Annotated in this window: 214 protein-coding genes, 4 tRNA genes, 2 other RNA genes and 1 pseudogene (1 of these 221 cut by a window edge); 162 read left to right on the forward strand and 59 right to left on the reverse strand. The window is 35.7% G+C overall.

Annotated elements, in window-relative coordinates; translation table 11 throughout:
- The 10 genes from dnaA to BMS_RS00050 all read left to right on the forward strand — a co-directional run.
- The coding region (gene dnaA, locus BMS_RS16510) for a chromosomal replication initiator protein DnaA (RefSeq protein WP_052590536.1) at positions 1–1,587 on the forward strand (1,587 nt) is incomplete at its 5' end.
- 650 nt (positions 1,588–2,237) lie between these two features.
- On the forward strand, positions 2,238–3,353 hold the full coding sequence (dnaN, locus tag BMS_RS00010; RefSeq protein WP_014242733.1) for a DNA polymerase III subunit beta: 1,116 nt from the start codon (positions 2,238–2,240) through the stop codon (positions 3,351–3,353).
- Positions 3,353–4,465, forward strand: coding sequence for a DNA replication/repair protein RecF (gene recF, locus BMS_RS00015; protein ID WP_014242734.1), 1,113 nt, complete (start codon positions 3,353–3,355; stop codon positions 4,463–4,465). The genes dnaN and recF overlap by 1 nt, the downstream gene beginning before the upstream one ends.
- 32 nt (positions 4,466–4,497) lie before the next feature.
- Complete coding sequence (gyrB, locus tag BMS_RS00020) at positions 4,498–6,951, forward strand: DNA topoisomerase (ATP-hydrolyzing) subunit B (RefSeq protein ID WP_014242735.1); 2,454 nt, start codon at positions 4,498–4,500, stop codon at positions 6,949–6,951.
- A gap of 9 nt (positions 6,952–6,960) precedes the next feature.
- Entirely contained in the window at positions 6,961–9,459 is a 2,499-nt protein-coding gene (gyrA, locus tag BMS_RS00025; RefSeq protein ID WP_014242736.1) for a DNA gyrase subunit A, read from the forward strand.
- On the forward strand, positions 9,437–10,237 hold the full coding sequence (locus BMS_RS00030; RefSeq protein ID WP_014242737.1) for a tetratricopeptide repeat protein: 801 nt from the start codon (positions 9,437–9,439) through the stop codon (positions 10,235–10,237). The genes gyrA and BMS_RS00030 overlap by 23 nt, the downstream gene beginning before the upstream one ends.
- Positions 10,237–10,440: a hypothetical protein gene (locus BMS_RS00035; protein ID WP_014242738.1), complete on the forward strand. Its 204-nt coding sequence runs from the start codon at positions 10,237–10,239 to the stop codon at positions 10,438–10,440. The genes BMS_RS00030 and BMS_RS00035 overlap by 1 nt, the downstream gene beginning before the upstream one ends.
- Positions 10,412–10,786, forward strand: coding sequence for a hypothetical protein (locus tag BMS_RS00040; RefSeq protein ID WP_014242739.1), 375 nt, complete (start codon positions 10,412–10,414; stop codon positions 10,784–10,786). Before BMS_RS00035 ends, BMS_RS00040 begins: the two co-directional genes overlap by 29 nt.
- A 2-nt stretch (positions 10,787–10,788) precedes the next feature.
- Positions 10,789–11,580, forward strand: a complete 792-nt coding sequence (atpB, locus tag BMS_RS00045) for a F0F1 ATP synthase subunit A (protein WP_014242740.1) — start codon at positions 10,789–10,791, stop codon at positions 11,578–11,580.
- A 61-nt stretch (positions 11,581–11,641) separates the two neighbouring features.
- Positions 11,642–11,941: an ATP synthase F0 subunit C gene (locus BMS_RS00050; protein ID WP_014242741.1), complete on the forward strand. Its 300-nt coding sequence runs from the start codon at positions 11,642–11,644 to the stop codon at positions 11,939–11,941.
- 58 nt (positions 11,942–11,999) lie between these two features.
- Here BMS_RS00050 and BMS_RS00055 read toward each other — a convergent pair whose 3' ends face one another.
- Both BMS_RS00055 and BMS_RS00060 read right to left on the reverse strand, forming a co-directional pair.
- A complete protein-coding gene (locus BMS_RS00055; protein WP_157868203.1) occupies positions 12,000–13,226 on the reverse strand; it encodes a twitch domain-containing radical SAM protein in 1,227 nt (408 codons plus the stop codon).
- Between the two features lie 81 nt (positions 13,227–13,307).
- Positions 13,308–13,676 carry a hypothetical protein gene (locus tag BMS_RS00060; RefSeq protein ID WP_014242743.1) on the reverse strand — a complete coding sequence of 123 codons (369 nt, stop codon included), beginning with the start codon at positions 13,674–13,676 and terminating at the stop codon, positions 13,308–13,310.
- 203 nt (positions 13,677–13,879) lie between these two features.
- Between BMS_RS00060 and ribD the strand changes: the two genes are divergently transcribed.
- From ribD to BMS_RS00085, 5 genes are read left to right on the forward strand one after another with little or no spacing between them, the layout of a single operon-like run.
- Entirely contained in the window at positions 13,880–15,016 is a 1,137-nt protein-coding gene (gene ribD, locus BMS_RS00065) for a bifunctional diaminohydroxyphosphoribosylaminopyrimidine deaminase/5-amino-6-(5-phosphoribosylamino)uracil reductase RibD (protein WP_014242744.1), read from the forward strand.
- Positions 15,001–15,657 (forward strand): riboflavin synthase, encoded by a 657-nt coding sequence (locus BMS_RS00070; RefSeq protein WP_014242745.1) that lies wholly within the window; start codon positions 15,001–15,003, stop codon positions 15,655–15,657. Before ribD ends, BMS_RS00070 begins: the two co-directional genes overlap by 16 nt.
- On the forward strand, positions 15,658–16,857 hold the full coding sequence (locus tag BMS_RS00075) for a bifunctional 3,4-dihydroxy-2-butanone-4-phosphate synthase/GTP cyclohydrolase II (protein WP_014242746.1): 1,200 nt from the start codon (positions 15,658–15,660) through the stop codon (positions 16,855–16,857). It begins immediately after the preceding gene.
- A gap of 8 nt (positions 16,858–16,865) precedes the next feature.
- On the forward strand, positions 16,866–17,333 hold the full coding sequence (ribH, locus tag BMS_RS00080; RefSeq protein WP_014242747.1) for a 6,7-dimethyl-8-ribityllumazine synthase: 468 nt from the start codon (positions 16,866–16,868) through the stop codon (positions 17,331–17,333).
- Positions 17,333–18,004 (forward strand): M24 family metallopeptidase, encoded by a 672-nt coding sequence (locus BMS_RS00085; RefSeq protein WP_014242748.1) that lies wholly within the window; start codon positions 17,333–17,335, stop codon positions 18,002–18,004. The genes ribH and BMS_RS00085 overlap by 1 nt, the downstream gene beginning before the upstream one ends.
- Here BMS_RS00085 and BMS_RS00090 read toward each other — a convergent pair.
- The 6 genes from BMS_RS00090 to mfd all read right to left on the reverse strand — a co-directional run bounded on the left by BMS_RS00090 (position 17,998) and on the right by mfd (position 27,851).
- Entirely contained in the window at positions 17,998–18,768 is a 771-nt protein-coding gene (locus BMS_RS00090) for a TrmH family RNA methyltransferase (protein ID WP_014242749.1), read from the reverse strand. The two genes, BMS_RS00085 and BMS_RS00090, sit on opposite strands and share 7 nt — an antisense overlap.
- Complete coding sequence (uvrA, locus tag BMS_RS00095; RefSeq protein ID WP_014242750.1) at positions 18,769–21,573, reverse strand: excinuclease ABC subunit UvrA; 2,805 nt, start codon at positions 21,571–21,573, stop codon at positions 18,769–18,771.
- Complete coding sequence (locus BMS_RS16515) at positions 21,560–22,492, reverse strand: PdxA family dehydrogenase (protein ID WP_014242751.1); 933 nt, start codon at positions 22,490–22,492, stop codon at positions 21,560–21,562. Before BMS_RS16515 ends, uvrA begins: the two co-directional genes overlap by 14 nt.
- On the reverse strand, positions 22,492–23,403 hold the full coding sequence (locus tag BMS_RS00105; RefSeq protein ID WP_014242752.1) for a SurA N-terminal domain-containing protein: 912 nt from the start codon (positions 23,401–23,403) through the stop codon (positions 22,492–22,494). Before BMS_RS00105 ends, BMS_RS16515 begins: the two co-directional genes overlap by 1 nt.
- A gap of 63 nt (positions 23,404–23,466) precedes the next feature.
- The gene (locus tag BMS_RS00110) at positions 23,467–24,282 is read right to left on the reverse strand and encodes a peptidylprolyl isomerase (RefSeq protein WP_014242753.1); all 816 of its coding nucleotides are present in this window, start codon (positions 24,280–24,282) and stop codon (positions 23,467–23,469) included.
- 71 nt (positions 24,283–24,353) lie between these two features.
- Complete coding sequence (gene mfd / locus BMS_RS00115; protein ID WP_014242754.1) at positions 24,354–27,851, reverse strand: transcription-repair coupling factor; 3,498 nt, start codon at positions 27,849–27,851, stop codon at positions 24,354–24,356.
- A 223-nt stretch (positions 27,852–28,074) separates the two neighbouring features.
- Here mfd and BMS_RS00120 point away from each other — a divergent pair, with 223 nt between their 5' ends.
- From BMS_RS00120 to BMS_RS00150, 7 genes are read left to right on the forward strand one after another with little or no spacing between them, the layout of a single operon-like run.
- Positions 28,075–28,500 (forward strand): NADH-quinone oxidoreductase subunit A, encoded by a 426-nt coding sequence (locus BMS_RS00120; protein ID WP_014242755.1) that lies wholly within the window; start codon positions 28,075–28,077, stop codon positions 28,498–28,500.
- Positions 28,501–29,664 carry an NADH-quinone oxidoreductase subunit NuoH gene (gene nuoH / locus BMS_RS00125; RefSeq protein WP_014242756.1) on the forward strand — a complete coding sequence of 388 codons (1,164 nt, stop codon included), beginning with the start codon at positions 28,501–28,503 and terminating at the stop codon, positions 29,662–29,664.
- A 20-nt stretch (positions 29,665–29,684) separates the two neighbouring features.
- Positions 29,685–30,209: an NADH-quinone oxidoreductase subunit J family protein gene (locus tag BMS_RS00130; RefSeq protein WP_014242757.1), complete on the forward strand. Its 525-nt coding sequence runs from the start codon at positions 29,685–29,687 to the stop codon at positions 30,207–30,209.
- Entirely contained in the window at positions 30,209–30,514 is a 306-nt protein-coding gene (gene nuoK / locus BMS_RS00135; RefSeq protein WP_014242758.1) for an NADH-quinone oxidoreductase subunit NuoK, read from the forward strand. The genes BMS_RS00130 and nuoK overlap by 1 nt, the downstream gene beginning before the upstream one ends.
- A gap of 17 nt (positions 30,515–30,531) precedes the next feature.
- Entirely contained in the window at positions 30,532–32,712 is a 2,181-nt protein-coding gene (nuoL, locus tag BMS_RS00140; RefSeq protein WP_014242759.1) for an NADH-quinone oxidoreductase subunit L, read from the forward strand.
- 31 nt (positions 32,713–32,743) lie between these two features.
- The gene (locus BMS_RS00145) at positions 32,744–34,285 is read left to right on the forward strand and encodes a complex I subunit 4 family protein (protein WP_197536761.1); all 1,542 of its coding nucleotides are present in this window, start codon (positions 32,744–32,746) and stop codon (positions 34,283–34,285) included.
- Between the two features lie 13 nt (positions 34,286–34,298).
- Positions 34,299–35,774 carry an NADH-quinone oxidoreductase subunit N gene (locus tag BMS_RS00150; RefSeq protein ID WP_014242761.1) on the forward strand — a complete coding sequence of 492 codons (1,476 nt, stop codon included), beginning with the start codon at positions 34,299–34,301 and terminating at the stop codon, positions 35,772–35,774.
- Here the strand turns inward: BMS_RS00150 and BMS_RS00155 are convergent.
- Positions 35,764–35,952: a hypothetical protein gene (locus BMS_RS00155; RefSeq protein ID WP_044557124.1), complete on the reverse strand. Its 189-nt coding sequence runs from the start codon at positions 35,950–35,952 to the stop codon at positions 35,764–35,766. The two genes, BMS_RS00150 and BMS_RS00155, sit on opposite strands and share 11 nt — an antisense overlap.
- A 146-nt stretch (positions 35,953–36,098) precedes the next feature.
- Between BMS_RS00155 and BMS_RS00160 the strand changes: the two genes are divergently transcribed.
- From BMS_RS00160 to BMS_RS00200, 9 genes are all read left to right on the forward strand, one after another.
- Positions 36,099–36,995, forward strand: coding sequence for a hypothetical protein (locus BMS_RS00160; RefSeq protein ID WP_014242763.1), 897 nt, complete (start codon positions 36,099–36,101; stop codon positions 36,993–36,995).
- A complete protein-coding gene (locus tag BMS_RS00165; RefSeq protein WP_014242764.1) occupies positions 36,992–37,459 on the forward strand; it encodes a hypothetical protein in 468 nt (155 codons plus the stop codon). The genes BMS_RS00160 and BMS_RS00165 overlap by 4 nt, the downstream gene beginning before the upstream one ends.
- Positions 37,459–37,740, forward strand: coding sequence for a hypothetical protein (locus BMS_RS00170; protein ID WP_014242765.1), 282 nt, complete (start codon positions 37,459–37,461; stop codon positions 37,738–37,740). Before BMS_RS00165 ends, BMS_RS00170 begins: the two co-directional genes overlap by 1 nt.
- Positions 37,741–39,258 carry a hypothetical protein gene (locus BMS_RS00175; RefSeq protein ID WP_014242766.1) on the forward strand — a complete coding sequence of 506 codons (1,518 nt, stop codon included), beginning with the start codon at positions 37,741–37,743 and terminating at the stop codon, positions 39,256–39,258.
- Positions 39,259–40,065: a hypothetical protein gene (locus BMS_RS00180; protein WP_044557126.1), complete on the forward strand. Its 807-nt coding sequence runs from the start codon at positions 39,259–39,261 to the stop codon at positions 40,063–40,065. It abuts the gene before it with no gap.
- A complete protein-coding gene (locus BMS_RS00185; RefSeq protein ID WP_014242768.1) occupies positions 40,059–41,063 on the forward strand; it encodes a hypothetical protein in 1,005 nt (334 codons plus the stop codon). Before BMS_RS00180 ends, BMS_RS00185 begins: the two co-directional genes overlap by 7 nt.
- 100 nt (positions 41,064–41,163) lie before the next feature.
- Positions 41,164–44,346 (forward strand): tetratricopeptide repeat protein, encoded by a 3,183-nt coding sequence (locus BMS_RS00190; protein ID WP_014242769.1) that lies wholly within the window; start codon positions 41,164–41,166, stop codon positions 44,344–44,346.
- Between the two features lie 105 nt (positions 44,347–44,451).
- A tRNA-Ser gene (locus BMS_RS00195) sits at positions 44,452–44,539 on the forward strand.
- A gap of 28 nt (positions 44,540–44,567) precedes the next feature.
- Positions 44,568–44,658 (forward strand) — tRNA-Ser (locus BMS_RS00200).
- Between the two features lie 78 nt (positions 44,659–44,736).
- Here BMS_RS00200 and BMS_RS00205 read toward each other — a convergent pair.
- Genes BMS_RS00205 through BMS_RS00215 form a run of 3 tightly spaced genes read right to left on the reverse strand, consistent with a single transcriptional unit; the run spans position 44,737 to position 46,164 of the window.
- The gene (locus BMS_RS00205; RefSeq protein WP_014242770.1) at positions 44,737–45,051 is read right to left on the reverse strand and encodes a hypothetical protein; all 315 of its coding nucleotides are present in this window, start codon (positions 45,049–45,051) and stop codon (positions 44,737–44,739) included.
- A complete protein-coding gene (locus BMS_RS16520; RefSeq protein ID WP_014242771.1) occupies positions 45,041–45,571 on the reverse strand; it encodes an RNA polymerase sigma factor in 531 nt (176 codons plus the stop codon). The genes BMS_RS00205 and BMS_RS16520 overlap by 11 nt, the downstream gene beginning before the upstream one ends.
- 17 nt (positions 45,572–45,588) lie before the next feature.
- Positions 45,589–46,164 (reverse strand): Spy/CpxP family protein refolding chaperone, encoded by a 576-nt coding sequence (locus tag BMS_RS00215; RefSeq protein WP_044557127.1) that lies wholly within the window; start codon positions 46,162–46,164, stop codon positions 45,589–45,591.
- 242 nt (positions 46,165–46,406) lie between these two features.
- On the opposite strand from BMS_RS00215, the gene BMS_RS00220 reads away from it, so the two are divergent.
- Positions 46,407–46,483 (forward strand) — tRNA-Arg (locus BMS_RS00220).
- Between the two features lie 9 nt (positions 46,484–46,492).
- Here BMS_RS00220 and asnB read toward each other — a convergent pair.
- The gene (asnB, locus tag BMS_RS00225) at positions 46,493–48,082 is read right to left on the reverse strand and encodes an asparagine synthase B (protein WP_014242773.1); all 1,590 of its coding nucleotides are present in this window, start codon (positions 48,080–48,082) and stop codon (positions 46,493–46,495) included.
- 139 nt (positions 48,083–48,221) lie between these two features.
- Here asnB and BMS_RS00230 point away from each other — a divergent pair, with 139 nt between their 5' ends.
- A complete protein-coding gene (locus BMS_RS00230; protein ID WP_014242774.1) occupies positions 48,222–48,680 on the forward strand; it encodes an Lrp/AsnC ligand binding domain-containing protein in 459 nt (152 codons plus the stop codon).
- Between the two features lie 4 nt (positions 48,681–48,684).
- Here the strand turns inward: BMS_RS00230 and BMS_RS00235 are convergent, their stop codons facing one another.
- A complete protein-coding gene (locus tag BMS_RS00235; RefSeq protein ID WP_014242775.1) occupies positions 48,685–49,119 on the reverse strand; it encodes a response regulator in 435 nt (144 codons plus the stop codon).
- 103 nt (positions 49,120–49,222) lie between these two features.
- Here BMS_RS00235 and BMS_RS00240 point away from each other — a divergent pair, with 103 nt between their 5' ends.
- The 4 genes from BMS_RS00240 (at position 49,223) to BMS_RS00255 (ending at position 51,521) form a co-directional block, all read left to right on the forward strand.
- Positions 49,223–49,960 carry a hypothetical protein gene (locus tag BMS_RS00240; RefSeq protein WP_014242776.1) on the forward strand — a complete coding sequence of 246 codons (738 nt, stop codon included), beginning with the start codon at positions 49,223–49,225 and terminating at the stop codon, positions 49,958–49,960.
- Positions 49,953–50,429: a nucleoside deaminase gene (locus tag BMS_RS00245; RefSeq protein WP_014242777.1), complete on the forward strand. Its 477-nt coding sequence runs from the start codon at positions 49,953–49,955 to the stop codon at positions 50,427–50,429. The genes BMS_RS00240 and BMS_RS00245 overlap by 8 nt, the downstream gene beginning before the upstream one ends.
- Before the next feature lie 75 nt (positions 50,430–50,504).
- A complete protein-coding gene (locus BMS_RS00250) occupies positions 50,505–51,392 on the forward strand; it encodes a hypothetical protein (protein ID WP_014242778.1) in 888 nt (295 codons plus the stop codon).
- A gap of 41 nt (positions 51,393–51,433) precedes the next feature.
- Positions 51,434–51,521, forward strand: a tRNA-Ser gene (locus tag BMS_RS00255).
- 124 nt (positions 51,522–51,645) lie between these two features.
- On the opposite strand, the gene BMS_RS00260 is transcribed toward BMS_RS00255, so the two are convergent.
- Together BMS_RS00260 and BMS_RS00265 are read right to left on the reverse strand one after the other, a co-directional pair.
- The gene (locus tag BMS_RS00260; protein ID WP_014242779.1) at positions 51,646–52,047 is read right to left on the reverse strand and encodes a GNAT family N-acetyltransferase; all 402 of its coding nucleotides are present in this window, start codon (positions 52,045–52,047) and stop codon (positions 51,646–51,648) included.
- A gap of 53 nt (positions 52,048–52,100) precedes the next feature.
- Positions 52,101–53,063, reverse strand: a complete 963-nt coding sequence (locus BMS_RS00265; RefSeq protein WP_044557128.1) for a hypothetical protein — start codon at positions 53,061–53,063, stop codon at positions 52,101–52,103.
- A gap of 218 nt (positions 53,064–53,281) precedes the next feature.
- Here BMS_RS00265 and ffs point away from each other — a divergent pair.
- From ffs to BMS_RS00290, 6 genes are all read left to right on the forward strand, one after another.
- Positions 53,282–53,380, forward strand: an RNA gene (gene ffs, locus BMS_RS17290) — signal recognition particle sRNA small type.
- A 93-nt stretch (positions 53,381–53,473) separates the two neighbouring features.
- On the forward strand, positions 53,474–55,342 hold the full coding sequence (gene dnaX, locus BMS_RS16525; RefSeq protein ID WP_014242781.1) for a DNA polymerase III subunit gamma/tau: 1,869 nt from the start codon (positions 53,474–53,476) through the stop codon (positions 55,340–55,342).
- Between the two features lie 9 nt (positions 55,343–55,351).
- Positions 55,352–55,666, forward strand: a complete 315-nt coding sequence (locus tag BMS_RS00275; protein ID WP_044557129.1) for a YbaB/EbfC family nucleoid-associated protein — start codon at positions 55,352–55,354, stop codon at positions 55,664–55,666.
- Between the two features lie 7 nt (positions 55,667–55,673).
- Positions 55,674–56,267 (forward strand): recombination mediator RecR, encoded by a 594-nt coding sequence (recR, locus tag BMS_RS00280; protein ID WP_014242782.1) that lies wholly within the window; start codon positions 55,674–55,676, stop codon positions 56,265–56,267.
- Positions 56,268–56,281: 14 nt separating this feature from the next.
- Positions 56,282–56,782, forward strand: coding sequence for a roadblock/LC7 domain-containing protein (locus tag BMS_RS00285; protein ID WP_044557130.1), 501 nt, complete (start codon positions 56,282–56,284; stop codon positions 56,780–56,782).
- Positions 56,783–56,795: 13 nt separating this feature from the next.
- Positions 56,796–57,386, forward strand: a complete 591-nt coding sequence (locus BMS_RS00290; RefSeq protein ID WP_014242784.1) for a GTP-binding protein — start codon at positions 56,796–56,798, stop codon at positions 57,384–57,386.
- A 1-nt stretch (position 57,387) separates the two neighbouring features.
- On the opposite strand, the gene BMS_RS00295 is transcribed toward BMS_RS00290, so the two are convergent.
- Positions 57,388–58,605 carry a lipase family protein gene (locus tag BMS_RS00295; protein WP_014242785.1) on the reverse strand — a complete coding sequence of 406 codons (1,218 nt, stop codon included), beginning with the start codon at positions 58,603–58,605 and terminating at the stop codon, positions 57,388–57,390.
- 92 nt (positions 58,606–58,697) lie between these two features.
- Between BMS_RS00295 and mtnP the strand changes: the two genes are divergently transcribed.
- From mtnP to ftsZ, 14 genes and pseudogenes are all read left to right on the forward strand, one after another.
- Positions 58,698–59,546: an S-methyl-5'-thioadenosine phosphorylase gene (gene mtnP / locus BMS_RS00300; RefSeq protein ID WP_014242786.1), complete on the forward strand. Its 849-nt coding sequence runs from the start codon at positions 58,698–58,700 to the stop codon at positions 59,544–59,546.
- Positions 59,546–60,523, forward strand: coding sequence for a 16S rRNA (cytosine(1402)-N(4))-methyltransferase RsmH (gene rsmH, locus BMS_RS00305; RefSeq protein WP_014242787.1), 978 nt, complete (start codon positions 59,546–59,548; stop codon positions 60,521–60,523). Before mtnP ends, rsmH begins: the two co-directional genes overlap by 1 nt.
- A gap of 62 nt (positions 60,524–60,585) precedes the next feature.
- Positions 60,586–60,924, forward strand: a complete 339-nt coding sequence (locus BMS_RS00310) for a hypothetical protein (protein WP_014242788.1) — start codon at positions 60,586–60,588, stop codon at positions 60,922–60,924.
- Positions 60,925–60,926: 2 nt separating this feature from the next.
- Entirely contained in the window at positions 60,927–62,846 is a 1,920-nt protein-coding gene (locus BMS_RS00315; protein WP_014242789.1) for a penicillin-binding transpeptidase domain-containing protein, read from the forward strand.
- Positions 62,839–64,224: a UDP-N-acetylmuramoyl-L-alanyl-D-glutamate--2,6-diaminopimelate ligase gene (locus tag BMS_RS00320; RefSeq protein ID WP_014242790.1), complete on the forward strand. Its 1,386-nt coding sequence runs from the start codon at positions 62,839–62,841 to the stop codon at positions 64,222–64,224. The genes BMS_RS00315 and BMS_RS00320 overlap by 8 nt, the downstream gene beginning before the upstream one ends.
- Positions 64,217–65,584: a UDP-N-acetylmuramoyl-tripeptide--D-alanyl-D-alanine ligase gene (locus tag BMS_RS00325; protein WP_014242791.1), complete on the forward strand. Its 1,368-nt coding sequence runs from the start codon at positions 64,217–64,219 to the stop codon at positions 65,582–65,584. The genes BMS_RS00320 and BMS_RS00325 overlap by 8 nt, the downstream gene beginning before the upstream one ends.
- A gap of 28 nt (positions 65,585–65,612) precedes the next feature.
- Positions 65,613–66,689 (forward strand): phospho-N-acetylmuramoyl-pentapeptide-transferase, encoded by a 1,077-nt coding sequence (gene mraY, locus BMS_RS00330; RefSeq protein ID WP_014242792.1) that lies wholly within the window; start codon positions 65,613–65,615, stop codon positions 66,687–66,689.
- 3 nt (positions 66,690–66,692) lie between these two features.
- A complete protein-coding gene (murD, locus tag BMS_RS00335; protein ID WP_014242793.1) occupies positions 66,693–68,075 on the forward strand; it encodes a UDP-N-acetylmuramoyl-L-alanine--D-glutamate ligase in 1,383 nt (460 codons plus the stop codon).
- Positions 68,076–68,150: 75 nt separating this feature from the next.
- Positions 68,151–69,335: a putative lipid II flippase FtsW gene (gene ftsW, locus BMS_RS00340; protein ID WP_014242794.1), complete on the forward strand. Its 1,185-nt coding sequence runs from the start codon at positions 68,151–68,153 to the stop codon at positions 69,333–69,335.
- A gap of 36 nt (positions 69,336–69,371) precedes the next feature.
- A complete protein-coding gene (gene murC, locus BMS_RS00345; protein WP_014242795.1) occupies positions 69,372–70,745 on the forward strand; it encodes a UDP-N-acetylmuramate--L-alanine ligase in 1,374 nt (457 codons plus the stop codon).
- Entirely contained in the window at positions 70,742–71,638 is an 897-nt protein-coding gene (murB, locus tag BMS_RS00350; protein WP_014242796.1) for a UDP-N-acetylmuramate dehydrogenase, read from the forward strand. Before murC ends, murB begins: the two co-directional genes overlap by 4 nt.
- Positions 71,639–71,646: 8 nt before the next feature.
- Positions 71,647–72,426: a cell division protein FtsQ/DivIB gene (locus BMS_RS00355; RefSeq protein WP_014242797.1), complete on the forward strand. Its 780-nt coding sequence runs from the start codon at positions 71,647–71,649 to the stop codon at positions 72,424–72,426.
- A gap of 78 nt (positions 72,427–72,504) precedes the next feature.
- Positions 72,505–73,743 carry a cell division protein FtsA gene (gene ftsA / locus BMS_RS00360; RefSeq protein WP_014242798.1) on the forward strand — a complete coding sequence of 413 codons (1,239 nt, stop codon included), beginning with the start codon at positions 72,505–72,507 and terminating at the stop codon, positions 73,741–73,743.
- Positions 73,744–73,756: 13 nt separating this feature from the next.
- Positions 73,757–74,764: pseudogene (gene ftsZ / locus BMS_RS00365) on the forward strand (cell division protein FtsZ); the annotation flags it as partial.
- 584 nt (positions 74,765–75,348) lie between these two features.
- Here the strand turns inward: ftsZ and BMS_RS00370 are convergent.
- From BMS_RS00370 to udk, 4 genes are read right to left on the reverse strand one after another with little or no spacing between them, the layout of a single operon-like run.
- The gene (locus BMS_RS00370; protein ID WP_014242800.1) at positions 75,349–75,747 is read right to left on the reverse strand and encodes a hypothetical protein; all 399 of its coding nucleotides are present in this window, start codon (positions 75,745–75,747) and stop codon (positions 75,349–75,351) included.
- Positions 75,737–76,330, reverse strand: a complete 594-nt coding sequence (locus BMS_RS00375; protein ID WP_014242801.1) for a hypothetical protein — start codon at positions 76,328–76,330, stop codon at positions 75,737–75,739. The genes BMS_RS00370 and BMS_RS00375 overlap by 11 nt, the downstream gene beginning before the upstream one ends.
- Positions 76,331–76,348: 18 nt before the next feature.
- The gene (locus tag BMS_RS00380) at positions 76,349–77,977 is read right to left on the reverse strand and encodes a ribonuclease J (protein ID WP_014242802.1); all 1,629 of its coding nucleotides are present in this window, start codon (positions 77,975–77,977) and stop codon (positions 76,349–76,351) included.
- Entirely contained in the window at positions 77,970–78,656 is a 687-nt protein-coding gene (gene udk, locus BMS_RS00385; RefSeq protein WP_014242803.1) for a uridine kinase, read from the reverse strand. The genes BMS_RS00380 and udk overlap by 8 nt, the downstream gene beginning before the upstream one ends.
- A gap of 109 nt (positions 78,657–78,765) precedes the next feature.
- Between udk and BMS_RS00390 the strand changes: the two genes are divergently transcribed.
- From BMS_RS00390 to BMS_RS00435, 10 genes are all read left to right on the forward strand, one after another.
- On the forward strand, positions 78,766–80,307 hold the full coding sequence (locus BMS_RS00390) for an ABC transporter substrate-binding protein (protein ID WP_014242804.1): 1,542 nt from the start codon (positions 78,766–78,768) through the stop codon (positions 80,305–80,307).
- Positions 80,300–81,277 (forward strand): 50S ribosomal protein L11 methyltransferase, encoded by a 978-nt coding sequence (locus tag BMS_RS16530; protein WP_014242805.1) that lies wholly within the window; start codon positions 80,300–80,302, stop codon positions 81,275–81,277. The genes BMS_RS00390 and BMS_RS16530 overlap by 8 nt, the downstream gene beginning before the upstream one ends.
- Positions 81,274–81,966 carry an RsmE family RNA methyltransferase gene (locus BMS_RS00400; RefSeq protein WP_014242806.1) on the forward strand — a complete coding sequence of 231 codons (693 nt, stop codon included), beginning with the start codon at positions 81,274–81,276 and terminating at the stop codon, positions 81,964–81,966. Before BMS_RS16530 ends, BMS_RS00400 begins: the two co-directional genes overlap by 4 nt.
- 67 nt (positions 81,967–82,033) lie before the next feature.
- Complete coding sequence (locus BMS_RS00405; RefSeq protein WP_014242807.1) at positions 82,034–82,786, forward strand: RDD family protein; 753 nt, start codon at positions 82,034–82,036, stop codon at positions 82,784–82,786.
- Positions 82,779–83,240: a D-glycero-beta-D-manno-heptose 1-phosphate adenylyltransferase gene (gene rfaE2 / locus BMS_RS00410; protein WP_014242808.1), complete on the forward strand. Its 462-nt coding sequence runs from the start codon at positions 82,779–82,781 to the stop codon at positions 83,238–83,240. The genes BMS_RS00405 and rfaE2 overlap by 8 nt, the downstream gene beginning before the upstream one ends.
- Positions 83,241–83,243: 3 nt before the next feature.
- Positions 83,244–83,600: a hypothetical protein gene (locus tag BMS_RS00415; protein ID WP_014242809.1), complete on the forward strand. Its 357-nt coding sequence runs from the start codon at positions 83,244–83,246 to the stop codon at positions 83,598–83,600.
- A 191-nt stretch (positions 83,601–83,791) separates the two neighbouring features.
- Complete coding sequence (locus BMS_RS00420) at positions 83,792–84,625, forward strand: flagellin N-terminal helical domain-containing protein (RefSeq protein WP_014242810.1); 834 nt, start codon at positions 83,792–83,794, stop codon at positions 84,623–84,625.
- Positions 84,626–84,907: 282 nt separating this feature from the next.
- Entirely contained in the window at positions 84,908–85,741 is an 834-nt protein-coding gene (locus BMS_RS00425) for a flagellin N-terminal helical domain-containing protein (protein ID WP_014242811.1), read from the forward strand.
- Between the two features lie 119 nt (positions 85,742–85,860).
- Positions 85,861–86,565, forward strand: a complete 705-nt coding sequence (locus BMS_RS00430; RefSeq protein WP_014242812.1) for a PilZ domain-containing protein — start codon at positions 85,861–85,863, stop codon at positions 86,563–86,565.
- Positions 86,565–87,329 carry a UDP-2,3-diacylglucosamine diphosphatase gene (locus BMS_RS00435; RefSeq protein ID WP_014242813.1) on the forward strand — a complete coding sequence of 255 codons (765 nt, stop codon included), beginning with the start codon at positions 86,565–86,567 and terminating at the stop codon, positions 87,327–87,329. The genes BMS_RS00430 and BMS_RS00435 overlap by 1 nt, the downstream gene beginning before the upstream one ends.
- Here BMS_RS00435 and BMS_RS00440 read toward each other — a convergent pair.
- From BMS_RS00440 to fliD, 12 genes are all read right to left on the reverse strand, one after another.
- Positions 87,324–88,934 carry a DNA repair protein RecN gene (locus tag BMS_RS00440; RefSeq protein ID WP_014242814.1) on the reverse strand — a complete coding sequence of 537 codons (1,611 nt, stop codon included), beginning with the start codon at positions 88,932–88,934 and terminating at the stop codon, positions 87,324–87,326. The genes BMS_RS00435 and BMS_RS00440 overlap by 6 nt on opposite strands.
- Positions 88,931–89,836 carry an NAD(+)/NADH kinase gene (locus BMS_RS00445; RefSeq protein ID WP_014242815.1) on the reverse strand — a complete coding sequence of 302 codons (906 nt, stop codon included), beginning with the start codon at positions 89,834–89,836 and terminating at the stop codon, positions 88,931–88,933. Before BMS_RS00445 ends, BMS_RS00440 begins: the two co-directional genes overlap by 4 nt.
- 2 nt (positions 89,837–89,838) lie before the next feature.
- On the reverse strand, positions 89,839–90,201 hold the full coding sequence (locus BMS_RS00450; RefSeq protein WP_014242816.1) for a response regulator: 363 nt from the start codon (positions 90,199–90,201) through the stop codon (positions 89,839–89,841).
- A 2-nt stretch (positions 90,202–90,203) separates the two neighbouring features.
- Positions 90,204–91,898 (reverse strand): sensor histidine kinase, encoded by a 1,695-nt coding sequence (locus BMS_RS00455; protein ID WP_014242817.1) that lies wholly within the window; start codon positions 91,896–91,898, stop codon positions 90,204–90,206.
- A complete protein-coding gene (locus tag BMS_RS00460) occupies positions 91,850–92,467 on the reverse strand; it encodes a hypothetical protein (protein WP_014242818.1) in 618 nt (205 codons plus the stop codon). Before BMS_RS00460 ends, BMS_RS00455 begins: the two co-directional genes overlap by 49 nt.
- 8 nt (positions 92,468–92,475) lie before the next feature.
- A complete protein-coding gene (locus BMS_RS00465; protein ID WP_014242819.1) occupies positions 92,476–94,179 on the reverse strand; it encodes a glycosyltransferase family 9 protein in 1,704 nt (567 codons plus the stop codon).
- Complete coding sequence (locus BMS_RS17545; protein ID WP_014242820.1) at positions 94,166–94,309, reverse strand: hypothetical protein; 144 nt, start codon at positions 94,307–94,309, stop codon at positions 94,166–94,168. The genes BMS_RS00465 and BMS_RS17545 overlap by 14 nt, the downstream gene beginning before the upstream one ends.
- Before the next feature lie 19 nt (positions 94,310–94,328).
- Complete coding sequence (locus BMS_RS00470) at positions 94,329–95,981, reverse strand: glycosyltransferase family 9 protein (RefSeq protein ID WP_014242821.1); 1,653 nt, start codon at positions 95,979–95,981, stop codon at positions 94,329–94,331.
- Between the two features lies 1 nt (position 95,982).
- Positions 95,983–96,657 carry a hypothetical protein gene (locus BMS_RS00475; RefSeq protein ID WP_014242822.1) on the reverse strand — a complete coding sequence of 225 codons (675 nt, stop codon included), beginning with the start codon at positions 96,655–96,657 and terminating at the stop codon, positions 95,983–95,985.
- A 234-nt stretch (positions 96,658–96,891) separates the two neighbouring features.
- Positions 96,892–97,299, reverse strand: a complete 408-nt coding sequence (locus BMS_RS00480; RefSeq protein WP_014242823.1) for a hypothetical protein — start codon at positions 97,297–97,299, stop codon at positions 96,892–96,894.
- Positions 97,299–97,703, reverse strand: coding sequence for a flagellar export chaperone FliS (gene fliS / locus BMS_RS00485; protein WP_014242824.1), 405 nt, complete (start codon positions 97,701–97,703; stop codon positions 97,299–97,301). The genes BMS_RS00480 and fliS overlap by 1 nt, the downstream gene beginning before the upstream one ends.
- A gap of 15 nt (positions 97,704–97,718) precedes the next feature.
- Positions 97,719–99,107, reverse strand: a complete 1,389-nt coding sequence (gene fliD / locus BMS_RS00490) for a flagellar filament capping protein FliD (protein WP_044557133.1) — start codon at positions 99,105–99,107, stop codon at positions 97,719–97,721.
- A gap of 440 nt (positions 99,108–99,547) precedes the next feature.
- On the opposite strand from fliD, the gene BMS_RS00495 reads away from it, so the two are divergent.
- The 7 genes from BMS_RS00495 to lepB all read left to right on the forward strand — a co-directional run bounded on the left by BMS_RS00495 (position 99,548) and on the right by lepB (position 106,059).
- The gene (locus BMS_RS00495; protein WP_157868204.1) at positions 99,548–100,900 is read left to right on the forward strand and encodes a hypothetical protein; all 1,353 of its coding nucleotides are present in this window, start codon (positions 99,548–99,550) and stop codon (positions 100,898–100,900) included.
- A gap of 60 nt (positions 100,901–100,960) precedes the next feature.
- A complete protein-coding gene (locus BMS_RS00500; protein WP_014242827.1) occupies positions 100,961–101,179 on the forward strand; it encodes a hypothetical protein in 219 nt (72 codons plus the stop codon).
- Between the two features lie 460 nt (positions 101,180–101,639).
- On the forward strand, positions 101,640–102,404 hold the full coding sequence (locus BMS_RS00505) for an inositol monophosphatase family protein (RefSeq protein ID WP_014242828.1): 765 nt from the start codon (positions 101,640–101,642) through the stop codon (positions 102,402–102,404).
- Between the two features lie 76 nt (positions 102,405–102,480).
- The gene (locus tag BMS_RS00510; protein ID WP_014242829.1) at positions 102,481–103,389 is read left to right on the forward strand and encodes a sigma 54-interacting transcriptional regulator; all 909 of its coding nucleotides are present in this window, start codon (positions 102,481–102,483) and stop codon (positions 103,387–103,389) included.
- Between the two features lie 22 nt (positions 103,390–103,411).
- The gene (locus BMS_RS00515) at positions 103,412–104,005 is read left to right on the forward strand and encodes an SAM-dependent methyltransferase (RefSeq protein ID WP_014242830.1); all 594 of its coding nucleotides are present in this window, start codon (positions 103,412–103,414) and stop codon (positions 104,003–104,005) included.
- Positions 104,006–104,014: 9 nt separating this feature from the next.
- A complete protein-coding gene (locus tag BMS_RS00520; protein WP_157765587.1) occupies positions 104,015–105,301 on the forward strand; it encodes a penicillin-binding transpeptidase domain-containing protein in 1,287 nt (428 codons plus the stop codon).
- Positions 105,301–106,059 carry a signal peptidase I gene (gene lepB / locus BMS_RS00525; RefSeq protein ID WP_014242832.1) on the forward strand — a complete coding sequence of 253 codons (759 nt, stop codon included), beginning with the start codon at positions 105,301–105,303 and terminating at the stop codon, positions 106,057–106,059. The genes BMS_RS00520 and lepB overlap by 1 nt, the downstream gene beginning before the upstream one ends.
- Here the strand turns inward: lepB and BMS_RS00530 are convergent.
- Complete coding sequence (locus BMS_RS00530; protein WP_014242833.1) at positions 106,048–108,414, reverse strand: endonuclease MutS2; 2,367 nt, start codon at positions 108,412–108,414, stop codon at positions 106,048–106,050. The genes lepB and BMS_RS00530 overlap by 12 nt on opposite strands.
- 55 nt (positions 108,415–108,469) lie before the next feature.
- Between BMS_RS00530 and BMS_RS00535 the strand changes: the two genes are divergently transcribed.
- The 16 genes from BMS_RS00535 (at position 108,470) to BMS_RS16535 (ending at position 129,448) form a co-directional block, all read left to right on the forward strand.
- Complete coding sequence (locus BMS_RS00535; RefSeq protein WP_014242834.1) at positions 108,470–109,765, forward strand: NFACT RNA binding domain-containing protein; 1,296 nt, start codon at positions 108,470–108,472, stop codon at positions 109,763–109,765.
- Positions 109,766–109,824: 59 nt separating this feature from the next.
- Positions 109,825–110,634: a hypothetical protein gene (locus BMS_RS00540; protein WP_014242835.1), complete on the forward strand. Its 810-nt coding sequence runs from the start codon at positions 109,825–109,827 to the stop codon at positions 110,632–110,634.
- On the forward strand, positions 110,635–114,747 hold the full coding sequence (locus BMS_RS00545) for a hypothetical protein (RefSeq protein ID WP_014242836.1): 4,113 nt from the start codon (positions 110,635–110,637) through the stop codon (positions 114,745–114,747).
- Between the two features lie 7 nt (positions 114,748–114,754).
- A complete protein-coding gene (locus BMS_RS00550; protein WP_014242837.1) occupies positions 114,755–115,927 on the forward strand; it encodes a class I SAM-dependent rRNA methyltransferase in 1,173 nt (390 codons plus the stop codon).
- Positions 115,928–115,935: 8 nt separating this feature from the next.
- Positions 115,936–116,883, forward strand: coding sequence for an AAA family ATPase (locus tag BMS_RS00555; RefSeq protein ID WP_014242838.1), 948 nt, complete (start codon positions 115,936–115,938; stop codon positions 116,881–116,883).
- Positions 116,883–117,725, forward strand: coding sequence for a DUF58 domain-containing protein (locus tag BMS_RS00560; RefSeq protein ID WP_014242839.1), 843 nt, complete (start codon positions 116,883–116,885; stop codon positions 117,723–117,725). The genes BMS_RS00555 and BMS_RS00560 overlap by 1 nt, the downstream gene beginning before the upstream one ends.
- A complete protein-coding gene (locus BMS_RS00565) occupies positions 117,722–118,489 on the forward strand; it encodes a hypothetical protein (protein WP_014242840.1) in 768 nt (255 codons plus the stop codon). Before BMS_RS00560 ends, BMS_RS00565 begins: the two co-directional genes overlap by 4 nt.
- Positions 118,486–119,475 carry a VWA domain-containing protein gene (locus tag BMS_RS00570; protein WP_014242841.1) on the forward strand — a complete coding sequence of 330 codons (990 nt, stop codon included), beginning with the start codon at positions 118,486–118,488 and terminating at the stop codon, positions 119,473–119,475. The genes BMS_RS00565 and BMS_RS00570 overlap by 4 nt, the downstream gene beginning before the upstream one ends.
- A complete protein-coding gene (locus BMS_RS00575) occupies positions 119,472–121,259 on the forward strand; it encodes a VWA domain-containing protein (protein WP_014242842.1) in 1,788 nt (595 codons plus the stop codon). Before BMS_RS00570 ends, BMS_RS00575 begins: the two co-directional genes overlap by 4 nt.
- Before the next feature lies 1 nt (position 121,260).
- Positions 121,261–122,910, forward strand: a complete 1,650-nt coding sequence (locus BMS_RS00580; RefSeq protein WP_157868205.1) for a BatD family protein — start codon at positions 121,261–121,263, stop codon at positions 122,908–122,910.
- The gene (locus BMS_RS00585; protein ID WP_014242844.1) at positions 122,910–123,833 is read left to right on the forward strand and encodes a bifunctional riboflavin kinase/FAD synthetase; all 924 of its coding nucleotides are present in this window, start codon (positions 122,910–122,912) and stop codon (positions 123,831–123,833) included. The genes BMS_RS00580 and BMS_RS00585 overlap by 1 nt, the downstream gene beginning before the upstream one ends.
- A complete protein-coding gene (locus BMS_RS00590) occupies positions 123,827–124,495 on the forward strand; it encodes a shikimate dehydrogenase family protein (protein ID WP_014242845.1) in 669 nt (222 codons plus the stop codon). The genes BMS_RS00585 and BMS_RS00590 overlap by 7 nt, the downstream gene beginning before the upstream one ends.
- 94 nt (positions 124,496–124,589) lie before the next feature.
- Positions 124,590–126,263, forward strand: a complete 1,674-nt coding sequence (gene pilB, locus BMS_RS00595; protein ID WP_014242846.1) for a type IV-A pilus assembly ATPase PilB — start codon at positions 124,590–124,592, stop codon at positions 126,261–126,263.
- 11 nt (positions 126,264–126,274) lie between these two features.
- Complete coding sequence (locus BMS_RS00600; protein ID WP_014242847.1) at positions 126,275–127,408, forward strand: type IV pilus twitching motility protein PilT; 1,134 nt, start codon at positions 126,275–126,277, stop codon at positions 127,406–127,408.
- Positions 127,408–128,628 (forward strand): type II secretion system F family protein, encoded by a 1,221-nt coding sequence (locus tag BMS_RS00605; protein ID WP_014242848.1) that lies wholly within the window; start codon positions 127,408–127,410, stop codon positions 128,626–128,628. The genes BMS_RS00600 and BMS_RS00605 overlap by 1 nt, the downstream gene beginning before the upstream one ends.
- 241 nt (positions 128,629–128,869) lie before the next feature.
- The gene (locus BMS_RS16535) at positions 128,870–129,448 is read left to right on the forward strand and encodes a type IV pilin protein (protein ID WP_014242849.1); all 579 of its coding nucleotides are present in this window, start codon (positions 128,870–128,872) and stop codon (positions 129,446–129,448) included.
- A gap of 25 nt (positions 129,449–129,473) precedes the next feature.
- Here the strand turns inward: BMS_RS16535 and BMS_RS00615 are convergent, their stop codons facing one another.
- A complete protein-coding gene (locus BMS_RS00615) occupies positions 129,474–130,283 on the reverse strand; it encodes a hypothetical protein (RefSeq protein WP_014242850.1) in 810 nt (269 codons plus the stop codon).
- A 26-nt stretch (positions 130,284–130,309) separates the two neighbouring features.
- Here BMS_RS00615 and BMS_RS00620 point away from each other — a divergent pair, with 26 nt between their 5' ends.
- The 23 genes from BMS_RS00620 to lon (BMS_RS00730) all read left to right on the forward strand — a co-directional run bounded on the left by BMS_RS00620 (position 130,310) and on the right by lon (BMS_RS00730) (position 159,559).
- Complete coding sequence (locus BMS_RS00620) at positions 130,310–131,212, forward strand: ABC transporter ATP-binding protein (RefSeq protein WP_014242851.1); 903 nt, start codon at positions 130,310–130,312, stop codon at positions 131,210–131,212.
- Positions 131,209–131,973, forward strand: a complete 765-nt coding sequence (locus BMS_RS00625; protein ID WP_014242852.1) for an ABC transporter permease — start codon at positions 131,209–131,211, stop codon at positions 131,971–131,973. Before BMS_RS00620 ends, BMS_RS00625 begins: the two co-directional genes overlap by 4 nt.
- Positions 131,973–132,740, forward strand: coding sequence for a prepilin peptidase (locus BMS_RS00630; protein ID WP_044557139.1), 768 nt, complete (start codon positions 131,973–131,975; stop codon positions 132,738–132,740). The genes BMS_RS00625 and BMS_RS00630 overlap by 1 nt, the downstream gene beginning before the upstream one ends.
- A gap of 83 nt (positions 132,741–132,823) precedes the next feature.
- Positions 132,824–133,927: a type IV pilus assembly protein PilM gene (gene pilM / locus BMS_RS00635; RefSeq protein WP_014242854.1), complete on the forward strand. Its 1,104-nt coding sequence runs from the start codon at positions 132,824–132,826 to the stop codon at positions 133,925–133,927.
- Between the two features lies 1 nt (position 133,928).
- The gene (locus BMS_RS00640; RefSeq protein ID WP_014242855.1) at positions 133,929–134,540 is read left to right on the forward strand and encodes a PilN domain-containing protein; all 612 of its coding nucleotides are present in this window, start codon (positions 133,929–133,931) and stop codon (positions 134,538–134,540) included.
- Between the two features lie 9 nt (positions 134,541–134,549).
- Positions 134,550–135,206, forward strand: coding sequence for a type IV pilus inner membrane component PilO (locus tag BMS_RS00645; RefSeq protein WP_014242856.1), 657 nt, complete (start codon positions 134,550–134,552; stop codon positions 135,204–135,206).
- A 1-nt stretch (position 135,207) separates the two neighbouring features.
- Positions 135,208–135,672 carry a hypothetical protein gene (locus BMS_RS00650; RefSeq protein WP_014242857.1) on the forward strand — a complete coding sequence of 155 codons (465 nt, stop codon included), beginning with the start codon at positions 135,208–135,210 and terminating at the stop codon, positions 135,670–135,672.
- Positions 135,673–135,761: 89 nt separating this feature from the next.
- Positions 135,762–137,591, forward strand: coding sequence for a type IV pilus secretin PilQ (locus BMS_RS00655; RefSeq protein ID WP_014242858.1), 1,830 nt, complete (start codon positions 135,762–135,764; stop codon positions 137,589–137,591).
- Positions 137,592–137,601: 10 nt separating this feature from the next.
- On the forward strand, positions 137,602–138,744 hold the full coding sequence (locus tag BMS_RS00660) for a tetratricopeptide repeat protein (RefSeq protein ID WP_014242859.1): 1,143 nt from the start codon (positions 137,602–137,604) through the stop codon (positions 138,742–138,744).
- Positions 138,745–138,835: 91 nt separating this feature from the next.
- The gene (locus BMS_RS00665) at positions 138,836–139,279 is read left to right on the forward strand and encodes a type II 3-dehydroquinate dehydratase (RefSeq protein WP_014242860.1); all 444 of its coding nucleotides are present in this window, start codon (positions 138,836–138,838) and stop codon (positions 139,277–139,279) included.
- Between the two features lie 11 nt (positions 139,280–139,290).
- Positions 139,291–139,869, forward strand: a complete 579-nt coding sequence (gene efp / locus BMS_RS00670; protein ID WP_014242861.1) for an elongation factor P — start codon at positions 139,291–139,293, stop codon at positions 139,867–139,869.
- Between the two features lie 8 nt (positions 139,870–139,877).
- Positions 139,878–140,318 (forward strand): acetyl-CoA carboxylase biotin carboxyl carrier protein, encoded by a 441-nt coding sequence (gene accB / locus BMS_RS00675; RefSeq protein WP_014242862.1) that lies wholly within the window; start codon positions 139,878–139,880, stop codon positions 140,316–140,318.
- Between the two features lie 13 nt (positions 140,319–140,331).
- Positions 140,332–141,675 (forward strand): acetyl-CoA carboxylase biotin carboxylase subunit, encoded by a 1,344-nt coding sequence (gene accC, locus BMS_RS00680; RefSeq protein WP_014242863.1) that lies wholly within the window; start codon positions 140,332–140,334, stop codon positions 141,673–141,675.
- A 58-nt stretch (positions 141,676–141,733) separates the two neighbouring features.
- Positions 141,734–143,308 carry a hypothetical protein gene (locus BMS_RS00685; RefSeq protein ID WP_014242864.1) on the forward strand — a complete coding sequence of 525 codons (1,575 nt, stop codon included), beginning with the start codon at positions 141,734–141,736 and terminating at the stop codon, positions 143,306–143,308.
- 49 nt (positions 143,309–143,357) lie between these two features.
- Complete coding sequence (locus BMS_RS00690; RefSeq protein ID WP_157868206.1) at positions 143,358–147,341, forward strand: translocation/assembly module TamB domain-containing protein; 3,984 nt, start codon at positions 143,358–143,360, stop codon at positions 147,339–147,341.
- Complete coding sequence (locus tag BMS_RS00695; protein ID WP_014242866.1) at positions 147,329–150,193, forward strand: POTRA domain-containing protein; 2,865 nt, start codon at positions 147,329–147,331, stop codon at positions 150,191–150,193. Before BMS_RS00690 ends, BMS_RS00695 begins: the two co-directional genes overlap by 13 nt.
- Before the next feature lie 163 nt (positions 150,194–150,356).
- A complete protein-coding gene (gene rplM, locus BMS_RS00700) occupies positions 150,357–150,797 on the forward strand; it encodes a 50S ribosomal protein L13 (RefSeq protein ID WP_014242867.1) in 441 nt (146 codons plus the stop codon).
- Between the two features lie 15 nt (positions 150,798–150,812).
- A complete protein-coding gene (gene rpsI, locus BMS_RS00705; RefSeq protein WP_014242868.1) occupies positions 150,813–151,217 on the forward strand; it encodes a 30S ribosomal protein S9 in 405 nt (134 codons plus the stop codon).
- 60 nt (positions 151,218–151,277) lie between these two features.
- Positions 151,278–153,875: an excinuclease ABC subunit UvrA gene (locus tag BMS_RS00710; RefSeq protein WP_014242869.1), complete on the forward strand. Its 2,598-nt coding sequence runs from the start codon at positions 151,278–151,280 to the stop codon at positions 153,873–153,875.
- 98 nt (positions 153,876–153,973) lie between these two features.
- Entirely contained in the window at positions 153,974–154,714 is a 741-nt protein-coding gene (locus tag BMS_RS00715; RefSeq protein ID WP_014242870.1) for a hypothetical protein, read from the forward strand.
- On the forward strand, positions 154,714–156,510 hold the full coding sequence (locus tag BMS_RS00720; protein ID WP_014242871.1) for a matrixin family metalloprotease: 1,797 nt from the start codon (positions 154,714–154,716) through the stop codon (positions 156,508–156,510). Before BMS_RS00715 ends, BMS_RS00720 begins: the two co-directional genes overlap by 1 nt.
- 75 nt (positions 156,511–156,585) lie before the next feature.
- Positions 156,586–157,059 (forward strand): hypothetical protein, encoded by a 474-nt coding sequence (locus BMS_RS00725; RefSeq protein WP_014242872.1) that lies wholly within the window; start codon positions 156,586–156,588, stop codon positions 157,057–157,059.
- Positions 157,060–157,072: 13 nt separating this feature from the next.
- Positions 157,073–159,559 (forward strand): endopeptidase La, encoded by a 2,487-nt coding sequence (lon, locus tag BMS_RS00730; RefSeq protein ID WP_014242873.1) that lies wholly within the window; start codon positions 157,073–157,075, stop codon positions 159,557–159,559.
- A gap of 51 nt (positions 159,560–159,610) precedes the next feature.
- On the opposite strand, the gene rpoZ is transcribed toward lon (BMS_RS00730), so the two are convergent.
- Together rpoZ and BMS_RS00740 are read right to left on the reverse strand one after the other, a co-directional pair.
- On the reverse strand, positions 159,611–159,823 hold the full coding sequence (gene rpoZ / locus BMS_RS00735; RefSeq protein WP_014242874.1) for a DNA-directed RNA polymerase subunit omega: 213 nt from the start codon (positions 159,821–159,823) through the stop codon (positions 159,611–159,613).
- 72 nt (positions 159,824–159,895) lie between these two features.
- Positions 159,896–161,716, reverse strand: coding sequence for an AMP-dependent synthetase/ligase (locus tag BMS_RS00740; protein WP_014242875.1), 1,821 nt, complete (start codon positions 161,714–161,716; stop codon positions 159,896–159,898).
- Between the two features lie 108 nt (positions 161,717–161,824).
- On the opposite strand from BMS_RS00740, the gene BMS_RS00745 reads away from it, so the two are divergent.
- Positions 161,825–162,076: a hypothetical protein gene (locus BMS_RS00745; RefSeq protein ID WP_014242876.1), complete on the forward strand. Its 252-nt coding sequence runs from the start codon at positions 161,825–161,827 to the stop codon at positions 162,074–162,076.
- A 32-nt stretch (positions 162,077–162,108) separates the two neighbouring features.
- Complete coding sequence (locus tag BMS_RS00750) at positions 162,109–162,357, forward strand: hypothetical protein (protein WP_014242877.1); 249 nt, start codon at positions 162,109–162,111, stop codon at positions 162,355–162,357.
- Here BMS_RS00750 and BMS_RS00755 read toward each other — a convergent pair.
- The 5 genes from BMS_RS00755 to BMS_RS00775 all read right to left on the reverse strand — a co-directional run bounded on the left by BMS_RS00755 (position 162,350) and on the right by BMS_RS00775 (position 167,123).
- Entirely contained in the window at positions 162,350–162,751 is a 402-nt protein-coding gene (locus BMS_RS00755; protein WP_044557140.1) for a FlgT C-terminal domain-containing protein, read from the reverse strand. The genes BMS_RS00750 and BMS_RS00755 overlap by 8 nt on opposite strands.
- Positions 162,752–162,917: 166 nt before the next feature.
- On the reverse strand, positions 162,918–164,642 hold the full coding sequence (locus BMS_RS00760; RefSeq protein ID WP_014242879.1) for an ABC transporter substrate-binding protein: 1,725 nt from the start codon (positions 164,640–164,642) through the stop codon (positions 162,918–162,920).
- Positions 164,643–164,712: 70 nt separating this feature from the next.
- Positions 164,713–165,207 carry a regulatory protein RecX gene (locus tag BMS_RS00765; protein ID WP_014242880.1) on the reverse strand — a complete coding sequence of 165 codons (495 nt, stop codon included), beginning with the start codon at positions 165,205–165,207 and terminating at the stop codon, positions 164,713–164,715.
- 58 nt (positions 165,208–165,265) lie between these two features.
- Entirely contained in the window at positions 165,266–166,390 is a 1,125-nt protein-coding gene (recA, locus tag BMS_RS00770) for a recombinase RecA (protein ID WP_014242881.1), read from the reverse strand.
- Positions 166,391–166,634: 244 nt separating this feature from the next.
- Positions 166,635–167,123 carry a phosphatidylglycerophosphatase A family protein gene (locus BMS_RS00775; RefSeq protein WP_014242882.1) on the reverse strand — a complete coding sequence of 163 codons (489 nt, stop codon included), beginning with the start codon at positions 167,121–167,123 and terminating at the stop codon, positions 166,635–166,637.
- Positions 167,124–167,166: 43 nt separating this feature from the next.
- On the opposite strand from BMS_RS00775, the gene BMS_RS00780 reads away from it, so the two are divergent.
- Positions 167,167–168,393, forward strand: coding sequence for a TIGR04552 family protein (locus BMS_RS00780; protein WP_014242883.1), 1,227 nt, complete (start codon positions 167,167–167,169; stop codon positions 168,391–168,393).
- On the opposite strand, the gene BMS_RS00785 is transcribed toward BMS_RS00780, so the two are convergent.
- Genes BMS_RS00785 through BMS_RS00810 form a run of 6 tightly spaced genes read right to left on the reverse strand, consistent with a single transcriptional unit; the run spans position 168,390 to position 173,107 of the window.
- Positions 168,390–169,274, reverse strand: a complete 885-nt coding sequence (locus BMS_RS00785; protein WP_014242884.1) for an alpha/beta fold hydrolase — start codon at positions 169,272–169,274, stop codon at positions 168,390–168,392. The two genes, BMS_RS00780 and BMS_RS00785, sit on opposite strands and share 4 nt — an antisense overlap.
- Positions 169,264–169,689, reverse strand: coding sequence for a hypothetical protein (locus BMS_RS00790; protein WP_014242885.1), 426 nt, complete (start codon positions 169,687–169,689; stop codon positions 169,264–169,266). Before BMS_RS00790 ends, BMS_RS00785 begins: the two co-directional genes overlap by 11 nt.
- 29 nt (positions 169,690–169,718) lie before the next feature.
- A complete protein-coding gene (locus BMS_RS00795) occupies positions 169,719–171,860 on the reverse strand; it encodes an ATP-dependent DNA helicase RecG (protein ID WP_014242886.1) in 2,142 nt (713 codons plus the stop codon).
- Positions 171,832–172,308, reverse strand: a complete 477-nt coding sequence (gene greA / locus BMS_RS00800; RefSeq protein WP_014242887.1) for a transcription elongation factor GreA — start codon at positions 172,306–172,308, stop codon at positions 171,832–171,834. Before greA ends, BMS_RS00795 begins: the two co-directional genes overlap by 29 nt.
- 11 nt (positions 172,309–172,319) lie before the next feature.
- Positions 172,320–172,619, reverse strand: a complete 300-nt coding sequence (locus BMS_RS00805) for a hypothetical protein (protein ID WP_052590544.1) — start codon at positions 172,617–172,619, stop codon at positions 172,320–172,322.
- Complete coding sequence (locus tag BMS_RS00810; RefSeq protein WP_044557141.1) at positions 172,619–173,107, reverse strand: hypothetical protein; 489 nt, start codon at positions 173,105–173,107, stop codon at positions 172,619–172,621. The genes BMS_RS00805 and BMS_RS00810 overlap by 1 nt, the downstream gene beginning before the upstream one ends.
- A gap of 139 nt (positions 173,108–173,246) precedes the next feature.
- On the opposite strand from BMS_RS00810, the gene BMS_RS00815 reads away from it, so the two are divergent.
- A complete protein-coding gene (locus tag BMS_RS00815) occupies positions 173,247–174,965 on the forward strand; it encodes an ABC1 kinase family protein (protein WP_014242889.1) in 1,719 nt (572 codons plus the stop codon).
- Here BMS_RS00815 and BMS_RS00820 read toward each other — a convergent pair whose 3' ends face one another.
- Positions 174,966–175,988 (reverse strand): GNAT family N-acetyltransferase, encoded by a 1,023-nt coding sequence (locus tag BMS_RS00820; RefSeq protein ID WP_014242890.1) that lies wholly within the window; start codon positions 175,986–175,988, stop codon positions 174,966–174,968.
- Positions 175,989–176,262: 274 nt separating this feature from the next.
- On the opposite strand from BMS_RS00820, the gene BMS_RS00825 reads away from it, so the two are divergent.
- The 3 genes from BMS_RS00825 to BMS_RS00835 all read left to right on the forward strand — a co-directional run bounded on the left by BMS_RS00825 (position 176,263) and on the right by BMS_RS00835 (position 179,296).
- Entirely contained in the window at positions 176,263–177,111 is an 849-nt protein-coding gene (locus BMS_RS00825; protein ID WP_014242891.1) for a flagellin N-terminal helical domain-containing protein, read from the forward strand.
- Positions 177,112–177,374: 263 nt separating this feature from the next.
- Complete coding sequence (locus BMS_RS00830; protein ID WP_014242892.1) at positions 177,375–178,208, forward strand: flagellin N-terminal helical domain-containing protein; 834 nt, start codon at positions 177,375–177,377, stop codon at positions 178,206–178,208.
- An 89-nt stretch (positions 178,209–178,297) separates the two neighbouring features.
- Positions 178,298–179,296, forward strand: a complete 999-nt coding sequence (locus tag BMS_RS00835) for an SDR family oxidoreductase (RefSeq protein WP_014242893.1) — start codon at positions 178,298–178,300, stop codon at positions 179,294–179,296.
- An 8-nt stretch (positions 179,297–179,304) separates the two neighbouring features.
- Here BMS_RS00835 and BMS_RS00840 read toward each other — a convergent pair whose 3' ends face one another.
- Positions 179,305–179,838, reverse strand: coding sequence for a hypothetical protein (locus tag BMS_RS00840; protein ID WP_014242894.1), 534 nt, complete (start codon positions 179,836–179,838; stop codon positions 179,305–179,307).
- A 61-nt stretch (positions 179,839–179,899) separates the two neighbouring features.
- Positions 179,900–180,098: non-coding RNA, 6S RNA (gene ssrS / locus BMS_RS17295), on the reverse strand.
- 229 nt (positions 180,099–180,327) lie between these two features.
- On the opposite strand from ssrS, the gene BMS_RS00845 reads away from it, so the two are divergent.
- From BMS_RS00845 to BMS_RS00915, 15 genes are all read left to right on the forward strand, one after another.
- A complete protein-coding gene (locus tag BMS_RS00845) occupies positions 180,328–180,513 on the forward strand; it encodes a Flp family type IVb pilin (protein WP_014242895.1) in 186 nt (61 codons plus the stop codon).
- Between the two features lie 116 nt (positions 180,514–180,629).
- Entirely contained in the window at positions 180,630–180,839 is a 210-nt protein-coding gene (locus tag BMS_RS00850) for a hypothetical protein (protein WP_014242896.1), read from the forward strand.
- Entirely contained in the window at positions 180,839–181,345 is a 507-nt protein-coding gene (locus BMS_RS00855) for an A24 family peptidase (protein WP_014242897.1), read from the forward strand. Before BMS_RS00850 ends, BMS_RS00855 begins: the two co-directional genes overlap by 1 nt.
- Positions 181,315–181,629 carry a Flp family type IVb pilin gene (locus BMS_RS00860; RefSeq protein ID WP_014242898.1) on the forward strand — a complete coding sequence of 105 codons (315 nt, stop codon included), beginning with the start codon at positions 181,315–181,317 and terminating at the stop codon, positions 181,627–181,629. The genes BMS_RS00855 and BMS_RS00860 overlap by 31 nt, the downstream gene beginning before the upstream one ends.
- Before the next feature lie 38 nt (positions 181,630–181,667).
- Positions 181,668–182,141 (forward strand): hypothetical protein, encoded by a 474-nt coding sequence (locus tag BMS_RS00865; RefSeq protein WP_014242899.1) that lies wholly within the window; start codon positions 181,668–181,670, stop codon positions 182,139–182,141.
- Positions 182,131–182,664, forward strand: coding sequence for a hypothetical protein (locus tag BMS_RS00870; protein ID WP_014242900.1), 534 nt, complete (start codon positions 182,131–182,133; stop codon positions 182,662–182,664). The genes BMS_RS00865 and BMS_RS00870 overlap by 11 nt, the downstream gene beginning before the upstream one ends.
- Before the next feature lie 90 nt (positions 182,665–182,754).
- The gene (gene cpaB / locus BMS_RS00875; RefSeq protein ID WP_014242901.1) at positions 182,755–183,570 is read left to right on the forward strand and encodes a Flp pilus assembly protein CpaB; all 816 of its coding nucleotides are present in this window, start codon (positions 182,755–182,757) and stop codon (positions 183,568–183,570) included.
- Positions 183,570–185,051, forward strand: coding sequence for a pilus assembly-related protein (locus tag BMS_RS00880; RefSeq protein ID WP_014242902.1), 1,482 nt, complete (start codon positions 183,570–183,572; stop codon positions 185,049–185,051). The genes cpaB and BMS_RS00880 overlap by 1 nt, the downstream gene beginning before the upstream one ends.
- A complete protein-coding gene (locus BMS_RS16540; RefSeq protein ID WP_014242903.1) occupies positions 185,051–187,285 on the forward strand; it encodes an ATPase, T2SS/T4P/T4SS family in 2,235 nt (744 codons plus the stop codon). Before BMS_RS00880 ends, BMS_RS16540 begins: the two co-directional genes overlap by 1 nt.
- The gene (locus tag BMS_RS16545) at positions 187,285–188,175 is read left to right on the forward strand and encodes a type II secretion system F family protein (RefSeq protein ID WP_014242904.1); all 891 of its coding nucleotides are present in this window, start codon (positions 187,285–187,287) and stop codon (positions 188,173–188,175) included. Before BMS_RS16540 ends, BMS_RS16545 begins: the two co-directional genes overlap by 1 nt.
- Positions 188,176–188,263: 88 nt before the next feature.
- The gene (locus tag BMS_RS00895) at positions 188,264–189,892 is read left to right on the forward strand and encodes a DUF6531 domain-containing protein (protein ID WP_014242905.1); all 1,629 of its coding nucleotides are present in this window, start codon (positions 188,264–188,266) and stop codon (positions 189,890–189,892) included.
- Positions 189,893–190,003: 111 nt separating this feature from the next.
- A complete protein-coding gene (locus BMS_RS00900; protein ID WP_014242906.1) occupies positions 190,004–190,207 on the forward strand; it encodes a hypothetical protein in 204 nt (67 codons plus the stop codon).
- A gap of 180 nt (positions 190,208–190,387) precedes the next feature.
- Positions 190,388–190,591 carry a hypothetical protein gene (locus BMS_RS00905; protein WP_014242907.1) on the forward strand — a complete coding sequence of 68 codons (204 nt, stop codon included), beginning with the start codon at positions 190,388–190,390 and terminating at the stop codon, positions 190,589–190,591.
- Between the two features lie 101 nt (positions 190,592–190,692).
- Positions 190,693–192,072 (forward strand): aldehyde dehydrogenase family protein, encoded by a 1,380-nt coding sequence (locus BMS_RS00910; RefSeq protein ID WP_044557142.1) that lies wholly within the window; start codon positions 190,693–190,695, stop codon positions 192,070–192,072.
- A gap of 160 nt (positions 192,073–192,232) precedes the next feature.
- Positions 192,233–192,421 carry a hypothetical protein gene (locus BMS_RS00915; RefSeq protein ID WP_014242909.1) on the forward strand — a complete coding sequence of 63 codons (189 nt, stop codon included), beginning with the start codon at positions 192,233–192,235 and terminating at the stop codon, positions 192,419–192,421.
- 34 nt (positions 192,422–192,455) lie between these two features.
- Here BMS_RS00915 and BMS_RS00920 read toward each other — a convergent pair whose 3' ends face one another.
- Positions 192,456–192,812, reverse strand: a complete 357-nt coding sequence (locus BMS_RS00920) for a hypothetical protein (RefSeq protein WP_014242910.1) — start codon at positions 192,810–192,812, stop codon at positions 192,456–192,458.
- Position 192,813: 1 nt separating this feature from the next.
- Positions 192,814–193,209: a response regulator gene (locus BMS_RS00925; RefSeq protein ID WP_014242911.1), complete on the reverse strand. Its 396-nt coding sequence runs from the start codon at positions 193,207–193,209 to the stop codon at positions 192,814–192,816.
- Positions 193,210–193,489: 280 nt separating this feature from the next.
- Between BMS_RS00925 and BMS_RS00930 the strand changes: the two genes are divergently transcribed.
- A complete protein-coding gene (locus BMS_RS00930; RefSeq protein ID WP_014242912.1) occupies positions 193,490–194,797 on the forward strand; it encodes an ArnT family glycosyltransferase in 1,308 nt (435 codons plus the stop codon).
- Between the two features lie 28 nt (positions 194,798–194,825).
- On the opposite strand, the gene lon (BMS_RS00935) is transcribed toward BMS_RS00930, so the two are convergent.
- Entirely contained in the window at positions 194,826–197,243 is a 2,418-nt protein-coding gene (gene lon / locus BMS_RS00935; RefSeq protein ID WP_014242913.1) for an endopeptidase La, read from the reverse strand.
- A 238-nt stretch (positions 197,244–197,481) separates the two neighbouring features.
- Here lon (BMS_RS00935) and glmU point away from each other — a divergent pair, with 238 nt between their 5' ends.
- The 7 genes from glmU to BMS_RS00970 all read left to right on the forward strand — a co-directional run bounded on the left by glmU (position 197,482) and on the right by BMS_RS00970 (position 207,880).
- Entirely contained in the window at positions 197,482–198,882 is a 1,401-nt protein-coding gene (gene glmU / locus BMS_RS00940; RefSeq protein ID WP_014242914.1) for a bifunctional UDP-N-acetylglucosamine diphosphorylase/glucosamine-1-phosphate N-acetyltransferase GlmU, read from the forward strand.
- A 137-nt stretch (positions 198,883–199,019) separates the two neighbouring features.
- The gene (gene glmS, locus BMS_RS00945) at positions 199,020–200,843 is read left to right on the forward strand and encodes a glutamine--fructose-6-phosphate transaminase (isomerizing) (RefSeq protein WP_044557143.1); all 1,824 of its coding nucleotides are present in this window, start codon (positions 199,020–199,022) and stop codon (positions 200,841–200,843) included.
- A gap of 1 nt (position 200,844) precedes the next feature.
- The gene (locus tag BMS_RS00950) at positions 200,845–203,094 is read left to right on the forward strand and encodes an ATP-dependent helicase (protein WP_052590546.1); all 2,250 of its coding nucleotides are present in this window, start codon (positions 200,845–200,847) and stop codon (positions 203,092–203,094) included.
- 98 nt (positions 203,095–203,192) lie between these two features.
- A complete protein-coding gene (locus BMS_RS00955; RefSeq protein WP_014242917.1) occupies positions 203,193–205,460 on the forward strand; it encodes an AsmA family protein in 2,268 nt (755 codons plus the stop codon).
- On the forward strand, positions 205,457–206,512 hold the full coding sequence (mtnA, locus tag BMS_RS00960) for an S-methyl-5-thioribose-1-phosphate isomerase (protein ID WP_014242918.1): 1,056 nt from the start codon (positions 205,457–205,459) through the stop codon (positions 206,510–206,512). The genes BMS_RS00955 and mtnA overlap by 4 nt, the downstream gene beginning before the upstream one ends.
- Positions 206,509–207,417, forward strand: a complete 909-nt coding sequence (locus BMS_RS00965; RefSeq protein ID WP_014242919.1) for a Ppx/GppA phosphatase family protein — start codon at positions 206,509–206,511, stop codon at positions 207,415–207,417. The genes mtnA and BMS_RS00965 overlap by 4 nt, the downstream gene beginning before the upstream one ends.
- A complete protein-coding gene (locus BMS_RS00970; protein WP_044557145.1) occupies positions 207,401–207,880 on the forward strand; it encodes a Crp/Fnr family transcriptional regulator in 480 nt (159 codons plus the stop codon). The genes BMS_RS00965 and BMS_RS00970 overlap by 17 nt, the downstream gene beginning before the upstream one ends.
- An 18-nt stretch (positions 207,881–207,898) precedes the next feature.
- Here BMS_RS00970 and BMS_RS00975 read toward each other — a convergent pair whose 3' ends face one another.
- A complete protein-coding gene (locus tag BMS_RS00975) occupies positions 207,899–208,330 on the reverse strand; it encodes a FliG C-terminal domain-containing protein (RefSeq protein ID WP_014242921.1) in 432 nt (143 codons plus the stop codon).
- A gap of 14 nt (positions 208,331–208,344) precedes the next feature.
- Positions 208,345–208,770, reverse strand: coding sequence for a hypothetical protein (locus BMS_RS00980; RefSeq protein WP_014242922.1), 426 nt, complete (start codon positions 208,768–208,770; stop codon positions 208,345–208,347).
- 91 nt (positions 208,771–208,861) lie between these two features.
- Here BMS_RS00980 and BMS_RS00985 point away from each other — a divergent pair, with 91 nt between their 5' ends.
- The 3 genes from BMS_RS00985 to BMS_RS00995 are packed head-to-tail and all read left to right on the forward strand — an operon-like array spanning position 208,862 to position 211,526.
- Complete coding sequence (locus BMS_RS00985) at positions 208,862–210,052, forward strand: thiolase family protein (protein WP_014242923.1); 1,191 nt, start codon at positions 208,862–208,864, stop codon at positions 210,050–210,052.
- On the forward strand, positions 210,052–211,353 hold the full coding sequence (locus tag BMS_RS00990; RefSeq protein WP_014242924.1) for a hypothetical protein: 1,302 nt from the start codon (positions 210,052–210,054) through the stop codon (positions 211,351–211,353). Before BMS_RS00985 ends, BMS_RS00990 begins: the two co-directional genes overlap by 1 nt.
- Complete coding sequence (locus BMS_RS00995) at positions 211,350–211,526, forward strand: hypothetical protein (RefSeq protein WP_157765593.1); 177 nt, start codon at positions 211,350–211,352, stop codon at positions 211,524–211,526. The genes BMS_RS00990 and BMS_RS00995 overlap by 4 nt, the downstream gene beginning before the upstream one ends.
- Positions 211,527–211,528: 2 nt before the next feature.
- Here BMS_RS00995 and BMS_RS01000 read toward each other — a convergent pair whose 3' ends face one another.
- Positions 211,529–212,074 (reverse strand): hypothetical protein, encoded by a 546-nt coding sequence (locus tag BMS_RS01000; RefSeq protein WP_014242926.1) that lies wholly within the window; start codon positions 212,072–212,074, stop codon positions 211,529–211,531.
- Between the two features lie 119 nt (positions 212,075–212,193).
- Between BMS_RS01000 and BMS_RS01005 the strand changes: the two genes are divergently transcribed.
- The 9 genes from BMS_RS01005 (at position 212,194) to BMS_RS01045 (ending at position 220,985) form a co-directional block, all read left to right on the forward strand.
- The gene (locus BMS_RS01005; protein ID WP_044557146.1) at positions 212,194–213,066 is read left to right on the forward strand and encodes a HEAT repeat domain-containing protein; all 873 of its coding nucleotides are present in this window, start codon (positions 212,194–212,196) and stop codon (positions 213,064–213,066) included.
- Positions 213,067–213,193: 127 nt separating this feature from the next.
- Positions 213,194–213,685, forward strand: coding sequence for a QcrA and Rieske domain-containing protein (locus BMS_RS01010; protein ID WP_157868207.1), 492 nt, complete (start codon positions 213,194–213,196; stop codon positions 213,683–213,685).
- Positions 213,686–213,726: 41 nt separating this feature from the next.
- A complete protein-coding gene (locus BMS_RS01015; RefSeq protein WP_014242929.1) occupies positions 213,727–214,509 on the forward strand; it encodes a cytochrome b N-terminal domain-containing protein in 783 nt (260 codons plus the stop codon).
- Positions 214,510–214,538: 29 nt separating this feature from the next.
- Positions 214,539–215,615, forward strand: a complete 1,077-nt coding sequence (locus BMS_RS01020; RefSeq protein WP_014242930.1) for a cytochrome b family protein — start codon at positions 214,539–214,541, stop codon at positions 215,613–215,615.
- 30 nt (positions 215,616–215,645) lie between these two features.
- The gene (locus tag BMS_RS01025) at positions 215,646–218,486 is read left to right on the forward strand and encodes a c-type cytochrome (protein ID WP_014242931.1); all 2,841 of its coding nucleotides are present in this window, start codon (positions 215,646–215,648) and stop codon (positions 218,484–218,486) included.
- 55 nt (positions 218,487–218,541) lie between these two features.
- Positions 218,542–219,177 carry a cytochrome c oxidase subunit 3 gene (locus tag BMS_RS01030; protein WP_014242932.1) on the forward strand — a complete coding sequence of 212 codons (636 nt, stop codon included), beginning with the start codon at positions 218,542–218,544 and terminating at the stop codon, positions 219,175–219,177.
- Position 219,178: 1 nt separating this feature from the next.
- Entirely contained in the window at positions 219,179–219,409 is a 231-nt protein-coding gene (locus BMS_RS01035; protein WP_044557148.1) for a hypothetical protein, read from the forward strand.
- A complete protein-coding gene (locus BMS_RS01040) occupies positions 219,390–219,926 on the forward strand; it encodes a DUF420 domain-containing protein (protein ID WP_014242934.1) in 537 nt (178 codons plus the stop codon). Before BMS_RS01035 ends, BMS_RS01040 begins: the two co-directional genes overlap by 20 nt.
- A 54-nt stretch (positions 219,927–219,980) precedes the next feature.
- A complete protein-coding gene (locus tag BMS_RS01045; protein WP_014242935.1) occupies positions 219,981–220,985 on the forward strand; it encodes a hypothetical protein in 1,005 nt (334 codons plus the stop codon).
- Here the strand turns inward: BMS_RS01045 and BMS_RS01050 are convergent.
- A complete protein-coding gene (locus BMS_RS01050; RefSeq protein ID WP_014242936.1) occupies positions 220,980–222,140 on the reverse strand; it encodes an aminotransferase class V-fold PLP-dependent enzyme in 1,161 nt (386 codons plus the stop codon). The genes BMS_RS01045 and BMS_RS01050 overlap by 6 nt on opposite strands.
- Positions 222,133–223,233 (reverse strand): tryptophan 2,3-dioxygenase family protein, encoded by a 1,101-nt coding sequence (locus BMS_RS01055; protein ID WP_014242937.1) that lies wholly within the window; start codon positions 223,231–223,233, stop codon positions 222,133–222,135. The genes BMS_RS01050 and BMS_RS01055 overlap by 8 nt, the downstream gene beginning before the upstream one ends.
- A 148-nt stretch (positions 223,234–223,381) precedes the next feature.
- On the opposite strand from BMS_RS01055, the gene BMS_RS01060 reads away from it, so the two are divergent.
- The 7 genes from BMS_RS01060 to BMS_RS01090 all read left to right on the forward strand — a co-directional run.
- Positions 223,382–224,350, forward strand: a complete 969-nt coding sequence (locus BMS_RS01060; RefSeq protein WP_014242938.1) for a COX15/CtaA family protein — start codon at positions 223,382–223,384, stop codon at positions 224,348–224,350.
- A gap of 27 nt (positions 224,351–224,377) precedes the next feature.
- Entirely contained in the window at positions 224,378–226,201 is a 1,824-nt protein-coding gene (gene cyoE / locus BMS_RS17465) for a heme o synthase (RefSeq protein ID WP_014242939.1), read from the forward strand.
- A 110-nt stretch (positions 226,202–226,311) separates the two neighbouring features.
- Positions 226,312–227,106, forward strand: a complete 795-nt coding sequence (locus tag BMS_RS01070) for a cytochrome c oxidase subunit II (RefSeq protein WP_014242940.1) — start codon at positions 226,312–226,314, stop codon at positions 227,104–227,106.
- Between the two features lie 36 nt (positions 227,107–227,142).
- Entirely contained in the window at positions 227,143–228,870 is a 1,728-nt protein-coding gene (locus BMS_RS01075; RefSeq protein ID WP_014242941.1) for a cytochrome c oxidase subunit I, read from the forward strand.
- Between the two features lie 4 nt (positions 228,871–228,874).
- Positions 228,875–229,468, forward strand: coding sequence for a cytochrome c oxidase subunit 3 (locus BMS_RS01080; protein ID WP_014242942.1), 594 nt, complete (start codon positions 228,875–228,877; stop codon positions 229,466–229,468).
- Between the two features lie 9 nt (positions 229,469–229,477).
- Positions 229,478–230,374, forward strand: a complete 897-nt coding sequence (locus BMS_RS01085) for a c-type cytochrome (protein ID WP_014242943.1) — start codon at positions 229,478–229,480, stop codon at positions 230,372–230,374.
- A 4-nt stretch (positions 230,375–230,378) separates the two neighbouring features.
- On the forward strand, positions 230,379–230,686 hold the start of the coding sequence (locus BMS_RS01090; protein ID WP_014242944.1) for an SCO family protein. Its footprint extends 376 nt past the window's final position; the window shows 308 of its 684 coding nt (coding positions 1–308); it begins with the start codon at positions 230,379–230,381; its stop codon lies off the right edge, out of view.

The following is a 230,686-nucleotide window of genomic DNA, read 5'->3' on the forward strand; positions in this document are numbered from 1 at the left end:
ATGAGCCAAGAGTTCCCATTTGAGCATTTTCTTAAGTCTAGCAATACACAAAACTCCGCCGATGTTTTCAATGAAAACAAAAGCTTAAAAGAGCTTAAATTCCTAAAAGAAGATATTAAAGAAGAATATACACAAGATCCTATTAATGAAATTTTCTCAGCAGAAGAGTTTCAAACAATCGAATCTACTTTCTTAAGTACACTTGAGAGCAAGATAAGTCCTCAAAAATACAACGCGTATTTCACAGGAGTCTTCAAACTCACAAATATTACAATGGACTCAATTGTCTTTAACGTTAGCAATCAACTAATAAAGACAATGATTGAGAAACATTGCTTAAATGAAGTTAAAGCAACTATCAGAGAAGTTCTTGGAAAAGAATATGAGGTTATCATTAATATTGTTAACCAAAACACTGAAGAAGCTCCAGCTCCAAGCGAGGCAATACTTAACGAAAAGCCTAAATCAGCTGGGGAAGCTACATTTACACTAGATCTTTCTCCAACAACTAATGACAAACTTTCAAAAGTTGAAAGCCAGTACATTCAGCATATGAGTGATCCTGGAATGAATATTGATCCAACAAAGACATTTGATAACTTCATTGTTGGTCCATCAAATAATCTTGCCCATGCTACAGCAGTGGCCATCTCTAGAACTCCTGGAGACCAAGGTAAGTACCCTTCTCTTTATATACATTCAAACTCAGGGCTAGGTAAAACACACCTCCTCTATGCTGTTGCCAATGGGATCAAAGAGAATTTTCCTCAGTACGTTGTTTACTTAACAACAGCTAGAGATTTCATGAAAGAGTATATCGAGTCTGTTAAATCTAAGACTGTTGATGCTTTTCAAGAGAAGTTCACAAAGAAAATTGATGTTCTAATGATTGATGATATTCATGAGTTAAAAGGAAAGAAAGGAACACAGGACGAACTCTTTCACGTTTTCAACGGTCTTTATACTAATGGAAAACAGCTTATCTTCACATCTGATAAGTCACCTGAAGAGATCGATGGTATTGAAGAGAGAATCAAAACTAGACTTCAGTGGGGTCTTGTTATCGATATTCAAAAGCCAGACTTTGAAACAAGAATTGCAATCTTAAAAAGAAAGGCCTACGAATTAGACCTATACCTACAAGATGATATCCTAACACTCATTGCAAACTCTATTAAAACCAATATTAGAGAGCTTGAAGGATCACTTGTTAAGCTCTGTGCCTACGCTGACGTAATGAACGTTGAAGTGGACACAGAAATGGTTAAAGACATTCTTGGACTTAGCAGTAGTGATGTAGAAAGAAAAATTACATTAGATATTGTGGCCAAAGCAACTTCACAACATTTTAAAATTCCTGTTCCAGATCTTAAGTCTAAAGCAAGAACAAAAGATATTGTGAATGCTAGATTTGTAGCAATGTACTTATCAAGAAAGATAGTAAACGCTACACAAGAAGAAATTGGCCGGTTCTATGGGGGCAGAGACCACAGCTCTGTAGTACATGCTGAGAGAACCATCAAAGAAAAAATGAATAACGATATCGCACTCTCAAGAGATATTGTTACAATCGAAAACACTCTTTAATTAATACAAAGAAATTTTAAAAAAGTTAGGCTCAATTTATTGGGCCTTTTTTTTACTTATTAACTTATTCACATGTGAGTAGTCATTTATTCACGTTGAAATATGAGTAAATGACTATTCAAAAAAAAGTTATCAACGGCCCAGTTATGGATAACTCATCAATCTATTCATAACTCACGGCCCAATTAAAGAATTCACAATTTACTCACAGAGGGTGTGAACAAATAAATATAATAAAAACAGTATCTTAATTAAGTTTTTAAGACTTACTCACAAGTGAATAAATTGTGAGTAAAAAGAGGGAAAAATAGAGAATTAACAAAGAGCAAAATTCATAATGCAAAATGTTGTGAATAAGGCCGTGGATTAAATGGTAGGAAACTTTAAAATTATGAATAAAAAAATAATATACGAAACAGCTAAGATCTATACACAAAGTTTTCCATAGTTGCTCATAAGTTAGAATTCGTTGAAATACCGATGAATATTGATTAAATTGAAGTTATAAACTTATCCACAGCGTATATATAATATATATTAATTAAATATAAATATATAAATAGAAGAGATAAAAAAAGAAATTAAAAAGTACGTTGATTTAGTAATCTGATAAGGATAAATATTTCTAGTCAAAAATATAGGGAAAGAAAATGAAAATAAGACTTCACACAGAAGATTTAAAATCAGCTCTTAATAAAGTTCTATCAGTTGTAGATAAAAGAAATTCAAGACCGATACTAACTTACACGTTAATTGAAACAGCAAATGATCAATTAAATATTTCAGCAACAGACTTAGAAGTTTCTTCGAAAGTAGTTATCAAAGCACAAGTGGATAACCCAGGTAAGTTTTGTGTAAATGCAAAGAATATATTTGATATTTTAAAAGAACTACCAGGTACTGAAATTGAACTTTCTCTAGACGATCAATCAAATACTTTAAAATTAAATTGTGGAGATATTCACTACTCACTTTTAATTTACAAAGCAGATGACTTTCCTCACCTAGTTTTCAACCAAGATGTTAATAAGTTCAAATTATCTAGTGAGCAATTAGCAAATATAATTAATAAAACTTCTTATGCAGTTTTAAATGATGAAACAAGATTATACTTAAATGGAATTTATCTCCAAGAGATTGATTCAAAGCTTAGAGCTGTTGCTACTGATGGACATAGACTTTCACTATTAGAAACAGATCTCTCAGAGAATAATAACGAAACATTAATTAATGGGATTATTATTCCAAGAAAAGGTATCTTCGAAATAAAGAAAATTTCAGAAACTTATCCAGATAGTGAAATTGAATTATCTGTTGACGATACTTTCCTCTACGTTAATGCGAAGAACGAATACTTTCTTTCTGTTAGATTAATTGCTAGAGAATATCCAAAGTATCAAGCTGTAATTCCTAATAAAACAACTTACACGATGACGACTGATAGAAATTCTTTCTTTGATGCAATTAGAAGAATTAAAATTATGTCGAATGAAAAATCGAATGGTGTTCGTTTAAAGCTCTCTGATCAGACAATGACTTTAACAGCTAACCATCCATCTCTAGGTGATGCGATGGAAACAATGCCTGTAGATTATAACGGGAAAGAAATGGAAATTGGATTTAATGCAAAGTACTTAATTGATACTTTACATTCATTCGACGAGGGAGAAATTTCTCTTGAGTTAAATAATGAACTTAGTCCAATAATCATCAAATCAAATTCACTTCCTAATTATTTAGGAATTATTATGCCTCTTAAGCTTTAATGCAAAGTTTTAAAATTTCTAAGCTGCAAGTTACAAACTTTAGAAACTTGCAGCCAGACATTATAGAATTCAATAGTGGTATCAATTGTATTCTTGGTGAAAACGGAAATGGTAAAACAAATATCTTAGAAGCTCTCCATGTACTGAGCACAAGAAAATCTTTTCGTAAAAATACAGCTTTTCCACAATTTCTAGGGATAGACTGTGAACAACCAGAAATTATATTTTCATCAGTCTTCTTGGATGAACATTCAAATAAAATGAGTCTCTCAGCAAAAATGGATGCGAAGACTACTCATTGGTTTGTAGATGGACAACCAATGAAAAGAAAATTGGATATAAAATTAGTTTTTATAAATCCTTTTGATTCCTATGCATTCCATAATACTTCTAGTTTTAGAAGACAGTGGATGGATCAGCATATTTCTCAGATTGATTCAAACTATAAGAAATGCCTCTCAAGGTATAACTCTTCGCTTCGCTTTAGAAATTCTCTATTGAGCAAGAAACCAGCGAAGTATTTAGAACAAATCCGTGCAATTGATTTAGAGTTGGCCAGATATAGCTGTATCTTAACAAATACGAGACTTAAATTTTTGAGTGAGATAGAGAGCTTCTGTACACAAACTTTTAAAGAAATTTTCAGCGAAGAACATTTATTGAAAATCACACTTGATTCAAGAGTTATTGGAGCGAGTGAAGATGACATCTATCAAATGCTTCAAGAGCGTCTTCCAAAAGACGAAATTGTAGGTCATACAACATACTGCGTTCACAAAGATGACTATGTGCTTCTTTTTGACGGTTTAAATTCTTTTGAATATTGCTCTTTAGGTCAGCAAAAAATGAGCTATTTGAGCCTCTTATTTGCCTATATCGAGCTGTTTAGGTATAACTTTAACTCCTTCCCTATGGTCTTAATTGACGACGTCTCTGGTGAGCTAGATAAGAACCGGTGGCAGAAATTAATTAATTACTTAGAAAGGAGCTCGTTCCAAGTTTTAATAACAACAGCGAACGAAAAATTTAAAGAAGAATTAGAGACTATTCACGGTGCTAATAAAATTTATGTCCAAGCAGGTTCTATCACGAACATGCCTAATTCAAGATGAATTAGATTTTAAATGGATTTATAGGAGTATCTTTGGAAACTGAAAACACATCAATTTCTAAGGTCGGCGAAAAGTATGATGCTGACCAAATTAAAGTTCTAGAAGGTCTAGAGGCCGTTAGAAAAAGACCAGGTATGTATATTGGTGATACGGCCGTAAGAGGTTTACACCACTGTGTATATGAAATCGTAGATAACGCTGTCGATGAAGCATTAGCTGGTTACTGTACAGAGATTAAAATTATTATTCACGTAGATAACTCAGTGACTGTTGTTGATAACGGTCGTGGTATTCCTACAGATATGCACCCTACTGAAGGATGTTCAGCAGCTGAGCTGGTTTATACAAAACTTCACGCAGGTGGAAAATTCAATGAAGATGGTGGTGCTTATAAAGTATCAGGTGGTCTTCATGGTGTTGGTGCTGCAGTTGTTAATGCCCTTTCTAAATGGGTAAAAATGGAAATTAAAAAGCATGGAAAACTTCATGCTGTAAAATTTGAACGTGGAGAAGCTGTTGCACCTCTAGCTGTTATCGGAGATCTAGAAGATCCAAAAATTACTGGAACAGCTGTAACGTTTAAACCTGATAATGAAATCTTTGAAGTTCACGAATTTAATTACGATACATTAGCAAATAGATTTAGAGAGATGGCCTTTTTAAATAAAGGTTTAAATATTTCTTTAAAAGATGAGCGTTCTGACAAGAAAGATGTTTTCTGTTACGAAGGTGGTATTGCTGAATTCGTAACTTATTTAAACAGAGCTAAGACTGCTGTTCATAAGAAAGTGATCGCTTTCTCTCAAGCAAGAGAAGACTATGAAGTTGAAGTGGCCATGCAGTGGACTGATTCATACTCTGAAGTACTATCAGGTTATGCGAACGCTATTTGTACACCAGGTGGTGGTACGCATATCTCAGGATTTAAAACTGCTATTACAAGAGTTTTAAATGCCTATGCCAAAGACAATAATCTACTAAAAGGATTAAAATCAAATCTTACTGGTGATGATATGAGAGAAGGTTTAACGGCCATTATCTCAATTAAATTGCCAGAGCTTCAATTTGAAGGTCAAACAAAAGATAAGCTTGGTAACTCTGAGGTTGAAGGAATTGTAAACTCTCTTGTTGGAGAGCAATTAAAGCAATACCTAGAAGAAAATCCAAGTTTGGCAAAAACAATTATCAAGAAATCAGTCGATGCTGCTGCGGCTAGAGAAGCTGCGAGAAAAGCTCGTGAATTAACGAGAAGAAAATCAGCTCTCGTTGTATCAGGACTTCCTGGAAAAATGGCTGATTGCCAAGAAAAAGATCCTGCTCGTTCAGAAATTTATATTGTGGAAGGGGACTCGGCCGGTGGTTCTGCCAAACAAGGTCGAGACAGAAAGACACAAGCGGTTCTTCCACTTAAAGGGAAAATCTTAAACGTTGAAAAAGCGCGCTATGATAAAATGCTTGCTAACAACGAAATTAAAATGATTGTTCAAGCAATGGGAACAGGTGTTGGAAAAGAGCAATTTGATATTAAGAAATTAAGATATCACAAGATTGTTATTATGACCGATGCCGACGTCGACGGTTCTCACATTAGAACACTTATCCTTACCCTACTCTACAGACAATTTCCTGAGCTTGTAGAAAATGGATATGTCTATATCGCCCAACCACCACTCTTTAAATATAAGAAAGGTAAGGCCGAAAGATATTTAAAGGATGAGAAAGAGTTAGAAGCATTTTTAACTACAAACTCTCTACAAGATACAGTTATCAAAGCTGACGGAAAAGATTTATCAACAGATGAAGCTAGAGTTCTTGTGAATAAGTATAGAAATTATACGAGAACTGTTGAAAGTTATGACATTCACTTTGATTCGTTACTTCTAAGACAAATCATTGAGAGATCACATATCACAGCTGATATTCTAAAAGATAAAGTAGCACTTCAAGCTGAGTTAGATAAGTTAACAGCTTATTTTAAAGAGCAAGAAGTAAACACGCTAAAGACGTATACATTCTCAATCACAGAAGATCTTGCACATCAGTCGAACCAAATTAACATTAATGTTCGTACTACTGGTAGAACTAAGAAGTTTAAACTTAATACTTACTTCTTAGAATCTCCTGATTATGCAGATCTCTTAAATGGATATGATGGAATGAAGTCATATGTTAATGCAAAGTTCTCTATTGATAGAGAGAAAGCAGGTGTTAAAGAGTTTGATTCACTAAATGAGTTTGCAGAACATATTATTGTTGATGGTAAACAAGGTGCTTATATCCAACGTTATAAGGGACTGGGAGAAATGAACCCAGAGCAGCTTTGGGAAACAACAATGAATCCAGATAATAGAACTCTTTTACAAGTTCGCATTGAAGATACAATTGAAGCGGATCAAGTTTTCTCTGTTCTAATGGGAGATAACGTAGAGCCAAGAAGACAATTTGTTGAAGAAAATGCATTGAACGTAAGAAACTTAGACGTATAAGGAATTAGTATGTCAGATGAAAATAATACTCCAGAAAATGGTGAAATAAATCACGGAAATATTGCACCAATAGCAATTCAAGAAGAGATGAAGAATTGTTATCTCGATTACGCTATGTCAGTAATTATTGGCCGTGCACTTCCTGATGTTAGAGATGGATTGAAGCCTGTTCATAGAAGAGCACTTTATGCCATGTACTCTTTAAATAATTATCACAATAAACCATTTCTAAAATCTGCCCGTGTTGTTGGTGATGTTATCGGTAAGTATCACCCACATGGTGACTCTGCTGTTTACAACACTCTTGTTCGTATGGCACAGGACTTCTCAATGAGATATGTCCTGGTTGATGGTCAAGGGAACTTCGGTTCAATTGATGGTGATGCAGCTGCAGCCATGAGGTATACAGAGATTAGAATGAAGAAGCTCTCTGAAGAGATGCTAAGAGATTTAGATAAAGACACAGTTGATTGGCAACCGAACTATGATGACTCTTTAAAAGAGCCAAAAGTTCTTCCTACTAAAGTACCTAACCTACTTGTGAATGGGTCTTCAGGTATTGCTGTTGGTATGGCCACAAATATTCCTCCACATAACTTAACAGAAATTATGTCGGCGCTTACTGAGTTAATCGACAATAGAGACATGACTGTTAATGAACTAATGAAGCATATTCCTGGTCCAGACTTCCCTACTGCAGGTTCTATTCATGGAACAGAAGGAATTAAGTCTGCTTACCATACAGGTAGAGGAATTATTCAAATTAGAGCTAAGGTTGATATCGAAGTTTACGGTAAGCAAGAAAGAGAAAGAATTGTTATTACTGAACTTCCATACCAAGTTAATAAAGCAAAATTAATAGAGAAAATTGCTGACTTAGTTAATAACAAAGACATCGAAGGTATTTCAGATATTAGAGATGAATCTTCAAGAGAAGGTATTAGAGTTGTTATTGATTTAAAGAAAGGTGAAATAGCATCTGTAATTGTAAATAGATTGTATAAGGCAACTCAATTACAAGTTTCATTTGGTATTATATTCTTATCAATTTCTAATGGAAGTCCAAAGGTAATGAACCTCAAGGAAATGCTTGAGTGCTTTATTGACCACAGAAGAGAAGTTGTTATTAGAAGAACTGTTTTCGAATTAAAGAAAGCAAAAGAAAGAGCACATATTTTAGAAGGTCTAAAAGTTGCTGTTGAGAATATTGATGAAGTTGTAGAGATCGTTAAGAAGTCAGAAGGTCCTGCAGATGCTAAGGCAAAACTTATTTCAAGATTCTCTTTAAGTGAAATCCAATCTCAAGCAATTCTTGATATGAGACTTCAGAGACTTACTGGTCTTGAAAGAGATAAAATTATTGCTGACTACGAAGCGATAATGAAAGAGATTGCTCGCTTAGAAGAAATTCTAGGATCAGAAGATCTTATTAGAGGAATTATCAAAACGGAATTCCAAGAGATTAATGAAAACTATGGTGACGAAAGAAGAACAGCTATTGTAGCTAAGGCCGATGAAATTCAAATCGAAGACTTAGTTAAGAATGAAGATGTACTCGTTACGATAACTCATAAGGGTTATATTAAGAGAATGACTATGGATACTTATCGCACTCAGAAAAGAGGTGGTAAAGGTGTTAAAGGTGCTTCAAATGCTGATGAGGATTTCTTTACAGATATTTTCACGGCGAATACGCACTCAACAATTCTCTTCTTTACGAATAGAGGATCTGTATTCTCTAAGAAAGTTTACAATATTCCTGAAGGGACAAGAACTGCCAAAGGTAGAAATATTGCTAACCTTATTCCAGTTCCTCCAGGGGATAAAATTAAAGAGATCATGTGTATTCCACCAGAAGATGAAAGAGAAGGTAAATACCTCATGTTCGCTACTGAGAAGGGTCTCGTAAAGAAATCGGCACTAACTGATTATAATAATATTAAGCAGTCTGGTCTAAGAGCTATTAAAGTTCAAGATGGAGACTCTGTATGTAGTGTTAGAGTTAGTGATGGAACTAAAGACGTACTTCTTTGTTCTACATCAGGTAAGATTATTAGATTTGATGAAAGCGATGCACGTCCAATGGGAAGAGTTTCTCAAGGTGTAAAAGGTATCAATATTGATGATGATGAAAGAATCATTGGTATGGAATTAATTGATGATAGTGTTGAGATCTTATCAATTACAGAAAATGGATATGGTAAGAGAACGGCAGCTAGTCAATATCGTAAGCAAACTCGTGGTGGTAAAGGTATTCTTGCCATGAGACTTACAGATAAGAACGGTGAAATTAAGCAGATTAAGCCAGTATCTGATAAAGATGACTTGATGGTTATTACCGATAAAGGTCAAGTTGTAAGAACTAAGATATCTGGTATCTCACTAATGGGTCGTGCGACTCAAGGTGTACGTATCATTAAGCTAAAAGAGGGAGAATCAGTTGTCTCAGTTGAGAAAATTGTTGATCCTGATGATGATGGTATCGATGATTCAACTTCAGAAGAATAAAATTTTGGCGCTGGTTTTTATCAGCGCCTTTTTTATTTCATGTGATTTTACACCTAGGCTTCATAAGAAAATTCTTGGTGCTCAAGAGTATATTCGTCTGCAGCAATATAGAAAGGCCATCTCACAATATGAATTAATCTTAAAAGATAATCCTCCTAACGATATTAAAGTGAAAATCTTTTATCAATTGGGAGAGCTTTACTCAATCAATTTGGGTGAAAATAAAAAAGCGATTAAGTACTATAGAGAAATTAAAAAAGTTACTGACTCCCCTCTTTGGCTAGTTAAATCAGAGGAGAGAATTGGTGATATTTCATTTAATTTTACGAAAGATTATATTCAAAGTGAAAAAAGCTATAAGCTTCTAGTAGACTTTACTCCCAGATTAGAAAGATTTGATTTCTATCAATTTAGATTGGCGCAAAATTATTTAAAGGCAAACGAGTATCATAAAGCCTATATTGAATTCTTGAAAATACAGTCGTCAACAAATCATAAATTCTATGTTCAATCGTTTTATCAAATTGGGCTTCTCAATTTTCAAAAAAAGAATTGGAAAGAAGCTGTAGATTCATGGAAGGAATATCTAAAAAGGGAAACAAATAAAGAAAATCTTGTTCAGACAAAATTTCTAATGGCCAACGCTTATGAAACAATGGAAGAGCTTAAGAAGGCCTATAACCTCTATTATTCAATTCTTGGTGAGTACCCTAATACTGAAGTTTTACAAAATAGATTAAATTCTATTTTTCACAGAAGAGTTTCTAGGAAGAGATAGTGTTAGATAAGAAGTGGTTACAGGTCACAGGATTAGCATTAAGTTTTCCATCAACAATATTAGTTGCTGCCTATGTGATGAAGCTATTAGTAGAGAAAGAAATCCTTAGCAAAACTACAGGCGTGTTGATTTTTCTGGCCATCATCTTCAATACAATATACTTGATGGTCTACTATGCTTTTAAAAACAAGAATAAATCATAAGAAATTCTTTTTGATTTCGTTGCCAACTACGGCTGCTTTCCTCCTCTTTGCAAGAGGCTGGAATGATATTATCGGAATTTTAGTAGTTTATGTTGCGACTGTGTTGCATCTCGCCATGTTAGCAGAAGCAGTTTTTGAACTCGTTAAGAGCCAAGTTACAGACGGTCATATTCAAAATGTGAAAGATAAAATAATGTATTTATTTGCAGGAAAATTAACGATTCTCATTTTAAGCCTACTAATTAGTCGACAGATTATGGGAAATAGGATAATTATACCTGTGATAAATTACGTAATTCAGATATTTATATTAACTTTTAGTATCAGAACTAAAGGTCGAGAGTAAACATGAGAAATATTTTAGCGCTATTAACACTACTTACTTCTTCAAATGCACTTGCTGCAGGTGGATTTACTTGGATCGGAGCTGCTCAGCAGGCTCTTCATGTAGATTTTCCAGGTCACGTTGTGACTTTTATTTTAATTGGGCTTCTACTTGCTGTTGCAGGTGTAATCTACAGAATGAAGTTATCTTCAATTTCAAATCCAGTTATCCCTGACAAAGGTTTTACTTTTAGAAACCTTGTTGAGGCCTATGGAAAGTTCATCTATGCACAATGTAATGCTGTATTAGGTGAAAAAGATGCTCCAGTTTATTTTAAGTTTGTTGCAACGACATTTATTTTAATCTTTGCTTCAAACCTTATTGGTCTTATTCCAGGTTTCCTACCACCAACTGAATACTTATCAACTACTCTTGCATTAGGTTGTTTTTCATTTATTTACTTCAATGCAAAAGGTTGTAAGGAACTAGGAACAATTAATTACTTAAAGCACTTTGCTGGTCCACTTTGGTATATGGCAATTTTAATTTTTCCAATTGAAATTCTTTCTACTTGTATCCGTCCAGTATCATTAGCACTACGTCTTAATGGTAACATGATGGGTGACCACAAAGTTTTAACTACATTCTTAAACCTTGAAGTTATGGGATTTAATATTGCATGGGTATTTGGTGCAATTCCATTCTATCTCTTAGGTTTACTAGTATGCTTTATTCAAGCTTACGTATTTACAATGTTATCAATGGTTTATATTAGTTTAGCGACTGCTCACCACGATCATGCTGAGCACCACTAAGAGAATATAGGCTTATAATTTTATCCTCGGTAGAGAGATGCCGAGTTTTTTGGAGTTAAAAATGAGAAATATCGTTTTAGGTTTCGCAGTAGTAGTACCTCTTTTATTCACTTGGAAAGCATTTGGTGCAGAAGGTGGAATGGACACTCAATCTGTTAAGTACTTAGCTTACTTCTTCGCAATGGCAATTGCTGCTTTTGGTGGTACAGCTGCTCAGTCTAACGCTGCTTCTGTAGCTCTTGAAGGGATCGCAAGAAACCCATCTGCTGCTGACAAGATTCAAACACCAATGATTCTTGCTCTAGCTCTTATGGAATCACTTGTTATCTTTACACTAATCTCAGTTTTCCTAGTAGGATAATTAAGATTATTAAGAACAAGATCTTAATGGGCCGCTCTTTGAGTGGCCTTTTTTTATTTTAGAATATTAATTCTGGAAAAACTTCTCTCCAATTACTTCCCCTAAGTTGATCAATCTTGTCACAGTGTTCACGGAAGGCCCTTAAGTTGTCTTGACCTTCATGTGATGTTTCCAAAAACTGTAGGAGCTCTTTGAATTGCTTAGATAATTGTATAGCTGAAGCCATGTCGTAGTTTTGAAATAACTCTTTAGTAAATTGAATTATATTTTCTCTAATCTCTCGCTTAGATTCATTTGGTAGAGTTTGAATATTGAAATACTCTGGTCCCTCTAAAATATTAAATATGATTTCATGACCTTGAATGTATTCCTTATCAAGCCAGTACTTTATAGATTCTATCAATGTGAAGACATTGAAAATAGAGATGGTTGGATAGAACCTTAACTTAACGTTTGAATGATCTTTTAAACGGACAATATTCCTCTCTAGCTTATCCCAGCTAGAACCGTAACGAATATAATCATTTCTCTCTTGGTGTGAATCTATGCTGGCATCAAGGATTACCTTATCGAAGAACTTCCATTTCTCTACAAGGTCAGTGCCTTTGACAGAAAGTTCAGTAAGGTTTGAATTATAAGTAATTGCGATATCACTTCTACCCTGCTCAATAAAGTAATCAAGAATAATATTGTGATAGGGGTCAATCAGCGGCTCACCACCTATTAAGTAAATGGCCTTAAGAGTATCGATATGATTTGAGAAGAAATCTAAACACTCTTCCTTAGATGAAAATGAATCTGTTCGAAGTAAATCTTCACCTTGGTATCCAAGTTTTCTTTGATCAGTAATCCAAGCTGTAGAACTATTGTGGTCACAGTATTGGCACTTTAGATTGCAAAGATTTGATAAACGAATGCTTACAAAGTTGAGATCAAATTTCTCAAGAGATCCGTCTGTCTTAGTTTGATGAATTAGTGGAATTTTATCTTTATTAGTAAAGTTAAACTTTTTTCTTAAGCTTGTTCCATTATATTTTTCAATTCTATAGCAATCGATACAATGTTTGGATTTTACATTGTTAAGCATATTTAATCTTAATTTCTTAAATTCTTCGCTATTCCAAATCTTGCTATAGGAAAGCTTCTTGAAATCGCCAAGTGGATAAGCAGATAAACTTCTAGAGCATGGATAGATATTTCCATTTTCACGAATTTCTAAATGAATCCAGGGAAGAATACAGAATGTATCGTTATTAGAAATTTGCTGATCATCAAGCTTACTCATAACGATATTATACGAGAGATAACTAAGTTGATGCAAATTAAATGATTAGGAGTAGAGTCGATGCTCTACTCCCCTATAGGATTATATCATTTCAATATCTTTTTCGATTTGCTCAAGCTTTGTGTAAATCATGTCTGAAGATCTTTTATATGTTAGAGCGTCAATATCTCTCTTAACCTCTTCAAGATCCCTTTCAACTTGATTTGCAATTACTGCAATTATTTTACCTTCAGTGTGAGAAATATCCATAGGAAGTGAACCAAGTGTTGATTCTAGCTTTCTAGTTAGCCTGTCAACTTCACCAGTTAAGTAATTAGTTTCAGCAGCGATAATTTTACCTGCCATATTCTCGTTATTAATCAGTGACTCTGATTCGTGTGGGCTTCTTGCAAAGTTATTTGAGCTAGCAAAAAGACTAAGTAAAAGAATGGCGCATTTTAAAGTTCTCATAATTTCTCCTCATAAATGAATATGGATTAATTATAGAATTAAACCATTTTGCTTTGTTCTCGCTTGAAAACATTACATAAGGTGTATAGAAGCTAGACAGTATGAAGATAAACTATGTTATTACGGGGGGTTAGGAAGGTTTGTATATGTGAAAAAAAGACATAACTATCTGAAAGATATAGAAAATATGCTATAAGGCACCCATGGATATTAAGATAGATGAGCAATATATAAGACGTTGTTTTGCGCTGGCGAAGAAGGCCACGGGAATGACATCGCCCAACCCATTGGTAGGTTCTGTAATTGTTCAGGATAATATTATCATTGGAGAGGGATATCATCAGAGATACGGTGAGCCTCATGCCGAACCAAATGCTATCAATAATGCTGTTGAGCCTGTTGAGGGAGCAACTCTTTATTGTAATCTAGAGCCATGTTGTCATACAAATAAACAGACACCTCCTTGTGTTAATAAAATAATAGAGAGCAAGATTAAAAGGGTTGTTATATCTAACCTAGACCCTAATCCTTATGTTGCAGGTAATGGTGTTAAAAAACTTAGAGAAGCAGGAATTGCTGTTAGTGTAGGAGTTCTTGAAGAAGAAGGTAGAGAGTTAAACGAAGTTTTTTTTAAATATATAACGACACAAAAGCCTTTTGTTCATATTAAGTTGGCCCAGACATTGGATGGGAAGATTGCAACGGACTCTGGGGATTCAAAATGGATTAGTAGTGAACTGGCCCGCGAGAGAGTTCATCAGTGGCGAAAGAAGTATGATGCCGTATTGATTGGACGAAATACTTTAGAGAATGATGACCCTACTCTTAATATAAGAATGGGAGTAGATGCTGAGGGTAAACATCCATTTCGAATAATCTTATGTTCAGTAGATAAGCTCTCTACTGAGTTTAAAGTCTTTAACGATTCAGCTAGTGCTAAAACTATAATCTTAACTTCTGCTAATTCATTAGATAAATGTTCTGAGGAAAAAATAGAATTCTTCGAAAACAAAGGTGTTCGTATTATCACTGTAGAGAAGAAAGAGGATTCTTTTGATTTAAATGATCTACTTCTAAAGCTCGGCGCTTTAAAAATATCTTCAATTCTTGTTGAAGGTGGTCAGAGTGTGATTACGGCATTTATTGACCAGGTGGAGTACGACAAATTGAGCTTATTTATTTGTCCTAAAATTATTGGGAATGGAATTTCCTACTATAAGAATGATAAGAAGCAAAAAATGAGTGAAGCAATCCAGTTAAATATTAGCGAGATTGAAAATTTCGATGGTCAAATTATTTATCATACATACTCTGGAGGACAAAAATGTTTACAGGGTTAGTAAAAGAAATTGGAATCGTAAAATCAATTAATAATAATACAGAGGGAATAGAATTATCTGTCTATTCAAAAAGCTTAATCGGTGAAATAGAGATAGATGATTCGGTATCAATTAATGGTGCCTGTCAAACTGCAATTAGAGTAAGTGAAGACCACTTTGTTGTTCAAACAGTTCATACAAGTCTTGAGAAAACAACTCTTGGAAAACTTAGAGTCGGAGAAGAAGTTAATCTAGAGTTAGCACTAAGAGCGAGCGACAGACTTGGAGGCCATATAGTTCAGGGTCATGTAAATGCGATGGCCGAAATTGTAGATATTCAAAATAAAGGAAAGAATTATCAATTGAGATCTAGAGTTTCTAGAGATCAGATGAAATATATTGTAAAAGAAGGTTCCGTGACGATTGACGGTATTTCTTTAACAGTCGCAGATGTAGATAGAGAGAGTAATACATTTACTGTTTCTATTATTCCTCATACATGGATGAACACTATTTTAAGAAATAGAAGAATAGGTTCAATTTTAAATATAGAAGTTGATATTTTGGGTAAGTATGTTGAAAACTTGCTTTTTTATCAGGGAAATCATACAACCACAAAGTCTCAAATGAGTGAAGAGTGGCTAAGGTCAAAAGGTTTTTAAATGTTTGATAGTATTGAAAGTGCCATTGAAGATATTAGATTAGGTAAAATAATTATCGTAATCGATGATGAAGATAGAGAGAATGAAGGCGACTTTATAATGGCCGCTGATAAGGTGACTCCAGAAGCAATTAATTTCATGGCCACATATGGTAGAGGTCTAATTTGTACTCCTATCACTCAAGATAGGGCCACTGAACTAGAATTAGATTTAATGGTTAGATCAAATGATTGTAACAACACGGCTTTCACTGTCTCAATTGATTTGAATAATGGTGGTACTGGAATATCATGCCTAGATCGATCTCTTACTACACTTGCTTTAACAAAGACTGAAACCAAGGCCAGTGACTTTGTTAGACCAGGACATATCTTTCCACTAATAGCTAAAGATGGTGGTGTTTTAGAGAGAAATGGTCACACAGAAGCAGCAGTTGACTTTGCTAAGCTTGCTGGTTGTCATCCATCTGGCGTTATTTGTGAGATTATGAATGAAGATGGGACGATGGCCCGTACTGAAGATCTCAAGGAAGTGGCAAGAAAGCATAATTTAAAATTTGTTACCATTAAAGATCTAGTTAACTATAGAAAGAAGAAAGATGCGAAAGTCGCTCGCATGACGAGTGAGATTCCTTTTCCAAATAAGTTTGGTAACTTCAAACTAAGAATGTATGAAGTTGAAGACACAGCGGAGCACCATATAGCAATCGTAAAAGGTGATATCTCAAAAGACTTACCTACTCTAGTGAGAATTCATTCAGAGTGTTTTACTGGTGATATTTTTGGATCTTTAAGATGTGATTGTGGAGAGCAGCTTGAAAACTCAATGCGTGAAATTGAGAAAGCGGGATCAGGTGTCGTTCTATATATGAGACAAGAAGGAAGAGGAATCGGACTTCCAAATAAAATTAAGGCCTATACTCTGCAAGATCAAGGTTTAGATACAGTAGATGCTAATAGGGCCCTTGGTTTTGGAGATGACTTAAGAACATATGATATTGCGATATCTATGCTCAAAGATATAGGAGTAAGTAAAGTTGCTCTTATGACTAATAATCCTCTTAAGGTTACTGCTCTTGAAGAAGCAGACTTTGAGATTGTTAATAGACACCCAGTAGAGATACTGGCCAATGATGTTAATATTAATTACTTAAGAACTAAGAAAAATAGAATGAATCATTTATTTGATTCAATAAATTAGGAGCAACAATGGCAAATATTATCGAAGGTAATTTATCGGCCGAAGGAAAGAAGTTCGCAATTATTTCTGCGAGATTTAATGAGTTCATTACTGGAAAGCTAGTAAACGGTGCAGTTGATTGCTTAAAAAGGCATCAAGCTCAAGAATCAGATATTGATGTTGCTTGGGTACCTGGAGCTTTTGAAATAAGCCTTATGGCCCAGAAATTAGCAAAGACTAATAAGTACGATGCAGTAATTTGTTTAGGCGCAGTGATTAGAGGAACAACTCCTCACTTTGATTATGTTTGTTCAGAAGTGGCAAAGGGTGTATCTAGAATTTCACTTGAAACTGAAGTTCCTGTTATTTTTGGTGTAATAACTACAGATACAATTGAGCAAGCTATTGAGCGTGCTGGAACTAAGGCCGGAAATAAGGGCTGGGATGCTGCGATGTCAGGAATTGAGATGGCAAGCTTAATGGGCCAGTTTAATTAATGGCCATTGAATCTAATATAGAAGGTGTAAGCTCTTCTTTTGACGAAGAGCTCTTTCTTAAATGTCGAACAAAAACGATTGAGGCCGTTAAACTTATTGCTACTCGAATTGAAGTTGGAATGAGTGAAGATGATGCTCATATCGTTGTCGATCAAGTATTAAATGAGCTTGGATGTGAGAAAAAATGGCATCCAAGTAAATTTAGAATCGGTAGAAATACTTTAAAATCTTTTAAAGAAAAGTCAGATCTATCAATTAGACTACAAGAAGATGATATTTTCTTTATTGATATTGGACCAGTTTTCTATGGGCACGAGGGTGACTATGGTGAAACTTTTGTTGTTGGAAATAATGAAGAGTTTCAAAAAATAAAATCGGCCAGTGAAGAAGTTTTTAAAGTTACAGCGAAAGAAGCTGAAGAAAAGAAACTTACCGGTCCAGCACTCTATGACTTTGCAGAAGCCTACACAGAAAAATTAGGTTACAAGTTTAACGATATGATGAAAGGACATCGTCTAGGTGATTTTCCACATGCTATCTTTACACGCTCTAGTCTAGCGGACTCAGAAATTGTCCCTAATGCTAACCTATGGGTCTTAGAAATTCTAATCACAGATAAAGAACAGAACTTTGGTGCATTTTTCGAAGACTTAATAAAGTTTAATCACTGAGAGAGTTGATATAGAAAAATTGAACTTGAGCATGCCGCGTTTAGGTGGGCTACAGTATCATCGATTGGAATTCTTATTATATCGTCACTGACTTCTAGTATATCTTTCTCTATTCCGTGACCTTCACTACCTATAATAACACAAGACTTTTTTGGAAATGAGTACTTAGGGAGATCAATAGCTCCCTCTTGATTAGCAGTGCTGATAACTCTATGGCCAAGAGATTGAAGCTTTTTAAGATCAGATTTTAAATCATTACTTTTATAAACTTTAACTCTAAATATATTACCCATTGAAACTCTAATACATCTTCTTACATAAGGAGAGCATGTTCTCTTATCTATAATAATAGAGTTAATATTAAAGGCGGCACAATTTCTCACAATCGTTCCGATATTCTCTGGTGATGTGAGACCATTCAATATAAGAACTTTGTCTTGAAGTTCATCTAAAGAAATATACTCAGGCCTTCTTGCTAGCGCCATAACTCCATGGTGAAGATTGTGGCCAATAATCTCCTGCATGACTTCTTTATCGGCAGTGTAGATATCAATACTTAACTTAGAAAGTAATTCACTATGTCGATCAATGAAGTCTGGATTTACAAATAACTTAATAACTTCTGTATTAGAGTTTAGCAGCTTAAGAACTACTTTCTCTGTTTCTACAATAATAGTATTGCTAAGTGCTAGACTCTTATCCTTTAGAGAGAGAAATTCAGATATATTCTTATCACTAATATTATCAACTTTGATGATATTCATTTATAGAAGCCTTTTAAGATACTTTCCAGTGTAACTGCCTTTTGTCTTGGCCACTTGTTCAGGAGTTCCTTCAGCGATGATTTGCCCACCTTTAGTTCCACCCTCTGGCCCAAGATCTATAATATAGTCAGCAGTTTTAATAACATCTAAATTATGTTCAATAATTAAAACACTATGTCCTTGGTCAACTAGCGAGTGGACAGCCTCAAGCAGTATCTTAATATCTTGAAAGTGTAGACCTGTTGTTGGCTCATCTAAAACATAGAGACAATGACCTTTCGTAGTCTTTGACAGCTCTTTTGAAAGTTTAAGTCTTTGGGCCTCTCCACCAGATAAAGTAGTTGCTGATTGTCCAAGCTTAATATAGCCCAGACCTACAGAAACCATCGTTGAAAGTATTCGATTCATTTTCTTATGGTTCTGGAAAAACTCACTTGCTTCTTCGATACTCATATTAAGAATATCTGCGATATTCTTTCCTTTATATAGAACGGATAGAGTTTCATTATTATATCTTGAGCCCTGACACTCACTACAAGTGATGTATACGTCTGGAAGAAAGTGCATTTCAATTTTCTTAACACCATTGCCTTCACATTCTTCGCAGCGTCCACCCTTAACGTTAAAGCTAAAGCGACCTTGCTTGTACCCTCTTACTTGGGACTCTGATGTTTGCGCATATAATTTTCTGACTTCATCAAAAAGTCCTGAGTATGTTGCAGGATTTGAGTTAGGTGTTCTTCCAATTGGACTTTGATCTAATTCAATAATTGACTTTAAATGATCAGCTCCAATGATTGAGTGATAATTTGATCTTCTATATAGGCTTCTATTTGTTTTTACAATATTGGTTTTAATTGCAGGAACTAGAACTTCATGAACAAGTGATGATTTTCCAGAACCACTAACTCCTGTAATACAAACGAGTCCACCTAGAGGGAGCTTTATGCTCACTTCTTTTAAGTTATTGTGCTTAGCCTTCTTTAATTCAATAAAGTTTTTAAAGCTCTTTCTCTCACTTGGTATCTCTATTCCTAGTTCACCACTTAAGAACTTTGCAGTAATTGATTTCTTATTCTTAAGAATTTGATCTAAGTTACCTTCGGCTACAATTTCTCCACCGTGAACACCTGCTCCGGGTCCGATGTCGATAATATAATCCGCTTCACGCATCGTATCTTCATCATGTTCTACAACAAGTACTGTATTTCCCAAATCTCTAAGAGACTTTAAAGTTTCAATTAGTCTATCATTATCTCTTTGATGGAGACCTATACTAGGCTCATCTAATACGTAGAGTACACCTGAGAGAGCAGAACCAATTTGGGTTGCAAGTCTAATTCTCTGGCTCTCCCCTCCTGAGAGAGTAGAAGCGCTTCTATTAATTGTTAAATAATCAAGACCAACATTGATTAGAAAGAGAAGTCTATTTTCAATTTCTTTAAGTAACTTCTCCGCGATAACTTTCTTCTCACCTTTTAAAGTTACAGATTTAAAAAAGTCATAGGCACTCTGAATATCCATTTCAGATAGATCCATAATATTCTTTTTAAGAATTCGAGTACTCAGTGCAATTTCATTTAACCTTAGACCATTACACGAAGAACATTTTTTAATATTCATAAACTCTTCAAGATCTTTTCTTACTTTCTCTGAAGTTGACTCTAGATACTTCCTTTCAAACCAACTCGTTATACCAGGGAAGGATTTTGAGAATTCGTAATAAGAACTATCTGAAGAAAATTTATACTTATATTCTTTCTTGCTTCCTTCAAATAATATTTTAGTGAAGCTCTTAGGAAGACTCTTGAGTGGCTTTGATAAATCCACTTTTTCCGTATTTGCGATACTTTGAACCATTTTAAATAAGAATGAATTCTTCTTACTAAGTGGTTTAATAGCACCATCTAAAATAGAAATATTTTCATCAGTAATCATGAGGTTAAGCTCAAAATCTTTCTTTTGACCAATGCCATTACATGTATCACAGGCTCCTAAAGGAGAATTGAATGAAAATAATCTCGGCTCTAAGTCTGGATAGATCTCACCTGAAGTTGGAGATATATTTTTCTCGCTAAATGAGAGTACCTCATCATCTCCTACTAAAATATTTACGATTCCATTGCTTAGCTTTAAAGCATGCTCGACAGAGTCTGTTAGTCTCTTTTCAATACCATCTTTTAAGAGAACTCTATCTATAACAATATCAAATGAGTCTGCCTTTGCTGGAGCATCATCTAAAGGGATAACTTCCCCATCAATATAGGCTCGGACAAAACCCATAGTTTGATATTTTGTTACCTCTGTTTTTAAGCTAACTTTTTTTCCACTGATGATAGGGGCCATTATATGTAGCTTAGTCTTCTCAGGGTTCTTTAAGAGTTCACGAACAATCTGAGTTGGAGTATATCTTCTAATCTCTTTACCAGAAGTTGGATCGTAAAGTGTTCCCGCTCTAGCGAAAAGTACTCTCATATAATCATATATCTCAGTAATCGTACCGACTGTTGATCTTGGATTTCGACTACTTGATTTTTGATCTATTGCAATCGCTGGAGAGAGCCCAGTGATTGACTCGACTTCAGGCGGCTGATATTGCCCTAGAAATTGTCTAGCATAACTAGAAAGACTTTCTATATATCTTCTTTGTCCTTCAACATAGATAGTGTCAAAAGCAAGAGAACTCTTTCCTGATCCAGAGGGACCAGTAACTACTGTAATAGTGTTTTTAGGAATCTTTATAGATACACTTTTTAAGTTGTGAACTCTTGCTTTATGAATGTCGATAAACTTATTGTTGCTCATTTTGTAATTTCCTATCAACTTTAATGGCTTCTTTTAACATATAGTAACAACCACTGAAATCTGCTTTATTCTTCGAATAGAGCTCGAAGGCCGTGCCGTGATCTACACTCATTCTTAAGAATGGTAGGCCCAATGTAATATTAAGACCTATTGTTCTAAACTTATCTTTAAATTGAGGAAGTCCTTGATCGTGAAACATATATACTTTTATTTGTTTCTTACTAGGATTGCGATGAAAGTGAAGTGTGTCACCACTATATGGACCACTAATTTTGACTTCTTTGTTTTCAATTTTGCTATATTCGAAAATAGATTTATCTTCATCTCCAAGCAGTCCCCCTTCTCCGCAGTGTGGATTCACACCCGCGAGTAGCACTTCTTCAAGAGGGAAGAAATACTTTTTAAAGCCATGGATAGTTGTATTTATTTTTGACTTTAAAAGGTCTGTAGAGATCTTACCTGGAACATCCTTTAAAGGAATATGATCTGTAATAAGTAGAGTTGAATCTTCATAGGCTTTAAAAACCATACATAAGTTACTATTAGAAAATCTCGATCGAAGGAATTCAGTATAACCTTTTTGAAGTATACTCTCATCTATGAGCTGATCTTTAGAAGTAGGAAGAGTAAGTAATATATCATTCTTAGAGATATTACTAAGGGCCACATTTAAAGAGTCAGTACTTTGAGTAATTTCAAGCTTATCGATTTTTATAATACTCAATGTATTAGAATTATAAGTGACTTTAGAATCGTGAATAGAGTATTCGGCACTTAGGTTCTCTAAATTCTCTTTCAATGTATTAGAATTTACTACGAGAGTGAACTTTCTTTGCTGAATTGAATTGAGTAAGCTGAAGGACTTGAGGAATACTTCTAAGCCTATTCCTCTTTCATGCCCTTGCGTAATATAAATCATTATTTAATAAAAGTTTTTATGTAGTGCTTGCTCTTGGCCCTTTTGTACCAAAGTGAAGTAACTTCACCGGCCTGCTCACCCATCAACTTCCCTTTAATCTGATCTTTTGCTCTTAGATAAATTTCTGACTCAACAAGATCTTTCTTTTTAACGAAGAAAACGTGATAAGTGTCTCCGAGCTTTATAGGCTTCGTAAACTTTCCTTCATCAGTATTCTTTAAAAGAGCTTTTAAGTTATTAGTTAATCCGTCCTCTGTGATGTCACCAAGCACATTGGTTTGAACATCTTCAAAGTTCTTAGGTAAAACTCCATTTACTTGAAACTTCTCTAGTGTTGCAGGAAAGATATTAAGCATACCTTTCTTCATTTTCGTTTCTTCAAGAGAAAAGTCTACGATCGTATACTTAAAGGCCAGAGTTTTATCTTTAGAAGTCTTATAGAAATAGTTTTTAACTTCTTGATCTGTAATTGAAATTAAAGGTCTGATAACTCTTCCGTTGAAAATATTGAATTCAATAGTTTCTCTAATAATTTCAAAGTACTCATCAAAACTCATATTATTTGATTTCAAAAAGCTAAGAAGTTGTGATCTTGAGAGACCTAGTCTCTTTTCGATATTATTGATCTCGGCTTCAACTTGCTCATCATTTCTAATGTAGCCAATCTCGCTTAACTTCTCTCTTATTAAGAGTCTCTCGATCATTAACTCTAAAATCTCAGAATTTGTGTATTTTTGTTTTTTATAAATAAGTGGAGAGATATTTCTTCTACTTGCAATATTATTTTGAATTCTTTCGATTTGGCTCAAAGTAATAACCGTATCATTAAATACAGCAGCAGTTTTATCTAATAACTTTGCGTGAGTTTGTGAAAAAGTAAGGAATATAATTAAGAAAATTAGTTGCTTCATTGTTAATCCATTTTTGATTAGATCTATTTAATAAAAATAGATTAACAAGAAGCATTATTCAAGTTATTTAAGCGTTTCTTCGTTTATTTTAATATTTGCCTTCGCTCTTAACTCAGAGAAGTAATTGTCGAGAATCGCATCTCTTTTTTGATCATATACGATTTTCTTGTAAAGTGCGTTATTAATGCTCTTAACACTCTTAACTGCCATTACTTTAATGATGTGATATCCAAATTGAGTTTTGACTGGTGGAGTTATGAAATTATCGGCTTTACCCTTAATTGCATTGAAGTACTCAGGCGCAAGTCTGATGGCCGGTTGGAATCCCATGTCTCCCCCGTTAGGAGCAGTACTACTTTGAGAAAACTTATTTGCTAATTCAGAGAATAGCTCCGGCTTCTTCTTAAGTGTGTTGTAAACTTTAAGTGCCTGGTTAAGTGCTGCTTCATTTTCTTCTTTTTCAGGGTTTGTTCTAACTCTAAAAAGAATGTGAGCCGTTCTATATTCAGGATGATCTTTATAATACTTATCAACATCAGCATCTGTGACGACTATTTTTTTAAGTCTCGGCTCAAGATCTTTTGAGATTTGAGCGTGATACATAATGTCTTCCATCTTTTGTTTAACAATTGGGTCATTGTCTAAGTTAGCTTTCTTAGCTCTTTTAATTCCCAACTTTCTATTAATGATATCATTCAGAACTTTTTGTCTCGTGACTCTCTTGTCAGAAACAAACATTAAATTCTCTTGATAAGTTTTCTCTAGCTCTGATTTCTTAATACTAATACCGTCTACAGTAGCAACAACAGGGTCTTTAGCGGCCATTGAGGTTGTTGAAAGTAATAGTACTGAAGTTATAGCGAGTGTTTTTCTAAGCATATCGCAATTCCCTAAATGGTTATTATTCCTTAATAGTTTAACAAAAAAAAAGTTAAACTGTGGAAAAAACATCAACAAGGAAGAATTTTCTCTGCAAGGTCTTTAGAAAACTTGAGAAATTCACTCTGAGTTAACTCATTCTTATGCGTGTATATAACTTTAAAATCTGGTGTTAGTTGAAAACTTCTCGGTCTAGAGAGAAAATAGTCGAGCATTCTATTTCGAAGCTCTAAATTTTGCTCAATATAGTTCTTATCAAAAGTTAAGGTTGCTAACCTTCCTCCAACTTGAATCATTTTTAATGAGGCATCCATTAAGCTCATTCTTACTTCTAATGTTGTAAAGAGGTTTTCAAGTTCAATTGGGATAGCACCATAGACATCGACAAATTCATCTTTAATGTTGAAGAGATTTTCCAAATTGTCACAATTAGAAAGTCTCTTGTACTGCTTGAGTCTTTCACTAGAATCCTTAATATAATTTGCAGGAATATAGCTTGGGAAAGGTGTTTTAACTTCAACATCTTGCTTAATAAGTTTCTTTTCGCCTCTTAATTCTTGAATCGCTTCTTTTAAAAGTTGCATGTAGAGCTCTAGTCCAACATTATCAATTTGACCAGATTGCTCAGCACCAAGGATGTCACCTGCACCTCTAATCTCAAGATCACAAGTAGCAATATTAAAACCAGAACCCATATCAGCATATGTTTGTAGTGCCTTCAATCGTCTTTGAGCAATTTCAGAAATTGGTTTATGTTTAGGTATAACAAAGTATGCATAGGCCTTTTTATCTGATCTACCAATTCTTCCTCTAAGTTGGTGAAGTTGTGCAAGTCCATAATTATCAGCTCTATCGATAATCATTGTATTCGCATTAGGTATATCAATTCCAGACTCAATGATAGTGGTTGAAATTAAAATCTGATAAGTACCATTATAGAAAGCGCTCATTTTTTCTTCGAGTTCTTTTTCTGACATTTGTCCGTGAGCATAGACAATCTTTGCTTCAGGAACTAGTTCTTGAATATAATTTGAAAAGTGATCTATATCGCTAACCTTATTGTGTACGATAAAGACCTGCCCTCCCCTATTTAATTCCTTTTTGATGGCAGTTTGTAGAGTAAGATCATCCTCTTTAATCAGATATGATTTAATACTCTGTCTTCTTGGAGGAGCTGTCTGAATCAAAGACATCTCTCTAATACCTAAGAATGATAATTGCAGTGTTCTAGGAATAGGTGTAGCAGTTAGAGTTAGGAAATCCACATTAGCTTTTAATAGTTTAAGCTTTTCTTTATGTGCAACACCAAACCTCTGTTCTTCATCTACTATGACAAGACCTAAGTCTTGATATTTAATTTTATCACTTAGCAGTTTATGCGTTCCTATTAAAATATCAATTTTTCCATCTTTTAATTTTTCGATAACTTCTTTGGTTTGCTTGGCTGTCTTAAAGCGAGAGAGAAACTCAATTTCAACAGGAAACTTACTAAATCTCTTAACAAAGGAATTATAATGTTGAAGGGCCAAGACAGTTGTAGGTACTAAAACGCAAACTTGTTTCTTATCTAGAACAGCTTTGAATGCTGCTCTCATGGCAACCTCTGTTTTACCAAAACCAACGTCTCCACAGACAAGGTGATCCATTGCTATTGGCTTTTGCATAGACTCAATAACTTCATTCACAGCGTTTATCTGATCAGGAGTTTCTTGAAATGGAAAGGCCATTTCGAAATCTCTATATTCTTGGTCTGGAGCTGAAAAAGAATAACCCGAGGATGATTGTCTTTCGGCCTGTAGTTTTAGGAGGTCAAAGGCGAGTTTCTTTGCCGAGTTTCGTGCTTTAGATTTTAAATTTGAAAACTTATTTGTTCTTAAACTATCTGTAGAAATCGTAGCGTTTCCATCTGCATGTTTTTGAATAAGATTCATTTTATAAACAGGCACATAAACCTTATCGTTACCCTTATAAATAAGGACGATATAATCAGATTTTGAATCTCCGATATCTAAGGACTCAAGGCCATCGTAAACACCTACGCCATGTTCACTATGAATAACAAAGTCACCTTTTTTTAAGGTCGCTAATTGTTCTGCAAAAACGTCGACACTAACTTTCTTTGTAGCTTTAGTTTTTCTTAGTTTAGAGCTAAAAATATCGGCTTCAGAGAGGACTAATATTTTTTCACTCTCGTAAAAAAATCCATTTGGTAACTTAGACTTTGTAAAGAAAACTCTCTTTTGAATTGATTGATCGAATTCAAATACTTCCATTAAGTGAAAGAATTCATTCTTAGAATTATCATGCTCATAGGAAAAATATATTTCTCCAGAAGATTTATATTTAGACTTTATAAATTCAAATATTGCCTTTGTGTATTCAGCTCTGGATAGAGATGGATTTATATCTTGGCTTAGGTACCCTATTGCGGGAACAACTTTTAACTCTATTGAAGTTCGTAGTTCTTCATCTAAAACATTTGCATATGATAAATCGTCTATTGAAATATGAGAGATGTTTTTGAGAGTGTTCTCTAAATTTGTATCATAAAGTCGTATTGGCTCAGGCAATAAATTGTCATTATCTAAGTCTTGCCATTCGAGTTCAAACTCAACTCTAAGCTGCTCAAAGAAGTCACTGTAAGATCTAGAGAATTCCACTTCATTGAAGAGAACTTTAATAGTTTCGTCATTTAAGTAATCTAATAACACCTCACTCTTTTCAAAGAAAAGAGGAGTAAAAGCAGCGTAGTTATCAAAGAGATAGTTGTCAGATAGTGAAGAGAAAATTTCTTTTCTCTTTGCGAATCTAGACTTCTGAGCAGTGGCCGGCATAGGAATATTTTCTCTAAGCTTATGAGAAAAAACTTCATCAGTACCAAAAATTTGTGGTGTTGGAGCGATGGAAACTTTATCCAGTTTCTTATCGCGAATAGACTTTTGCGTTTCAAGATCTATAAAGATGATCTCTTCAATCATATCATCGAAATATAGAAGTCTAATTGGCCGTGAGTCTATCGTATAAATATCGAAGATTTCACCTTTAGATGAGAAAGTTCCAGGCTCCTCAATACTTGGAGAAGAGCTATAGCCAAGAGAGACTAATTTTCTCGCCAGCTCATCAGGTGAAATAATATCGGATGTTTCAATCTTAAAATTATATTCCTTAAAGAAACTTCTTGGAGGAACACGCATTGAAAATGATTCAAAGGTTGAAATAAGAATAAATGTTTCTTCATTATTATTGGCCAAAAAGTTTAAAACTTTAAACCTCTCAAAAAGAGCTCGCTCTGAAGTCATTGCTCCAGAATATGGACTAAGATCGTGGCCAGGATAAAACAAAAGCTTCTTTGAAATTTTTGAAACCTTAAAGCACTCATATAAGTTTTCGGCATGATCTACTGAGTCACAGATGAAAACAAAATTATTTTTCTTTATAAACTCAGTATCTTTTTCACATTCATTGATGATGAAAGAAAATTGCGCACTGTCTAATCCAGTAATATGTAAATTCTCTTTCTTACTATTGTGCCAAGAGTTAATTTTCTGTACCACAGATTCAAAAATCATATTATTCGCCTTGTTAAGCCCTCTTTAATAACACAGGGCCGAAAATCTTCCAAGTTTTGTCATGTCGATCTCGATGATTTTAGTTTTTACGCGGAGCTAGGCCATCCCTAGACAGTGGATAATCAAAGAAAACCTAACAAAAAAAAGATTTCAAAATGTTTCCAACATGTTAAGTATCATGTATTCTTTTAAGACCGAAAAAGTATTTAAAATGGAGCAATGAATGTCGTCATTCAATTTAGACGTCTACATGCCTGTACTAATCCTCGTCGCATTTGCCGTCGTAATGGTGGTCGGAGCTTTAGTAGTAGGTATTCTAGTAAGACCTAACAACCCTAATGATCTTAAATTATCCGCCTATGAATGTGGTGAAGAGCCTGTAGGTACTGCGTGGTCAAACTTTAATATTCGCTTTTATGTTATCGCACTTATCTTCATTATATTCGATGTAGAAGGCGCTTTAATGTTTCCTGTAGCTGTTGTCTTTAAGAAATTTAATGAGATCGGTGAAGGTACGGTGGTCTTTGCAAGTTTACTTCTCTTTATTTCAATTCTAATTGAGGGAGTTGTTTACTGCTGGAAGAAGGGTGACCTTGATTGGGTTAGAAGTTATCAGGTTCCTGAAACAAAAAAGGAAGAGGTTAACTAAATGAATAATAGTATTGTTAGTTTTTTCGCGAATAACTTAGGCTTTGAAGCAACTTCACTTCAGGCCTTTTTAATTTTTGCATTTGCTTGTTTCATCGTTGTAAATGTTTGTGCTGTAATCGGTGGTCTTGGGACGTATGCTGAGAGAAAGATTTCTGCCGATCTTCAAATGAGACAAGGTCCAAATAGAGTTGGTCCATTTGGTATTCTTCAGTTCTTAGCTGATGGTGTAAAGATGCTACTTAAAGAAGTAGTTATCCCAACTCAATCAGATAAGTTCTTATTTATGATTGCTCCTATCCTTTGTATGGTTGGGGTTTTTGCAACTCTAGCAGTTGTACCATTTTCAAGTGGATTCATTTTATCTGATTTAAATATTGGTATCTTCTATCTAGTAGGTGTTTCATCTCTAGTTGGTGTTGGAGTTTTCCTTGGTGGTTATGCTTCAAACTCTAAGTGGTCAATGCTTGGTGGAATGAGAGGTGCTGCACAGATTATTTCTTATGAAGTGCCAGTTACTCTTTGTATCCTGTCTATTGTTCTTATGGCCGGTGGTCTTTCAATGACTACACTTGTTGAGGGACAAGGTGGACTTCCTCATCAGTGGTATATTTTCCACAACCCTTTTACTTTTATTGGTTTCTTCGTTTTCTTTATCGGTATTCTTGCTGAGACAAACAGAGCACCATTTGATTTACCAGAAGCAGAATCAGAACTAGTTTCTGGTTACCACACTGAATATTCAGGAATGTCATTCGCATTTTTTGCCCTAGCAGAATATGTTGAAGTATTTGTTGTTTGTGGTGTTGCCGCAGCACTTTACTTAGGTGGATATAAAGTTCCTTTCGATCTTGGTAATGGAGTTTTAATTTCAGAAATTACAGGTGCTCCAGCTATCGTTAGTAATGGTATTGGACAATTACTACAAATTGGATCTTTCTTTACTAAGACATTCGCACTTTATTATGTAGTTATTTGGGTTAGATGGACTCTTCCAAGACTAAGAGTTGATCACCTTGTAGCACTTTGTTGGAAATACTTAACTCCAATTTGTATCTTTAACTTAATTGCAATTGCAACTTGGATGTGGGCTTTTGAAGGTCACTCTGTATATGAATTATTAATGACTTGGCTCCACTCTCTAGGTGGTGGCGGTGGTCACTAAAATTATAAAGAGGATTTAGCATGTTTATTAATATCATGTTCATACTATCTGCCTTACTAACCCTCGCTGGTGCGTATGGTGTTGTCGCAAGTAGAAATATTATGCACGCCTGTGTATATCTTCTCGCAAGTCTTTTTGGAATTGCAGGATTATATGCAACTCTAGGAGCAGACTTTTTAGCAGCAACTCAGATGGTTGTTTACGCTGGTGGTGTTGTTATCTTAATGCTTTTTGCGATCATGCTTACAGGTGGTCATAAAGAAGCAATGAATAGATTTGGAATTAATAAAATTCCATCTATGGGTACAGTTAGAACATTTGTCATTGGAACATTGTCGGCACTAGTATTAGGTTCTGTAGCTTTTAAAATTATTGCAGGAATGACAAAGCACGTTCCTGGTGAACTTCCTGAGTTTACAACAACAGTTGAAAAACTAGGAGTTCTTCTTTTAACAGATCATATTTTAGCATTTGAAATTTCATCTGTACTTCTACTAGGAGCTCTAGTTGGTGCGGCGGTAATTTCTAGACCAAGGAAACAATAATGGTATCACTTCCATCATTCTTAGTTGTTTCATTAATTCTTTTTCTTGCAGGTATAACTGTAATGATCGCAAGAAAGAATGTGATAGCAATTTTATTAGGTATTGAATTGATTCTAAATGCAGCGGCATTGAACTTCGCAGCATATACAAGATTTATTAATAACAATCTTGATGGTCATATAATGTCATTATTTATCATTATTATTGCAGCCGCTGAAGCAGCTGTTGGCTTGGCCATTGTTATAAGATTTTACCAAATTAGAGAAAGTATCCACATTGATGATGCTACTCAATTACAAAGCTAGTTAGGAAGGTTGATTAAATGGATTACACTATCTCAACTATTGCACCAATTGTTTTATTTCCGTTCTTCGCGTTCGCTATTAATTCGTTCTTAGCTCGCAAGGCAACTAAAGTAGCAGTTTTTATTAGTTGTGCTGCTATTGCACTATCATCTATTTGGGCAATTAGAATTTTTAAAGACTTCATTTTTGGAAACTATAATACTGACTATTATGTACATAAAGTATTTACTTGGTTTGATCTAAATGGTGCGGGACTAGAGTTTAATGTTGATATGGGGATCTATATCGACAATATGACAGCAATAATGCTTTTAATGGTAACTGTTGTAGCAACTCTAATTCACATCTTCTCAACTTACTATATGAAAGATGACATGAACTACGGTCGTAACGGTAGATTCTTTGTTTACATGTCACTCTTTACATCAGCAATGCTTGGTCTTGTTCTTTCAGATAACCTTTTCTCAGTATTTATCTTCTGGGAATTAATGGGATTCTGTTCATATAGTTTAATTGGACATTACTATGAAAAAGAAAAGGCTGGAGACGCAAACGTTAAAGCCTTTATGACAACTAGAGTTGGAGATGTTTTCTTCCTTCTAGGTATTTTAGCTGTATGGACAAATATTGGTTCTGTAAGCTTTGTAGATATTTATGCAGCAATTGCTGATGGATCATTTGCAACTCATGCGGCCCTGGGGATTCCACTAGCAACATTTGCTGGTCTAGCGATTTTCATGGGAACGATTGGAAAATCAGCTCAATTTCCACTTCAGGTGTGGCTACCAGATGCGATGAATGGACCAACTCCTTGTTCGGCGCTAATTCACGCAGCGACAATGGTTGCAGGTGGAGTTTACTTATCGCTTAGAATCTATCCAATCTTAGAGTTAGGTGGATTAACAACAATGGTTGCATATATTGGTGGTATTACAGCTTTCGGAGCTGCGACAATCGCACTTGTGCAAACAGACTTTAAAGCGGTACTTGCCTACTCTACAATTTCTCAACTAGGTTACATGGTTTTAGGTGTTGGTGTAGGTTCATATAATGCAGCATTTATGCACTTAATAACTCACGCAATTTTTAAAGCGTGTCTATTCCTAAGTGCTGGATCTGTAATTCATTCTTTACATGATCACCATACACATGAGCACGTTCAAGAAATGCCAAGAATGGGTGGATTAAGACATAAAATGAAATTCACTTGGTTTGCTATGTGGTGTTGTACACTAGCAATTGCTGGTATTCCGTTCTTCTCTGGTTTTGTATCTAAAGATAGAATCCTAGGTGATGCTCTGATTATGGCAATTGATAATAAAGCAATGATCATTCCTGCTCTATTAGGTTTTGGTGGTGCACTTCTAACAGCATTTTATATGTGTAGAATGATGTTCTTAGCTTTCCACGGAGAACCTAGAGATAAAGATCTCTACGATCATACACATGAAGAGAAATTCTCATGGAATAGAAACCTACCACTACTTATCTTAGCTGTTTTTACACTAGGTGTTTGGTTCTCAGGTTCATTAACAGGTCAAAAATTAATTAAAGTAGCATCTCCTGAGGGAAAACTTGAGTGGTTCTCAACATTAGTTGCTAAGCCAGAAGTTTCAAAGTTTGCTGACTATAAAAGAGAAGCATTTGGCGGAGTTGATACTAGAGAAAAAGTAGCTCCAGTTCACTCTCACTACGATCCAGATCACGGATTAACAGAAGAGAGAGCTCATCATGTACATCACGTACATCATATTGGAGCTGTGGTTTCAATCATAATTGCTTTTAGTGGTGTATTCATTGCTTTCATGATGTATATCAAGAAGTCATGGAACCCAGGTTGGTGGGTATCAACATTTTCAGGTTGGTATAGAGCACTACAAAATAAATACTATATGGATGACCTATATATTAAGGGTGTTATTCAAAAAGGTTTATTGCCGTTGAATAATTTCCTTGCCTGGTTAGATATGGGAGTTTATGACCGTTTCATTGTTGATGGTTGGGCAGCTGTGAATAGAGCGTTATTCACGTTCTCAAAATGGTTCGACAACCTTTGGGTTGATACGGTTATGGTAGATGGAACAGGAGCGAGTGTTAGATTGTTCAATGTTATCTTGAGAACATTACAATCTGGAAAGATTCAATTCTATTTCATTATGATTATTGTTGTTTTAGCTGGTTACATATTAGCGTTATAAAAATTATTTTCTATATAAAGAGGAGTTGGCGGTGAGTGGAACGTCGAATTTATTAAACTGGATTCTTTGGATGCCGATGATTGGGGCACTAGGGGTACTTCTTATTCCTAAGGCGAAAGAAAGTGCAATTAGATACTGGGCACTTTTAAACACAGCGATCACTGTTCTTCTAACAGTGAAGCTTTGGATGGGATTTGATAATGCCGTTGCAGGTATGCAAGAGGCGTTTACTGTAAAAATTCCTTGGATTAAGCAATTCAATATCTTCTACCATTTAGGTGTTGATGGAATTTCTATGCCAATGATTTTACTGACATCAGTAATTCTATTCATTTGTATTCTAAGTTCTTGGACTGTTAAGAAGCAGATTAAAGGTTACTTTGCTTTAATTCTTTTCTTACAGAGTACGGTTTTTGGTGTGTTCTTCGCGCTAGACTTCTTCCTATTCTATGTTTACTGGGAAGTAATGCTTATTCCAATGTTCTTCCTAATCGGTATTTGGGGTGGAGAGAACAGAGAATACGCAGCTGTTAAGTTCTTCCTTTATACATTCTTTGGTTCAATCCTAATGCTTGTTGGTATGGTTGCTCTTTATCACGCAACTGGAAAAGGAGTAGATTCATTTGATCTATTGGCCTTAAAAGCAAGTGCAGATGAATTCATTAAGATGAAAGTAAGTCTTTTTGGAACAGAAGTAGCATTTGATAAATTATTCTTTATGTTTATGTTCATTGGTTTCGCAATTAAGGTACCAGTATTTCCATTCCACACTTGGTTACCACATGCGCACGTTCAGGCACCAACAGCAATTTCAGTAATTCTTGCTGGTGTACTACTAAAGATGGGGACTTATGGTTTCTTAAGAATTGCATTCCCTATTTTCCCAGGTGCTGCAGTCTACTTTGCAGACTTCATTGCAATACTAGGTTTAATTAATATTATTTACGGTGCGTTCTGTGCCATGGCCCAGACAGACGTTAAGAAACTAATTGCTTATTCTTCTGTTTCACACATGGGATTTGTTATGATCGGTATGGCCGCGATGACTTCACAAGGTCTGAACGGAGCCGTTCTTCAAATGTTTAACCACGGTACTTCAGCAGCAATGATGTTCCTTCTGATTGGTATTCTTTATGAAAGATCTCACCACAGATGGATTATTAGACCTGATGGAACAAAAGGTTTTGGTGGTCTTTATACACAACTACCAGTTTTCTCAATTGTATTTATCATCGGTATGTTTGCAGCAATGGGATTACCTGGACTATCAGGATTTATCTCAGAAGCATTAATCTTCTTTGGTATTTATAAGAAATTTACAACTATGACAGTTCTAGCTCTTTTAGGTCTTCTAATTGGTGCAGCCTACTTACTATGGATGTTCAAGAGAATGTTCTTTGGTGATGTTGTTGAAGAATGTAAGTCATATACAGATATGAATGCTAGAGAAATATTCTATATGTTACCTCTATGTGTTGCAGTTATTCTATTCGGGATTTGGCCTTCACCAATCCTAAATATTATGAAAGCTTCAGTTAACTCACTGGTAACTTTATTGGCGAATTATCAGTAAAAAGGTGTAAGAAATGCTTTTAAATTATTTAGCAAGTATAGGTCGATTTACTCCAGAGATTATCTTAGTTGTTACTATGATTGGTCTTCTGTTTGTTGAATCGACTTATGGAGATAACGACAAGGGAAGTAAGAAAGGTTTTCTTTATGCAACTGCATATGCCGGATTACTTCTTGCGCTTGTGAAGCTAGTGGCTTCTCTCGGTGATGCTCCAGGTGGTATTTTTACAAATGCACTGACAATTGACCCATTCAGTACATTGGCAAAAATTATTATGGTCTTAGGTACAGCTGGATCAATATATTTAAGTAGAAGATCTGAAGATATTTATGGAAACCTCAAAGGTGAATTCGCAATTATTTCAGTAGGTGTATTAATTGGAGGTATGTTATTGGCCTCAGCTAATAATATGCTTATGCTATACATTGGAATTGAGACACTTTCGATTCTTTCATACGTCTTAGCTTCACTTAAGAAGAATGATGATAGATCATCAGAAGCTGGACTAAAGTACTCTCTATATGGGGGTATCTCAGCAGGTATAATGCTTTTTGGTTTAAGTCACATCTTTGGAGTTCTAGGAACAATTCAATTCACAGGTGTAATAGCAAAACTACAAACATTAGACACAATGCAAGTCGCAATCTTGATGCCATCATTTCTAATGTTCTTTGCTGGTATTGGTTATAAGATTGCTTGTGTTCCATTCCATATGTGGGCACCAGATGTATACGAAGGTTCACCTCTTCCTGTAACAACATTCTTCTCAATTGTTCCAAAGATTGCAGGTATTGCCGTACTAGTTAGAGTGACAATGACATTCTTTGGTGGAGAAACGTCAGCGCTACAAATGACTTGGGTTGGAACTTTAAGCGTTATTGCTGCATTAACAATGACAGTTGGTAACGTCTCTGCAATAGGGCAAAGATCAGTTAAAAGAATGCTCGCGTACTCTTCAATCAGTCACGCTGGTATGATGATGATGGGTGTTGTTTGTCTTTCTGAATTAGGTGTAACAGGTGTTCTATTCTACGGTATCACATACCTATTTATGACACTCGTAGCATTCTTCATTACGTCATTTGTTCAAGATGAGTATGGTAATGATCACTTTGAAAGATTTAATGGGCTTATATTTAAGCATCCATTAATGGCCATATTCATGATTATCACAATGTTCTCATTAGCTGGTATTCCACCATTTAGTGGATTTGTTGCTAAGTTTAATATCTTCAATGCTTTAATTGATAAGAACTTCTATGTTTTAGCAATTATTGCAGGTATGAACTCAGTTGTAGCGCTTTACTACTACATGAAGATCGTAAGATTAATGGTATTTAAGCCAAATGAAAGTGAAGAGAAGATAGCAGGGTTTGGTTTTTCAAATCAACTAATCATTGCAGTATTCACAGTTCCAGTTGTACTACTTGGTGTATTCTGGGAAAACATCGTAATGGTTGCTAATGGAGCTAAGATCTTCATCCAATAATGGAAGGTCTTAACTTCTCTATATTTATAATTATCTCTAGTGGCCTAAGCATATTATTACTTGCTTGGGCCTTTTTCGTTAAATCAAGAACAAAGAACTTTAATACAGATATCTCAAAGCAATTTGTGACTAGTTCTGTCTTAAACTTTAGAACTACTTTGAAGCTATGCCTCAGCATTACAACGGTTTTTCTATTGTCTCTTATTCTTAAAAATTCATCTCTAGAAAAGCTAATAAGTCGTGAAAACCTTTTATTATTAGTACCTTTTATTCTATCATTGATACTAGTATTAAAAACAGATAAGCAGTCACGGAAGAATTAATTTGATCGAAATCAGTAATGGGTTAATACCTGTTATATCTACAATTACTATTATCGCTTTTTTTATGTTGCTCATAGGAGCGATAGATAAGTACATGCGTCAGGAATCAATATCTTCCTATAAAGAATCCCTGAGAAACTTTAGAGTTGTGAGAATATTTAAAATAAACTTCTTAAATACATCTCTATTTTCTCTGATTTTATCTCTCATTAGATTCAATATAATTTTTTATTTAGTGATTAAAACTGTTGGCAATATGTTATTTGGAAGTGATGTATTTTTATTCAATTTAAATTACGTCATTTCATACATTATTGTTTGTGAGTTTCTCTTCTTCTTGAAAACAAAAAAGAAGAATGAAATTAACGAACTTTCTTCGCTTACAGGTGTAATTGTATTTGTATTGGCAACAATTTGCTTACAAAAATTAAGTACAAACTTAATTATTGAAAGAAAGGTTTTTTGGCTAGGAAGTAATAACTATTTTGCAGACTGGACGGCTCTGGAGTTTCCAGTAATTGTTATTCCAATGTTTTACATATTAGCAAGTCTCTATACGAGGGTCGTAAAATCTTCAGTGGCCCTAAGATATAACTCAGTAGATAGGCTATTTGATTTTTTAAGTAATAACTTACTATATATTTACATGACATGCTTTTTCTTAAGAGCGTTATTTGGTGGTGTTACAGATATTAAGGTGACTAGTCTAAGTGAATATATTTATTTAAATAGCATTGTATCTGTTTTTTTGAAGTTCTCACTTATAACTTTGATGACTCGCTTATTAATTAGATTTCTCCCGTCAATAGTAGATTTAAGAAGAAAAAGTCTTACAGCACTGATAATACTTTTGATAATTAATATTACAATAGTACAGTTTATAAGAGGGGGGTTATGACAACACTTCTTATCGTTGTAGTTTATTTTATTGTTAATATAGCAATGGTGATTTCTAATAAATCAAATTTTAAAGTACTCTTTAGTTTTTCAACAAGTTTAATCATCTTTATATTTCTAAATAACCTTAACTATGAATATGCTGATATTTATTTAACATTTGTTACTTTGATGAATTTCATTGCCCTTAGCTATGTGAAGTTTTCTCAGACAGGCCTTGTCAGAGTACTACCTTCAAATAGGAATAAGAGTATAAATAATATGATTCCTATTGTGAGTGTATTAGTAGCATCAGTTATGGTTATCATTCTCTTAAATAATGTAAGTGATGAAATACTAGAGAAGAATATCTTGTTAATTGGTGAGATGACACAGAATTACTTTAGTGATTTTAATCTAGTATTTATGAGTGCATCGGCAACGCTTGTCTCAATAATCTATTTAATAAGAAGAGTGAGGGAATAGTGACTTATATACTACTTATCTCACTTATATTTATCACAGGAGTCGTTGCCATCTTTATGATGTTTGCGAGGCAAAGTGCAATTGATTACTTTGTAAGCTTAACACATTTCTTCACATTATTTGTGCTGGTATCTCATTACTTAGAGCTTACGCAAAGAGTTTCTTTTAATGGCTCTTTAGTGATTGTTTTTGGCTTAATATTTGTTGTTTCAATATTCACATCCGTGGTTATACGTTTTAAACATTATAAGAAAACGGGTAATAGTAATATAGAAGGTTAAATGTTAGAGACGTTAATAATTTCATCTACATTATTAGTTGTATTAAGTGAAAGAGTGAAGTTTAACTTCTTTGTTCCGGCCGTGAGATTGATACAAATTCTTGTGACTTCTTATTGTCTTTATAGTGGTAAGCTAGGTTTCTTGGGTGAAATTCTAAAGCTTTCTGTACCAACACTCATGTTTTACATTTTGCCGATGATGCTTATAAGCATCAGCTTGGAAATGAGTAAATTTAGATCAATTGTTAAAGAAGTTCTCTTCTTACTATTTACACTTGTTGTGGCCTCGACCTCTATTTCTACAATTCTAGCTTCTTACTTTGTAATCTCGCTCGTTTTAATTAGTGAGAGAAAGTCATTTTTGATTGATTATATTGCGCTTCTCTTTCTTTCAATCATCTCAATGATATACTTTTCGGAAATAGCAACAACGGTTCCAACAACAAAAGATGTCTATTATATATTTTCTAATCCTATATTGGACAAAGTATTTTATCCTCTGCTTATGCTCTTTGTGTGTTTCGAAGTTTCTAGACTTTGGGGGTACAAGAGAGAGTTATTAGTCTTTACAGGATTGATGCCATTTATACTTTTATTTAGACTTCAGAATGCTAACTACTTAGACGAATCTATAACTTATTTTTCTATTGTATTACTTGTCTTTATCTTCTGGAAATTAAGAAAAATAATTAAAGATACAAGTATTGATTATACAGTTAACTTTCTCTTAGAAATTTCACTCTTCTTTAGTATATTTTATTTTCAAATACAAATGTATGACTGGGGAGTTAGTACTGCATTAGTAACTTTTTGCATTTATATAATTTATAAAATGGTGAAACATTACCTTAATCATGATGAAGAAATTAAAAAGATCGTTATAGTATTTGCACTTTTTAACCTATCCTGTATTCCGATCAGTTCGGTGGGATTGAAGGCTATTGATGTATTAAGCAGGTCTGAGGATGTTTTAAGTTACTTCATTCTCATAGTTGGTATATGCCTTTCAATTTTTGCTTTGGGTAACGTGGCAAAAAGGTTCTTTGATGAATTGCATTTTAATATCTTAGAAGCATCAGCAAGAGTAAAGACCATCACCTTTTCTTTAGTCGTAATTTCATTATTACTTGTGCCGATTGATTTAACTTATTACTTTGCAGGTACAAGCTCTAGTCATTCTGCTTTATTTAATAAGATGATAGGACAAGTGGATTCAACCTTTTTAAGCTTTAATCTAAATTTCCTCTTGATCCTATTTGCAACTTGCTGCTTTGGTTATTTGATGAAGATTATGCCATTGAGTACTCTTTGGAGACTTAGCTTTAAGGTTGATGAACTCATCAATGCACTATCTGTAAATATTGCATTGAAAACGAATAAGAGACCAAGCCTTCAAAGAGTAGATAACAAAGTAGAAGAAGTTCAAAGTGAAGGGATTCTTAAGACTTCTAGTTATACAATAGCATTTTATATTTTAGTGTTTTTCTTAATAATTAGTTTAATAATTATAGAGTTGTAAATGATAATAATTTTCTTAATCTTTACATTGATTTCGATTTTCTTGAAGGTAAAAGGCTCTAAGTCATTTGTTGATTCAGTACCATTTCTTATAGTAACTCTACTCTCTTGGATTTCTTTCTTTACAAATTTATACCTAGATAGCTCTATGCAACTCATTTATGCATATGAAGTAATTTCTATTTTAATAGTAATGTTATTTGGATCAAATATTGCTAATTTTTTGAAGCTCAAAATGCTTGGGATATTCATTCTAACTTTAGGAGCATCTTTTCAGTTTACCTTTCAATATGAATTTCTATATTTATATGTCATTCTCTCAATATTTATAGCATTCAATACAAAACTTAATAATGACAAGGCACTTAGCTTTCCCTATTTAATGTTTAACTTAATGGCCTTAATGAAAGCAAGAGAGCTTATTGAAACACCATTTTCAATAGGTGTTTTCTCAGTCGTTGCAACTTTAGTAATTTTATATTTGGTGTTGAAGAAGTTTCAAAGTTTGACGGTATTACATAAGTCAATTAGTTATCCCGTTTGGCTAGGACTCTTTACTTTTTCATTTCCGGTTAGTTATCTTCTGATTATCTTGTCTCTTATCCTCTTATTAGAAATACTACAGTGTTTCGAGATTAAGTTTCTTAATAGATATAGAGAAAAAATATTGGCCGCAACATTTTTTATCATATTAATTCCTTTCAGTTTGAGTAATCTCTTCTTGGCGATAATGATAATGTCTATGCTTGTTATAAGTTTATATTTAAATAGATCGACGTCTGCAAATGAGGAGGGACTTTCATGTTAAAGATCCTCAGCAGTTATGATTGGGTATTAACAGTACAATTGTTATTTATAATTACAACTTCTATAACAGTCCTATTTTTCAAAAGATTGAAGAAGTATGATGACTACTTAGTCTCACTTCCCTTTTCTTTGGTCTTAGCAGTTTCTCTATTTAATTCAGAAAACTTAATATCGTTTATTTTCTATTCAGAAGTATTATTTAACCTATCAAAGATAATTTATAAAAATCGTTACTTACTTTATAGTAATCGATTCTTTGAGAATATTAGGTATCTACTTTGGGCGATGCTCACATTTACTTACTTTGTCTCTTTTAATACTTTCAACTTCAGTACTGTCCCAAAGAATGTTGGTGTTGAGTTTACGTTTGTGACAGTGTTATTTGTCTTGTTAATCTTCTTAATGGGATTGAGCGCACTCATAAGAAATTCTGATTATAAAGACTCACTAGTTGAGTCGATTGGTTACGGAACACTAGGTGTCGCTGTTTTTAGTCTTAAAATACTACATGTTATATCAGATATAGCTGATGCAACTCCACCAAGACATCACGAAGTGATTGATTATCTAGTGCTATCATTAATCTTCTTAGCGTCAATGCTTTCATGGAAGTTTGTTAGAAGTGAGTGCTTGATTAAGCTTAGTTCAGTAATAAAGACACAGGTTATAATTTCTCTTTTTGCTGTAGTGATTATTGCTGGAAATAATACTTCATTGAATTTTCAGATTTATTCATTATTTATTGTGGGTCTTATGATTAGCTTAGACCTCGTTTTAAGATTGTTACCGACTGGACGTATGAAAGTTATTCTATCATTTACGTCAATCGTATTACTCCTAGGCTTAGGGCCTAAGGGACATATTTTCAATGTGTTTAGATCAATTATTGATAGCAATAGTCAGATACTATTTATCATTTCAATTGCGATATCAACTGTTGTCGTCAGCTTTATAGCGGGTAGAGTTTTTGATTTGAGTCTTCAGAGAAAGGAAGCATAAATTACCGAAATGATAGGAAATTCTTTCCTTGAGTCCGTTTAAACATCACCTGTTATTCTGCGCTATAATTAGAGAGGTATATCTTTAATTACAGGCGAGAATGAGCAAGAAGTATAGAGTGAAATTAATCAATGACCGAATTGTTGGCCCGTTCGTGGCTGAACAAATTGGTGAGCTATACGTAAAGGGTCATTTACTTGGAGATGAAAAGTGCCAAGTATTTCCTGTTGGAGATTGGTTAACCTTAAAAGACTTTGATGAGCTAAAAGAAATAATCGTTAAGGCAACAAAAGAAGGTAAGATCAAGGCCAAAGACAGCGGTGAGCGAACGCAAACTTTTGCTAGGATTAATAAACCAAAAACAAAGAAGCAAGCTGTAAAGAAAGACAAGGGCTTCCAAGAGTTTCAATATAAGAAAGAAGATATAAGCAGGGTTGATTATGAGGCCTTGGAAGAGAAATTTAAAGAAGAAGCTAAAGAGCTTGAATCAATCGAAGAAGAACTTGGTCATGTAAATGAGGTTCCCGTTGAAGAACCTGAAGAAAATGATGGAGTTGAAAAAACGGTAATTATAAACAGAAGTTCTCTTAGCAATGATAATGTCGACAAGACAGTAATTGTAAATCCAAATCCATTTAGAGAAAAAGTTGAAGAGAAGATCGAAGATGAGCCTGAGGAAGATACAAACTCAGAGGAAGAGGAAGAAGTAGAAGAAGAACCAAAAGAAGAGGTTCTTAATACTCAGGAAGCAACTGAGTTTATAAATGTTAAAGAACTTTTACCTGATATCAAACAAGTTGCAAACGTTGCAGAAAAAGAGTTTGAAGAAAAAGTTATAGAGGAAGAAGCTGAAGAAGCTAAGCTAACTCCAGAAAAGAAAGTTAAAGAGGAAGAGGCCGAAGAGAAAGAGAAAAAGAAGTCTAAAAGAAAGAAAACTACACCAATAGTTGCTGTTGCATTTATTGTTATTCTATGGACTTTACTCTTCCCTGAAAAAGAAGAAAAGAAACTCGACCCAGTAAGAGTAAGTATTCAATTCCCGATTCAAGCGGAGTTCTTAGATAGTGTAAAGAGTACTGAGGCCCTTAATAGGGGTTTAGATCACTACTCCCAGGGAACTTACCTATCTAAAATTAAGGCATCTCTTGAATTTAGTAAGTCTCTACACCATCAATTTAAAAATAATAAGGCGCTTGGATACTTAATACTTACCTATTCTGAAATATTTGAAAATTCAAATGATGAAAAGAAATCGATTCGAACAATATTTAAGCTCATAGAAATTGCAAGAAGTAAGATGCTTTCAGATGCAAATGTTGCAGCAGGGAGTGCCCTCTTTTATCAAAAGATAGGAAAAGCTCAGAGTGCAAATAGAATACTTGAAAACTTTATTAGAATTAATAAGCCAACAGTAAATCTTCTTTCTATTTATTTAAATGTATTAATTGAAGTCGGAAATTATATTGAGGCTAGAAAAGTATTTGATATGCTCTCTGGTCTTAAGAATAAAAATGAAGCAACTTATCTAAGTATATTAAATTTTTACGAAGAAAATGATCTACAAGATAAAGTTAAAGAGACAATTGCTGAAGCTAGAAACTCATTTCCTAAATCAATTCCTCTCTTACTTAGGTATGCAAAGTACCAATTTGATATAGGTGATTACAAGAAGTACGAAGCGGTATTAAAAGTAATACAGTCTTTGAATTCTGGAAGATCTCCAATGTATTACGCAAAATTTCTTGAATATATGGGGATTTTGGCAGCAATTAAAAAAGATAATAATAAAGCCGTTCTCCTTTTTAGATTGGCCTTAAAAATTCATGAATCTGATGAACTTAGATCAAAGCTTTCTCTGCTTGAGCTTGGGGGCTCTTCGAATGTTGAGAAGATTATTCTTGAGAGTAAGATTGTAGAGCTCATGAAGAAGGCCAAGAATGCAGTAAAAGAAAGAAAGTGGGAAATAGCCTTTATTAATGCAATTAAAGCTTCTGATTTAGATAGCTCTTATATTCCCGCTCAGCTTCTGCTTGGAAATATTCAAGTTAAGAGAGGATACTATGAAGATGCTATAAAGACATTCAATAGAATGAAGAAGGAATACCCTCTTAATAAGAAGATTAATATCTACTTAGTAGAAGCCTATATTAAAGCCTTTAAACTCTCTAAAGCAGAGGTGGAACTTAGAACTCTTGCTCAATCTAAGTTAAGTGATAGTTACATCTTTTACTCACTCCAGGCAAAGTACTACTTAAGAAGAGAGTTCTATGAGAATGCTATTTCTAAGTTCAAAGAAAGTATTAAGAGAAACCCTGTTAATGATGATGATTACTTTGAATTGGCAAAAATATATTTAAAGTTTAGAAAGTTTAAATCTGCAAAGAATATGTTAACGAGGTCGATTTCACTTGATCCTGTTAATATTGAATACCATTCTGCTTATGCCAACATATTATATGAGCTAGAGGGTGCTGAGACAGCAATTGGTTACCTTAGAAATTTATTGAAGCAAAATAGAGATAACCCAAAAATTCTTGGTGATATAGCTATCTACTATTATAAGAATGGACAAAATATTGAATTCCAAGAATATAAGAAGAGAGTTGAGAAGTTAGCTAGTACTGATGCAAGCTTCTATGAGTTCTTAATTTACTCCGCTGAGCTTGATGACAGAGATGATGATGTAATTAAATATGGAAAAGAGCTAATTAAGATAAATCCTGGTGATTTAGATGTTCAAATTAAGCTTGGGAAGAATCTCTACGATAAAGGTCTTTATAAAGAAGCTCTCAATATGTTTGAGTCGATTTTGGCCCGATTAGAATCTTTTCCTAGAGCGAATTACTATCTTGCTAAGACCTATATTAAACTTAGAGATCTTAAGAAGGCCCATATTATGGCCGAGCGAGAAGTGAAGAATAATCCTTCGCTAGAGTTTGGTTACTTTATTCTTGGGGAAGTTTTTAGACTAGAGAAGAAGTACAGAGAAGCAGAGTTAAACTTTAAGAGATCTATTTCTAAGAACGGTCGCTACGTAGAAGCTCTCATGGGAATGGGTTGGATAAAGTGGAAGCAAGGTTATCTAGATAGAGCGAGAGAGTATTACTTAAAGGCCCTGAAGGAAAATCAAAATAATGGAGAAATCCATAGAGCACTTGGTTACATCTATAAAGAGATTGGTCAGAGTTCTTTGGCAATTGACTCATTTAGAGTTTATTTAGATTTGACCCCTGCTGCAAAAGATAGGGCCCAAATTCAAGGTCTAATGAAGAGCCTGAGATAGTTTTTGTTTTGACGCGCAACTCTCTTTCATCTTTTTTAACATTTCTTTTTTTTACCGTATTGCATTTTTAGCAACTATCTCGTAATATGGTGTTTCCTAAACAGCGGTGGATTGGCTGAGTGGTCGAAAGCGGTGGTTTTGAAAACCATTGACCTTCACGGGTCCGCAGGTTCGAATCCTGTGTCCACCGCCATTTTTTGGGCTCTTTGAAATACAATTGCGGAGACATGCCCGAGTGGCCGAAGGGAGCACCTTGCTAAGGTGTCGAACCGTCTGACGGTTCCGAGAGTTCGAATCTCTCTGTCTCCGCCATTCTTTATCTTTTTTAAATCAAAACAATTATTAACAACTTCATTCGCTTTAGAATTTCTGAGTCTATCTATAATAATATTAGTTATTATTCTCAACCCATGCATAAGAACTCTCACCGTTACTTAGGTAAGCATCCTCTAGCATATACTCAATAAGATCAACTTGCTCTTGCTCCGTAAGTTTTGGAGTACTCATTGAGTCTAGTCCTGTTTTACTGATAGTAATGACAATTAAAAGAGAGAGGACTAGGGCAACTTGTTTTATTCCTAAACGCTCTATTAAACTTACAGGCTTCTCATTAATTCTACGATGAATATTGTTAAGCTCGTTCAATGGTGCTTGTGGTGTACTGTTGTCTCTGTTAAGGAGTTCTTTAATTTTCTCATTGGTCATGGTCGACTCCGTTCTCTTTTAAAAATTTAGTGAAGTCCTCTTTGGCATAGTGCACTCTAGATTTAACAGTTCCTTCGCTAATGCCTAGAAGTTTTGCAATTTCAGTATTTGTATATTCAAGTTTGTAATAAAGAATAAAAACTTCTCTATGTTTTGCTTTGAGCTTTAATAATCCTTTAGTTATTAAATCTTTTAATGTGTTATCAGGATTTATAGAAGCTTCGATTTCATCACTACTTTGTTCTTTGTGTTTCTTGAGAGAGTCGTAAGTGGTATTCATAGCAATTCGGTAGAGCCATGTTTTATAAGAAGACTTATTGTTAAAGGTATCCAGCTTATTCCAGGCCTTGAGAAAGGTTTCCTGTACGATGTCATCTATGTTTTGATTTCTAACCATCCAGTAAATAGTTGTACGTATAAACTCTTGGTTCTCTAAATAGATCTGATTAAAGACCTCTCTCTTCTCTTCTTCGCAAGAAAATGAGAGAGGTGTGAATATGCTCTTTAGAGTTTTAATCAAAACAAGCTCCAGCCTAATTAGTCTTTCTTATGATGCTTTTTCTTTTTCTTAAACTTCTCACGTCTCTTGTCTTCAAGCTCAATGAACTTCTTTCTTTGCTCTTCATTCAAAATATTTTTCATCGCAATCATCTTTGAAAATCTCATCTCTTCTAGTTTTGCTCTCGTTGAGCTCACTTCCTTATGCATCGACATCATTTTGTCGTCTGAGATATTTCCAATGAATCCCTTCTTAATATCTTCTCTTAAATTCTTTATCTTCTCTCTTAGGGCCTTGCGCTCTTCTCTTTTCACTTTTTCACTTTGCTTATGCTCTTTAAGCTTTGAAAACTGCTCTTTAGATAAGTTAAGCTCTTTTAAAAATCCAAACCCCTTACCCTTTCTCTCGCCAAGGCAAATAAGTTTAGACTTGTCTCTACGACCTTCTTTACAAGTTCCAGACTTCTCACCCTTTTTACCTTGAAAAGTACAACTATCCCCTGCTGACTTATCTTTGCAGGCCGTTTGCCTCTCTTCAATATTCATTGGTTTCTTGGCCAGAGCCGGCGTCGAGATTAGAAGTGCAGTAAGTGTTAGTCCTAAAATTGATTTCATATCTTGCTCCATAAGTTGATAGCTTTTCGATGCTATAAACCTTAGACGATTGAAGAGGTCAAAAGGTTCATTTTTTTTCACGACTTAAGCTTTTGATATTATAAGTCTCATTAAAAATATTATAATATAAAAAGGTGTTATTTAGAGCTGAATTCTCTGAAAAGGACTCATAATAGTATGAATTTATTACTTTTGATTGCTTGACAACATGGCTGTAATACCGCTAATTTAAGCATTCATGCGCACCCTTGGCTCAGCTGGATAGAGCGTCTGACTACGGATCAGAAGGTCGGGAGTTCGAATCTCTCAGGGTGCGCCATTTCTTAAATTATAATCCACTTTTTCCATAATTCGGTAAGGCCCTCGCACTTGGGTCAGTGACTTTACAGTTATCCCATTCTTGATTTGGAAGCCAAATTGCCTTAATAAGGTACGACTTACCTGGGTAATGCTTCTCAAAAATTCTCCTATAAAGAAATGCTTCTTTAGAGCTTGGAGTACAATGTGGGTAGAGCTCACTTGCTGTAGAGAATTCTTCATCACTAATAGTTAATTCGGACAATGTCTTTAGATAATCGACGCTGGAGTGTCCAACGGCATCACTGAAAGCAGCTTTCTGTCTATAAAGTATGTCGTGAGGAAGATAGTCCCCGGCCTCAAAGGCTGCACGTAAAAGGTACTTTCCATGCCCAGTGGTATTCATTTTTAATTTAGCAGGAATACTCATTACAAATTTAACAAATGCTTTGTCACTAAAGGGAACTCTCGCTTCAAGGGAGTTCGAACTAATGCAACGATCAGCTCTCAATACATCATAGATATAGAGCTCCTCCATTCTCTTAGATGCTTCTTTTTGAAACTCCTCTGGCGAAGGTGCAAAGTCAGTATATTTATATCCAAACATCTCGTCGCTACATTCACCTGTCATTAAAACCTTTATGTCAGTAGTTTCCTTAATATATCGACAAATGAGATCCATTCCAAGTGAGGCCCTGATAGTTGTGATATCAAAACTCTCTAGTCTATAGATAAGGTGATCAAGAGTTTCTAGGAGGTCACTTTTAGAAAAGAGGTATTCAGTGTGCTCAGATCCTATGTAGTCTGCAACTTGCTTTGCATACTTTGCATCGATAGGATCTTCTTTAATACCAACAGCAAAAGTCTTAATTCTCTTTGATGAGTTCTTTGCAGCGATTGAACAAACCAAGCTACTATCTAAACCACCACTAAGTAGAAATCCAACAGGAGCATCAGAGTCTAATCTCTTTATAACTGCTTGCTCTAATAACTGTTTAATTCCTTGCAAGGCAGTCTTTTGGTCAATTGAAAAATCTTGTTCAACTTTATGAGTGGAATCAAAAGAGATAAATTGCTCTCCATCGAAATAGTGGCCAGGTGGAAATGGCTTAATATCAAAACAGTAATCTTGAAGGGCCTTAACTTCTGAAGCGAAGGCCATCGAATGATCATCTAATCTCTTACCATAGAATAGTGGTCGTATTCCAATTTGATCTCTAGCCGCCAAAAAACTTTTCTCTTTCTGATCCCAGATAACAAAGGCAAATTCACCATCTAAGTTCTTACATAGCTTCTCAATTCCAAACTTCTTATAAAGAGGGAGTATCACCTCGCAATCTGATTTTGAATGAAGTGGTTCCGACGACAAAAGAGTATCTCTAATTTGTTGATGGTTATAAATCTCACCATTACATACGAGAGCATCACCTTGACTATTTTTAAAGGGCTGCATTCCATCAGTAGAGAGGTCCATAATTGCAAGTCTGTGAAAGGCCAAGAAAACTCCTTGGGCCACTTCTTCTATTCTCGAGTCATCAGGACCGCGATAAGTTATCTTATGAAAGCTTTGCTCTTCTAATTTACTCAACTTCTTACTCTTAAATGCCATAAAACCACACATAATGACTCCTTCTGTGATGATTTATCGGTTTATGATATAATTATGTGAGAAATTATCAATACAGAATACTATTTGCTGATAATTATTTAAAAACTAGCCTTCTCATTTGAGAATATGACAAAAACCAGGTGTAAATATTATGGAAAAATATCAAATTGATAGCCTTGATCGAAGAATTATTGAAGAACTCCAAAGGGATGCAAGGAAGCCATTTCTCGATATCGCAAGAAAGTGCCAAGTTGCAGGCGGAACAATTCATCAAAGAATTGAAAAATTAAAAGAAAAGGGAGTGATTACTGGAAGTAAGATTACAATTGATCATAAAAAGTTAGGCTACGGCGTAGAGGTTTTGCTTGGGATTCACCTTGTGAACGCTAAGGTTGTTTCTAAGGTGGTGAAAAAGTTAGAAAAGTTTCCAGAAGTTGTACAATCTCTATATACGACAGGAAATTACGCACTCTTTGTTAAGGTCGTCACAAAAGATATTGATCATTTTCATAATTTCCTAGTAAAGAAGTTGCAGGCCATTGAAGAGATAAGATCAACAGAGTCATTTATATGTTTAGAGACTCCAATTGATCGAGAGCTTCAGGTGTAGCCCATTAGGCGCTGTGCTTTCTCATCATCATTTCCTCAAAGACTTGACTCCAATTGATAAGGTTCTTATGGGAGTTTTCAATTACTTTTATGAAGCTATCTTTTTTTAGAGGCTTGAAAATAAAACCGTTTGCTCTTAGACGATAGCAAGCGGTAAAGTTGATGAGATTGTCAGAAGCTGTGGTTATGATAACCTGAGTGCCACTTTCAAGTTTAATAATAGCATCGAGTAATCTATCACCGTACATCTCCTTCATATTTATATCAATGACAGCAATATGAACTTCATTCTCGGTCATAAAAGAAAGAGCTTTCTTGGGAGAGCTAAAGCTTAATACATCAAAGTGCTCATTATCTTTTAAAAAGGAACTCATAAGATTGAGAGCATCTTGATCGTCATCTACTAAGACTATTTTGATTGGGTATTGAAGAATGAACATAGTGAATCTCCTGACCTTAATTATATCGGAAAATAAGTCTTATACTTGGTAAAGAGCTCAAAAATTAAGATAATATTACTTTAAGCGCTGTAAGGAATTGGTAATGATCGATATTTCAAATTTAAAGATTAGACAAGATATTGACCGAGTGAACCTATTGCAATGGGGACACTTTTCAATACTCACTCTTGCCTTCATTGTGGAAGGATTTTTAAATGTTAAGATTTTTTGGACATTGTTTAGTTTAATTGGTTTAGGTATCTTTTATAAACTTTACTTCAAGACACTAACAGATCTCTATTATTCTTTTTGGACGTTTTCATTCGCTACGGCATCTCTAATTGTTTATAAGCTCTACCATATTATTATGAGCCAAAGTGATCTACAGCTTTTCTATCTCTATCTTGTGGCCGGAATAATTCTATCTATTGAGGCCTATATATTACTATCACCTATTTATTATCCAAGAGTTTCATGGTGGGAGTATGACTTTAGATACCGCGATGATTTAAAAGTGAAGTTTTCATATGAAGAAAAAGAATTTGAAGCTCGTCTTACAGACCTAAGAAGAAGCGCTGGTTGCTTAGCTTCATTTGAAGAAGTTTCAGTGGGAGATAAGATTAAGATTTTTGCTTCTAATGGAGTTAAGGAGTTTAGCTTCTTAGTAGAAATAATGAGTAGAAGAAGGTACTCTCTTGGTCGACCGTGTACACATGGAGTTAAGTTCATTTTCAATGATGAATATTTAGAGTCAGACTATGATGAATTTCATAACTACTGGGTAAATGAAAAAGTTTTCAAAAGAAGTACACGCTATAGAAAACAAGGGTCTAATGCATAACTTTAGTGAATATAAATGGCTTATGAGTGTTGCGATGGATGAAGCATATAAGGCTTATTCCATTGATGAAGTTCCAATCGGTGCTGCAATCGTTGATGAGTCAGGAAATATATTGAGTCAATGTCATAATGAAAAAGAGCATTGCAATGATCCTTGTGGACACGCTGAGATTATAGCCATAAGAGAAGCCTGTAAAAAAAGAGGTGATTGGCGCTTGTCGGGGTGTACGATTTACGTAACTCTTGAACCATGTCCAATGTGCTTAAGCGCTATGATTCAAGCAAGAGTAGATAAACTCGTCTTTGCTGCCTATGATCCAAAAGGTGGAGCGATTAGCCTAAACTACAATCTTTATAAAGATAAACGTCTTAATCATAACTTCAGTGTCGTTGGTGGGATAGGCCACTTCGAATCTTCAAAGGTCCTTTCAAGGTTTTTTCGTGAGAAGAGATCTTCATATAAAAAGTAATCTATTACTTTTACTTACACTGCCTAGTGATTCTAAAAATTAAAGGATAGCCTTATCTTATATAAGGAGACCTATATGAAAGTTATGATTGTGTTATGCAGTCTCTTAATCTTTAATTCTGTTCTTGCACTAGAGAGTTTTTCAAAGTCTCTAGAAGATCGCTTGGGAATAAGTTCGGCAAGAGTTCTTGAAGTTGGAGATAAAATAAGAATTAAATTTGGAAAGTTTTCCAGAGGCTCCACAGCAGCATCATATAATCCTATTTTCAATACTATCAAGTTTAATAAAGATCTACAGTCTATAAGAACTAAGAAGTTGAAAACAATTAGTGAACTGAGAAAAGAGAATCCTTATTCATACCAAGTCTCTCTCGCTACTATTTTCCATGAACTAGGACATGCTGAATTAGATACAATAATTGAGGAGTCAAAGACTGGAATTGATAGAGATCTTTATAACACTCTTAATGATGAAGTAGGGCCTTGGTTTAAACGTAACTTTCCTAGAATAAAGAGCTGGGATGGCGTTCATGAGTTATATGGTTACTATAGAACAAGTGTGATAGAAGTACTCTTTCAAGAGATTGATAGCATTCTTTTACAAAACGGAATTAATCAATATCAAAGTAGGTGCTTCTTACCTCAACGCTTAAAAGAGCTTATAAAAACACAGAGCAGAGAAGAGTTTTCAAACCTTCAAGTACTATCAAATGATAATAGCTCTTTGGACGAGAAGATCTCAGTGCAATATATTTTCATAAGAGGAAGAGACTATAACTTAGCAGACGCAAGAGAAGTCTTTAAGAAGAAGTGGTTTCAAGCAATGTGGAATCATTTACAAAAAGTATATGACTTGCCTACTAATAAGACTGACCTACTAGAAAATTTAAACAACTGGTCTGAGTTGAAGTTTATTTCATCTTGTCGTCAAAAATTATGGGATGATTACCATAGTATGAAATAGACACTTTGCCGATATATTGCTAAAACATATTGATTAATTGCGGAGAATTGGCCGAGTGGTCGAAGGCGCACGCTTGGAAAGCGTGTAAGGGGCAACCCTTCGAGAGTTCGAATCTCTTGTTCTCCGCCATTTTACATCTTTATGGAAACACCACTTCAATTCAATAAGGTACGCAGCGCTAATGCTTGCTAACAGTCAGAAAGCTTACGCTCTCAGTCTCCGCCATTTTTTATTAAAAAATTTTACCACTTATTTATTCACCAGATTGTCTATCATAATTTCTGATGAAAGCACCCTGTGCCTTCATCATTCCGATTTTTTCATAGTAAGGAATAAGTTCTTCGTCACAAAGTAAATCCACCATGTATAGGTGTTTTAATTCATCTTGAAGATTTTTTACTAATTCTTTTCCAATCCCTTTGCCCTGGTACTCAGGTAGAACCTCTAAAAGTGGAATGTATGCAGATAGAATCCCATCTGAAATAGAATTAATGAAGCCAATTAGCTTCTTGTCTTCAAAGGCCAGCACAACTTTATAACTGCCAGCTAGTATTTTCTTAAAAACGTTTTCTGAAGGAGGATTGGGCCAGCCAACAAAAAAACCACTTAGATCTAATGACTCTAGTAACTTTCTGTCATTGCTATAATTTATCATTTCTCTCTCAATAACTTCTTAAATGGAGGGGAGAAAACTCCCCTCTTAATGAATTAGAAGTTAGCTAGAAGACCAAGTGAGAACTTCCCATAAGATCTCTCTGTGTCAGTCACTATAGTATTTGTCTCATCCTTAACTTCCCTATCTCCTACACCAGCGGCGATTAAATCAAGGTTTAGATATAGAGACTCTGTTAACTTAATATTACTTCCAAATTGAAGTGAGACGGAACTTGCATTCTCATACTCAATAAATGTTCCGTCATCATATGTTACTTTAAAGTCTCCTGTATTACCAAGTTCTCCACCGAGATATAGGTCAAATCTCTCAGTAATATCCCACTTTAGCTTACCAGTAAGAGTAAAAGTTCTATAGGATGATGCTGTTGTTAAGTCACCATCATCTACATCCTTTGATTCTGCCTTTCCATAACTTTGAAGGCTAAAGCCAGCGGCCCAAGAAAATGCATCAACTCTTTTTCCCCACAATAATCCAGCAGAAAAGTTAGTAGCACCTTCAGCAACATTTCCATCTTGAGTTGTTGTCGGCGATTCAGAGTCTTCAATCTTTGGTGCAACAGAGAGTGAAATATTTAGATCATACCCGTCAGTTTGAGTATCAAGTGCTCTATAAACGAGGGCAATAGTAGGATTCATTAGACCATCACTTTTGTACTCGTAAGTTTGACCGTTTGAAGTAGTTGCTGGGCCAAAAGTAGTTTTCTGTTTATTTTCGCTTACGTAATTGAGCTCTAGTCCAATTGCAAACATTTCAGTTAATGAATACATAAAAGCTATATTTGAACCAGAAGATGTAATTTCAGAACTTGAATAGTTTCTACTAAGATATTCCCAGTCGTATTCGGTTTTATCCGAATAGAGCGAAAAGCTCATAAAAAATTCACCTTGATTAGGGAATAGGACGAGATCAGTTACCTTTCTATCTGATAGGTCTTGGGCCATTGTGCTGGTAAGACATAGACATGCAATTATTAAAAACTGAAACTTTTTAAACAAAATATCCTCCATGATATTAGAATTAGAATAAATTAAGGATAAGTGAGGTTGAAACTTAATCAAACTTAATGTTTCTTGATGATGTTTAAATAAAATTTCTCCTATACTTACTTAGAATGCAAAATCATTTTGTAATACTTTAAAGCCGTTAAGGACACAGCGAATATTGGTATTGCTGAATTGACAATAGAGTTATTAGTAAATATGATGGCGGCGGTAGTCTAACCCACGGCAATTGTATTCATGGTGAACTCCGCCAGGTCGGGAACGAAGCAACGGTAACTTTTGGTATGATGTGTCGTTGGGGTAGGCTGCCACTTAAAGCTCTAATCCCCCCTTTTTAATTGCCTAAATCCATTAATTTCATTACCTTTAAAGAACGAATTTTTTAATCAAATGGATTAGTTTTAATGTCTTATCAAGTTCTTGCAAGAAAATGGAGACCAAAGAGATTTCAGGATGTTATAGGTCAAAGCCACATAACGAAATCACTTCAAAATGCCTTATCGCGAAATAAGTTGGGGCATGCCTATATTCTTACGGGAACTCGTGGAATTGGTAAGACTTCTGTGGCCAGAATTTTTGCGAAGGCGATTCGCTGCGAAAGTAGATTAGAAGATTCCAACGCTTGCGGTACTTGTGAGAGTTGTCAGGACTTTGATTCTGCAAGCTCTATGAATGTTGTAGAGATTGATGGGGCATCAAATAATAGTGTTGATGATATCCGTGATTTAATTGGCAATATTCAATACCTACCAACAAGTGGTCATTACAAAATTTATATAATTGATGAAGTTCACATGCTTTCAACGAGTGCATTCAATGCCTTGTTAAAAACGTTAGAGGAACCACCAGCTCACGCCATTTTTATTTTAGCAACAACAGAGCCTGAAAAACTACTCGGTACAGTTCTTTCAAGATGTCAGCGATTCGATTTTAGAAATGCTGCTGTTGCGGATCTTTCGGCCCATGTTAAAAAAATTGCTGAGTCTGAGAATATTCAATTTGAAAACGATGAAATCATCAAGCAAATCTGCGTTCAAGGAAAGGGTTCTGTTAGAGATACTCTGTCTCTCTTAGATCAGGTTTTAAGTTTTTCAGAAGACGGAAAGGTTACTGAGCAAAGTGTATCGTTTGCTCTTGGTTTGGCCAAAACGTCTGTGATAATAGAAATCGTTTCAAAAATTATAAATGGCAATAGAGATGAAGTCGTAAGTCTTTATAAGAATTTATTAAATGAAAATATTTCAGTTAAGAATATTTGTCATTCTCTATTGGATGAATTTTATCTCTTCATTTCTCAAATTGATAATCCTGAGAATTTAAAAAAGAGATGGCCTTTAGTCGATGCGACTCAACTAGAGTCTGGTGAAATATTTTGGATCTATGAAAGTATTTCTAAAGATGTATCGTGGACACTCTCTTCTTTATCCCCTGAAAACTGTACTGAGATAGCACTACAAAAAGTAACTCTTAGAAATTCTTTTTTTAATAAAGCGGCTAACTCTAAAAAAAAAATAAATAATCCTGAGAAGACTGAAGAGAAAACTTCTACTCCAGTATCAATTGAAGATAAGCCTCAAGTTCAAGAAGAAAAAGAAATTGAAGTTGTTGCAGAAGTTTCTGTAGCTGTTGAAGAAAGTGTAAGCGCTACGACAACACCAACAGATGGTGAAGAAGTAAAAGAAGAAACTGAGGAAATAGATATCAAAGAAGAGTTCTCTAAAATGAGCTCTGCCTTAGAAAATAGTCCTACGGTTGAAATAAAAACCAATGAATTAGAAAATAAAATTTCTAAAAAAGAAGAGATACTTAAAGAAAAATCTGTTGAAGAGCTACCAAGAGATTGGGATGGTTTTCTCGCCTATCTATTTAAAGTATCTCCAGCATCTTCAGCAAATTTAGAGCAAGGAAATATTCTCTCACCTTTATCGTTAACAGATAATTCTGTTTCCATTGAAGTTGGTTTTCCTGAGTCGAGTAGAGTTTTCTTAGACTATCTAAAAGAGCAGGAGTCTTTTGATAAATTAAAAGATCTAGTTGCAAAATTCTTCAATGTTGATGTCACGAAAGTTAATTTACAACTGGCAATGGTTGAAGAAGAAAAAGCAATAGATTCTGAATTTAAATCTAAGGCCCAACTGAAACAACAAGAAGAAGATAGAATTGAAGAAGAAAAAAGAGAAAAGATTAGAAGTAACCCTTTTATAAGAAAGGCTGAAACAATCTTTAACTCTAAAGTCGATAAAATAATAATTTCAAAAAATGAAAATAACTAGGAGCTAAGCATGGCGAAAAACTTAAACCATTTAATGAAGCAAGCACAAGTAATGCAGCAAAAAATGTCTACACTACAGAAAGAACTCGAATCTAGAGAGTTAGATATTTCTGCTGGTGGTGGAATGGTTAAGATTAAGATTAATGGTAAACAAGAAATTCTTGAAATGAAAATTAATCCTGAGTGCGTAGACCCTTCAGATGTAGAAACATTAGAAGAACTTGTTCAAACAGCAGTTAATCAAGCTGTAAAAGAATCACAGGAAATGGTTAGCAGTGCGATGAGTAAGGTTACTGGTGGTCTAAATATCCCAGGTCTTTTCTAGGGTTCTTGTGGAATTACCAGAGTCACTACTAAACGTAATAGATCAATTAAGTAAAATTCCAGGTGTTGGAGATAAGACGGCCACTAGGCAAACTCTTATTTTGGCCAAATGGTCTGCTGATGATCTGAATGCCTTTGGAGATGCAATGAAAAATCTTGCAAACTTAAAGGCATGCGTAGACTGTGGAATGTACTCTGATTTAGATTATTGCGAAATATGCTCGAATTCAGAAAGAAAAGAAAGTAAGTCTGTTTGTGTTGTTGAGAATGTGACAGATTGCTTGGCCATTGAGCGTAGTGGAAATTATGAAGGCCTTTATCATATTTTGGGTGGAGTTCTAAATCCATTGATGGGTGTTGGGCCAGATGAATTAAAAATTGATTCATTTGTAAAAAGAGTAAGAGGGTTAGAAGTTAAGAATGTTATTCTTGCAGTTAATCCTTCAGTCGAAGGTGATGCAACTTGTTCGTATATAAAGCAAGTCCTACCTTCAGATGTAGAAGTAGATCGAATTGGATTCGGAATACCTATGGGTGGAAGTCTTGAGTACTTAGATACAATGACAATTGCAAAGGCCCTAGAAAATAAAAAGAAAATGTAAACCAGGGAGTGGTTTTGTTTACTCTAGAAAATTTACCTAAGCTTGCACACGAGTTCTTTTGTGAAGTTGCAGATTTATCTCAATTAACAAATAGTAGTTTGTTTCTTTGTCGATCAGACGGAGTGCCTCTCTATGTAAAAAATGAACTCAACTCAGACTTTGATGATGCCTCAGTTGGCGCGTTACTGGGAGGGGTTTGGCAAGCTGCAAGGGCAATGGCTTCGTTTATTCCAGAATCAAGTCTTGGTGAAGAATATAGACTTAGCTTCGATACTTCAGATAAAGGGATTTATATCGTCCCTATCGATCTAAGTGGAGAAGAAGTTTATTTAGGGTTAATTTATTTCAATGAAGTAAATCCAGGAATGGTTAAGGCAAAGCTAAGAGATCTTAGTTGGAGACTACAAGAGTTTTGGTCTCTAGTTAATATTAAAGAAGATAAGAGTAATGCTAACCTATTTAATAATATTACAGATGAAGAAATGGATAATCTCTTCGCTGCAACTATACAATAATTGAGGAAATGATATGTCTTTTGTGAATTATCATTCGAAAGAAATTAACTGTAAAATTGTGTATTACGGACCAGGACTGGGCGGTAAAACAACAAATATACAACACGTATATCAGAAGACTTCTGGAGATTCGAAGGGAAAAATTATTTCTTTAAATAACGAAAATGAGAGAACGCTTTTCTTTGATTTTCTTCCACTCGATCTTGGCGAGATTAGAGGCTTTAAAACAAGATTTCATCTTTATACGGTACCAGGGCAGGTTTTCTATGAGGCCAGTCGTAAACTTATCTTAAGAGGTGTCGACGGAGTCGTCTTTGTTGCAGATTCTCAAGTAGAGAGACTAGATGCAAATATTGAGAGTTTGAAAAGTTTAGAGAGTAATCTCCTTGAGCAAGGTTATGACATGTCTCAAATTCCTATTATCATGCAATGGAATAAGAGGGATCTTCCAAATGTTATGAGTGCCGAAGATTTATCAGAGAAGCTTAATAAATGGAATTTTGAAGAGTTTGAAGCGGTAGCAACTCAAGGTAATGGCGTTTTCGAATCTTTAAAACATATTAGTAAATTAGTTCTTATGAACTTAAAGAGTGGAGTGGAGTAAGTTATATCTGCTTACTCTTCTCGAGGAAATCAAGCATTACAAGATGAGTTTCAAGAAGTGCTTCTTGATTGTAGAAACTAGACCTTGTTCCAATCAAGTGATGACCTTTTAGAATACCTAGGTTCAGACCTTTAAAGTAATCTGGGAATTGAGAGTTCTTCGTATCAACAACACCGTCATTACTTTCTGCACTTTGAAAAATTAGCTTTGTTAAAACCATCCATATATGACTTTCATACCATTCTGATTCAAGTCCTATAGCAGAGTAAAATTTAAGTGAAGGTAGTTTATCGTGATTTCTTTGAAACCAGTTTGATTGGTAGTCACTAGAGAGAGACTTTTGAAACTCCTTCATCATGATATCAATTTTCTGATCAAAGAATTGGTAGAGCTTAGTATTTTCGAAGAAATGTATACTATTAATCATTTTAAAGATTTTCTTCTTTAAATGATCTGATCCAAGTATTGGAGAGGCAATAGTGCTTACGCCAATAACATTCTCCTCGGCCCACTCTCTTTCATTTTTTAGAAAGTGTAGAGTATCTAGTCCACCTTTTGAGAAGCAAAGAAGCCATAATTTTTCATTTGGATTCTCGGCCTTATATCTCTTTAGTTGCTCGGCCAAGAGTTTAGAATTGTGCTTAGATGACTTTGATCCATTAACATTGGCGGCAATATACTTTATTCCTTTTGTCTTAAAGAGGTGTCTTGCTCCTCTTTCAAAAGCAGGAGTAGAAAAAATCTCGTTAAATACACCTGAGATTAAAACAAGAGTTGAGTCGATTTTTGGAATCTTTAAGTTCGTTTGATATTCTGAGTTTTTATGTGCGTAGTCTAGCTCTAGGTAAAGAGCTTCAAAAATTGAGGCTTCGTCATATTTAGAGAGGATACTAGCATCATTATCAACAACTGAATTTATAATCTCTTGGAATCCCTCATCATTTAAAAAATTATTTCTTCTATTAAAGAAATCAATATGCGCATGTAGGTGTCGCAGAGTTGAGTGAGAAATCCAAGTTCCAGAGTTTGTAAGTGTCTTTACGAGATGACCCATTGTCGTTAAATTGGGCTCTCTAATGAAAATTTCGACGGCTTCAATTGAGTCACGAATAGACGTACGAGTAGCGCTTTCTAAGAAATTCTTAGTGTGTTGCTTGTATGATTTGTATTGTTTCAAATACTTCATACATGTTTCTTTCGCTGCTGCTGCTGGTGCCATTGTTTAAATCCACTTCCAAATTGAATGTGCGTCTAGTAGAATTGTGTCATTAACCAATTTGAGTAGTCAAATACTCATGACGCGGAGGGGTGATGACCGAAAAAGCAATAGGAATTATTGGTGGTAGTGGTGTTTACAATATTGAAGGTATTGAAATTATAAAAGAGCATACGGTTGAAACACCTTTCGGAACACCTTCTGACAAGGTTATTCAAGCAAAATTAAATGGCGTAGAATTTTATTTTTTACCTCGTCATGGCAGAACTCATGGTGTTTTACCTCATGAAGTAAATTATTGTGCAAATATCTATGCTTTAAAATCTATGGGAGTCGAGTACTTACTCTCTGTTTCAGCAGTTGGTTCCTTGAAAGAAGAGTGCCCTCCTGGCTCAATGGTTTTACCAGATCAGTTCATTGATTGGACAAAGGGTGGTCGTAGAAGAACATTCTTTGGTGAAGGAATTGTTGGCCATGTATCAACGGCATACCCAATTGATATGAAGTTGCAAAAAGTTATTGAGAAGGCCTGTGCGGGAGCAGATGTTCCACATCATGTAGGCGGTTCATATATTTGTATTGAAGGCCCTCAGTTTTCATCTAAAGCAGAATCACATATTTATCGAGGGTTTGGTGCAACAGTGATAGGAATGACAAATGTTCCAGAAGCCTATCTTGCTAAAGAGGCTGGGATGGCCTACGCGACACTTGCAATGGTTACAGACTATGATTGTTGGAGAGAAGAGGAGCATTGCTCTGTAGAAGAGATTTTAAAAGTAATGAAAAAGAATAATGAGTCTGCACAAAGTATCATTAAGCTTGCACTTAATGATCTTAATGCAAATAAGTTCGATATAAATAAAGAGAACACTTTTGCTATTATGACACCTGAGGAAGCGATGACTCCTGAGCAAATAGAAATTTGTAGAGTATTGAAAAAGTAATGGCCTATAAAAAACACTATTCAGTTTTAAATAAAGAAGTTGTGGATATCCTCATGGAAGACAGTGAACAACTTCAAAATATAAAGTTTGCAGATATGACATTTGGAGCAGGCGGGCATACTTTTGCGTTAGCTGAGTCTGCAAAGAATGTAAGTGTATATAGTGTTGATCAAGATCCAGATGCACTCAAGAATGGTAAAGAGAATATTAATGAATTAGGTCTTAGTGAGCGTGTATTTCTTCACGATATGAACTTTGAGCAATTCCCAGAATTTATTAGAAGTTCTGATTCTGAAATGAAGTTTAATGGAATCGTTGCTGACCTTGGTGTTTCAAGTCATCATTTTGATGAAGGCGATAGAGGTTTCTCATTTCGCTTTGATGCTCCTCTCGATATGAGAATGGATGTCGATAATGATGAATTAGAAACAGCAGCAGATATTGTTAATAATTACTCAAAAGAAGACTTAGAGAAAATATTTTTTACATATGGTGAGGAGAAGTTCACACATAGGATCGTGAAAAGTATTTTGGAGCATAGAGAAAGTGCCCCTATAGAAACCACTAAGCAACTAGAGAAGATAATAATTGACTGTTACCCAAAGAAATTACAGTTTGGAAAAATTAATCCGGCGACAAAATGTTTTCAGGCCTTAAGAATTAAAGTGAATAAGGAGCTTGATGTTCTTGAGAATGTGATTCCTGGCCTATTGGAATTACTTGAGATAAATGGTCGGCTCGCAATTATAACTTTTCACTCTCTTGAGGATAGAATTGTTAAAAATCTCTTTAAAGACGCTGTGCAAAGTGATGTTCCATATGAACTTTATAATAAGAAGCCTATCCTCCCATCACATGGGGAGTTAGAAGAAAATCCACGTTCTAGAAGTGCTAAACTTAGAGTGATTACAAAAATAAATGAGAAAAAATCAAAGAATAAGTATGCACAATTTTCAAAAATAGGTGAAAATAGATAGAGGGGCATGATGTTCCACTTATATATAGTTGTTTAAATAAGCAAGAAGCTTAGGAGACAGCAATGGCTGCAAAGAAAAGAAAATCTAAATCTAGATCAAAGAATAGTATTAAGAGTTCCGTTTCTGATTCATTCAAGAAAATATTTCTAAGCTCTCAAGGACTTCCGATTATGCTGACACTCTCAGTTCTAGGAGTATTATTTGTTCTCTTTAGAATGAAAGGAATTGAGCTCAATTATAAAATAACAAATATGAATAAAGATATTGAAAAGGTTGCTCTTGAAAGCAAAGAGCTTAAGGCGAAGAAAGCAAGACTTCTCTCAGTAAAGAATTTGAGAACAATTGCGAAGAAATATGAACTTAAGCAACCGAAGCAAAACCAGGTGATTGTAATTCCTTAATTATGGAAAGTAGTAAAACAAAAATTAAAATTTCATTCTTTGTATTTCTAGCTCTTTTTAGTGCAATCCTTGTAAAAGCGTTTATCGTACAAGTTGTAGATAAAGAAATATTACTCACTAAAGCGAAGAAACAATTCTTCAGAGAAAGAACAACGTATCCAAAGCGTGGAAATATTCTCGATAGAAATGGAAACCCTCTCGCCATTAATGTTCAAACATACAGTATTTTTACGATTCCTAAGAATCTTAAGGGTGACTACTCAACTTATAAGAAAGTTTCAAAAATTGTCCCTAGTCTAACCTATGAGAAAATTCTCTCAATTATTAAAAAGAGAAAGAAATTCACATTCTTAGCAAGGAAGATAGAGTTAACTTCTGAGCAGGTTCAACAACTCAAAGATCTTAAGGGTGTACATATTGAAGCTGTTGCAAAGAGATTCTATCCAAACCACGAACTATCAAGTCAAACGATTGGCTTTGTTGGCATAGATAATGTGGGGCTTTCTGGAATTGAGTATGCCTTTGACGAGCAGCTTAGAGGGAAGCCAAAAATTACAAAGTACGTAATTGATAGAAAGGGACGTCCAATCAAATTTGAAAGTACTCAAGTAGGGAGTGGCGCTCAGGATGTGGTTCTCTCAATTGATAAAGATCTCCAATCTATTGCAGAGAAAGCTCTCAAAGACACAGTGGAAGAATTCGGCGCGATCAGAGGCGGATTTGGTGTGATGAATTCTGAGACAGGAGAAATCTTGGCCATGGGTAATTACCCAAACTTTGACCCTAATTACCCACATCGCTCACCTTCAAAGTATAAGAAACTAGCTTTTATTACAGATCCATTTGAGCCAGGTTCAACTTTTAAGGCGCTTACAATTGCATCAGCACTAGAGCATAAGATCGCTCGACCAGATACTAATTACTACTGTGAACACGGGAAGCTAAGAGTTGAAGGTCATACTATTAGTGAAGCAGAAGCAAAGAAGAAGTTTGAATGGCTATCTGTTACAGAAATTCTTCAACATTCATCTAATGTTGGTACGACTAAGATTGCATTCGACCTCACTTACCCAAAGCTTAAAGAGACATTAAAGAAGTTTAGTATTGGTGAGAAAACAGGAATTGAACTTGCTGGAGAATCTAGAGGAATCTTCAACGACGAGGAGAATGTCTCCCCGCTTAGTCTGAGTAATATCAGTTTTGGTCAGGGTGTAGCAACTACAGGTGTGCAAATGTTGGCGGCTTACTCGGCAATTAGTAACGGTGGATATTATATAAAGCCAACGATCTTAAAGAGAGAAAAGTCTCAAATTAAAGAAGAAGATAAGTGGCAGATTATAGATTTTCAAACATCAAGAGAATTAAAGGAAATGCTTGTTCAAGCGGTGGAAGATGGAACTGGTGGACGAGCAAGAATACCTTATTTTACAATTGCTGGAAAAACTTCTACGGCTCAAAGGTCTGACAATACTGGTGGATATAGTGGTTATATACCAGGTTTTCTAGGCTTCCCTATTGGAACAAAAGATAAATTTACTGTTTATGTCTATGTAGATAAGCCGGCCAAAGGTAAGTCGTATTACGGCGGAACTGTTGCTGGGCCAGTATTTAAGAAAATAGCTCAATATATTCTTTACAAGGATAGAAATCTTGGAAATGTAGCTGTTAAGAAAAAGTTTAATGCAAAGAACTCTTTTGACACGGTAAAGGTAAAACATAGTTCTACCAGAATCATAAAGGGTGGAGTGCCAAATTTCTCTGGCCTAGATAAGAAATCGGCCAATAAATTAGCGAGAAAATTGGGTCTTAAAATTATTCATAACGGTATAGGTGTAGTCTCTTCTCAAAGTCCAGAGATCGGTGTTAAAGTTGATAACGATACAATTGTTAGACTTTATTACCAGCCACCAAAATATGAATAAAAAAGATATAACTAAAATTCTTTCGGAAAATCTTCTCTTTGAAAAAACTGTTACGGATTGCTCTATTAAACAAGCAACAACAAACCTACAGTTGGCGGGAGAAGACTCACTTTGCTTCTATAATATTTCAGATCAACTTGATGCTAAGGAAGTCTTTATTAAAAGACTTAAAAGTAGTTCATGTAAGAATCTAGTACTTACTAAAAAAGTTGATGTTGAAGGCGTGAATATCTGGGTTGTTGACCCATCTGATTTTCTTTGGGCCCAAGATCTTATTGCCAATGAGATTTACCCCGATAAGTTAAAGATTAAGTTGGCGGGAATAACAGGAACTAATGGAAAAACAACTGTGAGTTACTTGGCCATGCAATTGGCAACTCTTCTGGGTTACCCTTCAATTTCTATTGGCACGATAGGAGTGAGGGACTCAAAGAATATTCTAGAAGAAGATATTTTAAGTACAACACCAAGTTATTTAGAACTTCGAAAAATCATACATCGATACCAAGATGACTATAAATTTATATTTATGGAAGTAAGCTCTCATGCACTAGCACAAAATAGACTTAATAAAGTAAGACTTAAGTCGTGCGCATGGACGAGTTTTTCTCAGGATCATTTAGATTATCACAAAACTAACGAGGAATACTTTAAGGCCAAGTTAAAGATTTTAGAGTCTAGTGATGATAAGAATTTAATCGTACCAAGTAGTGAGAAGTCCCTGCTAGCATTACTTGCTGACAACAATGTTTCTAGAAAAATTGTAGAGCCATATTTTGACGAATGTTTAGAGGCTGGCTTTAAAGCATCATATAATCAAGCAAACCTCTCTGTTGCGATTGCCCTTTGTGAAGTTTTAATTGGTGAGAGCATTGATCGTAAACTACTAAGTAAACTCTCTCTTCCTGCTGGTCGGTTTGAGGCGATAAAGTATAACGAGCATATTGTTATTGTAGATTATGCACACACACCTGATGCGCTAGAAAATATTTGTGGAACAATTAAGAAGGATTTCTCTTCGTTTGAGTTGAGAGTGATCTTTGGTTGTGGTGGAGATAGGGATCGATCTAAACGACCATTGATGGGAAAGGCCGTTTCTAAGTATGCTGATAATATCATTGTGACTTCAGATAATCCAAGAACAGAAGAACCTTCTTCCATCATAGATGATATTACTCCAGGAATTTCTAGAGATTATATTCGAATTGAAGATAGAAGGTTAGCTATTGAAAAATCTCTTGAAGATTTATCGCGTCCAACAGTTGTTTTAATTGCTGGTAAAGGTCACGAAGAGTATCAAGATGTTAAGGGTATAAAGCATCACTTTTCTGATAAAGAAGAAGTGATGAAGATTATAGATAGGAATAAAAATGTTTGATCTAAGTTTATTAAACCTTGTTATTGAAGAGGATTTATTTCAATCAAGTGAGGTTGAGTTATCCACTGACTCTAGAACTTATAGTGGAGAAGGTCTCTTTATTTGTTTGTGTGGTGAGAACTTTGATGGATTTAATTTCATTGAGCCTGTTCTTGAGAAGGGGTGTAAAAATATTGTATTTAGAAATAATGATGAGAACTTAGAAAGAATGAATGCTTTGTCTGAAAAATTTCAAGATGTGACATTCATAGGAGTCGACTCACCTCTTGCTACGCTACAGTCACTTGCAAATAAGAGAATAAAACAATTTAAGAATGATGGTGGATTTGTTTTTGGAATAACTGGATCAAATGGAAAGACGACAACAAAAGAGATGTTGGCATCTCTACTAAGCTCTGCTTATGGAAAAGAGGTTCACGCGACTAAGGGTAATCTGAACAATCACATTGGTGTTCCATTAACAATTCTCTCTGCACCTACATGTTGCAAATATATGATTGTTGAGATGGGTGCAAATCACGTTGGGGAAATATCTGATCTCTGTGAGATAGCAATGCCGGAATTTGGAATCATCTCAAGTGTTGGCGCAGCTCATATAGGTCTCTTTGGGGGAATAGAGAATATCTTTAAAGAGAAGAAGTCTCTCTATGATTATGTTCTTAGGTTTAAAACGGACCGCTCTAAGTTCATTGTTAATAATGAAGATAAATATTTATCGCAGATATCTCCGAGTGAAGTTTTAATAAAATTTGGTGATAGCTCTGATGTTGATGTGACTTATGATGAGGGAAAGATAGTTATTAATAATGTTAATATTGAAAATGTTAATATCTTAGAAAAATATAATCTCTCTAACTTAGCGAGTGCTTACTTATTAGCCGTTAATATTTTTCCAGATAAAAAAGATACTTTTATAAGTGCGGCTAGTGAATACCGTATTCCGTCTCTAAATAGATCAGAGTGGATTGAAAGAAATGGTAAGCAGATTTTCTTAGACGCCTACAATGCTAATCCAACATCGATGGAGTCATCTCTAAATTCATTTGTTGAGAATATGAAGAAAAAGGGAATTCCACTTGATGATGTTCTCTTTGTTCTTGGGGATATGAATGAGCTGGGTGATTATGCCAAAGATGAGCATGAAAGAATCGCAAGGCAACTTGATGGCCTAGGAGCCAAGAACGTTATCTTTGTTGGGAATTATTCAAAGTATTACATGCAAGGACTTCCGTCTGGAATCATGTTTGAGAAAAAAGAAGACCTTGTTTTACGGTGGTCTGAGCTCTCTAAAGAGCGCTCCGCATTATTTATTAAGGCCAGCCGCTCTTTACAACTTGAGTCACTAATAGATATAACATAGTTTAGACTCACCTTTTCATGGAAGACTTATGCTCTATCATTTTTTATATCCTCTGAGTCAGGATATTTCTGCATTTAATATTTTTAGATATATAACGTTTCGTACATTTGTAGCATTTCTCATTGCGACAATTGTTTCAATAATCTGGGGACAGTTCTTCATTAATTTTATGAAGAGAAAGCAGTTCGGTCAGGTTGTTAGAGACGATGGACCACAGAGTCACTTAAAGAAGGCGGGCACACCGACAATGGGTGGAGTCTTAATAGTGGGAACAATTGTTTTGTCGATGCTATTTTGCGCTAACTTTATGTCTGAACCAGTTCTGATAACTTTAGGGGTTACGCTCTCCTACTTTGGACTGGGCTTTATCGACGATTATTTAAAATTTACAAAAAAGAACTCAGACGGTGTCTCTGCTAAGGGAAAATTATTGTGGCAATTTGCTACGGCCCTTATTGCAGGCTACTTTATGATATCGAGAGGCGTGATAGATTCAAGCCTCTACTTACCTTTCGTTAAGGGACCAGTGTTAGATATGGGCTGGTTCTATATTATTTTTATCGCTTTAGTAATTGTTGGATCTAGTAATGCAGTAAATCTTACGGATGGATTGGATGGCCTTGCGATTGGACCAATTATAACAAGTGCGGCCAGCTTAGGTATTATTGCCTACGCGGCAGGTCACAAAGAAATAGCCTCTTACCTTTTTATTCCTTACGTTGAGGATATAGGGGAATTGATGGTGATTTCTGCGGCCATAATAGGTGCCGGAGTGGGCTTTTTGTGGTACAACTCTTACCCAGCGCAAATTTTTATGGGCGATGTAGGCTCACTTAGTCTAGGTGGAAACTTAGGAGTTGTGGCCGTATTAACCAAAAGTGAAGTTCTCTTTGTCATTATTGGTGGAATTTTTGTAATTGAGGCGATCTCTGTAATTTTACAAGTAACTTCTTACAAAACGAGAAAGAAGAGAATTTTTAAGATGGCACCTATTCATCATCACTTTGAGCTAAAGGGATGGCCGGAGCCAAAAGTAATAGTAAGATTTTGGATTATTAGTATTTTTCTTGCAATGTTTGCGATTGCAACATTGAAAATGAGGTAAATAATGGAACGTTTTCAAGGTAAAAAGGTCCTCATTGTTGGTATTGGAAAGACAGGCTTCACGCTTATTAACTTTTTCAACAAAGTTGGATGTGACATTAAAGTTACAGACATCAAGCCAATCTTTGACTTAAATAAGGCCGTTAAAAAACTTAAGAAAATTCAACCAGCTCCACAAATGACATTTGGTGAGCACCGTGAAGAGGATTTCTTAGAAGCAGATGTTATCGTATATTGCTCGGCAGTTAATCCTGAGATGCCTCAGTTAGAGCTTGCTCGTCAAAATGGAAAAGAAGTTTATTCTGAATTTGCTTTAGGAAATATCCTTTGCCGTAAGCCTATTATAGCTGTTTGTGGAAGTAAGGGGCGTACGACTGTTGCTCATATGATTGGGTACACATTAAAGCTCGATGGAAAGAATGTTTTCATCGGTGGTACATCTGAGAGTTCATTTATTGAGTACTCAATGCTTCCTAACAAAGATGAAATTGATTACGTTGTTGTTGAAGTATCAGCAGTACAAATGAGAAAGTTAAATAACTTTCATCCAAAGCTTGTTGTGTTCACAAATATTTCTGAGAACTATCCAGAGAAGCACTTCAACTCTGTTGGAGAATATATTGAAACTAAACTTAGTATCATTAAGACTTTATCTCCGGATGATACTCTTGTTGTAAACTTTGATCAGCTTGCAAATAATACATTCTTTAGAAATGCAAATTGCCAAACATACTGGTACTCAAGAAAGTCATTTGTCACAATGGGCGTGATTAATGAGATTCAAGGGACACATTTCCACGATAGAAGAATTCACTCAAATATTAACTACCACTCAGAGTTTAAAGTTAATCAAATGAGAATTGTTGGTCAGAATAACAGAGAAAACCTTCTTGCAGCAGTAACTGCGTGTAAGGCTCTTGAAGTTTCAGACAAGTCAATTCAGACATGTATTGCAAAATTCCCAGGTATTCCTCACCGTTTAGAGTTCTTAATGGAGAAGAATGGAGTTGATTTTTATAACGACTCTAAGGCTGAGAAGATGGAAGACCTTTGTACATCTATCAAATCATTTAAGAAGCAAGTGATCTTAATTGCAGGTGGTAAAGATGTAGAGGACTTTGACTTTGAGCCTTATGCACCTGAAATTATCGAACACACAAGAGTTGTTGTTTTAGTAGGTGAAAGTAAAGAGAGAATGAATAGGGCGCTTCAAGAGCACCCACAGACTTTTATTGTAGGTTCATTTGAAGAATCAATTCTACTTGCTTACCAAAAGTCTAGAACTGGAGATGTTATTTTACTATCTCCAGGTAACGAAGCTTCTGACTTCTTCAGAGATTATGAAGAGCGTGGAAGTTACTTTAAAAAATTAGTTTATCAATTATAGAAATAAGGGAGCACTTAGCTCCCTTTTTTTTTAATTACTCTTGCACGTAATCCCGAAGCCATTTAAAATATAAGTATGAACCTCGACTTGTCACGGATAGATAAGCTTTCCAAATATTTAAAATTCTCACTTGGTACACTAATTGTGATTGGTGTAATCATGGTTTACTCGGCAAGTTACATGTACGCCAAAGAACAATTTGGTAATTCGGGTTACTTCTTTATTAAGCAAATATTATTTGTGTTATTTTCTTTGGCCATTGCTTTTATTGTTTCAAAAACAAAGTATAAGTTTTGGCTTAAGTTCTCGCTTCATGTTAACTACGCAGCTTCCTTTCTGCTTATGTTAACTTTTGTTCCAGGGTTTAAGACAGTTGTGAAAGGGGCGAATCGATGGTTGAAAATTGGTGGCTTCACTCTACAGCCAGGAGAATTTGTTAAGTATACAATCGTACTGGTTTCAATTGTTTTCTTTGAGCGATTTCAGCAATTCGATAGAAATAAGAGGATTAATTATCTGGTATGTATGGGGCTTCCATTCGTCTTATTAATCCTTCAACCTGACTTTGGAACTTTTTCCATATGTTTCTTTGCTATGAGCTTTGTTTGCTTCCTATCATCTTTTCCAAGAAAGTATTTCTATTCTGCTTTTGTTGCAGGTTTGGTAATGGGTGGTGCTGTATTAATTTCAGCTCCATATAGGGTGAAGAGGTTAATGGCCTTCTTAAACCCTTGGGAAAATGCACAGGGTTCTGGTTTTCAAATAATTCAGTCGTGGATTGGCTTTGCGAACGGTGGATTTTTTGGAACAGGTCCGGGAAATAGTATTGAAAAATTATTCTACTTACCAGAAGCACACAATGACTTCATCTTCTCAGTAATCGGAGAAGAATTTGGATTCATTGGGGTTTTTGCATTAGTACTCATATTTACAAGTGTAATCTTTCTAGGTTTTTCACTAGCAATGAAAGTGAAGCTTCGCGATGGCTCACTCCTTATGGCGGCAGTAATATTTGTTGTGGGGATTCAGAGTGCTCTTAATATGGGAGTTGTTCTTGGGCTTCTTCCAACAAAGGGATTGAATCTTCCTTTTATAAGCTACGGTGGATCGTCTCTTATGAGTAATCTCTTTGGAATTGGTATGTTCTTTGCCGTGTTGCGTTCATATCGTGAAAGCGGTGATTCAAGAGAGTCAGACAGAGGGATTAATTCAACTTCACACTCTACATCAGGTTTTCAAAGTCTAAGAAATCAGGCATGATCTAATTTATTTCGTTGCGAATAAGTTGGAGAAGTTATGTTCAGTCCTTTGAAGGATATTAAAGTACATTTTATTGGTATTGGTGGAATCGGCATGAGTGGTATTGCCGAGGTACTCCTCTCTCTTGGTTATAAAGTTTCAGGTTCAGATATAGCTGAATCAGCTACTGTGGCCAAGCTAAGAAAGCTAGGTGCAGATGTTTTCGTTGGTCATAAGAGCGAAAATATTACGGACGCTACTGTAATGGTTTACTCTTCAGCTATTGATGACACTAACCCTGAGGTGATTGCAGCGAAGGCCAAGAGACTTCCAATTATGAGAAGGGCCGAGATGTTGGCCGAGTTGATGAGACTTAAGAAGGGGCTCGCAATTGCGGGAACTCATGGAAAGACGACTACAACAAGTTTTCTGGCAACGATCTTACAAGAAAGTAAGTACGATCCTACTTACATTATTGGTGGAATAGTTAAAAACTTAGATGGTCATGCCAAAGTTGGTAAGGGTGAATTCCTTGTGGCCGAAGCTGATGAGTCAGATGGCTCTTTCCTACTTTTAAATCCTATTATGTCTGTAGTTACCAATATAGATAATGATCATATGGATCACTATGGAAGTGAAGCGAACCTTCTAAGCTCTTTTACTGAGTTCATTAACAAAGTTCCTTTCTATGGACTAACGGCTTTGAATGCGCACGATGAAAGATTGATGGCACTGACTAAAGAAGTTAAAAAGCCGTGGGTTACTTTTGGCGTAGAAACTGAGGCTGACTTTGAAGCGAGAGATATTAGGTACGAGAATAATATTACTATTTACGACCTCTATCATAGTGGCGAGAAAAAAATTGAAATTAGAATTACGATACCTGGAAAACACAATATCTTAAACTCTCTAGGAGCGATTGCTTTAGCTTTTAATATGGGTGTTCCGTTTGAAGAAATTGCAAAGTCTATAATTAAGTTTGATGGAGTTGGTAGAAGATTTCAAACTCTTGTCGCAAAAGATAACTTTGAAGTGATTGATGACTATGCTCACCACCCGACTGAAATAGACGTTACCCTAAAGGCCATGAAAGAAACTAGACCAAATAAAAAGATCGTCGTTGTTTTCGAGCCTCATCGTTATAGTAGAACTAGAGATTGTTGGGATTCATTCCTTCATTGTTTTAACTCTGCAGATACTGTTTATATTTCACCAATCTACCCTGCTAGCGAAAAGCCAATTCCCGGAATTGAAGCTGATAGATTAATTGCGGATATCAATAAACTACACCCTGATTTAGTTAAGAAGCTTGATAGTATTGAGAATATAGATTCAATTATTGATAACTATAAAGAAGAAAATGTAACGCTAGTCACTCTTGGTGCAGGTTCCATTGGAAGAATTATTAGAGAGAAGACAAATACTAAATGAGCTTAGAAGTCCTTTTAAAAAATATTGATGGTATCGAATTAGAGATTAATAAAGATCTTACAAAGTTTAGTACGATGAGACTTAAGTGCTTTGGGGACTTAATTACGATTAAGACTTTAGAAGGGCTTAAGGGTGTATTGAAAACTTTAAATGAGAATTCAGTGGACTATCGAATTCTTGGAATGGGAGCGAATCAGCTGCTACCAGAATCTAGCGCAGTCCCTTTTATTAAGCTCTCTCTAGAGTTTGATAAGAGTTACTTAAATGAAGTTAGAGATTTGTATACTCTTCCAGCTTCGGTAACATTAAGTATTTTATCATCACATGCGGTTAGAAATGGATTGAAAGGTTGGGAATCATTTACAGGGATTCCTGCGACATTAGGTGGTGCAGTCTTTATGAATGCAGGAACAAACCTTGGTGAAATTGGTCCATTGATTAAGAGAGTTTTTGTTGTAAATAAACAAGGTGAAGAAAAGATTTATGAAATGGATGAATCTTCATTTAGTTATCGAAAGCAAAACTTCTTGGCCGAAGGTGACTTTATCTACCAAGTTGAGATGAATCACTTTGGAGTTGATCCACTTATATCTAAACAAATTAAAGATTACTTAGAGCTAAGAAATAGAACTCAACCACTTAGGGAATGGACATGTGGTTGCGTCTTTAAAAATAGCAAAGAGAAGAGAACTTGCCTGGCCGGAAAATTTATTGATATAATGGGGCTTAAGGGACTTACTCTGAATGGAATGAGAATAAGCCCAAAGCATGCCAACTTTATGGAAAATACAGATTCATGTTCTCATAAAGATGTCGTAGCTCTAATAAATATAATCAAGGAAGAGCTTTTGCTTCAATATGGTGTAGATTTTGAAACAGAAGTAAAACTTTAGGGCATTTAATGATTAAAAACTCTGCAAAAATTAGATTTCTACTTATAGCTCCAGTTATATTGCTATTCGTTTTTATGGTTGAAGAGGGTGTGAGCTCTCTTGGAGTTGAGAAGCGACAAGAAGTTAAATATAGAACTTCATTTGGTAGATGCCCATCTAGAGCGGCCGGAACGCTGACTCTTCAATTAATTAAGTCATTTGAAAAAAATAAGTCACTAAAAGATGTAAAGACTAAAATTGTTAAAGACAAGCTTGATGAGAAGCACTTTATTTCATCTTATAAGGTGAAGTATGACCCTCTAAAGAAGTACCTACACTTTACCTATGAATGTCCTGAGCCTTTAATGAAGGTTCAGATCTATAAGGAAGGTGGTCTTGAGTCATACGAAGCAGTCTTAGTTGATAATGGGAAACTCTTTGATCCAACTTATGAAGTTCTTCTTAGAAATGAGAAGAAGTTAAGTTACGACCTTCCTTACCTAGCTCTTCCTGTAGGAGACATGGACGAGAAGATTCAAAAAGATATTACTGAATTAGTCTCTGGTATGCCGTTAACTTTTAGAAAGAAGTTAGCAGAGATTATTATCAATGATGATAAAGAACTTACTATTATCCTCTCTCTAAATAATCACCCATCTAGTGTTTTCATGGGTGGCACAGAGTGGGGCGTGAAAATGACGAAGTTAGCCAAGATAGTTAACTATATGGAATTAAAGAAGAAAATACCGGCAATTATAAATCTTACAAATTCAAAAAAAGTTGTTGTCAAGTTTAACGACAAATTCTAAAATTTTCATAATACCCTACTTAAAGTGTAAGTAGGCTTAATCAACGGATTGATTGAAAACCAGTGAGAAAGGAATCTCATGAACGAAAAAAATATCATAGTAGGCCTAGACGTTGGCACAACAAAAGTCTGCACCATTGTCGGTGTGCAAGGCCCTGACTCAGATTTAGAAATTATTGGAATTGGAACTCATCCTAGTCATGGATTGAAGAAAGGCTCTGTCGTCAATATTGATAAGACAGTTCGCTCTATTCATAGCTCTCTAGAAGAAGCTAAACTCATGGCCGGTGTGAATATCAGTAGTGCAACCATTGGAATTGCAGGAAGTCATATTTATAGCTTCAATAGTTCTGGGGTTGTTGCCATTAAGGGGAAAGAGATTACTCCTGCTGATGTAGATAGAGTTCTTGAAGCGGCTAAAGCTGTCGTAATTCCTTCAGATAGAGAAGTTCTCCATGTCATCCCTCAAGAGTTTAGAGTGGATAATACAAATGGAATCAAAGATCCAGTTGGTATGTGTGGTGTTCGTTTAGAAGTTCACGTTCATATTGTGACTGGCTCTATCCCATTAATCCAAAACTTAGTTAAATGTGTTGAGCAAGCTGGCGTTGTTGCAAATAGAGTAACTCTTCAGCCGATCGCTTCATCAGAGTCAGTACTTTCTTTAGAAGAAAGAGAAATGGGTGTGATCCTCGTTGATATTGGTGGCGGAACAACTGACATTGCTATTTGGAAAGAGGGAAGTCTTATACACTCTCAAATTATTCCAGTAGGTGGAAATCATTTTACTAATGATTTGGCGATAGCACTTAAGATTCCTCATGCAGAAGCAGAGAGAATTAAAATTAATCATGGATGTGTTCTTGCTGAGCAATTGAATCAATCGGCGCATATTACTGTACAAGGTTTAAGTGGAACAAAACCAAGAGAAGTACAACTTAGTTTAATAGCAGATGTTCTAGGAGCAAGAGCAGAAGAGTTATTCCAAATAATCAGAGACATTATTGCTGAGAAGAATTTAGGTAATGAAATAACTGGTGGGATTGTACTAACCGGTGGTGGAGCACTTATTAAAGGTGTGGCAGAGCTTGGTGAATACATAATTGAGAGGCCAACTAAAATTGGTTATCCAGCTCCTTTTGGTGGAATGACAAATATTATGCAAAACCCAAAGTTTTCAACTGTGCTTGGACTTTTGATTGAATCAAATAGAAAAGACAAAGTTCATAGCGTGGAAAATGATAGTAATAATAATCAAATGGATTTGATTGGAAAATTTAGTGATTCCTTAAAATCTGTTTTTAAAGAAATTTTTTAATTAGGGGGGTCTCATGTTTGAGATGACAGAAGAACAAGCAATTTTAACAGATGGTGCAAAAATCAGAGTTGTTGGTGTTGGTGGCGGTGGATGTAACGCTGTAAACACAATGATCAAAGCTGGGCTTACAGGTGTAGAATACATCGTAGCAAACACTGATCAGCAAGCACTAAACGCAAACTTAGCACCTACAAAGATTCAGCTTGGAGCTGAAATTACTAAGGGTCTTGGAGCAGGTGCAAATCCAGAAGTTGGACGTAAGGCCGCAATGGATGAGTACGAAAAACTAAGTGAAGTACTTCAAGATTCAGATATGGTTTTCATTACTGCTGGTATGGGCGGTGGAACAGGTACTGGTGCAGCACCAGTAATTGCAAAGCTAGCAAAAGAGCTTGGAGCTCTAACTGTTGGTGTTGTAACTAAGCCATTTCTTTTCGAAGGTAAGAAGAGATTCCGTCAAGCAGATGCAGGGATTCAAGTTCTTGAAGAGAACGTCGATTCACTAATTACTATTCCAAATCAAAGACTGCTTTATATGGCAGGAGAGAGTCTATCTCTAGTAGATACATTTAAGAAAGCTGATGAAGTTTTACTAAATGCTGTTAGAGGTATCTCAGACCTAATCAATACTACTGGTCATATTAACGCTGACTTTGCTGACGTTAAGACTGTTATGGCAAATAAAGGTCTTGCACTTATGGGAACAGGGCTTTGTTCTGGACCTGATAGAGCGATTAAGGCAGCTACTGAAGCAATCAGCTCTCCACTACTAGAAGATATTTCTATTAACGGAGCAACAGGTATCATTATCAACATTACTGGTAATGGTTCTCTTACAATGCATGAAACAAATGAAGCTGTTACTTTAATTATGGAAGCAGCTGATGATGATGCAGAAATTATCTTTGGTACAGTTATCGACGATACAATGGAAGACAACATTAAGATCACAGTTGTTGCAACTGGTTTAGGTGGTCTAGAGAAAGTTGCAGCTCTTCCTCAAAATCGTTCAGAGCAAATGGTAGAAAAGCTAAGACCTGTTCAAGCTCAACAAGAAACTCCAACTTCATGGAGACAAGAAGAGCAAACTGAAACAGTTAGAGAAGAAGTTTCTGTTTCAAGAGAGCAGCATATGGCACAACCACAACAAACATGGGCCGAGCCAAAAGCAACACCTGTTCGTGAAGAAGAGAGAGAGTTTACAAGAACTGCTCCTGAAACTACACAAACATGGAGAGAAGAAAAGAGCTGGAACGAAGAAACTAACTATAGAGCGTCTGAAGAATCTGGGCAGGGAACACTTGCACAGTCAATTAAAGATGCGGCAGCTAGATATGAGACTTCAAAAGTTGAGCAAACACAAACAAGTCAACAAAGACCTGCTCAGCAAGAAACAGCATCTGCAAATAGAGCAAAATCAATTGCAGAAAAATTAGGGTTCATCAACTTTGATGAAGATGAACTAGATACTCCATCATTCTTGAGAAAAGATGAGGGTGGATCACAGAAGAACGCAGAATTCTAATTGAGTTGCCCCCCAACTCAATAATATCAAGGCGCCTATAATTCGTTATAGGCGTCTTTAATCAAAGAAAATCAAACTTATTATTTATTCATTAATTGGTTGGCCTTGTTGGCCAAAGACTCGATAAATGCAGGTAGAAGAGTAATCGTGTCTTTTTTAAACTGAGTGGGACATTCTATCAGAAGTTTAGAGTTACTATACTTGATATTTGTTAGAGTGAAGCGAAAGCCTTGATCCTGCCAATTTTGCCAGCTTAATGCATAGTCTACACGTGTGAAGTCTCCTCCACCAAATGAGTGAGACTCCTCCCCTGGGAAAAGATCGGCGATGCATATACTGTGTTCAATCTTTACGTTAGAGCTTAATAGATCAGATTCATATTGAAGTATTTTCTTATCATCAAAAGATCTCTTGGGAGCATTGACTTTATTTTTATTCATTATGTCTTCAATTGCATTCTTTAAGTTTTCATTGCTCATCTTTTGTCTCTTCTTTCTCTTGTTTAAAACTCTCTATTTTCTTTGAGAGCTCTTCTTGATCTTTTTCTCTTACATGTAATTGGACATAAGTCTCAATAAAGTCATTCTCAACTTGAATCTTATAATCATTTAAAATATAGCTAGGAATCCCCTTTTCTTTCCAAAGGAACTTCTTGAAGTTGTAAATATAGACACCGTCTTCAGGATTGTCTGGAGTCGTTCTCTGATTTGTTATTGAGGTCCAAATATTATCTGCAAAAGTGTTGAAGTGTTCTGGACATAAATTAACTTTATCAATTTGTTTTAAGCAATCAACACAGAACTCTTCTTCACAGATAGAACAAATACCAACCGAGTTCCTCGTCTCATGATTCTTACAGACCCCAGTGCCTGAATCTAGGGTGCTGAGTTCCTTGTCTTTGTCTTTATTCTTTTCATTTCTGTGGATGGTTGAATTAGAGTCTGACTTACTTGCTTTAAGGTAATTTGCTAGAACCAACCCAGCTATAACGGCCAATACAATAATAAGTATTAGCAAGAGAATGATGATGATCATCAATGTAGTGTCTAGAGTCTGATTCATAGAATAATTATAACTGAACTAAACGAAGTGGACAACGGTAACGGGCTTGTACCCTAACCTATTATGTGCGTAGCGACGAATAATAATCCTAATCTCATCAGCTGTTTTCTCAAGTAATTTTACTTTTCTTCCACTTAATTCACTATTGATTAGGTACTCGAAGTCTTCTTTATCGTCGTTAAAGAAATTTGGTAGTCCAAAGAAGCTATATTCATATTGGATTTTTCTCTTAAGTAGTGAGTCTGTCTTGATAGAGAGAAATATGGCCCCTTGGTTAGAGAGCTTTCTTCTAACTGAGATATGTTCTCGCTCAATTTCTATCGCCTTACCATGAATTAAGATAGGCCTTAAGGGTGTTGTTTTTTGAACTTCAATTTCAAGTCTATTATTAATAGAGAGTTCGTCAAAGTTTGAAATGTGAATGGCCTGTGCGTTTGAATTTAGTGAATCGATAAATTCAATATGTTTCTTTAGAAAGAGAGACTCACCGTGAATGGGTACAATATAATCCGGTAGGTACTCTTGATAAAGTTTTGCTAAATCATTTCTACCAGGATGGCCTGATACATGAATGAGTTCATCTCTAGTTGAAATAATATCTATACCCTGCTCGGTGATTTCATTCTCTAGCAGAGAGATTTTCTTTTCATTACCTGGAATGGCCTTGGAACTAATAACAAATAAATCTTTAGTTGTGGGCTTAAAATGAGTGTCCTCACCTTTTGCGACTCTTCTAAAAGATCCTCTGAAATCTCCTTGGCATCCACTTAGTATAACCACAACTTTCTTTTTGTTTGGAAGAGAGGCCTGGTCAATATAGTAATCGGACTCATTTAAAATACCACACTCAGCCGCTACAGCAGCATAGTTAATCATTGATCTTCCATAGAGAAGAACACGTCTACCCGATTCTTTTGCGGCCGTAATTGCTGAGGCGATTCTGTGTACATTTGAGCTAAAGCAAGTAAGGTAGATATTTTCATAATCTTTCTTGAAAATATTTTTAAAGTTATGAAGTACATCTCCTTCTGAAGGAGTTTCTAAGTTCGTAGATAGAATATTAGTGCTATCTGCAAGAATAACTCTCTTTTCACAGTCTTTTGAGAGAGACTTTAGTTTTTTGAAGTCAAACTCTCGCTCGTATGGAGAGCGGTTATCAATCTTAAAATCAGAGACAATTAAAGTAGAGAACCTTTTCTTATTATCTTTAAAGAGAAGTCCATAGGTGTCAGGGATTGAATGATTAACATGGATTGGGTGAACGCAGAGATCATTGAACTCAAGCACGGTGTTATGATCGTACTCTAATATATTTTTTGAAACCTTGGCATAGTCTAGCTTCTTACGCATTAAGAGTGCTGCAAACTTAGGGGCCCAAATAATAATCTCTGGAAACTTGTCGATGACATGAATAATCGCACCAATATGATCTTCGTGTCCGTGAGTTATAAGTAAATGTGTTGGAGGATTATTGGTGAGCTCACTTAAATCTGGGATGAGGTAATTGATGTCAAAGAAGTCTTCACTTGGAAAGAGTATTCCAGCATCAACAATGATGTTGTCGTTCTCTGTCACGAAGCGGGTCATGTTAGAGCCAATCTGCCCTACGCCACCCACCGGTTGAATTTTTAACAACTCTTTAGTCATGATTTAAATTTACTTGGTGGTTATCTACTTCTAACCCACCTCTATTTAAGTTGGTTGTGTTAAGGCAGTACTTCCCTATCTTGTATAGTTCGTTTACTTTTGCGGAGAGGATTGAAGCTGCTATATCTGTCTCTTCTCCAATGATAAAGTCAGCGTAATCTTTTTGAGGTGCTAAGAATTTATTGTACATTGGTCTAACAGTCTCATAGTACTGAGCGATAACAGATTGAAGTGTTCTTCCACGCTCATTGACGTCTCTGTTAATACGTCTTGCAATTCTAATATCAGCGTCTACGTGAAGAAAGCAGCGAATATCTAGTAGCTCTCTAATTTCTTTGTCAAAAATTGAGAAAATTCCTTCAAATACAATCACATCACTTGGATTAAGTGTTGTTGTTTTCTGTAGTCTAGAAGAAGAAACAAAATCGTAAACGGGAACTTCGATGGGATTGCCACGCTTGAGCTCTGATAGATGTGTTCTTAAGAGCTCCCAGTCAAAAGCTGCGGGATGATCGTAATTTGGATTTCCCTTTGCGGTATAGTGTTCTTGTGGCTGTACATTTAAATAATAGGAGTCCATGTGAAGAATTGAAATATCTTCTTTGACCATATTAATTAATTTATTGGCGAAGGTTGTTTTACCTGAACCAGAGCCACCAGATATACCAATAAGATACACAATAATTCCCCATTGAAGTTGTAATATTTAGCTTTAGCTAACATAATAATAATATGCACTTATAACAATAATGAGGATAAAAAATACTCGCTATAAATAGGGATCTTTAATGCAATTTAAGCAACTTATAAAAACTTTTCTAATAAATTCTCTTATACCTTTTCTATTTATAACGAATCTGTCAGCAAAAAGTATAAAAATCGCTATTTCATCAGCACCATCCAATTTGAGCCCGTTCTATGCAACGGATGCTAATTCTCAAAATATTAATAGATTGATTCATCTTACTTTGACAGATTTTACGAAGAAGATGAACTTTGAATGTCGTCTCTGTAGTTCATTTAAAGAAAGAATGGAGGGGAAAAAGCATATTATCAATTTTAAACTTAGGGATAACGTAAAGTTTTGGGATGGTACGAAAGTTTCAGCTGTAGATGTGTACAACTCTTGGGAATACTTTACTGATACTAATTTTATTAAGTCGAAGTTTGCTCTAGGTCTATCAAGAATAAAAGATGTGAGAGTACTAAATAGTAATGAGGTTGAGTTGGTATATGATGAATATAACCCTGACAACCTATCTGATCTCGCGCTTTTAAAAATAGTAAAAATTGATAAGAAAGATGTCGCGAATAATATTGGCTATGAGAAAATTATAGGCGCTGGCCCTTATAGAATTAGCAAAAGCACTGAGCTTGAAGTTGTTCTAAGCCCAGTTGCAGAAGGGGCTTCAGAGCTTATTTTTAAAGTTGTTAAAGACGAAACAACTCTAGCTCTTAAATTAATGAATAAAGAGATTGACCTCTCTCTTGCAACAGTTTCTCCAAGAAAGAATTTTTGGCTCAAAGAAAACGTTAAAGATATTAGCTTTCATAACGTTGAGGGAACAAACTTAATTTATCTGGGTGTGAATCATAAGAATGAATTTTTAAAAGATTTAAAAGTTAGAAAAGCAATTTCACTTCTAATACCGAGAGAAAAAATAATTAAGTATAAACTCAAAAATACTGCAACCCCGGCCTCTAGCTTTTTCTCTGAAGCATTTAGTTTTCTACATGTTAAGGACGGAGAAGATCCATATGATCCAAAGCAAAGTGAACTTCTATTGAAGGAGGCTGGCTTCAAAAAAGGTGAAGATGGAATCTGGGAGAAGGGTTCAAAGAAGTTAGCACTAACGTTTAGGGTCTCAAATAATAAGAATACAATAGAGACAGTTGAGACAATGAAAGACTTTCTTAAGAAGGGAGGGGTTTCTATTAATATTTCTGTTCAGGAGTGGGGAACCTTTTATAGAAACTTGAAGCAGGGAAATTTTGATCTCGCTATCGGACAATGGGTTGGTTTTACTGGTCCAGCTATTTTGAGATTTGTCTTTCATAGTGAATCTATTCCTCCAAACGGCGCAAATCGTGGATTTTATGTGAATAAGGAGTTCGACTCTTTTATTGATAAGGCCACAACTGAGTTAGATGAGAAAAAGAGAAATAATTACTATAAAAAGGCTTTGGAGATTTCAAACCGTGAATATTCTTATATAAACCTCTGGCACCCAAATATTATCTGGATTGGTCGAAAGTGTCTGAAAAATTTAGACGTTCAGCCAAACGGAAGTTTTTTACCTTTATTAAAGATGGTTAACGATTGTGAATGATAAGAAATTCTATGAAGTAAAAGTAGTATTTAATAATACGGAAAGTTTGGATCTAGAGAGCTTAAACTCGCGCGCAATGGGTGAGTTTGACTGTGATGGTGTTCAAGAATTTAGTTTAGATGAACCAACGGTTGATAAGATACTTGGGGAGAGGGCTTACTCTGGTGGAGATATTCCAGAATCAGTCATTGATGAAGTTGATGATGTTGCTCAATGTGATTATCTATCTCTCGTATATTATTTCTATGAAGGTGAAGAGGTAGAAAAAAGTGCAAATGAATTTAAAGAATTTGTTTCACTTAATAAGAATACAGCTTCAGCTCTAATTGAAGAAAGACCTTGGGACGACTGGAATCAGGAGTGGAGAAAACATTATTCTCCTATCAAAGTTGATGAGAGTCTTTATGTCGTACCAGAGTGGGAAAAAGATAAAACAGATGTGAATGAAGAGAATAGTCTGTTTATTTACCCAGGTATGGGGTTTGGAACAGGTGAGCATCAAACCACTTATCTCTGCTTAAAACTCTTTATGAATATTCTAGATGATCTTAAAGAAGTCGACTCATGTTTAGATTTTGGATGTGGCTCTGGAATACTGGGAATTGCAGCAATAAAGAAACGAAATATGCCTGTCGTATTCTGTGATATCGATAAGGATGCCTTGAATAATTGTCTGCAAAACTTAGAGTTAAACTTTAATGGAAAAGATCTATCGGGATCATCTTTAGTTTCAAGAGATAAGTTTAGTGCAAGTATTGAACATAAACTGGTATTCGCAAATATTCTAGAGAATGTACTTTTATTAGAGAAGTCTCTTTTGATTGATTCTGTGGCATCTGGTGGATATCTTATTGTGTCTGGGCTATTAAATAATCAGGTCGATAATATTGTAGAAAGCTATAGTGAATTAGAAAAAGTATCGGTCCTCAGTAAGGATGACTGGTCTGCAATTCTATTTAAGAAAGTATGAGAGCAGTATATATAGATAGAGAATTCTTAGAAAATGAGTTGGGCCAAGAGATTCAACTAAGTGGTGATAGTGCACGTCACCTTATCAAAGTCATTCGAATAAAGAAGAATGAAACAATCCTTTTATTAAATGGTAAAGGACAAAAGTGCGAAGCTAGATCAACGAGAATTGATAGAAGAGAGATAGACTTAGAGATTCTAAGTATTAACAATATTTCCGATGATAGGAAGTTAAGTCTTTTCTTGGGCCTGCCTAAGAAAGATGCATTTGAATCCATTGTTAAAATGGCTTCGGAAATAGGGATTAAAAATATTTATCTCTATAGAGCAGAGTATTCGCAGCAGGATATTGAATTCACAGACCGACTTTTAAAGCTAGAGGAAAGTGCAATCATACAATCTAATAATCCTTTTAGAATCAACTTTTTAAAAGTTGATAACTTCTCTGATGCCTTCAAAGATTATTCAAATGTCGTTCATTTTTCAACTTTCTCATCGACTGATGCAGACTCTTTAAAGTTTGATAGTGAAACATTGTTGGTGATTGGTCCTGAAGCAGGCTTTTCACAGGATGAAGAGGATCAGATTAAAGGATTTGAAAACGTTTCAACGGTTAAACTTGATACATATATTATGCGGGCTCCGACGGCCCTAGCAGTGGCAAGTGGTTATATATTAAAGAGTTTTTGATTGATGCTTTAGGTCTTTTATGAGAACCTAATATATAAGATCTTAAATAAAATTCATGGGTGACTTAATGGAAAATTTAAATTCAAACGAAAGCAAAGAGCAGAAGAATGTTGTTTTTAATAATGAGTTTAATTTTGAAGACTTTGACTTTAAGCCTTTAAATGAAGGATTAGGTTTTCACCATGAAGAGAGAAAGAATGGAATTCTTCCTCAATCTAATAAAAGAAGTCAAAACCTTTCAGTTTCTAGAGATCTGAAATCAAATAATCGAACGACTAGTTTAGGTGTAAGTAATGAAGGGATTACAAGAAACGGACTAGAGTCAATGAACTCTTTATCTGCTTTCTATTCTGAGTCTCAAGTTATTGAGGAAGCACCTAAGTTAAAAGCTTCTGATTTTGAAGTGAAGAAGCCTTCATTTAAAGTGGCACCAATTTCAAAGCAATTTACAGCCTGGTTAATAGATGTACTTATTGTTGCTGGAATTAGTGCAGGGCTACTAGCATTATTCGTTTTAGTTTCAGGACTTAACTTCACTAAGTTCTATGAAGTTATTGGCGCTAACGACCTTTTGATTTTTCTTAGTACTTCTTTTTCAATTTTCTACTTAAGCTATTTTTCAATCTTAGACTTACAAGCGACCCCTGGAAAAAGTCTGATGGGTGTTAGGCTAGTAAGAGAAGATGGAGAGCCTATACTTTTAAGAGATAGTTTTCTTAGGGCCTTCATTACGATTATATCTTTTGTGACACTTGGGCTACCTTGCTTAATTGATTTTCAAGGGAAGCTAACAGATACAAAGATTGCAGAAAATGTTTAAACTATCAGAAAATGCTCAAAATTTTCTAAAGAATAATCAAGGTAAGAAGATTGTTTTTACTAATGGTTGCTTTGATATTCTTCACTCTGGTCATGTGACATATTTAAATGAGGCAAAGAAGCAAGGGGACTTGCTCTTTCTTGGACTTAACTCAGATGCAAGTATTAAGCGTTTAAAAGGTGAGTCGAGGCCAATAAATGGTGAGGCCGATAGAAAGTACATTTTAGAAAATTTGAGATGTGTTGATTGTGTAGAGGTATTTACTGAAGACACTCCTTATTCTCTCATCGATGCTGTTCGCCCGGATGTTCTTGTAAAAGGTGGAGACTGGAAAGTCACAGATATCGTAGGGCATGACATTGTTCTTGAAAATGGCGGAGAGGTTAAGAGTTTAATCTTTGTTGATGGTTACTCTACTACTGGAATAATTTCTTCGGTTCAGGGGAAAGAGTAATTCGTGATATTTTCCTTTTCAGAGAATATTGTTGAATTGGAACTTCGAAAAGACTTTGATTACTTTCTACTCAATCATCGCCCAAGCAGTAATTATGTTAAAATTCCAAGTACAACTTTTAACGAAAGCACATTGCAGTTTATTCTAAATTCACTAAATCAAAAGCGATCAATTTTTATAATTTCAAATTTAGAGACAATAGATCTTGAAAAGATGTATGAAAATACAAAAAATCATACTTATATTGATAGTAATTACATCTTTATCAATAGATCAATCCGCTCAAGATTTTCAAAAGTCATCCCTACAAATGGTTCTTTTGACCTAGAAGTAATATCTAATGTTATTAAAGACTTATGAATAACCGATTTTTTTAATCGGGTATAAGTTGTTAATTTTACGGCAATTTTTTCCACTTTTTACTCAAGTATATTTCCGAGTATCCGTTTAGGTTATTAACTGGCTCATGTGGGGTGAGCTTCTAAATATCGAACATGGTTGTTTGATCAAAATTTTCACGGAGGTAAGAGTATGTTTCGAGGAGATTAAAAATGGGTTTAAGAATTAACACAAATGTACAATCATTAGCAGCACAAAGAAGTTTAGGAAACGTTAAAGAAGAGCAAGGTACTAACCTTGAGAAAATGGCTTCTGGAAGTAGAATTAATAAGGCAAGTGATGATGCCGCAGGTTTAGCGATTAGTGAAAAACTAAAAGCAAATATCAGAGGGTCACAACAAGCTAAAAGAAATGCTGGAGACGGTATCTCTATGATTCAAACGGCAGAAGGTGGACTTAACGAAGTATCAAATATTCTAGTGAGACTGAGAGAGTTATCTGTTCAAGCGGCTTCAGACACAGTTGGAGACCAAGAGAGACAATTCTCAGATTTAGAATTCCAAAACCTTGTACAAGAGGTAGATAGAATTGCTGGGTCAACTAAGTTTAATGGAAGAGATCTATTAACTGGTGAAGGTGAGACAGCAGACTTTCAAGTTGGAATTATGAATGATGACTTTAACGATAGAATTTCATACAGACCACAAGATTCAGCAGCAACTACAGACGCTATTGGAATTGCTGGTCTAAGTGTAGGTTCTAAAGAAGGAGCTCAGGAAAACTTAGAAAATATTGATGCTGCTTTAAATAAGATTAACGGTAATAGAGCAAGCTTAGGTGCTTTACAAAATAGGCTTCAGTCAACTATCTCTAACTTAGACGTAAAGACTGAAAACTTGAGTTCAGCAAATTCAAGAATTAGAGACACAGATATTGCACAGACATCATCTGAGTTAACTAAAGCGAATATCCTAACTTCTGCGTCTACATCTGTACTAGCGCAAGCGAATAGTTCACAGAACGCCGCTCTAAAACTAGTAGGATAATCTTAAGTACAAAACTTAAAGACTCATGGGCCCCTTTCAAAGGGGCCTTTTTTATTTCTAAAAACGATATTCTATTCATTCTTCAATCAGTAATAGCAAATACCATACCAAAAAAGTCAATCGCTAAGTATTTAATAATATGGACAAAAGTAATGTTTTTTTTAAATTAACTGAGTAAAAGTCTAAAGTATTTTGGGCCATGTTCGATAGGTATATTGTCTGACAAAAAAGGTCGGACGGCTTTAGGGAAAAAAATAATATATATTTCTTAGGAGGAATATCATGGGTTTAAGAATTGCAACTAACATGGCTTCACAATCAGTTCAGAAAAACTTAAGTGAAGTATCAACAAAGTCACAAGCAAGTTTAGAAAAATTATCATCTGGTAAAAGAGTTAATAAGGCGTCTGATGATGCTGCCGGATTAGCGATTGCCACAAACTTAAAAGCACAGACTAAAGGTCTGAGACAAGCAACTAGAAACGCGAATGACGGTGTCTCAATGGTTCAAACTGCAGAAGGTGGATTGAATGAGGTATCAAATATCCTAGTTCGCTTAAGAGAGCTAACTGTACAAGCATCTTCAGATACTGTTGGAGAGGCTGAAAGAGGATTCCTAGATAAGGAATATCAACAGTTAACTACAGAAGTAGATAGAATTGCAGAATCTACAACATTTAACGGGACTAACCTCTTAAATGGTGAAGGCGGAGGTACACTTGATATTCAAGTAGGTGCGTTTGCTGGAGAACAAAATAGAATTGAATTCGACTCCGACTCGGCCAATGCAACAGCTGATGAAATTGGAATCGGTGGAACATCAATTGCTGATAAAGGTGATGCCTTAGATGCGATTGAAAATATTGATAGCGCAATTCAGGCGGTATCAGGACATAGAGCAAACCTTGGTTCAATCCAATCTAGATTACAATCTACGGTTGCTAATTTAGAAACACAAGCGATCAACCAAGATAGTGCAAGATCGGTAATTGAAGATGTAGATGTCGCCGCAGAAACAGCAAATATGGCATCAAACAATGTTGTTAAGAATGCAGGTGTAGCATCATTAGCACAAGCGAATCAGATACCGAACTCAGCATTAAGACTAATTGGATAATAAAAAAAATGTGGGTGAAAATTCACCCACACTTCCTAAGCCCTAAGGAACGAAAGTTCCACTTAAGCCCAACCCACCCTTGGTAACAAGGGTGGGTCTTAGGGAAGGAAAGGGAAATTATGAGTACACTATTAAGAATTGACGACCAAGATAAAATTAAAGATGAAATACTTGAAGCATATAAGAATCAATATGCTGTTTATGCTTGGGGATCTTTTGGTGGCCATATAGTTAAAGCAGACCTTCAATTTAAATCAATCAAATTCAATCAAAAACGAATCGTTTTAACACCAACACAGATGAGTCGCTCCTATTTAGAGGACTTATTAGGTGGAAGTGGAAAAATTAATATTGCTATTCCTCAAATGTCTCTTCTCTTTGAAACAGAGTATATGAGCTATGAAGATGATTTAGAAATCGCCTTTCCAAGCTTCAATAAATTCTATGATAGAAGAAAGTCTGAAAGAATAGATCCATTTATTCCAGTAAGTGTAAATATAAAGCACAAAGGGATTACTTTTAAAAAAAGTTGTAATGACATTGCTGTGGGTGGATTATCAATAGTTCTTACAAGAAACGAAATGAGAATGTTCTCTATCGATGAGATACTTGAAAATGTAGAGATTAGTTTTCCGTTAAAAAAGCTACAAGTTAAGCTTAAGGTTGCTGGTTTAGTTAAAATGAACCCATATCAAGACGACAAGAATCCTTATGGTGGATCAAGATTATCTCTAACATTTGAAGGAAACTCTATTCTTGTTAAAAAAGAAGTGTTGAGAATGATAAATGGACAAAAAAAACTTGTCTGTGATATTGATAATTAATGATAATAACTTCTATATCTGATGTTCACATAAAAGAATCAACAGATTCAAACTTTAGTCTTTTAAAGAAATTCTTTAATCATGAGTACGTAAGAAAGTCTGATTACATCGTTTTAAACGGTGACATTTTTGACATACTCATAGGTGGCAAAGTTCAATATCTCAAAAAGTACAGTGACTTCTTTCTATTAATTGAATCAGCAATAAAAAATGGTTCTAAAATTATCTACATAGAAGGTAATCATGACTTTCACATTGAAAGGCTGATTAGAAAGTCCAAGAAGAAACTTGGAATACCAGATGAAATGTTTCTTCATATAAAGAACTACTTTGATATAGAGGTTGATAGCAGATTAGTTAGATTCACACACGGTGATGATGTAGAAATAGAAAATGAAAGCTATAGAAAATATAAAAGGGCCATAAACAACCCTTTTGTTAAATTCTTGGGGGATTATATTGTTCCTTTTTCCTTCATAGAGTGGATAGGTCATAGGGCCTCTAATAAATCTAGAGGAAAGAATGTTAAGAAATATGAGTTAACAGTTGAGGGGCAGGAGTTTGTCAAAGACAAGTTCAGGACATCATCAAAACTCTACTTTAAAGATCATTCAAATATTTCTGGATTGGTATGCGGTCATAGTCACTGTAAGGATTATTTTAAATTAGATGATGGAAAGTTCTATGTGAATAATGGATTTGCACCAGCATCAAAATCTTTCATTAAAATTTCCGATGCTGGAGTTGAATTTATTGACCTATAGTTGGGCCATATCTCTAATATACTGTTCTCTATTATTTTGAGTGATTTCACTCGTGTAAGAAAAAGTTCTCGATTTTTCCTGTTTCTTTGAAACATCAATTAGTGTTCTTGAGAATTTTGCAATTTGTGGAAGGTGAGTAATAGCAATAACCTGTGAAGCTGAAGAAACTTCTTCTAGAGCTTTACCAATGGTGATAGCAGTCTCTCCACCGATTCCTGTATCAATCTCATCAAATAAAAATACTGATACTGTATCTCCCTTAGAAAGAACTTGTCTTAGGGCGAGGAGGATTCTTGAAAGTTCACCGCCAGAGGCAATGTCTTTAACTTTATAGTAACCCTCTCCAGAATTTGTTTCAGCATTAAACTCTATTTTTGAAATTCCATTTTTAGAAAGTTCATCTGTCGTTTGAACTTCAATTGCAATAGTTGCTCCACTCATTCTTAGTTTTTTAACCTTTTGAGTTAATTCTTTAGAGAGTTTTGTAGAGTAAGACTCTCTCTCTGAATGAAGTTCATGAGCGAAAGTCCAACACTTCTCTTTAAGTGAATTAATCTTTTCGCTAATCTTTTTAATTTCTAAATCAGAGTTTTCTAAGAGTTGGTATTCATCTAAAAAGTTGTTGTAGATAGATTCAAGCTCACTAGTCGTTACATTAAACTTTCTCTTAAGCTTTTGATATGAGTCTAGTTTTTCAATAATATCTTGTAGCTCACTATCATCAGAATCAGTGTTAAGCTTTTTAGAAATATTAAAAGAGAGCTCTGATAATAGCTCTTTTGCTTCAATTAACTGACTTGATTCTACTTCACTAAGTAGGTCATAACGATTTACTTGCAGTTCAAACTTATTTAATAAAGAAAGAATACTAGAGTTTGATTCGCTTAGAATATGATTTGCTTCTGTGAATGATTCAGATTTCTTTTGAGCATCGAGGATAGAGTTCTTTAACTCAATTAATTGTTCTTCTTCATCATTAGAAGGATTCACTTTTTCTAACTCTGAGATTTGAAATTCAAGATAGTCTTTTCTTTGTGCTTTAGTCTTGCTCTTTTCAATTAGTGTATTCAGCTCTTCTTGGAGAGATTGAAGCTTCGTAAAGTGATCTCTATACTTCGTAAGTAGCGTCGTGTTCTTACTATATTCATCTAATAGGGCCATTTGATAATCTTCACTTAGTAGCTTTTGATTATCGAATTGACCAACGAGATCAATGAATCTCTTAGATATTGTAGATAGTGTTTGTAGGGAACATTGTTGAAAATTAAGGTATGCCTTTGAAGATCCTTCCGACGTGATAATTCTCTTAATCAGTATTTCATCACCAGAAAAAGGGTGCCCTAATTGTGCAAAGTATTCTTTAATTGTATCTGAGTTACATACGAATACAGCTTCAACAGTAGCGAAACTCTCATTCTTTCTAATGATTTTCTTATCAGCTCTGTTTCCAAATACCAATTGAAGGGCGTCAAGAATAAGACTCTTCCCAGAACCTGTTTCACCTACAATTACATTAAAACCATCTGTGAAGTTAATCTCTTGATTAACAAAGGTTGCAAAATTATTAAGAGTTAATGACTTTAAATTGAGTTTGTCTTTTTTCATCTGCCTTCTCGCTGACCGTGAGTTAACTTTTCTTTTAATGTTTGAAAATATGTTCTGTCATTATTTTTTATGATCTTTGCATAACTATTTTTCATCTTTGAAATTTTAACAATACATCCCTTTTCTATATCGACGGCCTCTTGCCCATCAAGTGTGAGACTCAAGTGACTTTCTTTGACAGGAAATTTAACTTCAATTTCTTTGTTGTCAGGAATAACAAGAGGTCTATGATTCAAGCTATGAGGACAAATAGGAGTTAATAAAAGTGCATTTACATCTGGGTGAGTAATGGGTCCACCGGCCGCTAATGAATATGCAGTAGAGCCGACAGGAGAGCTAATAATAAGTCCATCTCCGGATACATTAAATATTAATTCAGAGTCACACTCTACAGACAGAGTAAACATTCGAGAAATATTATTCTTGTTAATAACAACGTCATTGATGAAGTTGCCTTTAAAGATCTCTTTTCCACGCTTGCTAACACTTACTTTATAAAGAGGAAGCTTTGCTATATTGAAATTGCCTTTTAGAGTATTCGCGAGCTCATCAAAGTATTCTATTTTTGAAAACTCAGTAATAAATCCAAGTCTTCCCATATTCACACCAAAAATTGGAGGTGAGCTTTTTGTACACTTTCTACTGACGCCAATGATTGTTCCATCACCACCAAGTGTAATAATCAAATCGAGTTTATTAATTTCGTCTTCACTGATAAAGGAAACACTCTTTGGAAGTTTTTTGAAAATATTGAGAATTCTGCCCTCTTCTTTTTCTAAAAAGGACACATGCTTCTTTCTACGAATTAACCACTCTGTTAAGTTTGGAATAGTCGTAGAAAACTCTGTAACATTTCTTGGCTTTAGTAAGATTCCAATATTCTTAATTGTCTTGTTGCTCAAAATTAACTCTCTTTCAAGAATACAGCCAGTGCATCTTCAATATTATCAAAAGGTTTACCCAGTACTCTGCAACCGTAGGAGTTTGCTTTCTCCAAGATCTGAGGGGAGCTATAGGCCGTAATAATTACGAAAACTTCTCCAATTTGATTGATATTGTACTTCTTTTTAGACTCTTCGATAATATCAAATCCAGTAATATCTTGAAGCATGAGGTCACAGACTATCCTATCGTAATTACGATTTATAATCATTTCTATGGCCTCTTTGCCAGTGGAGGAAACATCAACACTAGCGCCCTTTTTCTCAAGTAAGCGCTTTAGTGACTTTTGAATTAGTAACTCGTCTTCAATAACTAAAATATTCATATTTAAACTATGGGTAAAGTGAACGAGACAATAGTACCATTTTCGTTCTTGTGGTCAATTTCTATTTTACCATTTAGCTTCTTAATTAGATTACAACAAATACTGAGTCCAAGTCCTGTTCCCTTTTCCTTAGTTGTTATAAACGGCTTGAAGATTTCATCCTTCAATTTGTCTGGAATTCCTGGACCTGTGTCGGAAACACTAATCTCGATTTCTTCAAGCTTCTTAATGATAGTAAGTTGTATTCTTTGCTCTCTTAAGTCTTGATAAGCACTCTTAATAGCCTGTGAGCTATTGATTACTAAATTGAAAATAATTTGCGAGAGCCAAGTCGAGTTTGAATTTACGATATAGTCTTGATCATCTTGAAAGTTATAAAAATTAATTTCTTTTGGAATTTGCTTACTTTCACTCTTCGTTAAAAGAATTGTCTCATTAATAACTTCTTTTATATTGAACTTCTCGTAATTATCCTCATCTCTATAAAGTTTAGAGAAATTATCTATGATGGTCTGACATCGTTTACTGTTAATTGAAATATCTTGGATGATAGAAGACATCTCTTCATCGAAACTCTCAAGTAGAAGTAAGTCAGAGGCCATATTCAATCCAAATAATGGATTACTCAGTTCATGCTTGAGCGTGTTTAGTAGCTCTCCTAAAAGAGAGACTCTCTGGTGATGATAAATGTCTGATGTATTTGATTCAGACTCAAGGCCAATCTCTAAGAATCTTCTTCCGATCTTATCTTCACTATTACTAGCTTCATCCAGATCATGATTATTGGATAATCGTGCAGCTTCATTAAGTGGAGTATTGTCGAGAAAGATAGGGTTTGGATACGTTTCAAGTAAAGATGTATAAACCTCTGTTCTAAGTTTATTAAGTGAGGCAATGAGAATTGTTTGTATAACGTCAGATATGAAGTTCATAGCAGAACTGAAAATATTGATTTCCATATCTGAAGGAGGGAGAAAACCATTTCTAGATACTATAACAAGGATAGAGTGCTTGGAGAGCTCAATATCTTTTGCTAGAAATGTTCCCACCACATCTAAATCTGATTCTAGAAGTGAAGTTTGATTAAAGAGCTTATTCTTACTTTTCTTAACAAGATTAAAAATCTTACTAAAAGAAGAAACACTTATTTCTTTCTTACGATGGCCGGCACTTGCATCAAAGTAAAATGTTTCAATTATAGGACTACCCTTTTCATGAATCATGATCTGACAGGTTTGGTAGGCCTTAAAGAGTTTTGATTGAAGAATATACTCTGGGAGCTCACTGGTATCTTTGATTCTCAATGACTGATCTAATATGAATTTTTTAAATTCTAAAATCTCAACAAATTGTTTTAAATCTGAAGATGAACTCTTGGAGATATTTGCAGTCGTAAGTGATGAGTAGCGCTTTTTCTTACTCTTCTTTTCAGAACAAGTTGCATTTAATAATTGATAGATTGCGAGCGGGTTAGTATTAGCGCCAACTGTAAGAACAGGCTCTCCAAGAATGGATCCACCAGTGTGAATGTCATAGAGCCCTTCATTCTTATAAATTGAGTAGTCAGCATTAATTTGTGATTTTGAGAATTCGATATTTGGAGACGGTGGAAATACTCCGCCTCCAATACTTTCAGATAAGTATAGCTTTAAAGATCTCTTAACTTTTTTAGTTCTGGAATCGCTTTTATTTTCCACTGTGTCAGATTATCTATAAGTTCATACTCTAGCAAGTCGTTCAACATAATTATGTCGTTTTTCTCTTTTGCTGGAATCATTGCTTTCATGATTGAAAGTAAGTGAATTTCTAGTGTTTGAAATGTGTTCGTATGTCTCAATTGCTCTTGATGACGCTTTCTAACAGTCTTATAAATTTTGGCCATTAACTGAACATATAGATCCATAATTTCAATAACTTCACCGAACATCATATTAGCTTGTTCTTGCTTATTATCATTTTGTAGCTCTGTATACTGAGCTATCTTTGCAATAATTGTTTCAATATATGTAGAGCAGTCGTTTAGGGCATCAAATGCAAGCTCGTAGCTACTTGTTGTAGAGAAGTTAATATCTTTGTAGTTACTAACTGGCATTGCGAGTGACGATTGTTCTTCTTCATAAGATAGCTCTCTACCATCAATATCTATAGATGTAATAACTTCATCATCATGAAGTACTTCGTTTAGAACAAAATTCATGAGGTCATTAACATTTGCATTCTGCTCAGGCTTTTGAATTGTTTTGTTGTTTACAGTTACTGATACCATCCTGGATCCTACCTTATCGTTGTTTGATTATTTGAGTTTTTATTCTTTTGGTTTAATGTGAGCGTTCTTTCACAAAGCTCATACATTACACTGGTTGCACTTGATTGATCGTGAAACGAGTAAAATGAACTTTCAGTTAACTCAACTAGATTTTCACCATGTAAATTGGCCCTTGAGACTTTTCCATAGTTAATAATCGGACTTAATTGTGGATAAGTCTCAGATATAATGTCTGAGAGCCTGTCTATTTCATCAACTTTCTTAGAGAATTCTTTTATCTTGTTGAGATTGGGAGTTTCTGCTGAAATTTCTTCTAATATATATCTTGAATACTTTTTACCAAATTCACAAAGTTCAAATAACTGCTGCAGACCTTGCATATCTTTAAGGAGCTTTTGGTGAGTTTTATCTGATATCTTTGGAATTGGATTTTTGCCCTCTAGCTCATTGATGAGAAAGCACCAAGTGATTTCAAAGAACTTTTTTAGAGTGTCTTCGTATGAGGCTTCATTTTCTAGAACTGGTTCAAGAGAAAGAATCCCAAGCGAGTTATAGCTTGTCTTATTTATATTTATAGAATTTAAATGAAAGTGGGATAGTGCTTTATTTAGACTATCATTTGTAACTTCCTCACCTCTTGCAACTTGTGACAAGACTTCGTTAACTGGTTGGTATGGAATGTCAGCATGGCATTGATAGAAGTCACAAGCTGTATCTGGCTTGCATGGAAAGCACTTTGTCTGTGGCGATAGATTATATGCCCCAGCTATATAAGGAACAGTCTCTGATGTTCTAACTGGACCCAGTGAGATTGTAATAATTGGGACTCTCTTGAGGCTTGCTAGGTGACTAACCATTGAGTCGTGACCTATAAACATTGAATCATCGTCTAGAAGATCCTTTAGCTCCCCGATTGATTTATTTCCAACTAAATTGTGGATTCTTTCCTTGTAAGAGGCGAGTAATGGGTTATTTAAAATCTTTGTTGCTGCATCGAGATCTCCCTTTGCACCAACTAAGTGAACACTTTTTTCTTCGTTGTCTTTTAAGAATTTAAATAAGACTTCAACCCATTTCCCTTCGCTCCACACCTTCTTTTTGTCTGATGCAAATGGGTGAACGAAAACTTTATTTCTAGCTGATCGTTTTATCGCGTTTTCTGTATTTTCTTTTGGAGTTATTCCAATAATTAATTTGTAAAGATCTACTAGGTTGTATGAATTTAAGCTTGTCTCTAAAACATTAGCATATAGATATTGAGACCACTTATCTTTGATTACGATATTGGCCGCTTGATCATAAAAAGGTCCAATGCGATGTTTGGCATCAATAATACTCATTAAGTAATTTGCAGTTTTTGAGTAAGAAAGATTTATGCAGACATCTATGTGATGTGAGTTGATCTTTGATGTTAAGGCCTTAATATTTTTTTGTGTGTTCTCTAAGTTAACTTTATCGCTCTTAAGAACAAGGTCTTTAAGATCAACAGTTATGCACTCATCAAAAACTTCATCTATTAAGCTCTTGAGTGGAGTTGCAAATTGCTTTCTAGCAATTAAAAGTAATTGGTACTTGTCTCCATGTTGTTCACGTAGAGACTTTGCAGTTTGAATCGTTTGAATAATATCACCTAACCTAAGAATTTGGACAATTGCAATTGTCTTCTTGGCTTCTTGTGGTGGGATATCGTTACTTTCCTTAGCTGTTACCATTTCCTTCCTCTTCTAGTAATGAGGCCAGGAATAGTACTTCGAGATCATCAGGGCTTAAGGCTTTGCCTTCTTTAGACCTAGTTTTGATCTCTTCGATTTTGCTAACAACTTCGTTTGCGAAATTACTCATACACCTTCCTTGGCATAAATTATAATATTGCTTGCTGTACTCTATTTGTAACCCTGTTTTCTATTGCAGAGTTAGCTTCATGCTCTCTAGAGTATTCTTCTATTGTTCTAAGAACTTCATAAACTTTTTGAAGTTCATTTTTCATTTTGTATAATTGCGCTTCAACCTCTTTTACAGAGTCTTCTATCTTGTTTGAAACGATAGACTCAAGCCTTGCTCTTAAGAAGAGTGAAGGAACCATTGTCATCGTCGAATCTTCACAGTGTGAAATTAAGTGTCCGAGAGAGTTGATAAAATTCTTAGACTGATTCGCACCTTCTGAAATTTGTATTAGAGATCGGATGGCCCCAAGGAGGTCCTTGGTAATATTCGTAACGGCTTCCTTCTCATTGGTCATCCAACGTTTGAAGTGCTCACCTTTTATCTCTTGAATCATTTCGCAGAAAGTATTCTCTTCAGATTGATTAAGTGTCTTTGCAAGATACATTCTTAGGGCAAGTCTTTGAACCTCTAATTCAGTATTAAGATCGCCTTTGATTGCAAAGTAAGAAGTACCTAGAGCGTCTCTATATGGTCTATATAGAGTATAATTACTTCCAATTTCAGTATTCTTGAAGGACTTAAGTCCTAGTAGTAGCAGAGTAGAGTTAACAATATCATCTGCTCGTAGATCGTCGTGAAGATCATTCTTTGAGAATGTTCTATCTTCTAGAACTCTTGATAGAATTAAAGATTGCTCACCGATTGATCCCTGCTTAAGAAAAGGTGATGCTCCTAAACTAACCTCTAAACATGGAGTTTCAACAAGATCACTTAAATGTTTAATGGCAGTGTCTGGAGTAATAAGAGCGTCTAAATTAATCACAACACTAGTTAGTGCATGGAAGTCAGACTCAACTGAGACAAGTCTACCCTCAAAGTGATCATTGATAATTTGTGCACGCTCTTTTTCATCTTCTGTTGGAGCGATTAAAAGCATTGTTACAATATCACGCTCGTGTAGCTTCTCGATGACTTCAATGATTGTCTTTTCAGGAATATTCTTTGACTCTTCAGATGTAAAGAGTTGAATACCAACGATTTTCTTAACTTTTCCTTCCTCTGCATTTCTGAGGAAGTTTATATTTTTAAATGCATTCTCATTGTGATTTGCGCTTGTCTTAAGCCTTAGGTTCTCTCTGTTGTAATCGAGACCAAGCATATTGTGATAGATGTCATTAAAGTGAACAGGTGAGAACTCCATTTCAGTAATAACTTCGTTTAGTAGCATTCCCCAGTCCGAGTTATATTGGTTCTTCATTTTGTTTGTGAAGTGAAGGCCAATGCGCTCTTTAGAGTTTAGTGTGCTGGCAATATGAGTGGATACCCTATCGTTAGAATAGTTAATTGTTTGGTCCCATTCTTGAGACATAATAGGAGAGAGTTCCTTTTCAAGTTCTTCTAGTGCATATCCATTATTAAAGATCTCACTCTTAGTTAGAGTGATAACTCTTTTTCTATCAATTGTATAAATATGAGAAACACCTTCAATGTTGAGGGCTGCTTTTTCAAACTCTTTGTATACAAGCAGTGAAACTTCATATTCACCCTTTTGGGCCATAGAGTTAACTAGGTGAGCCGAGCTGTAAATATCACCGAAACGTCTTAAGTTTACAACAAGTGTCTTCTTCATTTTATTCTCTTCCTTCTAGTTGAAGTGAACCCTTAACCATTTCTTGAAATGTCATAAGGAAATGATCTTTATTATCAATCTCTCCACTGTGAGGATATAGCTTTTCATCAATTGCAGAGACAATATCTAAGTCCTGATTCAATGACTCTAGGGCCTCTTCAACAAATGATGACTGAATATACTCTTTGAAGCTTGCTACCGTTCTAGGAGCTTTGTATGACAGCAGTCCTTTGAAGTAGTTCTCATAGAGGTTGAAGCTCGCAGGGTGACTAATAATTCCAGGTTTATTTAATAAGTAATTTACAAATTCTTTATCTTTATAGAGATCAACAATTTCATTTGCAGCATATACCTTTACGTTTTCATTGTTGATTAATACATATTTCTTATAGTCGCTATATACTTTTTCATTTGGCTCTATAACGACTACCTTATAATCATTACCCCATTCTTTCTCGAGTAGTAGGATTGCTTCTTGAATGTGATATCCATACCCAAGTCCTAGAACGAGAAGTTCGTTCTTCGCTTTGATGATCGCTGTATTTTTGGCCATAAGGGCCGCAGCTTCCTTTATAGGGTTGTAAATTGAATGTAGGTGAACATCATTAACAACAGGAACTTTATGTTCTGTTTTAGATACCTTTACTTCATACTTATATAAAGATAGCTCTTCCATGGAATTATCCTTAGTTTCATTATGTATATTTGAATTTTCTGAATTAAAATGACCAGACACGTTTTCTACCTCTTCCTTAAGGTTTACTCTGAATTTAGAAGGAGAGCGAATCCTAGCTCTCGCCTCTATATTTCCTCATGTCTGCGTATTTTTGTCAATGAGATTATAAAAAATAGCCGATAAACACTGAACCCATAAGCCTTTAAAATACTATGAGTTCAGGTAAAATTAAGGTTATTTTTTAGTACTACTAAGGTTGTAGCCTTTAAATTGCTGTCTTGACGTAAATACCGTAGCAATTTCCTTGGTTGTTTCAAGTTTTTGCGCTTCGAGGAGCTCAGAAGATTTATTATCTATTGCCTGAACTTCAGATGACCAATTTCTAAGATCATTTTGCCAGGCCTTTAGAATTTCTACTAGTTCTGGAGTAACTTCGTCGGCCTTAAGTGTTGCCGTCATATCTTCAATCTCAGATTGAAACTTTTCCAAAACATTAATAACTCTCTCTCTATTGTCAGCTTCAAAGTTTACGAGATTAATATCCCCTCTAGATGTAGCTAGATACATTGCATGAGTTAGTTTGAGTCCGCTATCTAGAAGAGCAGTATGTCTCATAAGGAGGTTGTAAATTCTACTGATCATTAGGCCCCCTGCTGCTCTTTTTGAGCACTTTCTTTTCTAAGTGTCTTGATGGCTTCTCCCCAACCCTCATATAGAGTTGTGAGTACATTTAGACATCCTTCAAGTGGTTCAGCATCAATTTTGATATTTGCTTGTGTACTTGAAAATAAAATAAAATCGTAAAGAGATGAAAGCTCTTTAGCGATATCTCCACCAACTTCAAAGTCAAGACTGTTGTTAAGTTCAATGACAATGTCTTGTAACTTTCCAATGTGTTCACCCTTGGCCGGAATATTCTTCTCACCAATGGCCTCAATGGCTTTCTTGCAACTCTTTATAGCTGCTTGATAAAGCATCAGTAGGATTTGCTCCTTACTTGCTGTGTGAATTGATGTCTTCTTATAAGCACCTAAACCATAACTCATAACCACCTCCAATGGTTAGCCGAGTTGAGTCACAGGATTTGGTCCGCCACCACCGAGGGCCGCGATACCAGAGCCTTGACTCTTCATTCTCGAAATTGTTCCTTCTAATCTTGCAAATTTATCTTTTAGATTCTTTTCTTTCTGTTCAATCATTCTCTCTTTATTACTTATCCTTCTGTCGATTTGATCGATATTAGATTGAAGAGAGTTCTTTCTAGATTGTAGTAGGCCATTAGGAAACTGTAGGGAAGCTTTAACAGTATCACCTAAGTGATCAATAAACCCCTTCGTTTTACCTTCCTCTCCGTAGTGACCAGTGAGGACTTGTGTTACCAATTTATAATCTTTTGATAGGGCGTTATTTAAAACTTCCGTCTCAACTTTTAGTAAACCGTCACGCTGAAACTTGATTCCAAGATCACTAAATCTCTTGAATCCAAATTCTGTTTTTATATCTTTAAATACTGTAGATCTAAGCCTTCCCTCTAGTGATTGGAGCATGATATCTCCACCTAGTGTTCTAGAGGTGTCTGTCGTCTCATCCATGTTGTTCTGCTGCTTAATAAAGCCTAGAACGCCATTTATACTATCAACAAGACCTTCAACTTTTGCCGTAATGGCTTGAGTATCTTCTGAGATCTTTAAAGTGAACTCTTCCCCTGGCTTTGCTTTTTTGAGATCGAGAGTGACTCCAGGAATAAGTTCTGAAGCTTTATTTTCTGGTAGTTCTATCTCAAATCCATCGAGCTTAACTTTCGCATCGTGAGCTTCTCTTTCAAATTCTAGATAGAGATCATTCTCACCATCAACAAAATAGAAGTAAGGAAACTCGGCTCTTTTTTCATCCCCAGTTTCCTCAAGTGATAAAATAATTCTCCACGGAGAATCACTACCACTTCCATCGTTAACAACAGAAGCACGCAGACCGTTTTCAGAGTCTTTGTTTATGAGTTTGGCGATTGCGTTTAGGTTTGAATTATCAGAGTCAACGTAGATCTCTTTACTTTCTCCATCAGGAAGAAAGTATTGAATAAATCCAACACCAACATAACTTTCGTCTGGGTTTTCAAAACCAGAACTCATGGCCGATGACTTCTGCGCGAGTTGAGTAACTTCGATTTGGTAGGTTCCAGGCTGAGCAATATTCTTATCAGCGTTTACACCTAGTATTTCTTCATTTGTTTCTACTTTTAATTCTCTTAGCGATCTTGCGTTACCATTCTTGAGTACATTTCCACGCACCCCTTCCATGAGCTGGATAAGCTCTCCAACGAGTGCTTTCTTATCGCCGATTTTCTCTTTACGAGTTTCCATGTTTTTAATTGGAATTTTCTCTGCAGCGATAATCTGCTTAACAATATCTTTTGGGAGCCCTGTTGCAATGGAGCCAAAAGAAATACCCAAATCTTCCTCCTGAAGTTTCTTCTCTCATCCTAAGAGAAGCTGGTATACGCCTTTAAATAATAGCATACGGAGTGTTTGACGCAATGAGACCGGCAAAGGGGCAGTATTTTCTACGCACTTTTTGAGGGCCAGAAAATAGATAAATTTTATAAATACTTAAAATGACTTTCGGTAAGTTAATTAATCGCTTAGAATAAAAAAAGGCCGGATTGGGGATCCGGCCGTTTCGAGCGAGTAATGGACATTTGAAAATATATTTCTCAAATGTTGTACTAATATGATCGGTTATTATGGAAAATACTTTAGAGAAAAAGTCGGGAATACTATATTTAAAGTCTAAATTCTTTTTATATCGGATAGTTATATACTTTTCCTTTCTCTTAATACCTGTCTATGTTCAGAAGTCATTAAGTCTAAAGCCCATTTATCTCTTCTTATTCATGATACTCTATTGCTCATTCATCATGAGCCAGTGGTTCTTCCTGGGTAAAGAAATTGATCATAGATTCAAGATTTATTTCCGAGTAAATTCCTCAATTGATAGAGTTGTTTATAGACTCTTTTTAGGAATGTTCTCTTTCATCATCATTTTTAATTTACTTTATTTACTACCATCCAAGTGGGTTTATAATTCGTTTTGGATTATATGGGGTGCTCTAGGGTTATTCTATTCATGGCCCACCCGAGGAAAGATTATTCAGGAGTCGGTGACGACAAACTTCTCTGAGTTTCGCTACCTTGATAGTTTTGAGAAAACTCTAGTTACGCTTATTGTGAGCTTAATAGTTTTCTCTGTTCCAGAACTCCCCTCACTTGCTCAAAGAGATGCTCTCATATTTTTTCTAGATCCATCTCACCAGATCAATGAGATGTTTTGGAATTTTCTAACGGTAACATTCTACCCTTTTAAGAGTTACCCTAGCCTCTTTAAAATTGGATGGACGACGTATTTCTATACCGTAAATATTTCGATGTATCTCCTTACCTTCTATGCGTTCTTAAGATTTTTTATCTCTAGAAGATTGTCGCTGCTTGGAGTTTTTGCTCTGTTATCGTCATGGAGTGTTTCAAAGATCATAAGTGCAAACTTGGGAACGACTTTGATAGATACATACTCTCTCGTATGGCTTTGGGGATTGTTATGGGTTACGAAGAGTTCAACTTATAGAACAGGTCTCTTTATTGGTCTGCTAGGTTTCTTTGGAACCCTTATAAATCATTCCTATACATTACTTTCGCTAATTCAAATAGCGATTCTGATGTTCTTCTATCTTAAAGATAAGACGATTTGGTTTAAGAGACAAACGTTGAAGTATGCTTCATTTGGCCTAGTCCTAGCACTTATTACCTTTATGATAAACTTTGATTTTACTAAGATTTATCATCCAGGAGGGCTTGAATTATTTTATAACTTAGCAAACTTAATAGATAGAAAAGCGTTCTTTATTCTCTCTGTGTTTGGCCTTTTAATTGTTCTTATTAGACGCTTTATTCCAAGTATAAAAAGTGTTCAAGTTCTAAAGTTTGGAGCAGTGAAGTTTGAAGAATTACTGGTTGGATTAGGCGTATTAATTCTCTTTGGAATGCTTGTAAATATTTCAACAATAAGTAAGTTCTCACTTCTTTGGATTATTACCTTATTTAGTTTAATCCCTTTAGAGTTAATCTTCTTACATATCAGTAGATTAAGGTCTAGTCGTAATATGATTTACTTAATTTACATTCTCATTTGTTTGTTAGATTCCCATTTTGAAGGAAGGGTTAAAATATTCCTTAAACTATTTGATAGTTAATTATATTTTTTATGATAAAATATATTTAAGAGTACGGTTAACATTGGAAAAGGAGTTTCTTTGTTTAAATCGGGGCTCACCCATCAATTATATTGTGAATTCTTAGACTCATTTGAATTAACTAATTCGAAGCTACATTCATCACCTTTCGTTTTTGTCGATCCACAGCTTGGAGAGATAAGATTGGTTACTAGTATGTCATCTAATTCTGAAGGTGATATTATTGCTAGTTCTGTGGCCTCGCATGGTGATTTAGAAATTCTCTCTACTGGAGAATAGGGCCTAAGATTCAACTAATTCTATATGAGTTAGATTCAAAGTCAGAGTCACTTTGCCACTGCTTCTTTCCCTTATTTTTAGACGTAATTGTTAGGATATTTAAACAATCAAATAGAGAAAATGTGGATAACTAGATGACATATATTTTTAGAAAGTAAAGTGGATAAAGTGCGTTTTTGTGGATAACTTTGATTTTTTTGTGAATACCTCTTGTCGCGTAATGTAAGAATGTTTCAGAGTGTTAAGAACAGTATCTTAAAGTGCTGAAAACAGGACTTTCTAAAGGACGAGTTAATCACTTCAAATAATTGACAGAGGGACTCCGTGATTGTGGATAACTTCGGCGTTTTTGTGAGTAAAAGTGTGATGTCAATACAAAATTTTTTTAAAATCAAAAAAAATTTGGGTTTTGTTAAGGTTTGAATTGTATTAGATATAATGTCAGGCTTATGAAAACAATATGGATAATGAAATGTTAAATAGAGAAAAAGTAGATATTCTTAGAAGAGAAGTGTTAGAAATTGTAAAAAATCGCCTTAATGGTTCATCATTACAGGAGTCTTTAGGAATTACAAAGAAGTCAGACTTCTCACTCGTCACCTTGGTGGACAAGGAAGTGTCTGACATGATGCATGTTCAGTTTAGTGACTTAATTAACAAGGAAGGCCTTCATTTCTTTAGCGAAGAAGACCAAAAGAGTTTTGGTTTTCCTGCAATAATTTTAGATCCAATCGATGGAACAAGAGAGCTTTCAAAGGGGTTGGGTGAGTGCTCAGTATCCTTGGCCATTATGTCCAGTCCAAGTGAAGGTTTTGCGTGGCTTTATAATCCTTTCACTGGCTTTGAGCTAAGTAGTGCTGATGCATGGGTGGAGCCCGTTACTTACAATGAAGATAGACTCTTTGGTTATGTCTCTAAGGGAGATATGAAGAAGGGCTTACTTGATCACTTAAACGATGTGGATAATGTGACTATTGCAGCTAGAGGAAGTATTGCTTTTAAGCTCGGTCTCTTGGCCTCAGGGGCCTGTGACTTTGTGTACTCAAAGACACCGAAGAATATATGGGATATTGCTGCTGGAACATTACTCTGTTGGCAAAGAGGATATAAGCTTTACCAAGCGGGACGAGAGGTGACTTCATTGGCCGATAAGAAAATTGCGGGCGAATTGATATGGTGTAGAGAAGAGTGCGCAGAAGTGCTACATAATTCACTTGTGAAATAAGAGATCAACTTTTGATTCTTTTACTATTCAAATACTAGTAAAAATTAGACCTTCCAAATTCAAATGGGAGGTCGCTTTGCAAGCATTATACGATTCAAAATATCCAATCTTAATACAAGGTGAAACGGGAACAGGTAAAACACTTCTCGCGAAAAAGATTCATCAACGTTCAATAAGAAGTAATCAAAATTTTATTCAATGCAATCTTGCAGGCCTTACTCATTCTCTTTTTGAGAGTGAATTATTTGGTCATCTTAAAGGAGCTTTTACCGGAGCAATTGAAAATAAGGTAGGCTTTTGCGAACAAGTAAGTGGAGGAACTTTATTCTTTGATGAGATAGGTGAGATCGACTTAAATCAACAGAAAAAGCTTTTGCAACTCTTAGACTCAGGAGACTTCTACAAAGTTGGTGCTAGTGTGAAAACATCTTTCAATGGTCGATTTATCTTCGCTACCCATAGAAATCTTGAAGAGATGGTTGGGAGAGGTGAATTTCGAGAGGACCTATTTCATAGGCTCGGAGGTGTAGCGATAAGAACAAAGTCGCTAAAAGAAAAGTCGAGTGCCCAGAGGGAAGAAATCTTGGAGCAGTTTATAGAGGAAATTAAGCTGAAGAACAATCTCATCAATATAGCATTTTCTAATGAAGTTAGAAGTGCACTAATTGATTATTCATGGCCAGGAAACTACCGTGAAATGAAGAATACCTTAGAGCTTTTAATGCTTAAAAAGAGCTTTGGAGTGATAGAGAAGGAGAGCCTTCCCCGTAAACTTCTCTCTATTAAAACAAGCTCGAGTGACTTTAAGAGACAAATTGAGCTTTTAGAGAGAAAAATCCTTGTAGATGAGCTTGTAAATAAGGGGGTAGGTGTTAATAAGGCATCGAAATCACTGGGGATAAGTAAGACCACCTTAATTGCAAAGTTGCGCAAATATGGTATTAGTGGGCACTTAGAACAAAGAAATACGCTAAAGGCTGCCTAGATTAGGTAAGGAAGATATTCATATGGGTTTTAAAGTACAGGATCATTATTTTAAAAAGGCAAAGAAAGATGATTTCTTGGCCAGAAGTGTTTACAAGCTTGAAGAAATTGATAGCAAATTTAAAATAATAAACAAGGGTGACCAAGTAGTGGATTTTGGTTATCACCCAGGATCTTGGGTACAATATACAAGTAGAAGAGTTGGAGCAGAAGGAAAGGTTATTGGTATTGATATAAGACCACTTAATAAGAAACTCCTGACTCTAAAAAATGTAACTCTTTTTGAAAAAGATATTTTCGATGTAGATACAACTTCGCAGCTAGGTGCAGATAATAAATTTGATGTGGTTTTATCAGATATGGCGCCTAATACGACGGGAATTAGATCAGTAGATCAGGATAGAAGCTTAAACTTAGTAGAAAAAGTTTTTGAAGTTCTCCCTGTATTTTTGAAAGAAAATGGGAATATGGTAATAAAAGTTTTTGATAGTCACCAGGCCCAGAAGTTCCTTAAAGAAAGTAAAGGCCTCTTTAAGCAGTATGATTTCTTAAAACCGAAGTCTACAAGATCTGTGAGTAAAGAATTTTTTGTCATAGGGCGTGGATATAAGGCATAATAAATGCTTATGAAATATATTAAAAATAAAACCAGTTTATATTTATCATTGCTTGTTGTCGGAGCTATCTCTTCGTTCGGTCTCTATAATCTTTGGAAAGAGATGAAGAAAGAGGAGAAACGAGAAGAAATCATTACAACAAGAACTATAATAAAAGATAATTTAAACGAAGCATTTAGATTTAGTAAGAAAACATTCCCAAAGCAAATCGCTCTAAAAGATGAGCAAGTTAATATTAAGTATTCACTTAATTCTGATTTAACTGACTACATAAAGAAGCTCTTAAAGAGATATAGATCTGATTATACATCTGTGATCGTTATTGATAATGAAACAGGTTTCATTCTTTCGGCCGTAGGTTATGAGAGAGATGGAAATCAATTCAATATGAGTTTACCTTTTAGCTCAACACACCCTTCTGCAAGTCTTTTTAAAATTGTGACAACAGCAGATCTGCTAGAAAAATCAGAAGTAACTAAAGATAGTGTGTTCAAGTTCAGAGGAAGAGGGACAACATTATATAAGTATCAATTAAAGGATAAGAAATCTCGTTGGCAAAGAAGGCAATCATTTGAAAGAGCATTTGCTTATTCAAATAATGTTATTTTTGGAAAAGCAGCTATAAAAAATAGTACTGGTGAGAGACTCTTTGATATGGCCACAGACTTTGGTTTTAACGAAAAGTTAATGGAAGAAATCAGCTTGTCTAAGTCAGTATTTGAAATGCCAGATACAGATTATGAATTAGCAGAGATGGCTTCTGGATTTAATAAGAGAACAATGATCTCCCCTGTTCATGCTGCAATCTTGGCTTCTGTTGTGGCCAATGATGGAGTATTAAATTACCCAAGAGTAGTTACAGAGATCAGTGATAATAATACTAATAAAATGATTTGGAGCCCTCAGCATAAAACAAAGAGAGTCTTGGAAGTTGCAACGGCAAGAGAGCTTCAAGAGCTGATGGAAACAACAGTAAAAAGAGGAACAGCTAGAGGGTCTTTTAGAAGACTTAATAGAAAGCTTAGAGAAGGTCTTGAGATCGGTGGAAAGACAGGCTCAATTACTGGTGGTGTTCCATTTGGAAAAAGAGACTGGTTTACATCTTTTGCTATACCGACTAACGAAAGTCATGGAAAAGGGATATCTATTGCTGTGATGAATATCAACTTAAAAAAATGGTATGTGAAATCATCGTATTTAGCTAGAAAAGTGATAGAGTACTACTATAAAGAAGTAAATCCACTAAATGAGAATATATCTGAAGCTAAGAGTAAAGAAGAAGATAAGGATACTTAGTGGAAGATTTTGAAGAAGTAGTACCAGATAAAAAGCCAGCTAATTTAAAGAAAGAAGTTCTTCTCATCGTTTCAATTATATTTACAGTATTGGTTTTTAGGTCATCTCTATATGAGCCATATAGAATTCCGTCAGGATCAATGATACCAACTTTAAAGATTGGTGATTATATTGTTGTTAATAAATTTGCCTATGGTTTGAAAATTCCTTTTTCTGATATGGCCTTTGGAGATATTAACCTAGATCCTAGTTATGTCTTTAAGCAAGATCTTCCTAAAAGGGGAGATGTGATAGTGTTCAAGTTCCCTAAGGATCCGTCTATTAATTATATTAAGAGAGTCATTGGACTACCGGGCGATACAATCGAAATTAAAGATAAGGTTATATATGTAAATGATGTTGCAACCACCACTTCAGCAGTGAGTGCGAAACCATTCTTAAAAGATATGGAAGCAAAGTTTAAAAAACATAAGCTTAAGTTCTTTAGCGTAAAAAATGGTGATGCAAAGTACTTCATCCAGCAGGATAGTGATAACTACTTCTTAGTGAATAAGGACAAGATCACGATTCCTAAGGGCGAACTTTTTGTGATGGGTGATAATAGAGACTTTTCATATGACTCTAGGTTTTGGGGAACTGTTCCTCTTAATTACGTAAAAGGTCGTGCAGAGATGATTTGGTTCTCTATCAGGTTTCCTAGCGGAGATGGGGAGGAGTTCCTCTTTAGACCTTCAAGAATTGGATCATCAATTTTTTAGAGTAAGTCTTGTTGCTCCGTCATTACCATCTTCTGATTGCCAATAAACTTCAGTATAGCTTTTTAAAAATGTACGTAGCCACTTTTTCAGAATTCCTTCTCCGTGACCATGAATGATATTTAGAAATGGAATGTCACCATTGATAAGTTCATGAATGGAGTCTTCAACTAATCTTTGGAAATCATCAAGCCTCATCCCTCTTCCATCTATCTCAAGCTTTCCCGATACAGACTTTGTGAAGTTAACTTGAATGCTCTGTTTAGGAGGTTGTTTATTTGTAGGCCATGTAAGATTTTTAATACTCATCCAAAGAGACATCTTACCGTTGAGAACTTGAACTTCTTTCTTACGTTGATTAATAGAAACTATTTTTAAGTTCTTGTTAAATGTAGGAGAGAAAACGTAGTCGTTTTCTTTGAGTTGATCAATAGAGATCTTTTTTTCTGCTGTTGTCTGCTTAACTCTCTCATTGAATTTTTGCTTTTTAGGGTCGGGAATACTGTCCGTTAAATTTATAACCTTCTTTTCAAATTGTTTTCTAGAGTCAATTTTTCCTTTCTTGGTTTCTACGAGAAGATTTTCTGCTTGAGAGATAATCTTATCTAACTTCTTTTTGTACTCAGAAGTAATTCTTTCTTTCTCAAGTAAAACGAGACCGTCCATAGACTTTTTTTGGTTCTTTAAATTTATATTCAATTGTCTGTTTTCAATAAGCTTCTTATCTAATTCCGATTTCTTTTGTGAGAGCTCTTGCAGAAGTTGCTCATAAGATAATTGCTTCTTGTCGAGTATGTGTTCTGCTTTGGAAGATATGGTATTACTTAAGCCAAACTTCTCGGCCAAGATATCAAAAATCTTAAAGGCCATCGAACTACCTGGTGAGCCATAATTCAGTTTATATGTTGGCTTACTTGTCTCCATATCAAAACCAACATGAGAAGAAATATACTCTTTAGAAGCGTGGATGTAGGTTTTAAAGAACTGATGGTGGGTAGATATAATAACTAGAGAATTTGATCTTGAATGAATCTGCTCTAAGAAAGAAATTGCTAGGGCCGAAGCTTCCTCAGAAGATGTTGAATTGAAAATTTCATCAACCACAATAAGGGAGTTTTCAGAGATTTCATCTAATAGTTGTAAGTAATTTTTGGCTTCAGATGCAAAAGAACTCAGACCACTGGAGAGATCTTGTTGATCATGTGAAAAGTAGTATATCCCATCAGGTAGAAAGATATTACATTCACCCGCAGGGACATATAAACCCATGGCCGCTAGTAGATAACATAGAGTCACAGATTTAAGAGTAACAGTTTTACCACCAGTATTTGGACCCGAAATGATCAGACCTTTCGTTAACGGATCAAGATGTAGTGTATTGAGAACACAGTTTTCAATTAATGGGTGGAAGAAATCTTTGATGTAGACTTCTTTTGATTCGTTCAACTGAGGTCTTTTGAGACCAAGTTCTGCTGAGAAGTTGGCCTTTGTTTTAATAAGATCTATTTTGTAGAGATAATGAAGTTCATTTAGAGGAGCTCTCTCAAACTCTAGTAGAGTAGTACAAAAATTACGACAGATCTCATTAATAATGGCATCTATCTGTGCCATGATTTGAATACGTTGGTTACTTTTCTCTCTAAGTTCATATGGCTCTACAAAGAGAGTCATTCCTGTACTAGACTTTGCTATAATGACACCAAGTTTGGAATTATATGAATCAGACCTTATGGCCAATACATAACGATCATTTATAACGTCGTATTCACTATGTTGAAGAACTTTCTTGTAGGTCTCTTTTCTGGCTGAAATATTTATTGAATTTCGAAGCCCTTTTTCAAGCTCTCTAAGCTCTCTGTAAAGAGGAGAGAGTTGAGGGTGATTTTCGAGACTTTCTGATCCGTCTTTTGAGACAAGATTTCTAAACTTATTAATAAACTTATTTCTAATTTTACTTTTGATGGATTGATCAGGGTAATTGTGATCAATATTAAAATGCTCGAAGAGCCTCTCCACAGATGGATAGCCTTCTAAAAGTTTACAAATCGTATTGAGTTCAGAAAGATCGAGGACTAAGTCTTTTTCAATTGAGGCGAGGTGCTTCTCAAGTTCATCTGTTCTTGGAAGAGTTGAGAAAATATCGCCAAGAGAAGTGTTGAAGCTCTCAAAGTCGTCATTGTAGAGGTCTAAATATGTTAGATCTCGATTAATAATTTGATTCGGTTTATAATTAAGAAGACGAGGAACCACATCTTTTGTATGTTGAAAATAAGAATGAGATGAAAGCTTGATTAGAATTTCATCCCAGTCTAAATACTCTAAAAATGAAGAATTGTTATCTAGTAAGTTGAGTGCCATGATTCAAAATGTTTCAGATTTAAATAATATTATAGAACAATACAATAGCTTGTGCATGATTGACCAGAGAGTTCGTACACCTGTTCTTCAAAAAATACTCTCATCTCCCCATTATTTATCTTTTTCGATGAGGTTACCAGGGAAGTCTATTTATCTCTATGTTGGAAGAGGTGAGAAGTATGAGGGAATTTTCTTTGGTCAAAAGACTATTCCTACTGAGTATAGAATACGAGACAGGTTTATAGAGTTTTGTAGAAAGTATGTTCAGGGTGGAATTGTACATAAGATTGAAACTCTCTTAGACGATAGGCTCGTCAATATCTACTTCACCAAGAGAGACGCTCACTATAACTTTACATTGTTCTGGAAAGGGAGAGAGCTATACTTCTCATTAGAAGAGAAGATTGGACAGAAGCATCGAATCTTTTGTAGTTGGCTTGGCTGGCAAGAGTTTATGGGAAATAATGATCTCATAAGTATCTACAAGTCTATTGGCGCTGGCAATAATAAGGCCCAGCGACCTCAGAATAAAGAATTCAATGAGGAACACTACTTTGAAGATTTGCGAAAAAATGTAGATGTTCATAAATTCCCAAAAAGAAAGAAGAAGTTCTTTCAAAGAAAACTCAAGAATATTGAAACCGATCTATTAAAAGTTAAAAAATGGAAAATACTCAAAGAGATAATTGAGCAGGAGGGCTACAAACTTCCTGAAGACTATAAATTTAAAATAGAAGGAATACCCTTTAAAATTGATGTGAATTTCAATGAGTTTAAGAGAAGAGATATTATTTATAAAAAGATAAAGGCTTTTAGAAACGCAGAGGGCTTACTTGAGGATAGACTTTCTAGAACGAGAGAAGAGTTTAAGAAGTGGGTAAGTGGCGATGTGTTTATTGTAAAAGGTTTAGGTAAGACAATTGAACCTGTCTGGAAACTGGTCAAGGATGACCTTGTTACAAAGAAAAATGATGTCAACAGAAAAGTTTATTTAATATCATCTGGGGTAGAAGTTGCTATTGGACTTGATAGTACAAGTAACGATTGGCTAAGAAAAAACTGGAGCAAAAAAGACGACTATTGGTTTCATATTGATGGTGACAAAAGTTCTCACCTATTTTTGAAGAATACAATCGATGCTCCAATAGATGCTAAGCTACTACAATTAATAGGTAGTATTATCGCTCACCATAGTAACTACAGTGGCGAGCAAGTACCATTGCTTTATACTCAGGTAAAGAACCTAAAGGCAGTAAAAGGTGCTGCTGGAAAAGTGATTTATAAGAAAGAGAAAAGGATTGATGTCTATATTGATCCTGCATGGAAGGAAAGAATTTCAATCATTTCGTGAAGTTATAATAAATTGTAGAATATAATAAGTTTAAAGTCTCAAATCTAAGGTAGTCATTAATGAGAGTTGTAAGTTTATTTTTTCTATTATTATTTTCAATCAATAGCTCAGCTGTAAATATTCCTGAGGTGAACGAATTCGATATTCGATACTATCACCCAGAGAGTTATGGTCTTAAAGATTTAGTTTTCGAAGTTAGAGTTTCAAATCTTGTTGAAACTTTAAATAAGAGACAGAGCTTTGGAAAAATAGAAGATCTCTACTTTAAAGTCTATTGGATGTTTCCTGGCCAATATCAAATTGAAGTTAATGGATTTCCAAAGGGATTTGAAGAGGTTAAGTATCAGCTAAAGCAAATGATAAAGAATAGACTTGATTTCGTTGTTCCACTAAAGCTAGCACCTAGAGTAAGAAGTTATGAATTGAGCTACTTTAAAACCTCTAGTGGTAAAGGTGTAAGAGGTAAGGATCGAACAGGTACAAGACCTGTATCTGAAATTCAATTGAAATTTAAATCAAATGGAATGTTAGAAGAGTTTAAAACTTTTAGTCCGACAGGTGTCAATAGCTCTACTTTTGATCTTGGGGTAAAGGGATGGAGTAATAATAAGTGGGTTGTCGATAAGATGACAATAAAGCTTATACAAGGCGTACAGTTAACGACTATTGAAAATGAATTTGAATATAAATCTTATAATGGATTTGGTTTTCCAGAAAAAGTCGATATTAAAACAACTCAAGAAATCGTAACTAATAATGAGAAAAATAAACCAAATAAAAGAACAGTGAACTCAACGATAGAATTTAGTAAGTATGAGGTTAACACTGGGAAAGCAATGAGGTTTATGACGAAGGGGATAAAGAAATAGATGAAACTATCTAAAGAGCTTCTGTTTTTAATTTGCTTTGTATTCTTTGCAGGCTGCTTTAAGCAGGATGCACCTGAGATCGTATCAGATCAGACACGAACGAATAGAGATATAGATCAACTTAAGGCCTGCTCTGACATAACTTTTTATGAAGGTTTCTTATATCGAAAGAATCTCGTAAATTTATTTGTATGTACAAGCTGGGATAGAAAGTTCGTAGAGATGTTTAGGGCGCTTAGTGAAACAACAGATCATCATTGGAATAGTTTGGTTGCACCAATAGACGGTATTTTCTTTGGCGATAGAGCTAGAAGAGATAGGTTTATAAAGTACTATCAAGATTTAGATAATGATGGTGCTCTAGATGATTTAGGTAGAGTCATCACAACATTAACAGACACAAACTTCTATGATGGTCTCAATGCTTTGTTTGTATGTGCAGAGGACCCATCACATAAAGATTGCAAAGGAAGAAAGAACCTTGTTACAAAGGATGAAATAAAGAAACTGCTTCTATTGTTAAATAGAGACGAAAATCTCTTGCTAGAGTTAAGTAGAATTGTAGATCAGTTTCATGATGCTCTCGGTGGAGATGCAGAGAGACTAAGAAGAGAAATAGTTAAGTTCAATGATACAACCTTCTTTAATAAGCTCAGAATTATGATTGTTACTGAGTTTGCAAAGAAGTATATAGATGGCCTCAAGGATGAGGACGTAGACCTTTTACGTGGTTTTTTCTCTGCTAAGGAACCTGTGTCGGATTCAAATTGGGTGTATCAGTGGATACAGAGAGAAGACGTATCTAAAAATTACATCGACTCTATTGTACAGTTGCCGGTGTTAAAGCAGCCACAGATGATAAGAGATATAAAGGTATTAAATGATCTTTATAATAGTAGTATAGCCTGCAGTGATGAAAATCTTCAGCTGGCGATAGATATAAAGTCACTTATTGAAAATACACTTGTTCATTTGAAATCTGATGATATCGTAAAATTTTTTGATACGTTACTTCTTGCTACAGAGTCAATTTCATATGCAAGGCCAATTTGCCCTGATCTTACTGATGCAAATAGAGTTGTTAATTACTTTGAGTACTCACAAAGAAGAAATGTTAATCACAAGATTAATTTAAGTAATGTATTGAAGTATTCAATAGACCTTTTAGCGAAAAACCCAACAATTGATCTCGTTAAATTTACACTCGAATTAACTTCATATAATCATGAATTCTTCATGGACTTCTTAAATAGTGATAGCTTCAATGTTGCCAATGAAGTGAATAGGGTAATTGTTGAAAACAGTGGTGACTTTTATTCGACAGTACTCGGAATCCTTAAGAGATCGGATCAACAAATATTTCATTCTTTAGCATATATAATGAATGATTTGTTTAAAGAGAAAAACTCAGAAGATTTAAATTCGTGGGTGAAGTCGTGGCTCTTTTGGAATGAAGAAGAACAGAATTTTCTCTTCAAATTCATAGATATTCATCTAGATTCAGATACAGACTACGTTAGACTCTTTTCGTTCTATTCACTGTTTCTTAAAGAGGTCTCAACTGATTGGTCGAGAATTGGTGAATACTATAATAAAGATGAACAAAGTAAGGAAGTTACGTATCAATCACTTAAGTCAGTCTTTGCTAAGTTCCATGGAGAAGAAATCTTAGGAGACTATAAGAAATTCTTTTCAAGGGATCACATACTAGAGCTGCTAAAAGTGATAACATCAGGGGGATCTTTCAAGGAAGATGCCTTAAGTAGACTCTCTATTCGTGATGTAAGCGACGTCACTCCAGTGAAAGGTCCATCAATTTCATTAGTAACTAGAGATGATAATAAATTGTCTGAGGTTAGAGAATGTGTGAATTCATTAAGTACTAGCTCAACCTTAGTGGAATTAATAGAGAATTATCCAAGTGCCTGTGTTGGAGTTAATGATAATTACGTTCTGGATGATTTAACCTTGGGGATTAAGAGTGCTTTTAATGAGTACCAAGAAAGTTTTCCAAACTCTAGCTTAGATCAATTTTTTGAGATAGGTGGTCTTCTCTCGCCTGAAATGACTTTGTGGGTTATCTCAACATCTGTTTCTATCGATGTTGAAATGAGAAAAAATAATGAAGGTATTGAGGACTTTTTAGATCAAGGAAGAAAATATCTTCTCGAGCTTGGTGTGAAAACAGCACGGGGAGTGGATATTCTAAAAAACACACTTGGCCTTACCTTGAACTGGGTTGGGTCAGATGAAGATTCTGCACTTAGAAACGGTATAATTTCAGAACTTGTACAAAATAAAGATAAAGCTGATGAAGCTTTTCAAGTTATTCCTGATGTAATGGATGATTTTGAAGTATGGAATAGTCAGTTTAGGGCCCCTGTGTATGAAGAAGATGAGAGCTATAGTTGTAGAAACTTCTTAAATATTCATGTGGGAAGACATGTCTGTCCTTCTGTAGAAAAGGTAAAAGAGAATGTAAATCTCTTGGCCGAAAGAATGGCGATGAGGCATGAAGCTTCTGAAGGTGTTCCTATTCAATACCTGCTTCAAGGCGCACTACCTGATGAAGGGCTACAGATTCCTCTTGATGGGAAAAAGACAAAGTTAAAGAAGCTAACACTTCTTGAGTCGTTCAATTACTTATATGACTTAAGTGACAAGAGCCTAAAGGTTAATAGAGAGAAGGTAAAGTATAGAGATACTTTAAATAGCGATAAAGAGTATTATACATTAACTACGAGTGAGAGAATAGATCAGGTTATTCGTAATGTATCCTTCAGACATAATTACTTAGGTGTTCAGTACCTTAATGCTGTAGTTAAAGGTGATGACTACACAGATGTGGTGAAAGAGAAACAAAGGTTAATGGGGCTTTGTTTAAACACACCCGGTGTTAGATGTGGAAAGTCGATGACAAAAGAAGAGCGACGTAAAGGGAAGAATGCTTTTTGGGCCTATGATGGTCTCGTTGACGTAAATAATGGCAATGGTCTAGAGCCAAGAATGAATTATGGCGAGTTTATGCAGGCCTTTATGTATAACTTCGTAGCATCTTCTGCACTCGAGGCTCAAGAAGTAAAACTCTTTCCTTTAGATGATGATGTCTTAAAAAAACATAACGGAAAGGCCCTGGGGTATATCTCCGAAATGTCTGGCTTCAGTAATATGGGAAGAGTCGTACATGATAGGGTGGGAAGATCTCGAAAACAATTTGAAGAATTTATCAACTTACCTCAATTCAAGAGGGTGAATGAATTTATCTTATCCCGTGTTCCACAGAGTGAGATTTATAAAGTGGGAGAAGACTTATTAAAATCTCTTCATATTGAAGAAGATTCAACACTCGACAACCTTGTCGAGTGGATCAATACGCTCTCATACAATGAACTAAGAATCTTTGAAGAAATAATTGCAAAGAGTCTTTATATTTCAACTTATCTAGGTAGTGAGGAACAAGTTTTTGGTACAGGGAATAATGAGAAGTTCTCTAACAACACTGTCTTTGAGTCTATTTCTATTGGAACCAGTATTGTGAGAGAATTCAAATTTTTAAAGAGCAGCTTTGGTGAAGAGTACTTACTTAAAAATGCACTTGTTCCAACTTTGAATGTTGTCAGTTTTCTATATGAGAAACTTAGCGATAATAATAGTGTTAAAAAGTACTGGAAAGTTTTAAATCTAGGATATGCATCTCTAAGAGAGGTTCTCTATGTAAGAGGGGCTGTCTCCAATCTTGTTGAGAATATTATAAAGAAAGGTAGATCAGAAACAGTATATAAGTTAGTTTCAAATGCATACGATTACTTGCTCGAAGTGGAAAAGAGTGGAGTTTCAGATCTCACTAAGAGCATGAGAGTCATTTATAATAGCAGTGTTGGAATCGAGCCTTTTTGGAAGTACGTTGATGGTACAACTGTAAAAAGCTATTGTTCTGTGGAAGAGGAAAAGTGCTTGGGAAATTCTAGTTACGATGAAATTACAAAAATTAGTTACGTATTAGATAGAAAAAATAATTTAGAGAAAACATTAAATTGGTTACTCGTGGATCAAAGGGATGCTCTTGCTAACACAGCAAATGACTTCCTACCATTTTTAAAAGTAATTAAATAGAGGATGTGTGAGAGAAATTTCATTGAGAGAAGCTGCAGCTAGGCAGCTTTCTCAGTATTGTAGTTCTTTTTACGAAAGAGATATAGAAACAAGTATTCGTTCGTTTACTCCAGGGGAGTGGGTGATAGTAAAAGGTAAAAAGAGAGAGTTTATAGGCTTTATTAATCCATTGGTGACACAGGGGCCTTGCTTGAGAGTTGTCTGTGAGAAGAACTCTGAAAGAACGCCTTTGGAGATAGTCGAATACCTTTTATCAAAATCTCTAGCAAAGAGATCTAAGTATATAGATTATAAAAATTACCGTCTCTGTTATGGTGATTCAGACTTTCTACCAGGCTTAATTGTAGACGTTTTTCAAAATTATGTATTAATACAAATTAATACGGCTGGTTTAGATAAGTATAGATTAGAGATTAAAGATTTCTTGATTAAGAGCTATCCATCAAAAAAGGTCGTGCTCTTTGACAAGGCAGAATATCGAAAAAATGAGCTTTTGCCTGAGTATGAAGTTGAAGAAATTTCTGATGTAGAAATCCTGGAGAATGATTTTAAGTATTCTGTTTCAGCAAAAACTATTCAAAAAGTTGGGTACTACTTTGATCATAGAGAAAATCGACTTAAGCTAGAAAACTTCTTGAAGAGAATTGAATCCCTCGAAAGTGGTGTAGATTTGTTTTCATATGTGGGGAGCTGGGGGCTTCACCTCTTGAGAGGTGGAGTTGGAAAAGTTGAGTTTGTTGATCAGGCAGACATGCAGACGAATATAGAAAATAATTTAAAGTTAAATAATTTTGAAGGCCGTGGTTCATTTACACGCTCTGATGTTTTCTCATATCTTGAACAATGCCTTCAAAATAATAATAAGTTTGATATAATAGTTAGTGATCCTCCAGCGTTTAGTAAGAGTGAGCGAAATGTGAAGAAAGCTCTTGGCGGTTATGAGAAGCTACATACAAAGGCTCTAAAAGTCATAAAGGACAATGGTTATTATATCGCTGCAAGCTGTACTCACGGTGTTTCCCTCGAGGACTTAGATAGGACTGTATCTAACGCATCTTTAAATGTTGGAAAAACTTTGAGTTTATTAGACATTGGTGTTCAAGGATTTGACCACCCTTTCGAAAGTTTAAAAAGTAAAGCATTCTATATTAAGTATTTATTATATCAGGTTTGTGAATAAGGACGTTTATGAGCGCAATTAGAGAAAAAGCAATTAACGCTTTGGCGGAAGCAAAAAAAGTAATCTACGGTCAAGATAAAATGCTTGATTCAATCTTGGCTGCATTAGTCTGTGAAGGCCACTTATTAATAGAAGGTATGCCTGGACTAGGGAAAACAATGAGTGTCTCAACAATGAGTAAACTCTGTGATCTATCGTATAAGAGAATTCAGTTTACACCAGACTTATTGCCATCCGATTTAATAGGGACAATGATTTATTCCCAACAGAAAGAAGAATTTTCAACTAAGTTTGGGCCAATTTTTACACAGCTACTACTCGCTGATGAGATAAATAGATCACCTGCTAAGGTTCAGGCTGCACTCTTAGAGGCCATGGCCGAAAAGCAAGTTACTATTGGTGATAATACCCATAAACTTTCAAGTCCGTTTGTCGTTCTAGCGACTCAGAACCCAATAGACCAAGAGGGGACTTATCAATTACCAGAGGCACAGCTAGATAGATTTATGATGAAGCTAGAGGTGGATTACCCTGACTTTGAAGCTGAGAAAAGCATCTTGGGACAGAAAGGTAACTTCTTGGATGATATCGAGTCAGTGCTTACAACTGATGATATTCTCGCTATGAAAGAAGAAGTTGAATCAATTTATATTGATGAAAAGATAAAAGATCTCATCGTAAAAATAGTTCATTCAACTAGGCCAAGCAGCGATTGTTTTGACAAGAGATTTGAAGGAGCAATCTTGGCTGGAGCATCACCAAGGGCCTGTATCTGGTTATTTAAAATTAGTAAGTTTATAGCTTATATGGATAATAAGGACTTTGTCTCTCCAAGTCATGTTATGGAGATTGTTTCAGGAGTTCTTGGACATAGATTAATTCTAACATATGAAGCATCGATCGATAATCTGAAAGGAACAGATATCGCAAAGAGAATAGCTGAAAAGTTGATCTAATGAATTTAAAGAATGTAAGAGAGATTGTAGGAAGCATTAAGAGTTCTTTGTTTAAGAATTCGAATGGCTTTTCTATTGGAATGCTTAAGTCACACTTTAAGGGGAGCGGACTTCAGTTCAAAGAACATATGGTTTACTCTCATGGGGATGATATCAGATTTATTGATTGGAATCTGACAGCTAAAACTCAAAATACATTTGTAAAAACATTTGAAGAAGAAAGAAATGTTGAGATCGTGGTGGTGCTAGATTTATCTGCATCTATGTTTTTGGGATATAAAGGCATTTCCAAATTACAAGCGGCTATTGAGATATGTTGCTTGTTATTCTTACTTTCTAGTGAAACCAATGACTATGTTCAAGTGTTAATCTTGGGGGATAGCTTAACTTCCCTACCTAAAGCCAGCGGAGAAAAAGGGATAGCATTATTGGTTTCAAAGCTAGAAGAAATGAGTGTGCTCAATGATAGTGGGAAAGTAAATATTAATTATCCTTACGATTTTGAGATTAAAGATAGTGTGGATAAAGAAAAAGCGCTTAAGTATTTAAAGAGAAATAAGGAAGTAGTTATTCTTTCCGATTTCATAAACTTTCTTGATGCAGAACAGATGAAGAAGATAGCATTTCGAAAACATGTTCATTGCTTTAGAATAGTTGGCCCATTAGATGAGGCTCAAAAGCAAAATTATAGCCTTTTTACTAAAAACTCCGACGGTAGTGGGGTTTTGGCGGAAGTACAGAAAAAGAAGGTTGAAGATATTGAAGATATTCTTGGAAAAAGAGTAAAGAAATTGAATGTTAAAGATAGATACTTAGAGAGTTTCATAAAGGAGATGATGTGAGGTTAATCGTCTTATTGTGTACCTTCTTAATAAGTTACTCAGTATTTTCTTATGAAGTTAAAGGAATATTAAAAAACCTTGATCATAGCAATACAATACTTGAGGGCGAGAGCTTCAATGCTCAAATCAATATTTGGCCTATGGTCGAAGAAAACTTGAACAATGTTAAAGATGTACTTGTTGGAAAAACATTTCTAGATCATTTCTATATAGCCTCAGTTTCAAATATTAAATTTTCTGAGAATAATTCAGATGTAATTATTGTCTATGCCAAACTGGTCTTAACTACTGCATATCAAAACAAGAGTGTGTTTATCTGGACTTATAAAAGTCTTACTATTCCTTTTGAAATTGAAAATATTAATCCAGTAAAAAACGATCTAGAGAAAGACTTTATAATACTCTCTCAGGAATCGGGAGGCGACAAACTTAAGAGAATGTGGCCATACATAGTAATCGCACTCGTTGTCATTATTGTTATTACACCTTTAGCTATTCGCTATAGGAAGTTGAGAATTCTAAAAATGGAAAGACAGAGAGTAATTCTTTCTTGGAGAGAGAGATTTAAGAATGCTCAAACACGTACAGATATTGAGAATATTTATAAAACACGTGATGAATGGTTAAAGTTGATAGGAGGGGAAACGCCACCTATTCTTGAGTTTTTTCAAAAACTTGATTTAATTCAATATAAGAAAGAGTGGAGTGATATTGAAGAACATCAGGTTATGGAAGCTTATGATGATATAAGAGGAATATTTTGAAAGAAATTGAATTTGCTACATTATATAATTCTCTTTGGGGTGTTTTGGGGTTAATTGTTTGGACTCTATCCTTCTATTATATTTTCAAGAAACCAGAATTACTCCTACCAGCTTCGATGGTTAAGAATTCTAACTCGGCAAAAAGACTTCTTGTCTGGCTAGTTGGTGCTGTAGGTTGGTTACTTATTGCTTATTCTCTGACCCAACCAAGAAGTCCACAAGGTTTTGCAAAAAATAAGATAGAAGTGAACGATATTTTCTTTGTAATAGATGTCTCTAGATCAATGTTGGCAGACGATTTTCGACCAAATCGACTTGAAGTAGCTAAAGATAAGATCTCTGATTTCGTTGCTCTAAGGCCAACTGATCGTATTGGGCTAATAATGTTCTCAGAGAGAGCATTTACACTTCTTCCTTTAAGTACTGACTTAAAATTGATTAAACAAATGGTTGGAGAAATAAATGTAGGAGGAATGCTGGGTAGTGGTACTAATATCGGTGATGCTCTAGGGTTGGCTGTTGCAAGAGGTGCTCAATCTCTGGCCAAGAATAAAGTAATTATTCTACTTACAGATGGCGTTAGTAATGTAGGATTTCTAACTCCTATCCAAGCAGCAGAAGAGGCAAAGAAGCAAGGTATAAAAGTATATACTATTGGAATAGGCGGAAGGGGAGATGCAAAGATTCCATATGGTAAAAATATATTTGGTCGACAGCGCTATCAGAATATACCTGGCGGATCTATAGATTTTAAAACATTGAAAGAGATCGCAGATAAGACAAATGGTCAAACCTTTGAGGCGCAAGATGAAAAAGCCCTTGCTGAGGTATTGAGTGAGATTGAAAAATTGGAGAAATCTGAGATCGATTCGAGTGCTAAGATAATTTATAAAGAACTCTATCTTCGCTTCTTAGTTCCGGGAGTTATTGCAATACTCTTGGCAGCTGTCTCTAGAAAGTATCTCTTAAAAGAGGGGGGAGTATGAGTTTTGAATACCATCAATATCTTATTTTCATGATCCCGGCCCTGATTATTTATTTTTATATCTATCGAAAGAATGACTTGAAATTCTATCGATGGGTTGAGGATCACTGGTTCTTTAAACAAACATTTTCTAATAAAGTTAGTAGAGTGCTACTCTTTGTTGCGATGGCCACACTAGTCGTTGCTATGCTGGATCTTAGAGGGCCTGAAGAGAAAATAGATACATCAATTCCAGATCAGAAAACGATTATTCTAATAGATAAGTCTGCAAGTATGTTGGTTGAAGATGTTAGACCAAATAGATTTAAAAAAGCTGTAATGATGGCGCGACATTTTGTAAAAAGAGCTGCCGGTCACCAAATATCTATTATCGTTTTTTCCGATACTCATAAGAGGGTGGTTCCTTTTACAGATGATATCGATCTCTTAGACTCTATATTGGGAGGGTTACTTGAATTAGATATTAATGTAGGTGGTTCAGAGCTTTCTATGGCGATGAAAGAAGCCACTAATTACTTTGCATTGGACAATGAATATAAAGGTGGAAACTTACTTGTTTTCACTGATGGTGAAGAGCACGATAGTCTAGAGAACTTTAACTTAAGTGAAGATGTTAATCTTGCCGTTGTTGGAGTTGGTACATTAAATGGAGGGGCGATTCCGCTTAGAAGAAAAGGTGGAAGCTTCCTTGGATATAAGAAATTCAATGGTAAGGAGATCAACTCAAAGTTGAATGAAGTAAATATAAAGAGGTTTGTAAATAGAACGAAGAATTCAAAGTACTGGATATCGCTTTCCTATAGTTTGCCTACTGATGAAGTACTAGACTTCTTTAGGGCAAAGTTTCAGGCCAAGCTAAGCAAAGGTCAGTCTAGAATAAGACCCGTTCTTGCAAAGTGGTTAGTTATACCAGCTGTAATCATTTACTTTGTTTCGTATTTATTTTCATTGAGAAGATCTTTTACACCTCTTGCTCTGATTATTTTCTTTATAGCATATGGACCAAATTTGACGATGGCCGAGGAGAAAGTAAATCCAGCAGATATTAAGGCAGCACAATTACTTAATCAGATGAAAGATGGAACTTTAGATGAGAAGGCCAAGTTGAAAGTCGCAGAAGAATTATTGAGGCTTAATAAGGCTAAAGAATCGAGTACCATTTATCAAGAGACGTTGAAGAATATTGATAATTATTCAAATGAAACGGTTTTAAACATGGGAACTAGCTTACTTAAGTCTGGTCAGGTTGGTGAGGCCTTAAGTCTTTTTGATAAATTGAAAGAGAAGAATCGGTTGAATGAACAAGAGCAAAAAATAGTAGAAAATAATACATTGAGAGCAATTGTTCAGCAGAAACAAAAGAAACAACAGGAACAGCAAAAGAAAAAAGAAGAAGAAAATAAGAAGCAGGATAATAAAGATAAGAAGAAAGAAAATAAAGACAAGAATGAATCATCTGGAGACTCTGATCAGAAAAAGAACTCTAAAGATGGAAAATCCAAAGAAAATCAGAAACAAAATAAAAAGAAAGATGACAGTGATAAAGACAATGAAGATAAGAAAGATGAGAAAGATAAAAAGAAGAAAGATGAACAAGATAATAAGAATAGTGAACAAAAACCAAAGAATGTAAAAGATAAAGAAGAAGAGATTAAGAAAAAGAGAAAGATGGTGAAAGTTCCAGCTACTTTAAAGCAGTTAATGAACGATGATCGTGGATTACAGAAAAAGTTCTTAAAAACAAATATTGGTAAAGATGAAAGAACTGAAAAAAGAGATTGGTAATATGAAAAAGATATTAATATTTATATTCTTTATGATTTCAGCATTTACATTTGGCTCAGAAAAGGTTTCGGTATCGATGTCACCAGAGTCTCCAGTAATGAATGAGCCATTTGAATTAGTATTCAAAATAAAACTTCGTGGAGACGAGGAGCCATATATTTCCTTTGATCCAGGAGGAGCTTCTGTAACAGGAAGAAGCAACAGAGGCGTTTCGCTAAAAACAACAATCATTAATGGTAAGTTCACAACGCAAAAAGAAGTGACTTACGTCTATAATATTCTATCCACTCGTCGCGGAACTCTTTATATAAGAAATATAGAAGTTGATTTCGGAAATGGGCAAAAAGAGAAGCTTAAAGATTTAAGAATAAATGTACTTAGAGAGCCCCAGAGGCCAAAAGATATTTTTGTAATGGCGATTCCTTCAAAGGAGAAGGTTTATGTCGGAGAGGGGTTTGATGTCAATTACTACTTATATCAAAGAGTTAATGTTATAGGGAGTGAACTTGAGAAGTACCCAACCCTTGGTGACTTTCTAAAAAGGTTCCATATGGTCAATGAGACGATAGAAACAGTTCGCTACAAAGGTGAGTTATATAGAAGGTCTCTAAAGTATTCAGCTAGACTTTTTGCTCAAAAGGCTGGAGTCGCAAAATTAGATCCACTAAGAATGAAGGTTCAATACACAACAGGTCGATCGAGAGGCTCTTTTGGTATTGGTCTTCAGTTTGGACAGATAAGAACACGAAGCTTTCAAAGTGAAAGAGTAGAAGTTGAAGTTATACCACTTCCAACTGAGAATGTTCCTCCTTACTTCACTGGGCTTGTTGGTGAGCATACCTTCACACTTCAATTTCCAAGAACAAAGTATGTTGTGAATGAGGCCATTGAGGCAAAACTAGAAGTTCAAGGCGTAGGGGCCTTAGAGGCTTTTGAAGCGCCTAAGTTACTTCGTCATAAAGATTTAGAAGAATTTGATACTAAGGGTGAATTACAGCCAATTAATAAACAAGTACAAAAGAAGACTTTTGACTACACTTACTTGGCCAGAAGCTCTTTTAATATTGCTGCCCATTCAGAAAAAGTTGCATACTTTGATCCAGATAAGAAAGAGTATATTACTAAAGAGATTCAGATACCTGAGGTCTCTATTTCTGGAGGAGCCGTTAAAAGTAGTAGTTATACAAAGACTCCTATTGCTAATACAGGTGGAGGTCCAGCCGTTAACCCATCCATAAAACAGTCTGTCGGACTAATAGGGGTTGCCCTCGGTAAGAATAGAGTGAGTGGGAAATTAATAAGTATTGTAAATATTGTTCTACTTATTTTAGTCATCGCTCTTTGTATTAGTGTTTTATATGTAAAGAAGGAGCTATCTGATAAGCTCGAGTTATCAAATCAGATTATAAAGAAAGTTTCCAAGGGAAATATCTCATTTTCATTAATCTATTCCTTGCTCAATCTTCTTTCTGATGATTTAAATATGAGTGTAAAAGAGAAGATTATGAGCAGTAAGTTATCTGAGGCAGCTAAGAGCTACTTCTTGAGTCTTTTCGAATCTCTAGAGAGAGGAACGTTTAATAACGAAGCTATAAATAGTAAGAGTGTTAATAAGAAGTATTTAAGAGAGCTACAGCAGCTATTGAGATAATGAAGAAAATACAAAGTCTTAATGAAATTGAAAATAAAAGGTTTGCAGTTACAATTGGAAACTTTGATGGTGTTCATGTTGGGCACCAGTCTATTATTAAAGAGATTAAGGAGGTTTGCTCCCAAGAAGATTTAGCCTTTGTCTTAATCTCTTTTAATCCCCATCCATTAAGAATTTTAAATCCAAAAGAGAACTTTTTAATTAATACATATGATGAAAAAGAGGTCTTAATTTCAGAGTTGGGAGTTGATTACTTTTTAGAAATTCCTTTTGATAGAGACCTTTCTACAATGGAGCCGAGCCTCTTTTTAGATAACTATATTTTGGTAAATAAAAATATTCATTCTCTTTATATGGGACATGACTTTGCTTTTGGTGCCAATAAGGCCGGTAACTTTATTTTTGCTAAAGACTACTGTAAGGGTGTCAATGTTGAAAAGATGAAAAGGTTTAATCCTAATGAGGAGACCGTTTCATCATCAGTTGTCCGAAAGTTAATTGAAAGCGGGGATGTTGATAAAGTAAGAGATCTTCTTGGAAGAAATTTCTTCTTAACGGGAAATATCGTTAAGGGTGCTGGAAGAGGAAAACAGATCGGCTTCCCGACAGCAAATATATCTTATAACTCTGAAAGAATAACTCCTAAGGTAGGAGTTTATATTACGACTGTAGAGATAAGAGGGATGGTTTATTTCTCTATAACCAATATCGGATTTAATCCTACGTTTGTAGATGAGGGAAAGAAAACGGTTGAAACAAATATTTTTGACTTTGATGAGGATATTTATGGAGAAGACCTTAAGGTCTCATTCATAAAAAGAATTCGAGATGAGAAGAAATTCAATAGTGTGAACGAGCTCGTAGATCAAATTAAAAGTGATGTAGACGAGGCCAAAAAATACTTTAAAGAAGAGTCATGTTAAAACTAGCTTTAATTGGTAAGGGGATCTCCCATAGTAAGTCTCAGGAAATGTACGAGAAGATACTTGGAAGAAGTATTAAGTACTCTTTACTCGATTATGAAGCTGCAGAGAAAATTCCTAAATTACAAAGTTTATTTGAGAGCATTGAAGGTCTTAGTATAACCTCTCCATATAAAGAGCATTTCATAAAAGAAGTTACTTTAAATGAGGAAGTAGAGCTTCTTGGCGCAATAAATTGTATCGCCAGAAGAGGGGATAAATACTTTGGTACTAATACTGATTATTTGGCAGTGGACTCTTTAATAAAGAAGAACTTTCTTAAAAAGAATATAGTTATTCTCGGCAATGGAGTAATGGCTAGAATTACTATTACTGTACTGAAAAAGTTGGATATTAAATTTAGACAATTCTCTAGAAAGTTAGACGGTGATTTAAATCATATTTCACTTGAGGATGAAAACTTACTTGTAATTAACACATGTTCGCGCAGTTTTCATTTTAATAATCAGTTAAGTGATGATGCTATTTTCTGGGACTATAATTACGCTTTCCCTGCTCATATCGAGTATTTCAAGGGGAAGAGATACGAATATATTGATGGCCTTGAGATGCTTGAGTTGCAAGCAAAGTTTGCATTAGAGTTTTGGAATATACCCGAGTAGATTCGTGGGGCAATTCTAACCTATTAAAATTCTTTAAATAGTTTTTAGATAAATCCGATAATATATATATAAGTACTTTTAATTACGGATTTTTATGTTTAGGAAAGAATTTGCAGACGTGATTGGCAAAACGGGAATGATCCCGATTAAAGATTTGCGTCCTCTTCTTTTAGATAAAAACCCATCGAAGGTTTCTGAGTTAGGCCTTCTTTCTCTCTCATTCTTTGATGACATAAAATTCGCAAAACAAGTAGCTGAAAACTACAACCTAACTTTCATTGATTTATCAAAAGCAAAGATTCCAGATAAAACAATCAAGCTAATTAGAAAGACTGATGTTTTAAAGTATCGAGTTCTACCAATACAAAAGACAGCTAAGGCAGTAAGTCTTGCTGTTTATGACCCTTCAGTTGTTGCACTTAAGACAGAACTACAAACATTGTTTCAGCATCCGGTAGAATTCATTTTAACGAATATTGGTTCGTGGGCAAAAATATTTGAAAGAGTTACAGAATCTATTGATGAGCTTCTTGAAACAATTAAAGAAGTAAAGCCTACAGATCAAAAAGAAGAAGCTGTTAATGAAGAAGATATCGGTGAAGATGTAATTAGATTTGTTAATAGAATCTTAGCCGATGCGTATGTTCGAAAAGCATCAGATATTCATATTGAACCCTATGAGAATAACTTTAGGGTTAGATTTAGAGTTGATGGTACTTTGATGGAGGTCGCGAAACCACCTAAGAACTTGATGGCGCCTATGACTTCGAGAATGAAAATCATGGCCCAGATGGATATTTCTGAAAAGAGAAAGCCACAAGATGGTAGGATTAAGCTTTCGGTTGGTGGTAAGCCAATTGATTATAGAGTTTCAAGTTTACCAACTCTCTTTGGAGAAAAGATTGTTCTAAGACTTCTTGATCAATCTAACCTCCAGTTGGATATGACAAAACTTGGTTTTGAACCACAGCAATTGAAAATTTTTAAAGAAGGTATTCATCAACCTTATGGAATGTGTCTTGTTACAGGTCCTACGGGATCAGGTAAGACAACGACACTATACTCTGCACTCGCTGAGCTGAATGTTGTGGGGAATAATATCTCTACAGCAGAAGATCCTGTTGAATTCAACCTAGAGGGGATTAATCAGGTTAACGTAAAGAAAGAAGTAGGTTTAACATTTCCTTTCGCTCTTAAGGCCTTCCTTAGGCAGGATCCAGATATTATCATGGTTGGGGAGATTAGGGATTTAGAAGTTGGTGAGATCGCAGTTGAGGCGGCCCTTACTGGTCACATGGTTTTATCAACTCTGCATACGAATGATGCGCCATCAACAGTAACCAGATTGCTTAATATGGGGATTGAGCCTTTCCTTGTAACGGAGGCCTTAAATGTTGTCGTTGCTCAAAGACTTTGTAGAAGAATTTGTTCTTCATGCAAAGAGATAGATACAAAAGTTACAAAAGAAGAAATTATATCTTGTGGGATTGCACCCAGCTCTGCTGAGAAGATTAAAATCTATAAGGGTAAGGGATGCGATATGTGCAATGGAACTGGATATAAAGGAAGGGTTGCCATTTATGAAGTGATGGATCTCTCCCCAAGAGTTAAAGAATTAATTTTAAAGCATGCTTCATCTGATGAAATAAAGAAGCAGGCAATTAAAGATGGAATGAAAACACTTAGAATGTGTGCACTGACTAAAGTTGCCAAGGGTGAAACAACACTTGAAGAGGCAGTTAATAATTCAAGTGCAGATAAGTTTTGATGGAGTAATAAATGTGTAGTGATGAAACTAAAGCAGACAAAACCTTTACGAAAACCAAGAAGGCAGGCGCTGAGAATGTAAAGATTCAACAGCTCTTTAAATTGATGGTTGAGAGTGGTGGATCAGATCTACATCTAACCGTTGGGACGCCTCCTGGACTTCGAGTTAATGGAGAAATCGTTAGAGTTAAAATACCTGCGTTAACAGCAGTGGATACTAAGAGATTAATTTATCAAATCCTGACAGAAGAGCAGAAGAATGAATTAGAAAAGAATCTTGAGCTAGACTTCTCTTTTGGTATCAAAGGCTTGGCTAGATTTAGATCAAATGTCTTCTATTCAAAAGGTGGTGTTGCCGCTGTTTTTAGACAGATTCCTAGTATTATTCCAGATTTCAAGGCCCTTCGGTTACCTAATGTTCTCCTAGAGATGACAGACGTATCGAATGGATTGATTCTTGTTACAGGACCTACTGGTTCAGGTAAGTCAACTACACTGGCCGCTCTTATTGATAGGTTAAATGAAAATGAATCAGGACATATTATAACGCTAGAGGATCCAGTGGAATTTGTTCACCCTCACAAGAGTTGTATTGTAAATCAACGTGAAATTGGAACGGACTCTTTAAACTTTAAAAGTGCGATGAAGTCACTTCTAAGACAGGATCCTGATATCGTACTGGTTGGGGAGATGAGAGATGTTGAGACAATTGAAGCTGCTTTAACGATTGCAGAAACGGGTCACCTTGTCTTTGGAACTCTTCACACGAATAGTTGTGTGCAAACAATTAATAGAATTATAAATGTTTTTCCAGCTGACCATCAAGACCAGGTTAGAACGCTCTTAAGTTTCGTACTTCAAGGCGTGATTTCCCAGCAGCTTCTCCCAAAATCATTTGAGCCGGGGAGATGTTTAGGTATGGAGGTTCTTGTTCCAACTCCTGCGATTAGAAACCTTATTCGAGAAGATAAAATTCACCAAGTTTATTCTCAGATGCAGATTGGTCAAGATAAGACAGGAATGATGACCATGAACCAAACAATTAAGAAGCACGTTGATGCTGGTTTAATTGATACTGATACGGCCATGAGTTATTCAACAAACCCAGAAGAACTAGCGAAGCAATTGGGAGTTAAGGGTAGATAATGGCCAATTGGAGATACGAAGGTTTAAATAAAGAAGGAAAGAGAGTATCGGGGACAATTGTTGCTACCTCAGAAAAAGAGGTGCGTCGAATCTTACGTAATGAAAAGATACGTGCTCGTAAAATTATACCTCCATCAATTTTAGAATTTGATCTCGGCGATTGGATGGTTGAAAAAGGTTTTGCAGCACCATTTGGAGCAAAGGATCTTGCCAACTTTACAAAGCAATTATCTATTATGATAAATGCAGGTGTACCAATCCTTCAGGCCTTAGAAATTATTTTTAAATCAGAAAAGCAACCAACCTTAAAAAAGTCAGTTAAAAATATTGCTAGAGATGTAGGCGAGGGACAAACTATTGCCGAAGCGATGGAGAAGCAAAAAGGTTTTAATAAACTCTATTGTAATCTAGTGAAAGCGGGTGAAGCAGGGGGGATTCTAGATGAAATTCTGGAGAAGCTCTCTGTGCACTTGGAAAAGCAAGAAAAAACAAAGGCACAAGTGAAGTCTGCAATGATGTATCCATTCATTGTTACGCTTGTTGGTTTTGGTGTTATTTGGGGGATGATGGTTTTTGTGGTTCCTCAATTTGTTGGGATGCTGGCAGATACGGGGCAAGAGCCTCCTTGGATTACTCAAATGGTTATTGATACTTCAGAGTTTCTTGGCCTTCACTCATTAAAAATGCTTGGGGTACTATTTGTTCTTGGAGTAATTGTTAATAGCTTTATCAAGACTCCTTCTGGAAAGGTTGTTTTCGATTCGCTTACGATGAAGATGCCAATCTTTGGAATGATTATTATTAAAGGTAACTTAAGTACTTTCTCTAGAACGCTTGCCACAATGCTGAGCTCTGGCGTTTCTCTAATTGATTCCTTAGATATTTGTATTGAAACGATTGATAATGGTGTGATTGCTAATGATGTAAAAGTGATCAGAAAAGAAGTTGTGCAAGGTAAGACTCTTACAGAGCCATTAATGAAGATTGAGTACTTTCCGGATATGGTTTCTCAGATGATTAAAGTTGGAGAGCAGACTGGGCAGATAGATCAAATGCTTGAGAAGGTCTCCGATGTCTTTGAGGATGAGGTTAATACCCTAGTTGAGGGGATGACCAAGATGATAGAGCCAATTATTATTGTCGTTCTCGGTGGTATCATTGCCTGTATTTTAGTGGCCATGTATTTACCAATGTTTATGAGTGCCGGAGGTGCGGACTAAATAGTTGAAATATAATAATTTTTTTGGAAAGAAAAAAAGTTTTTCCTAAAGTTAATATTAATTTAAACGATGTTATAATTATAAATAAGAGTTGTAGGAACTTAATATTGTCTCAAGGTTTGATTCTAAATATCCGACCAGTAAGAACAAGTTAAGTTAGTACAGTGAATATTTACTTCTCTCAATGGAGTAAAATAACTAACTACCGATCTTAATTCGGTACTAAAAGGAAGGAGGCTTTATGAAAAGCTTTAAAAACGAAGAAGGTTTCACACTTGTGGAGCTGATGGTGGTTGTTGCGATCATTGGTATTTTATCAGCGGTTGCGATTCCAAACTTTAAAAAGTATCAAGCAAAAACAAAGACCTCAGAAGCAAAGCTTCAGTTGTCTTCAATCTACTCAGCTGAAACTGCTCTTCAGTCTGACTTTGATGCCTACGCATCTTGTTTAACAGATGCAGGGTACTTACCTCCAAAGGGTGGTAACTACTATGCAGTAGGTTTCCCAGATTCAGATACAGGTGGAATTTCTACAGTTACTTCAAACGGTGGTACTTGTACTGGTGGTGCTGGTAATACTGGTGGTCCTTCAAATAAGACGGTTGCTGGTAAGAGTGCCGCTGATGGCGATCTCGGATTTACAATTGTTAAGACAACTGCTGGTTTATCGCAATCTTCGAACTCTGTTGAAGCTGACGGACTAGGATTTGTCGCTGGTGCTGTTGGTTATATCGATTCAGATAAGGCCAAGGCAAACGTTGCTGATATTTGGGCAATCGATGAAAACAAGAACCTTGTTCATGATGTAATTGGTTACTAGATTAAATTTAAAATTAAAAAAGTAATTAGGGAGAGGACTTAGTCCTCTCCTTTTTTTTCTTAGGACGAAACTTCTTCCACTCTCTTTGCGCTCTATAGCTTCCTTCTCGTAAGAGATAATCCTCACCAAAGAGGTCTTGCGCTTGGCAACCTTCTTTTATTGTATTCAAACATTTTAGATCTATCTCTGCTTTTAATCCGTAGAGGTCTTCTCTAAGTCTATCCTTAAGCTTTCCATCAGGAGTATTGTTATAGTGATTCGTAAGAATAATCAAAGCCTCTTCTAGGCCTCCACTCTCTGCCTGTATTCTACCAACTAGTGAAGGAAGGTATTTTGAATGGGCCATCGCTTCAGGAGACTCAAGAGCAATCTTATATTTTTTTAGCGCAGCTTCTTTATCTTGGAGTTCAAAGTAATCATTGAAGGCACCATTATAATTTAGACGAAAATCACGAGGGTAATATTTAAGACCTAGATTGTATATATCGGCAGCACCTTCAACATCATCTTTTATAACTGAAAGATATAGTCCTCCATATATATAGTTTTCATAGAATAGAGGTTCTAAAGATGAAATAGTGTTGAAGCGGTAGTACATCCATGAATTGCCATCTTCAACTCGCTCAATATCACTTTCAAGCATTGTGTGAATCCATAGTAAGTTTGATAGCATTCTCTTTTGTCCGATCGAAAAAATATTAACTAAGGACTTATTTAGATTTAAGCTTTGCTCTTCTTTAGAAACTTTCAAATTTGGAAGATTAATATTTGCTTTTAGAAAGTTTGAAATAACTAAGAATATAGGTATGATTAATATAATAATAATTTTCTTCATAGAATTATTTTAAACGCGGTATTGAAATGTTTGAAGTAAAAGATATAAAAAAAAGTTATAAGTCTGACTTTTGGGCAGCTCCTGTTGAAGTTCTTAAGGATGTTAGCTTTTCAATTGGAAAAGGCCAGGTTGTTGGCTTCTTGGGAGCCAATGGGGCAGGGAAGACTACATTGATTAAAATTATGATGGGCTTTACTAATTCAAATAGTGGTTCTGTTCACTTCTTTGACGGAAGGTCATTTCAGTCTATATCAAGTAAAGTGGGATATTTGCCAGAAAGGCCATACTTCTACCCTCATCTCTCTGGACGGGAGATGGTTGAGTTTATGGGAGGACTTTGTAATTTATCTGAGAATCAGATTGAAAAAGGAATCGAGAGGTATGCTCATAGATTGAAAATACACTTTGCTCTTGAGAGGAAAATAAAAGGATATTCCAAGGGGATGCTACAAAGATTAGGAATGCTCTGTACACTACTTCATAATCCAGAGTTGGTAATATTAGATGAGCCTCTCTCGGGATTAGATCCTCAAGGAAGAAAGGATATTAAAGATCTTCTACTTGAACTCTCTTCAGAGGGAAAAACAATCTTCTTCTCAAGCCATATTGTCTCTGATGTTGAAGAAGTTTGTGAGAAAGTCGTTGTTTTAGATAAAGGGATTGTTGTTTACGACGGAGATATAAGTGAACTAATCCAAGAAAATAGTCGATCAGAGTACCTTATTACTGTTGATAAAAAAGTATATGAACAAGATCGAGATGACTTTAAATATGTCGAAATAGGGAGTCATTTAACTTATTCAGTAGGTGAAGCACTTAAGAATGATTTTATTAAGAATTGCTTAGAGAGTGATATAAATATTTTGAAACTGACTAAGAATAGCCCAACACTAGAAGAGGTCGTCTATAAAACGGGTAGGTCAATTTGAAGTCATTAACGGTAGCAAAATATACTTTTTCAGAGTTTGTTCAAAGTAAGATTCTCTACAATGTCTTCTTTCTCTCTCTCGGACTTCTACTTATGACATATGTGGCAAGTGAATTTACTTATGGGGTGCCAAATAAAGTAGCGCTCGATTTTGGCCTTGGTGCTTCTAGTATCTCAACTCTCTTGATTTCTATTTTTCTCGGTGCGAACTTAATTGTGAGAGAAGTAGAAAATAGAACCCTCTATATGATTATCTCGAGACCGATTTCAAGAGTAGAGTTTATGCTCGGAAAGATTATTGGCTTAATCGGAATTGTATTTATAAATACGCTCATTCTAGGAGGGGTTTCACTCTCACTTTACTTCTTCATGGGAGGAGCATGGAATTCACTCATTCCTTTTGCATTCTTCTTTATAATTTTAGAGTCAATTATTGTTCTCTTAATTGTGATTCTTTTCTCTCTCGTAACTAATACAATTTTAGCAGTTGTGAATACGATTGTTGTTTATACGACTAGCTATGCTATCTTTGAGGTGGGGAAAACAACTTTTGCTAATAACAATCTATTCTTTAAGAAAATGATAGCTATTGGAAATTATCTTCTACCAAGTCTATCTAACTTTAATATTAAGGACTACATACTCTATGAAAAGATTATATCTTATCCGAGTTTGAGTTATGGAGTTATCTATGGAGTAAGTTACATTTTATTTTTACTCTTTATTTGTATTTTAATTTTTAACCAGAAGAATTTAGATTGATGTCATTATATATAGTATTCTTTATTTTTGGAGCGATGATAGGCAGCTTCCTTAATGCTGTTATTTATAGACTGCCTAGAAAGATTAATATTGCTCATCCCAGGTCTCATTGTACTAAATGTAAAAAACTTATTTATTGGTATGAGAATATTCCAATACTCAGCTATATTTTCTTAAGAGGAAAGTGCTCAAAGTGTAAGGAGCCATATAGTATTCAGTATCCTTTAGTTGAGCTCTTTATAGGTTTAGTTTCAATTTTTCTGATGCCAAGGTCGCTAGACTCTATGTCTATAATGTACTTCTTCCTTTACTTTGGAATCTTTTGTGCACTATTTTGCCATTTTTTAATTGATGTTAAGCACCAGATACTGCCAGACTCTATCAATATATATTTAGGATTGAGCTTTCTCTGTATATCACTTTTAAAGAACCCTCCAGTATTCTATCTTTCGGGTGCAGCAATCGGTTTTCTCTTTCCCTATCTCGTTACCTTGGCCTTTTATCACCTAAAGGGTCAGCAAGGGCTTGGCGGAGGAGATATTAAACTCTTCGCTGTTTTAGGAATTATTCTTGGTCCTGTTGGAATAATTAATAATATTTTTCTGAGTTGTTTCTTTGGAGCACTATTTAGCTTAGTGATGATGGCCCTTGGAAAAATGTCTCGGACTACGAAGTTAGCATTCGGTCCATTTATTATTATTGTTGCGGTGTTTCAGGTTTATTTTCCTACATTATTTAAACAATTTTCCTCATTGTGGAGCATTTAGTTTTAAACTGCGCAGTAATTACTTGAATTCAATAGTTTTAATGCGTTATAATTTAATGGCATTGGAAGCATCGAGGAAATTTTTTGGATTCAAAAAAAGTTATTAATGATTTAATTTCTCAAGTTAAAGAAGTACTTAAGCTTGGACCAAGTGGGTACCTTGGTATTGATATAGGACTAAGCTCTGTGAAAGTCGCTCAACTTGAGGGAAGTGAAGACTCGGGCTTTAAACTGATAGCTTATGGTTCACAGCCTCTTCCGGAAGGGGCCATCATTGAAGATGATATCCAAAAAGAAGAAGAAATTATTGAAGCGATTAAAGAAGCGATTAAGAATGCTGGAATATCTTCTGTAAATGCTGTTTTCGGCTTGGCCGGACCAAATACTGTGGCCAGAAAGTTACAACTTGCTGGAGGTTCCGAAGAAGAGATTGAAGATCAGGTTTCTTGGGAAGTTGAACAGTATATTCCTTTCAGTGTCGAAACTTCTAAGGTCTCCTTTCATATCATAGGTGAGAATGAGGGTGGTGGTGTTGACGTTATCGTTGCTGCTGCTAAGGGTGAAGTTGTTGAGTCCTACAAAGAACTTCTCGAGAAAGCAGACTTAAAGCCTAAGATTTTTGACCTTGGTCTACTCGCTGTAGTGAATGTGTTTGAGCTTGTATATGCAGAAAAGCTAGAAGACCCTAACGAGTCTTGGATCCTCATGGATCTAGGAGCACAAAAAACAGAATTTATAATCTATAAAAATAATAAAGTTATGTTCACCAAAGAAATTATGATTGGTGGAGTTATTATAACGGAAGAAATTCAAAGACAAATGGGTGTTAATTACTATGAAGCTGAGGATTTAAAAAATCACGGTGATGAAAATGGAAATTTACCAGAAGAAATACTAGAGATTATAGATAGTGTTGTTGAAAGCTTCTTTGCAGAAATTAAGAAAACAGTAGATTTTTATATCAGTTCAACATCAGATGAGTCTTTTGTTGAATGTGTATTAACAGGCGGAAGTTCTTTAATACCAGGGTTAACTGAGGGTCTTGAGGCCCTACTTGGTATTAGTGTTAGTATCATGAACCCGTTCGAAGTCATTAGCTTTGATGAAAAGAAAATCAAAGAAGAGCAGTTAAATGAGATTGCTTACAGAGGTGCGAGTGTTCTAGGTCTTGCTATGAGGTCTACGTAATATGATTAAGATTAACCTACTGGAGCAGAAAAAACCGTTTAAGATGCCTGTCGTCCTAGGGATAGACCTTGGGGATCTAAACTGGAAGGCCTTAATAGCAGTAGGTATATTGAGTTATATTCCAGACTTCTTTGTCTACCCAAGCTGGGAAGAAGAAATGAAAAATCTTCAATCTCAAATTACTGTACTTCAAAATAATAGTAGAAAGCTTCAGCGAGATTTGAAGAAGAACTCTGGTGTAAAAGAGAGACTTGCGGCTTTTAATAAGCAAGTAGAGAAGTTGCAAAAAAGGTCAGTTCAAGTTGATTTAATCTTGAAAGAGAAGAGAAATCCAAATCAAATAATGGAAAAAATCGCTAGAAAATTACCTAGTGATATGTGGTTTAGCACCTTTCTAATTGATGAAGATAAATCAATTACGATCAAAGGGGGAGGAATTCACTATAAGAGTATTGGTGACTTTCTCTCTAGTGTAAATAGTGCAGGCTTTTTCGATCAACCTTTAAGTTTAACAGAATCAAAAACTGTTGAAGAGGGAAGAAACGGAGAATATAGGGTCCAGATTTTCACCATAAAAGGTAGGATTGATAAGTTCGATCCTTGGGCGCAGTAAGGAAATAAGTTGAAAGGTTTAGTATCAAAAATACATATTTTCATTTTCTTGTATCTCGCCTTCGGAGTATTTACAAAGTGGCAGGAACACTCAGAGAAATTGAGTCAAATGGAGATGCAAATACCTGCTGTTACCGCCAAAATAAATAAGAGTAAGCGTGAGAAAAAACAGATAACTGCGTATTTAAAGGACGTTGAGGCAGCAAAAGAGAGAATCGAATTAGTTGCTCAGGAAGTTGAAAAAATTCAAAGAAAACTCCCCGATGTGGTTGATGACACGAAGAATCTATCACTTTTAAAAAATCTTGCAGAGAAGCTAAATATCAGAAGTATTTACCTTACTCCTCTAGATGAAATTACAAAGGGTTTCTATATCGCGAAGAGGTATAGCCTTAAAGCTTCCGGAACTTTTCTTCAATTTCTAATGCTAATGGAGCAAATTGGAAGTACTCAAACAATTTTAAATGTGAAGAGGATTTCACTAGAGAATCAACAGGAAAAGCAAAGAGGAAGGTTTCAAATTATTGATGCCGACATTATAATAGAAACATATCGATATAACTCCAACTATAAAGAAAGTAGAGGAATTGAGGATATTGAAAAGAACCTCGCTGAGCAGGCTAAGCCTAAGAGAGGAAAAAAGAAATCAAGGATAAAGAAGAAGTAAAATGAAAGTATTTTTTATTGCGATTATATTTTTTTCTATGAATTCATTTGCTGTAAATGGAAAGGGGCCTGAGTTTATAGAGGAGAACTCAGCAATTAAAAACCCTCTGGAACTTAGAGATCCTTTTAAAAGAGAGCTTAGAAGAAAGAGAACTGGAAAGAGAGAATATCCAGGTTCAAAAACGGTTTTCACAAATATTCAAACTATAGATAATACCCCTCTAGATAGAATTAAGATTACGGGAATTTTAATTGGTAATGAGCGTAGAGCTGTCGCAAAAACAGTTGATGAGACGGGTAAAGAAAGTGATCAGGCTTACATATTAAAAGAAGGGATGAAGCTTGGTGAAAATAGTGCGGAAATTAAAGCGATCCTTCCGGGTGGGATTGTATTAGTTGAGAAAATTCGTAATGTTTACGATCAAGATGAATACCTAGAAACAATAATTCCTGTCGCAAGTGATTAAAAAAATTAACACGCACTTTTTTCCTGTGTTATAATTTAAGAGATATATAGTTTCTAATATGGAAACATTTACCTTAGGAAGAGGTTATAATGAAGTTAAGAAGTTTTCTTTTTAAACTCGTATTGGTCAATTTACTTTTATCTAGTGGCGTGTGGGCCACAACTCTAGAGCAAATAAATTTTAAATTAAAAGATGAAGTTGCAAGACTTGAGCTGAAGTTTGATGGTAATGAGGCGCAGGCGAAGAAGTTCCACGTAACTGAAGACAAGCAAATTATTATTGATTTAAAAGATGTTCAAGCAACAGATAGAGTGATGAGAGCATTTGATACTTCGGAGTTTAGTGGAAGTATTGTTTTTGTATCAGCTTATAGAAAATCTGCTAATCCAAATGACTTGCGAATTGCAATCCAGCTTAGAGATAACGTAAGAAGTTTACTAAAGAGAGAGCCAAATAAAATCGTAATCGAAGTTGAGAGTAGATTTGGTGTTTTTTCACAGAGATCACTTGAAGAAACTAAAACTTATGATGAAAAAATTACTATCGAAGAAAGAGCGGTAGGGAAACTAAGTATTCCAAAATCAGACAGTGTAGAAGATATTCTTGAGAATTTAACTCTCTCAGGAAGAAAGAAGTATATTGGAAAGAAGATCACTTTCAATATTAAAGATCTCGCTGTCGCAGATATCTTGAATATGATCGCCGATGCTTCTGGATTTAATATTATTTTAACAGATGAAGTAAAAGGTCTTCCACCTTTATCATTAAACTTGACAAATATTCCTTGGGATCAAGCCCTTGATACTATTCTTGGTCTTAATAAATTAGTTGCAAAGAAGAATGGTGTCATTCTAATGATAACAACTTTTGAGAAAGCTGCTGAAGAGCAGAAGAAGGCCATTGAACAAAAGAAACTTACTGAAAAAGAAGTTCCTCTTGTAACTAAAGTATTCCCAATTTCATATGCTACTACGAAAGAGCTTATTGAAGTTCTTAATAATTACATTACAGAGAGAGGGACATTGAATGAAGATGTTAGAACGAACTCTCTAATAGTTAAAGATACAGCGGATACAATTGAGAGAATTAAAAAAATTGTAGATGTTCTAGATACTCAGACGCCACAAGTTTTAATTGAATCAAAGATTGTTGAGGTTAATGAAAATTATAGAAAAGAGATTGGTCTGCAAAATGGTGTTAACTTTGGTTACGATCCAATTGGGCAGATTGGAAGTGCTAATCCTACTGTAGTTGGGTCAGACGTGTTGCCAGGTACAAATGCTGGTCCTGGTTTCTCTTTTAGTTCTGCTCCTTCTTCGGGTGATGGGGCAAGATCGCTCTTTGGATTAACTGTTACGAGATTTAATAGATTATTAAATCTATCCTTTACGCTTCAATTATTAGAAACAGAATCAAAGGGTAAGATTGTAGCGAGTCCAAAAGTTATCACTCAAAATAAGAAAAAAGCAGTGATCTCAACGAAAGAGACAACATCATTTTCGAAGTCACTTTCAACAAATGGACAAGCTCAAGAAATTACATTTGAAGAAGCCGAAGCAAGTTTAAGTTTAGAGGTTACGCCTCAGGTTACAAATGAAGGTTCAATTTCCTTAGAACTCGATCTACTCAAGCAGCAATTTGGTACGAGACCATCTGCGGCTGCACCACCAGATAAGCAAGAGAGAAGAGTTACCACAAACGTTTTAGTCGATAATGGATCGACAATTGTAATCGGTGGTGTGTATAACTATGAGAAGAGAGAGTCTCACTCTGGTGTACCGTTCTTAAAAGATATTCCACTTGTTGGTTGGTTATTTAGAACACCGTATGCTCCAGAAGTGATTAAGCAGGAACTTCTAATTTTCTTGACTCCAAGAATTGTGAATCAAGAAGAAGCTGGGATTATTGAGAACTCATAAGGGCGAGTAAGTGCAAAAAAGTCAAATCTTAGATAAGTATTTATCAGCATTGGAGAAGGATCCAAAATCTAGGGTCTTTGCTCCACTTGCCGAATACTATAGAAAGAGTGGACTTCTCTCTCAAGCAATTGAGACTTTAAATCAAGGGATAAAACACAATCCTGACTATGTCTTGGGTCACCTAGGTTTAGCATTTTGTTATTATGAAAATGGCGATGCGAAGAGATCATATGATATTCTAAGACCATTGATTGATACAAATAGAGATAATCTTAGAATGTTGAGGCTCTATTCTGATGCTTGCCTTGAGTTATCTAAAAATGAAGAAGCTCTCGAGACATTGAAGTACCTACTCTTTGTTAATCCTAAGGATAAAGAAGCGGCCGAGAAAATTAAGCTGATTGAAAATGATAATAAGAAATTTGGACCTATCAAATTCAACCTTGAAGATCTAATTTCACCTGAAGAAGAGTCTCAAGCTGAAGCTGAGGTAATTCAATTTAATGTTGATGAGCTAGACACTAGTCTCTCAAAAGAAAAAAGTATTGATGAGTGGACGAAGTTAGATTTATCTAATGAAAAAGATAGTGAAGATAGCTTAGATACATGGTCTATGAACCAAAAACCAATACTGAAAGAAGAAGCTTCTGTCTCGCCAGTGAGTGAAGTGGAAGCGGAGCGCGAGTTTAGAGTAGAAAAGGTAAAAGTTGAGCAACCTCAATCTAGCTCTCCGGTAATCACCCATACATTAGTAGATCTCTACTGCAACCAAGGTTACCTAGATAAGGCTAAAGACTTATTAGAGAAGATCTTGGAGCTAAACCCTGGAGATCTTAAGACAAAGTTGAAACTTCAAGAAGTTGATCGAGTCTTAAATGAGTCTTTTGTAGATGATGAACCACAAGATTTTGAAGAAGAGGGAGCTGTTGAAGTTTTTGCTGAGCCTAGTAAAGTGGACTCACCTAAAGAGTCAGATGGACGCGATAACTTAATGAATCTCTTTGATCAAAAATTTAATAATAATACTCCAGAAAAAATCATTGAAGAGCCATCGAACGATTCAGCTTTAGAAGAATTTAAAAAAGTTGAAGCAAAGTTATGGGAATTTCATAAGGCCTTAGAAGCTAGGGCCAAAACCATCTTATCCCGTTAATACAACGTCATAAGCCTTTACAACCTGCCTTTGGATTGATATTTTGACGCATTATTTAAAATCGTAAATTTAAGTATTTGAGGCTAGTTCTATGACTAGAAAGTTTATGATCATTAATGGACCCAATTTAAATCTTTTAGGCACAAGAGAGCCTGAGGTTTATGGTTCAGACAATCTCAGTGATATTGAAAAGTATACTAATGAGCAATTAAAGCTACTATGGAATGAGCCAGTAGAATTAGATTGGTACCAGTCTAATATTGAAGGTGAAATCGTAAACAAAGTTCAAGAATTATTGAAAAGCGATTACGAGGCCTTAATAATTAATCCTGCCGCTTATTCTCACACTTCAGTAGCTATCTTAGATGCATTAAAAACATTAAATATTCCTGTAATAGAAGTTCATTTGAGCAATACACATCTTCGTGATGCGTTTCGTCAGCAAAAGTTGACGGCCAAAAGTTCGACTATCATAATGGAGGGGCTTGGGAAGAGGGCCTATCTCTTAGGAATACTTTCACAATTAATAAAATAGAGGATTAAAAAATGGCACGTGAGTTACAAACTACAGAATTAAAAAAAGGCGTAAGGTTAGAATTAGAAAATAAGCCATACCAAATTATGAAAGCTGATTTCACTAACCCAGGTAAGGGTTCAGCATTTACAATTTGTAAGTTAAAGAATCTTGAGACAGGCGCTGTTTTTGATAGAACTTTTAAGTCGGGTGTAGCAACAGGCGTTTTTGAGCCAGACTTGGAACTTTTAATTGTAGAATACATGTACTCAGATCCAGATGGGTTTAACTTCATGGATCAAACGACGTACGAAACAATTCATGTAACAACTGAACAAGTTGGAGAGGCAGCCGGTTACTTACAAGAAGGAATTAAATTAGATTTATTATTTTATAAAGGAAATCCAATCGCGATTGATTTACCAAACTTTGTCGTGTTGAAAATTGCCGAGACTGATCCAGGTCTTAAGGGTGATACAGCTCAAGGTGGAACGAAAGTAGCAATTATGGAGACAGGTCTTCAGGTTAAGGTTCCGCTTTTTATTAAAGAGGGTGAGATCATTAAGATTGACACCAGAACTGGTGACTATATTGAAAGGGCAAAAGAATAGGATTAATTATGGATTTTAAAGAATTAGAAAAGTTTATTGCAATTGCTAAAGAAGCAGGCGCAAGTGAGTTAAAGTATCAAAGTGAAGATAAGAAGTTTGGAATTTCATTTCCTGTAGCAGGAGCAACTCCAGTTGCTGCGACAGTAATGGCCCCACAGGTTCAAGCGGCACCAGCCCAAGTAGCTACTCAAGCATCTTCTGCTAACAGTGGTCTAGTTGATGTAACTTGTCCATTTGTTGGTACATTCTATAGAAGTCCTTCTCCAGAAGCTTCTGTATATGTGAAAGTTGGAGATAGAGTTTCTAAAGGTCAGGTTCTTTGTATTGTTGAAGCAATGAAGATCATGAATGAAATTGAATCAGATGTAGATGGTGAAATTGTAGAAATTTGTGTGGAAAATGAAACTTACGTAGAGTTTGGACAAGTTTTATTTAAAGTAAAACCATAACAACGAGTAGGTTATGAAATTCAAAAAAGTACTGATTGCGAATCGAGGTGAGATCGCAATTAGAATTGCAAGAACTTGTAAAGAGCTTGGTATTTCAACAGTTGCTGTTCATTCAAGTGCAGATGAAAACTCACTGCATGTGAAGCTTGCTGATGAGTCAGTTTGCATTGGACCAGCTAAGCCAACATTAAGTTATTTAAATATACCTAGTATTTTGTCAGCAGCAGAAATTACTGGTGCTGATGCCATTCATCCTGGCTTTGGCTTCCTCTCTGAGAATAAAGAGTTTGCGCAAATGTGTGCGAAGTGGGGAGTTGAATTTATTGGTCCTAATGTAGAGTGCATTGAAAAGATGGGAGATAAAATTATCTCTAAAGAAATTGCAGAAGCGGCAGGTGTTCCAATCTTAAAGCCAATTGCTGTTAATGGTAGAGAGGATAAAGATATTCTCGCTGACGTTGAAGAAATGGGTCTACCAGTTCTTGTTAAGGCCTCTGCTGGTGGCGGTGGTCGAGGAATGAAGAAAATTGAAGACATTAGTGATCTTCTAGTAACTATCACTCGATTAAAAACAGAAGCTAAGGCCGGCTTTGGTGACGATACTCTTTTCATTGAGAAATTTGTCACAAACCCGAGACACGTAGAAGTCCAAATTATGGCCGATAGGCATGGAAATGTTCTTCACTTGGGCGAGAGAGATTGTACTGTACAAAGAAGATTTCAAAAAGTTGTAGAGGAATCTCCATGTCCAGTTTTGTCTGAAGAGAAGAGAGCTGAGATTTGTGAATCGGCCGTTGCTCTTGCAAAGCACGTAAACTACGACTCTGTTGGAACTGTAGAATATTTGTATGATCAAGATGAAGATAAATTCTACTTTATGGAGATGAATACAAGAATTCAGGTAGAGCACCCTGTGACTGAACAAAGAACAGGAGTTGACTTAATTGCTCAACAAATTCTTTCAGCTAGTGGTGAAAAGCTTCCAATGAAGCAAGAAGAGATTAAATTTGTCGGCCATTCAATTGAATGTCGTTTAAATGCTGAAGACCCTGAGACTTTTGCTCCGTCTCCAGGACATATTCTTCATTACCATAGACCTGCGGGAATTGGAGTAAGAGTAGATGATTTTATCTATTCTGGTTACACAGTTTCACCATTTTACGACTCTATGTTGGCGAAAATTATTGTTTCTGGTGTAAATAGAGATGAATGTTTAAGACGTATGGAACGAGCTCTAGAGGAAACAGTAATCGAAGGAATTAAGACAAATAAAACTCTGCATCTTATGATTATTAGAGATGAAGACTTTAGGGGCAATAATTACGCTACCGACTTTCTTGTTAAGAAATTGAAGTAAAATAAGAGTTAAGTAATTGTATTCATTTGAATACTGAACGTTTTAACTCAAGAATTTTATGGATGAATTAGCAAGCAATATTGAAAGACTGGTTTTTGAAAATAAAATTTCAAAGGCCAGTTTTGAAATAAAGAAATATCTCTCTCAGGCTCCTGAGGTAAATCAAAATATATTCGAAATCATTTGCAGGGTTTTTGAGCTCACAAATGAAAGTGATATCAATATTAAAATTCAACTTATAGAAAGTTCATCCAACTTAAATATTAAAAGTTATATTTTAAATGTCTTAGGTGAGAGTTCAGATGAAGAATTCTACTTTCTTTATCCATCTATTAAAAAGTACTTTATAGGAAATGGGCTCTTATACGAATTTGAGAAGGTATTCGAAAAGTATAAGAACCTCTGTCTACTTTCAAAGTCCTACACTAAATTAGAAAAAGAGATTGAGGAATTGATTGATGCTGGACTTGAGTTAGAGTTATCAAAGAAAGAAATGGCAATGATTCACTTTGGACAGGGTGATGTCGATTACTTTGAAAGAGAGTATGCAAATGCTCTAGAGATAGAAGGAGAGTCTCCCTTACAAGAGATAAATATAAGCTTTGATGATCCAGTATGGAGGAAGCAAAGCTTTATAATGAAAGAAATTGTCTTGAGAACCCATGGAGACAGAGCATTAGAGCGGAAAAAAGAATTTCTAAAGTCTATCTATGAGTTATTACTTGTTAATAGCGAAACCCCACAGACGTTAGAATACTTACTAGAGTATTCAGTAGAGATGGGTCACAAAGATTTGGCAGATGAGGTTAAAGCTCTATTAGTTAAAGACTTTCATTACTTAGAAGAGGAATTAGATCGAAAGACTTCAAGAATAGTTAAAGTAAAAAGAGAGGCCATTGAAGAGATTGATCTTGCAGATGATTTATTTGGAGATGAGCCAGAATCAAAAGATATAACAATTAGAAGACTTGTTAATCAAATAAATCTTTTGAAGGATGAGAAAGATTTAGAGGGAGCAACCGAGCTTCTAAGAAAATTAAAAGAAATTGATAAAGAACATACACTAGTCAAGGAACTAGAAGAAAAAGAGCATAAAGTAAAAGGCTCTAAGTTATCTCTTCCTAAGAGAACAATTGCAGAAATAGAACAAGAACTCTTAAATGAACTATCTGTCTATGTAGATAAAGTTGAGACAACTACAGACGAAGATTCATATTTAAGAATTTATACAAAGAAGAATGTAGAATTAATGAAAATTGAGGAGTTAGAAAGCCAGTTTCGTGAGTTGGTTTATTCCTATAACTCCCTAGGGTTTTACGAGAATTCAATCTTGGTACTTGATAGAATTTATGATGAAACTAATCTGGAAATTAAAGCGGAGTTAGAAGTCCTCTTTTTGAAAGCAGAGGTCATGAGAATGGCCCAGAACTATTATGGAGCATTGAATATTATAGAGAGATGTTTGGATGAAAAGCCAATGACAGATAACGAGAAATTATCATTTTATTACTTAAAGGGAGAGTTACTTAGAGAAGTGGGAAGAAAGAAAGATGCTCTTGTTGCTTACTCAAAAGTATATTCGATTAACAAGAAGTATAGAATGGTAGCGTATAGGTTAAAAGAGATTGAATAAGTTAAATAAAATTTTAATATTATTTTCAATTTTTACGGCATTTCTAATTATGTCTACGTGGAGATTCGTCCAATCTGAATACTTTGGTTCAATAATTACCAAAGAGATAAATAAGAATATTAGTAAGAAGTTAGATATAGACTTACGATTTTCAAATGTTGAAATCGAAATGTTTCCACCTTCAACAAAGTTAAAGAATGTTACAATTTTAAGCTCTAGAGAAGACTACAAAGTGGATATCAGTGCTGGAAGCTTACTAATGTCATTTGCAATTAGTGACCTCTTTGAGAATAAATTCTCTATTGATAAAGTTGGATTTGAAGATGCGATCATAGATCTTAGTGAATTGAAGACAACTGGAGGCTCCAAGAGTGAAGAGCTTAAGCCAGAAGAGCTCTTTCCGCTAGTAAAAGACTTATTGTACGAAAAGCTTCCTGTGAAAATAAGTGGAATCCTATTAGAACGTACAAGTCTTAAGTCTAATTATCTAAGTGGAGATTTTAAGAAGCTAGATGTCGACATTTATAACTCAGTAATAGAAGCGAGCATAAGTGGATACGATTTAGAATTTAGTAATAAGATAATTAAAGAGAGTAAGCTGAGGGAGCTAGATTATTTAACTATTGAGTTTCATCTCAATGAAGATAAGCTTCTGTTGAAAAAGAGTGAGATTTGGAAGGGGACGCAGAGTGCAAGTATATCAGGTGCTCTGATCTTTGGTGAGAAGTTAAGATTTGATGGCGATGGTAACTTTAGAGGAATGTTAGATAAGTTATCATTCTTAAAGTCGAATGAAATCTATAAAGATATTAATCCTCGAGGTGTTATTGAGCTCAAAAGTAAAATTAATACAGATCTAAAAAGTGTTTATAATTTAGATGGCTCTGTCAGAGTTATAGATCTGGAGTCAAATTATGCGAAAGTTGAAAGTGCATACGTGGACTTTCAGGTGACAGATAAAGAAATTGTTATAGAAGAGGCTTTGGTTGAGGATAGAGGCGGATCAATAGAAATTAAGGAAAGGCACTCTATTTATAGCTTTTTAGACTCAAAAATATCTAACGAAAGTGTTCCAATTATTTTTAAAAATTTTCATACTAACTCACTACTTTTTTTCATAAAAGAAGAGTTGGATATTTTAAAAGGAAGATTGAACGGTACTGTCGACTCAAGATGGAATGATGAAAAGCTCGTATTTAATATTCGAGAGGAAAGTAGTTTAGACTTCTTTAAACTTCAGGTAGAAGATAAAACACCTATACTTCAAAACTCAAAAGTTAAAATCAATAATTCACTAATCGATGTTACATTGGATGGTGTTGTTAATTTTGATTTTGATATTGCAGTTGGCAATGAAACAAAACTAAAAGGTAATGGGATTGTTGACGGAGCAAATGTAAATTTCAATGTCTCTAAGTCAAAGGCTAATTTTGAAGAAATTGGGCCGATCGCTGGCCTACCTCTATTTGGTAGCGGTGATTTTGCTATGACAATTAAAGGTGGTGGGGCTGATGTCAACTTCGACTTTGATTTAAATATGTCAAAAGTTAAAATCCTAGACTTCAATATACAAAAGTTAAAGGGAAAGTTAGGTCTAAATCTTGAGGACCTTCTCTTAAGTGTCAAAGGAGTAACAGGAGACTTTAAAGGGACATCTTATAACTCTAGTGGGTTTATTGATTTTGATAAGAATAAAATTAATCTAGGCATTGATGTTAGAAAGTCTGACCTAGAGGACGCCTTATTTATACTAGAGCCAATCGTAAAAGATATTGAGTTTTTAAAGTCTAAGTACCTTGATTTAAGTTTTAAATCCAAAGTTAAGCTTACAGGAGGGCTCTCTGGTGATGAATTAAGAGTCTATGGAATTTTGGATGGGCAGGACTTAAGCATTTACAAAGAAAAGGCAGAGTCGTTGCAATTTAATTTTGATTTTTCTAATAATCTTCTCTCTTTCAATGATGTGAAAGTGAGGCAATCATCTTCTGAACTTATAGGTAATTATAAAATTAATACTAAGAGCGAATACTTTGAATATGAGGCTAAATTAGTAACTGGCCAATTGGAAGACTTTGAAGCGTATCGTTTTTTGAATCTAGGTTATTCAAGTGAAATATCTGGAGAGTTTTACGGGAAAGGTACACTTAGTGACTTTTCAACAAGATCCCACTTGAAATTTACGAATAGCTTTTTGGGAAATGTACAAGTTCCTGAGTCGCTCCTCACTATTTATAATAACTCTAAAGAAGTTTTCTCAAGTGGTAATTTTCTCGGCGATAGGTCTTCTTATAATCTCTATCTTAATTTTGACGAGAATAACCCACAGAAGTCTTATATTAATTCTTTTGTGAACTTCAAAAATATTAAAGAGCTCGTTGGGATACTTTCCAATCATAATATGGAAAATGAATCTATTTCGGGAAGAATGAAGGGAAGTCTTAAAAGTAGCTTCTCTGTATATGAATTGGAGAAATTATCTCTTGAGGCTATTGTAGATGATTTAATATTTAAGAAAGATGATGAAGTCATTCGAATAAACGGAAGTCGTGCTAATTATACAATTAAAGACGGTGCTGTTGAAAATGTTAATTTTAAGTTGATAAGTAATAAAAATAACTTCTTCAGCCTCTTAGGCCGAGGTGATTTCACAAATGGTATCAATATAAGACAAGAGTTTAGACTGGACTCTTCTTTTCTTGAACTCTTCTCTTCTAAGGTCTCTAAGTCAAGTGGAGTTATTTCAGGAGCTGGAAGTATTAATGGTGACATTGATAATCTTGTCTTTGATCATGTCTTTAATGGAGAGAAAATCTTCTTAAATATCTTAGGTATTCCGAGCTCATTCTCTGATATTGATTTTAATATCGTATTTGAACAAAATAGCTTAATGATTAATAAGTTGACTGGGCAATTTGGTAAAGGTGATATTGAGACAAAGGGTTTTGTTAAATTTGTACTGCCTTATCCTCAAATAGATTTAGGTCTTTCATTTACGAATAGCTATATTCCTTTATTTAAGAAGAGTGGTGTTCTTGCTTCTGGTCTCGCAAAAATTGAAGGTAATGAATTTCCATACTTATTAAATGGTAGTGTCACTATTTTAAATGGAACAATTAATGATGAATTACAAGACCTAACTCCGCCAAGTGTTTCTGGCTCAGGTGTGACGACTAAGTATGTGCCCGAAAATAAATTTGATAATAAGTTTGATCTCTTCGACTTAGATTTATCTATAAATTTTGATAAGCCAATCGTTGTAAGAAACTTACTAACTGATTTAAGACTTCTTGGAAATGGAAGGGTTAGAGGAAAACTTTATAAACCAACGGTGAATGGAGTTATTGAGGTTGTTCCAGGGTTGAGTAAATTATTATTCAAAGGAAATGAGTTTATTCTAAAAGAAGGAACAATTGTCTTTAGTGAGGATAAGGGATTGGTTCCTGAGTTAAACTTTACGAGTAGTAGTTCTGTAAATCAATATACTGTTAACTTAGACGTTTATGGTCTAGCCAATAACCCTCAGTTAAATATTTCGTCCGATCCTTTCTTAAATCAAGAAGATATTTTCAGTTTACTAACCTTGGGATTCACTTCAGAGGTTTCGGATCAATTAGAAGAAAAGGAAAGAAGATCAGCTACTACACTTGGTATTGGAACACTTCTCTTTGACCAATTACTAAAAAATCAGGGCCTTAATTCTAATCTCGGATTGAAACTAAGTGTTCTCCCAGAGTTTGAAGAAAATGAATCCTCACTTTTAAAAGGAAAATCTGGCGTTTCTGAAAGTAGGTCGGGTCGCTATAAAAGTGCGACTAAAATAAAGCTTGAGAAAAAAATTAGTAGAAATGTAGATCTATCGCTGGCGAGTACTGTCGGTGGAAGTGCTGAGCAAAAGCAGGAGATGAATATTAACTATAATATTTTAAAGAATGTTTCACTTGAGGGAGTTTATGAAATAAACTCTACCAATGAAGAGCAATCTAAAGAACCAAAATCATTTGGTGTGGACGTAAAGATTCAATGGACTTACTAAAGATTCTTTTGGCCTCATTCATTTTAATCTCTCTTTCTAGTGTATCAGCTAGAACAATAGAGACCTTCGATCTTAGTTGTACAGGAACTGAGGCTAAGTGCTTAGATGTTCGCTCTGATTTAGAGTCTAAGATAAATGGAGGACTAGATTCTTCAGCAATTAAAGATTATTTAAATTTAGTTCTCTACGATAATTCTATTTCAAAACTTTCATTCAATACTGAAGATAGTAAATTAAATATCAATATTTCATTCTACAAGAAAGTAGAAAGCTTTAAAATTCTTCATTTAACAGAAGTTGACACTACGGCCATTGAGAGACTTGTCGGGTTGTCTGAGGGATCATTCTATAAGAAAGATGTTCTTGAGAAGGCAAAAGAGCAGGTGTTGAATTATTTTGTTGAAAGAGGATACACAAACGCTTCAATTAAACTTCAAACTTCTGAGAAGGATTATCGAGTTTCTATAGAGTTTAAGGTGACGACAGGTTCGTTTACAAAAGTACGAGATATTGAAGTTGTATCAAAAAGTCCTAAGGGAACAATCTCACTCATCTCTAGACGCTTTAATAAGTTTCAAAATAAAGTGTGGAATAAAATAGATTTAAAGTTTGAGGTGGAGAGGCTTGCCGCAGATTTATTTAATCAAGGATATTTCTCTAGTACGGTCTCAATGCTTGAGCCAGAAGTCATCAATGATAGCTTCGTTAAGCTAAGAGTGAAGATCGATCTTGGTGATAAGAATAGTTTCAGTTTTCATGGTAATAATATCTTCACTCATCAAGAGATTCTCCTGGGGTTAAAAGAGAGCATTAAGTCTAACCTTGGAGCCTTCTCGGAAGAGGATCTGCGAACTCTCGTTGTAAAGATGTATGAGAATATAGGTATTTTTAATACAGATGTATCCGTTTATAGAAACCTGGGAACAGATAAGGATGGACAGTCTTTTATTAATTACTTCTTCAATATTCATGAAGGGATAAAAATAATTACTAACTCTCTGTCCTTTGTTGGAAATATTGATTTCTCAATTGAAGAAATTCGAAAGCATTACTATGACAATTCGACGGTTTTGGCCACACGAGGATTCTTGGATCTAAACTACGTAAATAGTTTCTCTTCTTTATTAAGAGAGAAATATCTTAGAAGCGGTTACGTTCAAGTAGATGTTTCAAAACCTAGAATTACGTACAATAAATTAAGAACGAGAGTTGATATTGAGTATCGAATAAAAGAGAGACAGAAGGCCAATCTGGAGCGAGTGAGCTTTAATGGTGTTCCTCTTGTTTTTAGGGATGATATTCGCAAGCTTTTAACAAATAAGAAGAATAAACCAGTAAATGTGCTTGAGGTTGATAGTGATATTGATAAAACAGTACAGTTTCTAAAGTCAAAAGGTTACTTCTTCGCAGTAGCAAATAAGTTGAAGTCTAAAGATGTTTTAATGTATGACCCCAGCTTCACAATTGCGAATTTAAATATCGATATTAATCTAGGCGATAAAGTAACATTCAATGATGCTCTTATTTCTGGATACTCTAAAACAAAGAGGATTGTAATAGAGAGAGAGATGGAATTTTCTCAAGGTGAAATTTTAACTCCGGAGAAAGTCCAGGACTTAAAGAATAGGCTGACTTCACTTGGTTTATTCTCAAGCATTGAAATTAAACCCCTCTTTGATAAAGAAACCAAGAATTATAATCTCTTGATTCAAGTTCAGGAAAAGGACTTTGGAACAGCTTTCTTCGCTCCTGGATATAGAACGGATATTGGTTATAAAGTATCTGTAGGTACAAATTATAACAATATTGGTGGCATGAATAGAATTGGAACACTTCGAGCTCAGGTGAATAGAAGGGATAGCTATAGGGCCTTCGATGCCAGAAGACGTTCTGAGGAAAAGGATATGCTAGAGTTCTATTTGAGAGGGAACTTAACGGAGCCTTACTTTGTTCCAGAGCTCTTTGGGAAAAAGCTTGAGGCAGACCTAGGGTTTTCTGTTGAGAGAAAGCGCTACTATGAATTTGATGCTGATCGACTTCGAATTTCTCCGACTCTTTCAAAGAAGTTCAATGATTTCTTTTCTGCATCACTTAAGTATCAGTGGGAGAGGATTAATCAATATGATGCTACCAGCGATATTAATAATGATGACTTTAATATTGGTGGTATCACTCCAGGTGTTTCACTGGACTTTAGAGATGACCCTATCTCACCTAGAAGAGGAAGCTTTTTTAGTTTATCTGTAGAGTTTGCCAATAAGTTCTTTGGCTCTATGGATAATGACACTATAAAGGTGAATTATTACAAATTAGTTTCTAGGAATAGATTTTATTATCCAATGGGTAACTTTGTATTTGCCCTGAGCGCTAGCTGGGGAGTTCAGAAGAACTTCGCTAACCAGACAAAAGTGGACGCTCTTGGAAATCCTATCTTAGATGCCGATGGAAATATTCAAACAGAAGGCTATATTCCATCAATTAAGGTATTTAGATTAAACGGTGTTGATATCGTAAGGGGATTTGCAGAAGACGAAATAAATATCCTCTTAAATGATACTGATATTGGCGATACCGTTATTAGAGATAAGGCCTACTTTGCTAATCTAAAGTTTGAGGCAAGATATTCAGTTACTGATACGTTTGTTATGGGGCCTTTCTTGGATGCTGGTCGAGTTTTTGTAGATAAATTTCAACCACTTAAGCTCCGAAGTGCTGTTGGGCTAACTTTGAAATACATTACTCCTGTGGGATCACTAGATTTTGACTATGGTGTGAAAACGAGGAGATTTAGACGAGACGCACAAGGGCGTGAGAGTTTTGGAAGATTTCACCTTTCTATAGGGTTCTTCTAAATATCCATTGTTTTCTCTGTATTTTATTACCATTATTTTTGAAGAGTTCGATTTTAACTCTTGACTAGTGGCCCAATAATCCAGTATAAGGTTGAACACTCGTGTTTTGAGTAATAAGAAAATAACATATTGCAGTAATATATTTTACTTGGAAGGTAGTTTTATGTACACGCAGAAGTCTTTTGTATTGAAGCCAGCTGACGCAGACAAAAAGTGGTATCTAATAGATGCTCAAGATAAAGTTGTTGGAAGACTTGCGACTGAAATAGCAAATGTCCTGAGAGGGAAAAACAGTCCTAAATATACTCCACATACTGATTCTGGTGACTTTGTTGTAGTGATCAACGCTGATAAAGTTAAGTTTACAGGTGCTAAATGGGATGACAAAGTTTACTATTGGCACACTAATCACATTGGTGGATTAAAATCTAGAACAGCTAAAGAGCAATTAGAGAGAAAGCCAGAGCAGATTCTTATGAATGCTGTTAAAGGTATGCTTCCTAAAAATTCTTTAGGTAGAAAACAACTAACTAAGCTTAAGGTTTTCGCTGGTGAGACACACTCTCACGAAGCACAACAACCAGTAGCTTTAGAAATTAAATAATTGAGAGGAATTGCAATGGCTACTAAAGGTAAAACTTACGATGCACATGCTGTAGGAAGAAGAAAGACCTCTGTTGCTAGAGTCTATGTAAAAGAAGGTTCTGGTAAAATTACAGTTAATAAAAGAGAATTCAAAGAATACTTTGATAAAGGGACTAACAGATACGTTGTTACTCAACCTTTAAACTTAGTAAAGCTTGCTGACAAATATGACATTAATATTAATGTTTATGGTGGTGGAACTACTGGTCAAGCAGGTGCTGTTAGACTTGGAATCGCAAGAGCAATCTTAAAAGTTGATCCTTCTTTAAGAGGAGAACTTAAGGCAGCTGGATTCCTTACAAGAGACCCTAGAAAGGTTGAACGTAAGAAATACGGTCTTAAAGGTGCAAGAGCGAAGTACCAATTCTCAAAGCGTTAATAAATTTTATAATTTATACTTTGAAGGGCCCACAATGTGGGCCTTTTTTATTTGTAGGCAATGAACCATACTCATATAACTATTAAGGGAGCGAGAACTCATAATTTAAAAGATGTTGATGTTCGCTTTGCTTTGAATTCTATTACGTGTATTGCTGGTCCTTCTGGTTCAGGAAAATCATCTTTGGTTTTTCATGCTATTCTTACTGAGTCTAAAAGACGCTTCATGAATTCATTTCCAAATGATGTTAAGTTCTTTTGGGATATTCCTCAGTCTGCAGATGTTGATGAGATTTTTCCTGTTCTTCCGGTTTGGGGACTCGCTCAAAATAATCCAGTAGTTGGTTCTAGGCCTAGTGCTTTTGATTTAATGGGGATTGGGGATGTTCTCTCTAAAATGCTTTTCTATTTGGGGAAAAGTTATTGTTCATCTCATCACATTCCTCTGGAGTCTTCTGTAACCGTAAGAGGTGTCAAAGATTTCCTTTATGATCAGGAGTTGGGTGATAAAGAAATTATTCACTTCTTCTTAGCATCTGATGACTACTTAAAAATTCATGGTGAAGGCTTCTACCCGGCAAGATCTTTTAAAGAGACTGTTGGGGAATTTGAAAAAAGTGATCCCTACTGGGAGCTTTTTAGAATAAGAACTTCTAAGATTGAAAGTGTTTCAAAGAAGCTTTCGGAGTTGGGCCTATCCGAAGTGGATGGTTCAATACTTGTTTTTATTCCCTCTCTTGGACTTCAGCAAGCATTCACAATTAGTAAGAATAAGCAGTGCCGAAAATGTGGAGAAAAGGAAAATATAAAAATTACTTCGCCATCGAATTTTTCTCCATTTACTCCCTTGGGAGCTTGTGTGAGGTGTTCTGGTCATGGACGTAATTTAGAGTACGATAGGTCCAAAATTGTTAAAGATGACCGACTCTCTCTTAAAGAGGGTGCTGTAAACTTTCTAACATATTCGCGCTTTTCTCATATAGGGCCGGTAATGCTTAGAGAGGCAAAGAAAAATGGTATAGATGTCACTGTTGCGTTTAAAGATTTAAATCAGAAGAAGGTATGGAACTTTCTTGAAAATGGTTCTGGGCAATATGGTGGATTATTTGAGCTCTATGATTACTTAGAGTCAAAGAGATATAAGAAGAATGTAAGAATATTGATTCGTTCACTTAAGACAGAAGTACTTTGTGAGGAGTGTAGTGGAACAAGACTTAAGAGTGATCTTTTAAAGGTAAGAATTCCTGAGATTAAAAAGTATTCACTAAGAGATATTTTACTCTTCAATTTTAATGAACTTTCTGAATTTATAGAGAATATAAAGAGCATTAAGGATGAGTTTGAGAATTGGAATGAAGTAAAAAAAATAATTTCTACTATTGATCGAACTCTAAAGGTAGCTCTAGACCTTGGCTTAGGAGGACTCTTGTTACAAGATAAAGTGAAGAGCCTCTCTATTAATGATTACCAGAAAATTCTTTTAGTCAAATATTTATCGTTCGAAGGTTCAGGTTCTCTTTTCATACTTGATGAGGCGAGCCTTTCACTAGACTCCACTGAAGTAAAAGTTCTCTTTAAATATTTACAGAAACTAAAAAAAGCTGAGAATACCATTATTCTTGTTGATCATAATGATTACTTACAGAGTAAGTGTGATGAGTTGATCTTAATGGGCCCTGGTGCAGGACATCTTGGTGGTGAGATTACTTATCAAGGGAAGTTTAAGAAAGAAAAGCTAGAAAGAATCGCAGAAATTGAAAAGAGAAAGCTTAAGAGGACAGTAATTAGCGGTGTTAGTTTTAACAATATAGAAAATAAAGAGATCAGCTTTGCTTCAAATGGTGTGACTCAAGTTAAGGGAAAAAGCTACTCTGGCAAAAAAGATATTTATATTGAGGCCTTGGCCAATATTGTAAGTGAAGTTCTTGGGCTAGAGAAAATTACATCAAAAGAAGTACAGTTTAAAAGACCTAAAAATCTCTTCGATTTTCAAAGAGTACTCGTTCTTAATGCAAAATTTAATAAGGTGAGCTCGAGATCCACAGTAGGCACAATGATTGGACTTGCTCCTTACCTTCGAAAGCATTTCGCATCTCTTCCGGTTTCAAAGAATTTAAATTTAAAGGACGGGCACTTCTCTCCTAATTCGGACTTAGGTAAATGTACGACATGTGAAGGGCGAGGTGTATTAAATATAGATATGCAGTTTTTGGAAGATGTTCAGTTAATGTGTGATGACTGTAATGGAATGAAGCTAAAACCATTTATTGCAACGATTTCAGATGGGTATCACACTGTCCATGAAACATTTAATCTTCCTATGAGTGAGGTGCTTGGAAATTTAAAATTAACACCGAAGGGGAAGAGGATTTGGGAATATCTTAAACTTTTAAACCTAGACTACTTGAGTTTAGATAGACCTCTAAGCTCACTTTCTGGTGGAGAGAAGCAAAGACTTAAGCTCTTGTCAGAGCTTCAAAGTAAGGTTGAGAATTCACTTATTATTTTTGAAGACCTATCTTTTGGCCTTTCTAGAAGGGAGATCTTGCGCTTGGGTGAGTTTGTTCAAGATCTCTGTACAAAAGGAAATACAGTCATTTTAGTCGATGAAAATGAGCATTTTTCAGATTTTGTGGACGAAATTCAGATTTTTGAATAAGTTTTCAATGGTTTAGCAGACACTTAAGTTGAGTAAATTTGTAAAGTTTTGTCAGAAATACCCGATAATATAGATAGGGTAAAGCTTAGGACAAAACTATGTTTCAAAAATTTCTAATACTATTTCTCTTTCTAAATGTGAGTGTGTTTTCCACAACTTTCATTCCTCTATCACTAGACAAGCAGCTTGAAGATGCGAACGGTGTCTTAAGAGCGAAGTTCTCAAGTCTTGAATATAAGAAAGTCTCTAATGATAGAATAATTACTGAAGCGACATTTAAAATTGTTGAGAGTATTGGAATAAAGCAAAGTGAGATTATCAACAAGAATAACTTTAAAGTTATTTATCCTGGTGGAAAGTGGCAAGATCTAGACTATAGAGTTTCTGGAGCACCAAGCTTTAAACCAAATGAAGAAGCCCTTTTAATTTTGAAGAAAACTTCAATGGGTTACGCCGTAAAAGGCCTAGGCATGGGGAAGTATAAAATTATAGAAACAGAGGATGGAGAATTTTATCAATCTTCTGTATTTCCAAAGCACCCGTCCCTAGGAAGAATTACAGAAAATGATTTTGACTCTGCTCTAATAAGAAAATTTGGTGCAGATCTTCAAAAAGTTAAATCAGATAAATTCGTAAATATTCCAGTTCAAAAAGAGGTTGTTGAAAAAAATAAGTCTGGTCGCTTCCCTGCTAGTGTCGAAAGAGGGCCAGCACAAGTCGAACTCGACTCAACGAAAGAGGCATCGCAGTCCTCTAATCCAATTTGGATCGTTGTTCTCTTCTCTTTATTGGGGGCGATTTCTGTCTATACAATAAGAAGGTCTAAGGGCCATAAGTAATGAATAGACTATTAATTACATTAATATTTTTCTTCAGTGCTACTGCGCACTCGTATGTAATTAATAGAACAGAAAGTGGTGAGATCATTAAGTGGAGTTCTTCAAAGAATATAAATCTTTTTCTTTCAACATCAACGCCAGACTTATCCAGTATAGATGTAAATAGCATCGTAACAAGTTCAGTTGCCGAGTGGTCTTCGAGAGTTAGTAATCAAGTTAATCTTGTGACTAGCAACGACGGCGCGGTTAGTGGTCGTAATGATATTTACTTTCAAAGTGATGATGAGTTCTTTAGTGATTCCTCAATCGTTGCGGTCACTCAGTACATAGTTAATTCAAATACAACATATATTCATGAAGCAGATATCATTCTCAATGATTCTATTTATACATTTTCATCTAATAATCTAGATACAGAATACTTAGGAAATGTGCTTACACACGAAATGGGACATCTACTTGGAATGGGTCATAGTCAGGTCATTGAATCATCTATGTATTATGAGCTTAGAAAGGGACAGGCAACGTTGCATGGAGATGATGATAGTGGAATTAGATACCTCTACGGATCTTCAACTCTTGGAACAATAAGCGGAACAGTTGCTGGAGGTAAGGATGCTCTCTCTGTTTTTGGAGCTCACGTTACTGCATTTAGTTTACAAACAGGGGAGATTGTCTCTGCCGCAGTAAGTGATTCAAATGGTGATTTTACAATTAGTAACCTACCTTTAAATGATACTTACTTCCTTTATACTGAACCTCTTAATAACTTGGGTTCACTTCCAAACTATTATAGTGTGGCCAAGAAGGATTACTGTGATTCGAATCAGGACTATAAGGGTTCTTTCTTTCAGCGCTGCTTTGGAAGTGATAGAGGAAATCCTTATGGAATAAAAGTAAACTCTTCAAATAAGAATATAAATGTAGGAACAGTTTCGATAAGATGTGGGCTTGATGTTCCTGGTGATTATAATAGGGCGAAAGGAAGTAGCTATGACATTTCTCTCGTCTCTTCTGACATTAATAATTACTATGTAGGTAGCTCAAGTGTCGGTTATTTTAATTCTAGAATAGATGCAGGGACAGTAAAGTTTGACGATGTAGAAGATGAGTACAACCTAGATCTGTCTTTATATGATCTTTATACGTACTTTCCTGGAAAATCACTCTATCTACAAGTACAAGTTCATACACAGCCATTCTTCTCTCCACTAAGAATTGTTACAACTTTGGATCATGATGATTTTATGACTCCTTCTGTTTATCCAAATCTTGGAGCTCCAATTGATGTTGATGAAAATGGAAACTACAATGTAGATGTAAAATTAAATTTACCTCTCTATGCAGATAGAACTAAGAATCAATACTCTTTAAAAATTGCTCCACATAATATTGATCAATTATATGGAACAAGCGTTGTTGCGAATATCTTTTCTACAGGACGATATAATTATAATGAAAGTAGACACTTTTATTTTATAACAACTAGGTTAGTCGAAAAGGTTGGTACTGATTATCTACCGGTGAGCGAAAAGAATTATGGGGAGCTTACTGATAATAGTAGCTGTCTTGATGCAAGCTCAACGTATCAAGTTACAGGAAATGTTGTTGGCTCAAGTGCTGAGACACTTAGAAAGTCAGTAAAGAAAGAAGACTCCCTAGGTCTTGCTTGTGGGTCAGTACTTTATGTTGATAACTCATCACCTCCAGGGAATGGACCACTCGCGTCACTGACTTTGGTCGCAATTTTTATGCTTTTATCTATAAAATTCAATTCTTCTAAGATAGTTGAATAAAATCACTTGGATTCCTGTTCTATAAGTATCATAATATTATAGTGTTAATGACTGATTTCATTAGGAAATTACATTATGAGAAAATGGATTTTTTCAATTATTATTTTAAGTTTATCAATTACTTCTTTCGCTCAAGATTTAATGGGGGAGAGGATTCGTCGAGTTTCAGGTACAAAGAAATCTGTATATTTTGATAGCGGTATTTTCCACAATGGTGGACCTAAGCGTAAGTCTTCTCTTAAGGCCGTAAGACACTCTTACACTGAAAAAAGAGGGTATGAGAGAGTCGTACTTGATTTTGAAACGAAAGAGATACCTAGAGTCTATGGGAATATTTCTTCTAGTGAGAAGAAACTCTATATAGACCTATTTGATACAACCATCAAGTCAATGGCGGACTCATTTGGAAAAAGTAAGTTCGTTGAAGACATTAAATTCTTTCCTATAAGCAAAGATTCACTTTCAGTAGAGATTACATTTAACAAAGTTGTAAATGTCGATATCTTCTACTTGAATTCACCAGGTAGACTGGTTTTTGATATTAAATAATTAAGGAGACATCATGTCAGATCATGAAAATGATTATCAGGTCGAAATTAGACCGAGCGATATGGATGAAACAACTTTCCCTGAGTCAGTTGTTATTATCCCAATTATGAATAGCCCTATTTTTCCAGGGATGATTGCACCAATTATTTTAACAGAAGATAAATTTACACCAGAGCTAGATGAACAATTATTAAAGACTGGTTACATTGCTCTCAATCTTGTTAAGTCAGACTTAAAGGATGAGTCTGGACAATTTGTTCCAGAAGAAGAGTTAGACTTAGAGTCGAGAGAGATTTCATCTAAAGATATCTATAAAGTCGGTGTGCTCTGTAAAGTCGTTAAGAAATTAAAGTTACCAGATGGTTCTGTGAATATTTTAGTTCATGGGATTAAGAGATATAGAGCATCAAATATTTCTCAAGAGGCACCTCTTATTTTAACTAAGATTGATGTTTTCGAAGATATTTTAGAAACTGATGAAGAGCTTGATGCTTACACTAGATCGGTTATTAACCAAGTTAAGAAATTAAGTGAGATCAATCCATACTTCAACGAAGAGATGAAGCTTGCTATGCTTAATCCTCCTTCGCCAGGTGCTCTTGCTGACTTAGTCGCATTTGCAATTTCACTAGATATTCCAGAGGCTCAAGACTTCTTAGAAACTCTTGTTGTAAAGAAGAGATTTGCAAAGCTCTTAGTTTACTTAAAAAGAGAAAAAGATGTGGCTGATATTCAGAAGAAAATCTCTGATGAAGTTAATGATAAAGTTAATAAGTATCAAAGAGAATACTTTTTAAGAGAGCAGTTAAAGGTCATTAGATCCGAACTTGGAATGGATGAGGATGAGAAGTCTCGTGACTTAAAAAGAATGCGCGAGCAAATAGAAGAGGCCAATCTTCCTGAAGATACAGTGAAGTCTATAAATGAAGAGCTAGATAGATTAGAAGTTATTCCTGACTCTTCTCCAGAATATAACGTTGCTAGAACTTATATTAATTGGATGTTGGACCTACCATGGGATAAATCAACAGATGATAAAGTTGATATGCCTATGGCAGCAAAGATCCTTGAAAAAGATCATTACGGTTTAGAGAAAGCTAAAGAAAGAATTTTAGAATTTTTAGCCGTGAGAAAATTAAAGCCAGGATACGACGGAACAATTCTATGTCTTTCTGGTCCTCCTGGTGTTGGTAAGACTTCACTAGGTAGAAGTGTTGCTGAGGCACTTGGAAGAAAGTTCTATCGCTTTAGTCTTGGTGGAATGAGAGACGAAGCAGAAATTAAAGGTCATAGAAGAACATACGTTGGAGCAATGCCAGGTAGAATCATTCAGGCATTGAAGAGAGTAGAAGTTAATAATCCTGTTATCATGCTGGATGAAATCGATAAGCTTGGTCAATCTTTCCAAGGTGATCCTGCTTCTGCGCTACTTGAAGTTTTAGATCCTGAGCAGAACTCAACTTTTATCGATAACTATCTAGATATACCTTTTGATCTTTCAAAAGTTCTCTTCATTGCTACGGCCAATTACTTAGGTGATATTCCTGAGCCTCTATTGGATAGAATGGAAGTCATTGAGCTAAGTGGTTATACGATTGAAGAGAAAGTTTCAATTGCAACAAAGTGGGTAATTCCTAAGCAGCTTAAGAAGCACGGTCTAGTGAAGAGTGATTTCTCTTTATCAGCTTCTGTATTAAAGAAGCTAATTTCTGATTATGCTAGAGAGCCTGGTGTAAGGATTATGGAGCAATACGTAGCTAAGCTATGTAGAAAAGCAGCTCTTCTTAAAGTGAATGCTAAGAGAAAGGCGAAGAAGTTTTCTCCTTCTCCTGCAGACCTAGAGAAACTTGTTGGAAGTGCACGCTATCAAAGTGATGTTGCACAGAAAGCAGTTAAACCAGGTGTAGTAACAGGTCTAGCGTGGACATCTTTTGGTGGAGAAATTCTCTTTATCGAGACTTTACCACTTTCTGGAAAAGGTGGATTTAAGTTAACTGGTCAGTTGGGAGACGTAATGCATGAGTCTGCAAACTTGGCCTATAGCTACGTTAAGAAAATCCTTCAAGATGAAATTGAAGCAGAACTTAGTAAAAAGCCTAAGAAGAGAACTAAAAAAGATGCAGATGAAGAAATGCCAGAGGATTATCTTTCTGAGCACGAAGTTCATTTACATTTACCTGCTGGAGCGACACCAAAAGATGGGCCAAGTGCAGGTATAACAATGGCCTTGGCACTTTATAGTTTAGCTACTAATAAGAAGATTAGACCACAGTTGGCGATGACTGGAGAGTTAAGCTTAACTGGAAAAGTCCTTCCTGTCGGAGGAATTAAAGAGAAGGTTCTTGCAGCAAAGAGAGCGGGAATTAAAGAAGTTATTATTCCGAAAGATTGTGAAAAGGATTTAAAAGAAGTTCCTGACAGACATAGAAAGGGGCTTAAGTTCTACCCAGTAGAGCATTTTGATGAAGTCTTAAAGATAGCATTTAAAAAGAAGAGATAAAAAAAAGGGAGCAATTAAGCTCCCTTTTTTTATATATAATTTTAGAAATTATTAGAATTCGTCAGAATCGTACTCACTAACTGGAGCGTGCTTAACTTTACCGGCCGCAATCTCTCTAAGTGCAGTAACAACTTCTTTGTTCTTGCTTCTTACTAATGATTCAGAACCTTCTCTAAGTTGCTTAACTCTTTTTACTGCCAGGTGAACAAGCTCGTATCTGTTTTCAACTCTTTCCAAGCAATCTTCAATTGTAATTCTGGCCATATGTATCTCCGTTTAATTAAATATATGGATATTTCTAAATATGATATTTCTAACGTAATGTCAAAGTTACCATTAGTTATACAATGCGTCGATCTCTTTATCAAACCTTTTTAAAATCTCTTTCTTCTTAAGCTTTAAAGATGGTGTGATGAGCCCCGATTCTGGAGTGAACTCTATGGGGGCAATATAGAACTTCTTTATTGTCTCAAAGCTAGCAAGCTCCTTGTTGACGCTTTCGATATCTTCCTTAATAAGATTGATAACTCCCTGATTTTTTGAGAGTTCTTCAATATCAACATTGCTTGGCAGATCGAGAGCAGGGAGAACTTCTAGGAAAGACTCCTTTTCAATACCAACAACGCCAGTGAGAAACTTCCTCTTGTCTCCGACAACCATAAAGTGAGTAATATACTTTCTTATTTTTAGTAGATTCTCAATTTTTTGTGGCGCGACATTCTTCCCGCCCGATGTGATGATGATATCCTTCTTTCTGTCTGTTATTTGAAGATATCCGCTACTATTTAATGAGCCAATATCACCGGTTCTAAACCAACCATCCTTGAAGGCCTTCTGCGTCTCTTCTTCATTCTTATAATATCCACTAAAGAGCCCTGAGGATTTAACCAGTATTTCTCCATCATCATCGAATTGGAATTGAGTGTCTCCAAGTGGAAGACCAACAGTCCCTGGCATTTGCTTAGATACTGGATTTACGCAACATGGGGCAATAGTCTCTGTTAGGCCATATCCTTCGAGAACAGTAAGGTTTGCGCATCTGAGGAATTTAATAATATCTACACCTAGGGGAGCGCCACCAGAAACAAAGAAGCGTATCTTTCCACCAAAGCGGTTATATATTTTTGAAAATACTGTTTGGTAAGCGAGGTTTCTTGCTATCAAAACTTTACTTGGAGGAGATTGATCCCTATCCAGATAGTCAAAGTACTCACCAGAAATAGACTCTGCCCAAGAGAAGAGCTTCTTCTTTATGAAACTTTCTTTTTCAATTGTATCTTGGGTCTTAGAATAAATTTTTTCAAAAATTCTTGGAACTGAGATCATAACTGTAGGCTGGGCAACAGAGATATTGTCGACAAGTTTATCAATACTTTCTGCGTATATATTCTCAATTCCTAGTGATAGATTGAGCATAGAATCGCATCTACCTAAAACATGTGAGAGAGGTAGAAATGTCAGTAATCTATCTGATTCATTTATATTGTGCCCAAGACCCGACTTCACATTTTGTAACATAGACCAAAAAGCATTATGGCGAATCATCGCTCCCTTGGGTTGTCCAGTCGTTCCAGAAGTGTAGACAATAGAAGCTAGAGAATTATCTTGCACGCTATCTATAAGCTCTTCAAGTCTATTAGGCTTATCCAAGGTAATGAGCTTTCCTTTTTCTAGTAGCTCAGTATGGGTATAGATCTTAGTGTACTTACTACACTTTTGAATGAGTTCTTGATTTTTAATCTCAGTGAGGATGATAAGAGTTTTAAGGGTCGTTAACTGAGAGATTACGTTTGAAATTTTTGAAAGTTGTTTTTCTGAGTCGATGACCAGTACGTTAGATTCAGAGTGGTTAACAATATATTCAGCCTCTTCATCAGTATAAGTAGGATAGATAGGAACTACTGTAGCATTCAGACACAGACAAGATAGATCATAGAGGTGCCAGATATGGGAAGTGTCAGCTAGTATTGAAACTTTATCATTAGACCTTAGGCCAACTTCCTCTAGTGCAGTCGCTATCTTGGCAATACATTCGTAATACTCGTGAGTATTTAAAGTTGTAACTTTCCCATTCTTAATCCAACCGATTGACTTTGATTGGGAGTTTGTTTTGTATTTATGTAAAAGTAGCGCAGGAATATTTCTTTTAATTGTCATGAATTATTAATCCTAATTAAGCTCTGGTTTAATTTAGAGAACTTATAAAATGAAAGTTTATCCTTAATTTTAATATATCTCCCCGAGAAAAGGAAATGGGAGAAAGTTTTGAATGAGGTAATTGTTATATCTGTGTGCGAGAAAGTCGTTAAAACAAATAAGTTATGTGGATATGAGTTTCATTTTAGAGGATTCTTTAAGGGCGAGAAGATAAATAAAATAAATGTTCGAACTAGAGAAACATTCTCCATAGGGGAAGAGTATCTCTTATTCTTAGAAATTGAGGATGTTCTAAGTCTTAGCCTTAATACTAAATTAATTCAGTCTACTGAATTGAAAAAAATTAGTTTTCCAAATTAACTGTTGTGCTATGATTTAGCTTAGGAGTCGGTATGGAAACATCAGTTGAAGAATTAGCAATGGCAGAGAGAAAGTTTTTACATGACCTTAGTAATCATATTGTGGTTGCTCAAGGAATGGGAAATGTTGCCTTAAGAAATCTCCAATCAAATGATGGAGAAGAAGTTGATCCAAAAATAATTGAAAAGTTAGAGAAGTCTGTTGGAGCAATTAATAAGATGATTGCTTTAGTGAAAGAGCGCAGGGCCGTCCTACACTCTTTAACAAAGAAAGTTATTTAACTTTAACGTTTACCTTGTCGCCAATCATAAAGCCGCCAATATCATAAACCTTTGCGTCTTTACCAATATTAGACTCTTTAAGAGTAGCAATCGCAGTATCTTTTTCAGTATGAAGAACCTCTAATTCTCCAATTTTAACTTGGTATTGATAGCGCTGTTTTGTTTCATAGGGGTCTAGTCTTGAAATTGTTCTATAAACATCAAGTGTCGTACCGAGGTCTACTCCCTGCTCACTTCCAATATTCACATAGAAGTTCTTATTAACAGTTTCATTTTGATAGCCCATTGGTAAGTCTTGAACGATGCTGAAGATTATAAAGTCTCTGGCAAAGCCCATGCTTGCAGTAAACATAAAAATTACAATGGCGATAATTTGCAGGTTTATCTTTTTCATTTCCATTCCTAAGTAGCAGGTTAACCAATAACAATTGGTCATAACTACTCATCGTTAGAAATGCTTAGATACTAAAATGATCAAGTTTTAAAACCCCTCTGGTAGAGGGGATGTGGAGCTTTTTGCCGATTTTCTTAAGCAAGTGAGCGCCCTTTCGAGCGCTTAGCTATTTTTGATTAAGTCTTAGATATTTAAAATTATTATAGATCAGGTCAGAGTGACGATAGTTATTTAGCCTGTCATGATAAAGGATGTAGTTCCTAGAATAGTACTGCATTACCCATGGTAAATCGTGGATAATAATCTCCTCCATTCTCTTCATAACCTCAATCTTCTCAGGTCCGTTTGGCATAACTTTTAGTTTATTAAAGAGCTTATCAAATTCCTTATTTGAGTAGAACGTTGAGTTTGGCCCAGGAGCATGGTTCTTTGATATTAGAAGCTGAAGAACATTCTCTGAATCTGGATAATCTAGGGCCCATCCATCTTGCCAGAATTGTAGTTTTCCTTGTCTTGCTTTTTCTAGAAATGCTGGGAAGTTGTTAAGAGCGACCTGAACATTGATGCCTATCTTACCGAGTTCTGATTTAACAAAGTCCGCTTGTTGTCTATTTGTAGCACTAACACCTCTTACATCGTAAGTGAGTGTTGGAAGACCCTTACCATTTGGGTAGCCTGCTTTCTTTAAGAACTCACGTGCCTTTTCTAGATTATATTCATAAGGTAATTGAGCAGATGGGTCGTACCCTGGAATTCCTGGAGGATAAATCGAGTTAGATTTCTGTCCAATATTATTAGTAAATACTTTGATATATCTTTCAACATCTATAGCATGCGCGATCGCCTTTCTTAGATTTAAATTCTTTCCAAGTAATGGATCTTGCATATTGAATGATAGCCACCAATAAGTAAGAGTTGGAAAAATTTGTAACTTTATATTCTCTTCTTGAAGTTCTTTTGTAAGATTCCCATTTGGATCAACAGCTGAACTATAATTGTCTTTAGGAATGATTAGAAAGTCGATCTTCTTGGCCTTAAAGTTAAGCCATCTTGTTTGTGCTTCTTTATAGACGTTGTATTCAACCTTATCAATAAAAGGAATAACCTTTCCTGAGTCCTTTAGTAGATTCCTTGAGTTTGCAATTCTATCGCCTTGCCCAGGATAAAAAGCTTTTCGATAGTTTTCATTCTTTATAAGTCTTAATTTTGTAGATGATGTCCAAGAATCTAATTTAAATGGACCAGTTCCTATAATTTTATCGTTTAAGTTATTCTCATACATCTCAATTGCTTCAATAGGCATTGGTGAAGTGAAGCTCATTGCTAATGTGTAGAGCATTTGTGGGTAACTTTCATTTAACTCAATGACAAGAGTGTGGTCATCGATTGCCTTTAGGCCTTCTATTTTTGTCGTTTTAAATTTCTCAAAATCTCTTCCTACAGAGTTTCTAAAGTCATTCAATCCTTTGATTTTTTGATCAAATAGCCACCATCCATTACTATTAGTTGGTAAGTAGGCCAGCCTTTTGATTTGATTAATAAAATCTTCTGCTTTTACAAATCTTGCTTTTCCTTTGAAAGCAGGGTCATCATGATATTGAATATTCTTTTTGATTTTGATTGTATACTTTCTTCCATTGTCTTCAATGATAGGCATCGCTTCTGCTAAAAGTGGTTGAATAGTATAGGGTCTCTTTAAATAGTGGTACTCATATAGAGGTTCATAGCCTTGGTAAACGATAGACGCTGAAATTGTATCGTAACTATTTGCTGGGTCTAGTGTAGAGATCTCACCCGAAATTGAGACATTTAAGGTATTAGAGTCATCCTTTTTCTTACAAGAAAATAGAGAAATAGTAAAAATGAGTAAGAGTACTTTAGCTAAATTCATAATAATCCTTTGTTCATTAAAAATTTAACATAAATAATTTTGAGTGTGAACTGAGATTCGGATTAATGAGTTACTGAGAGAGATTCTTGATGTTGGAGAAAGTCTCTTTCACTTCATCTAGGTCATGTCCTTTAGAAAGACAGTGTCTAATAATCTTTTGTATAGAAGGTGAGAAGAAGTCTAGATCTGGTGTGAGCTTAGTTGTTCTTAGCTTCTTTTCAATAATCGTTTCAATTTGAACTCTCGTCGTTTGACGATACTCTTGAAATAATTCAGCTAGCTCTTGTGTACTTACGAAGAGATTCTCTTCTGATAACTTAGAGATAATCAAATTGGGATGATTATTTTTAAGCATCAGTGATTTGGCTTTGGACATAGCATACTCATTCTCTCTTAAGTAACCTTTGTCTTCAACCTCTTGAATAGCCTCCTCTATATGATTAGATGAAAACCCTCTTGTCTTAAGCTTATTTGCTAATTTGTATTTAGAGTAATCTCTCTTTGTGAGTAGCTTTATAATATAGAGGTATGCGTTCTTTGTTGATGATTCTTGCAGTTGAGTCATATTTAGAAAAATAGGGGCCAGATATTCATCTGGGCCCTATTGTGCGATAGAAGTTTAATTATTGAATTGTTTTCTTCGATTTCTTTGCTTTTGTTTTCTTTTCTACTGGAGCTGTCTCTTCGATAATCTCTCCAGTTTCTTTGTCGACAGCTTCTTCTTCTAAAGTGATTAAACCATTCTTTGCTAGAACTTTGTTTCTAATCTCTTCAAAGATATCTTTGTTCTCACTTAAGAAGTTCTTTGAGTTCTCTCTACCTTGACCAATTTTTGCATTATTGTATGAGAACCATGCTCCTGCCTTTTCAACAACACCGTGTTCAACAGCGAGGTCAAGAACATCACCTGTTTTAGAAATACCTTCTCCATACATAATGTCGAATTCAATTTGCTTAAACGGTGGAGCAACTTTATTTTTAACAATCTTAACTCTTGTTCTACTTCCTACAACTTCGTCACCATTTTTAATAGCACCGATTCTTCTAATATCTACTCTAACAGAAGCGTAGAACTTAAGGGCGTTACCACCAGTAGTTGTTTCAGGGTTTCCAAACATAACACCAATTTTCATTCTTAACTGGTTAATGAAAATAACTGTTGTATTTGATCTTGAAATCGAACCTGTAAGCTTTCTAAGGGCTTGAGACATTAGTCTTGCTTGAAGACCCATGTGTGAGTCACCCATATCACCTTCGAGCTCTGCTCTAGGAGTAAGGGCAGCAACAGAGTCGACGATAAGAAGGTCAACAGCACCTGAGCGAACAAGCATATCAGCTATTTCTAGTGCTTGTTCCCCAGAATCTGGTTGAGATATAAGTGTATTAGGAACGTCGACTCCTAGCTTTTCTGCGTAATAAGTATCTAGTGCATGCTCAGCATCGATAAATGCAACTGTACCACCAGCTTTTTGACATTCTGCTGCCGCATGAAGAGTTAAAGTTGTTTTACCAGATGACTCTGGACCGTATACTTCAATAATTCTACCTTGAGGGATACCACCAACTCCAAGAGCGAGGTCTAGTCCAAGACAACCTGTTGAGATAGCCGGAACTTTTTCAAGTTTCTTTTCAGAATCGAGCTTCATGATAGCTCCCTTTCCAAATTGCTTTTCAATTGTGGCAAGGGCCAGGTCTAGTGCTTTTGTTTTGTTTGCCTCTGTTGAAGAGGTAGTTGATTTTGAAGCCATCTTCTTTACTCCTACATTGTAATTATTGAAATGTGTGATTCGTTTACGCTATCACTTTAGGTGCCTTTAAGCACGGTTAAACTTATGCAAAAAGCTCCACTTTATTGAAATTCAAATGCTTGTAATTAATGATTATTTGCATTCTAAAATTCAAGTTTTGAGAAACTTGCTAATCAGTTTATATATTAAATTATTTGCGTAAGTGGTGCGTAAGTCAAGAGAAAAATGCGTAAGTTGCGTAAGTTTAAATTACGCCTAGCGCATTAATGATCAAATAGACAAAACCTGCAAAGAGACCGCTTATGATATCGTCTAATATCGTACCGGCACCATGGTGTACTTTCTTATCGAAATAGCTTGCTGGCCATATTTTCACGATATCAAAGAATCGAAATAGGGCAAAAATTATTGTATAATGTAGCACCGAGTGATTCTGGAGAAAGAGCCATGTTGTGGCCACGCCGAGAGATTCATCAATAACTATCCATGAAGGGTCATGTAGTTTATATTTTCTTTGCGTGAAGTCTGTGACAAAGCAAGCTCCAGCGGTGGAAATTACCAGAAAGGGAATGTATAAGAAAAATGGAGCGCCAAGAGTTCCCAATGCAAATAAGAACGGCATGGTGACAAGAGTTCCAAAAGTTCCTGGGGCCCATGGAAAGAATCCCGATCCAAATACTGAAAGGAAGAGGATGTCTATGTTTTTAAGACTTGGCTTATTTTTTTCTGACATAGCTTCATGGTATTTTATTTTGTTCTTTAAGGAAATAGATTAAATGGTTAGACCTGATTATTTATCAAAATATATGTTCGATTGGGAAATACTCGATGTTGTTGTCGGGGGAAGATCGGCACTCGATTCTAAATTCTTTGTCACACCATTGATGGAAGCGAATCAAATAAATCAATTCCTAAAAGGATATGGACTCGATCCGAATGATCCAATTAGTAAGGCCGAGCTATTTGGAAACTTTCAAGAGGCCATGCAATTTGTACGCAGATACTTTTTAAAAGAGGGTAATAGTGAAGGTCTCGACTTAAAGATTCCTAACTCTCTTTATATGATTACAGATGTTAGTGAACTTCTTATGCTTGCAACGGGACAGAAAGAAGGTACAGAGAGAGAAGATCAGCTGTGGGCCGAAATTATTCTTAAGGTTATGCATACAATTCTTCACGTAGATAAAGATCTGAGATCAACGTACTTCTCTGTTATCCAAACACAAATTTTTGATAAGTTTTATAAGTATATAACTAGAGACTCTGACAGCCTCTTTCTCTCCAATGGAGAGGAGAAGATTAAGCTTATCGACTTTGAGACTAAATCAAAGAAAGCTCGAGAAAGTGTTATTATTAAATTACTTCATAAAGTCGAAAATGTTGCTGAGGAGCTATTTGATAGAGTTGGAGTAAGGTTTATAACTGAGTCAAAGTTTGATGCTCTTAGAGTTGTAAATTTTTTAGTGAGAGAAAATATTATAATTCCTCATAATATTAAGCCAAGTCGCTCGATAAATACTCTGGTCAATCTACAGGACTTAAAAGAAAAGTATCAAAATATAATTAAGATGAGTTTGCGTAACGACTTAGCTGAAGATCGTTTCTTAAATGCAATTGAGAGAGAAATTGCTGAGAATATAGGTTTAACTGATCAAGATAGAAATAAACACACTTCTAAAAAATATAAGGCCATTCAATTCACTTGTAGGCAGTTGATCAAATATAAGAATCCATTCTTTAAAGAATTTAGTGCAGTAAGAAAAGCTGCTAAAGAAGATGGTGAGAGTGAACTAGCAAAGAGTATAATGAATTTAGACCTCTCAATGATTGCTAGAGATGTTAGATTCTTTTATCCATTTGAAGTTCAAATTGCTGACCTAAAATCCCATAAAGAAAACACTGAGGGCGAAGCTTCTCATGCTGAGTATAAGAAGGCACAAACTCGCTCGGCCATGAAGAGAGTATTTGGAAACTTAATTAAGTATAAGAACTTAGAAGTCTAAGTTCTTTTGATAAAAGTTTCTATTCTCTTATTTGTAAGTTCTGGGAAATCAATTTGCGGAACGTGGCTTCCGTCTTTTAGAATATAGAGCTTTGAACTCGGTAGATATTGATGCAGGATTCTTTGAAGGTAGTTTGGTATAACTTTATCTGAATCCCCACCGATTATAAGCGTTGGAGTGTTGATATTTTCAAGTGATGAAATAATATCGTGCTCTTTCATTTGATCTAAAAGATGAAAGAAAATGTCTTTGGGTAATTCACTGATTTTCTTCATGTAGATTTGTACAAAAGAGTCTTCAACTTTCTTAGTATTGAATCCTCCATCTAAAACTATTTTTCTTGCGATGGGATTCTTATAAGAATTCTTCCATATAAATTCAAAAACCTTCGGGTTGTCCTTTGCGAATGATTTTATAAAAGGTGATGCAACATCAACAATATTAGAATCAAACATAATGTCTTGTGGAGGAAGAACTGTCCCAGAGATAACAACTGCTTTATAGACATCTTGTGGATAGTTCTTGCAATACTCTAAAGTGACATTTACTCCCATACTATGACCAATCATAATAGGGTTCTTAATATCTAAGAGAGTGAGAATCCCTTTTAAATCTTTAGTAATATTTTTAAAGGTACATGACTCGATTTGGTCTTGTCCTGATGAACTATAGTGGGCACGATAGTCGTGGATTAAAATCTTATATCCTAAGTTATCGAAATACTCCTCTTGTGGGGAGAAGTGTTTACGGTTGCAAACAAGACCGTAATTAAAGACGATAACAACTTCATCTTCATTCAGTTCTTCTTTTTTAAAATTTGTTAAATAGAAAATTCTAGTGCCATCTTCGGAATAGAAATAATCTGGGTACTCATTCTTCATTATATTTTATTCTCTCTAGATGTATAAACTCTTGCTCAATATGAGAGAAAATACTTTCTAACTCAGGACACTCTTCAATTCTCTTGGAATAAAGACTTTCAGTGTCTGTAATTGGATCTATGTGACTATATTGAAAATCGACCACTTTAAAGTGGAAGTCAAGGTATGAAAATTGATCTCCGATAGACAGAGATTTCTTACCTGAAATTTTCTTTCCATTTATTTTGTAAAAGACATTCTTTTTTTTGTTCTCAATGTAGAGTTTGTCATTTGCAACATTTAGATTGAAAACTTCAAGATTACTATCTGATATATTATGTCTCTTTGCTTTTCCAATAGAAATCATATTCCCATAATTTTTATGAGGGCCTAAAAGAAAAGGATTATGTGATTCAAGAACATCTAATATAATCATTGCTTTTATTTTACCAAAAAAGGGAATGACTAAATAGTGGAAAAAACTTTTGCATCTTTTGCCAGGGATTCGAGCTTTCTCTTAAAATGAGAAGTGTTTTGCTTAAGTATCTCTGAGAGGTCATCTCTTACGGCCTGCAAAGTTGAGAAATCTAAAATAATATTAGCAATTTTCTTTCCATTATTACTGCCTGATTGCTCTTTTCCAAAAGTATCTCCGGCACCTCTAATTTTTAGATCCTCTTCAGCTATCTGAAATCCATCGCTATATTTTTCGATAACTTGAACACGGTGAATACTTTCCTGAGATACACTCTTGTCAATAACGAGAAAGCAAAAGCCAGGCTTATCACCTCTGCCGACTCTTCCACGAAGCTGGTGAAGTGAGCTAAGACCAAATCTCTCAGGGTTCATGATGGCCATAACGGTTGCATTTAAAATATTTATCCCTACTTCAATTACACTTGTTGCAATAAGGATATTTACTTCGTTATTTTTAAATTCTTTCAATACTTGATTCTTATCTTCATTCTTGAGCTGGCCATGTAGGCCTTGAACATTTAGATTTGGAAAAAACTTTTTAAACTTCTCAAGAACTTCCTCTAGATTTAACATATCTTGTTTGGGGCTCTCTGTAATTGCTGGAACTACTATATAGATCTGTTCTCCCATGCTCGCCCTCGTATTTATAAAATTTAAAAACTTTCCAAAGTTTTCAGGCATAACAATTCTTGTTTTTGAACCCTTTCTTCCTGATGGAATTGTTTTTATAGTCGAAATATTTAAATCTCCATATTGAGTCATACTAAGACTTCTAGGAATAGGTGTGGCCGACATAATTAAGCAATGAGTTCCTTCACCTTTGTTTAGAAGTTTTAGTCTTTGATCAACTCCAAATTTATGTTGTTCATCAATAATAGCAAGTGCAAGATTTTTGAATTTAACTTCGTTCTGTATAAGTGCATGGGTTCCAATAATAAAATCAACTTCTCCATTTTCAAGACCTTTTAGAATTTCCTTCTTATCTTTGGAGCTCGTCGAGCCACAAAGAAGCTTTGAGGTGAATTTGAGATCGTGGCAATATGATTGAATTTCTTCAAAGTGTTGTTTTGCTAGAGCTTCGGTTGGACACATAAGGGCCACTTGAAGACCACTATTAATAATTAAAAATGAAGAAGTAATGGCAACGGTTGTTTTTCCACATCCAACATCGCCTTGTACAAGTCTCATCATCCTTTTTCCCGAATTAAGGTCGATGCAAATTTCTTTAAGGGTAGAGTCTTGATCTGGTGTTAGCTCATAAGGGTATATAGATGAGTATTTCTTACGATCTACATCCTTAATCTCTAGCTTAATGGCAGAAATATTGATGTTCTTTTTCTTTCTTAGATGAATTTTTAATTGCTCGTCTAGAAACTCTTCATATATTAGTCTCTTCTTCGCCTCTTCATATAGACCGTCGCTCCACTTCTCTAAGTGTTCTGTCTTCGCATGAATAAGTAAGAAAGATTGATCTAGGGGGAGAAGTTTTCTTTGTTCTCGAATATCTTCTGGAATAATATCTTCTATCTCTCTCCAGAGTTGTGCCGGAATCTTATCTATAACTTTTTTTATATTACTGGAATTAACACCATTTATAGTGGGATATTGAATTTTTAAATTTGGAAGAGGATTCTCCTCTTCTTCTTTAGTAGGAAGCTCTGTACTAAGAATACTTTCAAAGTCAGGATTCACAATTTGCTTTGAACTATTATAGATTTGCACCTTTCCGCTAAACTTTAGATAGTCTAATTTTTGAATGCTCTGTGATTGAGAAGGGTAGGCATTGAACCACTTTAATTCAATAATGTTGTCAGAAAATATATCTTTAACTATTGCTGTAATATTTAATAGGGGAGCTTGATTTTTTCCTCTTCCCTTGAAGCTTGGCAGTGACTTTGTTGAAAGTACTTTTCCTACTCCACTGAAGAGACATTCTTCGTATGCATTTTGAAAATTTTTAATGACTGGAGTGGCCTGTGTTCGTAGTGGAATAATCCAAAGAAGTTGCCAGAGAGTTGAGTAACCAGCGTCTATAAGAGATTGAGCGCTTTTAGTAGGACCTCTTGAGTAGAGGTCCTGAATATTTGAGTTCCAGTTAAGACTAGATGTACTCAAATGACTCGACTTCATATTCAATATCACCTTTTGGTGCTTTAACAATAACCGTGTCACCTTCTTCTTTTCCAATAACTGCTTTTCCTAGAGGTGATTTATAAGAGATTTTACCTTCTTTCATATTGGATTCAATCTCTCCAACAATTTTATAAACAACAGTTTCATCTTCTTCTACATTAAGTAGAGTTACAGTTGCGCCAAATACGATTTTATCAGTGCTTACTGTCTTAGGATCAATAACTTGAGCGTTAGCAATAACACCCTGAAGTTGCATAATTCTACCCTCAACAACAGATTGCTTTTCTTTGGCAGAGTGGTACTCGGCATTCTCTTTAAGATCACCAAGTTCTCTCGCTTCAGCAATTGTTGTTTTAAGCTCTTCTCTTTCTACTTTTATTAAATGATCTAGCTCAGCTTGAACTTTATCGTATCCTTCTTTTGTAATTGGCGTTTCATTACTCATACATTCTTTCCTTAGTCTTTAAATAGTGAGTTTGCGGCGCTTAGGAGATCATCTTTATTACTTCCACCGCCAGAGTGACCTTTTAAAATGAAATAGTCACAAAAGTTAGCCTTTTCCTTATCTACAATTCTATCAGCGCTAGGCTCGCGGCACTCATTATAGGCTGTTGAATCGTAGAATTCACACATTTTACAGCAATGCACACTCGCGTAGCAATAGGGGCATTCTTCGCTCCTTAGTACCTTTGCATTTTGTTCAAGGTCTAGACTCTTATTACATGAATGACAATTAATCTTGGTCTCTGGCGTCACTAAAAGCTCCACTTCTTTTCTAAATAAACTGTCTTATAGCTATTACTTTTCTTATTGCCTAGTCCTGTTTGATTAAACTCAATCTGAGGTAGATTTCTCTTATTATATTCTAGGATTGCGCGGTTCAAATGCCTTTCGTTTGAAGCCTCAAACGTTCTGGCCATTAGAAAATTTACAATAATAGAAGTGATACCACCAATGAGTAGTGTTTTCTTATTACTTCCACTGGAGTTTACAAAGAAGCTAGAGATAATCATTGAGGTACCAATCGTTCCAAGGGCGGCGTTGTGCCACTGCACTTTAGTACCATCTTGATACTTTTCAAGAAATTCCGAGGCCACCTTATCTCTTTCAAGATAATGCCTTAGCCCCTCTCCCTTTTGAGTTGCATTTGAGTCAATTAAGACTTCTTGTTGATTGATTACGGCTGTTCTAGAGCAGGTTTCTTGTCCATGGGCCGTTGTAGATACAATCAAAAAAATAAGCAAAATAGAGACTGTTTTAATCGGTTTCTCCTAATCGTTCGTAAAGTTCCATTCTAACTTACTTTGCACTCTTTTTAAATAGACATTGGTGGGATGCTTTTGCCGCTTATTTGTGTAGTGTGTAATGAGTTAAGATAAGTATATGGATTTAATTAAAACAGGTATTGGAATAACCAAAACAATTCGAAATGTTTCTCGCTTGAGAGAAATTCTTGTCATCTTTGCTCGCCACGGATTTGACGAATTTATATCTGGTTCATTAACGCAGCTTATTCCAAACTTTGTTTTACCAAGAAGTAAGAAAGGGATCAAAAAAGAGCTAGAAGAACAGGGGCATAAAGACTGGGGTGAACTGCTAGGTTTTAGACTTAGAAAATGTTTCGAAGAACTTGGGCCGGCCTTTGTTAAATTTGGTCAATTGCTCTCATCGAGAGAAGATATATTTGATGAATCCTTTATCGCTCAAATGAAAATTTTGCGAGATCAAGTTAAGCCCGTACCTTTTGATGATTCTGTAAAAATTATTAATGAAAGCTTAGGGGAGTCTTGGAAGAATGTATTTTCTGATATTGATCCTGAGCCTATTGGAACCGCATCTATTGGTGTTGTTTATAGAGGAACTTTAAAAAACGGATCAAAAGTTGTTTTAAAAGTTCAAAGACCTAATATTAAGAAAGTTATGATTACTGATTTCTCTATTATGAACTTTGTTTCAAAGCAAATAGAGAAAGTAAGTGATGAAATTAGATATCTTGGAATTTCAAGAATCGTAAAAGACTTTTCCATTTCTCTGCAAAATGAGCTTAACTTTAATATTGAGGCATTAAATAGTGAGAAGCTAAAAAAGAATCTAGCTGTTCACGACAAGGAAGGTCTCTTTTATATTCCTAAAGTATATAAAGAGTATAGTTCTGAGCGAGTTCTTGTTATGGAACTACTTGATGGAACTCCCTTTAGTGAAGCTGAACACTTTGAGGGACAAATTGAAAAAATTGCACCTCAACTTGAGAAGGGGTTAAAAACTTTTATTAAAACCTTTCTAACTGATGGCTTCTTTCATGCAGATCTTCATGGTGGGAACTTCTTCTATCTTAAGGATGAAAATATTGGACTAATAGACTTTGGTCTAATGGGGCACTTGAGTAAGAAGGGGCGAGAAAATTTCATTGCCATAATTTATGCTCTTCTAACCTTTAACTATGAGAATCTTGTTTACGAGTTTCTAGACGTTGCGGAATATGAATCAATTCCCGATATAGACGAACTAACTTCTGATATCAGAGATGCACTTTCTCCTTTTGTTGGATTAACTGTTCAGCAGACAAATTTTAATGTTGTACTACGAGAAGTGATTACGACACTTAGAAAGCACGAGATATTTCTTCCGAGAGAGTGGTTTATTGTCTTTAGAGCTTTAATCACTTTAGATGGAGTTGGCAAAAGTCTCAATATGGATATTGATCTCTTCTCGTTAATGGAGAGTGATATTTATTCTATTGTTAAAAATAGTTTCAAGAAGGAAGATCTTATTGAAGAGGCGGTCTGGCTGGGGAGAGATTTTCTTTCAAGCTCCAAAGTTCTTCCTCGTCATATTAAGTGGTTTTTAAAAGATTTCTCAAAGAAGGGATATGCATTTGAGATTGTACACAAGGGACATGAGAAACAATTTGACCAGGTTACAACTGCAATTCTTTTCTTAAGTCACTCATTACTTGCATCAGTCTTTATTGGTTCTGGTATTTTCCTTATTGGAACTAGAGTAGTGAATCACTTTGCTGATATACCAACGGTTACATATATACTTTGGGCAATTGCTACAGTCCTTCTCTTAAAGGGATTTAATTTGTCTAGAAAGCTTTAGTTAGATCGAATCAACTCCACCAATATAGATGCCTGGAATAATCTGTTCAAACTCCTTAATGGGAGTAGGTCCGAAGATCCCAGTGAGAAATTCATCAACTTTAAAATCAAATGAATTATTTAAGTAAGAAATATTGATTTCATTTTTCATAAATGAGTTGATACTCAATTGATCATTTGTAAGTTCTCTTAAAAAGTTTGACAGAAGGATAGGATTGGCAATTTTCATAAATGAGCTATAAAAAATATCTTTCTTATTAAATACCTTATTATATTTTTCTGGTAGCCAAAGTTGATAATCGGAAAAGAGCTCGTACTGATCAATAGGGTCATGAGAAGTAATGAACTCATGAATAATATTTGTGAGGTCGTTACCTTTTCCTTTTATAAAATATGAATTAATAACATCACTCTTTTTAATATATAGATTAGATGAGGTTATTTCCTTTATTTGATCCCAGTCGCTCTCACTTCTCTTTAGAGTTAGGTTATTCTGATTCGCGTAGAGATCTTTAATTTGATTAAAGTCTTCTGGACTTAAACTTTTAAAAGTTGTTTGCTTCCAATCACTAGAGAGGTTTTCATTTAATAACTTCTTCGTTCCTGTCTGAATAACTCCACCGGCCTCGTAAAACTCAAAGCGATTGTAGAGAGACTTAAGGTCTGACCATAATAGAAAGAGAGAATTATCATCTTTATACCTTTCTAGAATATTCTTAAAGAAGGGAGTGAAGTTTCCCTGTTGTTGATAGCGCTCATCTATAACGATTCCACCAATAAGAGCAACTGGTGTTTCTATTCCTTTATAGTGGAGAGTTCTCTCTTTCACGGCAATGTGGCCAATGACTTTCTTGTTATCAATTAAAAGGTGGCAGTTGTGATGATTGAGTGGCCCAAGAAGAGGATAGAAGTCAGTAAGAAAACTATGATGTGTGGGATATTTAAATCCCTTCTCTATTAATGAGATCGTTTCATCAAAGTAGTCAGGTGCTTGAGCTAATGTTGTTTGAAAAAAGTCTTTCATAATTCATTATTCTAACGGAGAAATACTTTAATTATTTTTTTATTTTTGAATACTTTTTCTACATTTTGGTCTTCTATGAGTGAGGAAATAATAAAAATGTGTATTAAGTTGTTGATATTATTGGTTGTTGGGCAATCTTTGCCTGTCTAAAGATTAAACACTTTTTTCTAAAGAAAGGGAGAAACGCGACGAAGAGTTACATGAAGAATATGTCATGGATGGACATATTGATCAGTAGAACGAGTCTACTGACACTCACATCAAGGAGGATGAAATGGGACTTCGTATTAACACAAATGTTGCGTCACTTAATGCACAAAGAAATCTAAGTGGTACGCGTATCAACATGAACAAGTCGTTAGAGAAACTATCGTCTGGTCAAAGAATTAACAGAGCTGGTGACGATGCCGCTGGACTCGCAATTTCAGAAAATTTAAAAGCACAGATTAAAGGTCTTGGACAAGCAAAGAGAAATGCTGAAGATGGTATCTCTTTAGTTCAAATTGCTGAAGGTGCCTTAGGGGAAGTATCAAATATACTAATCCGTCTTAGAGAGCTCTCAGTACAGGCCGCTTCTGATACTATCGGAGCAACAGAGAGAAAATTTCTTAATGTTGAATTCGAGCAATTAACATCAGAGATGGATAGAATTGCAAACTCTACAGAGTTTAACAGAGTTCCACTACTAAACGGAACTGGAGCAGTATTTGATATTCAGATCGGAACGAGAAATGACCCTATAAGTGATAGATTAACTTTTGATGCTTCAAGCGCAGACGTTAACGTTGCCGCTTTAGGATTAAATCTTGCTTCTGTAGCTGACAAGATCTCATCTCAGAACTCATTGTCTTCAATTGACTCTGCGATTGTATCTGTATCAGGTATTAGAGCTGACTTTGGTGCTTTACAAAATAGACTTCAATCAACAATTAACAACATTGCTGTAAGTGTTGAGAACCTTTCTGCTGCTAACTCAAGAGTTAGAGACACAGATATCGCTGCAGAGACTGCAGAGTTAACTAAGCAGAATATCTTAATGACAGCTGGTACATCAGTTCTATCTCAAGCGAACTCTAGTACAAAGAACGCCTTAAGCTTAATTCAATCAGCCTCTCAAGGGTAAGCTAGTGACCAATGGTCACTAGGATTTTGAATTAACTTAAACTTTGTATTAAGAGGGCCAGATGATTGGACCAAATGGATGAATAATCTATAGCAATTGATTATCCTGCAAGATTCAGTTGCTTTATAAAAATAAGAATACAAAAGAACAATAAATAGAACAAAGTAATTAAGAAGAAATAGAAACTAATATATTAATAATTTTTTTGAACAAGAGGTTCGAAGTACGCCACAGGAGGTAGCAATGTTTGAAGGGGATTAATCATGGGAATGAGAATAAATACTAACGTATCGTCGCTATCAGCACAAAGAACGTTAAGTACTACAAACAGAAATATGAACGACAACCTGAGGAAACTTTCTTCAGGAGAGAGAATAACTAGAGCTGCGGATGATGCAGCAGGACTCGCTATAAGCGAAAACTTGAAGGCCCAGATTAGAGGGATGCGACAAGCAAAGAGAAATGCAAACGATGCAATCTCCCTAATCCAGACAGCTGAAGGTGGTTTAAATGAGATTTCAAACATTATTATCAGACTTAGAGAACTCTCAGTACAAGCTGCCAACGACACACTTGGACCAGAGGAAAGAAAGTACTCTGACATTGAATTCCAAAACCTTAAAGAAGAGATTGACAGAATCTCAAGGTCGAGTGAATTCAACGGAGTTAAGCTACTCGATGGAACAGGTGGGAGAATGGAGTTTCAGGTCGGTATTCACAATGATCCAATCAACGATAGACTCGTCTATGATGGAACTGGATCAGATGCTACGATCTCAACTCTTGGGCTTTCAGCAGATAATGTTGCCTCTAAAGAGGGAGCTCAGTCTTCTCTACAAAAACTTGATGATGCACTTGTGCAAGTCAATGGAATTAGGGCCAATATGGGTGCCCTACAAAACAGACTCTCGTCAACTGTTAACAACTTGGGGATCAGTGATGAGAATTTAAGTGCGGCTAAGTCAAGAATTAGAGATGTAGATATCGCTGCCGAAACAGCAGAGTTAGCTAAAAACAACATCCTAATTCAATCTGGAACATCAGTGTTATCGCAAGCTAACCAGTTCCCGAGCATAGCCAACAAATTACTTGGTTAAATATTGTTCTTTATTGCCCTTGCTTCGAATGAAGCACGGGCATTTTTTCGTTTATTTTCCTGGAAATTAAATAGTGGTATGATACTTCTATGGAAAATGTCACAACTCTAGTACCAAAAAGAGAAAAAACAATTTTAATATTCGGTCTATCATCTTTTGTTGGATCAAACCTTGCTGAGTTCTTTAAAAAAGATTTTAGAGTTGTTGGTACATATAATAAAAATCCAATCTTTATTCCAGGTGTTCTAGCGCTACCATGTGATGTTTTAAATAAAGAAGAGGTGCAACTCGCTCTCTATGCTTTTAAGCCTGATATTACAATATATGCTGTTGGGCTCTCGTCTGTAATGGAGTGTTCAAGAAATCCTGATCTCGCTGATGCTCTCAATGCAAGTGGTTTATTCAATGTTGTAGAGTACTGCCAGAGGTATAAATCTCAAGTTTGCTATTTATCTTCGGGCTTTGTTTTTGCTGGTGAAGATAAGCAGTATATAGAAATGGATATACCTGATCCAAATACTGTTTATGGAAAGACTCAGGCCTCTGCCGAGTTTTATATACAGAAGTCGTCGCTAAATTATATTATTTTTAGAAGTTGTAAACTCTATGGGCGCGGTCATATTGAAAATAGAAAGACTTTCTTTGAAACGATTCAAAAAGACTTTATGGATCGAAAGAATATTTCTTGTGATGATAATGTGAAAACAGGTTATTTAGATGTTTACTACCTTGCCATGATCTTAAAGATTTGTTTTGAAAAGGGTGTAAAGAATAGACTCTTTCAAATTAGTTCCAATAATACGGCAAGCTTTAATGAATTTGTTAAGGATTACTGCGAGATCTTCTCGGAAAGTTCTGGTCTTGTACAAAAGGGTCGATGGCCATTTCCATTCGTTGCCTCTGCTGCAACTCTTCCGTCCGGAGATAAAATTAACTTTGATTTAGATATCTCAAATATCGAAGGCTTCCTAAATATTAATATGCCTACCGTGAAAGAGTCACTAGAGTTCACTTTTAAACGATTTATGGGTAAAGCAAAAACTGCACGAGGCGGCTCCTCTGGTGGAGAAGACGTAACTTTTATTTAAAGTTGAAATTATCTTGCAGAATTTCTAATAAACTCAGAAAGGTAATGTCTTACAAGGGCTTCAGGCTCGACAACTTCACCGTTAAATCTCCACGTGATGTCATTGAATGGACCTAGGTGGGCCCTTACTTCATGAACACCCTGTGATCCACTTGAGTCTGTCGATCTAAGACGTGCTGAGAAAACTTCTTTTCCATTGGCCAGAAAACCAATTGTGATGAGGTCGGCAGCTTTTCTTGCAATGATAAGTCTTAAGCTATTTCTAAATAGCATAAAATCATTGATGGTATTTGATATTTTAAAGATCTTAATAGCAGAGCCCGACTGATGAGAGCCTCTATATTCATTAAATTTTGAAACAAAAATTTCGAATTTTTCGCGGAGTTCATCCATGAAGTCGATAGATGACTCTTCGAGCATGTGGAGAGGGTTGAGGTGGTCATTGAAGTTTACTACTCCAGACTCTTCCATGTTAATTTCCTCAAGAGCTAAGCTCTCGATCCACTTTGTTGAAACTTCTTTTTGTTGATTTAATTGATCCATATAACAATCATCCGTAACTGTTCGTTTTCTGTCAAATTTTTAGTGATTTTAGATGTAAGAAAAGAGGGTCAGGAGCTGTCAAATTGGAGTCTTCCGCCCGCCATTTGACAGGTGGTTGCAGTAAGTAATTATTTTAGGCTTCTCGCTCCTTAGATAGAATCCAAGTGCAAGCTTGCTCACCATAATCAGGGACCGCCTCCGTGAAAGAGATTGTAGGGCGAAAAAACTATTATTGCCAACTACAAGACCCACAACCATTATACCTTTCTTTTGATTGAATAGCACTTTAAACAAGTAAATCTTGTAATTTTAATAGGTTGTCTAAAAGAGTTAGGAAAAACGTGAAATTGCTTTGGTGTGTCATTGAATGGGTATATAATAGTACTAAGCTTGAGTGATTTAGTATGTTGTTGAAAACTCTAAAATAATGGAAGTTTTTCTTAAGTTAGAGCAGAAAATGACCGACAAAGTTATTCAAAGGAGTAAGTTATGAAAAAAACTTTGCTGGCCTATTTAAAAGACGAAAGTGGGCAAACTTCAACAGAATATATTCTTCTGGTTGCGGTTGTAGCATTAATCGTTTTTAAATTCAAAGATGTTGCCTCATCAAGATTAAATAAAATCACTGAGGACGTTTTTGGTAAAGCGGAAGGCTTCGTAGACAGTATAGAATAATAGATTTAGAGCTATAGTCTAGCTGCTAGGTCTATTATTCTAAATTGTTCGCCACAAAACTAGGAATTTAATTCCTAAGTGTCTTATCGTATTTAAAACTCTGTTACTTTAGATACATGGTTAAAGGTAGTGCCGGTCAGGCCCTAATAGAGTATCTAATTCTATTTGCATTCATGTCACTAATTGCTCTTAATATGGTTAAGGGGATGGGTGGTATGATGTCCGACTCCGTCAGGAGTATTGGATTTCAATTAACACAGCAATTGACTATAGGTGTTTGTGAAGAAGAGTGTTGGTATTCAGATTATCAAAATAGGACGAAGTAATGCCAATATCAGTCTATCTCTTTCTAGTAGTACAACTCTTCTTTGTCGCTTCTCACGATGTTACTCACAAGAAAATTTCTAACTTTTGGCCGCTCATAAATATTTCATTCTATTTACTAAGTGTCTTCTTTTTTCCCGACCACTATAATTTTGGATGGAGTACATTTGTCTTTCCAATTGCATTCTTTATTGTAGGAATATTTCTATTCACTTTAAAAATTATGGGAGCGGGGGATTCGAAATACTTATTATCTTTTTACTTGTTGATCCCAGTTTCTCTACATGAGACAGCATTTATCTTTCTCGCTTACTCTACTGTTGTTGTCGGGCTTTCTCTTTTATTAACCAATATAATTAAAAGATCTGATATCATTAAATTAGCAATTAAAACTAAGAACTTAAGATTAATAAAAACAATCTTTGGACAAAGGTTTTCATACGCACCAGTTATATTAGTTTCGTGGTTATGGTTTGGATGGACAATAAGAGCAAAAATATTTTATTAGAAGAAAGAGGGCAAAGTGCTGTTGAGTACATAATGTTACTCGCAGTTATAAGCTTAATTACTTTCTCCATTGTAAACTCTAATAAATTTAAAGATTTTATGGGAGAGGATTCTGGATTCTTTGCAGGCTTAAGGTCTCAGTTGGAGTACTCCTATCGCCATGGTTATTTAAATAGTGAAGCTGATCGAAGCGATGATAACTACAGTGGTCCGCATGAGACATACTACGATATTGATGACGGTCGAACACGTTTTTTTACAGGAGGGGAGCAATATCCACGCTAATTAGAAAAGAGGAAGGGCAATCTACGATAGAGTTCTTAATGACTTTCGTATTTTCGTTCGGATTTATTTTTCTCTTTTATAAAATCTCTATTGATGCAACAAGTGGATTCTACATCCACTATGCCAACTTCATGGCGGCCCGTACATATTTAACGGTAGAGAATAATAGTGCCAATATTGCAGGTTCCGATGGGTTTGCTTTTCAGCAAGCTCAAAATGTTTTTAATAGTTATAAGCCAGAAGTTATGGTTACTGGCTTTAACGGAGGGATCAGTGTCAACGATCCGTCATCCACACCAAATAAACTCTATGTTGGGACTGTGGTTGATTACTCTGTTCCTTTTTCATTTAGTAATTTGATTGGAGGGAGAGATCCCGTCTTTTATAAATCGGAAACATTTTTGGGAAGAGAGCCAACTCGCTCTGAATGTCTTGCCCGAGTCTGCAAAGTGATGCAGGACTTAGGGGCAGATTGTAATACCCATGTAACTTTTTTTGATAATGGCTGTTAAGAAATTAAAGAAGAATATTCTAAGAAATGAAGAGGGGCAGGCAATCTTTGAATTTGTTCTCTTTCTCCCGTTCATAATTTTTCTCTATACTGTACTTATCAATATAACGAATTCAATCAATGGGTCGATTAATCAGCAAAAGGCCACAAGAGGTTACTTTTATAGATTGGTTAAACATGATTCAAGAACACCCAATAGAGTTGATATTGAGTTCCTACTTGGAAGTGGAATAAACGTTATGGGCGCTTCAAGTGTGGGGTGGCGGAGAAAATCCGTCGGAGATACTCAATCATTTGGTACTTGCTATAAATTTATGAATTTCTTTGGAAATGAAACAGACGAAGAGTGTGATGAGAGTAGAATTGGAGAAGTAACTTCCAACTTTATAAAGCTATTTACATTCTATGGTGTCTGCGGAGAAACCTATATGAAATCCACTTCTGGCTACGTCGAAGGAACTAATTTCCTCAGGTATGGTAGCTTTGCTGATCAGCTCGGATATGATCAGTGTGTCCAAAAATAATCACCTAGACTGATACTTCTTTCCCCATCCTCAACTGACCGTAATTATTTGTTAAAATTAATAGTAGTCACTTAAGTAGGGTAGTAAAGAATGAACACTAGAGCACTCACATTGGCCTTGATTATTGCAGTCTTTGCAATGTTCATGGTTTATACGTATATCGATGATGAAAAAACTAAAATCATAAAGAAGTATGGTAAAGAGCAGTCAGTTGTCATTGCTAAAGTTGATATCAAAGAACTTGAACTCATTGATGATTCAAAAGTAACTGTTACATCAATGCCTTCAAACTTTGTTCACGAGAAAGCATTTAAAACAATTAAGGAAATTCAAAACACTGTTGCAACAGTTCCTATTCTTAAGGGCGAGCAAATTACCAAGCCAAGAGTTAGTTGGCCGGATGAGAGAAGTGGTCTTTCAAGACAGGTTGCTGTAGGGAAGAGAGCAATCTCTTTAGACGTATCTGAAAGAGCTTCAGTTGGTAAATTGATTAAGCCCGGAGATAGGGTAGATATTCTGGCGGGAATTGACTATGCAGGTGGTAGAAAAGATTTACAGAAAATGAAGACGATACTTCAAGATGTTCTTATTCTTTCAACGGGTAAGAGTATTTCTGGAAACCTTCCTATTATTGGTGTTAAGACACCAAGAGTAATTAAGAAAATGAAGCTTAATACATATAGTGACTATGGAACGGTAACACTTGAGTTAGATCCATATGAAGTACAGAAGCTAGTTTTTATTCTTAGTTATAATTCTGGTACTCCACCATATCTAGCACTAAGAAATAATACGGATAAAGAAGTTGTTCGAATTAAGTCGACTAAACTCTTCGATATCCTTGGAGAGGATGCGTCTGAGGCAAAGATATTCTTCTCTGAAAAATACAAGAGTCAAGGCAACTAATGAGACTTGTTAAAACTTTTTTAATATTCATTTATACCATTTCGATCTTTGCTCAGCAGGGAAAGAATGTTCCTGAGAAAAAAGTTGAAGTTGTTCTAGGTATAGACCATGTAGAGAAACTCGATTTTGCACCTTCTACAAAAGTGCAAGTTGGTAATGATACCATTTTAAATCACGTAATTATTCCACAAAAAAGAGAGATCACATTTAAAGGTCTTAAACCGGGACAGACATCTGTAATGGTAAGAAATACTGTTGGAGATATTAAGGCCAAGTTCTTAGTAAATATCACTGCAACTGACCAATCTAAGGTTGTTCAAGAGTTAAAAGAATTTCTTGGTGATGTTGAAGGTCTGGAAATTGGTATCAAGGGTAATAAGGTCTACGTAGGTGGAGAGATTGTTGTCCCATCAGATATTGGTAGGGTGATCGTTGTTCTTGGTGGGTATCCAGACGTTGTACAATTAGTAGAACTCTCTCCTCAGACCCAGAGAGTTATCGCTCGTAATATGCAAAAAGAAATTCAAAAAAGTAATATGCCAGATGTAACGGTAAGGGTTGCGAATGGACTCTTTATGCTTGAAGGTGTTGTTAGTTCTGATGTGGATAAGACTAGGGCCGAGCAAATCGCTGCTGTCTATGTTCCTGACATGATTCAAAACCTTGCGAGACGAACTGAAGCGGTAAAGGCGGCGGAGAAAGATATTATTCAAAACTTTATTAGTGTAAATGCGAAGAAGAAGCCTGCGCCAATTCCAAAGATGATAAAAATCTCTGCCCAATTTGTTGAGCTTACAAAAGATTATAATAAAATTTTTGGGTTTAAGTGGGAGCCAGTTCTCGGTGGAGGCGGTGGTACTATAAATATTGGTAAGGGCGCCGATGGTGGTGTGACATCTTCATCTAGTGGAACCCTTGCTGGAACCATTTCAAATCTCTTTCCAAAGTTAGCATCAGCTAAGAGTGCCGGTTATGCGAGAGTTATTCAATCTGGTGTCATTATAACTAAAGATAAGATAGCGAGTAAGATCGTTAAGAGAAGTGAGAAGCCTTTTGCAATTGGTACTGGAGAGTTTGTTAGAACTGAGAAAGCAACTGCTGGGTTTGATCTCTCTATCACTCCTACAATTTTGCCACAAGAGAAAGTTGACTTGAGTATGGGACTAACCGTCAGTGCAAACGTAGGTGATCCTCCAGAGACAACATCTAATACTATTCAAACTGCATTAGTTGTTAAAAGTAAGGAGAGTGCTGTTGTTGGTGGTGTTGTTGTAAATAAATCTTCAACAGATTTTGACAGAAACCCACCGGGTGGAGTTGATGAAGTAGAAGATGGAAGTAAATTATTTTCTTTTGTGAAGTCGAAGGCATATTTAACGAATAAGTCTCAGTTTGTTGTTTTCGTAACACCTGAGATTATCGAATCAGCTTCGACAGGAACTGAAGAGATAAAAAGAAAATTTAGAAGTAGAAGGCGATAATGGCTGGTCATATAATTACAATTATTGGTGGAAAAGGCGGGCAAGGGAAATCCCAAGTTGCTGCAAACTTGGCATTTGCTTATGCTGTTGAGTCGCGCCAAAAAGTAATGCTATTAGATTTTGATAAGAATGCTAGTGGTGATCAAAACTTTATTACAGGTATAAAGTCGAAGAAAACAGTAAAGGACTTATCAGAGTTTTCTGGTGCCATTGATCCACGCTCTATTATGCAGTTCTTAACACCACATCCCGCAGGTGTAAATTATATTGGAATGCCTTCTGATCCAACTGCAAGTAATAGTATTAATGCTGATGGACTGGGTAAAACTCTTAAGGCCATTACAAATATCTTTCCCTTAACAATTATTGATGCTGGAAGCGAGATGAATGATCTTGCGGCTAAGGCCCTTGAGTTTTCGACAATGATTTTTCTCGTCGTTACTCCAGATATTCTCGCTCTCAATCAGACGAAGAGATTATACTCTGATCTTGTAACGATGATGTTTCCAAAAGATATGATGCAAGTTCTACTGAATCAGCATCAAAAAGGGCACCCTGTAACACCTGAAGTTGTAGGCAAAGCAATGGGGAAGCCTGTTTTTGCGACTATCCCAAAAGATGATCAAACTTGTGTGATGGCACTAAACCAGAAGAAGCCAGTAATGGTTATTGCAAAGAAGAGTAACTTTGCTAAAGGTATTACAGAGTGTGCCAGAAAAATTATTCAAAAAAATATTTTAAAATCACTCGCAAAACTTAATAAACCTACAGATGTTGGGGCTAAGGCCGATTCTGGCGCTCCAATGGATGGGAAGACGAAGAGTGCTTGGACAGAATTAAAATCAAGAATTCATAAGGCCCTTGTTGATGAAATGGACTTAAAGAATTCAGACGACAATGATCCAAAAGCGGCCATCATTATGCGTGAGCAAACTAAGAAGATGGTTGTTGAACTTCTCGGCAAGGAAGACACTAAGAGTGTTTTCCAAACAAGAGAAGATATGAATAGAATCGTTAAGGAGATTTTGGATGAGGCCCTTGGACTTGGTCCTCTGGAAGATCTACTTGCCGATAAAGAATGTTCAGAGATTATGGTCGTAGGCCCTGATAAAATATTCTATGAAAAAAGTGGTAAGGTTAAAAAATCAGATATTACTTTCACTAATGATCGTCAGGTTCTCAATGTAATTGAAAGAATCGTTGCACCTATCGGAAGAAGGATTGATGAGAAGACTCCATACGTAGATGCTAGACTTAAAGATGGCTCCAGAGTTCACGCCATCATTCCACCTTCGGCCTTAGATGGTTGCTGTATTACAATTCGAAAATTTCCTGAAGAGGTTGTGACTTATAAAGACTATATAAAGTGGGGATCTCTCACGCAGAATATGGCCGACTTTCTTAGGATTGCAGTTGAAGGGCATAGAAATATTGTTGTTAGTGGTGGTACTGGTTCAGGTAAGACAACTCTAATTAATATTCTTGGAGGATTTATTCCTGCCAATGAACGTATCATTACTTGTGAGGACTCTGCTGAACTTAACTTTCCACAAGATCACGTCGTTCGTCTTGAAACGAGACCACCTTCGCTAGAGGGTGATGGGGAAATTGATATTCGTTGTCTGGTTAAACAAACACTAAGAATGAGACCTGAAAGAATCGTTGTTGGAGAGTGTCGTGGTGGTGAAACCCTGGATATGCTTCAGGCAATGGGGACAGGTCACGATGGATCGATGACAACAGTTCACTCTAATAATCCGAGAGAGTGTATTGGTCGTCTTGAGACATTAGTTCAATATGCAGGTGCCGGTTTAAGTCCAAAAGCAATTAGAGAGATGATCGCAAACTCTGTACATATGATTATTCAGCAAAAACGTCTGGATGATGGTTCTAGAAAGATGACTCATATTTCAGAGATTGGTGGTATTCAAGGTGATGTTGTCACACTTCAAGATATCTTTCTCTTCCAACAAAGAGATATTGATAAGAATGGTAAAATAATAGGTGAGTTTCAGGCCACAGGGTTTATTCCTAAGTTTATCGAAATTCTAGAGCGTAAAGGTTACAACGTTCCTCGTGGTCTCTTTAGTAATAGTGCCGGCGGTAGTGGAGGCGGTAGTACTCCTCCTCCTGCGAGTGGAGGCTCTAAAGCACCTGGTGGTGGCGATGCTAAGCCTAGGCCAAAACAGAGGCCTAATGGACAAAATAGACCTGTAAAGAAGAGGCCTAGTTAATGAGTTTCTTTATAGCTTTAATCGGAAAGTCAGGTGTCATTGGTCTAATAGGGTTTGCTCTATTCCTGCTGTGCTATAAGCACTCTCAAGGAATATTTGATTGGATCGAGAATCAAACTTTTGGTACTCGAAGCTATATTATGGAGAAGCTAGAACTTCTCTTTATTGAAATTCCTGAACAAAAAATTACTTACGCACTATTGGGTTGTTCTGTGGGGCTTGGGTGTTTTATGTTTCTACTCTTTGGTGTATTAGGCCAATGGGTAATAGGATTTATTCTTGGATTAATTTTTGGATTCATTGGTTTTAAAGTTCCAAAGCCATTAATTAATTATCTTGTGGATAGAAGAATAAATGCATATTCAGCACAAATGGTTGATGCGCTTACACTTCTCTCAAATGGTATTCGTGCAGGTCTCTCTGTTCCTCAGGCAATTGGGATGGTTGTAGACGAAATGCCTGCACCTGTTTCACAAGAGTTCAATATGATCTTACAGCAAAACAGGATTGGAGTACCTCTAGAGGAGTGCTTTGATAATCTTTCAAAAAGAATTCCTACAGAAGACAATGATATGTTTGTCTCTTCTATTAATATTCTAAGGGAAACCGGTGGTAACCTTGCCGAGGTTTTCGATACTATTGTTGACGTTATTCGAGAAAGGGTTCGCCTAAAACAAAAGATTGATACGTTTACAGCACAGGGTATGTTTCAGGGTCTAACAATCTTTCTCATGCCTTATGGTATTGGCCTCATCTACTTTGTCTCAGACCCAGAGTCTGTAAAGCCTATGTTCACACACCCTCTAGGAATAATCCTTACTTTGGCGGCGCTCGCTTTTGATTTTGCAGGGGGATTTGTGATTCTAAAGATAGTAAAAATAAAGGTTTAGCTACTTAGTGAAAATAGTTTAAAGTTCTGAACTCAATTTGCCGATATAATATACGAGAGAATTATAGTGCTCAAAAAAGGATTAATACATGAAGCTTGTTAAATTACTCCTATTATTATTTTTAATTCCTGCTACTGCGTTTGGTGGGGTTAATCTTAAGAACGGAAACTTCTACATTTCGTACACAGACATTATCGTCCCAGGTGGGGGACACGATTTAGAGGTCGTAAGAACTTATAACTCTAAGTCGACAGAGAAGGGTTGGTTCGGTTTTGGTTGGGGTTCTGATTATGAAACCTTTCTAACTGTTTCCGCTGATGGTTCCGTGGTTATCCACGAAAACGGAAGTGGTGCCAATACTAGATTTGTTCCAAAGGAAGCAGTTGATCCAGTATCTGCGGCTCAAAGAATTATTGAGGCAATGAGAAAGAGAACAAGTGTTACAGAGCAAGTTGCAAAGTCTCTAAAAGTTAAACTTTCAAACGATGCCGAGCTTAGACAAGCTTATGCTAGAAAGTTTAATGTTAAGGCTCAGCTAGCAAACGGAACAGTACTATTCTCAAATACGAGAGGACTACAACAAGTACACAAAATCAAAGATGGTTTTAAGCGTGTTTATAATGACGGTAAAGTTCAGTTCTTTAATAAGGACGGTAAACTTGCCAAGATTAAGGACAAGCACGGTTATACAATCTCTTTTGAGTATAAGAATGGAAACCTTTTAAAGATTAAAGATTCTCAAGCAAAGCAATTATTCTTTGAGTGGTTTCAAAATGGAAGAGTTAAGAGTATCTCTTCTACAGCGAATAAGAAAACAAGCTATAAATTTGAAGGTGATGATCTTGTAGAGTCTAAGGACGTTGCAGGAAATGTATTTAAGTATTCATACGATGCAAATCACAATATGAAGTCGATTACTTATTCAGATGGTTCAAAAATGGAAGTGGACTACACTCCAAGAACGCAATTTGTTCAATCTGTAAAAAGTAGAAGTGGTGATTTAACAAGCTATAAGTATGACTCTAATCCGAAGAACCCAGACTTCCATTACTGGACAACTGTGACTAAGAAGTCTCCAAATGGAAAATCTGTTTCAAATAAGTATGAGTATGAAATCAAAGCTAGACCAGATGGTTCTCAGTACACTTATAGAATTTTAACTCAAATCAATGGGCTAAAAACTGAGACGATTTACTCTGAGTGTTGTTCACTTCCTCTTAAAATTACGAGAGGAAATCATGTGACTTCTTTTGAGTACAACAAGAAGGGACTCTTAACTAAGAAGACTTCTACTAAAGGTGATTATATTGAGCTTTCTTACCACAAGAAGTTTAATAAGATTACAAAAGTTGTAAACAAGAAGGGATGGACTAACTTTAAGTATGATGAGAAGAGTGGAAACTTAGCTAAGGCAGAGAACAGCTTTGGGAAGTCAGTTCTTTTAATCTACGATAGAAAAGGTCGTATCACTAAGATGCATGACTATGATAAGAATACTAAGAAGAAGAGATCTCTATCATTTGTTTACAATGCTCAAGGTAAGCCAGTAGAAATCAAGATGGACTCAATTGGAAAAATTAATGTTCAGTATGATAACTATGGTGAGATTAAGAAAGTAGAATCGAAGGCCGGACATAAAATGGCACTTCAAGTAACTCAGGCGTTTCAATCATTACTTGCGATTGTTAAGCCAGCAGGAGTTAATCTTAATTTATAATGCCTAGTTTATAAGGCAGTAGGAGCAACGAGCTTTCAGTGACTTGCTCCATTAAATGAAGAGAATTGAAAAAGAGTGTATAATTAAAGTAAGTAAAGTTAGGAGTAAGATATGAAAAAAATTATTGCCATGCTTTTAGTATTAGGACTTTCATTCCCAGTGATGGCAGACGGTTCGTCAGATGGTGGCCTTGGGCAAAACACTGATGATAACGTAGAGTGTAGCCAGATCTTTCACGGTACAGCTCCGAAGCAGGAAGATGTAAGAGAAGGGGATAGCACTGCACCTCAACCGGGTACAGATGTTGGTAAGTAATCTTAAGTAAAATGTTTAATGATATAGACCCAGGCAATGCCTGGGTTTTTTTGTGTCTGTAAATAAAATTGTCACTGTCTAAAGAATAGACTCTCTTCAAATGATAAGTAATTGAAATTCAAACACGTAGTTTGGCATGATTTGTGCTCCTTAAAGTAGTATTACATATGGGAGAAAATTATGAAAAAACTATTATCTATGACAGCTTTATTATCACTTCTAACGCTTTCTTTCTCTAGCTATGCTGGTGTGGGAGAAGGGTCTACAGAGTGTATTAGAAACCAATCTACGCAAGCGAGAGTTGCAGGCAAATCTAAAGCAGCAAAGGAAGAAACAGTAAAAGAATCTTCTGAGCAAGAGAAATCATCTTCAGTTCAAAAATAATAAGCTAATTTTCTGGGCCAAGTTCCTTGGCCCTATATTCCATCCGTACATTCCTATTTATCAGTGCTATAATTTCTTATCTATTCAAATTGGAAGTAAGAATGTTTGACAGTATTGAAGCATTAATTAAGACACAGAGAGAGCATATTTTAAGTGGTCTGCATATAGACTATAAGAAGAGAATAGAGCTCTTGGATAAGACTAGTGAGGCCATAAGTAAGTATGAGAAAGATATTCTCGATGCCCTTTCTAAGGACTTGGGAAAGCCAAGTTACGAGTCTCAGATATCAGAAATACTCTTCGTCCAAAACGAAATAAGACATATTAAAAAAGGTCTTAAGAAGTGGATGAAAAAAGAGAAGGTAAAAACCCCTCTTCTCCACTTTCCGGCCAAGAGTTATATTCAATCCGAAGCCTATGGGAGTGTTCTTATCATTGCTCCTTGGAATTACCCATTTCAACTTCTTTTCTCCCCTTTGGTGGGAGCAATTGCAGCAGGAAATAGGGTCATAGCAAAACCTAGTGAGATCTCTTCCCACACTTCAGAAATTATAGCGAAGATTATTTCCGAAAGTTTTGAGAGCGAATATATTGGCTGTGTCACCGGTGGAGTTGAAGAGACGACTTATCTCCTAGATCAGAAGTTTGACTATATATTCTATACTGGAAATGGTGTCGTCGGGCGAATCGTAATGGAGAAGGCCTCGAAGAACTTAACTCCTGTGACTTTGGAGTTGGGAGGAAAGAGTCCTACTTTTGTATTTGGCGATAACGATCTTGATCTAGTTGCAAAGAGAATAATATCTGGGAAGTTCTTCAATGCTGGGCAAACGTGCATTGCTCCTGACTATATACTAGTTCAAGAGGATAAGTATGAATCCCTAGTGGATAACTTAAGGAAATATATTCTCAAGTTCTACGGAAAAGATCCAAAAAAGAGTAAAGACTATGGAAGAGTTATTAACTCTCGTCACTTGGAGAGATTGAAGTCGTATATCGAGTCTGAAGATATTCTCTGTGGTGGTGAAGTTGATGAACAGGAGAGGTATCTCGCCCCAACATTGGTAGGGGCTTCTGGAAGTTCTTCGGTAATGAGAGAAGAAATCTTTGGTCCAATTCTTCCCATCGTAAAAATGACCAATTTAAAAAGTGCTATAGACTTTGTAATAGAGCGTGATAAGCCATTGGCAATGTATATCTTTAGTCGCGACGAGAAGATTGTTAACTCTATTCTTAAGCGTGTAAGTGCTGGAGGGGTAACTATTAACGATACTCTTATGCATATTACAAATGATAAGTTGCCCTTTGGTGGAGTTGGTGAGAGTGGAATGGGCGGCTATCACGGAAAGAGCTCGTTTGATCTTTTCTCACATAAGAAGTCTATTTTTAGGGCCTCTACTCGAATTGATCCGCCGCTAAAGTACCCTCCTTACTTTGGAAAGCTTAAGATTGTGAGATGGTTATTGAGGTTCTTTGGCTAGAAATTTCACTTTGTGGGAGCTTTATACTGTCTAAATAATAGACAGTGTAAAAATAAATTACAGAGTAGATATAGCTAAATCACTTAAAATACATAAGATAATTTTGGCACGATGAATGCATTAATATTAGTAATTAAACTATTATCCTCGGGAGGGATTTATGAAAAAGCTAGTATTAATCACAGCAATCATCGCAGGTTTTTCTTCAACTTCATTTGCCGGTACAGTAGGTGAGTCTGATACAAGTTGTATTAAGAACCAATCAACTCAAGCTAGAGCAAGTAAAGAAGTGAAAGAAACAGAAGTTCAAGTTGAGCAAGAGAAGACAAGCAAAGACAAGCAATCTTAAGAATCAACCATATGTAATAATCAATGAAGCCGAGTTAATATGACTCGGCTTTTTTTAGGACTTTTTTCAGGAGTTCTTTTTCCTCTACTGTGAAATTATCATGGTGTGATTCAATTTCATTCTCGATTTGCTTCATCGACTTCTTTACAGAAGAGTACTTTGTTTTAACTTGATCGCTCTTTGATGAAGTGTTGGAAAATAACTCTTTTCCATAGTGAGTTCCCTGTTTAATTCCAGAGTTGAAATTTGATTTAACAGACTTGTAAATATTTGCAGTATAAGGCTTTGTGAACTTATTCATGTGCTCAAAGACCGTTTTATCAGAGAGAGGAAATGAAAGTATTATAAAGCTAATAGAAAAATAGAGAAAAAACTTAAAAACAAAAAACATCTTAATTATCCTTTTCCATTTCAATTTCAATTTTTTCAACCGATCTAATCAGATCTTTCTCACTAAAAGGCTTGCTTAGAAAGTCTACAGCTCCATTGGAAATTGACTCTATAATAATGCTCTCCATATTTAGAGAGGACATCATTATTATTTTAGCCTGCTTAGAGTTTTCAGAAATAATTTTAGAGAGCTCAATTCCACTAACCTCTGGCATGACAATATCAATGAGAAAGAGATTAGCTCCAGTTCCAAGCAGTGGAACTGCTTCATTGGCACTTGATGCTTGTCCAACGACATTGAAGCCATTCTTTTCTAGTATTTCAATAAGGGAGTTTCTCGATAAATCCGAGTCATCTACTACGACAATCTTAAGATCTTCATTTCTAGTACTGCTCATTTCTACGCTTCCATGTGTAATGATTCTTCTAAATTATAGCACATCTTATGAGAGTTAAAAGTAGGTGGAGTATTGCTTATACTCAAATATCTAGTTAAAATGAGAAATATCATTTGTTTAGAATTTAAGGAATTAAGCTATCTTAAAATTTAAAAGAATTAATGCATATACTTTAGTCTTTCTTGTCTTCTTACTTACTTTTTTTACTCTAAAATTAATAGTCCACGGGGAAGTTGGTTTATTTGATTTAGAGGAAGTAAATAAGATTGAATTTATTTTCATGAAGCCGGATCTCCTTTTCTTTTTTCCTGGAGAGCATCCTGAGGGGGCATTCTTTGGGCATCCTGGCCTAAATAACTTTCTCTACTTTCTTTACTCAAGTATTTTTGGAGTTAGCCTCTTCTCTATGAGAGCTTTTTCACTAATTATCTCATGTCTCTTTGTTCTCAGCTTCTATTACTTTGTGAGTGTGACCTCGAATAGGCGAGTAGCTTTCTACTCTTCGTTGAGCTTGATGATGTTGCCGATGTTTCAGATTCAATCAATCATGTTTTTTAATGAAATGGGTTCTCTGATGTTTGCGCTGGTATCGCTTGCGCTTCTTCATCAAAAGAGACTTAAGAGTTATGCACTCTTTGGTGTTATGGCCCTCTTATTCTTAGAGAGTGCTATTGCATTCTATATTGCAATATCTCTGATATCGATTTTTCACTTAATGAAGAAAAAGAATATGGACTATAATAAGCAAGTCCTTGGTTACAGCTTAGTTCCATCTCTTTTCCTCGTTTCATTTTTTCTCTGTGAATATATAACCACAGGGGAGATCTCAAATCATATTACTCGCCATGTAATTTCGAATCGATTAGATAGTTCTGTCGGTTGGCTCGGTCTTATGACAGATGTCCTCCCCAGATACGCTATAACTTTCAAAGAGAACTTTTCGCCAATATTCTTATTGAGTTGTGTCTCTCTAGTGATTTATCACGTTCTCTATAAAAGAAAGAGCTGGTTTCTAATAAGTGGTGTAAAAATACTTTTTCTCCCTGCTTTGTTCTATCTACTTTTCTTTACCTTTTTCTCAGAGTTTCAAGGTGGACGTGATCTATATGTTATTTTTCTTTTTCTTATTTTCTACTTCTTTCAATATGTAGATTTGATTACATCCAGAAAACTCGTCTATGCTCTATGCCTTCTGGTTATTGCGCAAGGGTCATACTCTCGCTTGAATTCAACTGGACGATCTCACTTTCAAACATCACTTCAAGAATATCAGAGAGAAGATATATACAAAGAGTTCACAGAGAAAATTTTAGAAAAGGTGGATGATCATAAGTGTTATGTAAGTAGTAAATTCTTCTATAATAATATTTATTGTAGAAATTTCTACGGTGTACAGGAAGATATTGAACAAACAAAGAAGAAATCGACGCCCTTCTTTGTTCTTCTTTCTAAAAATGATTTAAAAAAAATTGAAGAGCTTAAAGAAATCGCCCAAAATAATAATTTAGTTTTAGAAAAGAAGGTGGTTGGGAAGCTAGAAGGAGAAACTGTAGTTGTCTACTTAGCCTCTCAGGATCAGGAGCAATAAAAAAGGGAGCCTAGAAGCTCCCTTTCTATTATGCTGCTACTGGTGGTAGCGTATTTTTACTTTGTTTTCTCTTTGGCTTTTCGCTCTTCTTTTTCCATCCAACAAGAGCAACTTCAAGTACCTCATCAATTGACTTTACAGGTACAAAGTTAAGCTTCTTTCTATATTCCTCAGGAATGTCGATAAGATCTTTCTTATTTTTCCAAGGAATAATGATTGTCTTAATATTCATTCTCATGGCCGCAAGAGCTTTTTCTTTTAGTCCACCGATTGGGAGAACTTTTCCAGTAAGAGTAATCTCTCCAGTCATGGCAACTTCTTTACTTACAGGAGTGTCTGTGAGTAGAGAAACTATTGTTGTTGCAAGCGTAATACCTGCACTCGGTCCATCTTTAGGAGTTGCTCCTGCTGGAAGGTGAATGTGAATCTCATTCTCTTCAAAAGCACTCTCACTTACACCTAGCTCACTTGCTCTACTTCTAATATAGCCAATAGCTGTTTGAGCTGACTCTTTCATCACATCGCCCAGCTGACCAGTTAGAGTAAGACCTTTTCCTTTCATCTTAGTTGACTCGATATAGAGAATCTCTCCACCATGAGCTGTCCAAGCAAGACCTGTTGCTACTCCAACTTCATCGTACTCTTTTTCATCTTCCTTCGTGTAGATTGGAGGACCAAGTAGAGTTTCAACTTCATTTGGAATAATTTGAGTTTTAGTTACTTCGCCTTTAGCTATCTTAGTGGCCACTTTTCTACAAAGAGCACCAATTCTTCTTTCAAGATTTCTAAGACCTGCTTCTGAAGTGAAGTTCTTAATAACTGTTTGAACACCTTCATCGGTAAATTCAATGTGCTCATCAGTAATTCCATTCTCATTCATTTGCTTTGGAATAAGATATTTCTTCGTAATCGCAACCTTTTCTTCTTGAGTATATCCAGAAAGGTTTAGCACTTCCATTCTATCTCTAAGTGGCCCTGGAATATTTTCTAGGACATTTGAAGTTGCAATAAACATCACATTTGATAGATCAAATGGAACATTTAGATAGTGATCTCTAAAGTTCATATTTTGCTCTGGATCGAGAACTTCTAGAAGCGCACTCGATGGGTCTCCCTTGAAGTCTCCGCCAAGCTTATCTACTTCATCTAGTAGAATGACAGGATTATTTGTTTTTGCTTGCTTAAGTGCCTGGATAAAACGACCTGGCATTGAACCAACATATGTTCTTCTATGTCCTCTTATCTCCGCTTCGTCTTTTACACCACCAAGAGCAATTCTTACAAACTCTCTTCCTGTGGCCTTGGCAATAGACTTCCCAAGAGACGTTTTACCAACACCTGGAGGTCCTGAAAAACATAGGATTGGTCCCTTCATCTTTCCGTCTTTTAACTTTCTAACGGCAAGGTATTCTAAAATTCTTTCTTTAACTTTATCGAGGTCAAAGTGATCCTCGTCCAAAATAGCCTGAGCTTCTTCAAGGTCATAAACCTCATCAGATGTCGCCGACCAAGGAAGGTCTGTAAGCCATTCAAGATAAGATCTAAGAATACTAGATTCTGAAGAATCTGGGTGCATCTTCTCTAATCTTTGAAGTTGCTTCATCGCTTCTTTTTCAGCTTCTTCAGGCATTTTACAAGCGTTAATTTTATTTCTAAATTCTTCAAACTCATCTTCTGGTTGTTCTGAGTTTTCATCACCTAGTTCACTTTTAATGGCCTTGATTTGTTCTCTTAAGAAGTATTCCTTTTGAGATTTATTGATTTCATCTTTTGCAACGTGCTTAATTTTTTGTTGCATGGCCAATATTTCTAATTCTCTTGAGAGAATGTCATTAATTTTATGTAGTCTTTCAACAGGATCAAGAACTTCAAGAATCATCTGTGCTTCACCTACGTGAAGGTTGAGATTTGAAGCAACTAAGTCTGCCAGTCTTCCCGGGTCTTGAATATCTTCAAGTACCATTAAAATATCTGGTGAGAGAACTTTACCAAGAGTAATAACTCTTTCTAGTTGTTCTCTAATATTTCTCATGAGTGCATTAACAGCAACTGCTCCAGACTCAACGGCAACGTCTTCTACTTTGGCAACTTTTGTTACGAAGAACGGTTCCGTTTGATCAAAGTTTAGAATTCTAGCTTTAGATAAACCTTGAACTAAAATTTTAATTCTTCCATCAGGGAGCTTTCTCATTCTCATGATCATTGCTACAGTACCCAATTCATAAATTTCAGATGGCTCAGGCATTTCTGCTGTAATATCTTTTTGACTTGCTAGAAGGATTAATCTATCCGTCTTATTTAGAGCATGTTCTACGGCCTGAATTGATGACTCTCTACCAACAAATAAAGGTAGGATCATAAATGGGTAAACAACAATATCTCTAATCGGTAGGAGGGGAAGCTCTTCTTTGAACTCAATATTTTCACCCTCGTAGTTAGTAACCATATATTCTCCTTCAGATGGTCTTTTTGAACCTTACTTCTTTCACTCAAATCATCGGGAATAATTCCCTAAGTCTTTAAACTTTTTATAATTTTTGGTATATTTTTTTTCAATTATTTAAGTAACTTACTCAGGTACTGACCCAAAGTTGGTAACTTAGAGTGCGTACTAATGCGAATTGATCGGATGTTTCAAATATGCGATCATTTCACTCTAGTTCTATTTTAGATAAAGGATATTTATGAAATATGAAGTTGGAACGGTAATTCTTTCCGCGGGAGCAGGGACTCGTATGAATCTCAATGTTCCTAAGCCTTTAGCTCCTTTTATGGGAGATTGCTTAGTGGATTACCCTCTGAGAGCAAGTGTTGCAATGATGAATACGGTAGCACCATCTAAGAATTTAATTGGGCTCGTAACAGGTCACGGTAGGGACTTAGTTGAGAATTATATAAATAAAAACTATAAGAATGAGAATATTTCTTATGCTTTCCAGAAAGAACAATTGGGTACGGCCCATGCTCTAAGATGCTACTTTGACCAAATTGAAGACTCTAAGAATTGTGAGTATACAATGGTCCTTTGTGCAGATACACCTCTTATTGAAGAGGCTTCTCTTTTGCACCTTTATAATGAATTAAAGAATAAGGGACTCGATGGAGTCGCCGCGACGTTTTCTGTTTCTGCGCCAAAGGGCTATGGGAGAATTATTCGCTCAGAGGATAAGGGATTCCATATTGTGGAAGAAAAGGATGCTAATGAGCAAGAGAGAAGAGTGCAGGAAGTAAACTCTGGAGTCTACGTTCTAAAGACTTCATTTATTCTTGAGCACCTTTACTCAATCGATTCAGAGAATAAAGCGGGAGAGTTCTATTTAACTGACCTCTTCAAAGACGAATTCAATGTTGCACCTATTTTGTTTGATGATGCTTCATCTTTTCTTGGAGTAAATAACCTAGAGCAACTAGAGAAGTCAGAAACAATAATGAGAAGACGAATTGCAACAGCTCTAAGAGTAAAGGGCGTGCGCTTCGTTGATGCAAGACATACTTATATAAATACGCAGAAAATTGGTCGAGGAAGCTTTATACATCCCTATGTAAATATCGATGAAAAAAGTGAGATCGGCGAAAACGTAACAATAGAGCCTGGATGTATTATTATCAATTCAAAAATTGAAGATGGTGCTCATGTAAAGGCCTACTCACACTTAGAAGAAGTAGTGCTTAGAAATAGTTCTATTGTGGGACCATATGCGCGATTGAGACCAGGTGCAGATATTGGCCCAGAGTCTAAGATTGGAAATTTTGTAGAAATTAAAAAGTCTAAGCTAGATAGGGGCGTGAAAGTCTCTCACCTTAGTTATGTTGGTGATGCTGAAATTGGTGAAGAAACGAATATTGGTTGTGGATTTATCACATGTAATTATGACGGAGCTAATAAGCACAAAACTGTCATTGGCAAAAAAAGCTTTATCGGATCAGACTCTCAAACAGTGGCACCAGTCAATATTGGAGATGAGTGTTTTGTGGCTAGTGGGTCAACGGTAACTCACGATATGAGTGATGGAAGTTTTGCCATTTCAAGGACAAAACAAGTTACAAAAGAGAATATGGCCAAGCGCTTCTTAAAATCGAAGTAGATATTCCTTTTTTTAGTTCTGTAAAGGCGATTTAGGCTCCTTTACAGGGCTTCATTATTGGCAAAGGGCCTTCCCGAGTGTTATCTTTCTACAGTTAGAATTTATTGAACTGTGCACTGCGCACTGAAGGAATATATATGTGTGGAATTGTAGGTCATATTGGTCCAAAAGATTCAGTTGATATTGTTTTAGAAGGTTTGAGAAGACTTGAGTATAGAGGCTATGACTCAGCAGGTGTGAGCTTTATTGATGAATCAAATAATCTTCAAATTTTTAAGAAGAGCGGAAAGTTAGATAATCTAAAATCTACTTTAGAGGGAAAGGATTACACTGCGAGAATGTGTATTGGTCATACAAGATGGGCCACTCACGGAGAAGTGAATGATACAAATTCGCATCCACATATGAAAGATCATATTTCAATTGTTCACAATGGAATTATTGAAAATGCAGCGTCACTTAGAAAAGAGCTGGCTGCTGGCGGATATGAATTTCAATCTGATACTGACTCTGAAGTTTTCCTTTCTCTACTAACGAGAGAGCTTGCTTCCGGTAAGAGTTTCAAGCAGGCCATGTTAGATAGTTTCTCTTTAGTTGAAGGTAACTCAGCATTTGTTGTTCTTAATCAAGATGTCTTAGAAATTATGGCCATCAAAAAAGGTGCACCATTAGTTTGTGGAATTAATGAAATAGATTCAGAGGCCTTTGTATCTTCTGATCCATACGCACTAGCTGGAATGGCGTCACAGCTCTACTTCCCGGCGGATAATGTTCTTTGTCACTTGAGTGCGAAGAATAAGAATTTAATTAACTTCTACGACGATAAGGGTGAGCCAACTGACAAGTACATGTCTAAGAAGCAAGATATGTCTGTAGGTCCAACTGATAAAGGTGACTTTGAGCACTTCATGTTAAAAGAAATTCATGAGCAACCAGAGCTTATTAGATCTTTAACTCAATTCTATTTCCACGGAGAAGGTTTAGAGAGTCTTAAAAAAGCGGGTAGCTTCAAACCTAGTAAGTTCCATATGACAGCTTGTGGGACTGCTTACTATGCAGGACTTTTAATTAGAGACTTTCTTGAAACATATAATAAAATTCCATGTGCACCAGAGCTTGCCAGTGAGTTTAGATATAGAAACCCACTTTTAATTGAAGGTGAAAGTGGTTTATTCATCTCTCAATCAGGGGAGACAGCAGATACTTTAGCGGCTCAAGAGCTATGTACTGAAAGTAAGTTAAAAACTCTATCTATAGTAAACGTAGATGGATCAACTCTATTTAGAAATTGTGACAATAACCTCTTGATTAGAGCAGGTATTGAGATCGGTGTGGCCTCTACGAAGGCCTTTACTCAACAAGTTCTTACTGGACGACTACTTTCTCTTGCTTTAAGTGACGAACTAAGCGAAGAGTCTAAGAGAGTAAAGTTAACTTCTAAGTTCTCTCTACTTGCTGAGAAAATTGATCACCTTATTTCAAGATCAAAAGAAATCAAAGATATTGCAGAGTCTGTTTATAATCATAAAGGTTTCTTCTATACGGGAAGAGGTATTTACTATCCAGTCGCTCTAGAAGGAGCATTAAAGTTAAAAGAAATCGCTTACGTACACGCTGAAGGTTATGCCGCTGGTGAATTGAAGCACGGGCCTATCGCGATGATTGATGAGGACATGGTTAATGTTGCTCTAGTAGGACCAGAGTTATTTGAAAAGACAGTTTCAAATATTCAAGAAATCAAAGCGAGAAAGGGCGTTATTTTAACAATCGGTCCTAAAGACCACGAAGAGTTGGAAGAGTTATCTGATTACTACTTTGGTATTGATTTTGATGGACTTGAAGAGCTCTCTCCAATTTATATAAATATTGTAAATCAATTACTTGCTTACTATATCGCCAAATATAAAGGGACAGATATTGATAAGCCGAGAAATTTAGCAAAATCTGTAACGGTTGAATAGAATGGATTTAAGTGGATTAAACGAGCAACAAAGAAAAGCAGTTCTTAGAACAGACGGGCCAGTGATGATCTTGGCCGGTGCGGGTTCAGGAAAAACAAAAACTCTAGTCACAAGAATTTCTTATTTACTAGAGGAGTTGCACGTTAGTCCATATCAAGTTCTAGCGCTAACATTCTCTAATAAAGCCGCACGTGAAATGAGAGACCGAATTGGTTCTATGGTTGAAGCTGATGTTGGAGCATTACAGATCACAACTTTTCACGCATTCTGCGCAAGAATATTAAGAAGTGAAGCTAATTACCTAGGGCTATCTAGAAATTTTACTATCTATGATACTTCAGAACAAAAGGCCGTTGTAAAGGCCATACTAGGTAGACATGGAATATCAACTAAAGAAGTGTCTCCTTTTGAGGTGCTCTACTATATGGATGACCTTAAAAATCATGGTCATTATCTTGGAAGAGATATTTCAGAGTGCGATTATGAAATTGACCAGGGAGACTCGTTTTTTACTTTCTATCAAGAGTATGAGGCGGAACTTCACAAGGCCAACGCTGTTGACTTTGGGAGTCTTATCACTGGTGTTATTCAACTCTTTGAAAAATTTCCAGATGTTTTAAAACGCTATCAAGAAAGATTTAAGTATCTTCTTGTAGATGAGTATCAAGATACAAATAGAGCGCAATTTGAATTAGTGAAAATGCTTAGTGAGCAGAATCGTAATGTCTGTGTTGTTGGAGATGAGGATCAGTCTATCTACTCATGGCGTGGAGCGGATATTAGAAATATTTTAGACTTTGAAGAAGTCTTCTCTGATGCAAAAATTTTAAAGTTAGAACAAAACTATAGATCGAGTAAGAATATTATTGAAGCGGCAACTCATGTCATCGCAAGAAATTCCCAGAGAAAGGGAAAAGATATGTGGACTAATAATCCACATGGTGAAGATATAGATATCGTTGAATGTTTTAATGATAAAACTGAGGGCGAGTTTGTGGCCCAAAAAATTCGCGAACTCTCAAAGGAAGGTCATCCATTTAAGGAAATGGCCGTTTTTTACAGAACAAATACTCAGTCGAGACTCATAGAAGATAATTTAAGAAAGAATAATATTCCCTACCGAGTCGTTGGAGGGGTTAAGTTTTACGAACGAAAAGAAATTAAAGATCTCATCGCCTATATGAGAATTGTGGTTAATGAGAAAGACTCTCTGGCCTTGAGTCGAATCATCAATGTTCCTGCTAGAGGAATTGGCGCAACAACACTTAGAAAGCTTGAGAATGAAGCTGTTACTAATAATTGCTCATTGTGGGAAATGCTCGATACTGTCGTGGCCAATCCTGAGAATTATAAACATATTCGCCTCTCTGCTAAGGTTAAGTCTGCACTTAGCCACTTAGTGACTCTTATTAATGAGGTAAGAGTTTCTGTGGATAATGTTGCTCCAAGCTCTTTATATGAGAAATTATTGCATGAGTCTGGATACTGGGACTTTCTTAAATCGAGTAAGGACTATGAGTCTCAGGCAAGAATGGAGAACTTAGAAGAGCTTCAAAATGCAATCGTGCAGTACGAAGAGTCTAATAAATCTCCCTCTCTACTAAATTTCTTGGAAACCATTACATTGGATACTTCTGGAGAAGGGGATAACCCTGAAAATACTGGTGAAGTTTCTTTAATGACAATTCACGGAGCGAAGGGGCTTGAATTTCTTCACGTCTTTGTGACGGGAGCTGAGGAAAATATTTTTCCAAGTTATAAGAGTCTTGAAAATGGTGAAACAGCAATAGAAGAAGAGAGAAGACTATTCTATGTGGCCATGACAAGGGCCATGGAAAAACTATATATAACATTTGCTCAGGGAAGAATGCTCTTTGGCCAGTTAAGGTTTAATGGACCAAGTCGATTCCTACATGAAATTCCTAATAAGTACTACCAATGGCGTAAGCCTAATGGATCTACAATGTCCTCTGGAAACTCTTGGGATAGTGAAGATGATTTTGATGACTACAATCAAGACCAATCCTACGACGAAGGTGAGGCAGTCTATCAAGTGGCTTCGTTTAAAGAAGAGAAGAGTGCTCCAAAGGCCAAGTTCCCTAAAGGTGTTAAAATTATTCACTCACTCTACGGTGAGGGAACTGTCTTAGATTCTTCTGGGTATGGTGCTGAAGAGAAGGTATCAATTAAGTTCTCAGACGGTGCCAGAAAGAAATTCTTAGTTAAATTTGCGCCATTAGTTCTTGCTTAGTAGTGGTCCTATGCACTCGGGTAAGACTCATTAGTGTTTGACCCAATCTCTCTAAATTGTGATAATGACTTCTAGCAATACTCAAAAGGATTTGAAGCATGAAGTCAAAAAAGCTATTGATCATTAGCTCAGTTTTAGGATTATTATTTCTCGGACTATTTACTGGAGCGTACTTTTACGCGAAATCACTAGTAACTCCTAAGAAAGTTAGAGAGATATCCCTTACTTTCCTGAAAAAAACATTTCCGAAATCAAAAATCGAATTGGGAAAAACAGAAATAGACTTTGGGCTTTCTGTCGTGGTTAACGTTGAGTCTCTTTCTATTAGCGGTCCATCACATGATCTTGCTTCACTTAAAAACCTACAAATAAATGTACCAATTTTTTCAATCCTTACTGGTGGTGGAGATCTCAGTGTTACTTTAAATTCTCCAAATATTCATTATGTTGAAACGAAGAAATCTAATAATTGGAGCTTGGCCCTTGCTAGCGAGAAAGCTAAGACGGCTTCACAAGCAAAGAAGCAGGCATCCGAAGCGGCCAATAAGGAGGAGAGTTCTGCTGCAAAATTAGCCGTTCCAACATTTCTCTTAAATAGTACTGCAAGCTTAGATGTGAAAAATCTAATCGTTCACTACGATTTAAAGGATGGTAGTAAGGGAAATGTGAATCTTGAAAAAGTCTTATTAAAGAAGATTGGAGTTCAGAATTCAAGCGCCTATGAAATAAGCTCTAATATAGATTATAAAATGAAAACAGGTGAGCTAGTTAAGTTAGATGCATTATTAATAGGTCAGTTTAATCTTACAGAAATTATATCTAAGCAAAAAGTGGACACTGTTTCTGTTTTAAAGATTAAGAATATGATGGTACCTGGTTTGAAAAACACATTGCCAGAAATTAAGGCCGACATTAAAACCTCTGTAGAGAAGAGTGGAAAAATATTTATAGCTTCTGATATCTCGTTCTTAGATAAGAATAAAATTTCATTGGAAGTGCATATGAATAATGGAAGTGTTGATGTGAAGAAGATCAATACGGAATTATTCTTAAAGGATCTCTTATCTATAGCAGACCTGCATATTGCCTCTCTATCTCCAAAGGGAAGTAGCATAAAATTAAATGGAGACCTTAAACTAAGCAAGAAAGGTTATATTACTCCAAACTTAAATTTCTCCCTAGGGCCAGAGCTAACGTATGTTGACAAGAATTTCACAACTAAAACGACTTTAAATGGTTCGCTAGTTAAGAAAAGTTTTAAAGCAAAGGCGGAAGCTAAGGTCTTAGACGGTACTGTCATTTTTCAAAACGTGATGACTATTGACTTGAATAATCCACCTAGTGCTAAGAATTTACCAGTCAGTAATACTCTCTTAAATGTACAGAATATTTCTATTTCAGAAGGATTAATTCAAGAGATGCTCTACGCTAAAAGTGCAGAGGCACAAGCAGCATCAGAGTCAAGTTCAAACTCAGAGGCCAGTAAAGAAGAACCAAAACCAGGCGTCGTTCCAATTATTCCTCCTGGAAGTTTAACTATAAAGATGAACAATGTAAAAATTGGTCAAAAGCCTTTTAACTTAGAATCTAAATTAAATTTAACTCCCAATAAAGTTGAATTGAAAAATGCTGATTTTACTTTTTCAAATGGAAAGGGTGCTTCGAGTGCTGTTGTGAACTTGGCCAAGAGTGGAGTAAATGGGGTCTTTGATTTTAACTTGAGTAAATTTGACCTAGTCGCTTTGAAACCATTTCTTCCAAAGAAAGTTCTCTCTGGTGTTCATGGAGTCTTTTCAGGTAAGGCCAATGGGAAATTCGCAACGACGAGCAAGGGTGTAAGTTATGATGTGCTCACAAATGTAAGTGCAGTCAATGGAGAGTTGAGTGGTGTTAATATCGGCGATTATATTAAACCAATTATCAATTCAATTCCTAAGCTTGGAGAAAAATACGCAGGTAAGGAAATAGATGTAGATGGAAAGTTTTCAAGCCTATCGTTGAATGGAAGATTTAAAGAAAATCTCTATGCTATCAAGTCTTCTAAATTTGTAGACTCTAAGAAATATTTAGAAGTAACTGGTAGCGGAAATATCAGTCCTATTGCTACAAAGAAGAGTACATTCGACGTAAACTATAAAGACCTATCAGGTAAGATATCTCCCGTACTTAAGAGAGAGATTGGAACAGAAATAGTTCCTTTAAGGCTAGTTGGAACGGGCTTCTCTCTTAAGCCAGATATTCAATACACTTTGAAGAAAGTTTCAAAGACTGCTGTTAAAGTTCAGGCAAAAAAACAAGTAGAAAAGTTTTTGAAAAAAGACGGAAAGAAGAAAATTAATAAATTATTAAAAGGACTATTCAATTGAGCAAAGTTGTAAGCCCCTTATCTTGGAAGGATGGGGTTCTTTCTCTATTAGATCAGAGAAAACTTCCATTAGAAGAAATTATTGTAGAAAATAAAACGATAGAGGATGCTTATAATTCTATCAAGGATATGGTTGTAAGAGGAGCTCCTCTCATCGGTTATACTGGCATTTTTGGGATGGCCTTATTTGCAAGAGGCAACCGAGGAGCCAGCATAGATGAGTATAAGAAAGCTGCCGAGTATCTAAATTCATCGAGACCAACAGCAGTTAATCTTGCCTATGAATTAGACCGATGTGTTGAGTTGATTGACCAATTAATTAATGCAGGAAATTCAGAAAAAATTGAAGACGAATTAATCTCTTTTGGGCATGCTCAATTAGATCTTATTCATAGAGATAATCTAGCGATGGCCAATATTGCGATGAAAGATCTCATCGAGCGATTCGGTAAGAGAAAGTATCGAATCATGACTCTTTGTAATACAGGCTACCTTGCCTGTGGACCAATGGGAACGGCACTGGGAGTGATAAGTCACTTATTTGAAAATGATCTTATAGAACACGTCTATGCTTCTGAAACGAGACCTTATATGCAAGGAGCAAGACTAACTTCCTATGAATTGAAGAAGCAAGGAGTTCCACATGACATTGTTGTTGAGGGTTCTTTCTCATATTTAATGAAAAATAAACTGGTAGACGCTATTTTTATTGGAGCAGATCGAATTGTAAAAAATGGAGATACTGCTAATAAAATTGGATCTTCTACTTTAAGTATTGTGGCCAAACATTATGGTGTTCCATTCTTTGTCGTGGCCCCAACAAGTTCATTTGACTTCACCTCTGAAGAAGGAAGTGAGATACCAATTGAAATGAGAGATGAGAATGAGATTCTCTCTTTTAGAGATCAAAGAGTTGCCCCAGAGGGAACTTCTGCACTAAATCCAAGCTTTGATGTTACAGATGCAAATTGTATTACAGGTATTATTTGTGAAAGTGGAATGATCGACCCTGTCACGAGAGAGAATCTTTTAAAAGTGACAGGTCAGGAATGATTCGTGCGAGCATTGATATAGGCTCTAATAGCTGCCTTCTTTGCGTCTTAGATCTGGAAGAGAGTGGCTTTAGAGTTATTGAAAGTGAATCTAGAATAACATCACTAGGAAAAGATTTAGATGTTAACCAGGAGTTTCTAGAAGAATCTATTCAAAGAACAGTCAAAGCACTCACCGAGTACAAAGCAATTTTAGATTCTCATGAGATCTCTGCAAGTGATGTCGTTGTGACAGCTACGGAAGCTTCTAGAGTTGCCAAAAACTTCTCAATACTAAGAGATATTGTAAAAAATCAATTAGGCTTTATCATTCAAATTATTTCTGGAGAAGGGGAAGCTTTCTATACGGCAAGAGGTGTTGTAAGCGGAGCCTCGAAAGGAAGAGATATCGTATCTATTATGGATATTGGAGGAGCTTCCACTGAACTCATAAGAGTAAATGCAAAAACTCATGAAATAATTTCATCAGTGAGTCTTCCTATTGGCTCTGTTCGTGCAACTGACTGGCTAGAGAAGAAAGCTTTTGATGATAACTTTGAGAAAATAATAAAGGATAATAATTTATCAGAATATAGAACTGATGAATTAATTTGTGTTGCTGGAACAATGACAACTTTAGCGGCCATGCTAAAGAACTTAGACTCTTTTAATGAAGATGATGTTGAAGGTTATGAGTTCAAATATGCAACTCTTTCAAAAATATTAGGTGAATTGGAAAATAAGTCTGAAACAGAAATTTTAGAGGCTTATCCTATTTGTGGAAAGCGTGCCTTTAGTATCTATGGGGGCACACTCGTAGCAAAGAAGATATCAGAAGTTATTAATTGCAATTCATTTAAGATTTCTACTCTAGGACTTCGCCATGGAGTTTTACTTTCAGGAGGAATTGATGAACGATATATCTAATGACGATCATTTTAAAGATGTCGTTAAAATAAAGAAAGGTTCTGTCTTATTTCATGAAGGCGAGAACTCTACCTACCTCTATGTGATCGCCAAAGGAAAGATTCAACTGATTAAGGAAGATGATAATGGAGTACATCCTCTGGCCGTTATCGGTGAGAAGAACTTCATAGGTGAGCTTTCAATGTTTAGTGATGAGAAGAGATATGCTTCTGCTATTGCTTTGGAAGAAACTGAAGTCTATATGATTAAGAAGTCAGATATAAGAAAAGTTCTTAAAGAGTGCCCAGAGTGGGTTACTAATATTATGGTTACTTTAACAGATCGCTTGAGAGATGTTGATGAGCTTATGCGTGAGCATAGAGTTGTTCCATCAGACATGGAAGATCAATTTAATTTAAATAGTAGTCAGCAAAAAGAAATGAAAGAGGCTTTAAAGGAATATAGAAGCAGAAGAGGAATATAGCTCTTCTGCTTAAAAATATTAGTTTAGATTAATTTGTTGTCTTCTACTTAATGTTGCAATCATCTGAACGACTTTTTCTCTGGCCTTAGCAATAGAGTCGTTTTCATTATTTAATCTCGCTTTCATTGCATGGTAAGACTTCTCAGCATACTCTCTTGGAAGAGATGAGAGGGCCTTCTTTTGAAACTCTAGTGAGCAGGCTCTGATGGCAACTCCAAAAACTCCTGAGTGAATATTTCTACAAAGAGTCTTTAAATCAAATTCGTTCAATTTATAAATATCGTTAAAAGAAATACTTTTTTCTTGTAGCTCAGCTGCTAGCTGTGGATTTCTCTTTTGAATATTTCTAAAGAGAGTTGCTTTCTCTTCTTCTGGCATGATTTGGAGCATTTCGATAATTTGTGCTTTTCCATTAATGAAAACTCCACTTGCAGTATTATTCGCATCCATTGCTTATCTCCAGGTTAGGCTTGTTCTTCCCATTTCATTTTTTCTTTCATGAACTTTTGGCGGGCGTTGTCGATTGTATTTTGATGAGACTCTACAAGATGTTGAATCTCACTTTCTTGGCTTTCTTGAATTTCATTAACTTGGTCATCATGAGCTTTTTTAAGATTTTCAAGCTCTTCTTTTAATCTTTCATTCTCAAGCATGACCGTTTTATTTTGCTTTGATCTAACACTTGTTAATTTTTGCTCTAGTTCAATCTCTAGAGCATTAATTTTCTTTTCATAATCATTTCTTAAGCGAGTAATTTGAGCTTCGTTCTTTCTGACTTCTTTACCAAACTCTCTCTCGTGTTCGTCACGTAGCTTTTTAAGCTCTGAATTGTAGCGCTTTTCTTCTGCTTCTCTGAATCTTGTAGCCTTGAGGTGAGTAATATTTGTCATAATTCGACTCTTAAGAAAATGTTTTGCAGATGTGTACTCTGCGACACTATAATTTTACGAGATCAGTACTAGTTGTTACAAGGAGGCAAATATGACGTCTATTGATTCGGGAAAAATTTACTTAGTAAGTGGAAAGAGAACGCCATTTGGTAAGTTTGGAGGGTCATTAAAAGACATCTCTCCTGTTGATCTTGCCGTTGTTGCCGCGAAGGCCGCTCTAGAAGATGTAGCGCTTCCTGCCTCCAAAATTCAGCATGTTATCTTTGGTAATGTTGTCACTTCAACAACTGATACTATTTATGGTGGAAGGCATTTGGCACTTAAATTAGGTTGTCCAGAGGAAGTACCTGGATACAATGTTAACCGACTGTGTGGCTCGGGTATTCAGTCAATACTTGATGGATTTAGAATGATTAAAGCCGGAGAGCATGATTGTGTTTTGGCCGCTGGTTCAGAAAATATGTCACTAGTTCCACATCTCGTTTACGGCGGAAGATTTGGTACGAAATACGGTCCTCTTAAAAATGTAGATATGCTTCTAGACTCTCTGACGGATAAATTTACAAATTCTCCAATGGGAATAACGGCAGAGAAATTATCTGAAAAGTTTAGCGTAACAAGAGATCAGTGCGATGAGTATTCTCTTCGTTCGCATCAAAAAGCTGCGAAGGCCTATAAAGATGGACACCTTCAAGGGGAGATTACTCCAGTTGAATTGAAGAGAGGTGTTTGTGAAAGAGACGAGCACATGAGAGAAGATGCTTCTTTAGATGATATGAAAAAGCTAAGAGATTCATTTAAAGAAGGAGGTGTGGTTACTCCTGGATCTGCTTCTGGAATTGTTGACGGTGCAGTAGCTGTTGTTTTGGCCTCAGGAAAATTTTGTATTGAGAATAATCTAACACCAATGGCCGAGATTGTTGATGGATGTGTTGTAGGTGTTGATCCAACAATAATGGGAATTGGACCAAGTCCTGCTATTAAGAAATTACTAAGTGCTAATAATATGGAGCTTAAAGATATTGATCTCGTTGAAATAAATGAAGCATTCTCAGGGCAAACACTTTCTTGTATCAAGGACCTTGAGTTGGATGAGTCTAAATTAAATATTTGGGGAGGGGCAGTAGCTCTAGGGCACCCTCTTGGGGCATCAGGAACTAGGATTACCCTAACCCTAGCTAGACAATTACATGCTCTTAAGAGAGAATTTGGAATTGCATCTGCTTGTATAGGTGGAGGACAGGGAATTGCTGTTCTAATTAAAAGGTTTGAAAACGCTTAATGGAAAAAGTCTTAATTTATAAAGAAGATTTTGAAGATTTTCGCTCATGGCTTGGGCTCAATATTGAGTCCATTACATGGCAGGGGCGCTTTCGTGATGAATTTGAAGAGTTCTGGAAGTTATTTTTCTTAGATGGGCTCTCGCTTATTCAAATATCTGCACGTTTTGAGTATGCAACAACCAACACAAAAATTGGTCCAATCATTTCATGGTTTCAGTGGGTAAGAGATAAGTTCATCAGTTATATTTTTATAAAAAAAGATATTTCAATTTTAGAATTGTCGGCACAATTAAATATTGGTGTATCTGAATTGGCTTCAACTCTTAGAGTTTTCTTTGTGGAAGTTTACCCTCATTATGAAGATTACTTTTCCGAAACTTTTCAAGTTGGAAATAAGGCCTCTCAAAATATTTATATCAAATATTCGGATCTAAAAAATAAATACAACTTAGAAGAAATCTATAGAGGGAGTCATGAAGAAGAGATCATGCCCGCCCTAGAAGTTACGCTCTATGATGAGTGGTCTATTTTTTTAGAAAGGATGAAGAAAGATTTATTTCATCCAGAGTTCAATCTTTCAAGAATTAGAAAGAATGCCTCGTTAAAGAAACAGGCCGTCTTTATCGCAGAGGTCTTGGTTCTCCTTGCTGTTGGTACAGGTATTTTCTATGTTTTAAAATATGGGAATCAAAGCTTTGAAAAATATTTAACTGAGAAGATATCCGTCTATGAGCCACAGTTTAAGTGGCTTGATAAGAACTTAACTTTTAAGTCAAACGAGCCGGTTGAAGAAAAATCATTCCCACTAAATGTTGCAGCTATCGATGAAGTTGATGATAGTGCCAGTCAATTAGGTGAGACTCTTGTTGAAGAAGCTCGCTTTGAAGCAGAATCTGAGGTTGTTTTGACATCAATGGATTCGCTACCTAAGGATTTTGAAATTGCAGGGCTTGAACAATCTGAGTACGAAGAATTAAGACAGAGGGGTTATAGAGACTCTCGCTATGGTAATACAAAAGTTTATCGTGTGATGATGAAGTCTGTGGATGCCCAAAGGGTTAGAGGAAGTTTAAATCAACTCCTAGAGAAATACGAAGTCACTCAGGTCGATAATGTTAAGCCAGGGTTGGCCGTGCCTGGAGGATTTTATTATAATCTCTACGTACCAAGGGCAAAGCTTAAAGAGTTTATGGCCCAGGTTAACGAAGTTGATGACACAGTAATTTATGAAAGTAGGACTAGGACGATACGAAATCCTCCTGGAAAGAATAAAGTATTTATATGGGTGAAAAAAATATGAAAAAAATTCTATGTAGTTTAATGTTACTAAGTTTTATTGCTTCTTGTTCATCAAGTACGAATGAGCAAATTAAAGAAGATGTGAATGAGAAAACTGAAGAAGTTACAAATAAAGTGAAGAAGAGAAAGGGTTACTGTTCTCCACTTGATAAGGCCATGAATAAGTGTAAGTAAGTTTACATTTGACCGTCTGGTATTTCGAAGAGCCCTTTTACTTTTCTAAGTAAAACGTGGCTCTTTCCTAGATAGTACCATTGTCTAAAAAAACCAATTAGCATTGATACGATAAAACCATAAATCACACCGGAGTGAGTTGTTTTTGCAACCAAGCCTGTGTCGTGTGCGCCACCTAGTAAGAAGCCAATCATCCCCAAAATAAGCATCAGAATTGTCCAAGGAATAGTCTGCCTTTTGCAAAGGTCTGCCTCATGAACAAAGCGCTTAACTTTCTTTATATATGGGCCTAAGTCTTCTGGAGCTTCTTCGAATAGCTCTCCGAGATTATTTTCAGAGTGTAGAATTAGATCAATATTATTTACTAGCCTTGCAACGCCAATGAAATAAAACATGACAAATGCCTGAGCGAAAATGGTGTAGATGAAAACCATAATTGCTAAGTGAATGTGCGAGAGCTCGACTAGATCGTAGCCTAGAGCTTTTGAAGCAGTGAGTAAGACAGAAGCAACCATGATTAAGATCAGAGTTCTAAGTAAATTTGCCATTTTCTATGTCCGTATAAGTTTTAATTCAATTGTCATAATAGTGTAGATTTGCTACTAAGAGCTTTATAAATCGAAATTGAACATAGTCCAATAAGAGGCAATTGAAAAGGCTCAATTCCATGGCAGAAACGAACGAAGAACCAAAGAAGTTAGTACTAAAAGGTGACAAGAAGTTACTTGAGAATCCTTTTGTAGGAAGTCTTGTTGTTCCTATTGCTATTGTCCTAGTGGGAGCTTTGATTATTTTCGGTGTAACTAAAATGCTCTCTGCTGAAACATCTTATAAAGATCACGTTAGAGAACTTCAGTCTAAGGCCTTTGGGAATAAGTGGATTGCAGCTTACGAATTAAGTAAGAAAATAGGCTCTTCGCAGATTCCTGATGAGGATATTCCTTGGTTGGTAGAAAATCTAACCGATGTCTATAATAATTCACCAGACCCAAGAACTAGAGATTTTGTTGTAGTTGCCTTAGGTGGTTTAAGAACTGAACTTGCATTTCCTGTTCTTGAAGCGGCCCTTAAAGATAAGAGTTCGGACGTGAGATTCCATGCTCTTGTTGCACTGGGTAACATGCCTCTGGGAATGAATTTCAACTGGGAAACGCTTAAGCCATACTTTAAAGATGAAGATCACGCCATCAGGCAAGCGGTAGTGTTAGCGGTTGGTACTCATAGAGTTGAAGAGCTTGAGGGCGCGGTTATTGCTAGCTTGAGAGATGATAGTATCGCAGTGAGATACTCTGCAGCAACAGCTCTTATTTACTATAAGAATGAAGCTGCACTTGGAATGATTAAACAAATTTTAGAAATTGATAAGAGTTCTTCATTTGATGTGAATCAGGTGACTAATTTAAAATTAAATATATTGAATGCTATTGAAAAAATGAAGTGGAAGAAAGTGACGAGTCTTGTGCAAAGTGTTGTTGATGGGAATAATAATCCAAAAGTTACAACAAAAGCACAGCAAGTTTTAAATGAATTGAAAAATTAAGACATTGTCGGCATAATCTAACTACGTAATTTTTTAGAATTAATATTAAATAAACCCTGTTAACGAAGCCGGAGTGCTTGGTTTTCGGGGTATTAAACTTTTTAAAGGTTTGAGAATGAGTACTGAAATGAAACAAAGTTTAAACCGTAGAGAGTTCTTTAGTTATCTCTCTGTTGCTTGGATTGCTTTCTCTGCTGCGTGCGCAGGACTTGCAACTTTAGCTTTTCGTTTTTCTTATCCTAATGTGAGTTTTGACCCTGAGATGGATTTCGATGCTGGAAGACCTGGTGATTATGAAGAGGGTGTAGATGAGCGTTGGAAGAATGGATACGGTGTTTGGATGGTTAAGCAAGAAGGTAGACTTGTTGCTCTATCAAATATTTGTACTCACCTAGGTTGTATTCCAAACTGGCTTCCTGCTGAATTAAAATTTAAGTGTCCTTGTCACGGATCTGGTTACTATATGAGTGGTGTAAACTTTGAGGGACCGGCCCCAAGACCACTTGAAAGATATAAGATTTCTCTAACGGCGAAAGGAACAATCCTAGTTGATAAGACTAAGGTTTACCGCCAAGAGAAGGGACAGTGGGATAATCCAGATTCATTTTTAAGTGTATAAAAATATTAAAGAGAAAAAATAATTAAATAAGGTAGAAAAAGATGTCAGAAAAAGGTTTGGCGCAAAAGGTTCGTGAAACACAAGTATGGAAGTCTATTTTTAGACATGGACCTCCAGACAACGCTCGTAACAGAGCTAGTGTTGTTGCGGGTAACGTGTTTCTTCATTTACACCCAATTAAATTAAAGAAGTCTGGGGTTCAACTTGGCTACACTTGGTGTATGGGTGGTTTAACATTCTTTATTTTCCTCGCGCTTACAGTGACGGGACTACTTTTAATGTTCTACTACAGACCAACTGCAGAATACGCGTATAACGATATCATCGCTCTTAAGGAGCACGTGCCTCTCGGTATTATGAGAGAGATTCACAGATGGGGTGCTCACGCCATGGTTATTACTGTTTGGCTGCACATGTTTAGAGTATTTATGACTGGATCATATAAACCACCTCGTGAATTTAACTGGGGTATTGGTGTTATTCTTCTCGTATTAACTTTACTTCTTTCGTTTACAGGTTATCTCCTTCCTTGGGATCAGCTTGCAATTTGGGCGATTACAGTTGGTGCGAACATGGCAAAAGCAACTCCATTTATGGGTCACGGTGGTCCAGGTGCTGCTTTAGCTCAGATTGGTGACTTTGTTATGGTTTCTGATAAGAACGATGTTCGTTTTCAGTTACTAGCAGGACGTTTTGTTGGTGAGCCAGCATTATTGAGATTCTATATTCTTCACTGTGTATTTATACCACTTGTTGTGGGTGTACTCATTGCAGTTCACTTTTGGAGAGTTAGAAAAGACGGTGGGATTTCGGCTCCACTTTAGTTGGTAGTTTTTAATTTTAAGGATAAGAAATGAAAGAATTAATTAACTGGTTAGCTGATCCTATTAGATCGTTTCCAATCTTCACTTTTTTGTTTTTCTTGATGATCAAGTATTACAAAGTTGTGGGAACTAAGAAATTTGCTTATTGGGGTTTAGCTGTAACATTACCAATCGTTGCATGGTTTTGTGCGGATCCAAACTTTATTAAAATTATACTTTGGCCAGATAATATTCCAATCAATATCATTATCGTACTACTTACATTCTTAACTTGGTTAAGTCTTTATAAGTGTGCTGAGAACGATAAGAGAATTGAAGCAGGCGAGTGCCCTATTGAGGCCCTTCCTGAGAATAAAGAGAAAGTTTGGTGTTGGCCTAATCTTGTTTACACTGAATTATTTGCCATTATTGCAACGACTATTTTCCTCGTTGTTTGGGCAATTATCTTTAAAGCACCTCTAGAAGAACCAGCTAACGTTACTTGGGCACCAAACCCAGCGAAGGCGCCTTGGTACTTCCTTGGTCTACAAGAAATGCTTGTTTACTTTGACCCTTGGATGGCGGGGGTTATTCTTCCAGGTATTATCGTTGTTGGTCTTATTGCAATTCCATATATTGATACGAACCCTAAGGGGAACGGGTACTACACTTTTACAGAAAGAAAGTTAGCAGTAACTTCATTTCTTTTTGGATGGTTAGTTCTTTGGATTTATCTAATTATTGTCGGAACCTTCCTAAGGGGGCCTAACTGGACGTTCTATGGACCATTTGAGTACTGGGATTTCCACAAGGTTGTTGCTGAGTATAACGTAAATCTATCTGAATATATTTGGATTAAAATTTTAAATGTACCAATGCCTAAGAATATTATCGTAAGAGAGATCTTTGGGATTATTGCAACTGTAGCATATATGGTTGTTCTCCCTCTTGCTTCACTGAAGTTGAAGCTGTGTAAAGACCTCTATGAGAAATCTGGCGCAATTAGATATTACATCTTTATTTTCTTATTCATTATTATGATGAGTTTACCAATAAAGATGGTTCTAAGATGGTTAATTAACTTGAAATATATTATTGCTCTACCAGAGTGGGAATTAAACTTATAAGCCCCTCGGGTGTGAAAAAAGGGAATACTGATGAGTAAGAAGCAAGAGCCAGGTATGGCTTGGAACATGCAGAAACTTAATAAGATCTTTGCATTTCTTTCTGTTGCATTTTTAGTAACTGTTGTTTGGGTTTTTCTAGATGATTACATTCGTCCTTGGAAAGCTGTGCAGTTAAAGGGAATGGAAATCAAAAAGCAAAAGCTTGCTGAAAAAATTAAAGCAGAAGGTGAGCTGATCAACCAAGAGAAGTTAGCTCAACTTGAAATGCAACTTGAAGCATCTCAAAAAACTGTTGATAGCAGAAAGAAAGATATTGAAGTAGCAGAAGAAGAGTTGAGAGTTGTTAAGAAAGACCTTAAGAATGAAACTATTGTTAAAGGTATTGCGAACTCTCAGGTTTCGGCCCTAACTTTCCAATATGGTGTAGCTCATGCAGAGCATGCATCTAATGCAGATTCTTTATATAAAAAGCTTCACGTTAAGAAGAAAGAGTTCGCTGAGTCATCAGAGAGAATGAAGATTCTTCAGGCGAAAGAAAAAGAACTTAAAAGAAAATTAAGATCTTATGAGAAAGAAGTAGCTGATACACAGAAGAGTATTGAGAGTATAACTGGGACAAAAGAGCTTCTAATGCAAGCTAAGTCACAGCTAGATGTGAATCCTGTATTTGTATTGAGAAACTTACCTTTTATCGACTTTATGGATCCTACTTTAAAGATTCAGCAGGTTGTTTTAGATAATATTACTGACGATAGATACTTTAGACATGTTCCAAAAGTTGATCGTTGTATGACTTGTCACGTTTTCATTGATCAAGAAGGTTATGAAGATCAAGAAAACCCATATAAGACACACCCTAATTTAGATCTAATGGTTGGGGCTAAAGGTAAGCACCCAATGAAGCAGTTTGGTTGTACTACTTGTCACGGTGGTGAAGGTCATAGAGTTAATGACTTTAACTCAGCGGCACACATGCCTCATAGTGATGCTCAAAAGAAAGAGTGGGAAGAGAAGTATAACTGGCATGAGCCACACAAAGTGCCAATCGTACAATTCCGTCGTGGTCAGTACGAAGCTGGTTGTGTGAAATGTCACAATAATGTTGAGTACATACCTGAGGGAACAGTTGTTAATGAAGGTAAGAGAAATATTAGAAAGTTTGGTTGTTATGCTTGTCACAAAATTGAAGGGTGGGAGCACAACAGAAAGCCAGGTCCAAGTTTAGAGAAAATTGCTTCGAAGGTAAGCAAGGAATTCTTCATGAATTGGGTTTGGTCTCCAAAATCATTTAATAAGCATGCAAAAATGCCTCAGTTCTTCAACCAAACAAATAACAACTCACCAGAGTTCGTTAAGAAGAATATCACTGAAGTAAATGCAATCGCTGAATACGTATTTGAGAAGTCAAAGAAGTATAAGCCTTTTGCAAAGTATACTGGTGGAAATATTGAAAGAGGTAAGAAGCTAGTTCGCCAAGTTGGTTGTATGGGTTGTCACGGTGTTGAAGACTTCGCACCAGAGTCTAAGAAAGTTGATGCTTTCGTAGGCCCTTACTTAACAGGAACTGGTTCAAAGGTTAAAAATCCTGACTGGATGGTTTCTTGGCTACTTAAGCCTTCTCACTTCCAAGAAGATACAGTAATGCCATCGTTTAGACTTTCAAATAGAGAAGCGAACGATATAACTGCTTACTTAATGTCAAAGAAGAATGAGAAATTCGAAGAACTTAAGTTTGAAGGAATGGATAAGAATGTTAGAGACGAGCTACTTGTTGAGTACTTCTCGGCATTTGATCCTGAAGAGGTAGCAAAAGCAAGACTTGCTAAGATGAGTGACCATGAAAGAACAATGGAGCTAGGTTATAGATCTGTTGGAAAATATGGTTGTTACTCTTGTCACAGCATTGAAGGTTTTGACGGTAGAGCACCAATTGGTCCAGAACTTACGAAGCTAGGTTCAAAGCCATTAACTCAATTTGGATTTGGACATGAGAAAGTAGAGCACCATAGAGATAAGTGGATTCACGCTCACTTACTTAACCCAAGAAGATGGGATAACGGAGCTGATAAGCCATTTAAAGATTTACTAAGAATGCCACAGTTCTATATGACTGAGAAACAAGCGAGTGATATTACAGTTGCTCTACTTGGACAAGTTTCAGATAGAGTGCCAGTTACTGGTGTGAAGCAACTTGATAAAGACGAAGCAGTTGTTGCTGAAGGAATGAAAGTTGTTACTAAGTATAACTGTATTGGTTGTCACCAAATTGATGGAGACTTCGGAGATATCCTTCCTCTATATGAAGATGATATTAACCAAGGACCACCAAGACTTGTTGGTCAAGGTCATAGAGTTCAATCTGATTGGTTTAACTACTTCTTAAGTAATGTTTATCCAATTAGACACTTTGACAAAGACTTTGCAGGATCGCCAATTAGAATGCCTTCATTTAACTTATCAAATGAAGAAAGAAATAAGCTAGTTGCTCTATTCCAGCATAAGTCGAAGCAGAAGACGTTTGAAAACTTACCAGCTAAAGTTGAGTGGTTACCAGGTGAGAGAAGAGGAGCGTTGAAGCTAATTGAATCTCTTGGTTGTAATACATGTCACGCAGGACTTCCGGGAAGTATTAGTGAGCCAACAGCTCCTAACTTGAAGTATGCTAAGAGACGTTTACGTCCATCTTGGATTAAGAAGTGGTTAAGTAATCCTCAAGCGATTATGGAAGGAACACTGATGCCATCGTTCTGGGAAGATGGTGAGAGTATGGATACTGAGGTATTCGGTGGAGACGCTGATAAGCAAATGGATGCACTCGTTAAGTACTTACAAGAAATCGGTGAAGATAAGTTTTCACCAAACCAAAAGTAATTAATTAAAAGGCCTAGAGTATCTAGGCCTTATCTACAATTTGTAGGAGAAAAAAATGGCCGGACATAATACGGAAGTTGTAGCTCACGATGGGATTATTGATTATCCAAATGATCCACACTTTGCAAAAGCGAGCCCGAATAAAATTGGAATGTGGTTATTTCTTGGAACGGACGGTATGTCTTTTTCAGGTCTTTTAATTGCTTATGCAGTTTTAAGATGGACGAGACATTGGCCACATCCTGTTGAAGCCTTGGGTGGTGTTGCACTTTCTGGTTTTATGACATTCATTCTTATTTGTTCATCAGTTTCGATGGTTCTTTGTATTGATGCTTGTAAGCAAAGAGATAGAAAGGGAATTTTAAATTGGTTAGCATTAACGATCCTTGGTGGAGTTATCTTCCTTGGAATTCAAGCTTATGAGTACATTCATTTGAGCCAAGATTTAGGAATGACTTTTTCTACTTATGCTCATGGAAATAATTTATTTGCTTCAACTTTCTTTGCTGTAACAGGTTTTCACGGACTTCACGTTTTAACAGGTGTTTGTTACCTATGTTACATGTGGAAGCTGGCCTATGACGGAAGATTTGATAAGGGTGATTATACTTTATTAGAGCTAGCGGGACTTTTCTGGCACTTTGTTGACCTAGTTTGGATTCTCGTTTTTACATTTATCTACTTACTGTAATATGAATATAATTAGACTAGTTACATTTACAATTCTTATGTTTTTCGTTGAGAGCTCGTACGCCTGTCCTGGGTGTGCTGGCTCAATGGGAAACCCGAAAGATAAGTATCTAGTCTACATCCTTACTGGATTTATCATACTTTGTTATATTCCATTTTACTTTCTCTATAAGACAATTATAAAGCACAAAAACTTTAACGAAACGATTGAGAATGCAGGAAAAGCAGAGTAATAATACTGCCTATACTGCTATTGGAATTGTAAGCTTTATTACAATTTCATTTCTTGTTTGGTTAATCTACTTTAAGACTCCTCATCAAGCGACAGGGGATTGGGTAGAGCAGCTTCCTGCCATTAACGCCCTTTTAAATTCAATTTCTTTTGTACTACTTTGTAGTGGATATGTTTTCATAAAGAAAGGCCTTAGGTCACTTCATATTAAGAGTATGATTGCCGCCACAATCTCTTCTTTTCTCTTTGTGGCCAGCTATATCACTTATCACCACTTTCATGGGGATACTAAATTTCTTGCTGAAGGACCAATAAAGTATATCTACTTTACTATTTTGATTACTCATATCGTACTCTCTATTCCTTTAGTTCCTCTTGTTCTTACAACTCTTTATCATGCTTATGCTGAGAATTTTTCTTCTCATAAGAAGTTGGCGAAAATCACATTTCCAATTTGGGTTTATATCTCTGTGACAGGAGTATTAATCTATTTGATCCTGAACAACTTTAATGTTTAGTTGAATTTCTATCTTGTAAATTATAGAAGTAGCCTATTAAAAATAGGTTTACGTATGAAAAAAATAGTTCTTCTTTTACTGACAATTCTAACAGTTAATACTTTTGCAAATGACTATAAAATCTTTGATCCAAAGAGAGATTCAATATGGCTTCCATACACATATGTAATCAATGGAACATTTGATGTAATACAAAACCCATACTGGTTCTCTCAGGATGATTACTCAAAAAAGATGACTGAAGCTTGGAATAGAGTACGAGAGCCAGATAGAAATATAAAAAGAGATGGTGGCTATAAGAAGTTAATTCAGGATGAAGTCTTCTCATCTCGAGTGGTTCCAAATATTGGCCTTCACTTCATTGGGGGATCGTACGATACTGTCCATCTAAGAGAATATTTTGAACACCATGGCTATCCAATGCCAGATGTTTGGGCCTTCCTATTTACTTATGCCGCACATATGGGAAATGAAGCTCTTGAAACTAGCCATCATGAAATTTCAAGTCATGACCATATTGCAGATTTATATATTTTTGACTTGGCCGCTTTCATCATGTCTTACAATGAAAGTTATATGAACTTTCTTTTGGATGACATGGAGGTGAAGGCTTGGCACTTTCAACCTATATGGTCTCTTAAGTCTGATGATTTCTTTAATGCAGGTTTGAGTTACGTGACAAGACCTAAATTCCTACAGTTTAACGATGGAAAGATGAAGCCATTTATTTACTTTGGAATGCAAAATATTGCGGGATTAAGTTACCTGTACCAAGAAGATAGAGTGGTTTCTCTCGGTGGCGGGATGTCTCTAACTGATCCTCTTGAGCAAAAAGGACGTTTTGTTGTTTCTATTTTTCATGAAAGTAATGGAGAGTTAGACGGTTCACTTTTTATAAATGGTAGTGAAGACATGAGTTGGAGATTAAACCTCTATCCCAATTTATTAAAGTATAAAGATGTGGACCCTGGTTTTATTATCGGAAATAAAAGAGGTGGTGGAATAAGTCTAGGACTCACCGTAAATATGCCATTTGGTCTTGGTACTGATCACTTATAATGTTACGTTAAATAACTCTGCCTTGTATTCTTTTGGATCATGGTAAATCGAAAAACCAAAACGAAGTCTATTCTTTCTAGAGTCCGTGAGCACTCCATTTAGACTCAACTTTTCTTTCAGAGATTCTACTAGACTCGCACTTTCTAATTCAAACGTGAGAAAGTGCCCATGATCTCTTTCTTCACTGTATAAGAGGTTTTCTCTATTCAAGTGAGAATGATTTAAACCATCTACCATTTTCAAAAACTCTCTTTGACAGTTTTGAACATGAGTGTGAATAAGCTCTGAATTTATTTCTTCATTCTTATATAAATTTAAAACAGATTCCATTCTATAGAGAGATGTAAAATCAAGTGTGGAGCCAGCGAAACGAAGTCCATTTGTAGGGTAGCCAACTTGGCTCTCATCGATATTATCAAGTGTCGAAAGCTCTGCAAACCAGCCCGTATTGAGAGGACGAAGTTTACAGCTCTTTGGGATAGTCATAAAGCAACTTCCTTCACCTGAGCCAACATATTTATATCCACCAGCAATATAGAAAATTTTATCTCCAATTCTACTTAGGTCAATAGGAAGGGCCATGAAAGCGTGATAGCCATCAACTATAATAAACTTATTATTTTCTTCGATCTTATTTACAAATTCTGTTAGTCCATTAATAGCGTAGCCGCTATTAAAGAAAACATGAGAAGTAAAAACTAGATCAAAACCTTTATGTGATTCTTTGGTGAATCTCTCTTCAAAGGTATCAATCGGTTCAAGAGGGATTATTGTTGCTTCAATAGTGTTTTCTTCAATGAGTCTATTGAGCTGCCTTGAGAATGAATAAAATTCAGAATCTGTTGTAAGGAGTTTAATTTTACCGCTAAATGAGCTCATCACCCTTGTTACGAGTTCATGAGTATTGGGAGCAAAACATATATCTTCAGCTCTATCGAAATTTAAAACTTCACTAATAAGGTTTTGAACATTTGGAATTCGCTTAGAGAAAATCTCTCCCCACTTGTCGTCAACAAGCCTTGAAGAGTCATCCCAATAATTTAGTTGTGCTTCTCTAGTACAGTCCGGCCAATAGTGATGACTGTGGCACGCGAAGTGTAGTTTTCCTGAGTTATTGTTAATAAATGTAGAAAATAATTTCTGAAATCTATTCATTAAAGTGAAATCCTAAGTTCTTCTTTATGTCTTCTGGTAATGTTGGCAATTTTGATCTTGGAATCAGGAAAGTTGAAAGATTGAATAGGTCTAAATAGACTCGATTATTTTCAGCCGCCATCTTGAGGTAGTGGTGACCTGAAGACCCACCTGTACCAATTTTTGTTCCGAGCATCCTCTGTGCCATTATGGCGTGTCTATATCTCCACGTTGTGAAAAGTTCATCCATATCCATTAACGTTGTTAGGAAGCGGTAAGGAAGGTGAAGAATAGGTTCGTCTCTATAGAGTAAAATGAAGAGAGCATTGAGGGTTGCTTCACGTGAAAGGGTTCGCTTTCCAATTTTTCGAAGCTGCTCATGTCTCTTATCGTCAAGAAGAGAAGCAAAGGTTTCTCTTGTTGCATTTAAATTTTCAAGCTGTATTGCCATACTTCTCGAATCGAGAGTGGCCTGGTTTTCATGAATAATTTTTTCATCATCATCTAAGATGATATTAATTTGTTTTTCATATTCACTCCAAAAATCAAAATCTTTATTTTTGGTAAAAGGGATTCTCTCTAGCCATGCTTGCGTTAGCTCTAAGATTGAAGGAGAGGATTCTACTTTTAGAATACGCTCTTTGTCCTCATCATTCAGTCGGCCAAGAAAATACTCTCTATCAACTTCTTTTCTATTATTAGTTTTTAATCCCATAAGAACTTCAATTTCTCTAAATTGAACACTTTGAAATCCTGACGCAGGAACGAGAAGGTCTCTAAACTCTAAGAAGTCCATCGGAGTCATCGTTTCCATAACAGAGAGTTGATCGACTAAGAGCCCTTGGATTTTTGTAATCCTCTCTAATCTTGCAACGACTGTTGTTAGATCTTTTTCTTGAACAGTCTTTCCAGAGAACATTTCTACGATAGATTTTAACTCGTGAATAATCTGTTTGAACCATAATTCATAAACTTGATGAACAATAATAAATAAAGTTTCATCATGGGCTTCGTTATTTTCAAGCTCTAGTGACTTGGGGAGTTGGGTGTCTAATAACTTATTAAGTTGTAAATATTCTCCGTAGTACACAGGGTCGTGAATTTTCTTTTTCATAGATAAGTCCTCATTTTTTTAAGACTATCGAAAATCACAGAAATTGAAAATATATATCAATGCAACTTTGCTAGAGTTTGACGAACTTTGATTGCTCAATGGCAATAGATTTGATAACTCTAGCTCACACCATAATTGCGGAGTCTAGATGTTAGCGAGTGATCGTCATCCTAAATATAGGAAACTCTTAAGTATTTGTATTTTCACGATTTTCTTTCTTATTTTAGTGGGAGGATTGGTACGAAGTACAGGTTCAGGTCTTGGTTGTCCGGACTGGCCAAAGTGCTTTGGACAATATATTCCCCCGACTCATATTTCTGAATTACCACTCGACTATAAAGAGAAATATAAAATTGCAGGTAAAGTCATTGCGGACTTCAACCCTGTTAAAACGTGGATTGAATATATAAATCGCCTTGTGGGTGCAACTACAGGAATTTTAGTTTTTCTCCTCGCTTTAGCTTCTTCAAGTTATAAAAATGAAGATAAACCTATTATTTATCTCTCTTGGGCGACAGTTTTTGCAGTAGGGTTTAATGGCTGGTTAGGTTCGGTTGTTGTATCTACTCACTTAAAGCCAGTTATCATTACACTTCACATGCTTGCTGCAGTCTTTACAGTTTTCCTATTACTTGAGGCGAGAGTTCGCTCAGACGAAAATAATCTTATTTTTCATTTAGACAAGCAATTGGCCGGCCCACTCAAAAAGATTCTCATTGTGTTGATTCTTCTTACCTTTGGGCAAATTGTTTTGGGAACACAGGTGAGAGAAGAAATAGACCATCTATCACATGATGGAGTTCTTCGAGAGCTATGGATTTCAAAGCTTGGGCTTGAGTACTTAGTTCACAGATCCTATTCAATATTACTCGTTTTAATTCACGGTTATTTATATTTTAAAGTCTCGAAGCTTAATGCTACTCACTCTAGGATCATTGGTTGGACAAAAGTCACTTGTGCCATTGTTGGAGTTAATATTTTATCGGGAATTGCGCTTGCTTATGGGAGTGTGCCTCCTGCTGTGCAACCAGTTCATTTATTATTTGGATTGATGCTGTCTTGTTCTCAGTATTTTTTATTCACCCTGGTAACTAAGTCCTCTGCCCTTGAAGTGTAGGGATATTGAGAGTATATAAACTTAATAATGCACATTTTAATAAATCTCACAATATTTCTTACCTACGTTCTTATTGTTCTTGGGGGAGTTGTTCACAACACTGGTGCGGGGCTGAGCTGTCCCGACTGGCCACTCTGTTATGGAAAACTAATTGAAACTTCTTCGGGTCAAGGAGCACTTCTAGAGCAATTACATAGGTCATTGGCCAGCCTTATAGGGATTCTCTCTATTTGGATTTTTGTCTTAGGAAGAAAGTATAAAGAGAGCTCTCCTAAGTTTTATAAGTATACGCTAGGGTGTTTCCTGCTGGTTGCCTTTCAAGGTGCGCTTGGGGCCTCAACATTCTTTTATAAATTACCTACATTAATCTCAACTACACACCTTTGTATTAGTTTAATTTTCTTCTGCTCATTGCAGTCGATGTACTACGAGTATCAGTCAAAAATTAAGCAGAGAAGATTTTCTCTTAACAGGGGGTCTTTAGAGAAACTACTAGATCCTTCTTTGAAGAATGGTGTATTTTACTCACTCTTGGCCGTATCAATACAGGCGTTCTTAGGAGCAGTTCTCAGACATAGTGGTGCTGGAAAAATATGTGGAAGTGGAGAGTTCTTTTTTCAATGTGCTCATCAGGCCACTGGCGAAATTTTGTATTGGTCTAGCATTTCAAAAGTTCAGCTCAATTTAGCCCATAAATACTTTTCAATTATTACTTTCTTAGTGGTGATGTGGAATTGCTCACGCGTGCTTGTTTCAAGTTTTCGATTTAGAAGTATTTCAAAGGGCTTTACATATAAACTCGCTGCTGGAGTTGTGGCAGTTATTTTTCTTATCTTGGCCCAAGCAATCTCAGGTTCATTTGTTGCAAAGACAAGTGTGAGCGTAATACCAACGACTTTGCACTTGGCCTTAGCAACTCTCTTAATTTATGGTCTTTGGAATCTTCGCAATCTACTTCGCTATACGGAGGAAGAGATTCTTGGAGAGGTCAGACATACTTTTGTAAGTGATGTTTTAGAAATTACTAAATTGAGACTTGGTATTTTAGTCGTTATCACAATTGCTGTTGGCCTTTTTGCGGCACCAGGTGGAATTAATTTCTTTTCAGCTCTATTTGCACTCATCTTGATGACTATGGTTGTGTGTGGGTCAACTACATTGAACTGCTATATTGAACGAGACGTAGATGCTTTAATGGAGCGTACACGTAATAGGGCACTTCCCTCTGGAAGAATGAAGCCAGCAACAGCTCTTGTTATCGGTTATGGACTTATTTGTGTGGCCCTTCCGTTAATTGTTATTTTTGTAAATTGGACAACAATGATCTTATCGCTAATAGCGGCCGTTCTTTATTTGTATGCTTATACTCCAATGAAGTTGAAGAGTGAGTTGGCTCTATTTGTCGGAGCAATTCCTGGTGCAATTCCGCCAGTGATGGGTTGGACTACGGTAACCGGCAAAATTGATGCTATGGCGATCATCCTTTTTTCAATTCTTTTTATTTGGCAGATTCCACATTTTTTGGCGATAGCAATTTATTACTCCAAAGATTATGACGCGGGTAGTATCAAGGTTTATCCAAATAAAACCGGCTTCGCAAAATCTAAACGAGATATCTTTATTTATACTATTGTATTAGTACTAACTTCGTTAGCCCCCTATTTAATAGGCTATGCGAGCCTTGGCTATTTAAATACAGCTTTAGTTTTGGGTATTTTATTTATAGTTTTATCTATTTTAGGATTTTTTAAAGAGTCAGATTTGCAGGTAGATCGTTGGGCAAGGCAGTATTTTTTAGCGTCAATCATTTATCTACCAATTCTTTTATCATCTTTGATTTTCTTTAGCTGAAATCTGTAGTAGAAGAATCTAGAAATATCATACTTTTATATATAGAATATAGTGACTTAGATCTCTAATTTAATAATTTTAACTTCATAGTTTATTGAAGGGTTTTATCTATGACTGTTTTATCTGCTGCAGTTTCTACAACTGCAAAAACTTGGACTCTTTGGGAGAGAATGCAAACTCCTGAAGACATTTCAGTTAATGGGCATCTTATTGATTGGCTTTTTAACTACACAACTTACCTGAACTTATTCTTTTTCTTCTTAGTATGTGCAGGTCTTTTTGGTTTCTCTTACCTCTATAGTGCTAAGAGAAATAAGAAAGCATACTACACTTATGGGAATAAGAAAGTTCACATCATCGTTCTGACTGTAATTGGTCTATCGGTATTCTTAGGAATCGATATGAACATTACAAGAATTTCTAATGATGACTACGTAAACGTATTTGCGAAGTGGCCAACAGAAGATGAGAAACCTCTTCGCGTAGAAGTGATGGCTCAGCAGTGGGCTTGGCACTTTAGATATGCAGGTAGAGACGGAGTTTTCAACACAGAAGACGATGTTGTACAGCTTAATGACTTAAGACTCCCTGTTGGAAGAAAAGTTATTTTCCAAGTTGTTTCTAAAGACGTTATTCACTCTCTTTACTTCCCGAATACGAGAAGAAAAGTTGATGCAATACCTGGTCGTATTACAAGGCTATGGTTCGAGTTAACTAAAGATGGTTACTACAATATCGCGTGTGCGGAAATGTGTGGAACTTATCACTATAGAATGAAAGCTTATATGACTTCATATACTCAAGAAAACTTTGAGGAGTGGATGAAAGAAGCAGAAGACAAAGCAATTGCCCAGAACGATCGTGAAAATGCTGATCTGTACTGGGGATGGCCTTGGACTTGGTAAAATTTAACGAATTAGTTATTAAGGAGATATAGAGCAATGGCTTTTTACGAACAACATATCCATGATGCTCCAAAAACTTTTCTGTCGAAGTATATTTTTTCTTACGACCATAAAGTGATTGGAAAACAATTTCTTTGGTATGGAATCTTATTCCTAGGAATCGGTGGGATGATGGCCCTTATGATTCGTTGGACACTAGCGTTTCCAGGTCAAGCATTTCCTGTAATTGGAAATTTCCTCTTCCCTTCAACTGGGGGAGTCGTTCCACCTGATACTTATGCAATGTTATTTACAATGCACGGAACGATTATGATCTTCTATGCGATCACGCCAATTTTAATTGGGGCTTTCGGGAATTATCTAATCCCGTTAATGATCGGTGCTAGAGATATGGCATTTCCACTATTAAATATGCTCTCATTTCACATTGCTGTGATTTCAGGGGTACTTTTATTGGCCGGTCTATTTACGCCACTAGGTGCTGCAGCTGGGGGATGGACATCCTATCCAACGCTCTCGACACTTATTGGATCGCCGGGAGTGGGACAAACTCTGTGGACCTTGGCGATTTTCGTTCTTGGTATCTCATCAACAATGGGTGCAATCAACTACATTACAACAATCATTACGCTAAGAGCTCCGGGAATGGGATACTTTGATATGCCACTTTCTGTATGGGGACTTGGTTTAACAGCAATTCTAAACGCTATCTTCCTTCCAGTTTTAGGAGCAGGTTGTTTACTACTTGTATTCGATAGAGTTTTTGGAACAGCTTTCTTCCTAGCTGGAGCTGCTGCAACATCTGGAACAGGTGATCCAATTTTATTCCAACACGTATTTTGGATCTTTGGTCACCCTGAAGTTTATATCCTTATTCTTCCAGCATGGGGTATCGTTTCAGACCTTCTTTCATTCTTTGCAAGAAAGCCAGCGTTTGGTGCTAAAGCTACAGCTTTATCAATGACTACAATTACAATTCTTTCAACAATTGTTTACGGTCACCACATGTATACAACTCAGATGTCACCACTTCTTACTCAGTCGTTTATGACTCTGACAATGACGATTTCAATTCCATCTGCAATCTTCTTTGCGAACTGGCTTGGAACAATTTGGAAAGGTTCGATTCGTTTCCATTCTCCAATGCTATTTTCTTTAGGAGTTGTATTTGTATTCGGTCTTGGTGGATTAACAGGGCTATACTTAGCAACAGTTACTACAGACCTTTACCTACACGATACTTACTTTGTAGTTGGACACTTCCACTACACAATGGCCGCTTCAGTTCTTCTTGGTGGTTTTGCTGCAACTTATTTCTGGATGCCAAAAATGTTTGGAACAATGATGAATGAGTTTTGGGCAAAGGTTCACTTTTGGATCACTATGCTAGGTCTAAACGGAATCTTCATGGGAATGATGATTGTAGGTTATGCAGGTATGCACAGAAGACTATACAATCCATTTGTCTATGAATTCATGGAAAGAATGATTCCAATTAATACTTTCGTTACTTGGTCAGCAATCACAATGGGACTTGCGCAATTTATTTTTGTTGCAAACTTTGTTCACGCTGTTTTCTTCAAGAAAGAAAAAGCAAGTGCAAACCCTTGGGAAGTTGGGACTCTGGAGTGGACTATTCCTTCTCCGTCACCTCACTACAACTTTAAAGAAATTCCAGTTGTAAAGTGTGGACCACATGAATTTGGAAACCCTAATCTAACAGGTGATAGAGATTTCCAATTCCAAACGGAAGAGCTTGCTTAATTAAATGAATACTGTAGCGACGAATCCTACATTGACAAAAGAAAGGCTTGGAAGACAGTTAACGTCTTCCATAGCAATGACTGTAATCTTAGTTACATTTTCAATGTTATTCGCATCGCTACTTCTGGGCTTTACTGTTTTCAGATTAACTTCTGACGTATGGCCACCAATGGGATTTGAAAGAGTGGATCTCTTTCTTCCAACGATAAGTACAATTGTTATCGCTCTTAGCAGTTTTACTTTTTGGAAGTATGAAAAACTCTTTTTACAAGAGAACTCAGAAAAAAAGCTGTGGCTTTCTTTCACTGTACTCCTTGGATTCTCATTTATGGTTGCACAAATGTTACTTTGGAGCGACCTACATTCTAAAGGAATTTATGTTCAGGATGGAATCTTTCCTTCGATCATTTTTTCTTTTACTTGGACCCATGCTGCTCATGTTGTTGTTGCCTGGTTCCTATTATTTTATTTGGTACCAACACTGAAAGAAAGTGCTTCTGTTGAAACTTTAGAGAATAGAGTTTTTAACATTGGAAAGTTTTGGCACTTCTTAGGTGTTGTTTGGTTAATTATGTATATAACGATTTTTTTATTTTAGAGGAATGACATGAAGAATATGGCTAAGCTTACTTTAACTCTTCTTATCCTTGGTGCTTTTACTTCTTGTAGTGAAAGTCACTTTCGTGAAGACAAAATCTTCGCTGGTGGTAAGTACGTAACAGCTAAGACTTTAAACAAGGGAAAGCAGATCTATACTGAGTACTGTATGCCTTGTCACGGAGTTAAGGGTGATGGAAAAGGTGTAGCTGCTAAAGGAATGAAGGTTCCACCAAGAGATTTTACAAAAGGTATCTTTAAATTTGGTCACGTACTATCTGGAGAGTTACCACACGATAAAGATCTTTTCGAGATTTTAGCTAAAGGTCTTCACGGGACAGCGATGCTTCCTTGGGATCTAAAAGATGATCAAGCAGATGCTGTTGTTCAATATATTAAGACATTTGCTCCTGAAGTTTGGGAAGGTAAAGATAAAGAACTTGGCGCTCATGTTGAACTTATTAACGATCCTTATGGGTTAGCGCACAGATCAGCAGCCATTGAAAAAGGTAGAGCGATTTACCACGGAGAAGCGAACTGCCAATCATGTCACAGAGCTTATATTGGTGTTGAAGCTCTTGGAAAGATCACAGGAGAAAGTCCAAGAGAAATTGACATGGAAGTTTATCAGCAAAAACCTCAAGAAACAGAATGGGGATTCCAAAATATCCCACCTGATTTTACTTGGGACGTTGTTAGAAGTGCTGTAACAACAGAAGAGCTCGCTCGTAGAATTGCATACGGAATTGGTGGTACATCAATGCCAGCATGGAAAGATACAATTACTGACGACCAGATCTGGGCCGTTGCTTACTATGTAAAAAGTCTAATGGAGATGAAAGACTCTCAATTAAGAAAAGACCTAATGAATGCTATAAAAGCTGAAAATAGCAAGTACGGAAAATAGACTTATGACTACTGTAGTAGGTTATGTAAGAAGAAATACTTTTTTTGAAAAGCTTGTGGCCAGCAAGCTTTTTTGGTTTCTTTTTATCGCCTTTACTTTTTCATACCCTATCTACAAATCAATCAATAGGGAACTTCCACCACCTCTTCCAAAACTTTATAAAGTTCCAGAGTACACACTACTCAATAGCTTTAATAAACCATTTGGAAGTAAAGACCTTAACGGAAAAATTTATATTGCAGGATTTGCATTTACTAGTTGTCCGACGACTTGTCCTGCTTTAATGGAAAAAATGGATCAAATCCAAAAGCG

The sequence above is a fragment of the Halobacteriovorax marinus SJ genome (assembly GCF_000210915.2).
In the GTDB taxonomy this organism is placed as follows: Bacteria; Bdellovibrionota; Bacteriovoracia; order Bacteriovoracales; family Bacteriovoracaceae; genus Halobacteriovorax; species Halobacteriovorax marinus.

Coding starts and splice junctions, on each gene's coding strand:
- accC (WP_014242863.1), top strand. CDS start 140,332: ATGAAATTCAAAAAAGTACTGATTGCGAATCGAGGTGAGATCGCAATT.
- BMS_RS00515 (WP_014242830.1), top strand. CDS start 103,412: ATGGGTTTTAAAGTACAGGATCATTATTTTAAAAAGGCAAAGAAAGAT.
- BMS_RS01035 (WP_044557148.1), top strand. CDS start 219,179: ATGAATATAATTAGACTAGTTACATTTACAATTCTTATGTTTTTCGTT.
- BMS_RS00840 (WP_014242894.1), bottom strand. CDS start 179,838: ATGGATCAATTAAATCAACAAAAAGAAGTTTCAACAAAGTGGATCGAG.
- BMS_RS00175 (WP_014242766.1), top strand. CDS start 37,741: ATGTTAGAGACGTTAATAATTTCATCTACATTATTAGTTGTATTAAGT.
- BMS_RS00475 (WP_014242822.1), bottom strand. CDS start 96,657: ATGGAAGAGCTATCTTTATATAAGTATGAAGTAAAGGTATCTAAAACA.
- BMS_RS00985 (WP_014242923.1), top strand. CDS start 208,862: ATGACGTCTATTGATTCGGGAAAAATTTACTTAGTAAGTGGAAAGAGA.
- BMS_RS16515 (WP_014242751.1), bottom strand. CDS start 22,492: ATGATTTATATTACGCAAGGGCATGAAAGAGGAATAGGCTTAGAAGTA.
- BMS_RS00575 (WP_014242842.1), top strand. CDS start 119,472: ATGAGTTTTGAATACCATCAATATCTTATTTTCATGATCCCGGCCCTG.
- BMS_RS00470 (WP_014242821.1), bottom strand. CDS start 95,981: ATGAAGAAGACACTTGTTGTAAACTTAAGACGTTTCGGTGATATTTAC.
- BMS_RS00440 (WP_014242814.1), bottom strand. CDS start 88,934: ATGAAAAAAGACAAACTCAATTTAAAGTCATTAACTCTTAATAATTTT.
- dnaX (WP_014242781.1), top strand. CDS start 53,474: ATGTCTTATCAAGTTCTTGCAAGAAAATGGAGACCAAAGAGATTTCAG.
- BMS_RS00425 (WP_014242811.1), top strand. CDS start 84,908: ATGGGTTTAAGAATTGCAACTAACATGGCTTCACAATCAGTTCAGAAA.
- BMS_RS00830 (WP_014242892.1), top strand. CDS start 177,375: ATGGGAATGAGAATAAATACTAACGTATCGTCGCTATCAGCACAAAGA.
- BMS_RS00465 (WP_014242819.1), bottom strand. CDS start 94,179: ATGGTAACAGCTAAGGAAAGTAACGATATCCCACCACAAGAAGCCAAG.
- BMS_RS00150 (WP_014242761.1), top strand. CDS start 34,299: ATGCTTTTAAATTATTTAGCAAGTATAGGTCGATTTACTCCAGAGATT.
- rplM (WP_014242867.1), top strand. CDS start 150,357: ATGTACACGCAGAAGTCTTTTGTATTGAAGCCAGCTGACGCAGACAAA.
- BMS_RS00450 (WP_014242816.1), bottom strand. CDS start 90,201: ATGAATATTTTAGTTATTGAAGACGAGTTACTAATTCAAAAGTCACTA.
- BMS_RS00430 (WP_014242812.1), top strand. CDS start 85,861: ATGAGTACACTATTAAGAATTGACGACCAAGATAAAATTAAAGATGAA.
- BMS_RS00535 (WP_014242834.1), top strand. CDS start 108,470: ATGATTGACCAGAGAGTTCGTACACCTGTTCTTCAAAAAATACTCTCA.
- BMS_RS00590 (WP_014242845.1), top strand. CDS start 123,827: ATGTTAAAACTAGCTTTAATTGGTAAGGGGATCTCCCATAGTAAGTCT.
- BMS_RS00975 (WP_014242921.1), bottom strand. CDS start 208,330: ATGGATGCGAATAATACTGCAAGTGGAGTTTTCATTAATGGAAAAGCA.
- BMS_RS00040 (WP_014242739.1), top strand. CDS start 10,412: ATGCTTTTAAAAACAAGAATAAATCATAAGAAATTCTTTTTGATTTCG.
- BMS_RS00245 (WP_014242777.1), top strand. CDS start 49,953: ATGCATAACTTTAGTGAATATAAATGGCTTATGAGTGTTGCGATGGAT.
- BMS_RS00695 (WP_014242866.1), top strand. CDS start 147,329: ATGGACTTACTAAAGATTCTTTTGGCCTCATTCATTTTAATCTCTCTT.
- BMS_RS01070 (WP_014242940.1), top strand. CDS start 226,312: ATGACTGTTTTATCTGCTGCAGTTTCTACAACTGCAAAAACTTGGACT.
- rsmH (WP_014242787.1), top strand. CDS start 59,546: ATGGCCTATAAAAAACACTATTCAGTTTTAAATAAAGAAGTTGTGGAT.
- BMS_RS00120 (WP_014242755.1), top strand. CDS start 28,075: ATGTCGTCATTCAATTTAGACGTCTACATGCCTGTACTAATCCTCGTC.
- ftsA (WP_014242798.1), top strand. CDS start 72,505: ATGAACGAAAAAAATATCATAGTAGGCCTAGACGTTGGCACAACAAAA.
- BMS_RS00755 (WP_044557140.1), bottom strand. CDS start 162,751: ATGAAAAAGATAAACCTGCAAATTATCGCCATTGTAATTTTTATGTTT.
- BMS_RS00315 (WP_014242789.1), top strand. CDS start 60,927: ATGGAAAGTAGTAAAACAAAAATTAAAATTTCATTCTTTGTATTTCTA.
- BMS_RS00845 (WP_014242895.1), top strand. CDS start 180,328: ATGAAAAAAACTTTGCTGGCCTATTTAAAAGACGAAAGTGGGCAAACT.
- BMS_RS00965 (WP_014242919.1), top strand. CDS start 206,509: ATGATTCGTGCGAGCATTGATATAGGCTCTAATAGCTGCCTTCTTTGC.
- BMS_RS00090 (WP_014242749.1), bottom strand. CDS start 18,768: ATGAATATCATCAAAGTTGATAATATTAGTGATAAGAATATATCTGAA.
- BMS_RS00580 (WP_157868205.1), top strand. CDS start 121,261: ATGAAAAAGATATTAATATTTATATTCTTTATGATTTCAGCATTTACA.
- BMS_RS00370 (WP_014242800.1), bottom strand. CDS start 75,747: ATGAGCAATGAAAACTTAAAGAATGCAATTGAAGACATAATGAATAAA.
- BMS_RS01025 (WP_014242931.1), top strand. CDS start 215,646: ATGAGTAAGAAGCAAGAGCCAGGTATGGCTTGGAACATGCAGAAACTT.
- BMS_RS00775 (WP_014242882.1), bottom strand. CDS start 167,123: ATGTCAGAAAAAAATAAGCCAAGTCTTAAAAACATAGACATCCTCTTC.
- BMS_RS00640 (WP_014242855.1), top strand. CDS start 133,929: ATGATTAAGATTAACCTACTGGAGCAGAAAAAACCGTTTAAGATGCCT.
- BMS_RS00870 (WP_014242900.1), top strand. CDS start 182,131: ATGGCTGTTAAGAAATTAAAGAAGAATATTCTAAGAAATGAAGAGGGG.
- rfaE2 (WP_014242808.1), top strand. CDS start 82,779: ATGTTTAAACTATCAGAAAATGCTCAAAATTTTCTAAAGAATAATCAA.
- nuoL (WP_014242759.1), top strand. CDS start 30,532: ATGGATTACACTATCTCAACTATTGCACCAATTGTTTTATTTCCGTTC.
- BMS_RS00835 (WP_014242893.1), top strand. CDS start 178,298: ATGGAAAATGTCACAACTCTAGTACCAAAAAGAGAAAAAACAATTTTA.
- BMS_RS00540 (WP_014242835.1), top strand. CDS start 109,825: ATGAGAGTTGTAAGTTTATTTTTTCTATTATTATTTTCAATCAATAGC.
- BMS_RS00275 (WP_044557129.1), top strand. CDS start 55,352: ATGGCGAAAAACTTAAACCATTTAATGAAGCAAGCACAAGTAATGCAG.
- BMS_RS00725 (WP_014242872.1), top strand. CDS start 156,586: ATGAGAAAATGGATTTTTTCAATTATTATTTTAAGTTTATCAATTACT.
- BMS_RS00955 (WP_014242917.1), top strand. CDS start 203,193: ATGAAGTCAAAAAAGCTATTGATCATTAGCTCAGTTTTAGGATTATTA.
- BMS_RS00750 (WP_014242877.1), top strand. CDS start 162,109: ATGGAAACATCAGTTGAAGAATTAGCAATGGCAGAGAGAAAGTTTTTA.
- BMS_RS00555 (WP_014242838.1), top strand. CDS start 115,936: ATGAGCGCAATTAGAGAAAAAGCAATTAACGCTTTGGCGGAAGCAAAA.
- BMS_RS00865 (WP_014242899.1), top strand. CDS start 181,668: ATGACTTTCGTATTTTCGTTCGGATTTATTTTTCTCTTTTATAAAATC.
- atpB (WP_014242740.1), top strand. CDS start 10,789: ATGAGAAATATTTTAGCGCTATTAACACTACTTACTTCTTCAAATGCA.
- BMS_RS01010 (WP_157868207.1), top strand. CDS start 213,194: ATGAAACAAAGTTTAAACCGTAGAGAGTTCTTTAGTTATCTCTCTGTT.
- BMS_RS00050 (WP_014242741.1), top strand. CDS start 11,642: ATGAGAAATATCGTTTTAGGTTTCGCAGTAGTAGTACCTCTTTTATTC.
- BMS_RS00355 (WP_014242797.1), top strand. CDS start 71,647: ATGATTAAAAACTCTGCAAAAATTAGATTTCTACTTATAGCTCCAGTT.
- BMS_RS00290 (WP_014242784.1), top strand. CDS start 56,796: ATGTCTTTTGTGAATTATCATTCGAAAGAAATTAACTGTAAAATTGTG.
- BMS_RS00320 (WP_014242790.1), top strand. CDS start 62,839: ATGAATAAAAAAGATATAACTAAAATTCTTTCGGAAAATCTTCTCTTT.
- mtnP (WP_014242786.1), top strand. CDS start 58,698: ATGACCGAAAAAGCAATAGGAATTATTGGTGGTAGTGGTGTTTACAAT.
- BMS_RS00900 (WP_014242906.1), top strand. CDS start 190,004: ATGAAAAAAATTATTGCCATGCTTTTAGTATTAGGACTTTCATTCCCA.
- BMS_RS01080 (WP_014242942.1), top strand. CDS start 228,875: ATGAATACTGTAGCGACGAATCCTACATTGACAAAAGAAAGGCTTGGA.
- cpaB (WP_014242901.1), top strand. CDS start 182,755: ATGAACACTAGAGCACTCACATTGGCCTTGATTATTGCAGTCTTTGCA.
- BMS_RS00585 (WP_014242844.1), top strand. CDS start 122,910: ATGAAGAAAATACAAAGTCTTAATGAAATTGAAAATAAAAGGTTTGCA.
- BMS_RS00795 (WP_014242886.1), bottom strand. CDS start 171,860: ATGAAGTCGAGTCATTTGAGTACATCTAGTCTTAACTGGAACTCAAAT.
- murC (WP_014242795.1), top strand. CDS start 69,372: ATGTTCAGTCCTTTGAAGGATATTAAAGTACATTTTATTGGTATTGGT.
- BMS_RS00460 (WP_014242818.1), bottom strand. CDS start 92,467: ATGGTATCAGTAACTGTAAACAACAAAACAATTCAAAAGCCTGAGCAG.
- BMS_RS00295 (WP_014242785.1), bottom strand. CDS start 58,605: ATGGCACCAGCAGCAGCAGCGAAAGAAACATGTATGAAGTATTTGAAA.
- cyoE (WP_014242939.1), top strand. CDS start 224,378: ATGCACATTTTAATAAATCTCACAATATTTCTTACCTACGTTCTTATT.
- BMS_RS00850 (WP_014242896.1), top strand. CDS start 180,630: ATGGTTAAAGGTAGTGCCGGTCAGGCCCTAATAGAGTATCTAATTCTA.
- BMS_RS00070 (WP_014242745.1), top strand. CDS start 15,001: ATGTTTACAGGGTTAGTAAAAGAAATTGGAATCGTAAAATCAATTAAT.
- BMS_RS00950 (WP_052590546.1), top strand. CDS start 200,845: ATGGATTTAAGTGGATTAAACGAGCAACAAAGAAAAGCAGTTCTTAGA.
- accB (WP_014242862.1), top strand. CDS start 139,878: ATGGATTTTAAAGAATTAGAAAAGTTTATTGCAATTGCTAAAGAAGCA.
- recF (WP_014242734.1), top strand. CDS start 3,353: ATGCAAAGTTTTAAAATTTCTAAGCTGCAAGTTACAAACTTTAGAAAC.
- BMS_RS00720 (WP_014242871.1), top strand. CDS start 154,714: ATGAATAGACTATTAATTACATTAATATTTTTCTTCAGTGCTACTGCG.
- BMS_RS01000 (WP_014242926.1), bottom strand. CDS start 212,074: ATGGCAAATTTACTTAGAACTCTGATCTTAATCATGGTTGCTTCTGTC.
- BMS_RS00690 (WP_157868206.1), top strand. CDS start 143,358: ATGTCTACGTGGAGATTCGTCCAATCTGAATACTTTGGTTCAATAATT.
- BMS_RS00480 (WP_014242823.1), bottom strand. CDS start 97,299: ATGATCAGTAGAATTTACAACCTCCTTATGAGACATACTGCTCTTCTA.
- BMS_RS00530 (WP_014242833.1), bottom strand. CDS start 108,414: ATGGCACTCAACTTACTAGATAACAATTCTTCATTTTTAGAGTATTTA.
- BMS_RS00825 (WP_014242891.1), top strand. CDS start 176,263: ATGGGACTTCGTATTAACACAAATGTTGCGTCACTTAATGCACAAAGA.
- BMS_RS00615 (WP_014242850.1), bottom strand. CDS start 130,283: ATGAAGAAAATTATTATTATATTAATCATACCTATATTCTTAGTTATT.
- BMS_RS00765 (WP_014242880.1), bottom strand. CDS start 165,207: ATGACTCAACTGCAAGAATCATCAACAAAGAACGCATACCTCTATATT.
- BMS_RS01050 (WP_014242936.1), bottom strand. CDS start 222,140: ATGAATAGATTTCAGAAATTATTTTCTACATTTATTAACAATAACTCA.
- BMS_RS01015 (WP_014242929.1), top strand. CDS start 213,727: ATGTCAGAAAAAGGTTTGGCGCAAAAGGTTCGTGAAACACAAGTATGG.
- BMS_RS00970 (WP_044557145.1), top strand. CDS start 207,401: ATGAACGATATATCTAATGACGATCATTTTAAAGATGTCGTTAAAATA.
- BMS_RS00420 (WP_014242810.1), top strand. CDS start 83,792: ATGGGTTTAAGAATTAACACAAATGTACAATCATTAGCAGCACAAAGA.
- BMS_RS00250 (WP_014242778.1), top strand. CDS start 50,505: ATGAAAGTTATGATTGTGTTATGCAGTCTCTTAATCTTTAATTCTGTT.
- BMS_RS01085 (WP_014242943.1), top strand. CDS start 229,478: ATGAAGAATATGGCTAAGCTTACTTTAACTCTTCTTATCCTTGGTGCT.
- BMS_RS00030 (WP_014242737.1), top strand. CDS start 9,437: ATGATTCAACTTCAGAAGAATAAAATTTTGGCGCTGGTTTTTATCAGC.
- BMS_RS00155 (WP_044557124.1), bottom strand. CDS start 35,952: ATGCTGAGGCATAGCTTCAAAGTAGTTCTAAAGTTTAAGACAGAACTA.
- BMS_RS00230 (WP_014242774.1), top strand. CDS start 48,222: ATGGAAAAATATCAAATTGATAGCCTTGATCGAAGAATTATTGAAGAA.
- BMS_RS00860 (WP_014242898.1), top strand. CDS start 181,315: ATGGACAATAAGAGCAAAAATATTTTATTAGAAGAAAGAGGGCAAAGT.
- BMS_RS00815 (WP_014242889.1), top strand. CDS start 173,247: ATGGATTTAATTAAAACAGGTATTGGAATAACCAAAACAATTCGAAAT.
- BMS_RS00630 (WP_044557139.1), top strand. CDS start 131,973: ATGTCATTATATATAGTATTCTTTATTTTTGGAGCGATGATAGGCAGC.
- mraY (WP_014242792.1), top strand. CDS start 65,613: ATGCTCTATCATTTTTTATATCCTCTGAGTCAGGATATTTCTGCATTT.
- ftsW (WP_014242794.1), top strand. CDS start 68,151: ATGAACCTCGACTTGTCACGGATAGATAAGCTTTCCAAATATTTAAAA.
- BMS_RS00785 (WP_014242884.1), bottom strand. CDS start 169,274: ATGAAGAATGAGTACCCAGATTATTTCTATTCCGAAGATGGCACTAGA.
- BMS_RS16545 (WP_014242904.1), top strand. CDS start 187,285: ATGAGTTTCTTTATAGCTTTAATCGGAAAGTCAGGTGTCATTGGTCTA.
- BMS_RS00205 (WP_014242770.1), bottom strand. CDS start 45,051: ATGACCAATGAGAAAATTAAAGAACTCCTTAACAGAGACAACAGTACA.
- rpoZ (WP_014242874.1), bottom strand. CDS start 159,823: ATGGCCAGAATTACAATTGAAGATTGCTTGGAAAGAGTTGAAAACAGA.
- BMS_RS00685 (WP_014242864.1), top strand. CDS start 141,734: ATGGATGAATTAGCAAGCAATATTGAAAGACTGGTTTTTGAAAATAAA.
- pilB (WP_014242846.1), top strand. CDS start 124,590: ATGTTTAGGAAAGAATTTGCAGACGTGATTGGCAAAACGGGAATGATC.
- BMS_RS00310 (WP_014242788.1), top strand. CDS start 60,586: ATGGCTGCAAAGAAAAGAAAATCTAAATCTAGATCAAAGAATAGTATT.
- BMS_RS00855 (WP_014242897.1), top strand. CDS start 180,839: ATGCCAATATCAGTCTATCTCTTTCTAGTAGTACAACTCTTCTTTGTC.
- recA (WP_014242881.1), bottom strand. CDS start 166,390: ATGGCTTCAAAATCAACTACCTCTTCAACAGAGGCAAACAAAACAAAA.
- dnaN (WP_014242733.1), top strand. CDS start 2,238: ATGAAAATAAGACTTCACACAGAAGATTTAAAATCAGCTCTTAATAAA.
- BMS_RS00105 (WP_014242752.1), bottom strand. CDS start 23,403: ATGAAGCAACTAATTTTCTTAATTATATTCCTTACTTTTTCACAAACT.
- ribD (WP_014242744.1), top strand. CDS start 13,880: ATGGATATTAAGATAGATGAGCAATATATAAGACGTTGTTTTGCGCTG.
- BMS_RS00600 (WP_014242847.1), top strand. CDS start 126,275: ATGTGTAGTGATGAAACTAAAGCAGACAAAACCTTTACGAAAACCAAG.
- BMS_RS00165 (WP_014242764.1), top strand. CDS start 36,992: ATGACAACACTTCTTATCGTTGTAGTTTATTTTATTGTTAATATAGCA.
- uvrA (WP_014242750.1), bottom strand. CDS start 21,573: ATGAGCAACAATAAGTTTATCGACATTCATAAAGCAAGAGTTCACAAC.
- BMS_RS17545 (WP_014242820.1), bottom strand. CDS start 94,309: ATGAGTAATTTCGCAAACGAAGTTGTTAGCAAAATCGAAGAGATCAAA.
- BMS_RS00650 (WP_014242857.1), top strand. CDS start 135,208: ATGAAAGTATTTTTTATTGCGATTATATTTTTTTCTATGAATTCATTT.
- greA (WP_014242887.1), bottom strand. CDS start 172,308: ATGAGTAATGAAACGCCAATTACAAAAGAAGGATACGATAAAGTTCAA.
- BMS_RS00545 (WP_014242836.1), top strand. CDS start 110,635: ATGAAACTATCTAAAGAGCTTCTGTTTTTAATTTGCTTTGTATTCTTT.
- BMS_RS00920 (WP_014242910.1), bottom strand. CDS start 192,812: ATGTTTTTTGTTTTTAAGTTTTTTCTCTATTTTTCTATTAGCTTTATA.
- BMS_RS00055 (WP_157868203.1), bottom strand. CDS start 13,226: ATGAGTAAGCTTGATGATCAGCAAATTTCTAATAACGATACATTCTGT.
- BMS_RS00620 (WP_014242851.1), top strand. CDS start 130,310: ATGTTTGAAGTAAAAGATATAAAAAAAAGTTATAAGTCTGACTTTTGG.
- BMS_RS00880 (WP_014242902.1), top strand. CDS start 183,570: ATGAGACTTGTTAAAACTTTTTTAATATTCATTTATACCATTTCGATC.
- BMS_RS00995 (WP_157765593.1), top strand. CDS start 211,350: ATGAAAAAAATTCTATGTAGTTTAATGTTACTAAGTTTTATTGCTTCT.
- rpsI (WP_014242868.1), top strand. CDS start 150,813: ATGGCTACTAAAGGTAAAACTTACGATGCACATGCTGTAGGAAGAAGA.
- BMS_RS00905 (WP_014242907.1), top strand. CDS start 190,388: ATGAAAAAACTATTATCTATGACAGCTTTATTATCACTTCTAACGCTT.
- BMS_RS00710 (WP_014242869.1), top strand. CDS start 151,278: ATGAACCATACTCATATAACTATTAAGGGAGCGAGAACTCATAATTTA.
- BMS_RS00130 (WP_014242757.1), top strand. CDS start 29,685: ATGTTTATTAATATCATGTTCATACTATCTGCCTTACTAACCCTCGCT.
- fliS (WP_014242824.1), bottom strand. CDS start 97,703: ATGAGTTATGGTTTAGGTGCTTATAAGAAGACATCAATTCACACAGCA.
- BMS_RS00325 (WP_014242791.1), top strand. CDS start 64,217: ATGTTTGATCTAAGTTTATTAAACCTTGTTATTGAAGAGGATTTATTT.
- BMS_RS00930 (WP_014242912.1), top strand. CDS start 193,490: ATGAAGCCGGATCTCCTTTTCTTTTTTCCTGGAGAGCATCCTGAGGGG.
- BMS_RS00260 (WP_014242779.1), bottom strand. CDS start 52,047: ATGATAAATTATAGCAATGACAGAAAGTTACTAGAGTCATTAGATCTA.
- efp (WP_014242861.1), top strand. CDS start 139,291: ATGGCACGTGAGTTACAAACTACAGAATTAAAAAAAGGCGTAAGGTTA.
- BMS_RS00380 (WP_014242802.1), bottom strand. CDS start 77,977: ATGACTAAAGAGTTGTTAAAAATTCAACCGGTGGGTGGCGTAGGGCAG.
- BMS_RS00980 (WP_014242922.1), bottom strand. CDS start 208,770: ATGACAAATATTACTCACCTCAAGGCTACAAGATTCAGAGAAGCAGAA.
- asnB (WP_014242773.1), bottom strand. CDS start 48,082: ATGTGTGGTTTTATGGCATTTAAGAGTAAGAAGTTGAGTAAATTAGAA.
- BMS_RS00185 (WP_014242768.1), top strand. CDS start 40,059: ATGTTAAAGATCCTCAGCAGTTATGATTGGGTATTAACAGTACAATTG.
- lon (WP_014242913.1), bottom strand. CDS start 197,243: ATGGTTACTAACTACGAGGGTGAAAATATTGAGTTCAAAGAAGAGCTT.
- BMS_RS00820 (WP_014242890.1), bottom strand. CDS start 175,988: ATGAAAGACTTTTTTCAAACAACATTAGCTCAAGCACCTGACTACTTT.
- BMS_RS00390 (WP_014242804.1), top strand. CDS start 78,766: ATGCAATTTAAGCAACTTATAAAAACTTTTCTAATAAATTCTCTTATA.
- BMS_RS00435 (WP_014242813.1), top strand. CDS start 86,565: ATGATAATAACTTCTATATCTGATGTTCACATAAAAGAATCAACAGAT.
- BMS_RS01045 (WP_014242935.1), top strand. CDS start 219,981: ATGAAAAAAATAGTTCTTCTTTTACTGACAATTCTAACAGTTAATACT.
- BMS_RS00235 (WP_014242775.1), bottom strand. CDS start 49,119: ATGTTCATTCTTCAATACCCAATCAAAATAGTCTTAGTAGATGACGAT.
- mfd (WP_014242754.1), bottom strand. CDS start 27,851: ATGATTTTTGAATCTGTGGTACAGAAAATTAACTCTTGGCACAATAGT.
- glmS (WP_044557143.1), top strand. CDS start 199,020: ATGTGTGGAATTGTAGGTCATATTGGTCCAAAAGATTCAGTTGATATT.
- lon (WP_014242873.1), top strand. CDS start 157,073: ATGTCAGATCATGAAAATGATTATCAGGTCGAAATTAGACCGAGCGAT.
- nuoK (WP_014242758.1), top strand. CDS start 30,209: ATGGTATCACTTCCATCATTCTTAGTTGTTTCATTAATTCTTTTTCTT.
- BMS_RS01005 (WP_044557146.1), top strand. CDS start 212,194: ATGGCAGAAACGAACGAAGAACCAAAGAAGTTAGTACTAAAAGGTGAC.
- BMS_RS16535 (WP_014242849.1), top strand. CDS start 128,870: ATGAAAAGCTTTAAAAACGAAGAAGGTTTCACACTTGTGGAGCTGATG.
- BMS_RS00780 (WP_014242883.1), top strand. CDS start 167,167: ATGGTTAGACCTGATTATTTATCAAAATATATGTTCGATTGGGAAATA.
- BMS_RS01040 (WP_014242934.1), top strand. CDS start 219,390: ATGCAGGAAAAGCAGAGTAATAATACTGCCTATACTGCTATTGGAATT.
- BMS_RS00215 (WP_044557127.1), bottom strand. CDS start 46,164: ATGAAATCAATTTTAGGACTAACACTTACTGCACTTCTAATCTCGACG.
- BMS_RS00060 (WP_014242743.1), bottom strand. CDS start 13,676: ATGAGAACTTTAAAATGCGCCATTCTTTTACTTAGTCTTTTTGCTAGC.
- murB (WP_014242796.1), top strand. CDS start 70,742: ATGAGCTTAGAAGTCCTTTTAAAAAATATTGATGGTATCGAATTAGAG.
- murD (WP_014242793.1), top strand. CDS start 66,693: ATGGAACGTTTTCAAGGTAAAAAGGTCCTCATTGTTGGTATTGGAAAG.
- BMS_RS00715 (WP_014242870.1), top strand. CDS start 153,974: ATGTTTCAAAAATTTCTAATACTATTTCTCTTTCTAAATGTGAGTGTG.
- BMS_RS00665 (WP_014242860.1), top strand. CDS start 138,836: ATGACTAGAAAGTTTATGATCATTAATGGACCCAATTTAAATCTTTTA.
- BMS_RS00895 (WP_014242905.1), top strand. CDS start 188,264: ATGAAGCTTGTTAAATTACTCCTATTATTATTTTTAATTCCTGCTACT.
- BMS_RS00560 (WP_014242839.1), top strand. CDS start 116,883: ATGAATTTAAAGAATGTAAGAGAGATTGTAGGAAGCATTAAGAGTTCT.
- BMS_RS01020 (WP_014242930.1), top strand. CDS start 214,539: ATGAAAGAATTAATTAACTGGTTAGCTGATCCTATTAGATCGTTTCCA.
- BMS_RS01030 (WP_014242932.1), top strand. CDS start 218,542: ATGGCCGGACATAATACGGAAGTTGTAGCTCACGATGGGATTATTGAT.
- BMS_RS00190 (WP_014242769.1), top strand. CDS start 41,164: ATGAGCAAGAAGTATAGAGTGAAATTAATCAATGACCGAATTGTTGGC.
- BMS_RS16540 (WP_014242903.1), top strand. CDS start 185,051: ATGGCTGGTCATATAATTACAATTATTGGTGGAAAAGGCGGGCAAGGG.
- BMS_RS00910 (WP_044557142.1), top strand. CDS start 190,693: ATGTTTGACAGTATTGAAGCATTAATTAAGACACAGAGAGAGCATATT.
- BMS_RS00915 (WP_014242909.1), top strand. CDS start 192,233: ATGAAAAAGCTAGTATTAATCACAGCAATCATCGCAGGTTTTTCTTCA.
- BMS_RS00990 (WP_014242924.1), top strand. CDS start 210,052: ATGGAAAAAGTCTTAATTTATAAAGAAGATTTTGAAGATTTTCGCTCA.
- BMS_RS00760 (WP_014242879.1), bottom strand. CDS start 164,642: ATGAATTTAGCTAAAGTACTCTTACTCATTTTTACTATTTCTCTATTT.
- glmU (WP_014242914.1), top strand. CDS start 197,482: ATGAAATATGAAGTTGGAACGGTAATTCTTTCCGCGGGAGCAGGGACT.
- BMS_RS00605 (WP_014242848.1), top strand. CDS start 127,408: ATGGCCAATTGGAGATACGAAGGTTTAAATAAAGAAGGAAAGAGAGTA.
- BMS_RS00400 (WP_014242806.1), top strand. CDS start 81,274: ATGAGAGCAGTATATATAGATAGAGAATTCTTAGAAAATGAGTTGGGC.
- BMS_RS00375 (WP_014242801.1), bottom strand. CDS start 76,330: ATGAATCAGACTCTAGACACTACATTGATGATCATCATCATTCTCTTG.
- BMS_RS00505 (WP_014242828.1), top strand. CDS start 101,640: ATGGATAATGAAATGTTAAATAGAGAAAAAGTAGATATTCTTAGAAGA.
- BMS_RS01060 (WP_014242938.1), top strand. CDS start 223,382: ATGTTAGCGAGTGATCGTCATCCTAAATATAGGAAACTCTTAAGTATT.
- BMS_RS01055 (WP_014242937.1), bottom strand. CDS start 223,233: ATGAAAAAGAAAATTCACGACCCTGTGTACTACGGAGAATATTTACAA.
- BMS_RS00405 (WP_014242807.1), top strand. CDS start 82,034: ATGGAAAATTTAAATTCAAACGAAAGCAAAGAGCAGAAGAATGTTGTT.
- ribH (WP_014242747.1), top strand. CDS start 16,866: ATGGCAAATATTATCGAAGGTAATTTATCGGCCGAAGGAAAGAAGTTC.
- BMS_RS00085 (WP_014242748.1), top strand. CDS start 17,333: ATGGCCATTGAATCTAATATAGAAGGTGTAAGCTCTTCTTTTGACGAA.
- BMS_RS00180 (WP_044557126.1), top strand. CDS start 39,259: ATGATAATAATTTTCTTAATCTTTACATTGATTTCGATTTTCTTGAAG.
- BMS_RS00075 (WP_014242746.1), top strand. CDS start 15,658: ATGTTTGATAGTATTGAAAGTGCCATTGAAGATATTAGATTAGGTAAA.
- BMS_RS00495 (WP_157868204.1), top strand. CDS start 99,548: ATGATACTCTATTGCTCATTCATCATGAGCCAGTGGTTCTTCCTGGGT.
- BMS_RS00790 (WP_014242885.1), bottom strand. CDS start 169,689: ATGATTATATTAGATGTTCTTGAATCACATAATCCTTTTCTTTTAGGC.
- BMS_RS00740 (WP_014242875.1), bottom strand. CDS start 161,716: ATGACAATTAAAAGAAATATTCCTGCGCTACTTTTACATAAATACAAA.
- BMS_RS00655 (WP_014242858.1), top strand. CDS start 135,762: ATGAAGTTAAGAAGTTTTCTTTTTAAACTCGTATTGGTCAATTTACTT.
- BMS_RS00110 (WP_014242753.1), bottom strand. CDS start 24,282: ATGCTTAGAAAAACACTCGCTATAACTTCAGTACTATTACTTTCAACA.
- BMS_RS00925 (WP_014242911.1), bottom strand. CDS start 193,209: ATGAGCAGTACTAGAAATGAAGATCTTAAGATTGTCGTAGTAGATGAC.
- BMS_RS00520 (WP_157765587.1), top strand. CDS start 104,015: ATGAAATATATTAAAAATAAAACCAGTTTATATTTATCATTGCTTGTT.
- BMS_RS01075 (WP_014242941.1), top strand. CDS start 227,143: ATGGCTTTTTACGAACAACATATCCATGATGCTCCAAAAACTTTTCTG.
- BMS_RS00240 (WP_014242776.1), top strand. CDS start 49,223: ATGATCGATATTTCAAATTTAAAGATTAGACAAGATATTGACCGAGTG.
- nuoH (WP_014242756.1), top strand. CDS start 28,501: ATGAATAATAGTATTGTTAGTTTTTTCGCGAATAACTTAGGCTTTGAA.
- gyrA (WP_014242736.1), top strand. CDS start 6,961: ATGTCAGATGAAAATAATACTCCAGAAAATGGTGAAATAAATCACGGA.